This window comes from Streptomyces sp. NBC_00207 (genome assembly GCF_045160965.1).
Classification (GTDB): domain Bacteria; phylum Actinomycetota; class Actinomycetes; order Streptomycetales; family Streptomycetaceae; genus Streptomyces.
The window spans coordinates 4625001-4855686 of the sequence record NZ_CP130715.1; the positions used below are offsets into that span (position 1 = coordinate 4625001).

199 protein-coding genes, 14 tRNA genes, 1 other RNA gene, 2 pseudogenes and 1 riboswitch are annotated in these 230686 nt (G+C 71.6%); of the genes and pseudogenes, 101 read left to right on the top strand and 115 right to left on the bottom strand.

The window, feature by feature from the left end; all coding sequences use genetic code 11:
• Window positions 1–525: 525 nt before the first annotated feature.
• Window positions 526–1062, bottom strand: coding sequence for a MarR family winged helix-turn-helix transcriptional regulator (locus tag OG472_RS21850; RefSeq protein ID WP_030292304.1), 537 nt, complete (start codon window positions 1060–1062; stop codon window positions 526–528).
• A gap of 120 nt (window positions 1063–1182) precedes the next feature.
• Here OG472_RS21850 and OG472_RS21855 point away from each other — a divergent pair, with 120 nt between their 5' ends.
• Entirely contained in the window at window positions 1183–2490 is a 1308-nt protein-coding gene (locus OG472_RS21855; protein ID WP_405941916.1) for an MFS transporter, read from the top strand.
• Between the two features lie 97 nt (window positions 2491–2587).
• Here the strand turns inward: OG472_RS21855 and OG472_RS21860 are convergent, their stop codons facing one another.
• Complete coding sequence (locus OG472_RS21860; protein WP_405943199.1) at window positions 2588–4435, bottom strand: SpoIIE family protein phosphatase; 1848 nt, start codon at window positions 4433–4435, stop codon at window positions 2588–2590.
• Between the two features lie 135 nt (window positions 4436–4570).
• Entirely contained in the window at window positions 4571–5989 is a 1419-nt protein-coding gene (locus OG472_RS21865) for an NAD(P)/FAD-dependent oxidoreductase (protein WP_405941917.1), read from the bottom strand.
• A 341-nt stretch (window positions 5990–6330) separates the two neighbouring features.
• Here OG472_RS21865 and OG472_RS21870 point away from each other — a divergent pair, with 341 nt between their 5' ends.
• Together OG472_RS21870 and OG472_RS21875 are read left to right on the top strand one after the other, a co-directional pair.
• Entirely contained in the window at window positions 6331–7104 is a 774-nt protein-coding gene (locus OG472_RS21870; protein WP_401610406.1) for a TetR/AcrR family transcriptional regulator, read from the top strand.
• Between the two features lie 353 nt (window positions 7105–7457).
• Window positions 7458–9500, top strand: coding sequence for a sigma-70 family RNA polymerase sigma factor (locus OG472_RS21875; protein ID WP_405941918.1), 2043 nt, complete (start codon window positions 7458–7460; stop codon window positions 9498–9500).
• Here the strand turns inward: OG472_RS21875 and OG472_RS21880 are convergent.
• The gene (locus OG472_RS21880) at window positions 9487–13068 is read right to left on the bottom strand and encodes an AfsR/SARP family transcriptional regulator (RefSeq protein WP_405941919.1); all 3582 of its coding nucleotides are present in this window, start codon (window positions 13066–13068) and stop codon (window positions 9487–9489) included. The genes OG472_RS21875 and OG472_RS21880 overlap by 14 nt on opposite strands.
• Window positions 13069–13094: 26 nt before the next feature.
• A complete protein-coding gene (locus tag OG472_RS21885; protein WP_401610400.1) occupies window positions 13095–13601 on the bottom strand; it encodes a MarR family winged helix-turn-helix transcriptional regulator in 507 nt (168 codons plus the stop codon).
• 165 nt (window positions 13602–13766) lie between these two features.
• On the opposite strand from OG472_RS21885, the gene OG472_RS21890 reads away from it, so the two are divergent.
• Window positions 13767–15029, top strand: a complete 1263-nt coding sequence (locus OG472_RS21890) for an MFS transporter (RefSeq protein ID WP_405941920.1) — start codon at window positions 13767–13769, stop codon at window positions 15027–15029.
• Between the two features lie 92 nt (window positions 15030–15121).
• On the opposite strand, the gene OG472_RS21895 is transcribed toward OG472_RS21890, so the two are convergent.
• Entirely contained in the window at window positions 15122–17359 is a 2238-nt protein-coding gene (locus tag OG472_RS21895) for an asparagine synthase-related protein (protein ID WP_405941921.1), read from the bottom strand.
• A 630-nt stretch (window positions 17360–17989) separates the two neighbouring features.
• On the opposite strand from OG472_RS21895, the gene OG472_RS21900 reads away from it, so the two are divergent.
• From OG472_RS21900 to OG472_RS21915, 4 genes are all read left to right on the top strand, one after another.
• The gene (locus OG472_RS21900) at window positions 17990–19678 is read left to right on the top strand and encodes a sporulation protein (RefSeq protein ID WP_405941922.1); all 1689 of its coding nucleotides are present in this window, start codon (window positions 17990–17992) and stop codon (window positions 19676–19678) included.
• 53 nt (window positions 19679–19731) lie between these two features.
• Window positions 19732–20970 carry an L-2-hydroxyglutarate oxidase gene (gene lhgO, locus OG472_RS21905; RefSeq protein WP_383576383.1) on the top strand — a complete coding sequence of 413 codons (1239 nt, stop codon included), beginning with the start codon at window positions 19732–19734 and terminating at the stop codon, window positions 20968–20970.
• 204 nt (window positions 20971–21174) lie between these two features.
• Entirely contained in the window at window positions 21175–21987 is an 813-nt protein-coding gene (trmB, locus tag OG472_RS21910; protein WP_401610394.1) for a tRNA (guanosine(46)-N7)-methyltransferase TrmB, read from the top strand.
• Between the two features lie 64 nt (window positions 21988–22051).
• Complete coding sequence (locus OG472_RS21915; RefSeq protein ID WP_405941923.1) at window positions 22052–23398, top strand: PrsW family glutamic-type intramembrane protease; 1347 nt, start codon at window positions 22052–22054, stop codon at window positions 23396–23398.
• Here OG472_RS21915 and OG472_RS21920 read toward each other — a convergent pair.
• The 3 genes from OG472_RS21920 to OG472_RS21930 all read right to left on the bottom strand — a co-directional run bounded on the left by OG472_RS21920 (window position 23307) and on the right by OG472_RS21930 (window position 26095).
• Window positions 23307–24353: a M23 family metallopeptidase gene (locus tag OG472_RS21920; RefSeq protein WP_405830875.1), complete on the bottom strand. Its 1047-nt coding sequence runs from the start codon at window positions 24351–24353 to the stop codon at window positions 23307–23309. The genes OG472_RS21915 and OG472_RS21920 overlap by 92 nt on opposite strands.
• A gap of 292 nt (window positions 24354–24645) precedes the next feature.
• The gene (locus tag OG472_RS21925) at window positions 24646–25833 is read right to left on the bottom strand and encodes a PP2C family protein-serine/threonine phosphatase (RefSeq protein WP_401610390.1); all 1188 of its coding nucleotides are present in this window, start codon (window positions 25831–25833) and stop codon (window positions 24646–24648) included.
• Between the two features lie 188 nt (window positions 25834–26021).
• A tRNA-Met gene (locus OG472_RS21930) sits at window positions 26022–26095 on the bottom strand.
• A gap of 325 nt (window positions 26096–26420) precedes the next feature.
• On the opposite strand from OG472_RS21930, the gene OG472_RS21935 reads away from it, so the two are divergent.
• A complete protein-coding gene (locus OG472_RS21935; RefSeq protein WP_405941924.1) occupies window positions 26421–27680 on the top strand; it encodes a hypothetical protein in 1260 nt (419 codons plus the stop codon).
• Window positions 27681–27762: 82 nt separating this feature from the next.
• Here the strand turns inward: OG472_RS21935 and OG472_RS21940 are convergent, their stop codons facing one another.
• The 8 genes from OG472_RS21940 to OG472_RS21975 form a co-directional block, all read right to left on the bottom strand.
• Window positions 27763–28278 (bottom strand): GNAT family N-acetyltransferase, encoded by a 516-nt coding sequence (locus OG472_RS21940; protein WP_405941925.1) that lies wholly within the window; start codon window positions 28276–28278, stop codon window positions 27763–27765.
• A gap of 178 nt (window positions 28279–28456) precedes the next feature.
• Window positions 28457–28529, bottom strand: a tRNA-Lys gene (locus OG472_RS21945).
• Window positions 28530–28605: 76 nt separating this feature from the next.
• Window positions 28606–31140, bottom strand: a complete 2535-nt coding sequence (locus OG472_RS21950; RefSeq protein WP_405941926.1) for an ATP/GTP-binding protein — start codon at window positions 31138–31140, stop codon at window positions 28606–28608.
• Between the two features lie 143 nt (window positions 31141–31283).
• On the bottom strand, window positions 31284–33659 hold the full coding sequence (locus OG472_RS21955; protein WP_405830878.1) for a DEAD/DEAH box helicase: 2376 nt from the start codon (window positions 33657–33659) through the stop codon (window positions 31284–31286).
• A gap of 267 nt (window positions 33660–33926) precedes the next feature.
• A complete protein-coding gene (locus OG472_RS21960) occupies window positions 33927–34502 on the bottom strand; it encodes a hypothetical protein (RefSeq protein ID WP_405941927.1) in 576 nt (191 codons plus the stop codon).
• A gap of 85 nt (window positions 34503–34587) precedes the next feature.
• A complete protein-coding gene (locus OG472_RS21965; RefSeq protein ID WP_405941928.1) occupies window positions 34588–34962 on the bottom strand; it encodes a fluoride efflux transporter FluC in 375 nt (124 codons plus the stop codon).
• Window positions 34959–35456 carry a FluC/FEX family fluoride channel gene (locus tag OG472_RS21970; RefSeq protein WP_405941929.1) on the bottom strand — a complete coding sequence of 166 codons (498 nt, stop codon included), beginning with the start codon at window positions 35454–35456 and terminating at the stop codon, window positions 34959–34961. Before OG472_RS21970 ends, OG472_RS21965 begins: the two co-directional genes overlap by 4 nt.
• A complete protein-coding gene (locus OG472_RS21975; protein ID WP_030726307.1) occupies window positions 35453–35803 on the bottom strand; it encodes a metallopeptidase family protein in 351 nt (116 codons plus the stop codon). The genes OG472_RS21970 and OG472_RS21975 overlap by 4 nt, the downstream gene beginning before the upstream one ends.
• 128 nt (window positions 35804–35931) lie before the next feature.
• Between OG472_RS21975 and OG472_RS21980 the strand changes: the two genes are divergently transcribed.
• From OG472_RS21980 to OG472_RS21990, 3 genes are all read left to right on the top strand, one after another.
• Window positions 35932–36004 (top strand) — tRNA-Glu (locus OG472_RS21980).
• A 39-nt stretch (window positions 36005–36043) separates the two neighbouring features.
• A tRNA-Asp gene (locus OG472_RS21985) sits at window positions 36044–36117 on the top strand.
• A 22-nt stretch (window positions 36118–36139) separates the two neighbouring features.
• A tRNA-Phe gene (locus OG472_RS21990) sits at window positions 36140–36216 on the top strand.
• Window positions 36217–36254: 38 nt separating this feature from the next.
• Here OG472_RS21990 and OG472_RS21995 read toward each other — a convergent pair.
• Genes OG472_RS21995 through OG472_RS22005 form a run of 3 tightly spaced genes read right to left on the bottom strand, consistent with a single transcriptional unit; the run spans window position 36255 to window position 38323 of the window.
• Complete coding sequence (locus OG472_RS21995; protein WP_401610377.1) at window positions 36255–37094, bottom strand: cytochrome c biogenesis CcdA family protein; 840 nt, start codon at window positions 37092–37094, stop codon at window positions 36255–36257.
• On the bottom strand, window positions 37091–37828 hold the full coding sequence (locus OG472_RS22000; protein ID WP_401610376.1) for a DsbA family protein: 738 nt from the start codon (window positions 37826–37828) through the stop codon (window positions 37091–37093). The genes OG472_RS21995 and OG472_RS22000 overlap by 4 nt, the downstream gene beginning before the upstream one ends.
• Window positions 37829–37882: 54 nt before the next feature.
• The gene (locus OG472_RS22005; protein WP_405941930.1) at window positions 37883–38323 is read right to left on the bottom strand and encodes a hypothetical protein; all 441 of its coding nucleotides are present in this window, start codon (window positions 38321–38323) and stop codon (window positions 37883–37885) included.
• 129 nt (window positions 38324–38452) lie between these two features.
• Here OG472_RS22005 and hrpA point away from each other — a divergent pair, with 129 nt between their 5' ends.
• Window positions 38453–42376 (top strand): ATP-dependent RNA helicase HrpA, encoded by a 3924-nt coding sequence (hrpA, locus tag OG472_RS22010; protein WP_401610372.1) that lies wholly within the window; start codon window positions 38453–38455, stop codon window positions 42374–42376.
• An 81-nt stretch (window positions 42377–42457) separates the two neighbouring features.
• Window positions 42458–42531: transfer RNA gene (locus OG472_RS22015), tRNA-Asp, on the top strand.
• Window positions 42532–43135: 604 nt separating this feature from the next.
• Here OG472_RS22015 and bldC read toward each other — a convergent pair.
• Both bldC and OG472_RS22025 read right to left on the bottom strand, forming a co-directional pair.
• Window positions 43136–43342 (bottom strand): developmental transcriptional regulator BldC, encoded by a 207-nt coding sequence (bldC, locus tag OG472_RS22020; RefSeq protein ID WP_003949541.1) that lies wholly within the window; start codon window positions 43340–43342, stop codon window positions 43136–43138.
• A gap of 567 nt (window positions 43343–43909) precedes the next feature.
• Window positions 43910–44764: a hypothetical protein gene (locus tag OG472_RS22025; protein WP_401610371.1), complete on the bottom strand. Its 855-nt coding sequence runs from the start codon at window positions 44762–44764 to the stop codon at window positions 43910–43912.
• A gap of 207 nt (window positions 44765–44971) precedes the next feature.
• Between OG472_RS22025 and OG472_RS22030 the strand changes: the two genes are divergently transcribed.
• The gene (locus OG472_RS22030; protein WP_405941931.1) at window positions 44972–46066 is read left to right on the top strand and encodes a Leu/Phe/Val dehydrogenase; all 1095 of its coding nucleotides are present in this window, start codon (window positions 44972–44974) and stop codon (window positions 46064–46066) included.
• Between the two features lie 290 nt (window positions 46067–46356).
• Window positions 46357–46620: a DUF3073 domain-containing protein gene (locus OG472_RS22035; RefSeq protein ID WP_319723731.1), complete on the top strand. Its 264-nt coding sequence runs from the start codon at window positions 46357–46359 to the stop codon at window positions 46618–46620.
• A 95-nt stretch (window positions 46621–46715) separates the two neighbouring features.
• Here OG472_RS22035 and purM read toward each other — a convergent pair whose 3' ends face one another.
• Window positions 46716–47786, bottom strand: coding sequence for a phosphoribosylformylglycinamidine cyclo-ligase (gene purM, locus OG472_RS22040; RefSeq protein WP_383576421.1), 1071 nt, complete (start codon window positions 47784–47786; stop codon window positions 46716–46718).
• A gap of 105 nt (window positions 47787–47891) precedes the next feature.
• Window positions 47892–49409, bottom strand: coding sequence for an amidophosphoribosyltransferase (gene purF / locus OG472_RS22045; RefSeq protein ID WP_362856539.1), 1518 nt, complete (start codon window positions 49407–49409; stop codon window positions 47892–47894).
• 148 nt (window positions 49410–49557) lie between these two features.
• Between purF and OG472_RS22050 the strand changes: the two genes are divergently transcribed.
• From OG472_RS22050 to OG472_RS22060, 3 genes are all read left to right on the top strand, one after another.
• Window positions 49558–49653 carry a putative leader peptide gene (locus OG472_RS22050; protein WP_324617183.1) on the top strand — a complete coding sequence of 32 codons (96 nt, stop codon included), beginning with the start codon at window positions 49558–49560 and terminating at the stop codon, window positions 49651–49653.
• A gap of 116 nt (window positions 49654–49769) precedes the next feature.
• Window positions 49770–51203, top strand: coding sequence for a sulfatase-like hydrolase/transferase (locus tag OG472_RS22055; protein ID WP_401610367.1), 1434 nt, complete (start codon window positions 49770–49772; stop codon window positions 51201–51203).
• 19 nt (window positions 51204–51222) lie between these two features.
• Window positions 51223–51816, top strand: a complete 594-nt coding sequence (locus OG472_RS22060; protein WP_401610366.1) for an HIT family protein — start codon at window positions 51223–51225, stop codon at window positions 51814–51816.
• Between the two features lies 1 nt (window position 51817).
• Here OG472_RS22060 and OG472_RS22065 read toward each other — a convergent pair whose 3' ends face one another.
• From OG472_RS22065 to purS, 6 genes are all read right to left on the bottom strand, one after another.
• Window positions 51818–52624 (bottom strand): META domain-containing protein, encoded by an 807-nt coding sequence (locus OG472_RS22065; protein ID WP_405941932.1) that lies wholly within the window; start codon window positions 52622–52624, stop codon window positions 51818–51820.
• A 47-nt stretch (window positions 52625–52671) separates the two neighbouring features.
• Entirely contained in the window at window positions 52672–53454 is a 783-nt protein-coding gene (locus tag OG472_RS22070) for a sterol carrier family protein (RefSeq protein WP_405830893.1), read from the bottom strand.
• 17 nt (window positions 53455–53471) lie between these two features.
• Complete coding sequence (locus OG472_RS22075) at window positions 53472–54731, bottom strand: hypothetical protein (protein WP_405941933.1); 1260 nt, start codon at window positions 54729–54731, stop codon at window positions 53472–53474.
• A 142-nt stretch (window positions 54732–54873) separates the two neighbouring features.
• Entirely contained in the window at window positions 54874–57123 is a 2250-nt protein-coding gene (gene purL, locus OG472_RS22080) for a phosphoribosylformylglycinamidine synthase subunit PurL (RefSeq protein ID WP_383576434.1), read from the bottom strand.
• Window positions 57120–57800 carry a phosphoribosylformylglycinamidine synthase subunit PurQ gene (gene purQ / locus OG472_RS22085; protein ID WP_361753490.1) on the bottom strand — a complete coding sequence of 227 codons (681 nt, stop codon included), beginning with the start codon at window positions 57798–57800 and terminating at the stop codon, window positions 57120–57122. The genes purL and purQ overlap by 4 nt, the downstream gene beginning before the upstream one ends.
• A 2-nt stretch (window positions 57801–57802) precedes the next feature.
• Window positions 57803–58048, bottom strand: a complete 246-nt coding sequence (gene purS, locus OG472_RS22090; protein ID WP_030009438.1) for a phosphoribosylformylglycinamidine synthase subunit PurS — start codon at window positions 58046–58048, stop codon at window positions 57803–57805.
• A 351-nt stretch (window positions 58049–58399) separates the two neighbouring features.
• Here purS and OG472_RS22095 point away from each other — a divergent pair, with 351 nt between their 5' ends.
• The 8 genes from OG472_RS22095 to OG472_RS22130 all read left to right on the top strand — a co-directional run bounded on the left by OG472_RS22095 (window position 58400) and on the right by OG472_RS22130 (window position 62875).
• Window positions 58400–58717, top strand: a complete 318-nt coding sequence (locus tag OG472_RS22095; protein ID WP_401610360.1) for an Lsr2 family protein — start codon at window positions 58400–58402, stop codon at window positions 58715–58717.
• Window positions 58718–58805: 88 nt separating this feature from the next.
• Window positions 58806–58877, top strand: a tRNA-Gly gene (locus OG472_RS22100).
• Between the two features lie 72 nt (window positions 58878–58949).
• Window positions 58950–59022: transfer RNA gene (locus tag OG472_RS22105), tRNA-Gly, on the top strand.
• Between the two features lie 183 nt (window positions 59023–59205).
• Window positions 59206–60150, top strand: a complete 945-nt coding sequence (locus OG472_RS22110) for an ABC transporter ATP-binding protein (RefSeq protein ID WP_401610358.1) — start codon at window positions 59206–59208, stop codon at window positions 60148–60150.
• Window positions 60147–60911 (top strand): ABC transporter permease, encoded by a 765-nt coding sequence (locus OG472_RS22115; RefSeq protein WP_405830898.1) that lies wholly within the window; start codon window positions 60147–60149, stop codon window positions 60909–60911. The genes OG472_RS22110 and OG472_RS22115 overlap by 4 nt, the downstream gene beginning before the upstream one ends.
• Window positions 60912–60931: 20 nt before the next feature.
• Window positions 60932–62170, top strand: coding sequence for a sensor histidine kinase (locus tag OG472_RS22120; RefSeq protein ID WP_401610356.1), 1239 nt, complete (start codon window positions 60932–60934; stop codon window positions 62168–62170).
• Window positions 62167–62778: a response regulator gene (locus OG472_RS22125; RefSeq protein WP_383576443.1), complete on the top strand. Its 612-nt coding sequence runs from the start codon at window positions 62167–62169 to the stop codon at window positions 62776–62778. The genes OG472_RS22120 and OG472_RS22125 overlap by 4 nt, the downstream gene beginning before the upstream one ends.
• A gap of 24 nt (window positions 62779–62802) precedes the next feature.
• A tRNA-Gly gene (locus tag OG472_RS22130) sits at window positions 62803–62875 on the top strand.
• A gap of 48 nt (window positions 62876–62923) precedes the next feature.
• Here OG472_RS22130 and OG472_RS22135 read toward each other — a convergent pair.
• The 6 genes from OG472_RS22135 to ffs form a co-directional block, all read right to left on the bottom strand.
• Complete coding sequence (locus OG472_RS22135; protein ID WP_376619501.1) at window positions 62924–63829, bottom strand: phosphoribosylaminoimidazolesuccinocarboxamide synthase; 906 nt, start codon at window positions 63827–63829, stop codon at window positions 62924–62926.
• A 130-nt stretch (window positions 63830–63959) separates the two neighbouring features.
• Window positions 63960–65447 (bottom strand): N,N-dimethylformamidase beta subunit family domain-containing protein, encoded by a 1488-nt coding sequence (locus tag OG472_RS22140; RefSeq protein ID WP_401610353.1) that lies wholly within the window; start codon window positions 65445–65447, stop codon window positions 63960–63962.
• Window positions 65448–65732: 285 nt separating this feature from the next.
• Window positions 65733–67520, bottom strand: coding sequence for a hypothetical protein (locus OG472_RS22145; protein WP_401610432.1), 1788 nt, complete (start codon window positions 67518–67520; stop codon window positions 65733–65735).
• Between the two features lie 308 nt (window positions 67521–67828).
• Complete coding sequence (gene purD, locus OG472_RS22150; RefSeq protein WP_405941934.1) at window positions 67829–69082, bottom strand: phosphoribosylamine--glycine ligase; 1254 nt, start codon at window positions 69080–69082, stop codon at window positions 67829–67831.
• Window positions 69083–69142: 60 nt separating this feature from the next.
• Entirely contained in the window at window positions 69143–71389 is a 2247-nt protein-coding gene (locus OG472_RS22155; RefSeq protein ID WP_405941935.1) for a DNA polymerase III subunit gamma and tau, read from the bottom strand.
• 64 nt (window positions 71390–71453) lie between these two features.
• Window positions 71454–71552, bottom strand: an RNA gene (ffs, locus tag OG472_RS22160) — signal recognition particle sRNA small type.
• Between the two features lie 107 nt (window positions 71553–71659).
• Between ffs and OG472_RS22165 the strand changes: the two genes are divergently transcribed.
• A tRNA-Ser gene (locus OG472_RS22165) sits at window positions 71660–71747 on the top strand.
• Window positions 71748–71816: 69 nt separating this feature from the next.
• Here the strand turns inward: OG472_RS22165 and OG472_RS22170 are convergent.
• From OG472_RS22170 to OG472_RS22190, 5 genes and pseudogenes are all read right to left on the bottom strand, one after another.
• Window positions 71817–73301 carry an MFS transporter gene (locus OG472_RS22170; RefSeq protein WP_405943200.1) on the bottom strand — a complete coding sequence of 495 codons (1485 nt, stop codon included), beginning with the start codon at window positions 73299–73301 and terminating at the stop codon, window positions 71817–71819.
• A gap of 153 nt (window positions 73302–73454) precedes the next feature.
• Window positions 73455–73517, bottom strand: a pseudogene (locus tag OG472_RS22175) (hypothetical protein); the annotation flags it as partial.
• 35 nt (window positions 73518–73552) lie between these two features.
• Window positions 73553–74137: a hypothetical protein gene (locus OG472_RS22180; protein WP_405830901.1), complete on the bottom strand. Its 585-nt coding sequence runs from the start codon at window positions 74135–74137 to the stop codon at window positions 73553–73555.
• On the bottom strand, window positions 74121–74276 hold the full coding sequence (locus tag OG472_RS22185) for a hypothetical protein (protein ID WP_401610346.1): 156 nt from the start codon (window positions 74274–74276) through the stop codon (window positions 74121–74123). The genes OG472_RS22180 and OG472_RS22185 overlap by 17 nt, the downstream gene beginning before the upstream one ends.
• Window positions 74277–74460: 184 nt before the next feature.
• Window positions 74461–75273: a VOC family protein gene (locus tag OG472_RS22190; protein WP_383576922.1), complete on the bottom strand. Its 813-nt coding sequence runs from the start codon at window positions 75271–75273 to the stop codon at window positions 74461–74463.
• A 112-nt stretch (window positions 75274–75385) separates the two neighbouring features.
• On the opposite strand from OG472_RS22190, the gene OG472_RS22195 reads away from it, so the two are divergent.
• Together OG472_RS22195 and OG472_RS22200 are read left to right on the top strand one after the other, a co-directional pair.
• Window positions 75386–75988: an HhH-GPD-type base excision DNA repair protein gene (locus OG472_RS22195; protein ID WP_405830903.1), complete on the top strand. Its 603-nt coding sequence runs from the start codon at window positions 75386–75388 to the stop codon at window positions 75986–75988.
• A 112-nt stretch (window positions 75989–76100) separates the two neighbouring features.
• Window positions 76101–76574 carry a cupin domain-containing protein gene (locus OG472_RS22200; RefSeq protein ID WP_383576925.1) on the top strand — a complete coding sequence of 158 codons (474 nt, stop codon included), beginning with the start codon at window positions 76101–76103 and terminating at the stop codon, window positions 76572–76574.
• Here the strand turns inward: OG472_RS22200 and opcA are convergent.
• A complete protein-coding gene (gene opcA, locus OG472_RS22205) occupies window positions 76523–77455 on the bottom strand; it encodes a glucose-6-phosphate dehydrogenase assembly protein OpcA (protein ID WP_401610342.1) in 933 nt (310 codons plus the stop codon). The two genes, OG472_RS22200 and opcA, sit on opposite strands and share 52 nt — an antisense overlap.
• A gap of 21 nt (window positions 77456–77476) precedes the next feature.
• The gene (locus OG472_RS22210) at window positions 77477–79087 is read right to left on the bottom strand and encodes a helicase HerA-like domain-containing protein (RefSeq protein WP_405830906.1); all 1611 of its coding nucleotides are present in this window, start codon (window positions 79085–79087) and stop codon (window positions 77477–77479) included.
• A gap of 88 nt (window positions 79088–79175) precedes the next feature.
• Here OG472_RS22210 and OG472_RS22215 point away from each other — a divergent pair, with 88 nt between their 5' ends.
• Window positions 79176–79472, top strand: coding sequence for a type II toxin-antitoxin system VapB family antitoxin (locus tag OG472_RS22215; RefSeq protein WP_030010424.1), 297 nt, complete (start codon window positions 79176–79178; stop codon window positions 79470–79472).
• Between the two features lie 93 nt (window positions 79473–79565).
• Entirely contained in the window at window positions 79566–80237 is a 672-nt protein-coding gene (locus OG472_RS22220; RefSeq protein WP_401610339.1) for a LytR C-terminal domain-containing protein, read from the top strand.
• A 76-nt stretch (window positions 80238–80313) separates the two neighbouring features.
• Here OG472_RS22220 and upp read toward each other — a convergent pair whose 3' ends face one another.
• Window positions 80314–80949, bottom strand: coding sequence for a uracil phosphoribosyltransferase (upp, locus tag OG472_RS22225; RefSeq protein WP_030010426.1), 636 nt, complete (start codon window positions 80947–80949; stop codon window positions 80314–80316).
• A 163-nt stretch (window positions 80950–81112) separates the two neighbouring features.
• Between upp and OG472_RS22230 the strand changes: the two genes are divergently transcribed.
• From OG472_RS22230 to OG472_RS22275, 10 genes are all read left to right on the top strand, one after another.
• Window positions 81113–82057 (top strand): universal stress protein, encoded by a 945-nt coding sequence (locus OG472_RS22230; protein ID WP_405830908.1) that lies wholly within the window; start codon window positions 81113–81115, stop codon window positions 82055–82057.
• Window positions 82058–82140: 83 nt separating this feature from the next.
• Window positions 82141–82320 (top strand): hypothetical protein, encoded by a 180-nt coding sequence (locus OG472_RS22235; RefSeq protein WP_030027564.1) that lies wholly within the window; start codon window positions 82141–82143, stop codon window positions 82318–82320.
• A gap of 381 nt (window positions 82321–82701) precedes the next feature.
• On the top strand, window positions 82702–83250 hold the full coding sequence (locus OG472_RS22240) for a hypothetical protein (RefSeq protein ID WP_383576935.1): 549 nt from the start codon (window positions 82702–82704) through the stop codon (window positions 83248–83250).
• 8 nt (window positions 83251–83258) lie between these two features.
• Window positions 83259–83738: a tRNA adenosine(34) deaminase TadA gene (gene tadA, locus OG472_RS22245; protein ID WP_383576937.1), complete on the top strand. Its 480-nt coding sequence runs from the start codon at window positions 83259–83261 to the stop codon at window positions 83736–83738.
• Between the two features lie 59 nt (window positions 83739–83797).
• Window positions 83798–83884, top strand: a tRNA-Ser gene (locus OG472_RS22250).
• Between the two features lie 108 nt (window positions 83885–83992).
• Entirely contained in the window at window positions 83993–84283 is a 291-nt protein-coding gene (locus tag OG472_RS22255) for a hypothetical protein (RefSeq protein ID WP_383576939.1), read from the top strand.
• Window positions 84284–84689: 406 nt separating this feature from the next.
• Entirely contained in the window at window positions 84690–84851 is a 162-nt protein-coding gene (locus tag OG472_RS22260) for a hypothetical protein (protein WP_383576941.1), read from the top strand.
• A gap of 254 nt (window positions 84852–85105) precedes the next feature.
• Window positions 85106–86044, top strand: a complete 939-nt coding sequence (locus tag OG472_RS22265; protein WP_405834904.1) for an RNA polymerase sigma factor SigF — start codon at window positions 85106–85108, stop codon at window positions 86042–86044.
• 230 nt (window positions 86045–86274) lie between these two features.
• Window positions 86275–87117, top strand: a complete 843-nt coding sequence (locus OG472_RS22270; RefSeq protein WP_319733636.1) for an RNA polymerase sigma factor SigF — start codon at window positions 86275–86277, stop codon at window positions 87115–87117.
• 50 nt (window positions 87118–87167) lie between these two features.
• Window positions 87168–87953: a hypothetical protein gene (locus OG472_RS22275; protein WP_405830911.1), complete on the top strand. Its 786-nt coding sequence runs from the start codon at window positions 87168–87170 to the stop codon at window positions 87951–87953.
• A gap of 30 nt (window positions 87954–87983) precedes the next feature.
• Here OG472_RS22275 and OG472_RS22280 read toward each other — a convergent pair whose 3' ends face one another.
• Complete coding sequence (locus tag OG472_RS22280; protein ID WP_383576949.1) at window positions 87984–88226, bottom strand: hypothetical protein; 243 nt, start codon at window positions 88224–88226, stop codon at window positions 87984–87986.
• Window positions 88227–88348: 122 nt separating this feature from the next.
• Between OG472_RS22280 and OG472_RS22285 the strand changes: the two genes are divergently transcribed.
• Together OG472_RS22285 and OG472_RS22290 are read left to right on the top strand one after the other, a co-directional pair.
• The gene (locus OG472_RS22285) at window positions 88349–88816 is read left to right on the top strand and encodes a MarR family winged helix-turn-helix transcriptional regulator (RefSeq protein ID WP_401610430.1); all 468 of its coding nucleotides are present in this window, start codon (window positions 88349–88351) and stop codon (window positions 88814–88816) included.
• A gap of 91 nt (window positions 88817–88907) precedes the next feature.
• Window positions 88908–90473: an MDR family MFS transporter gene (locus tag OG472_RS22290; protein WP_405834905.1), complete on the top strand. Its 1566-nt coding sequence runs from the start codon at window positions 88908–88910 to the stop codon at window positions 90471–90473.
• A 94-nt stretch (window positions 90474–90567) separates the two neighbouring features.
• Here the strand turns inward: OG472_RS22290 and OG472_RS22295 are convergent, their stop codons facing one another.
• The 9 genes from OG472_RS22295 to OG472_RS22335 form a co-directional block, all read right to left on the bottom strand.
• The gene (locus OG472_RS22295) at window positions 90568–91212 is read right to left on the bottom strand and encodes a TetR/AcrR family transcriptional regulator (protein WP_401610332.1); all 645 of its coding nucleotides are present in this window, start codon (window positions 91210–91212) and stop codon (window positions 90568–90570) included.
• A 119-nt stretch (window positions 91213–91331) separates the two neighbouring features.
• Window positions 91332–93560: an ArnT family glycosyltransferase gene (locus OG472_RS22300; protein WP_405941936.1), complete on the bottom strand. Its 2229-nt coding sequence runs from the start codon at window positions 93558–93560 to the stop codon at window positions 91332–91334.
• On the bottom strand, window positions 93557–94825 hold the full coding sequence (locus OG472_RS22305; protein WP_401610328.1) for a glycosyltransferase: 1269 nt from the start codon (window positions 94823–94825) through the stop codon (window positions 93557–93559). The genes OG472_RS22300 and OG472_RS22305 overlap by 4 nt, the downstream gene beginning before the upstream one ends.
• A gap of 25 nt (window positions 94826–94850) precedes the next feature.
• Complete coding sequence (locus OG472_RS22310) at window positions 94851–96485, bottom strand: sensor histidine kinase (protein WP_405941937.1); 1635 nt, start codon at window positions 96483–96485, stop codon at window positions 94851–94853.
• Complete coding sequence (locus OG472_RS22315) at window positions 96485–97252, bottom strand: response regulator transcription factor (protein ID WP_405941938.1); 768 nt, start codon at window positions 97250–97252, stop codon at window positions 96485–96487. The genes OG472_RS22310 and OG472_RS22315 overlap by 1 nt, the downstream gene beginning before the upstream one ends.
• Window positions 97253–97329: 77 nt before the next feature.
• On the bottom strand, window positions 97330–98211 hold the full coding sequence (locus tag OG472_RS22320) for an amidohydrolase family protein (protein WP_401610325.1): 882 nt from the start codon (window positions 98209–98211) through the stop codon (window positions 97330–97332).
• Window positions 98195–98533, bottom strand: coding sequence for an antibiotic biosynthesis monooxygenase family protein (locus OG472_RS22325; protein WP_405941939.1), 339 nt, complete (start codon window positions 98531–98533; stop codon window positions 98195–98197). Before OG472_RS22325 ends, OG472_RS22320 begins: the two co-directional genes overlap by 17 nt.
• 182 nt (window positions 98534–98715) lie before the next feature.
• On the bottom strand, window positions 98716–99600 hold the full coding sequence (locus tag OG472_RS22330; protein ID WP_401610322.1) for a DUF2797 domain-containing protein: 885 nt from the start codon (window positions 99598–99600) through the stop codon (window positions 98716–98718).
• On the bottom strand, window positions 99597–100031 hold the full coding sequence (locus tag OG472_RS22335; RefSeq protein ID WP_361753385.1) for an Lrp/AsnC family transcriptional regulator: 435 nt from the start codon (window positions 100029–100031) through the stop codon (window positions 99597–99599). Before OG472_RS22335 ends, OG472_RS22330 begins: the two co-directional genes overlap by 4 nt.
• A gap of 107 nt (window positions 100032–100138) precedes the next feature.
• Between OG472_RS22335 and OG472_RS22340 the strand changes: the two are divergent.
• Window positions 100139–101048 (top strand): annotated as a pseudogene (locus OG472_RS22340) (SMP-30/gluconolactonase/LRE family protein).
• A 3-nt stretch (window positions 101049–101051) separates the two neighbouring features.
• On the opposite strand, the gene OG472_RS22345 reads toward OG472_RS22340, so the two are convergent.
• The 3 genes from OG472_RS22345 to OG472_RS22355 form a co-directional block, all read right to left on the bottom strand.
• Window positions 101052–101417 (bottom strand): PH domain-containing protein, encoded by a 366-nt coding sequence (locus OG472_RS22345; protein ID WP_319723656.1) that lies wholly within the window; start codon window positions 101415–101417, stop codon window positions 101052–101054.
• Window positions 101418–101624: 207 nt separating this feature from the next.
• A tRNA-Arg gene (locus tag OG472_RS22350) sits at window positions 101625–101697 on the bottom strand.
• Between the two features lie 218 nt (window positions 101698–101915).
• Window positions 101916–102006, bottom strand: a tRNA-Ser gene (locus OG472_RS22355).
• 186 nt (window positions 102007–102192) lie between these two features.
• Here OG472_RS22355 and OG472_RS22360 point away from each other — a divergent pair.
• The 3 genes from OG472_RS22360 to OG472_RS22370 all read left to right on the top strand — a co-directional run bounded on the left by OG472_RS22360 (window position 102193) and on the right by OG472_RS22370 (window position 106674).
• The gene (locus OG472_RS22360) at window positions 102193–102624 is read left to right on the top strand and encodes an SSI family serine proteinase inhibitor (protein ID WP_405830928.1); all 432 of its coding nucleotides are present in this window, start codon (window positions 102193–102195) and stop codon (window positions 102622–102624) included.
• Between the two features lie 119 nt (window positions 102625–102743).
• Window positions 102744–106085: a PAS domain-containing protein gene (locus OG472_RS22365; protein WP_401610317.1), complete on the top strand. Its 3342-nt coding sequence runs from the start codon at window positions 102744–102746 to the stop codon at window positions 106083–106085.
• 13 nt (window positions 106086–106098) lie between these two features.
• Complete coding sequence (locus tag OG472_RS22370) at window positions 106099–106674, top strand: antibiotic biosynthesis monooxygenase (protein WP_401610316.1); 576 nt, start codon at window positions 106099–106101, stop codon at window positions 106672–106674.
• Between the two features lie 14 nt (window positions 106675–106688).
• Here OG472_RS22370 and OG472_RS22375 read toward each other — a convergent pair whose 3' ends face one another.
• From OG472_RS22375 to OG472_RS22435, 13 genes are all read right to left on the bottom strand, one after another.
• Window positions 106689–108341, bottom strand: coding sequence for a long-chain fatty acid--CoA ligase (locus OG472_RS22375; RefSeq protein ID WP_405941940.1), 1653 nt, complete (start codon window positions 108339–108341; stop codon window positions 106689–106691).
• Between the two features lie 152 nt (window positions 108342–108493).
• The gene (locus OG472_RS22380) at window positions 108494–109027 is read right to left on the bottom strand and encodes a SigE family RNA polymerase sigma factor (protein WP_401610313.1); all 534 of its coding nucleotides are present in this window, start codon (window positions 109025–109027) and stop codon (window positions 108494–108496) included.
• A 135-nt stretch (window positions 109028–109162) separates the two neighbouring features.
• A complete protein-coding gene (locus OG472_RS22385; protein WP_401610311.1) occupies window positions 109163–110329 on the bottom strand; it encodes a lipid-transfer protein in 1167 nt (388 codons plus the stop codon).
• The gene (locus OG472_RS22390; RefSeq protein ID WP_401610310.1) at window positions 110326–110709 is read right to left on the bottom strand and encodes a MaoC family dehydratase; all 384 of its coding nucleotides are present in this window, start codon (window positions 110707–110709) and stop codon (window positions 110326–110328) included. The genes OG472_RS22385 and OG472_RS22390 overlap by 4 nt, the downstream gene beginning before the upstream one ends.
• Window positions 110706–111749, bottom strand: a complete 1044-nt coding sequence (locus OG472_RS22395) for an acyl-CoA dehydrogenase family protein (protein ID WP_401610308.1) — start codon at window positions 111747–111749, stop codon at window positions 110706–110708. The genes OG472_RS22390 and OG472_RS22395 overlap by 4 nt, the downstream gene beginning before the upstream one ends.
• Window positions 111749–112702, bottom strand: a complete 954-nt coding sequence (locus OG472_RS22400) for a bifunctional MaoC family dehydratase N-terminal/OB-fold nucleic acid binding domain-containing protein (protein WP_405941941.1) — start codon at window positions 112700–112702, stop codon at window positions 111749–111751. The genes OG472_RS22395 and OG472_RS22400 overlap by 1 nt, the downstream gene beginning before the upstream one ends.
• Window positions 112699–113856 (bottom strand): acyl-CoA dehydrogenase family protein, encoded by a 1158-nt coding sequence (locus OG472_RS22405; RefSeq protein ID WP_401610305.1) that lies wholly within the window; start codon window positions 113854–113856, stop codon window positions 112699–112701. Before OG472_RS22405 ends, OG472_RS22400 begins: the two co-directional genes overlap by 4 nt.
• Window positions 113857–114057: 201 nt before the next feature.
• The gene (locus tag OG472_RS22410; RefSeq protein ID WP_401610304.1) at window positions 114058–114369 is read right to left on the bottom strand and encodes a hypothetical protein; all 312 of its coding nucleotides are present in this window, start codon (window positions 114367–114369) and stop codon (window positions 114058–114060) included.
• A gap of 578 nt (window positions 114370–114947) precedes the next feature.
• Entirely contained in the window at window positions 114948–115367 is a 420-nt protein-coding gene (locus OG472_RS22415) for a DUF6344 domain-containing protein (protein ID WP_405941942.1), read from the bottom strand.
• A gap of 220 nt (window positions 115368–115587) precedes the next feature.
• On the bottom strand, window positions 115588–115713 hold the full coding sequence (locus OG472_RS22420) for a hypothetical protein (protein ID WP_401610300.1): 126 nt from the start codon (window positions 115711–115713) through the stop codon (window positions 115588–115590).
• A complete protein-coding gene (locus OG472_RS22425; protein ID WP_405830943.1) occupies window positions 115710–116378 on the bottom strand; it encodes an ABC transporter ATP-binding protein in 669 nt (222 codons plus the stop codon). Before OG472_RS22425 ends, OG472_RS22420 begins: the two co-directional genes overlap by 4 nt.
• A 28-nt stretch (window positions 116379–116406) precedes the next feature.
• The gene (locus OG472_RS22430; protein ID WP_405941943.1) at window positions 116407–118497 is read right to left on the bottom strand and encodes a bacteriocin-associated integral membrane family protein; all 2091 of its coding nucleotides are present in this window, start codon (window positions 118495–118497) and stop codon (window positions 116407–116409) included.
• A gap of 116 nt (window positions 118498–118613) precedes the next feature.
• Entirely contained in the window at window positions 118614–118901 is a 288-nt protein-coding gene (locus OG472_RS22435) for a lactococcin 972 family bacteriocin (RefSeq protein ID WP_401610295.1), read from the bottom strand.
• Window positions 118902–119301: 400 nt separating this feature from the next.
• Here OG472_RS22435 and OG472_RS22440 point away from each other — a divergent pair, with 400 nt between their 5' ends.
• Window positions 119302–119727: an SCO4225 family membrane protein gene (locus OG472_RS22440; protein ID WP_405941944.1), complete on the top strand. Its 426-nt coding sequence runs from the start codon at window positions 119302–119304 to the stop codon at window positions 119725–119727.
• 129 nt (window positions 119728–119856) lie between these two features.
• Here the strand turns inward: OG472_RS22440 and OG472_RS22445 are convergent.
• Window positions 119857–119941: transfer RNA gene (locus OG472_RS22445), tRNA-Ser, on the bottom strand.
• 164 nt (window positions 119942–120105) lie between these two features.
• On the opposite strand from OG472_RS22445, the gene OG472_RS22450 reads away from it, so the two are divergent.
• Window positions 120106–121119, top strand: a complete 1014-nt coding sequence (locus OG472_RS22450) for a hypothetical protein (protein ID WP_405830948.1) — start codon at window positions 120106–120108, stop codon at window positions 121117–121119.
• Between the two features lie 29 nt (window positions 121120–121148).
• Here OG472_RS22450 and OG472_RS22455 read toward each other — a convergent pair whose 3' ends face one another.
• From OG472_RS22455 to OG472_RS22475, 5 genes are all read right to left on the bottom strand, one after another.
• A complete protein-coding gene (locus tag OG472_RS22455) occupies window positions 121149–122096 on the bottom strand; it encodes a trypsin-like serine peptidase (RefSeq protein WP_401610292.1) in 948 nt (315 codons plus the stop codon).
• 268 nt (window positions 122097–122364) lie between these two features.
• Window positions 122365–123411, bottom strand: coding sequence for a YeiH family protein (locus tag OG472_RS22460; RefSeq protein ID WP_405941945.1), 1047 nt, complete (start codon window positions 123409–123411; stop codon window positions 122365–122367).
• The gene (locus OG472_RS22465; RefSeq protein WP_401610289.1) at window positions 123411–123959 is read right to left on the bottom strand and encodes a cysteine dioxygenase; all 549 of its coding nucleotides are present in this window, start codon (window positions 123957–123959) and stop codon (window positions 123411–123413) included. The genes OG472_RS22460 and OG472_RS22465 overlap by 1 nt, the downstream gene beginning before the upstream one ends.
• A 79-nt stretch (window positions 123960–124038) precedes the next feature.
• Window positions 124039–124944 (bottom strand): LysR family transcriptional regulator, encoded by a 906-nt coding sequence (locus tag OG472_RS22470; RefSeq protein WP_383564899.1) that lies wholly within the window; start codon window positions 124942–124944, stop codon window positions 124039–124041.
• Window positions 124945–125033: 89 nt separating this feature from the next.
• A complete protein-coding gene (locus OG472_RS22475) occupies window positions 125034–126557 on the bottom strand; it encodes a trypsin-like peptidase domain-containing protein (RefSeq protein ID WP_401610287.1) in 1524 nt (507 codons plus the stop codon).
• A 237-nt stretch (window positions 126558–126794) separates the two neighbouring features.
• On the opposite strand from OG472_RS22475, the gene OG472_RS22480 reads away from it, so the two are divergent.
• The 3 genes from OG472_RS22480 to OG472_RS22490 all read left to right on the top strand — a co-directional run bounded on the left by OG472_RS22480 (window position 126795) and on the right by OG472_RS22490 (window position 129480).
• Entirely contained in the window at window positions 126795–127583 is a 789-nt protein-coding gene (locus OG472_RS22480) for a glycerophosphodiester phosphodiesterase (protein WP_383565613.1), read from the top strand.
• A gap of 171 nt (window positions 127584–127754) precedes the next feature.
• Window positions 127755–128270: an ATP-binding protein gene (locus OG472_RS22485; RefSeq protein ID WP_376611851.1), complete on the top strand. Its 516-nt coding sequence runs from the start codon at window positions 127755–127757 to the stop codon at window positions 128268–128270.
• 235 nt (window positions 128271–128505) lie between these two features.
• Window positions 128506–129480: a DUF5926 family protein gene (locus OG472_RS22490; protein ID WP_401610285.1), complete on the top strand. Its 975-nt coding sequence runs from the start codon at window positions 128506–128508 to the stop codon at window positions 129478–129480.
• A 180-nt stretch (window positions 129481–129660) separates the two neighbouring features.
• Here OG472_RS22490 and OG472_RS22495 read toward each other — a convergent pair whose 3' ends face one another.
• Both OG472_RS22495 and OG472_RS22500 read right to left on the bottom strand, forming a co-directional pair.
• A complete protein-coding gene (locus tag OG472_RS22495) occupies window positions 129661–130233 on the bottom strand; it encodes a hypothetical protein (RefSeq protein ID WP_401610283.1) in 573 nt (190 codons plus the stop codon).
• A gap of 108 nt (window positions 130234–130341) precedes the next feature.
• On the bottom strand, window positions 130342–131121 hold the full coding sequence (locus OG472_RS22500; protein ID WP_401610281.1) for a bifunctional DNA primase/polymerase: 780 nt from the start codon (window positions 131119–131121) through the stop codon (window positions 130342–130344).
• 406 nt (window positions 131122–131527) lie between these two features.
• Between OG472_RS22500 and OG472_RS22505 the strand changes: the two genes are divergently transcribed.
• Window positions 131528–133081, top strand: a complete 1554-nt coding sequence (locus OG472_RS22505) for a PP2C family protein-serine/threonine phosphatase (RefSeq protein ID WP_405941946.1) — start codon at window positions 131528–131530, stop codon at window positions 133079–133081.
• A 153-nt stretch (window positions 133082–133234) separates the two neighbouring features.
• Window positions 133235–134701: an aminopeptidase P family protein gene (locus tag OG472_RS22510; RefSeq protein WP_383564911.1), complete on the top strand. Its 1467-nt coding sequence runs from the start codon at window positions 133235–133237 to the stop codon at window positions 134699–134701.
• Between the two features lie 61 nt (window positions 134702–134762).
• Here the strand turns inward: OG472_RS22510 and OG472_RS22515 are convergent, their stop codons facing one another.
• The gene (locus tag OG472_RS22515; protein ID WP_383564913.1) at window positions 134763–135206 is read right to left on the bottom strand and encodes an ATP-binding protein; all 444 of its coding nucleotides are present in this window, start codon (window positions 135204–135206) and stop codon (window positions 134763–134765) included.
• A gap of 224 nt (window positions 135207–135430) precedes the next feature.
• Between OG472_RS22515 and OG472_RS22520 the strand changes: the two genes are divergently transcribed.
• The 9 genes from OG472_RS22520 to OG472_RS22560 all read left to right on the top strand — a co-directional run bounded on the left by OG472_RS22520 (window position 135431) and on the right by OG472_RS22560 (window position 145208).
• Window positions 135431–136255: a hypothetical protein gene (locus tag OG472_RS22520; RefSeq protein ID WP_405941947.1), complete on the top strand. Its 825-nt coding sequence runs from the start codon at window positions 135431–135433 to the stop codon at window positions 136253–136255.
• A gap of 109 nt (window positions 136256–136364) precedes the next feature.
• Entirely contained in the window at window positions 136365–137087 is a 723-nt protein-coding gene (locus tag OG472_RS22525; protein ID WP_401610275.1) for a YcnI family protein, read from the top strand.
• Window positions 137088–137153: 66 nt separating this feature from the next.
• Complete coding sequence (locus OG472_RS22530) at window positions 137154–137807, top strand: SCO family protein (RefSeq protein ID WP_405941948.1); 654 nt, start codon at window positions 137154–137156, stop codon at window positions 137805–137807.
• Window positions 137804–138268 (top strand): copper chaperone PCu(A)C, encoded by a 465-nt coding sequence (locus OG472_RS22535; protein WP_401610271.1) that lies wholly within the window; start codon window positions 137804–137806, stop codon window positions 138266–138268. Before OG472_RS22530 ends, OG472_RS22535 begins: the two co-directional genes overlap by 4 nt.
• 22 nt (window positions 138269–138290) lie before the next feature.
• Window positions 138291–140321 carry a copper resistance CopC/CopD family protein gene (locus OG472_RS22540; protein WP_405941949.1) on the top strand — a complete coding sequence of 677 codons (2031 nt, stop codon included), beginning with the start codon at window positions 138291–138293 and terminating at the stop codon, window positions 140319–140321.
• 5 nt (window positions 140322–140326) lie between these two features.
• Window positions 140327–141604: an iron uptake transporter deferrochelatase/peroxidase subunit gene (gene efeB, locus OG472_RS22545; protein WP_401610269.1), complete on the top strand. Its 1278-nt coding sequence runs from the start codon at window positions 140327–140329 to the stop codon at window positions 141602–141604.
• A 42-nt stretch (window positions 141605–141646) separates the two neighbouring features.
• Window positions 141647–142582, top strand: coding sequence for a prephenate dehydratase (gene pheA, locus OG472_RS22550; protein ID WP_327414957.1), 936 nt, complete (start codon window positions 141647–141649; stop codon window positions 142580–142582).
• A gap of 539 nt (window positions 142583–143121) precedes the next feature.
• Window positions 143122–144399, top strand: a complete 1278-nt coding sequence (gene serS / locus OG472_RS22555) for a serine--tRNA ligase (RefSeq protein ID WP_327414958.1) — start codon at window positions 143122–143124, stop codon at window positions 144397–144399.
• Window positions 144396–145208, top strand: coding sequence for an HAD family hydrolase (locus tag OG472_RS22560; RefSeq protein ID WP_401610267.1), 813 nt, complete (start codon window positions 144396–144398; stop codon window positions 145206–145208). Before serS ends, OG472_RS22560 begins: the two co-directional genes overlap by 4 nt.
• A 138-nt stretch (window positions 145209–145346) precedes the next feature.
• Here OG472_RS22560 and OG472_RS22565 read toward each other — a convergent pair whose 3' ends face one another.
• Window positions 145347–145889 carry a hypothetical protein gene (locus OG472_RS22565; RefSeq protein ID WP_401610265.1) on the bottom strand — a complete coding sequence of 181 codons (543 nt, stop codon included), beginning with the start codon at window positions 145887–145889 and terminating at the stop codon, window positions 145347–145349.
• Between the two features lie 162 nt (window positions 145890–146051).
• Here OG472_RS22565 and OG472_RS22570 point away from each other — a divergent pair, with 162 nt between their 5' ends.
• Together OG472_RS22570 and OG472_RS22575 are read left to right on the top strand one after the other, a co-directional pair.
• A complete protein-coding gene (locus OG472_RS22570) occupies window positions 146052–147041 on the top strand; it encodes a sensor histidine kinase (RefSeq protein WP_405941950.1) in 990 nt (329 codons plus the stop codon).
• 10 nt (window positions 147042–147051) lie between these two features.
• On the top strand, window positions 147052–147696 hold the full coding sequence (locus tag OG472_RS22575) for a response regulator (protein WP_405941951.1): 645 nt from the start codon (window positions 147052–147054) through the stop codon (window positions 147694–147696).
• 29 nt (window positions 147697–147725) lie between these two features.
• On the opposite strand, the gene OG472_RS22580 is transcribed toward OG472_RS22575, so the two are convergent.
• The 5 genes from OG472_RS22580 to OG472_RS22600 form a co-directional block, all read right to left on the bottom strand.
• A complete protein-coding gene (locus OG472_RS22580; RefSeq protein WP_383564936.1) occupies window positions 147726–148376 on the bottom strand; it encodes a rhomboid-like protein in 651 nt (216 codons plus the stop codon).
• 83 nt (window positions 148377–148459) lie between these two features.
• A complete protein-coding gene (locus OG472_RS22585; protein ID WP_401610260.1) occupies window positions 148460–149179 on the bottom strand; it encodes an ABC transporter permease in 720 nt (239 codons plus the stop codon).
• Window positions 149180–149194: 15 nt separating this feature from the next.
• On the bottom strand, window positions 149195–150106 hold the full coding sequence (locus tag OG472_RS22590; protein ID WP_383564940.1) for an ABC transporter ATP-binding protein: 912 nt from the start codon (window positions 150104–150106) through the stop codon (window positions 149195–149197).
• Window positions 150103–150990 (bottom strand): ABC transporter permease, encoded by an 888-nt coding sequence (locus OG472_RS22595; protein ID WP_362802758.1) that lies wholly within the window; start codon window positions 150988–150990, stop codon window positions 150103–150105. Before OG472_RS22595 ends, OG472_RS22590 begins: the two co-directional genes overlap by 4 nt.
• The gene (locus tag OG472_RS22600) at window positions 150980–151969 is read right to left on the bottom strand and encodes an ABC transporter ATP-binding protein (RefSeq protein WP_401610257.1); all 990 of its coding nucleotides are present in this window, start codon (window positions 151967–151969) and stop codon (window positions 150980–150982) included. The genes OG472_RS22595 and OG472_RS22600 overlap by 11 nt, the downstream gene beginning before the upstream one ends.
• A gap of 217 nt (window positions 151970–152186) precedes the next feature.
• Here OG472_RS22600 and OG472_RS22605 point away from each other — a divergent pair, with 217 nt between their 5' ends.
• From OG472_RS22605 to OG472_RS22615, 3 genes are all read left to right on the top strand, one after another.
• Window positions 152187–153056: a M24 family metallopeptidase gene (locus OG472_RS22605; RefSeq protein ID WP_401610255.1), complete on the top strand. Its 870-nt coding sequence runs from the start codon at window positions 152187–152189 to the stop codon at window positions 153054–153056.
• Entirely contained in the window at window positions 153053–154843 is a 1791-nt protein-coding gene (locus OG472_RS22610) for an SDR family oxidoreductase (RefSeq protein WP_401610253.1), read from the top strand. Before OG472_RS22605 ends, OG472_RS22610 begins: the two co-directional genes overlap by 4 nt.
• A gap of 210 nt (window positions 154844–155053) precedes the next feature.
• Complete coding sequence (locus OG472_RS22615) at window positions 155054–155974, top strand: MerR family transcriptional regulator (RefSeq protein WP_401610250.1); 921 nt, start codon at window positions 155054–155056, stop codon at window positions 155972–155974.
• A gap of 90 nt (window positions 155975–156064) precedes the next feature.
• On the opposite strand, the gene OG472_RS22620 is transcribed toward OG472_RS22615, so the two are convergent.
• Entirely contained in the window at window positions 156065–156898 is an 834-nt protein-coding gene (locus OG472_RS22620; RefSeq protein WP_405941952.1) for an aquaporin, read from the bottom strand.
• Between the two features lie 132 nt (window positions 156899–157030).
• Here OG472_RS22620 and OG472_RS22625 point away from each other — a divergent pair, with 132 nt between their 5' ends.
• The 3 genes from OG472_RS22625 to OG472_RS22635 all read left to right on the top strand — a co-directional run bounded on the left by OG472_RS22625 (window position 157031) and on the right by OG472_RS22635 (window position 162686).
• Window positions 157031–157570: an RNA 2'-phosphotransferase gene (locus OG472_RS22625; RefSeq protein WP_383564954.1), complete on the top strand. Its 540-nt coding sequence runs from the start codon at window positions 157031–157033 to the stop codon at window positions 157568–157570.
• A gap of 215 nt (window positions 157571–157785) precedes the next feature.
• Window positions 157786–159642, top strand: coding sequence for an HSP90 family protein (locus tag OG472_RS22630; protein WP_401610241.1), 1857 nt, complete (start codon window positions 157786–157788; stop codon window positions 159640–159642).
• A complete protein-coding gene (locus OG472_RS22635) occupies window positions 159639–162686 on the top strand; it encodes a tetratricopeptide repeat protein (protein ID WP_405941953.1) in 3048 nt (1015 codons plus the stop codon). Before OG472_RS22630 ends, OG472_RS22635 begins: the two co-directional genes overlap by 4 nt.
• A 47-nt stretch (window positions 162687–162733) precedes the next feature.
• Here OG472_RS22635 and OG472_RS22640 read toward each other — a convergent pair whose 3' ends face one another.
• Window positions 162734–163639 carry an LLM class flavin-dependent oxidoreductase gene (locus OG472_RS22640; RefSeq protein WP_405830969.1) on the bottom strand — a complete coding sequence of 302 codons (906 nt, stop codon included), beginning with the start codon at window positions 163637–163639 and terminating at the stop codon, window positions 162734–162736.
• A gap of 88 nt (window positions 163640–163727) precedes the next feature.
• Here OG472_RS22640 and OG472_RS22645 point away from each other — a divergent pair, with 88 nt between their 5' ends.
• Entirely contained in the window at window positions 163728–164615 is an 888-nt protein-coding gene (locus tag OG472_RS22645; protein WP_401610426.1) for a Cof-type HAD-IIB family hydrolase, read from the top strand.
• A 65-nt stretch (window positions 164616–164680) separates the two neighbouring features.
• Here the strand turns inward: OG472_RS22645 and OG472_RS22650 are convergent, their stop codons facing one another.
• From OG472_RS22650 to OG472_RS22665, 4 genes are read right to left on the bottom strand one after another with little or no spacing between them, the layout of a single operon-like run.
• Complete coding sequence (locus OG472_RS22650) at window positions 164681–166456, bottom strand: GAF domain-containing sensor histidine kinase (protein ID WP_405941954.1); 1776 nt, start codon at window positions 166454–166456, stop codon at window positions 164681–164683.
• A 24-nt stretch (window positions 166457–166480) separates the two neighbouring features.
• Complete coding sequence (cydD, locus tag OG472_RS22655) at window positions 166481–170128, bottom strand: thiol reductant ABC exporter subunit CydD (protein ID WP_405941955.1); 3648 nt, start codon at window positions 170126–170128, stop codon at window positions 166481–166483.
• Between the two features lie 48 nt (window positions 170129–170176).
• Entirely contained in the window at window positions 170177–171178 is a 1002-nt protein-coding gene (cydB, locus tag OG472_RS22660) for a cytochrome d ubiquinol oxidase subunit II (protein ID WP_401610228.1), read from the bottom strand.
• A gap of 18 nt (window positions 171179–171196) precedes the next feature.
• The gene (locus tag OG472_RS22665) at window positions 171197–172702 is read right to left on the bottom strand and encodes a cytochrome ubiquinol oxidase subunit I (protein ID WP_401610225.1); all 1506 of its coding nucleotides are present in this window, start codon (window positions 172700–172702) and stop codon (window positions 171197–171199) included.
• Between the two features lie 190 nt (window positions 172703–172892).
• Here OG472_RS22665 and OG472_RS22670 point away from each other — a divergent pair, with 190 nt between their 5' ends.
• Window positions 172893–173261, top strand: a complete 369-nt coding sequence (locus OG472_RS22670; RefSeq protein ID WP_319721230.1) for a cyclophilin-like fold protein — start codon at window positions 172893–172895, stop codon at window positions 173259–173261.
• A 41-nt stretch (window positions 173262–173302) separates the two neighbouring features.
• Here OG472_RS22670 and hisC read toward each other — a convergent pair whose 3' ends face one another.
• A complete protein-coding gene (gene hisC / locus OG472_RS22675; RefSeq protein ID WP_030707773.1) occupies window positions 173303–174382 on the bottom strand; it encodes a histidinol-phosphate transaminase in 1080 nt (359 codons plus the stop codon).
• A 361-nt stretch (window positions 174383–174743) separates the two neighbouring features.
• On the opposite strand from hisC, the gene OG472_RS22680 reads away from it, so the two are divergent.
• The 3 genes from OG472_RS22680 (at window position 174744) to OG472_RS22690 (ending at window position 178281) form a co-directional block, all read left to right on the top strand.
• Window positions 174744–175859, top strand: a complete 1116-nt coding sequence (locus tag OG472_RS22680; protein WP_327414982.1) for a LacI family DNA-binding transcriptional regulator — start codon at window positions 174744–174746, stop codon at window positions 175857–175859.
• 215 nt (window positions 175860–176074) lie between these two features.
• On the top strand, window positions 176075–177313 hold the full coding sequence (locus OG472_RS22685) for a metallophosphoesterase (protein ID WP_405834909.1): 1239 nt from the start codon (window positions 176075–176077) through the stop codon (window positions 177311–177313).
• Between the two features lie 149 nt (window positions 177314–177462).
• Window positions 177463–178281 (top strand): hypothetical protein, encoded by an 819-nt coding sequence (locus OG472_RS22690; RefSeq protein ID WP_405941956.1) that lies wholly within the window; start codon window positions 177463–177465, stop codon window positions 178279–178281.
• Between the two features lie 68 nt (window positions 178282–178349).
• Here OG472_RS22690 and OG472_RS22695 read toward each other — a convergent pair whose 3' ends face one another.
• Both OG472_RS22695 and OG472_RS22700 read right to left on the bottom strand, forming a co-directional pair.
• On the bottom strand, window positions 178350–178712 hold the full coding sequence (locus tag OG472_RS22695) for a hypothetical protein (protein WP_405830978.1): 363 nt from the start codon (window positions 178710–178712) through the stop codon (window positions 178350–178352).
• A gap of 970 nt (window positions 178713–179682) precedes the next feature.
• The gene (locus OG472_RS22700) at window positions 179683–180444 is read right to left on the bottom strand and encodes a hypothetical protein (protein WP_401610215.1); all 762 of its coding nucleotides are present in this window, start codon (window positions 180442–180444) and stop codon (window positions 179683–179685) included.
• 359 nt (window positions 180445–180803) lie between these two features.
• On the opposite strand from OG472_RS22700, the gene OG472_RS22705 reads away from it, so the two are divergent.
• Window positions 180804–181925 carry a glycosyltransferase gene (locus OG472_RS22705; protein ID WP_405941957.1) on the top strand — a complete coding sequence of 374 codons (1122 nt, stop codon included), beginning with the start codon at window positions 180804–180806 and terminating at the stop codon, window positions 181923–181925.
• A gap of 174 nt (window positions 181926–182099) precedes the next feature.
• Here the strand turns inward: OG472_RS22705 and OG472_RS22710 are convergent, their stop codons facing one another.
• Both OG472_RS22710 and thiC read right to left on the bottom strand, forming a co-directional pair.
• Window positions 182100–183275: a hypothetical protein gene (locus OG472_RS22710; protein ID WP_405941958.1), complete on the bottom strand. Its 1176-nt coding sequence runs from the start codon at window positions 183273–183275 to the stop codon at window positions 182100–182102.
• A 974-nt stretch (window positions 183276–184249) separates the two neighbouring features.
• Window positions 184250–186037, bottom strand: a complete 1788-nt coding sequence (gene thiC, locus OG472_RS22715) for a phosphomethylpyrimidine synthase ThiC (RefSeq protein WP_401610208.1) — start codon at window positions 186035–186037, stop codon at window positions 184250–184252.
• A riboswitch (TPP riboswitch) is annotated at window positions 186032–186177 on the bottom strand. (Overlaps the previous gene by 6 nt.)
• 72 nt (window positions 186178–186249) lie before the next feature.
• Here thiC and OG472_RS22720 point away from each other — a divergent pair.
• On the top strand, window positions 186250–187677 hold the full coding sequence (locus OG472_RS22720) for a YibE/F family protein (protein WP_401610206.1): 1428 nt from the start codon (window positions 186250–186252) through the stop codon (window positions 187675–187677).
• 59 nt (window positions 187678–187736) lie between these two features.
• On the opposite strand, the gene OG472_RS22725 is transcribed toward OG472_RS22720, so the two are convergent.
• The 4 genes from OG472_RS22725 to OG472_RS22740 form a co-directional block, all read right to left on the bottom strand.
• Complete coding sequence (locus OG472_RS22725) at window positions 187737–188186, bottom strand: SsgA family sporulation/cell division regulator (protein ID WP_319721220.1); 450 nt, start codon at window positions 188184–188186, stop codon at window positions 187737–187739.
• A 97-nt stretch (window positions 188187–188283) separates the two neighbouring features.
• Window positions 188284–189021 (bottom strand): IclR family transcriptional regulator, encoded by a 738-nt coding sequence (locus OG472_RS22730; RefSeq protein ID WP_401610423.1) that lies wholly within the window; start codon window positions 189019–189021, stop codon window positions 188284–188286.
• A 297-nt stretch (window positions 189022–189318) separates the two neighbouring features.
• On the bottom strand, window positions 189319–189537 hold the full coding sequence (locus tag OG472_RS22735) for a DUF5326 family protein (protein ID WP_401610421.1): 219 nt from the start codon (window positions 189535–189537) through the stop codon (window positions 189319–189321).
• 152 nt (window positions 189538–189689) lie between these two features.
• Complete coding sequence (locus OG472_RS22740) at window positions 189690–190007, bottom strand: cupin domain-containing protein (protein WP_319721218.1); 318 nt, start codon at window positions 190005–190007, stop codon at window positions 189690–189692.
• Between the two features lie 89 nt (window positions 190008–190096).
• Between OG472_RS22740 and OG472_RS22745 the strand changes: the two genes are divergently transcribed.
• From OG472_RS22745 to OG472_RS22765, 5 genes are all read left to right on the top strand, one after another.
• Complete coding sequence (locus tag OG472_RS22745; protein ID WP_401610203.1) at window positions 190097–190477, top strand: phage holin family protein; 381 nt, start codon at window positions 190097–190099, stop codon at window positions 190475–190477.
• Window positions 190478–190497: 20 nt separating this feature from the next.
• Window positions 190498–190986, top strand: a complete 489-nt coding sequence (locus OG472_RS22750; protein WP_405943201.1) for a low molecular weight protein-tyrosine-phosphatase — start codon at window positions 190498–190500, stop codon at window positions 190984–190986.
• The gene (locus tag OG472_RS22755; RefSeq protein ID WP_401610200.1) at window positions 190983–192140 is read left to right on the top strand and encodes a cystathionine gamma-lyase; all 1158 of its coding nucleotides are present in this window, start codon (window positions 190983–190985) and stop codon (window positions 192138–192140) included. Before OG472_RS22750 ends, OG472_RS22755 begins: the two co-directional genes overlap by 4 nt.
• 176 nt (window positions 192141–192316) lie before the next feature.
• Window positions 192317–193222, top strand: coding sequence for a LysR family transcriptional regulator (locus OG472_RS22760; RefSeq protein ID WP_401610197.1), 906 nt, complete (start codon window positions 192317–192319; stop codon window positions 193220–193222).
• A 60-nt stretch (window positions 193223–193282) separates the two neighbouring features.
• Window positions 193283–193762, top strand: coding sequence for an NUDIX domain-containing protein (locus OG472_RS22765; protein ID WP_376611932.1), 480 nt, complete (start codon window positions 193283–193285; stop codon window positions 193760–193762).
• 34 nt (window positions 193763–193796) lie between these two features.
• On the opposite strand, the gene OG472_RS22770 is transcribed toward OG472_RS22765, so the two are convergent.
• Window positions 193797–194984, bottom strand: coding sequence for a globin domain-containing protein (locus OG472_RS22770; RefSeq protein ID WP_401610194.1), 1188 nt, complete (start codon window positions 194982–194984; stop codon window positions 193797–193799).
• 142 nt (window positions 194985–195126) lie between these two features.
• Window positions 195127–195777 carry an HAD family hydrolase gene (locus tag OG472_RS22775; protein WP_405830986.1) on the bottom strand — a complete coding sequence of 217 codons (651 nt, stop codon included), beginning with the start codon at window positions 195775–195777 and terminating at the stop codon, window positions 195127–195129.
• Between the two features lie 95 nt (window positions 195778–195872).
• Between OG472_RS22775 and OG472_RS22780 the strand changes: the two genes are divergently transcribed.
• Genes OG472_RS22780 through OG472_RS22790 form a run of 3 tightly spaced genes read left to right on the top strand, consistent with a single transcriptional unit; the run spans window position 195873 to window position 198496 of the window.
• The gene (locus tag OG472_RS22780) at window positions 195873–196784 is read left to right on the top strand and encodes a GNAT family N-acetyltransferase (protein ID WP_405830988.1); all 912 of its coding nucleotides are present in this window, start codon (window positions 195873–195875) and stop codon (window positions 196782–196784) included.
• A gap of 17 nt (window positions 196785–196801) precedes the next feature.
• Window positions 196802–197263, top strand: coding sequence for a GNAT family N-acetyltransferase (locus OG472_RS22785; protein ID WP_405941959.1), 462 nt, complete (start codon window positions 196802–196804; stop codon window positions 197261–197263).
• A 57-nt stretch (window positions 197264–197320) separates the two neighbouring features.
• A complete protein-coding gene (locus tag OG472_RS22790; protein ID WP_405941960.1) occupies window positions 197321–198496 on the top strand; it encodes a winged helix DNA-binding domain-containing protein in 1176 nt (391 codons plus the stop codon).
• A gap of 42 nt (window positions 198497–198538) precedes the next feature.
• Here the strand turns inward: OG472_RS22790 and OG472_RS22795 are convergent, their stop codons facing one another.
• Together OG472_RS22795 and dnaB are read right to left on the bottom strand one after the other, a co-directional pair.
• The gene (locus tag OG472_RS22795; protein ID WP_401610180.1) at window positions 198539–199924 is read right to left on the bottom strand and encodes a serine hydrolase domain-containing protein; all 1386 of its coding nucleotides are present in this window, start codon (window positions 199922–199924) and stop codon (window positions 198539–198541) included.
• Between the two features lie 9 nt (window positions 199925–199933).
• A complete protein-coding gene (gene dnaB / locus OG472_RS22800) occupies window positions 199934–201397 on the bottom strand; it encodes a replicative DNA helicase (RefSeq protein ID WP_383565621.1) in 1464 nt (487 codons plus the stop codon).
• Between the two features lie 453 nt (window positions 201398–201850).
• Here dnaB and OG472_RS22805 point away from each other — a divergent pair, with 453 nt between their 5' ends.
• Window positions 201851–203188, top strand: a complete 1338-nt coding sequence (locus OG472_RS22805; protein ID WP_405941961.1) for an MATE family efflux transporter — start codon at window positions 201851–201853, stop codon at window positions 203186–203188.
• A 103-nt stretch (window positions 203189–203291) separates the two neighbouring features.
• On the opposite strand, the gene rplI is transcribed toward OG472_RS22805, so the two are convergent.
• From rplI to rpsF, 4 genes are all read right to left on the bottom strand, one after another.
• Window positions 203292–203738: a 50S ribosomal protein L9 gene (gene rplI, locus OG472_RS22810; RefSeq protein WP_351290121.1), complete on the bottom strand. Its 447-nt coding sequence runs from the start codon at window positions 203736–203738 to the stop codon at window positions 203292–203294.
• Between the two features lie 18 nt (window positions 203739–203756).
• A complete protein-coding gene (gene rpsR, locus OG472_RS22815) occupies window positions 203757–203993 on the bottom strand; it encodes a 30S ribosomal protein S18 (protein ID WP_005315025.1) in 237 nt (78 codons plus the stop codon).
• A 43-nt stretch (window positions 203994–204036) separates the two neighbouring features.
• Window positions 204037–204636, bottom strand: a complete 600-nt coding sequence (locus tag OG472_RS22820; RefSeq protein WP_401610176.1) for a single-stranded DNA-binding protein — start codon at window positions 204634–204636, stop codon at window positions 204037–204039.
• 72 nt (window positions 204637–204708) lie between these two features.
• The gene (gene rpsF / locus OG472_RS22825) at window positions 204709–204999 is read right to left on the bottom strand and encodes a 30S ribosomal protein S6 (protein WP_004950685.1); all 291 of its coding nucleotides are present in this window, start codon (window positions 204997–204999) and stop codon (window positions 204709–204711) included.
• 250 nt (window positions 205000–205249) lie between these two features.
• Between rpsF and OG472_RS22830 the strand changes: the two genes are divergently transcribed.
• From OG472_RS22830 to OG472_RS22840, 3 genes are all read left to right on the top strand, one after another.
• Window positions 205250–205552 carry a hypothetical protein gene (locus OG472_RS22830; protein ID WP_361765415.1) on the top strand — a complete coding sequence of 101 codons (303 nt, stop codon included), beginning with the start codon at window positions 205250–205252 and terminating at the stop codon, window positions 205550–205552.
• Window positions 205553–205694: 142 nt separating this feature from the next.
• A complete protein-coding gene (locus tag OG472_RS22835) occupies window positions 205695–206813 on the top strand; it encodes a lipid II:glycine glycyltransferase FemX (RefSeq protein ID WP_401610173.1) in 1119 nt (372 codons plus the stop codon).
• Window positions 206814–206856: 43 nt separating this feature from the next.
• Window positions 206857–207888 (top strand): alanine racemase, encoded by a 1032-nt coding sequence (locus tag OG472_RS22840; protein ID WP_401610170.1) that lies wholly within the window; start codon window positions 206857–206859, stop codon window positions 207886–207888.
• 9 nt (window positions 207889–207897) lie between these two features.
• Here the strand turns inward: OG472_RS22840 and OG472_RS22845 are convergent, their stop codons facing one another.
• Together OG472_RS22845 and OG472_RS22850 are read right to left on the bottom strand one after the other, a co-directional pair.
• On the bottom strand, window positions 207898–209358 hold the full coding sequence (locus OG472_RS22845; RefSeq protein WP_405830996.1) for a glycosyltransferase family 87 protein: 1461 nt from the start codon (window positions 209356–209358) through the stop codon (window positions 207898–207900).
• Between the two features lie 95 nt (window positions 209359–209453).
• Window positions 209454–212078 (bottom strand): transglycosylase domain-containing protein, encoded by a 2625-nt coding sequence (locus OG472_RS22850; protein ID WP_405830998.1) that lies wholly within the window; start codon window positions 212076–212078, stop codon window positions 209454–209456.
• A 275-nt stretch (window positions 212079–212353) separates the two neighbouring features.
• On the opposite strand from OG472_RS22850, the gene OG472_RS22855 reads away from it, so the two are divergent.
• The 3 genes from OG472_RS22855 to OG472_RS22865 all read left to right on the top strand — a co-directional run bounded on the left by OG472_RS22855 (window position 212354) and on the right by OG472_RS22865 (window position 215463).
• Window positions 212354–212956 carry a PadR family transcriptional regulator gene (locus OG472_RS22855; RefSeq protein ID WP_215139795.1) on the top strand — a complete coding sequence of 201 codons (603 nt, stop codon included), beginning with the start codon at window positions 212354–212356 and terminating at the stop codon, window positions 212954–212956.
• Window positions 212957–213005: 49 nt separating this feature from the next.
• Window positions 213006–214088 (top strand): inositol-3-phosphate synthase, encoded by a 1083-nt coding sequence (locus OG472_RS22860; RefSeq protein ID WP_327415008.1) that lies wholly within the window; start codon window positions 213006–213008, stop codon window positions 214086–214088.
• Between the two features lie 106 nt (window positions 214089–214194).
• Window positions 214195–215463, top strand: coding sequence for an MFS transporter (locus OG472_RS22865; RefSeq protein WP_405830999.1), 1269 nt, complete (start codon window positions 214195–214197; stop codon window positions 215461–215463).
• 65 nt (window positions 215464–215528) lie between these two features.
• On the opposite strand, the gene OG472_RS22870 is transcribed toward OG472_RS22865, so the two are convergent.
• Window positions 215529–216995, bottom strand: coding sequence for a CCA tRNA nucleotidyltransferase (locus tag OG472_RS22870; protein WP_030707735.1), 1467 nt, complete (start codon window positions 216993–216995; stop codon window positions 215529–215531).
• A gap of 185 nt (window positions 216996–217180) precedes the next feature.
• On the opposite strand from OG472_RS22870, the gene OG472_RS22875 reads away from it, so the two are divergent.
• From OG472_RS22875 to trxA, 7 genes are all read left to right on the top strand, one after another.
• On the top strand, window positions 217181–219445 hold the full coding sequence (locus tag OG472_RS22875; protein ID WP_401610157.1) for a DUF6049 family protein: 2265 nt from the start codon (window positions 217181–217183) through the stop codon (window positions 219443–219445).
• A 46-nt stretch (window positions 219446–219491) separates the two neighbouring features.
• Entirely contained in the window at window positions 219492–221666 is a 2175-nt protein-coding gene (gene murJ, locus OG472_RS22880; protein ID WP_405941962.1) for a murein biosynthesis integral membrane protein MurJ, read from the top strand.
• 117 nt (window positions 221667–221783) lie between these two features.
• Window positions 221784–223493, top strand: coding sequence for a protein kinase family protein (locus OG472_RS22885; protein ID WP_405941963.1), 1710 nt, complete (start codon window positions 221784–221786; stop codon window positions 223491–223493).
• Window positions 223494–223604: 111 nt separating this feature from the next.
• The gene (gene sigM / locus OG472_RS22890; RefSeq protein WP_405831003.1) at window positions 223605–224300 is read left to right on the top strand and encodes an RNA polymerase sigma factor SigM; all 696 of its coding nucleotides are present in this window, start codon (window positions 223605–223607) and stop codon (window positions 224298–224300) included.
• Complete coding sequence (locus OG472_RS22895) at window positions 224297–225223, top strand: anti-sigma factor family protein (RefSeq protein WP_405831005.1); 927 nt, start codon at window positions 224297–224299, stop codon at window positions 225221–225223. The genes sigM and OG472_RS22895 overlap by 4 nt, the downstream gene beginning before the upstream one ends.
• A gap of 124 nt (window positions 225224–225347) precedes the next feature.
• A complete protein-coding gene (trxB, locus tag OG472_RS22900; protein WP_401610146.1) occupies window positions 225348–226307 on the top strand; it encodes a thioredoxin-disulfide reductase in 960 nt (319 codons plus the stop codon).
• 50 nt (window positions 226308–226357) lie between these two features.
• Window positions 226358–226699 (top strand): thioredoxin, encoded by a 342-nt coding sequence (trxA, locus tag OG472_RS22905; RefSeq protein ID WP_401610144.1) that lies wholly within the window; start codon window positions 226358–226360, stop codon window positions 226697–226699.
• 63 nt (window positions 226700–226762) lie between these two features.
• On the opposite strand, the gene OG472_RS22910 is transcribed toward trxA, so the two are convergent.
• The 4 genes from OG472_RS22910 to rsmG form a co-directional block, all read right to left on the bottom strand.
• A complete protein-coding gene (locus OG472_RS22910; protein ID WP_383565029.1) occupies window positions 226763–227380 on the bottom strand; it encodes a GNAT family N-acetyltransferase in 618 nt (205 codons plus the stop codon).
• A gap of 102 nt (window positions 227381–227482) precedes the next feature.
• A complete protein-coding gene (locus tag OG472_RS22915; protein WP_405831008.1) occupies window positions 227483–228574 on the bottom strand; it encodes a ParB/RepB/Spo0J family partition protein in 1092 nt (363 codons plus the stop codon).
• Window positions 228571–229659 carry a ParA family protein gene (locus tag OG472_RS22920; RefSeq protein WP_401610139.1) on the bottom strand — a complete coding sequence of 363 codons (1089 nt, stop codon included), beginning with the start codon at window positions 229657–229659 and terminating at the stop codon, window positions 228571–228573. The genes OG472_RS22915 and OG472_RS22920 overlap by 4 nt, the downstream gene beginning before the upstream one ends.
• 275 nt (window positions 229660–229934) lie before the next feature.
• Window positions 229935–230651, bottom strand: coding sequence for a 16S rRNA (guanine(527)-N(7))-methyltransferase RsmG (rsmG, locus tag OG472_RS22925; RefSeq protein ID WP_383565035.1), 717 nt, complete (start codon window positions 230649–230651; stop codon window positions 229935–229937).
• Window positions 230652–230686 lie beyond the last annotated feature (35 nt).

Below are 230686 nucleotides of genomic sequence, written 5' to 3' on the forward strand. Positions count from 1 at the left end.
TTAGAGCGGGCACGTCATGTCGGAATAAGACCGACGCGCCACAACGTCCTCGCTGTGTAATTGCCTGCCAGTGCCCGAAGGCCCGACAGGACTTTTTCAAAGGAACCTCATCCACCGAAGTGGACGGGGTATCAACTTCTGGCGTTGATTTTTGGCACGCTGTTGAGTTCTCAAGGAACGGACGCTTCCTTTGTACTCACCCTCTCGGGCTTTCCTCCGGGCTTTCGTTCTGTGTTCTTGCGTTTCCGACTCTATCAGACTCTCTCGGGCCCGACCCCCAGTCAGCGGGGTTTGTCTTCCGGGCTGTTGGGCCCTTCCGACTCCCGAACTCTAGTGGATTTCCCCGGCGATTCATAATCGGCCTTCGGAAATGAATTCGGGCATGCCGAATTCGTTCCCAGTGGGAGATCGTGCTGAGTTGGGTGCCGCAACGAGGCGGCGGGATTCGTTGCCGTCTAAACCTTCCGGCTCAGGGACAACTCGAAGAACCTTACGGATCCACGCGGGCCGTGTCAACCCCGGTGGTCAGCTGGGGGACTGGAGGTCCTCCACGCGGTCCAGCAGCCGGGTGAGCATGTCGCCCAGCACCCCGCGCTCCGCCGTGGAGAGGTCCTGGAGGAGGTCCTCCTCGAAGACCGTGGCCGCGCGCATCGCGTCCAGCCACTTGCTTCGGCCCTCGTCGGTGAGCTCCACGATCACGCGGACCCGGTTGGACTCGTCCCGCTCGCGGGTGACCAGTCCTTCCGCGGTCATGCGATCGATCCGGTGGGTCATCGCCGCCGGCGTGAGGCCCAGCTGCTTCGCGAGTTCGCTCGGGCCCATCCGGTACGGGGCTCCGGAGATGACGAGGGCCTTGAGGACCTCCCACTCCGCGTTGCTGATGCCCAGCGCCGCGGTCTGGCGTCCGTACGCGACGTTCATCCGGCGGTTGAGGCGGCTCAGTGCCGACACGACCTTCTCGACCTGGGGGTCGAGGTCCTGGAACTCGCGCTGATAGACGGCGATCTGCTCATCGAGGCTCGGTTCGTGGACGGGCGCAGTGCCGTCGGGGGTGTCACCCATGGATCGAAGTATGGCACGAGCCGTTGGCATCTAACTCCTTCGATGTGTAGAGTTAAGGATCGAAGTTTAGGTGTGAAGTTCTGAAGTCTTCAGTCTTCGGCTTTCAAAGGCAGGTGAGAAGTGACCAAGGTGATGGGCGCTGCGCTGCGGCGGATCCAGGCCGGGAACGCGCTGACCGCGTTCGGCATCGGTTTCACGGTTCCGTTCCTCTACATCTACGTGGCGCAGGTGCGAGATCTGGGCTCGATGGCCGCCACGAGCGCGTTCGTGGCCTTCGCCCTGGGCGCTCTCGTCGCGCTGCCCTTCACCGGTCGGGTCATCGACCGCCGTGGTCCGGTGCCCGTGGTCATGGGTGCGGCCGTCGCCGCCTCGGCGGGTGCGCTCTCGCTCGGGCTCTCCACCGGCATCGTGCCCATCCTGCTGTCAGCGCTGGCGCTCGGCGCCGGGCAGGCCGTGATGCAGCCGGCGCTGGCGACGATGATCGTGTGGTGCTCCACGCCGTCCACCCGGACGCGTGCCTTCGCCCTGCAGTTCTTCATGCAGAACCTGGGTCTGGGCATCGGCGGTCTCATCGGCGGCCAGATCGTCGACGAGAGCCGGCCCGGCAGCTTCACGCTGCTGTTCGGCATCGAGGCCGTGATGTTCCTGGTGCTGGCCGGCGTGATCGCCACCGTGCGTCTTCCGCAGGTGCAGGGGTTCAAGGACGCCCGGCCCAAGGACACGGCACAGGCGGACGGCGGCTGGAAGCGGCTGCTCCGGCACAAGGCCATGGTGCAGCTGTGCGTGCTGGGCTTCGTGGTGTTCTTCGCCTGCTACGGACAGTTCGAGTCGGGTCTGGCCGCCTTCGGTACCGAGGCCGCCGGGATCTCCCCGTCCACCCTCGGTTTCGCGCTCGCGGCCAACACCGGTGCGATCGTCGTCGCGCAGTTCGTCGTGCTCAGGCTGGTCGAGAAGCGCCGTCGGTCCCGTGTGATCGCGCTCGTCGGCCTGATCTGGACCGTGGCGTGGGTCATCGCCGGGTTCTCGGGGCTGGGGCACGGCAGCGCCATGATGGCCGCGGCCGCGTTCGTCAGTACGTACGCGCTCTTCGGCATCGGCGAGGCCATGCTGTCGCCGACCCTGGCCCCGCTGGTGGCCGACCTGGCTCCCGAGGGCTCGGTGGGCCAGTACAACTCGGCCTTCGCGCTGGTCAAGCAGATGGCGCTGGCGCTGGGGCCGCTCGGGGTGCCGCTCGGCGCGGGCGTTCCGATGCTCTACATCGGCGTCTTCGTGCTCGTGTCGCTGGGGATCGCCGGCCTGGCGCTGCGGCTCGGCAGGCGGCTGAGCCCGGCGCAGGACAACCCGTGGCTGGCGAGCCGGGTCGTGGCGCAGGGCGGTCCGGTCGTGGCGGCGAAGGCCGCCGCCTCCGCGGAGCCCGTGAGCGCGTAGGCACGTACGCGTGGACACGTATATGCGTACGTGTGGGTGAACGGATGTACGGAAGGCCCCGGTCCTTGTGGACCGGGGCCTTCCGCGCGTTCGGCCGCTACTTGTCCGGCAGGGCGAACTCGCACCAGACGGCCTTGCCGCCGCCCGGGGTGCGACGGGAGCCCCACGAGGAGGCGATGGTCGCGACGATCGAGATGCCGCGGCCGGTCTCGTCGCCCGGTTCGGCGCGCCGGCGGCGCGGGAGGTGGTCGTCCCCGTCGGTGACCTCGATGATCAGGCGGCGGTCGGTGCGCCGCAGGCGCAGTCGCATCGGCGGGGTGCCGTGCTGCAGGGAGTTCGCGACGAGCTCGCTGGCGGCCAGGACGCCGAGGTCGCACAGCTCGACCGGGAAGCGCCAGGAGGCGAGGACTCCCTGGGCGAAGGCGCGGGCGCGCGGGGCCGCCTCGATGCCGCCGAGGAGTTCCAGGGCGGCGTTGTGGAAGAGCTCGGCGTCCGCGCCGGTGCGGGCGGGCTGCTGGAGGACCATCACGGCGACGTCGTCGTCGTGGTCGGCGTCCACGCCGAGGGCGCGCATCAGCCGGTCGCAGATGACGGCCGGGGTGCCCTGTGCGCCGGAGAGGGCGCGTTCCAGTGCGGCGACGCCTTCGTCGATGTCCTCGCCGCGGCGTTCGACCAGGCCGTCGGTGTAGAGGACGGCGGTGGAGCCGGGGCCGAGGGCGATGGTGCCCGAGGTGTGCAGCCAGCCGCCGGTGCCGAGCGGTGGGCCGGTGGGGTCGGCGGCTCTGCGTACGGTGCCGTCCTCGTCGCGGACCAGGATCGGCAGGTGGCCGGCGGAGGCGTACGCGAGGAGGCCCTCGTTGGGATCGTGGACGGCGTACACGCAGGTGGCGATCTGGCTGGCGTCGATCTCGGCGGCCAGGCCGTCGAGGAGCTGGAGCACCTCGTGCGGGGGCAGGTCGAGGCGTGCGTACGCGCGGACGGCGGTGCGCAGCTGGCCCATGACGGCAGCGGCGCGGACTCCGCGGCCCATGACGTCGCCGATGACGAGGGCGGTGCGGCCGGCTCCGAGGGTGATGACGTCGTACCAGTCGCCGCCGACGGCGGCCTCGGTGCCGCCGGGCTGGTAGGTGGCGGCGATGCGGAGGTCGTCGGGCTGTTCCAGTTCCTGCGGGAGCAGGGAGCGCTGGAGGGTGACGGCGGCCTCGCGCTGGCGGCGTTCGCTGGCGCGGAGCCGCTCGACGGCCTCGGCGTGGTCGGTGACGTCGGCCAGGTGGATGAGGACGCCGGTGTGGTGGGCGTCCGCCACGCTGCCGGTTTCGGCCTCCGTGCCGGTGGTGGTGCCGGCCTTCGGGAACTCGACCGGGGTGCAGGTGACGGTGTACGAGTGGGCGCCGCCGGGTGCGGTGCGGTTCTTGGCGGTACGGGACTTGCCGCTGCGCTGGACCTGGTCGAGGAGCGGGAGGAGGCCGAGCTCGCCGAGTTCGGGGAGGGCTTCGTGGGCGGGGGCGCCGGGGGTGCGGGCGCCGAAGCCGGCGGTGTAGGCGTCGTTGACGTAGGCGACGCGGTGCTCCGGGCCGTGGACGAGGGCGACCAGGGCGGGGAGCCGGCCGAGGACCTCGCGTACGGAGAGCTCGTCGAGGGAGGGTACGGCGGTGAGGACGCCGGTCCGCCGGGCTGTGGTCGTGCCGCCGGCGGGGCCGGTGCCGCCGCCTGTGCCGCTGCCTGATCCGCCGCCCGCGCCCGTGCCGGTTCCGGAGACCGTGGGGTCGGCGGGCTGGCCGTCGGCGGCGGGCGCGGGCCGCTCGGTTCCGGGGTCGGCGCGGCCGCCGCGGGCTGCCGGGACCGCGCCTTCACCTCGCTTGGCCTGGGCGGCGGCGTGTTCGGTCCGGGCGGCGGCGCGGCGCTGCGTTCCGGGAAACCGGGCGCTCCAGCGCGTGAAGTTCACTGCGTTCAAGCCTCGTGGTGTCGCGAGTGGTCGCTGTGTCGCTCGTGGGCGGTCGCTGACTGGACGATGTCACTCTGTGCAGGGGTGAGCCCACCTATGGTCACACGTCCAGTGTGGCCGACCGCACTGACAACGTCAGCCCTGGCCGTTCTTCGGGGGGTTGGGGGCGGGGGGCGGGGGAGGGGCCTTGGGGCCGGCACCTGCGGCCAGTTCGAATTCTGCCCTGGGGTGTTCGAGGGACCCCAGGGAGACGATCTCACGCTTGAAGAGGCCCGAGAGGGTCCATTCGGAGAGCACGCGCATTTTGCGGTTGAAACTAGGGACGCGGCTGAGGTGGTAAGCGCGGTGCATGAACCAGGCCGGGTAGGCCTTGAGCTTGCGGCCGTAGATGTGGGCGACGCCCTTGTGGAGGCCGAGGGAGGCGACCGATCCGGCGTACTTGTGTGCGTACTCGGTCAGGACCTCCCCGCGCAGGGCGGCGAGGAGGTTGTCGGCGAGGACCTTGGCCTGGCGGACTGCGTGCTGCGCGTTGGGGGCGCATTCGCGGCCCTTCTCGGCCGCCGTGATGTCGGGGACGGCGGCGGCGTCCCCTGCGGACCAGGCGTGCTCGACTCCTTCGACGGTGAGGAAGGAGGTGCAGGCCAGGCGGCCGCGCTCGTTCTTGGGCAGGTCGGAGGCGGCCAGGATGGGGTGCGGTCTGACCCCGGCGGTCCACACGACGGTGCGGGTGGGGAAGCGGGCGCCGTCGCTGAGGACGGCGACGCGGTTCTCGCAGGAGTCGAGCCGGGTCTCCAGCCGGACGTCGATGTTGCGGCGACGCAGTTCGCGGACGGTGTAGACGCCCATCTCGGGGCCGACCTCGGGGAGGATCCGGTCGCTCGCCTCGACGAGGACCCACTTCATGTCCTCGGGCTTGATGTTGTGGTAGTACCGCGCCGCGTAGCGGGCCATGTCCTCCAGCTCGCCGAGGGCTTCGACGCCCGCGAAGCCGCCGCCGACGAAGACGAAGGTGAGGGCGGCGTCGCGGAGGGCGGGATCGCGGGTGGAGGAGGCGATGTCCATCTGCTCGATGACGTGGTTGCGCAGGCCGATGGCCTCTTCCACGGTCTTGAACCCGATGCCGTAGTCGGCGAGTCCCGGGACGGGGAGGGTGCGGGAGATGGAGCCCGGGGCGAGGACGAGTTCGTCGTACTCCATCTCGACGGGGCCGGTGCCCTCGTCGGCGGTGGCGAGGGTGGCGACGGTCACCGTGCGTTTGGAGTGGTCGATGCGCTGGGCCTCGCCGATGACGATGCGGCACTTGCCGAGGACGCGGCGCAGGGGGACCACGACGTGGCGGGGGGAGATCGCGCCCGCGGCCGCTTCGGGGAGGAAGGGCTGGTACGTCATGTAGGGCTCGGTGGTGACCACCGTGACCTCGGCTTCGCCGGCTCTCAGCTTTCGCTGGAGCCGGAGCGCCGTATACATGCCGACGTAGCCGCCGCCGACGATCAGGATGCGCGTACGGGGCGGGGTACCGGGGGCCGTGCCCCGGGAGTTAGCAGCCTTCACCATCCCATGACGCAACGTGGCCGGGAGTTTGTCCACAGGCCCGACAAATTGTGTGACCGGAGGTGGTGGTGGGGCGGGGTGGAAGGGGACGTTCGATGTGGGCGTAAATGTGCAGGTCAGGGCGCGCGGAACGACAGATTCCGGGGGTATGGAACGGAAAAGTGGGGGTGAATGCTCCGATCGGGCGGTGGTCCGTCCGGGGCTGCCTCTTCTGAATTGACTCTGGCTCAACTATGTTCGTATCTCGTCGAGGAGTAGTACGACCGGGCCCGAGACCGTGGCCCCCTCGACGTGAAGGCGGGGAGTGTCTCCGGGGGGAGACAAATGATTACCGGGGGAAACATATGAACATTTCCGATTTCCATGGTTCTGCGACCGCGCTCTCGGTCGAGAGCAACGGTCGCGCGCTCGCGGGCGGCACCACGCACGGCGTAGGCCGGTCCACGCCGCTGCGCGTCGACGCCCAGCGCAACCTGGAGCACGTGCTGCGGGCGGCCCGCGAGGTCTTCGGCGAGCTGGGCTACGGGGCTCCGATGGAGGACGTGGCGCGGCGCGCCCGGGTCGGTGTCGGCACCGTGTACCGGCGCTTCCCGAGCAAGGACGTCCTGGTCCGGCGTATAGCCGAAGAGGAGACCGCCCGGCTGACCGAGCAGGCCAAGACCGCGCTGGGCCAGGAGGAGGAGCCGTGGCAGGCACTGTCGCGCTTCCTGCGCACCTCCGTGGCCTCGGGCGCCGGGCGGCTGCTGCCGCCGCAGGTGCTGCGGGTCGGCTCGGCGAGCGAGGACGGGGCCGAGGAAGCGGAAGCCGCGCGGGTTCCACAGCAGCGCCAGGCCGTCGCGGCCACCGGTTCCCCCGAGCTGCGGGTCGTGGGCGCGCGCACCGCGTCCGAGGACGAGCCCTCGGACGACTCGGGTGCGGGTGCGCTGCTGGAGGTCGTCGGCCGGCTGGTGCACCGCGCACGGGAGGCCGGTGAGCTGCGTGGCGACGTCACGGTGGCCGATGTACTGCTGGTGATAGCGACGGCGGCGCCCGCGCTGCCCGACCCGGCGCAGCAGGCGGCGGCTTCGACCCGGCTGCTCGACATCCTGCTCGAAGGGCTGCGGTCCCGCACGGCGTGACCTCCGCGGGCCGGCATCGGCTCGGCGCCCCCTTGGCGCCGAGCGGATGCCGGGCCGGGGTGGGATGGGCGGGGCGGATGGTGTGGTCGGTGCCGGTACGGGGCGTCGGCCGGTCTTCTCCAGCGCCGGTCTTCCCGAAGGGCGCGCTTCTCGAAGGGCGCGCTCGGACGTCGGGTCCTCTCATCGCCGGGCTCTTGAACCGTCGGGGCGTTCGCACGCCGGGGCGACAGTAGGGCGAATCGCCGAATTGTGCCCGGACGAGTGGATGGCGCGCAGAGGGGTTCGACGCGCGTCCGCCGTGTGACACGCTTGATCGGTGTACCGGTTGAGTGTGTCGTGCGGGGGCTTCCGCGATGAGCGTTGACGGGCGGGAAGAGCCAGTCGGCGGCGCCGGCAGCGAGGTCGAGGCGGGCGGCCTGCCCGCACGACAGGTGCCGGCCCAGCGCGAACCGGGCGGGCGCCACGCACGCCCCTCGGGCTCTTCCGGACCCGGCGGCACCGGGAGTGAAGTCCCTCCGTCCGACGCCGACTTGATCGCCCGGATGCGAGGCGGTGACGACGGTGCGTACGAGCAGCTGTTCCGTCGCCACGCCGATGCCGTAAGGCGCTACGCGCGGACCTGCTGCCGCGACGGGCACACCGCCGACGACCTGACCGCCGAGGTGTTCGCGCGGACCCTGCAGGCGGTACGGGGCGGGGCCGGGCCGGACCAGTCAGTGCGGGCCTACCTGCTGACGACCGTACGGAGGGTGGCCGCGGCCTGGGCCAAGACGGCCAAGCGGGAGCACCTCGTCGAGGACTTCGCCGTCTTCGCGGAGCAGGCGGCCACGGGCTCGGAGAGCGGAGCCGGGATCTCGGGGCTGTCCGGGGACGACACGCTCGAACTGGGCGCGGACGTACGGGCGATGCACGAGGCCGAGCAGTCGCTGGCCCTGCAGGCCTTCCGCAGCCTGCCCGAGCGGTGGCAGGCCGTGCTGTGGCACACCACCGTGGAGGAGGCGTCGCCGAGCTCGATCGCCCCGCTGTTCGGGCTCAGCGCCAACGCGACCGCGGTGCTGGCCAGTCGTGCCCGGGAAGGGCTCAAGCAGGCTTATCTGCAGGCCCATGTGAGTGCGGCGCTGAGCGAGGGCGGCGACTGCGCGCGGTACTCGGACCGGCTGGGCGCCTACGCGCGGGGCGGGCTGCGGATGCGGGCCGAGCGGGGGCTGCGCAAGCACCTGGAGGAGTGCGCGAAGTGCCGGCTGGCGGCCGGCGAGCTCAAGGACGTCAATGCGGGGATCCCCGCGCTGCTTCCGGTCGCGGTCATCGGGTGGTTCGCCGCCGGGTACGCGGCCAAGGCCGCCGGGGTGGTGGCGGGTGGAGCCGTTGCAGCGGGCGGGGCCGGGGCCGCTGCGGCCGCTTCCGGCGGGTCGACCGCGGGTGCCGGGGCGGCCGGTGCCGGGGCCGGGGCCTCGGGCGGTGCTGCGGGTGGAGCCGTGGGCGCGGCGGGTGCCGGCGGCGGGGCTGCCGGGACGGGTGCCGGCGGCGGAGCCGGGGCCGGGGGTGCGCTGGCTTCCGAGGGGCTCGGGCTGCCGGCCAAGGCCGCCATCGCGGCCGGGATCGCGGTGGCCGCGGCCGCCGGAGTGGTGTTCGCCCTCGCCGGGGACGATCCCGCGCCGCAGGCCCGGGCGAAGCCCGCGCCCGGTGCGGCGGCGCCGGCGGTGCCGGAGGCTCCCGCCTCGCCCTCGGCGGAGCCGAGCCCGCCCGGGGAGGAGCCGCCGCGCGCGCGGGGCTCCGTACAGCCGACGCAGGAACCGACGCCGACGCCTTCGGCTCCGGCCTCCGCCGCTCCCGCCGTCCCCTCGCCGACCTCGTCCTCGTCCCCGTCGCCCTCGCCCTCGCCGAGCCGGGAGAAGCCTTCGCCCGAGCCGTCACCGAGCAGAACCTCCGCGAAGCCGACCCCGCCGCCGTCGAAGCCGGCGCAGGGGTTCCAGCTGGCCCGGCTCGAACACTCGGCCTACGGGGACCACAGCGGTCCCGAGGTGCAGACCTGGCGCAGCAGCTGGGTGTGGCAGCGCTGGGGGCTGGAGGTGGGCGGCCGCCGGTTCGCGCAGGGCATCACCGTGAACTCGCGTTCCTCGGTGGAGATCGACCTCAACCGGCAGTGCACGAGCTTCTCGGCGCAGGCCGGGGTGGACGGCCTGTCGCTCTTCACCGACGGTTCGGTGCGGTTCTCCGTGTACGGCGACGGGCAGCGGCTGTGGCAGTCCGCCGCCGTCGGCCACGAGGACCCGCCGGTGGGCGTGCAGGTGTCCCTCGCCGGGCGCAAGACGCTGCGGCTGGTGGTGGAGAAGGCCGGGCCGGGCAGCCTGCCGACGCTGGCGAGCTGGGCCGACGCCGTGATCAGTTGCCGGTGAGCGTCCCGGTGGGCGTCGCCGTCGGCGTCGCGGTGAGTGCCGTGGTGAGTGCCGTGGCGAGTTCGGCCGGGGTGAGCGCGGCCCCGGCGGACTCCTCCCTGGCGTAGCGGGCCGGGCCGAGCAGGGCGCGGGTCCGTTCCGGGAGCCCGTCCACGGCGCCGCTCTCGGGGACCGAGCGCGGATGGCCCGCGCGCCAGGCGGTGGCCGCCGCGAGGGCCCGTACGGCCTCGGCCGGCCGGCCGTCCTCGGCCAGCATCACGGCGGCCGCCTCGGCCATCCCGGCCAGGAAGCGCTCGGCGCAGCGGGCGGTGACGGCGGCGGCGAGGGCGGGACCGATCCTGGCCAGGCCGGCGGCCGGGCCCTGTTCGTTGCCGGTGAGGACGGCGTCGACGGTGTCGAGGCCGACGGTGAGCTGTGCGGGGACGGTGATCCGTTCCGCTTCGGCGCGGGCCCGCTCGTACTCGCTCCGGGCCGCTGCGGCGTCGCCGCGCTGGCAGGCGAGCAGGGCCGAGAGGAGCCGGGCGAAGCTGCTGACGTCGTACACCCCGCCGTGGCGGCCGGATTCCCTGTCGGCCTCCGCGAGGAGGCGTTCGGCTTCGTCGAAGTCGCCCGCGCAGTAGGCGGCCTCGGCGATCCGGGCGATGGCGAAGGGCGCCTCGATGTAAGCCCCGACCTCGCGGGCGAGGCGCAGGCACTCCTCGTACTCGGTGCGGGCCTCGGCGTACCGGCCGCGCGAGAGGGCGACCTCTCCGGCGGCGCTCGCCACCTGGGCGCGGGTCCAGCGGTCGCCGACGCGTCGGGCGATCTCGTGGAGTTCGGCGAGGTCGGCGTCGACGGTGGGCAGGCCGCCGGTGACGTCGATGGCGACGTGGGTGCGGAGCATGAGGACGACGCCGAGTTCCCAGTCGCCCGCGTGGCGGCGGCAGTTGGAGACGGACTCCTCGAGGTCGGCGTGGAATTCGAGGGCGTCGCCGGCGAGGAAGGCGGTGGCGGGCCAGAGCATCCCGGGGAAGAGGGTGGTCTCGGGGGATCCCTGGCGGAAGGTCTTCCTGATGCGGGCGGCGAGGGCGCGGTACTCGGGGGTGCGGAACTTCTCGGCGGAGTTGCTCTCCGCGAGCAGGAACATGCCGAGGACTTCGAGGCGCATGTGACGCCAGTACGCGGGCGTGCCCTCGGGCGGTTCGGCGGGGGTGAGGGCGAGGATGCGGGCGGTCCACTCGGCGCCTTCGGCGCGGTAGTTGCGCAGCCACCAGAACCAGCCGAGGGCGAAGGCGAGGCGCTGGGCGGTCTGCACGCCGGTCTGGATGTCTGTGTCGGTTTCGGTTCCGGTGTCGGTTTCGGTTCCGGTGCCTTCGGCGACTGCGGTGTGGAGGGCGGTGCGGAGGTTGTCGAGCTCGGTCTCGACGCGCCGGATCCAGGGGAGCTGGGCCGCGGAGCGGATCAGGGGATCGGCCTCCTCCGCGAAGGCGAGGTAGTGGGCGGCGTGACGGCGGGCGGTGGCCCTGGCGTCGGCCGGGTGGGCGGCGGCGCGCTCGGCGGCGTACTCGTGGATGGTTTCGAGCATGCGGTAGCGCATGCCGGAGCCGTCGCGGCCGGGGGCGGCGACGACGAGGGATTTGTCGACGAGGGAGCCGAGGACGTCGGCGGTGTCGTAGGAGGGGTCGGCGCAGACGTCCTCGGCGGCGGCGAGGTCGCAGCCGCCGGCGAAGACGGACAGACGGCGCAGGACGGTGCGTTCGGGCACGTCGAGGAGGTCCCACGACCAGTCCACGACCGCACGCAGGGTCTGCTGCCGGGGCAGCACGGTACGGGCACCGCTGGTCAGCAGCCGGAAACGGTCGTCGAGCCGGTCGGCGATCTGGCGCGGGGTCAGCAGCCGCAACCGGGCGGCGGCCAGCTCGATGGCCAGCGGCAGACCGTCCAGACGCCGGCAGATCTCCGCCGCCGCAGCCGGATCGTCATCCGTACGGAAACCCGGCCGGGCCGCAGCCCCACGGTCACCGAGCAGCCGCAGCGCCACGGGATCGGGCAGCGGCTCCACCGGACGCAGCGACTCCCCCGGAACCCCCAACGGCTCACGGCTCGTCGCCAGGATCTGCACACCCGGACAGCGCGCCAGGAGCTCCTCCGCCAACTCCGCGGCGGCACCGATGACGTGCTCGCAGTTGTCGAGGACGAGGAGCAGGCTGCGGTGCGCGCAGTGTTCGACGAGCTGGGTGGTGGGGTCGGCGGCGGCGGAGTTCTCGCGGGCGACGAGGGAGTTCTCGCGCAGGCCGAGCGCGCTGAGGACGGCGCCGGGGACGGCCGCGGGATGGTCGAGGCGGGCGAGTTCGACGATCCAGCCGGCTTCGGGGTGGGCGGCGGCGGCGTGTTCGGCGAGACGGGTCTTCCCGGAACCGCCCGGGCCGGTGAGGGTGACGAGGCGTAGCCGGGCCAGGTCCTCGCGAAGGGCGGCGAGTTCGGGCTCGCGGCCGACGAAGGAGGTCAGCCGGGGCCGAAGGTTCCCGCGGGGCGCCTCTGGCGGCGTCGGCCGCGGCGGCAACGAGCCGGGCTGCGGCTGCGGCTCCCCGAGCGCGGGCTGCGGGTGCGCGGCTCCGGGCAGCCCGGGCTGCGGGAGCTGCGCTTGCTCGGACTGAGGGGGCACCGGCTCGGGCTCCGGGGGCCCGGGCGGCGTCGGCCGCGGCGGCAACGAGCCGGCCTGCGGGTGTACGGGCCCAGGGTGCGGGAGCTGCGCCGACTCGGACTCGGGGTACACCGGCTCGGGCTCCGGGGGCCCGGGCGTCGTCTGCCGCGGCAGCACCGAGCCGGGCTGCGGCTGTGGCTGCGTAGGGGGTGTGGGGTTGAGGAGTTGGGTGTGGAGGGTGGTGAGTTCGGGGCCGGGGGTGGTGCCCAGGCCGTTGGCCAGGGTGCGGCGGGTGCGTTCGTATGCGGCCAGGGCGTCGGCGGGGCGGCCGGCGGCGCGTAGGGCGCGGAGTTGCTGGGCGCGCAGCGGTTCGTCGTACGGAGACGCGTGGATCAGCGCATCGATCTCCGGCAGGAGTGCGGCCGGGGCGGTGGCGCCGCTGCGCAGGTCGGCCTCGATGCGGTCGCGGACGGCGGCGGAGCGGCGGGCCTCGGGCCCGGCGGCGTGACCCGTGCGGGCCGGTTCGGGGAGGTCGGCGAGGGCGGGCCCGCGCCAGAGGGAGAGGGCGGTGCGGAGGGTGCGGGCGGCGGCGGCCGGGTCGGTGGCCAGCTCCAGGCCGCCCTGGGCCGCCAGCCGGGTGAACCGGTGCAGGTCTATGTCGTCCGGGGCGGCGGCCAGGCGGTAGCCGCCGGCGGGGTCGGCGGTGATGGTGTCCCGGCCGCCGAGCGCGCGGCGCAGCCGGGCGACGAGGGCCTGGAGGGCGGCGGGCGCGTCCTGGGGCAGGTCGTCGCCCCAGACGTCGTCGACGAGTTCGGCGACGGAGGCCCGGCGGCCCGCGCGCAGGGCGAGGGCGGCCAGGAGCGCGCGCAGGCGGGCGCCGCCCATCGGGAGGGGGGCGCCGGTCTCGTCGCGCGCCTCGGTGACGCCAAGGATGAGATACCGCACCCGCCAATTCTGCCCCGCGGCCGGGCTCAGGTGATCGAGGTGTCCCCGTTCGCCTCCAGCAGGGTGCGCAGGGCCTCGGCGACCGTGGCGCACGTGGCGGGGTCGAGCGGGGCGAGCAACTCGGCGTAGTGGCTGAGGTGATCGGTGATCAGCGACTCGGTGAGCGCGAGGCTCTGCTCCGTGAGGCGGATGCGGACCGAGCGGCGGTCCTGCCCGTCCCGGACCCGCTCGACGAGGCCCTTGGCCTCCATGCGGTCGATGCGGTTGGTGATCGCGCCGGAGGTCACCATGGCGGCCGGGATGAGGGCGCCGGCGGTGAGCGCGTACGGGGGTCCGGACCGGCGGAGGGTGAAGAGGATGTCGAGCTCGCCCACCTCCAGGTCCCGTTCGGCCGCGAAGGCCTTGAGGTGCCGGTCGATGATCCGGTTCATCCGCTGGACGCGGGCCAGCACCTCCACGGGCCACAGGCCGGCCGCCAACTCCGGGCGCTCGGCCGCCCACTGGCCGACGATCGCGTCCACTGCGTCACTCATGTCGCGTCCTCATCCTCGTGCGTCTTCTCGTCGTCTCGTTCACGCCCGTGAGAAGGATATCCCGGATATCTCAACGTTGAGACACTTTACGTTGAGAGGACCGCCCTGCTTTTATCTCAACGTTGAGATTCTGAGCCTTGAGATGGATCGGAGTGGGCATCCACCATGACCACCACCACGACCACCAGCACAAGCGCGACCACAAGCACGAGCGCGAGCACGACCACCGCCGGCAGCTCCGCCGCCCGGCCCGGCCGCGGCCCGGTCCCCGTCCTCTGGCTGGCGCTGCTGGCCACCCCCGTCGCCGCCGCGGCCAACGCACCCGTCCTGATCCTTCCCGACATGGCCGGCTCCCTCGGGGTGGGCACCTCGACCGCCGCCTGGCTCGTCGCCGCCTTCGCCTGGGCGATGGCCGTCTCCATCCCCCTGCTGGCCGGCCTGCTGCGCCGCCGCGGCCTGGCGCCGGTGCTCCGGCTGTCCAGCGCCCTCCTCCTCGGGGGAACCCTCCTCGTCGCCGCGTCCCCCTGGCTTCCGCTGACCCTCCTCGGGCGGGTCGCACAGGCCGCCGGCGGCGCAGGCCTGGTGGCGTCCGCGATGAGCCTGGCCGGTTCGGCCCGCCGCATGGGCGTGATCAGCGCGGGCTTCGGCATGCTCGGCGCGACCGGCCCGCTCCTCGGCGCGCAGCTCTCGCACACCGTGTCGTGGCGGCTCTCGCTCTCGGTCTCCCTGATCTCGCTGCTGGCGGTGCCCGCGGTGAGCCGGTACGCCAAGGCCCCGGCGGCCGCCCCGCAGGGCCGGTTCGACGCCCGCGGCGCCGCGCTGCTGACGGTGCTGGCCACGGCCCTGGTCCTGCTGCCCCACGCCCCGGCCGTCGCCCTCGGCTCCGCGGCCCTGGCCGCCGTGCTGCTCGCGCTCCACATACGGCGGCGCCCCGAGGGTTTCGTGCCGGCCGCGCTGATCCGCCGGCCGCTCTTCCTCGGCTCCGCGCTGCTGGCGCTCGCGCTGTCGACCTCGTACTTCACCCTGCTGTTCGCCGTGCCCCGGCTGATCTCGGACCGCGCGGGCTGGGACACCGGCGCGGCCGGGGCCGGTCAGCTCGTGGCACTGCTCACCGGCTCCGCGCTCTCCTGGCTGCTGGCGGCGGGCTCGGCGCGCATGGGGCGGGTGGCCGTACGCACGGTGCTGATCGCCATCGGCACCCTGGCAGCACTGATCGCGGTCTTCGCGAGCCACGGGCCGCTGCTGCTGCTCGCCACTTTGGGCGGTGTGTTCGGCGCGACCGGCGCCAACGCCGTGCTGTCGACGCACGCCGCGTCGAGCGTCCCCGACGCCCAGCGCCCCACGGCCATCGGCCTGTTCACCCTCTGCTACCAGCTCGGCGGCGCCTTCGGCCCGGCCATCGCGACCGCCCTGGTCCTCGGCTCCTGAACCACGCCGGCCGGGCCAAGGCCTCGGGGGGCGGACAGCCTCACGAGGCAGGTCGGCGTCACGACGCAGACGGACTCACGACGCAGACAGCGTCACGACAGCGCCGGGCGGTGCACCGGGACCCCCTCCGGCACCGCCCGCCGTCGCGCCGCCGAGGTCCCCGTCCAGCAGGTACCGCGGCGGGCCAGCAGCCGGCGCAGCCACAGCTCCATCGAGACGAGTTCCGCCAGCCCGTCCAGCGGGACCGGCCGGCCGTCCGCCGCGTCGAGCAGCGCCTGGCGCACCACCCGGGCCTCGATCAGGCCGGCGTCCGCGAGCAGCGGGGAGGCGAAGAGCGACAGCAGCTCGTCCAGGGCGGCGCGCAGCCCCAGCCGGGTCGCCGTCTCGTTAGGAGTGTGGGCCGTGGCGCCCCAGCCCGGCGGGAGCTCGCGCACTCCGGCCGAGGCCAGGACGCTGCGCAGGATCTCCGCCCGGGCCCCGGGCTGGACTCGCAGGGCCTCGGGGAGGGCGCGGGCGGCCCGTACGACCTGGTTGTCCAGGAAGGGGGCGTGCAGGCGCTGGCTGCGGACCTCCACGGCCTGTTCGAACACCCGGTGGTCGGCGGCGTGCCGGGCCAGCAGCGAACGCGCCCGGGCCTCCCCGGGCCGCAATGACAGCGGCGGCCGGCCGGCCGCGACCGTGAGCCGGATCGATACTTCCGCCAGGGCCTCCCCCGTGAGCCAGCCGGCCGCAGGTCCCGGCCGGGACCAGGTCAGGGCGGCGAGGGAAGCGTCCACCGGACCGGAGGCGCGCTCGGTGACCCCGCCCTCGCGGAGCCGGGCCGCGGCGGCTTCCATGCCCGCGCGGTACGTCGTACGGGCGAGTCTTCGGGCCGCCGCGTACACGGTGAGCGGCACCAGCAGCGACTCCCCGGCGGCTCCGGAGGCGGAGGCCGAACGGGCCAGCGCCGCCACCGGGCGCAGCAGGTGGCGCCGGCGGCGGTCCATCAGGAGGTCGGCCATGCGGGCCGGGTGGGCGTCGAGGACCTGGCGGGCGCCGTGGCCGGTGAAGTGGTCGGCCGAGCCGGCGGCCAGTCTTCGCCGCTCGCGGGCGGCGAAGACGAGGGAGGGGCCGGGTTCGTCGGTGAGCGGGCCGTCGAGTTCGGCGTACGGGAGGGCTTCCCCGGCGGCGGCCACCACGACGTGGTGCAGGCGCGGGTCGGCGGCGATGGCCCTGGCCCGTTCCAGTTCGGCCTCGCGCCCCTGCGGGGTGGCCAGGTCGTTGAAGGTGACCGCCAGCAGCCGTGCCCCGGCGGGGCTCAGCAGGGTGCCCGGGGCCCCCGGCAGACCGGCCGCCAGCAGGGCGAGGGTCGCGGAGGCACTGCCACCGGACAGGTCGGCGCCCACCCCGGGAGCCGGGGCGCCGCGGGCCGCACGCCGGTCGGCGGGGCCCATTCCGGGCACGGGGCCGGGATCGTACGGCGGCAGTGTGTCGGGAGCATGCCGCGGCGCCGTGAGCCGGGCGCGCACCGCGTCCACCAACGCTTCCCGTACGCCCTCCACCGCGCGCCCGGCATCGGCCACCGGGGCGGCCACCGCGAGGGAGGCGACCTGTTCGTAGCCGGTGATCTCGCGGGAGCCCTCGCGCAGGATGAGCGCGTGCCCGGGCGGGATGCGCCGCACCCCGGCGTACGGTGTGCCGTCGCCCAGTGCCTCCGGGCTGTCGGGGCAGGCCAGCAGGGCGGCGAGATGGCCGATGTCGAGCTGCGCCTCGATGAGGTCGGCGAGCGGGAGGGCGGCGGTGGCGTACGCCGTGCCGCTGGCCCAGGGGGTGTAGAAGACGGGCCGCGCGCCGGCGAGGTCGCCGACGACGGTGATGCGGCGGCCGGCCTGCACGACGGCGGTGTAGCTGCCGGACCACTGGGTGAGGTGGCGCAGGGCTCCGCCGCGGGCGGCGTACAGGGCCCTTCTCAGCTCGGCGTCGGTCGCGCCGCAGCAGCCGAGGACGGCGAGCCGGGTGAAGGGGTCGGCGGGGTCCGCGGTGACCGTGCGGATCTCGTCGGGGCGCCAGTCGCCGACGGCCCAGAGGGGGTCGGGGTCGCCCCAGAGGAGTTGTGCGCCCACGGGGTGGACGGTGCGTTCGGCGTCCGCGCCGGGGTCGTCCGCGTGGGCCGCGTCCGCGAGGCCGCCGTGCAGCGGTGCGCCCGCGTCGCCGTAGCCGCCCGGGCCGTGGCCGCCGTGACCGGAGCCGTGGCCGCCCTGGCCGGAGGCGTGCCCCGAGCCGTGGCCGTTGACCCGGCCGGCCGTGCCGAAGCTCGCGGCGATACTGCTCCACCCCACCAACCAGCGCACCGCCGCCTCCCCAGCCTGTGGGCACATGACCGGGGCACGGGCAGCACGGTCAGCGCTGAGGGCGCGGCCGGCGGGACCCCGGATGGCTCGGGTCCATGCTGCCACGGGACAGGCGTGCGAGAGTGGTTAAAGGGGGCGCACATGCAAACGAACACGCCCCGGCCACGCGGTATTTGGTGTTCCGTTCCCACCGTCCCATAGGTCGCTTTCAGCCATTCTTCGGCCGCTGGAAGGGCCGTTCCGGGCCGCCGGAGCCCGGTGCGCGGGCGCGGTCCGGGAGGCGGAATCCGCCCCCCGGACCGTTCCGCCACCCGCGGGGATTGAGGTAGCGGCATCCCCCGGCCCGCCCGATCCGCGCAGCGGGCCGACCCACGCACCGCACATCGAATCGCCGGGCCCCCGGACCGGCCAGAGCGCACGGGCGGGCGCACGGCCACACGGACGGAGCACGCGATGACACGTGCGCCCCGGCGCCGGGCCCGGACCGGACTGTGCAAACGGACAACAATCCCGCCATACGGAAGTAAGGGCCTTAACGCTTGGGAGGCGGGGAACTACGCTGGGTTTACGAAATGCCGGGCGCCTATGCCCCGGCGGCGTATGCGTTCCGCGTGTGACGAGGGGTGGCGCATGTCCAGGGAGCTCCGCGAGCCCAATGAGAAGCTCGGCGCCGTCCTCGCCCTCGCGGGCATCAGCAACGCCGGGCTGGCCCGGCGGGTCAACGACCTCGGCGCGCAGCGCGGCCTGACACTTCGGTACGACAAGACGTCGGTGGCCCGGTGGGTGTCGAAGGGGATGGTGCCGCAGGGCGCCGCCCCGCATCTGATCGCCGCCGCCATCGGCGCGAAGCTGGGGCGGCCGGTGCCGCTGCACGAGATCGGACTGGCGGACGCGGACCCCGCGCCCGAGGTCGGCCTGGCCTTCCCGCGCGATGTGGGTGCGGCGGTGCGCTCGGCCACCGACCTCTACCGGCTCGACCTGGCCGGACGGCGCGGCGGTGGCGGGATCTGGCAGTCGCTCGCGGGCTCCTTCTCCGTGGCGGCGTACGCGACGCCCGCCTCGCGTTGGCTGATATCTCCCGCCGACGGCTCGGTGGCGCGGGAACCGGCGGGTACGGGCCCCGGCCCGGCGGCCCACGGCCCCGGCGCGCACGGCCCGGCTGCCCACGGCCCCGCGGCGCAGAGCCCCGACACTGCTGGCACCCCCTCGGCTCAAGACGCGGCGACGCACGGGACGCCGGCCCCGGCACCGGCGCACGAGGCGACGGCACCAGGTCCCAGGCCCTCCCCGGAAGGCCGCACGACCGGACCGGCGACGGGCCCGATGGCAGGCCCGGTGTCCGGCCCGCCGTCCACCGTTGTGCCCGCGCAGCCCGGCGCCGAAACGCCGCGCGACCACGGGCAGCGCGTGGGCCACAGCGATGTGACGAAGCTGCGCGAGGCCGCCGAGGACGCGCGCCGCTGGGACTCCAAGTACGGCGGCGGGGACTGGCGTTCGTCGATGGTGCCCGAGTGCCTGCGGGTGGACGCGGCGCCGCTGCTGCTCGGCTCGTACACCGACGAGGTGGGCCGCGCCCTGTTCGGCGCGACCGCCGAACTGACCCGGCTGGCCGGGTGGATGGCCTTCGACACCGGCCAGCAGGAGGCCGCCCAGCGCTACTACATCCAGGCGCTGCGGCTCGCCCGCGCGGCCGCGGACGTACCGCTCGGCGGCTACGTGCTGGCCTCGATGTCCCTGCAGGCGACCTACCGGGACTTCCCGGACGAGGGCGTGGACCTCGCGCAGGCGGCCGTCGAGCGCAACCGGGGCCTGGCCACCGCCCGCACCATGAGCTTCTTCCGGCTGGTCGAGGCGCGGGCGCACGCGAAGGCGGGCGATTCGACGGCCGCCGGAGCGGCGCTGCGGGCGGCGGAGGGCTGGCTGGAGCGGTCACGGGAGGGCGATCCGGATCCGACCTGGCTGGGTTTCTACTCGTACGACCGTTTCGCGGCGGATGCTGCAGAATGCTACCGGGACCTCAAACTCCCGCGGCAGGTAAGGCGCTTCACCGAGCAGGCGCTGTCCCGGCCCACCGAGGAGTACGTACGCTCGCACGGGCTGCGGCTGGTGGTGAGCGCGGTCGCCGAACTGGAGTCGGGCAATCTCGACGCGGCGTGCGCGGCGGGTACCCGGGCAGTCGAGGTGGCGGGCAGGATCTCCTCGGCGCGGACGACCGAATACGTACGGGACCTGCTGCACCGGCTGGAACCGTACGGGGACGAGCCGCGTGTCGCGGAGCTGCGCGAGCGGGCCCGGCCGCTGCTGGTGACGCCGGCGTAGGACCTGTTGGAAGGCGGGCCCGGGACCCGCGTGGCCTCGTTGTCGGTGCCGGGGTGCAGTATGCAGGGGTGGGAGGTGTCAGCGTGGGCGGCGGCGTGGGCGTGGACTGCGATGTGCTGGTGATCGGCGGCGGGATCGTCGGTCTGTCGACGGCGCACGCCTTGTCGAGCCTGGCTCCGGGGACCAAGGTGGTCGTCCTGGAGAAGGAACCGGGCCCGGCCCGGCACCAGACCGGCCGCAACAGCGGCGTGATCCACAGTGGCATCTACTACCGCCCGGGATCGCTGAAGGCGCGCTTCGCGGTGAGCGGCGCCGCGGAGATGGTCAAGTTCTGCGCGGAGCACGGGATTCCGCACGAGGTGACGGGCAAGCTGATCGTCGCCACGGAGCGGGAGGAGCTGCCGCGGCTGCACGCCCTGGTCCAGCGCGGCAGGGAGAACGGCATCCCGGTGCGCGAGCTGGGCCCGGCGCAGATCACCGAGTACGAGCCGGAGGTCCGGGGTCTGGCCGCGATCCACGTCGGCAGCACCGGGATCGTCGACTACGGCCGGGTGAGCGCCCAGCTGGCCGAGTCCTCGGGCGCGGAGATCGTCTACGGCGGCGCGGTGGACCTGATCTCCCGCCGCCCGTCGGCCGTCGCGGTCCGCACCACGTCGGGGCTGGTGGTCCGGGCGCGGGTGCTGGTGAACTGCGCGGGCCTGCAGTGCGACCGGATCGCCCGCCTGGCCGGGGACGACCCGGGCATGCGGATCATCCCCTTCCGGGGCGAGTACTACGACCTGGCCCGTCCGGACCTGGTCCGCGGGCTGGTCTACCCGGTGCCCGACCCGGCGTTCCCCTTCCTCGGGGTCCACCTCACCCGGGGCATCGGCGGCGGGGTCCACGTCGGACCCAATGCCGTGCCCGCCCTGGCCCGCGAGGGCTACGACTGGTCGACGGTGCGGCCCCGCGACATCGCGGACGAGCTCGCCTGGCCGGGATCCTGGCGGATGGCCGCACGGCACTGGCGGTACGGCACGGGCGAGATCCACCGCTCGCTGTCGAAGCAGGCCTTCACCCGGGCGGTACGGCGCCTGCTGCCGGCCGTCACCGCGGCGGACCTGCGGCCGGCGGCGGCCGGGGTCCGGGCGCAGGCCGTCCTGCGGGACGGGACGCTGGTGGACGACTTCCTGATCCGCGACGCCCCGCGCACGGTCCACGTGCTGAACGCGCCCTCGCCCGCGGCCACCGCTTCGCTCCCGATCGGCCGGGAGATCGCCTCCCGCGCCCTTCGGACCCTCGGCTCGGCCTGAGCGGGGCCGGGGCCGGGGCCGGGGCCGGCGGCTGCGAAGGTACTGCTGCGCGGAGCCTTCTCCCCGCCCCGCCCTTTCGCCTCCCCCGGACTTCGTCCGGGAGGGACCCCCACCCGGGCGCTGCCCGGACCCGGTCCTCAAACGCCGGACGGGCTGAAGGTGCAGCGGCGGCGCACCGGGGCCCCGTCGTAGAATCACGGCATTGTGTCTGAGTCCCTGAACCCCCAGCCGCCCAGCCTCCCGGACGCCGCGCCGGAGGCGAGTTCGTACGTGCCGCCCAAGTGGCGGACCGAGCCCCGCTTCCCCGACGGGCCCTCGCCGGATCCGGCCGGCTCGCACCACGAGCGGCGGATCCGGAGCTTCCAGCCCCGGCGCAGCCGGGTCACCACCGGTCAGGGCGAGGCCCTGAAGCGCCTGTGGGGCACCTGGGGCCTGGACATCGACGGCCACGAGGTCATCGACCTGAAGGCGATGTTCGACGGACTCCCCGTCGTCCTGGAGATCGGCTTCGGCATGGGCGAGGCCACCGCGCAGATGGCCGCCGAGGACCCCGGCACCGGGATCCTCGCCGCCGACGTGCACACCCCCGGGCAGGGCAACCTCCTCGCCCTCGCCGAGCGCAACGGGCTCGGCAACGTCCGCGTGGCCAACGGCGACGCGATCATCCTGCTCCGCGAGATGCTGCCGCCCGACTCCCTCGACGGGATCCGCGTGTACTTCCCGGACCCCTGGCCGAAGGCCCGCCACCACAAGCGCCGGCTGATCCAGCCCGAATTCCTCACGCTGGCCGCCACCCGCATGGCCCCCGGGGCCGTGCTGCACTGCGCGACCGACTGGGAGCCGTACGCCGAGCAGATGCTCGAAGTCCTCAGCGCTCACCCGGACTTCGAGAACACGCAGGCCGACGGCGGCTACTCCCCGCGCCCGGCGTTCCGGCCGCTCACCCGCTTCGAGGGCCAGGGTCTCGACAAGGGCCACGTCGTACACGACTTGCTCTTCCGTCGCACGGAGAACTGACAACGTCACCGCGCGTGTCAGACCGGCTCGCTAGGGTCATCATGTGTTCCGAGCGCTCCGCCCTGTGCTCGCACGTCCGTCGGGCACGGTCCGCACGTGCGTGCTCCTCGCTCTGCTCGCCGTCACCGGCATCGCGATCCTCGAACTCGTGCGGGAACAGACCGGCACCCCCGGCTTCCTCGTCGGTCTCGGCCTGGCCCTGTTACCGGTGCCGCCGCTCATGGCGGCCTTCCGGTGGCTCGGCCGGGCCGCGCCCGCGCCCTGGCCGCAGCTGCTGTTCTGCTTCGGCTGGGGTGCCTGCGCCGCGGCGCTGATCGCGATACTGGCCAACAACTTCGCCACCGAGTGGATAGCCGCGGCCACCGCCGACCCCTCCGGCGCCGATCACCTGGGCTCGGTGGCCGTCGCCCCGGTGGTGGAGGAGAGCGCCAAGGCCGCTGCCCTGCTGCTGGTGTTCGTGTTCAGGAGACGCCATTTCACCGGTCCCGCCGACGGTTTCGTCGTGGCCGGATTCACTGCCACCGGCTTCGCCTTCACCGAGAACATCCTCTACCTCGGCAACGCCTACGGCGAGGACCTCGCCGGGGGCTCCGGCGTGCTGGAGTCGGTGACGGCGGCGACCTTCTTCGTCCGGATAGTGCTGTCGCCGTTCGCCCACCCGCTGTTCACCGTGCTCACCGGGCTCGGCTTCGGCGCGGCCGCGCTCAGCGTGCGCCGGTCCCGCAGGATCTGTCTGCCGCTGCTCGGCCTGGCGCCGGCCATGGGCATGCACGCGCTGTGGAACGGCTCCTCGCGGTTCGGGGAGCACGGCTTCTACACGGTCTACGCCTTCGTGATGGTCCCGGCGTTCGGGCTGCTCGTGTGGCTGGCGGTGCGGATACGGCGCGGCCGGCTGCGGGTCGTGTCCCAGGAGCTGGCGGTGTACGCGGCCGCCGGCTGGATCGGCCCCGCCGAGGTGCCGGCGCTGGCTTCGGTGCCGGCCCGGTCACTGGCCCGCGCCCTGGCCCGGCGCACCGGGGGCCGGGCCGCCGGACGCGCGGTCGCCCGGTACGAGGCGGACGCGGCCGCCCTGGCCCTGCTGCGGAACCGGGCCCGCCGCGGCGGCCCGGTGTGGGAGCCGGACTTCGCCGGCCGGGAACGGGAGTTGCTGCACCGGCTCTGGCGGCGCCGTGCGGTGGCGGGCCCGGCGCTGGCCCGGGCGGCGGTCATGGAGGAGCTGCTTCCGCCGCGGTTCGACCCCTTGCGGGCCCCTCTGGCCGTCCCCGCCCCCGAGGCCGCGCTGCCCGCCGTACCCGTGCCGCGGCGGGCGGAGCCGGACCTCAGACGTTCAGGCCCTTGGACTCCAGCCACGCCAGCGGGTCGATCGTCGAACCGCCCTTGCGTACTTCCAGGTGGAGATGGGGTCCGGTGACGTTGCCGGTGGCGCCGACGCGGCCGATGGTCTCGCCGGCGCCGACCGTGCCCGAGGTAACGGACATCGAGGAGAGGTGGCAGTACCAGACCTCCGTGCCGTCCTCGAGCTGCAGCACGATCCGGTAGCCGTACGCGCCGGACCAGCCGGCCGAGGTGATCTTTCCGGCGGCCACCGCCTTGGCCGGGGTGCCGGTCGGGGCGGCGAAGTCGAGGCCGGTGTGGTGGCCGGAGGACCACATGGAGCCGGAGTCCCCGTAGTGCGAGGTGAGGGTGTAGGCGGAGGTCGGCAGGGAGTAGCCGCCGGCCGACCTGGCACGTTCCTGCTCGGCCTTGGCCTCGGCGGCCCTCTTCGCGGCCTCGGCCTCTTCCGCGGCCTTCGCCTCGGCCTGGGCCTTCGCCTCCTCGGCCGTCCGGCGGGCCTCCTCGAGCCTGTCCTTGGCCTCCTGGGCGGCGGCCTCCTGCGCGGCGCGCTCGGCGTCCGCCCGGACCTTCGCCTCGGCGGCGTCCTTCTGGGACTCGGCCTGCTGGAGGATGCGGTTGCGCAGCACCTCGCCGGCGTCGGCTGCGCCGCGGTCGCTCTGCTGCGCGATGATCCCCGTCCGTGCGGCCGCCTGGGCCGCCGCCCCGGAACCACCGTCCGACTGCCGGGAGTCACCACCGGACATCAGGTCGGGCAGATCGGGAAGGTCGGGCAGATCGGGCATCGACGGCATGGATATCGCGACCTGGGGCCGGTCCTGCGCGTGGGCGATGCCGCCGGCGCCGACCGCCGCGATGACACCGACGCCGAGCACGGTGGAGCTGCGCGCAAGTCCCCCGCGCTGCTTGGCGACCCGGTGCTTGCCGCGGACCGGACGGACCGAGTCCTCGGTGGGGTTCCACTCGCCCCAGGCGCCCGCGGTGGGCTGCTCCTGGATCTCGGTGCCTTCAGGGGCAGGCAAGTTGGAGGCCACCGGGGCACACTCCTCATTGACGCGCACGCGCACGGCGCCGTCTCTTGCGACGACTGGGACGACCGCGCTGCGTTATCGAAAGGTAATAGACGCAGGGGAGTGATTCCAAGCTGTTGCGCTTGATCGTTCGCACCAATCAGACACGCCATGGCTGGCTCTGGCCAGGACTTTTCACCATAGAAGCTGACCAATTCGGGCATAAATCAAGGGATTACCTCATCTCTTCGGCCACACACGAAACATGACGTCCCGTCAATAAACTTGCAGAGAGCACCACTTCGAACACGTTGTGTTACGAGCCGTCGCCCCGGCGTACCACCGGCACGGTCCGCCTGCGCTCCGGCTGCCGCGGCTCCGGCCTGCCCACCGCGAGCAGCGCCATGTCGTCCGTGGCCCCGCCGCCCGTGTGCCGGCGCACATCGCTGCTGAGCGCGCTGAGCAGGGCGTGCGGCCCGGGGAAGATCCGCCCGCGCAGCCGGGCCGCCGGATCGTAGAAGTCACCCGCCCGGTCCCGGGCCTCGGTCAGCCCGTCCGTGTAGAGCAGCAGCGTGGTGCCCGCGGGGAACTCCCACTCCTCCGCCCGGTCCGGCCAGCCGCCCAGCTCCCCCATGCCGAGCGGCAGGGCGGGCTCCGCCGGGGCGAGGACCGCCAGCTCCCCGTTCCCGTGCAGCAGCAAGGGCTCCGGGTGCCCCCGGTTGAGCAGCCGCAGCACCCCCGCGCCCGCCGGGATCTCCCCGAGCACGCACGTCGTGAACCCCTCCACCGCGTCCAGGCTGTCGCGCCGGGTGCCCTCCCGGGCCAGGGCCCGCTCCAGCCGCTGGGCGAGCGCCTCCAGCGTGGGTTCGGTCTCCGCCGCCTCCCGGAACGCCCCGAGGACCACCGCGACGGCCTCCACCGCCCCCAGCCCCTTGCCCCGTACGTCGCCCACGGCCAGCCGCACCCCGTACGGGGTGTCCTGGACGGCGTACAAGTCCCCGCCGATGAAGGCGTCGGCCTGCGCGGCCTCGTACCAGGCGGAGACGTGCAGCCCGCCGATGCGTTCGGCGGGCTTCGGCAGCACCGCCCGTTGCGCGGCCTCGGCGATCCCGCGTGCGGAGGCGAGCTGTTCGCCGCTGCGCCGCACGACCCGGTTGATCAGGAGCGCCAGCCCGGACACGGTCACGACGGTGGCCAGCTCGGTCAGCGACTCGACCTTCCCGTTGGTGCCGTTGTGGAGGTGCAGCAGGAACACCGCGAGCGAGGCCAGGAAGCCGGTCAGCACCGTGGCCAGGAACGTGTACAGCGGGGCGGCGACCAGCGGGGCCGCGGAGAAGAAGGGGGATCCGGTGAAACTGGGCGGGGTCAGGAGGGTGAAGACCAGCCCGAGGACGATCAGCGCACCGGGCAGCCCCCGGACCACCTGCCGGGCCGGACCGCTCCCGCCACGGCTCCCGCCACCGCTCGCGCGCCCACCGTTGCCCTGCCGGCCCAGCCCCGCCACGCTGCTCTCCTGCCGCCCGGATCCCTCGCACGGATGCGGGCCCGCCGCCGCCTCGCCCCTCAAGGCTGGTGCCGGGAGCGGCCGGTCGGCGACCTGGCGGACGCCGTACGGGTGACGACACGTGAGACGCGGGACGGGAACACGACGAAGGCCCGGCTCCCCAAAGGGAACCGGGCCTTCGTACTGAGTAGCGGGGGCAGGATTTGAACCTACGACCTCTGGGTTATGAGCCCAGCGAGCTACCGAGCTGCTCCACCCCGCGTCGGTAAACACAACTCTACGCCATCCGGGGGGAGCCCTCCGCCAATTAACGGCCAGCCCCTCCTCGAATCGACATCACTGCAGGTCAGAAGGGTAAAACCGGCTCAAGACCGGTCCGCGGACGGTCGGGATCGGACACCCCGCGGACGAAGATCATCTCTGTTGCGTGCCGGTGACACTTCGGGGATCGTTCCGGGATCGGGCGCGGGCGATGATTCACCTGTCGCCAAGGGCCAGGGGGAACACGAACCGGCCGGGCGACGACCACCACACCCACCGGCTCGGCCCTCTGCCGATGCCCCTGTGATTCCCGGGGGGAGTCCACCATGTCCGTTCGCACCGCAGCCGCCATCGCAGTCGTCGCCGGCGTCGTCACCACTCTGCTGCCGTTCTCGGCCACCGCCGCGTCCGCCGCACCCGCCACCGACGACCACGCCGTGCTGCGTACGGAGATGGGCGCTCCCGTCCCCAGCGGCCCGCTGACCCGCGGCGGCGCCACCGAGTCCTTCGACCTGACGGTGAAGAACCCGACCGGCAAGGCCGTCACGTACAGCCCGTGGATGCTCCTGGACCCGACCGGCCCGAGCCGGCTGCAGAAGGACGACGTCGTCTTCAAGGTCGAGGCGGTGGACGCCCCGGCGACCAAGTCCTCGGTCGGCCAGCAGGACGGCGAGTGGCAGGGCACCTTCTTCCCCGCCTCCGGTGAGCCGGGCGGCGAGAAGGGCGGCTTCGACATCCCCGCCAACGGCAAGATGACGTGGAAGGTCACCATCGGTCTCGGCGCGAACTACCCGACCAACGACGGGGACTTCAGCCTCAGCGCCTCCAGCTACAACAACTCGGTGGCCCCCGGCGGCGCGGACTCCCACACCTTCAAGGTCGACCCGCAGGTCAAGACCGGCGAGCTGAAGACCTGGTTCAAGCAGGTCGGCTCCGGCAAGGACGGCCAGGAGCAGCGCGCGTACCTGGACCTGAACTACCAGGCCACCGGCGACGGCACCTTCGACACCGCCCTCGCGACCAGCCTGAGCCTGTCCCACCCGGGCGAGCAGGAGGCCGACTTCCGGGTGCAGGCCCTGTTCGACGGCCGCTGGCAGGACCTGAAGGCCGAGGACAGCCGCTACGAGCTGCCGCAGATCCCCAAGGGCTTCGGCGCCGCCGACGGCGTCCGCACCCTGCCGGTGCGGGTCAGCCTGGGCAACCACAGCAAGCTGACGAAGAAGACCACGATCACGATGGAGGCCGAGGTCCGGCACGCCGTGGGCAACTCCTCCGCGCTCAAGACCGCCTCCGTGCGGTTCCCGCTCGTCCCGTTCGCGGAGACGGTGCCCACCGACACCCCCTCGACGACCCCGTCCACCGCCCCCTCCACCGTCCCCCCGGTGCAGCCGGCCGTCGCCACCTCCACCGGCAGCACCCACGTGACGACCACGGGCACCGCCACGACCACGACCGCTGCCACCGGCTCCCTCGCCACCACCGGCGCGGGCTCCTCCACCGGCCTGTACGCCGGCCTCGCCGCCGCCCTGGTCGTGCTCGGCGCGGCCGCCGCCTGGCTCGGTCGCCGCCGCGGCCTCTCCGCCTGATCCACACCCCGTACGCAGAAGCGCCCCGCCCGGTCCGACCGGGTGGGGCGCTTCGCGTGGGGGCGGGTGCCGGGGCGGGCGGTCAGCCGTCGGCGGGCGTGCGCCGGCGGGTCAGCACGCGGGTGGTGGAGCCGTCGTCCTCCCGGACGTCCCGGACGTGCGTGAAGCCGATGCGCTCCAGCAGGCCCAGGGAGGCCGTGTTGGCGGCGGCCACGGTGGCGTGCACCTCGGCCAGCCCGAGTGTGGCGAAGGCGTACGCGACGATCGCCTCCGCGATCTCGGTGCCGAGGCCCGCTCCCCAGGCGGCCGGGGCCAGGGCGTAGATGATCTCGTGGCCGTCGGCCCCGTCGGTCCGCTTGATCTCGGCGTGCCCGATCAGCTCGCCGTCGCGCCGCACGGCCCAGACGTCGAAGAGGTCCTCGGCGTAGACCTTCGTGAAGACCCGCCCGAACAGGGCCCGGTCCTCGGCCTCCGTGGCGGGGCCGTCCCCCATCCACCGGGACACCCGGGTGTCCTGGAACAGGGCCACGAAGCCCTCCTCGTCCTCGGGAACGTACGGGTCGAGGAGCAGGCGTCCGGTGCGCAGAACTGGAGTCACGCGCGGCGACGCTACCCGCTCCGATCACGGGGTTCACCGGGTTTTCCGGCCCGCCCGGGAGAATGACGGGCCGTCTGTTCGCGCAGGTGCTCCGGAAACGACCGAGCGCCCCCTCCCGTCGGAACGGGAAGGGGCGCTCGGCGCCGGACGGGAGGCTTCGCCCCCCACCCGTGAGCGGTAGGCCATGTCGGACTCGAACCGACAACCAACGGATTAAAAGTCCGCTGCTCTGCCAATTGAGCTAATGGCCCTCCGGGTGCTCACCCCAGAGCATAGCCGGACCGCGCCGGTCAGCCGATCGGGTATCGACCGACCGGCCTGTCGCCGTCAGTTCACCGGCTTCGGCCGGGGTTTCCCGACCGTCGGGCCGGCGAGGGTGAGCGGTCCCGAGGTGGTGAACTCGCCGCCCTGGCCGTCGGCCGGCACGGCGGTGAGCTTCCACTCGTAGTCACCGGGGAGGAGCAGCGTCCCCACCGGGACCTTCCCGTTCCACGACGCCGAGATGGCGCCCCGCCCTTCGGCGCCGCGGGCGACGACCGTCGACCGGCCCGTCGCCTTGTCACGGATCGTCAGCTTCCAGGACGCGGCGGGCTTGGACAGCCACCACGTGCCCGTCCACGGCTGCTTCGCCACGGTCCTGAGGTCCACCACGCCGGCCGGCGGCCGGGAGTCGATCGCCGACATCGGCGACGGGGTGACCCCCGTCGGCAGGATGTGGACGCGCTCGGCGTCGTCCACGTAGGCCACGTGGCCGCCGAAGCGGTCGACCGTCCAGCCGGTGCGGCGGCCGGTGGACGCTCCCAGCTGGGCCTCGGTCACCAGGACGCGGGTGGGAAGCCCGGCGCCGCCCGCGGGCAGGCCCGCGCTCAGGTCGTGCAGTTCGAGGCCCTTGCCCTCGGGGTGGCGCACCAGCTGGTTGTCGCCGAGCAGGACCGTCCCGGCCGGTGCGGGCGCGGTACGGCCGGAGACCTGGTCGTAGAGACCGCTGACGGCCGGCTTGCCCCAGTCGGACGGGCAGGCCCAGTACACCCAGCGGCCCACGGCCTGGATCTCGGAGGGCACGCAGTCGCCCTGGGTCTTGAACACCGTCTGTGCGGCGCCGCCGGGCAGCGTCTGCCGGGTGACCGTGCCGTCCGTCGCCGAGCCGCTCCACAGCGTGGAACCCCACACCGCGGCCGCGACCCGGGAGCGGTTGATCAGCGTGGCGCCGGAGTCGGGCTCCTTGAACTCCACGACCTGCTGCTTGCCCGAGCTCGCGCCGTCGACCACGCCGAAGCGGCCCGACAGGTCGGCGAGGCGCGGCGAGGAGTCGCCCGTGGTGACCCGGGGGCCCCAGTCGGCGGAGCCGCTGCGGTAGAGGACGGTGCCGCCCTGCTCCGTGGACCGGCTGCGGCCGTGGTTTCCGTCGCCGCCGGAGAACATCTCCAGGCAGCGCTTGCGGTCCCAGCCGCTGCAGTCGGCGTCGCGGCCGCTGACGAGACGGTCCACCGTCGTCGACAGGGCCTTCGGGCTGCCGCCCGCGCTGAGGCGGGTGGTGCGGAAGGCCCCGATGACGTCGGCGGGCAGGTAGTTGGTGCTGTTGTCCGCGGTGTTGAGGATGCCGCTGCCGAGGGCCAGGCCGTAGACCGAGGCCGTTACGGGCGCGATCTTCGCGACCCGCTTGACCTCGACCGCCCCGGCTCCGTCGCCCTTGCCCGCCGCCCGGGCGATCCGCTGGACGGCCCAGTCGATGTCCCCGTTGACGAGTTCCGCGGTCGTGCCCACGGTCAGCACCGAGCCGTCGGGGGCGGTGACCAGCTGCGCGCGCGCCGACGGCAGGGCCACCCGCGCCACCCCGTCCGGGGTGAAGCCGAAGAGCAGGGAGCCGACGTGGTCGTTGCCGCTGCCGCCCGCGTACGAGTCCATTCCCAGCACCGTGTCCTTGCCGAGCAGGGCGTACTCGGCCTGGCCCAGGACGGAGGTGTCGACCGTACGGGTCGGCCCGGCCTCGGGGTGGGCGCGGTCCAGCAGTTCCATCTGCCGCCGGCCCTCGCGGACCCGGATCAGGCCCTGCGGTGCGAGCCGGAAGTCGGAGACCTCCCACGGGTCGTCCGGGAAGGGCCGGTCGGGCAGCACCCTGGCGAGCCCGGTCCCCAGGTCGACCAGTGCCCAGCGGGGCGAGGAGTCCGCGGGCTCCGGAAGCGTGTAGCGGACGATGACCGACCGGGCGTCGCCGTCGGTCAGCCCGGCGAGCAGCGCCCCGGCGGGGAATCCGGTCACCTGCGTGTCCGTCGGGGCCCCGCCCGCTCCGCCCGGCTTCAGCAGGTGGAAGCCGGTGGGCGTGGAGCGCTCGCCCGTCACGGTGACGACGGTGTCGCCGAAGGTTCCGACGTAGGTCTGGCCCTGCGGGATCGCGATGTCGGCGACCGGCTCGCCGGCGGCCTTCTGCAGGGTCACGTGCGGGGCCGGGGCGGCGGAGTACAGGGCCACCGTGTCGGACCCGGCGCCGTAGTGGCCGGGTTCGAAGCTGAAGGGCGGCGACTCGAAGTAGCCGGAGTCGACGTTGTAGACGGGCTTGGAGTCGAGGCGCGTGGCCAGCGGCGTCTGCCCGCCGGTCGCGTAGTCGATCCACAGGAGCCGGTCGTCGGCCTCCTGGGCGAGGAGCAGGCCCGTCTCCCCCGCCGTGAGGATGCGGGTGGCGCGCGGGATGCGGCGCTGCGCGGCGGGCAGGACCAGCTCGCCCGCGCCCGCGGTGGCCGCGGCGCCGGCGGCCGGGGCGGCCGAGGCTGACGCCGTCGGCAGGGCGAGCGTCCCTGCGGCGACGGCGGTGGAGACCGCCAGCAGTGCGACGGTCCGCGCGGATCTCTTCCGCGTACGAATCATGGAATTTTCCCTCCCCTGAACAGGCAGTCCCCTACTGCCTGTTCAAGATCGTATCCGCGGTATTCCGGCCTCCGGAACGAGAAAGGGCCCGTACGACACCGGGTGTCGTACGGGCCCTTCTCAGGGGTTCAGCTCAGCTGCGATCAGCCGTTGCGCTTCCAGCGCGGCTTGTCGTCGCGGCGGCCGCCGAAGCCGCCGGTGGAACCGGAGCCGGACGGGCGGTGGTCGTCGCGGCGGCCGTACGGACGGTCGCCGGCGCCACCGGCGCGGAAGCCACCGGAGGGACGGTCGTCACGACGGTCGCGGTTGAACGGACGGTCGCCGCCGGAGCGGAAGCCACCGGAGGGACGGTCGTCACGGTTGTACGTGCCGTTGCCCGTGGCCGGACGGTCGCCACCGGAGCGGAAGCCACCCGACGGACGGTCGTCACGGCGGAAGCCGCCACGCTCGCCACCACGGTCATCGCGGTTGAAACCACCGGAGGGGCGGTCGTCACGACGGAAGCCACCACCGGCCGGACGGTCGCCACCGGAGCGGAAGCCACCCGACGGACGGTCGTCACGGCGGAAGCCGCCACGCTCGCCACCACGGTCATCGCGGTTGAAACCACCGGAGGGGCGGTCGTCACGACGGAAGCCACCACCGGCCGGACGGTCGCCACCGGAGCGGAAGCCACCCGACGGACGGTCGTCACGGCGGAAGCCGCCACGCTCGCCACCACGGTCGTCACGGTTGAAACCACCGGACGGACGGCCGCCACGGTCGCCACCGCGGTCGCCGCCACGGAAACCGCCACGGTCGCCACCGCGGTCGCCGCCGCGGTTGTCGCGACGCTCGAAGTTGCCGCGGTCGTCGCGCTGGGCGCGCTGCTCCTCGCGGCGCTCCTGCGCGGCCAGCTCGGCGGCAGCGGCGGCGGCAGCAGCCGCGACCTCGGCCTCGGCGGCCTCGGCCACCTCGGCGACAGCGGCCTCCGGGTCCTCGCCGCGCTCACGGGCGGAGCGGGCGACCAGGCGGTCGGCCTCCTCGCGGAGCTCGACGGCACGGCGCGACAGGCGCTCCAGCTGCTTGGTGAGCTCGGCGACCTCGCGCTCGGCCTGCTTGGCGGCGTTGTTCGCGGAGTCGGCCTGGACCTCGGTCAGCGAACGGGCACCGGTGATCTCGGCGACCTCCGGCTCGAAGGCGCCGGCGCCCTGGACGATGTGGCGCGAGGCGTCGACGCCCGCGTCCTCCATCAGGCGGAAGATCTGGCGACGCTGGTGCGGCAGCGCGAGGGAGACCACGACACCCGACTTGCCGGCACGGGCGGTACGGCCCGAGCGGTGCAGGTAGTCCTTGTGGTCGCCGGCCGGGTCCACGTTCAGGACCAGGTCGATGCCGTCGACGTGGATGCCGCGGGCGGCGACGTCGGTGGCGACGAGCGCGTTGACGTAGCCGTCCTTGAAGTCGGCGAGGACGCGGGTACGGGCACCCTGCGTCATGCCGCCGTGCAGCGCATCGGCCTTCACGCCGGCCTCGACGAGCTGCTCGGCGATGCGGTCGGCGCCCAGCTGGGTGCGGACGAAGATGATGGTGCGGCCCTTGCGGGCGGCGATGGCCGCCGTGACCGGCGCCTTGTCCTTCGGCTTCACGACGAGGACGTGGTGCGTCATGGTCGTGACGTTGCCCTGCGCGCTGTCGACCTCGTGCGTGACGGGGTTGGACAGGTAGCGCTTGACCAGGGTGCCGATCTCGTTCTCCATGGTGGCGGAGAAGAGCATGCGCTGGCCGCCGCCGGGGATCTGGTCGAGCAGCTCGGTGACCTCGGGCAGGAAGCCCAGGTCCGCCATCTGGTCGGCCTCGTCGAGGACGGCGATCTTGACGTTCTCCAGGGAGCAGGCGCCGCGGTTGATGATGTCGCGCAGACGGCCCGGGGTGGCGACGAGGACGTCGACACCGCGCTCCAGAGCGTAGATCTGGTTGCTCATGGAGGTACCGCCGCAGACGACCTTCATCTTCAGGCCGAGCACGTCGCCGTAGGGCTGGAGGGCGTCCGCGACCTGCATCGCGAGCTCACGGGTCGGCGTGAGGATGATCGCGCGGGGCTTCTTCTTCTCGGTGTGGCCGCCGGCCAGGGAGGCCAGGGTCGGCAGACCGAAGGAGAGGGTCTTGCCGGAGCCGGTGCGGCCACGGCCGAGGATGTCCTTGCCGGCCAGGGCGTCCGGGATGGTCGCGGCCTGGATCGGGAAGGGGGCGGTGACGCCGTTCTGGGCGAGCTTGCGCACGATGCCGTCGGGCAGACCGAGGTCTCCGAAGGTGATCGAGGGCTCGGCGTCGGCGTCGTCGTCACCGTCGAAGTCGGTGTCGGAGTCGATGGAGTCCTCGACGGACTCACCGTTCGTCACGTCGGCCTCAAGGGCCTCGATGATCTCGTCGGCTTCTGCGGCCTCGATGGCCTCGGTGACCACAAGGGCCTCGGCGTCGACGATCTCGTTGGAGTCGTTCTCGGGCATGACGGAACGGTCAGAACTGGAAATGGACATGCGAAATGCGAAACCTTCCGGAGTCTCGGCACGCGCCCAAACTCCGTGAATCGCAAATCGACCGCCTCAATGCGGTCAGCCACGGCTAGGGAGAGTACGCGCCACACGGCGCTCTTCGGAGTCGGCGCCGGGCAATGGGATCAAACGATCTATAACCATACGCACCCTCCCCGGGGTCTGGCAAGTCAGTCCGACCGAAACGCCTCTGACCTGCGAAGACGCCCCCTCCCGGCACAGCCCGCCGGACCCCGGAGCCCGCGACCGGCCCTACGCCTGCGGCGCTGGCTGGGTCGTGGGCTCGGGCTGCGGAGTCGACGGCTCCGGCGTGGGTTGCGTCACAGGGGGAGTCGTGGCCGGCGGCTGCGGGGTCGGGGTGGCCGGCGGCTGCCCGCCCCCCGAGCCACCCGATCCGCCGGAGCCGCCCGATCCGCCGGAGGTCCCGGAGCCACCCGATCCGGCGGAGCCGCCCGGACCGCCCGCCGGGGGTTCCTGCGGGCCCTGCCCGCCCGCTCCGCCGCCCGGCCCCGCCGAGGGCACGGGGACGCCCGGCTGGCCGCTCGGCGCTCCCGGGCTGGGCGAGGCCCCGGTCGCGCCGGAGGCCTTGCCGTCCTCCTTGGGCTTGCCGTCCTGGCCCCCCGTGCCGTCCTTCGTGCCGTGTCCGTTGCCGCGCACCCCGGAGCCCCGCCCGGAGACGGCCCCGCCCGCCTCGGCGCCGCCCCGGCGGTCCGCCGAGGAGGAGGGCCCGGGCTTCGCCGCGTCCTCGCCGACGCTCATGCAGCCGGCCGTCGCCGCGACCGCGAGCGCGGTGACGGCCAGTCGGAGGGAAGCGGACAACTGGCGCACGGGGGCACCTCCGGAGCCTGAGGGTGAGAGTCCGCATGAGCGGGTCAATGTGCCCAACTCCCTTTGACCCGCAAGGGACACGCCCTCAGCCGAACAGCTGCTCCGCCACCTGCGACCCGAGGTGCACCGCGCCCAGCCCGACCAGCACCGACATCACCACGTTCGCCGCCGCCAGGAACCCCCAGCCGCGCTCGGCCAGCCGCAGCGTCTCGTACGAGAACGTCGAGTACGTGCTCAGCGCCCCGCACAGCCCGGTCGCCAGCAGCAGGTGCAGCCGCGAGGAGGAGGCCCCCGCCAGCAGCGCGCCCGTCAGGAACCCGAGCAGCAGGCAGGCGGCCGCGTTGACCACGAAGGTGCCCCACGGGAAGACGGAGTCGTGGCGCGCCTGGACCGCACGGTCCGTCAGATAGCGCAGGGGCGCCCCGACGACCGCGCCCGCCGCCACCAGCAGCCAGTTCACCGGGTGGCCCGGCCCGGCCGCCGGCCGCCGTCCCCGACCGCGAGCCGGGTCACCGAGGCCGCCGCCCACACCGCGCCCAGCGCCGCGGCCACCGTGAGCCCGGCGTAGGCCAGCGCGGTGCCCGCCTCCCCCTCGTCGAGGAGCTGCGAGACGTCCACCGCGTAGGTGGAGAAGGTGGTGAAGCCGCCCAGCACGCCGACCCCGGCGAAGGGGCGCAGCAGCGGATGGGGCGCGGTCCGGCCGCCCTCGCTGATCAGCACCATCAGTACGCCGATCAGCGCGCACCCGGACGTGTTGATCCAGAAGGTCGCCCACGGGAAGGCTCCGGTCCCCGCCGGCCACAGCAGGGCGATCCCGTACCGGGCCGCGGCCCCGACGGCCCCGCCCGCCGCCACCGCCGCGAGCACCCGGCCCTGCGGTTCGGCGCGCTGCGCGGGGACGTGCAGGTCGACGTCCGGGTCGATCGCCTCGGGCCCGGGGACCGGCCGGGTCACCCGTACCCCAGTGCGTGCAGGCGGTCGTCGTCGATCCCGAAGTGGTGGGCGATCTCGTGCACCACGGTGACCTCCGTCTCCGCGACCACGCTCTCCCGGTCCTCGCACATCCGCAGCGTGGGGTTCCGGTAGATGGTGATCCGGTCCGGCAGCACCCCGGCGTACCACTCGCCGCGGTCCGTCAGCGGAGTCCCCTCGTACAGCCCCAGCAGCTCGGGGTCGTCGGCGGGCGGTTCGTCCTCGACGAACACCGCCACATTGTCCATCAGCCGCGTCAGCTCCGGCGGGATCCGGTCCAGCGCCTCTGCGACGAGCTCTTCGAACTCCTCGCGCGTCATCTCCAGCACCCGGTCATTGTCCCTCCGGCGGGGTCGCCCCCCGCGTGCGGGGGAGAAACCGTTTTGGCGATAGCTCCCCGGATCCCATATGCTTCTCACGTCCCCGACGCGCTGAAGAAGTGCCCGGCGGGCCTTTAGCCCTCATCGTCTAGTGGCCCAGGACGCCGCCCTTTCAAGGCGGTAGCACGGGTTCGAATCCCGTTGGGGGTACGCATTACCGTGTGCAAGACTTGTTCTCGCACACTGCAAGGTCCTGTGGAGCAGTTGGTTAGCTCGCCACCCTGTCAAGGTGGAGGTCGCGGGTTCAAGTCCCGTCAGGATCGCTGAAGCCGGAAACGGTTTCGTGGCTGGGTAGCTCAGTTGGTACGAGCGATCGCCTGAAAAGCGATAGGTCGCCGGTTCGACCCCGGCCCCAGCCACCATCAAGAAGGCCCCGTCCCCCGGACGGGGCCTTCTGTGGTTACTCCCCCTCGGCCTCCGCCGTCCGCGCCCGTCGGCGCCACTGCACCAGGCCGACGGCCGACGCACCCGCCGCGACCAGCCCGAGCAGCGCCCAGTCCGGAACCGCGTCCGCCACGGAGCCGACCCACTGCTCCACGGCGAACGAGTCGTCCACGTCCAGCAGCCCCGGCAGCGCGCTCGCCCCGTCGTAGACGAGGAAGAGAGCGCCCAGGGTGATGAAGAACAGCCCGGACAGGAGCGAGGTGGTGTGCAGCTCGAAGCGGCCCACCGAGAGGGCCCGCCCGCGCAGCCAGCGCCGCCTGCCCAGCTCGAACCGCTCCCACAGCAGGGCCAGCACGAAGAGCGGCACGGCCATCCCCAGCGCGTAGACCGCCAGCAGCAGGCCGCCGTAGACGGGGCTGCCGCTGACCGCCGCGACCGTGAGGACGCTGCCCAGGATCGGGCCGGCGCAGAAGCCCGCCAGCCCGTAGACCGCGCCGAGCGCGTACACCGACAGGGCGGTGGTCGGCCGGATCCGGCCCGACAGCTCCGAGATCCGCTTCGGGGCGAAGCCCAGGCCCAGGATCTGTGCGAGCCCGAGCGCGATGATCAGCCAGCCGCCGGCGAGGACCAGCTGGTCGCGGTTGCTGTGGAAGAACCGCCCGGCGTACGAGCCGGCCGCCCCCAGCGGTACGAGCGTGCTCGCGAGGCCGGCGTAGAAGATCCCGGTGCGTGCCAGCAGCCGGGAGGTCGAGTCGATCGAGTACGCGAAGAAGGCCGGCAGGAGCAGCGCGCTGCACGGGCTGAGCAGCGCGAGCAGGCCGCCCAGCAGGGCGGCCAGGTATCCGATGCCGGTCACTGCTTCGCCGCCGCGGCCTTGGCCTCGGCGATGGCGGCCGTGAAGGCCGCGAGGGGCTGGGCGCCCGCGATCGGCTTGCCGTTGACCAGGAAGGACGGGGTGGAGGTGACGCCGATGCGGTAGCCCTCCTCCTGGTCCTTCCGCAGGGCCGCCGCGGCCTGCTCGCCGGCCATGTCCGCCTTGAAGCGCTCCAGGTCGGGGACGCCTGCCTCGCGGGCCAGCTCCTCGAGCCGCGGCCCGGCGAAGCCCTTCTCCTTCGAGCCGCCGGCATAGGCCGCCGCGTGGAAGGCGTCGAAACGGTCCTGCTGCCCGGCCGCCCAGGCGGCCTTGGCGGCGGCCTCGGAGTCGGCGCCGAAGATCGGGAAGTTGCGCCACTCGATGCGCAGGGTGCCGTCCTCGACGTACTTCTTCACCAGTTCGGGTTCGGTGTCCCGGGCGAACTTGCCGCAGTAGCCGCACTTGAAGTCGGAGTACTCGATGAGCACGACGGGCGCGTCGGCGCGGCCGACGGCGAGCTTGTCGCCGGCCTCGCGGCGGGCCAGCGCCCTGAGTTCGGCGGCGGGGTCGGTCCGGGGCGCGGCCGCGGCGGAGGAGCCTGCGGAGCTCTTCCCGGCGGGGGCGGTGGCCTGCCAGGAGACGAGGCCGAGGGTGATCGCGGCGACGGCGACCCCGGCGGCGTACAGGAGGGGCTTGCGGGAGGCGGAACGGGAGGAAGAAGAGGAAGAAGAGGACATGCGGGTGCTCCAGTGCTGCGGGTGGTGAGGCGGACCGGTGGGGGAGCGGCCCTCCTAGACCCGCATCACGGACAGCTCCACCGGGCCGGGCGCCGGCCGGTCGGGACCGCGTACGAGGACCCGTACGGGCATCGCCGCGTACGCCCGCGCCCCCTCGGGCACCGGCCGCGCCGGCGGCACGTGCGCGTGCTCGCCGCCGGCCCGGGCCGGGACGGCGGGGAGCCCACCGTGATCGGCGGCCCCGGGGGCACAGGCCGGGCCACCGCCGCCGGAAAGGACGGCCGGGGCCAGGACCGGGCCCGGGTCCCCGGGCCGCACGGGACCCGAGCCGGAGGCCGGGGCCGGGGCGGAAGCCGGGGCCTGCACGGAAGCCGGCGCCCGCACGGAGACGGCAGCCGCCGGGCCGGCCGGGGCGGGGGCGGCCGCAGCCGGGAGGACCACCGCGAGAACGGCCACCACCAGGCCGGCCCACACCGTCAGAGCGGCGGATGCCAATCGGTGCGGGCGGGACAAGGTGGGCTGCCTCTCATACGTACGGCTGACTGAGTCGTCCCGAAATCGTACGGGTCCGCCCGACAAATGCGTTCGCCACCCGGAGGGCCCAGGTGAGATCCTCGATCAGGTATGTCTACTTCCTTCGCCGCCCTGCAGACGCTTCTCGGTGAGATCTCCCTCCGTGACGCGCACCGCCTCGGCCGCCGCCTCGAAGGCGCCCGCCGTATCCGCAAGCCCGAGGCCAAGCAGGCCGTGCTCGACGAGATCGCCGCGGAGGCCGCGAAGGCCGCCGAGCGACTGGCCGGCCGTGCCTCGCGGATGCCGGAGGTCACGTATCCCGAGAACCTCCCCGTCAGCCAGAAGAAGGACGAGATCGCCGAGGCGATACGCGACCACCAGGTCGTGATCGTCGCCGGTGAGACCGGTTCCGGCAAGACCACGCAGATCCCCAAGATCTGCATGGAGCTGGGCCGCGGCGTCCGCGGCATGATCGGGCACACCCAGCCCCGCCGGATCGCTGCGCGCACCGTCGCGGAGCGGATCGCCGAGGAGCTGAAGTCCGAGATCGGCCAGACCGTCGGCTGGAAGGTCCGGTTCACCGACCAGGTGGACCAGGACGCGACCTTCGTGAAGCTGATGACGGACGGCATCCTGCTCGCCGAGATCCAGACGGACCGCGAGCTGCGCGCCTACGACACGATCATCATCGACGAGGCCCACGAGCGGTCGCTGAACATCGACTTCCTGCTCGGCTACCTGGCCACGCTGCTGCCGAAGCGTCCCGACCTCAAGGTCGTCATCACCTCGGCGACCATCGACCCCGAGCGCTTCTCCCGGCACTTCGGCGAGGCGCCGATCGTCGAGGTCAGCGGGCGTACGTATCCGGTGGAGGTGCGCTACCGGCCGCTGCTGGAGGAAGAGGGCGACGACAGCGACCGGGACCAGATCACCGCGATCTGCGAGGCCGTGGACGAGCTCCAGTCCGAGGGGCCGGGCGACGTCCTGGTCTTCCTCTCCGGCGAGCGGGAGATCCGCGACACGGCGGACGCCCTAAATAAACGGAATCTCCGCTTCACCGAGGTCCTGCCCCTCTACGCACGCCTCTCCCACGCCGAGCAGCACCGCGTCTTCCAGCAGCACACAGGCCGCCGGATCGTCCTCGCGACCAACGTCGCCGAGACCTCCCTGACCGTCCCCGGCATCAAGTACGTGATCGACCCGGGCACCGCCCGGATCTCCCGCTACAGCCACCGCACCAAGGTCCAGCGCCTGCCGATCGAGCGGATCTCGCAGGCCAGCGCCAACCAGCGCAAGGGCCGCTGCGGCCGTACCTCCGACGGCATCTGCATCCGGCTGTACTCCGAGGACGACTTCAACGCCCGTCCGGAGTTCACCGACGCCGAGATCCTGCGCACGAACCTGGCCTCCGTCATCCTCCAGATGACCGCCGCCGGCCTCGGCGAGATCGAGAAGTTCCCCTTCATCGACCCGCCGGACCACCGCAACATCCGCGACGGCGTCCAGCTCCTCCAGGAACTCGGGGCGCTCGACCCGGCGGAGAAGGATCCGAAGAAGCGGCTCACCCAGATGGGCCGCCAGCTCTCCCAGCTCCCGGTGGACCCCCGCCTCGCCCGCATGGTCATCGAGGCCGACAAGAACAACTGCGTCCGCGAGGTCATGGTCATCGCGGCGGCCCTGTCCATCCAGGACCCGCGCGAGCGGCCCTCGGACAAGCAGACCCAGGCCGACCAGAACCACGCCCGCTTCAAGGACGAGACCTCCGACTTCCTCTCGTACCTGAACATGTGGCGCTACGTCCGCGAGCAGCAGAAGGAGCGCGGCTCCTCCTCGTTCCGCCGGATGTGCAAGCAGGAGTACCTGAACTTCCTGCGGATCCGCGAGTGGCAGGACATCTACTCGCAGCTGCGCACGGTCGCCAAGACCATGGGCATCCACGTCAACGAGGCCGATGCCCCCGAGCAGGTCATCCACGTCTCGCTGCTGGCCGGTCTGCTGTCCCACATCGGGCTCAAGGACACCGACAAGAACGAGTACCTGGGGGCCCGGTCGGCGAAGTTCGCGATCTTCCCCGGCTCCTCGCTCTTCAAGAAGCAGCCGAAGTTCGTGATGTCGGCCGAGCTGGTGGAGACCTCGCGGCTGTGGGCCCGGGTGAACGCCAAGGTGGAGCCCGAGTGGGTGGAGCCGCTGGCCCAGCACCTGATCAAGCGCACGTACAGCGAACCGCACTGGGAGAAGGACCAGGCGGCCGTGATGGCGTACGAGAAGGTCACGCTGTACGGCGTGCCGATCGTCGCCCAGCGGAAGATCAACTACGGCCGGATCGACGCCGAGGTCTCGCGCGAGCTGTTCATCCGCAACGCGCTGGTCGAGGGCGACTGGCGCACCCACCACAAGTTCTACGCCGACAACCGCAAGCTCCTCACCGAGGTGGAGGAGCTGGAGAACCGGGCCCGGCGCCGCGACATCGTGGTGGACGACGAGACCCTCTTCGACTTCTACGACCAGAAGATCCCCGCCCATGTGGTCTCCGGGGCGCACTTCGACTCCTGGTGGAAGCACAAGAAGCGCGAGGAGCCCGAACTCCTCGACTTCGAACGGGAGATGCTGCTCACCGAGAAGGCGGCCGGGGTCACCAAGGCCGACTACCCGGACTCCTGGCGCCAGGGGCAGCTGAAGTTCCGGGTGACCTACCAGTTCGAGCCGGGCGCGGACGCGGACGGCGTGACCGTCCACATCCCGCTCCAGGTGCTCAACCAGGTCACCGACGAGGGCTTCGACTGGCAGATCCCGGGCCTGCGCGAGGAGGTCGTCACCGAGCTGATCCGCTCGCTGCCGAAGCCGATCCGCCGGCACTACGTGCCCGCGCCGAACTTCGCGACCCGCTTCCTGGACACGGCGGTGCCCCTGCAGGAGCCGCTGCCCGTCACGCTGGCGCGCGAGCTCCAGCGGATGGTCGGGGTCCCGGTCTCGGCCGAGGACTTCGACCTCGGCCGGATCCCGGACCACCTGAAGATCACCTTCCGGATCGTCGACGAGCGGCGCAAGAACCTCGCCGAGGACAAGGACCTGGAGGCGCTGCGGCTGAGGCTGAAGCCGAAGGCCCGCCAGGCCCTGTCCAAGGCCGCCGCGGCCACCGCCGAGCGGGCGGGCGGGGAGTCGGTGGAGCGGACCGGGCTGACCGACTGGACGATCGGCACGCTGACCAAGGTCTTCGAGACCCGGCGGGCCGGCCAGCCGGTGAAGGCCTACCCGGCGCTGGTCGACGAGGGCGCGAGCGTGTCCGTACGGCTCTTCGACACGGAGGCGGAGCAGCAGCAGGCGATGTGGCTGGGCACCCGGCGGCTCATCCTGCTGAACATCCCGGTGAACCCGGCGAAGTTCGCCTCGGACCACCTGAGCAACCAGCAGAAGCTGGCCCTGTCCAGGAACCCGCACGGCTCCATCCAGGCGCTGTTCGACGACTGTGCGACCGCGGCGACGGACAAGCTCATCGCGGACCACGGCGGTCCCGCGTGGGACGAGGCGGGCTTCCGCAGGCTCTACGAGGCGGTCCGCGCCGACCTCGTGGACACGACCGTGCGGACGGTGAGCCAGGTCCAGCAGGTGCTGGCCGCCTGGCAGGCCTGTGAGCGCCGCCTGAAGGCCACGGGCAGCCTCGCCCTGGTCGCCAACATCCAGGACGTCAAGACGCAGCTGGCGGCCCTCATGCCGGCCGGCTTCGTCACGCTCACCGGGCTGCGCAGGCTGCCGGACCTGATGCGCTACCTGGTGGCGGCGGACCGGCGGCTCCAGCAGATGCCCACGGGCGTCCAGCGCGACACCACGCGCATGGAGAAGGTCCACGAGATGCAGGACGAGTACGCGTGGCTGCTGGAACAGCTGCCGAAGGGGCGGCCGGTACCGGCGACGGTCACGGACATCCGCTGGATGATCGAGGAGCTGCGGGTCAGTTACTTCGCGCACGCCCTCGGGACGGCGTACCCGGTGTCCGACAAGCGGATCGTGAAGGCGGTGGACGCGGCGGCGCCGTGACCGGCCGGGTGGTCCGGTTCGACTGCACCCCCTGAGCTGCGGTACAGTCTGATTCGCAGCCGCCGAGCGGCCGCAAATCAAGGACCTGTGGAGCAGTTGGTTAGCTCGCCACCCTGTCAAGGTGGAGGTCGCGGGTTCAAGTCCCGTCAGGTTCGCAGAAACGTCAGGGCCCGTATCCCCCAGGGGATGCGGGCCCTGACGCGTTGGCGGGCCAACACCCGGGCGCAGTGCGGCTCCGGGGGCGCCACAGGCCCGCACGGAGGCGGTACGCCGTCATACGCGGCTCACACGCGGTCCGTACGAGCACGAGGCCCCGCGCCCGCGCCGGCGGTCACCTGTGGAGCCGTGAGGGCCGTGGGAGCCGTGGTGCACCTCCTGCGACGGCGCCGGGGAAGAATCCCCCGTTCGCGTGATGTGCCCTGCGGGGCACATCCCCTTTACGGGGTGCATTACCGGATATACAAGAGTGATCATCTGTGACGGGTGTCACCGCACGAGTTTTTGAGACTCCTACTTTTATCGCATCCCTACGCCCGCTCGATTTAATATGTGCAATGGCACCCACCTCCTTCGAGTCCCGCGCAGCGATCCGCACCGCCCTGACCTGGGCATAAAAAAGATCGCGCTGGACCCGGCGGAGTCCAGCGCGATCGGACGACAGGAACCTGTTGGGGCAGGCTCCGTCGCATGAAGCTATGTGGGTTTCATCGGATTGGGGGACCCGATATAGACCCGTTAAAGCGGGGTGTTTACGCGACCTCAGGCCTCGCTGCGCTGCTGCGGAATTCCCGCGAGCAGTGCGCGAACCTCGGCCTCGCGGTATCGGCGGTGTCCACCCAGGGTGCGGATGGACGTGAGCTTGCCAGCCTTGGCCCAGCGGGTGACCGTCTTCGGGTCCACGCGGAACATCGTGGCAACCTCAGCCGGGGTCAGCAGCGGCTCGGCATCAGGGGTGCGAGCGGTCATGAGCGGCCTCCTCGGGAGAACCGAACCATCTCGGTTCTTTCCTCTAAATTCTGCACCTTGGCCCGCGTTGCCCGAAATGGACATACGCGGGCCGAGTCGGTTATAGGACGAACGGCTTGTCCTCGGCACTACAACTACACCATCCGTCCAGCCTCGACGGCCAAACCGACGGAATTGCCCTCCGAGGTGTTCATCAGCGGCGGAAGCCGATGGACCGTCCCATAACGGACAGTCACCCCACTGTGACGATCAGTCACAGAGCGATCAGGAGCCGTCAGACCCCCCGTAGAGCGCAATGCCGAGCATTCCGCCCTTAGTTGGGCGGAAGGAACCCTCCCCGGACTCCTTGTCCTATTTTGGCACGAGGGTAGGGGAAGGGCGCAAGGGTGTAGTTAGTGCGGTCCGTCACGCTTGGGCCAATGGCCCGTATCGGGACGTAGGTCCTGGTACTACGTCCCAAATCTTACGATCAGGGCTCTGATCAGCCAGTATTGGCTGATCGACCGATACGCCACAGTACGTACGCGGCCATCGGGAGCAGAAAAAGCCACACAGGCCACTTTCAGCCTAATTCGCGAAAAGTCGCTCCCGGACCGCCCGCCACCGCTCCGCCAGCTCCCCGTACGCCTCGGAAGCCCCCTCCATGTCGCCGGCCCGCAGGGCCGCGATCCCCGCCGCCAGGTCCCCGGCCGACCGGTCGGCCGCCAGCCGGTCCGCCGGCAGCGCGTGCAGCAGCCCCCCGTAGTCCAGCTCGACCATCGACCGCGGGTGGAACTCCTCCAGCCAGCTCCCAACCTCCACCAGCCCCTCGGCGAGCATGGCGTACCCCTCCGCGTCGCGCAGGGTCCGCAGGGCCCGGGCCAGCCGCCGCCGGGCCTGCACCATCGGCGTCCGGTAGCGCAGCCGCTCGCCCGGGACGTACTCCCGCTCCTCGTCGGCCACCAGGACGAACCAGCGCAGCGGAATCTGCCACACGCCCGTCCGGATCCAGGGCCGCGCCTCCGGGTTCCGCTCGCGCCAGCGCTCGTACTCCTCGGCCGCCCGCCGGCGCGTCCCGGGCGGGAGCGCCGCGTCCAGCACGGGAAGCGGGAACGACGCGACCAGTTCCTCGAGCGCCAGCCAGCCGCGGAGCCGGGTGCGCCACGGGCAGACCAGCAGCACCCCGTCCACCTCCGCCGTGAAGGCGTCCGCGCTCTCGTGCGCCGGCACCGCCACCACGGGGACCCGGACCAAGTCGGCGAGCGACTTGCGCAGTTCGTCCTGGGCGGTCGGGGTCACCCCGCGCCGGGCGTAGGCGGCCCAGTGCGTGCGCTCCGGCTCCGCGAAGGCGGCCAGGGGCTCGTAGACGCGCAGGTAGGAGGCGTACGGGACGGTCGGCGTCGCGCGCGCGGACGGCAGCAGGGGCTCGGGGGATTCGCTCACGCTCTCGTACTCCCCCCTTTGAGGGTCCGGTTCACCTCCGGGGCGCTCCCGGCCCGGCGCGGGGGGCCTCGTACTCCGAGTGTGTTCCGATCCCCGGACAGGACGCCTACGCGGGGCCCGCAGGTCTTACTCTGCTCCCAGCACGCCCTCCCCCACCCGCAGGGCGGGCGTCTTTCCGCCGCATCTCTTTCCATGGGAGTCACCACCGTGACCGAAATGACCGACGGCGTCCTGCACACCCTGTTCCGTACGGAACAGGGCGGCCACGAGCAAGTCGTGCTGTGCCAGGACCGCGCCACCGGCCTGAAGGCCGTCATCGCCATCCACTCCACCGCCCTGGGACCCGCCCTCGGCGGTACGCGCTTCCACGCGTACGCCTCCGACGAGGAGGCCGTCCTCGACGCGCTGAACCTCTCGCGCGGCATGTCCTACAAGAACGCCCTCGCCGGTCTCGACCTCGGCGGCGGCAAGGCCGTCATCATCGGCGACCCGGACGTCATCAAGAGCGAGGAACTGCTCCAGGCCTACGGCCGGTTCGTGGAGTCCCTCGGCGGCCGCTACGTGACCGCCTGCGACGTCGGCACCTACGTGGCCGACATGGACGTCGTGGCCCGCGAGACCCGCTGGGCGACCGGCCGCTCCCCCGAGAACGGCGGCGCCGGCGACTCCTCGGTCCTCACCGCCTTCGGCGTCTTCCAGGGCATGCGCGCCAGCGCCCAGCACCAGTGGGGCGACCCGACCCTGCGCGACCGCAAGGTCGCCGTGGCCGGCGTCGGCAAGGTCGGCCACTACCTGGTCGAGCACCTGCTGGAGGACGGCGCCCAGGTCGTGATCACGGACGTGCGCGAGGAGTCGGTGCGCCGGATCCTCGACAAGCACCCGGGCAAGGTCACCGCCGTCGCCGACACGGACGCCCTCATCCGCGTCGAGGGCCTGGACATCTACGCCCCCTGCGCGCTCGGCGGCGCCCTGAACGACGAGACGGTCCCCGCCCTCACGGCCAAGGTCGTCTGCGGTGCGGCGAACAACCAGCTCGCGCACCCGGGCATCGAGAAGGACCTCGCGGACCGCGGCATCCTCTACGCGCCCGACTACGTGGTCAACGCCGGCGGCGTCATCCAGGTCGCCGACGAGCTGCACGGCTTCGACTTCGACCGCTGCAAGACCAAGGCCACGAAGATCTTCGACACCACGCTGGAGATCTTTGCTCGCGCGAAGGCGGATGGCATCCCGCCGGCCGCCGCGGCCGACCGGATCGCCGAGCAGCGGATGGCTGACGCCCGCTCCGCCCGCGCGCTCTAGGCCCCTGACGGGACCACTGGATGCACCCGCCGGGGTGCGGCGAGACGGAACTCACTGCACTTCGGCGGGTCGCCCGCCAGGAAAAGGTTAAAATCGCAGCTGACCAGCGAGGACGGGGCGCCTTGTTGGTTCTGCACCGAGGCGCGTCATGCGGGCGGCGTACCGTATGGCCGCGGAAGCAGGTACCGTTAAACCCCTACGGACGGTCTCTCCACGGAGAGCCCGCTCCGAACCATGAACGCGTGTCAGACTCTGGGGCCGTCGAGCCCCGTCACCGAGGGGGTCGAGCCATGGGGCGCGGCCGGGCAAAGGCCAAGCAGACGAAGGTCGCCCGCCAGCTGAAGTACAGCAGCGGCGGGACTGACTTGTCGCGTCTGGCCAACGAGCTGGGCGCATCGACCGCGGAACCGCTGCCTGTCAGCGAGCCGGTCGAGGTAGACGACGACGAGCTGGACGAGGACGACCCGTACGCTCGGTACGCGGAGCTCTACAACCGCGATGACGACGACGAGGACGAAGAGTCCGGTCCGTCGGCGCACCGTCGCGGGGCTTGACGCGCGGATCCTTCTGCAGAGCAGCATCTGCGTCAGCTGACGAAACATCGAAACCCGGTCCAGGGCCTCCGCCCCGGACCGGGTTTCCGTGCTGCTCAGCCCGCGTAGGACCCCGTCATGGTCGCGCCCTCGGTGTGGGCGCCCCGGTCCAGGATCTCGCCGGCGACCCAGGCGTCCACGCCCCGGTCGGCCAGCGCGGTCAGGGCCACGTCCACCGACTCCTGCGGGACCACGGCCATCATGCCGACGCCCATGTTCAGGGTCTTCTCCAGCTCCAGCTGCTCCACCTGCCCGGCCTTGCCGACCAGGTCGAAGATCGCGCCGGGGGTCCAGGTCGAACGGTCGACCGTGGCGTGCAGGTGGTCCGGGATGACCCGGGCGAGGTTCGCCGCGAGGCCGCCGCCGGTGATGTGCGAGTAGGCGTGCACCTCGGCCGTACGGGTGAGCGCCATGCAGTCCAGCGAGTAGATCTTGGTGGGCTCCAGGAGCTCCTCGCCGAGGGTGCGGCCGAGCTCCTCGACGTGCTGGTCCAGGGACATCCCGGCCCGGTCGAAGAGGACGTGCCGGACCAGCGAGTACCCGTTCGAGTGAAGGCCGGACGATGCCATCGCGATGACGGCGTCACCCGTTCGGATGCGATCCGCGCCGAGCAGGCGGTCGTACTCGACGACACCCGTGCCGGCACCCGCCACGTCGAAGTCGTCCGGGCCCAGCAGGCCGGGGTGCTCGGCGGTCTCGCCGCCCACCAGGGCGCAGCCGGCGAGGACGCAGCCCTCGGCGATGCCCTTGACGATGGCCGCGACGCGCTCGGGGTGGACCTTGCCCACGCAGATGTAGTCGGTCATGAAGAGCGGCTCGGCGCCGCAGACGACGATGTCGTCCATGACCATCGCGACCAGGTCGTGGCCGATGGTGTCGTACACGCCGAGCTGACGGGCGATGTCCACCTTGGTGCCGACGCCGTCGGTGGCCGAGGCGAGCAGCGGGCGCTCGTAGCGCTTGAGGGCGGAGGCGTCGAAGAGGCCGGCGAAGCCGCCGAGGCCGCCGAGGACCTCGGGGCGCTGCGTCTTCTTCACCCACTCCTTCATCAGCTCGACTGCGCGGTCGCCCGCTTCGATGTCCACGCCTGCGGCTGCGTAGCTGGCACCGGTGGTCTTCTCTGTCATGACAGGAGAGAGCTTTCGTGTCGTTACTGCGTGTGGTGCTGGGCCCCCGGAGAAGCCTCAAAGAGAGGGCCCAGCGCAGGTTGAGCAGGCCAAACCGAAGAACGCTTACGGCCGCCGGAGCGCGTCGGCGGCGTCGGTGCCGCCCGCGAGCTCGCTCTCCAGGAGCTGCTTGCCCAGGAGCTGCGGGTCGGGCAGCTCCATCGGGTACTCGCCGTCGAAGCAGGCACGGCAGAGATTGGGCTTCTGGATGGTGGTCGCCTCGATCATCGCGTCGAGCGAGATGTACGAGAGCGAGTCCGCACCGAGCGACGTGGCGATCTCGTCGACCGACATGCCGTTGGCGATCAGCTCGGCCCGGGTGGCGAAGTCGATGCCGAAGAAGCACGGCCACTTCACCGGCGGCGAGGAGATCCGGATGTGGACCTCCGCCGCGCCGGCCTCGCGGAGCATCTTGACCAGGGCGCGCTGGGTGTTGCCGCGGACGATCGAGTCGTCGACGACCACCAGGCGCTTGCCCCGGATGACTTCCTTGAGGGGGTTGAGCTTCAGACGGATGCCGAGCTGGCGGATCGTCTGCGAGGGCTGGATGAAGGTCCGGCCGACGTAGGCGTTCTTGACCAGGCCGGATCCGTACGGGATCCCGCTGGCCTCGGCGTAGCCGACTGCGGCGGGCGTGCCGGATTCCGGCGTCGCTATCACCAGATCGGCGTCGACCGGGGCTTCCTTGGCCAGGCGCCGGCCCATCTCGACACGCGAGAGGTAGACGTTCCGGCCGGCGATGTCGGTGTCCGGGCGCGCCAGATAGACGTACTCGAAGACACAGCCCTTGGGCTTCGCTTCCGCGAATCGAGAGGTCCGCAGACCGTTCTCGTCGATCGCGATGAGCTCGCCCGGCTCGACCTCGCGGACGAAACTGGCGCCGCAGATGTCGAGGGCGGCGGTCTCGCTCGCGACCACCCAGCCGCGCTCCAGGCGGCCGAGGACCAGCGGGCGGATGCCCTGCGGGTCACGGGCGGTGTAGAGCGTTCCCTCGTCCATGAAGACGAGCGAGAAGGCGCCCTTGACCTTCGGGAGGACCTTGGTGGCCGACTCCTCGATCGTCAGGGGCTTGCCGTCCTCGTCGGTCTGCCCCGCGAGCAGGGCGGTGACCAGGTCGGTGTCATTGGTGGCGGCCACCTGGGTGGCACGGCCGTCCTGACGGGGGAGGTCGGCGACCATCTCGGCAAGCTCGGCGGTGTTCACCAGGTTGCCGTTGTGACCCAGGGCGATCGAGCCGTGGGCGGTCGCGCGGAAAGTGGGCTGCGCGTTCTCCCAGACGGAGGCCCCGGTGGTCGAATAGCGGGCGTGACCGACCGCGATATGACCTTGGAGCGAGCCGAGAGAGGTTTCGTCGAAGACTTGGGAAACTAGGCCCATGTCCTTGAAGACGAGGATCTGGGAACCGTTGCTCACAGCGATTCCCGCGGACTCTTGTCCGCGGTGCTGCAGTGCATACAGTCCGAAGTAGGTGAGCTTGGCGACCTCTTCACCCGGAGCCCAGACACCGAAGACGCCGCAAGCGTCCTGGGGGCCCTTTTCGCCGGGGAGCAGGTCGTGGTTGAGTCGTCCATCACCACGAGGCACGCTTCCGAGTGTAGGCGAGATCGACCACTGGTCCGAATTGGGGACGGCCGGGAAATGTCACAGCACAGAGGGTGACGGCACGCCCCCGTCTCGGTATTCGGATCACCTTGTTGACATGTACGAAGGCATTCGTACAGGCTCTCGGTCCATGCAGCCTCTCGGTGACCGCACCGTCACCCTCGTCGAGCGCCGGCACGTGGACCTGGTCCGTGTCGCGAGCGCCATCTGTCGCTGTTCCGCGTAGCCACAACTCTTCCTCGCCTTTTCCCCTTTCCGCTCCGCCCCGCCCTGCTCCGCCGTGCCGCGCGCCGTCCCGCGCCCCGCCCGGAGCCGGCCCGCGGACCGTGCCATGGAGTACCTGTGTCTTCGTACGAGAACAAGCTGTCCCGTCGTGCCTTCGGAGGCGCCGTCGGCGTGACCGCGGCCGCCGCCGCCGTGGGGCTGGGCGCCGCCCCCGCCCAGGCGGCCGAGGGGGCCGGCGCCCAGGCCGCGGGCCCCGACGAACGGGAGTTCCAGGCCGCCCGCGGCCGGCGGGCCCGCAGGCCCAACATCCTGTTCATCCTGGGTGACGACCTGGGCTGGGCCGACCTCTCCGCCTACGGCTCCCCGCACATCAAGACCCCGAACCTCGACCGGCTGGCCCGCCAGGGCGTCCGGTTCACCGACGCCTACTCGGGCTCCGCGACCTGCTCGCCGACCCGGTTCAGCCTCTACACGGGGCGCTACCCGGGCCGCACCAAGGGCGGGCTGGCCGAACCGATCGCCGACAAGTCCGCGGGCCTCGACCCCACCCATCCGACGCTGGCCTCCCTGCTGAAGGGGGCCGGCTACGCCACCGCGCTGATCGGCAAGTGGCACGCGGGCTACCTGCCCGACTACAGCCCGACCCGGTCCGGCTGGGACGAGTTCTTCGGCAACTTCGGCGGGGCCCTGGAGTACTACTCCAAGCTGGGCCTGGGCGGCGAATACGACCTCTACGAGGGCGACGCCGAGTACAAGGACCTGCGCTACTACACGCGGATCATCACCGAGCGGGCGAGCGAGTACGTCTCCCGCGACCACCACGGCAAGCCGTGGCTGCTGAACCTCAACTTCACCACCCCGCACTGGCCGTGGATCGCCGACGGGGACACCGAGCAGAGCGCCGAGATCGTCCGGCGGATCAAGGCGGGCGACGGCCGGGCCCTGTGGCACCAGGACGGCGGCTCGGTCGAGAAGTACAAGCAGATGGTCGAGGACCTCGACCGCTCGGTCGGCGAGGTGCTGAAGGCTCTGAAGCGCTCCGGCCAGGAGGACGACACCCTGGTCGTCTTCTCCAGCGACAACGGCGGCGAACGCTTCTCGTACAACTGGCCGCTGTCCGGCAACAAGGCCTCCCTGCAGGAGGGCGGGATCCGGGTGCCGAACATCGCGCGCTGGCCCGCCCGGCTGGACGGCGGCCAGGTCAGCCACGTCCCCGTGTTCAGCCCGGACTGGACGGCGACGCTGCTGGAGGTCGCCGGGGCGCGCCCGCACCCCGCCTACCCGCTGGACGGGGCGAGCCTGGCCGGGTACCTGCTGCGCGGCGAGAAGGTCGCCGCACGGGACCTGTTCTGGCGGGTCCGGGGCGAGCGGGCGCTGCGCCGCGGGGACTGGAAGTACTACCGCGGCAAGGCGGGCCGGGACCAGCTCTTCAACCTGGCCGGGGACATCCGGGAACAGGCCGACAAGGCCGCCGTGGAGCCGGCCCGGCTGGCGGAGCTGCGGGCGGCCTGGGAGCGCGTGGACGCGGGACTGCTGCCGTACCCGGGCTGATCCTTGCCATGATCGGCGCATGACCGAACCCAGCGAGTACGTACGCCGGTTGCCGATCGGCGAGCGGATACCCTTCCCCGCCGACGGCATCCCGCTCTGGGAGGCCTTCCCCTACGAGGGGGACCTCCAGATCAAGGTGCTGGAGGAGCCGGTGCTGCCCGAACCGCCCCGCAGGGGCGAGGCCGGGCCGGACTCCTGCCCCTCCTGCACCCGCCCCGACTCGGAGTTCCTCTGGACGGACGAGCACTGGCGGCTGCACGGCGAGCACGGGGCGCTGCCGGCGATGGTGCTGCTGGTGCCGCGCGGCCACCACGACCTGCTCGACCTGCCGGCCGAGCGGGCGGCGGAGCTCGGCGCGATGCTCCAGCGGGTGGAGCGGGCGATCCGGACGCTGGGCGGGATCGCCCGGGTCCACGTGAACAAGTGGGGGGACGGCGGCGCCCACCTGCACGTCTTCCTGATCGCCCGCCCCGAGGGGATGGTGCAGATGCGCGGGACGTGCCTGCCCCTGTGGGACGACGTGCTCCCGAAGGTGCCGGACGAGGTGTGGGCCGCATCCGCGCGCGCGATCGCCGCCGCCATGGCGAAGGACGGCGGCACGGCGCACGTGTGAGTCACTCGGCGGCGGAGGCGGCCTTCGCGGTCAGGCCCTTGCCGTCGGCGGCGGTGAGGGTCAGCGTCTGGTCCTCGATCTTCACCGTGAGCGGGCCGCTGCCGAACAGCGCGGTCAGGGTCCGCTCGAGCTCGCCCGCCGCTCCCTCGCAGGCCATCCGGGTCGTGGTGAGCGGCCCGAAGGTGACCGTGGGGCCTTCGACGGTGGCCTTGGCGCTGAACCGGTTGCAGCCGAGGCTGCCGCCCGCGCTGGAGTCGGGGGCGATCTCGAAGTGCGCCTTGCCGGCGGCCTCGGCGGGGACCGAGGACACGCTTGCGCCACTGATCAGGGACTCGACCGTCCACTCGGTCGTGGTGAGCGGGGCGGCCGCGGCCGGGGGCTTCGAGGTCATCGCGATGGTGCTCCCGTCGGCGGTCTTCAGGGTGAGCCGCTCGGGCCCCCGGTCGATCGTCAGCCGGCCCGTGAACAGCCGGGCGAAGGCCGTCTCGAATTCCATGTCCTCGCAGGCCATGGTGGTCGTCATGCCGGGGGTGACGGTCAGGGCGGACTCGCCGTCGCGGACGACCGCCGCCTTGAAGCCGTTGCAGCCGTAGCTGCCGGTGGCCGCGTCCTGGGCGATGTCGACCCGGGCGGCCTCGGGGGCGTGCAGGGTGCGGCCGCCGGTGGTCAGCGACTCGACGGCCCAGGAGCCCACGACGTCGGGCAGCCAGACGCTCCCGCCCTCCTCGGCCTTGCCGCAGCCGGCCAGGGCGAGGGCGAGTACGAGGGCCAGCCCCGCGGGGGTGTGGACGTGCCGGAGGGTACGCATGCCCCTGGGACGGGCGGGGCGCCGGGACGGTTCCGTCATGGCCGCGCTCAGCTCATCAGCGGGAGCAGCGCGGACAGGTCGGCCCGCTCGCCACTGGCAAGGACCCGCGCCCCGTCGAGTTCCTCGGCCCATCCCGTACGGCCGGTCGCGAGCCGGATCCAGGTCAGCGGGTCGGTCTCCACCACGTTCGGCGGGGTGCCGCGGGTGTGGCGCGGCCCCCCGACGCACTGGACCACCGCGAAGGGCGGGACCCGTACCTCGACCGAACCGCCCGGGGCCTTGACCGCGAGGGCGTCGGCGAGCAGCCGGGTGCAGGCGGCCAGCGCCTGCCGTTCGATCGGGATGGCCAGTCCGGCGGCCCGGTTCAGGTCGTCGGTGTGGACCACCAGCTCCACGGTCCGGGTCACGAGGAAGTCGGCCAGGGTCATGTCCCCGATCCACAGGTTCAGCACGCGGGAGCCCGGATTCGCCGCGAGCGCCTCGGCCATCCGGGCCGCCGCCCGCTCGTACAGCTCGGGCAGCGGGGCCCCGGTGAGGGTCTCCCGGGCCGCTTCGGAGATCTTCCCGGCGAGGGAGGCGGTGGCGAAGGGCCATTCGACGGCGGACAGTTCGGCGACGGCGGCGGGCGGCCGGGCGAGGCCGCCGGCCAGCGAGTCCGCGATCCAGGCGATGTGCCCGGCGAGGTCGGCGACGCTCCAGTCCCCGAGCCCGCTGGGGCGTGCCAGCTGTTCGGGCGTCAGCCCGGCGACGGCGCCGGCGACATGGCCGAACTGCGCGGTCACGGCCGCCTTGATCTTCGCGGCGTCGTACCTGCGGGTCTTGGTTGCCATGCGCCGAGTCTGCCCGATCAGTCGCCGCCCCCACAGCCGCCGCCGCAACTGCTCCCGCAACTGCTGTCGCTGCCGCAACTGCCGGAGGAGCCGCAGCCGGAGCCGGAGGAGCCGCTGTCGGAGGCCCGGGCCTCCCGGCGGGCGGCCTCGTTCTTCCGGGCCTCGACGCGGTACGAGCGCCCGGCCGGGGTCCATCCGGAGAGGTCGTGGCGGCGGCGCGGGTGCAGCCGGACGGCCAGCACGCTGGTGGTGATCCTGGTGTCGCCGCTGTAGGCCGCGTACTCGAGGACGACCTCAGCGCCTTCGAAGGGCGCGCCGTACAGGACGGCCTCGAACGGCTCGCTGAAGTGGTTGATGTCGTGGTGCTCGGCCCGGAGCTTCTCCTCGGCTCCGCCCACCAGGGTCCGTACGTCGTACTCGGTGTTCTCGATCCGGTCGCGGAAGGCGATCAGGGGTCTCCCCGACGTGTCGCGGACATCGGGGTGCAGCCAGGTGTACGGGCCGAGATCGCCCCGGACCCCGACGCGGAGGGCGGGCTGCGGTCCGGTGTCCAGGCGCCGGGCGGCCCGGCGGGTGCCGATGCCATGACCGAGCACCGGGATGCCGGGAACCAGCAGCAGGAGGGCCAGGACCTGCTGGCCCGTGCCGTCGTACGGGAAGTCCGGGTCCGACCCGAGGTCCTGCACGGCCGCCCAGCCGAGGAGGGCCGCCGCTGCGGCGCAGAGCCCGCCGCCGGCCAGCATCATCGGCAGGCCCCGGCGGCGGTGGCTGCCGGGCAGCCGGGCGGGCAGTTCCCGGCGCCCGTCCCCGGCGGCGGCGAGGGCGAGGGCGTACTGCCGGCGGCGGGCCCGCAGCCTGAGCAGTGCCCCGGCGAAGGCGGCGCCGCTGAGGGCGATGACCAGCCAGGAGCCGGCCCGGCCCGCGCTGTCCCCCGGCGGCAGACCGGTCAGTGCGAACAGCGCGTACCCGGCGAGCGCGGCCGCGGCCAGGGCGGTCGCGGCCGGCAGCAGCCGGTACCACAGGGGCAGGCTGACCAGCAGGACCGCGGCCGGGTAGTCGGCCCAGACCGTCCCCCGGATCGGCGCCTCCGGTTCGGTCCAGGCGAGCAGGACGAACGCGACGAGCACCGGCAGGACCAGCGCCCATGCGCCGAAGACCGGCCCGAACACGGCCGGGACGGCCGCCTTCCGCCATCGGCCGGCGTCCTCGGTACGCCAGACGGGAACGCCTCCGTCGGGTATCGCGGCTTCCGGCAGGTACTTCACCATGTCGCTCACGGCGCCAGTATGCGGGCGGAATCCCGCAGGTCAGAAGGGGTTTCCGGCTACGGAATCGCTACGACCGGCCGCCTGCGGGCGGCAACGCCGAAGCCCCGCACGACGTTCCGTGCGGGGCTTCGGTACGGGCTGTCGCCGCGGCTCAGGCCAGCAGGGCCGGGATCGTCGCCTCGTGGGCCGTGCGGAGCTCGGCCAGCGGGAGGGTGAACTCGCCCTGGACCTCGATCTCCTCGCCGTCCACCACGCCGATGCGGGTGACCGGCAGGCCCCGCGCACCGCACATGTCGGTGAAGCGGAGCTCCTCGCTGCGCGGGACGGCCACGATGGCCCGGCCCGCGGACTCGGAGAACAGGAAGGTGAAGGCGTCCAGGCCCTCCGGGACCACGATCCGCGCGCCGTTGCCGCCGCGCAGGCAGGACTCGGTGAGCGCCTGGATCACGCCGCCGTCGGACAGGTCGTGCGCGGCGTCGATCATGCCGTCGCGCGAAGCGGAGATCAGGATCTCGCCGAGCAGCTTCTCGCGGCCCAGGTCCACCTTGGGCGGCATGCCGCCGAGGTGCTGGTGGACGACCTCGGACCAGGCCGAGCCGCCGAACTCCTCGGCGGTGTCGCCGAGCAGGTACAGCAGCTGGCCGGCCTCCGAGAACGCCATCGGCGTGCGGCGGTTGACGTCGTCGATCACGCCGAGGACCGCCACGACCGGGGTCGGGTGGATGGCGATGTCGCCCGTCTGGTTGTAGAGGGAGACGTTGCCGCCGGTCACCGGGGTGCCCAGCTCGAAGCAGCCGTCGGCGAGACCGCGGGTGGCCTCGGCGAACTGCCACATGACGTCCGGGTCCTCGGGGGAGCCGAAGTTCAGGCAGTCGGAGATGGCCAGGGGCTTCGCGCCGGTCGCGGCGACGTTGCGGTACGCCTCGGCCAGCGCGAGCTGCGCGCCCGTGTACGGGTCGAGCTTGGCGAAGCGGCCGTTGCCGTCGGTGGCCATGGCGACGCCGAGGTTGGACTCCTCGTCGATGCGGACCATGCCGGCGTCCTCGGGCTGCGAGAGCACCGTGTTGCCCTGCACGAAGCGGTCGTACTGGTCGGTGATCCAGGACTTCGACGCCTGGTTCGGCGACGAGACCAGGGCCAGGACCTGCGCGCGCAGCTCCTCGGAGGTCTGCGGGCGGGGGAGCTTGCCCGCGTCGTCCGCCTGGAGCGCGTCCTGCCAGGACGGGCGCGCGTACGGGCGGTGGTAGGTCGGGCCCTCGTGGGCGACGGTGCCCGGGGGCACGTCGACGATCAGCTCGCCGTGCCAGAAGATCTCCAGCTGCTCGCCCTCGGTCACCTCACCGATGACGGTGGCGATGACGTCCCACTTCTCGCAGATCTCCATGAAGCGGTCGACGTGCTGCGGCTCGACGATCGCGCACATGCGCTCCTGCGACTCGCTCATGAGGATTTCCTCGGGCGAGAGCGTCGCGTCGCGCAGCGGGACGGTGTCCAGCTCGACGCGCATGCCGCCGGAACCGGCGGAGGCCAGCTCGCTCGTGGCGCAGGAGAGCCCGGCGCCGCCGAGGTCCTGGATGCCCGCGACCAGCTTCTCCTTGAAGATCTCCAGGGTGCACTCGATGAGGAGCTTCTCCTGGAAGGGGTCGCCGACCTGGACGGCGGGGCGCTTGGTGGGCTTGGTGTCGTCGAAGGTCTCGGACGCGAGGACCGAGACGCCGCCGATGCCGTCGCCGCCGGTGCGGGCGCCGTAGAGGATGACCTTGTTGCCGGGGCCGGAGGCCTGGGCGAGGTGGATGTCCTCGTGCTTCATCACGCCGATGCAGCCGGCATTGACGAGCGGGTTGCCCTGGTAGCAGGCGTCGAAGACGACCTCGCCGCCGATGTTCGGCAGGCCGAGGCAGTTGCCGTAGCCGCCGATGCCCGCGACGACGCCTGGCAGGACGCGCTTGGTGTCGGGGTGGTCGGCCGCGCCGAAGCGCAGCGGGTCGACGACGGCGACCGGGCGGGCGCCCATGGCGAGGATGTCGCGGACGATGCCGCCGATGCCGGTGGCCGCGCCCTGGTAGGGCTCGATGTAGCTCGGGTGGTTGTGCGACTCGACCTTGAAGGTGACCGCGTAGCCCTGGCCGACGTCGACGACGCCGGCGTTCTCGCCGATGCCGACGAGCATGGCGTCGTTCTGCGGGACCTTCTCGCCGAACTGCTTCAGGTGGACCTTGCTGCTCTTGTACGAGCAGTGCTCGGACCACATGACCGAGTACATGGCGAGCTCGGCGCCGGTGGGGCGGCGGCCGAGGATCTCCCGGATCCGGGCGTACTCGTCCTCCTTGAGGCCGAGCTCCTTCCACGGCTGGGAGGCGTCCGGGGTTTCGGTGGCGTTCTTGACGGTGTCGAGGCTCATGCGCTGACCAGCTTCTTCAGGACCGAGGTGAAGAACGGGAGGCCGTCGGTGCGGCCGGTCCCGATCAGCGGCTCGACCGCGTGCTCGGGGTGCGGCATGAGGCCGACGACGTTGCCCGCGGCGTTGGTGATGCCGGCGATGTCGCGCAGCGAACCGTTCGGGTTGACGTCGAGGTAGCGGAAGGCCACGCGGCCCTCGGCTTCCAGTTCGTCGAGCACGCGCTCGTCGGCGACGTACCGGCCGTCCATGTTCTTCAGCGGTACGGAGATCTCCTGGCCGGCGGTGTAGTCGCCGGTCCACGCGGTCTCCGCGTTCTCCACCCGCAGCTTCTGGTCGCGGCAGATGAAGTGCAGGTGGTTGTTCCGGAGCATCGCCCCCGGCAGCAGGTGGGCCTCGGTGAGGACCTGGAAGCCGTTGCAGATGCCCAGGACGGGCATGCCGCCCTTGGCCTGCTCGATGATGGTCTCCATCACCGGCGAGAAGCGGGAGATGGCCCCGGCGCGCAGGTAGTCCCCGTAGGAGAAGCCGCCCGCGAGGACGACCGCGTCGACCTGGTGCAGGTCCTTGTCGCGGTGCCACAGCGAGACCGGCTCGGCCCCCGCGAGGCGGACGGCGCGCAGCGAGTCACGGTCGTCGAGCGTTCCGGGGAACGTGACGACTCCGATGCGAGTGGTCACCGTCAGGCCTCGACCTTCACGGTGAAGTCTTCGATGACGGTGTTGGCGAGGAACGTTTCGGCCATCTTGTGGATGCGGTCGAGGGCGGCCTGGTCGACCGGTCCCTCCACCTCCAGTTCGAAGCGCTTCCCCTGGCGGACGTCGGCGATCCCCTCGAAGCCCAGGCGCGGCAGTGCACGCTGCACCGCCTGGCCCTGGGGGTCGAGGATCTCCGGCTTGAGCATGACGTCGACTACGACGCGTGCCATCGGGCACTCCCGTGTGGTGGTTGGTGCGAAGGCGGTTCCATCAGCGTACCCGGCCAAAATTTCTACGCGGGTAGATATGCGGAGGGCATGATCACCGGGCCGTTTCGACTTCACCAACGCTTCGCAAAATCCGCCGGAAAACCACGTACCCGGCATTGCGGCGGGACACGCGGAGAGAATTAACTGGGCTTCGCAATGCAATGGGAATCGGGGTACAAAGGAATCACTCCGGACGAGTGTCATTTGTCGCTTCGCAACCGGGGATGAAAGATGCATTGCCCCGAAACATCCACACAGGCGACATCACCGCACGTCAGCAGGTGGCGACGTCGCACGAAGGGACCGATATCCGTGGCGCATCGCGTAGTAGTCACGCTCTCCGACGACATCGATGGCGGAGAAGCGGCGGAAACGGTCGTGTTCGCTCTGGACGGTAAGTCGTACGAGATCGACCTCAATGTGGCCAACGCAAAGAAACTGCGGAAGGGCCTGGCCCCCTTCGTGGCCGCCGGACGCCGCCAGTCGCGCTCGGGGAAGGCCTTCAAGCACACCGCCATCGCCCCCGACCCGGCGGTCGTCCGGGCCTGGGCCCGGTCCAACCAGTACGACGTGCCCCCGCGCGGCCGCATCCCGAAGAAGATCTACGAGGCCTACAACGCGGCCCACTGAGGGCCGATTTGCCATCCACCCCCCACCGTCCGCTAGTGTGTGGATCACGCCAAGGGGCCAGGCCGCAGGTCAGAGCCTCCGAGGTCGTGCGGGTGTAGTTCAGTAGCAGAACATCCCTCTTCCAGAGGGAAGGCGCAGTGTGCGATTCCTGTCACCCGCTCTGCATCGCTTTCCGATCACCACGGTCGATCGGGTAGAGTGATGCACGCACCACCCCGGTGGTGCACTGCATGCGGACGTAGCTCAGTTGGTAGAGCACCACCTTGCCAAGGTGGATGTCGCGCGTTCGAGTCGCGTCGTCCGCTCTGTATGCAGAAGGCCCCGATCATTGCGATCGGGGCCTTCTTCGTATTCCCTCCCTTTCCCCGTGTCCGTCCCTTTCCCCGTGTGCGTCCTCCACGGGCGATGGCGGACCCCCTGACAAATGTCATCGCGGGTCATGACAGCGCGCACTGCCGGCCCGCTCCGGCCGCCCCGAGGCTTGAGTCATGACTGACACCGTGATCGAAGCCCAGGGCCTGCGCCGCGGCTACGCCGGCGGATTCGAGGCCGTCCGGGGCGTCTCCTTCTCCGTGGCGCGGGGCGAGGTCTTCGCCCTGCTCGGGACCAACGGCGCGGGCAAGACCTCCACCGTCGAGCTGCTGGAGGGGCTGGCCGCCCCGAGCGGCGGCCTGGTGCGCGTCTTCGGGCTCGATCCGTACGCGCGCCGGGCCCAGGTCCGCCCGCGCACCGGGGTCATGCTCCAGGAGGGCGGCTTCCCCTCCGACCTGTCGGTCGCCGAGACCGTCCGGATGTGGGCCGGGGTCACCACCGGCGCCCGCCCGACGGCGGAGGTGCTGGAACTGGTCGGCCTCGGCGCGCGGTCCTCCGTACGGGTCAAACAGCTCTCCGGCGGCGAACGGCGGCGCCTGGACCTGGCACTGGCCCTGCTCGGCCGCCCCGAGGTGCTGTTCCTGGACGAGCCGACCACCGGGATGGATCCCGAAGGCCGACGGGACACCTGGGCGTTGGTACGGGAGCTGCGGGCCCAGGGCACCACGGTGCTGCTCACCACGCACTACCTGGAGGAGGCCGAGGAGCTCGCGGACCGCCTCGCGATCCTCCACGAGGGGGAGCTCGTCCTGTCGGGCACCCCGGCGGAGGTGACCGCCACCCGGCCGGCCCGGATCCGCTTCACCCTGCCGGCCGGGGTGCCGGCGGCCCGGCTCCCGCTCGCACTGCACGCGGCGGCCGAGGGGCGGCGCGTGGAGATCCGTACCGAACGGCTCCAGGCGGACCTGACCGAGCTGCTTGGCTGGGCCCGGGAGAACGGCGTGGAACTGGACGGGCTCGACGCCCGGTCCGCCTCCCTGGAGGAGGCCTTCCTGGAGATCGCGGAGAGCCGCCGCAGCGCCGGCGCCCGCACCGAGGACACGATGGCGGGGACCCGATGAACACCTTGACCCTGAACCCCGGCCGGCTCACCGCGCTCGGCCGCTCCGAGCTCACCCTGCTGGTGCGCAACCGGGCCGCGCTCGGCGTGGCCGGCCTGATGCCCCTGCTGATGGTGTTCGTCCTGCGCTCCTCCCTCGACGGGGCCGAGGGAGCGGCGGCCGTCGGCGAGGCCACCCTGACCGGCGGGATCGGCATGGTGCTGGTCCTCGTCGTCTACATGAACCTGGTGTCCGCCTACGTCGCCCGGCGCGAGGAGCTCGTCCTCAAGCGGCTGCGCACCGGCGAGGCGAACGACCTGGAGATCCTCGCCGGGACGGCGCTGCCCGCCGCCGTCCTCGCACTCGGCCAGATCACGGTGCTCGCGGTGGCCGGCGCGGCCCTCCTCGACGTGCGCATGCCCCGCAACCCGCTGCTGCTCGTGGCGGCCGTCCTCGCCGGCGTCGTGCTGCTGGCCGGGATGTCCGCGGTGACCAGCTCTTTCACCCGCACCGTCGAGACCGCCGGCCTCACCACGCTGCCGCTGTTCCTGCTGACCGCGCTCGGCTCGGGGCTGTTCATGCCGGCGGACTCGCTGCCGGACCTCGCGGCCTCCCTGAGCGAACTGCTGCCGCTGAGCGGCGTGATGGCCCTGGTGCGGGCCGGCTGGAGCGGTGGCGCCGAGGCCCATGACCTGCTGGGGGCCGTGCTCAACACGCTGGCCTGGGTCATGATCACCGTGTTTGCTGTGCAGAAGTGGTTCCGCTGGGAACCGCGCCGCTAGAAGAGCCGGGGGACGGGACCGTGTCGAAGCTGACGGGGTGGTGGAAGAACCGCAGCAGTGCGGGGAAGCTGGAGATATACACCCGGTGGTCGTTCCACCTCTTCGTGCTCATAGAGATCGTCTCCTTCGGGCTGGCTCCGGTGACGGCCGCGGTCGGCACGTCCTCGCTCCTCGTGCCCGGAACGCTCTTCGTGGTGCTGTGCGCCCACGCGGTGCTGTGCGGGGTGCTCAACTCCAGGGCGCTGGACTGGGTGGTGGGACGGCGCGAACGCCCGGTCCGGCTCGCGGTGTTCATGGTCGCCGCGACGGGCGCCGCCACCTTGGCCATCCTCGCCCTGCAGGCCGCCGGAAAGCTCGGGGACCCCTCGATGGCGCCGGCACTGGTGTCGGGGCTGACCCTCTTCGGCTCCGGCTCGCTGGTGATGTGCCTGCGGTCGGTGCGCAGGATGCGGTACGTGCCCCCGGCCGCGGCGGTCGGGACGAGTCTGGCCGCACTCGCCCTGGGGCTGCCCGCCGGCGAGGCCCTGGGGTATCTCGTCGGGATCCTGCTGGGCAGCCTGTTCTTCAGCTTCACCAGCGGTTTCTCCGCATGGCTGCTGAACACCGTCTACGAGCTGGACCGCTCGCGGGAGGTCCAGGCGCGCCTCGCCGTGGCAGAGGAGCGGCTGCGGTTCGGCCGTGATCTGCACGACGTGATGGGGCGCAATCTGGCCGTGATCGCGCTCAAGAGCGAGCTGGCCGTACAGCTGGCGCGGCGCGAACGGCCGGAGGCGGTGGAGCAGATGATCGAGGTGCAGCGGATAGCCCAGGAGTCCCAGCGGGAAGTACGGGACGTGGTGCGGGGCTACCGGGAGGCCGATCTCGCGGTCGAGCTGGAGGGCGCGCGCGGGGTGCTGAGCGCGGCCGGAATGGACTGCCGGGTCGACTTCAGGCCCGGGCGCGAGCTGCCCCCCGAGGTCCAGTCGGCCCTCGGCTGGGTGGTCCGCGAGGCGACGACGAACGTCCTGCGGCACGGGGACGCGCACCGCTGCCTCATCCGGCTGACCGCCCCGGAGACCGGCTCCGTGACGCTGGTGGTGGAGAACGACGGGGCGCCCGACGCCCCCGCCGGGCCGCCCGGCTCGGGGCTGGCCGGGCTGCGGGAGCGGCTCGCCGCATTGGACGGGACCCTGCAGGCAGGGCTGGTGGGCGACGGCCGGTTCCGGCTGCTCGCGGAGATCCCGGACCGGGAATCGCAACGACTGGAGGTGCGGGCATGAGCCCCGTACGCGTACTGCTCGCCGACGACGAGCATCTGATCCGCGGGGCCCTGGCGGCCCTGCTCGCCCTGGAGGACGACCTCCTCGTCGTCGCGGAGGCGGCCTCGGGCCCCGAGGCGCTGGCGATGGCGCGGGCGCACCGACCGGACGTGGCGGTGCTGGACCTGCAGATGCCGGGGGCCGACGGTGTGAGTGTCGCCACATCACTGCGGGCCGAGCTCCCCGACTGCAAAACCATGATCGTGACCAGTCACGGCCGCCCGGGCCACCTGAAGCGGGCGCTGGCCGCGGGGGTGCGGGCCTTCGCGCCGAAGACGGTCTCGGCACAGCGGCTGGCCGAACTGATCCGGACCGTGCACGCCGGCGGCCGTTACGTGGACCCGGAGTTGGCGGCCGACGCCATCAGCGCGGGGGACTCGCCGCTGACCGCGCGGGAGGCCGAGGTGCTCGAACTGGCGGCGGACGGGGCGCCGATCGCGGAGATCGCCGAGCGGGCCGCGCTGTCGCAGGGGACCGTCCGGAACTACCTGTCCTCGGCGGCGACGAAGCTGGGCGCCGAGAACCGTCACACGGCAGTGCGTCTCGCACGCCAGCGAGGTTGGGTATAGTAGTTCTCGCGTTACGGCGCACCTGCGGACATAGCTCAGTTGGTAGAGCACCACCTTGCCAAGGTGGATGTCGCGCGTTCGAGTCGCGTTGTCCGCTCTGCAGTGAAGAAGCCCCCGGTCCTCGGACCGGGGGCTTCTTCGTGTCTCAGGACCAGGTCAGGCCGGTGAGCCGCTCGTACGCCTCGATGTACTTGGCACGCGTCTGCGCGACGACCTGCGTGGGGAGGGCCGGCGGCGGGAGCTCGCCCTTGGGGTCCCAGCCGGAGGCCGGGGAGGCCAGCCAGTCGCGGACGTACTGCTTGTCGAAGGAGGGCTGCGAGCGGCCCGGCTCCCACTGGTCGGCCGGCCAGAAGCGGGAGGAGTCCGGGGTGAGCACCTCGTCGGCGGCGACCAGGGTGCCGTCCTTCGGGTCGAAACCGAACTCGAACTTGGTGTCGGCCAGGATGATGCCGCGCTCGCGCGCGATGTCCCGGGCGCGGCCGTACACGGCCAGGGTGGTCTGGCGCAGCAGCGCCGCCGTCTCGGCACCGGTGGTGCGCGCGACCTCCTCGTAGGAGACGTTCTCGTCGTGCTCGCCGACCTCGGCCTTGGCGGCCGGGGTGAAGATCGGGCCGGGCAGCTCGGAGCCGTCCACGAGCCCCTCGGGGAGCCCGAGCCCGCACACCGTACGGGTCTGCTTGTACTCGGCGAGGCCGGAGCCGGTGAGGTAGCCGCGGGCCACGCACTCGACCGGGACCATGTCCAGGTTGCGGCAGATCAGCGTGCGGCCGGCCCAGTCGGCGGGGGCGCCCGCGGGCAGGTCGGTGGAGATGACGTGGTTCGGGACGAGGTCGGCGAGCTGGTCGAACCACCACAGGGAGAGCTGGGTCAGGACGCGGCCCTTGTCCGGGATCTCGGTGGGCAGGACCCAGTCGAAGGCGGACATGCGGTCGCTGGCGACCATGACGAGGCGGTCGTCCTCGTCGCGGTAGAGGTCGCGCACCTTGCCGGTGTGGAGGTGGACGAGGCCCGGAACCTGAACCGGCTCGGGCTTTTCGACGAATCCGGACACGGGGTCTCCCTGTGGTTCTGTATGAGCGCACCCCGATTCTCGCGCACCTTCGTCCACTCCTGTGGACAGGGGTGGGTCGGTCGCGGGTCGTTCGGGGGCCGGTCGCACGGCACGGGCGGCCGGTCGCGGGTCAGTCGCGCTTGCAGATCCGGTCGAGGAGGTTGGCGGTGGCCCGCTGCACCCGCTCGTCGACGTGGCCCGGGCGGTCGAGGGCCGGGGACCAGGCGAAGGTGCCGGAGGCGAAGACCAGCGCCCCGCTGGGGGCCCGGTAGAGGGAGGTCTCCTGGTGGCGCCGGTGGCCCTCGCTGTCGAGGTACGGGGAGTGCGCCAGCAGGATCCGGTCCTGGTGCTCGGGGAGCTGGGTGCGCGGGAAGTAGCGGTCGGCCTCGCCCGCGACCAGGCCGGGCAGCTCGTCGTTCTCGCCGGCTCCGGTGGAGTCCCAGAGCCAGTGCGTGGCGTTGCGCACGATCAGCGGCGCGGGCTCGGGGACCCGGCCGGCGTACTGGATGCCGAGCAGCTGCTGCTCCGGGCGGTCGACCTCGCGCCACAGGCTGGGGCGGCCCGGACCGCGGCGTTTTCGGCAGGTGAGGAGCCGGTCCGCGACCCCGGAGGGGGAGGGCGAGAGCTCGACCTGCCAGTACATGGTGTTGGCGGAGAGGAAGACGAGCGAGGTGCCGTTCAGGCGGGCGCGCTCGACGGTGCGGCGCATGGGAGCCGACCAGTACTCGTCGTGGCCGGGGAAGACCAGGCCGCGGTAGCGGGCGGGGTCGACGCGGCCGGCGTGCAGGTCGCGGGTGTCGGCGTAGGCGATGTCGTAGCCGTAGCGCTCGGCCCAGCGGATGAAGTCGTAGGCGTGACCCACGTGCAGGGGCAGGCCGGCGCCCGCGTAGGGGCGGTCGAAGGAGACGGTGTGGGCCGCGTCCTGCTCGCCGAGCAGCCGGCCGTCCTCGTCCCAGGCGTGGTAGAGGCTCGCGCCGGTGCGGCCGTCCTCCGGGTAGAGGTTGTAGGCCTGCCAGGTGATGTCCGGGAGCAGGAGCAGGAGGTCGGCGGGGTGGTCGTCGCGGACCGTGAAGGGGATGTGGGAGCGGTAGCCGTCGGCAGTGGTGAGGACGGCGACGTACGCGCCGACGCTCCAGTAGGACGGGACCTGCAGGCGCCAGGACAGCCACCAGTGGTGGCAGGAGACGGTGCGGTCGGCCGCCAGGGGGGCCGGCTGCACGATGCCGGAGAGACGGGGGCTGGTGGTGATCTTGGAGGCCCCGTCGCCGCCGTAGTGGCCGATCCGGTAGACGTCGACGGAGAACTGCTGGGGCGGGTCGACGGTGATGTGGAAGTCGATGGCCTCGCCGGGGGTGACCGCGCCGGTGGAGGCGAAGCCCTTGATCTGGCGGTGCACGTCGTCGGCGGTGCGGGGACCGCCGTTGCCGCGGGCGCGGGGGATCTGGCCGGTACCGGCGGCCGCGGCGGCCGGGTCCACGTACCAGGGGACGACGTGGCCGGTGTCGTCGAAGTAGAGCTCGCTCCCCCGGAACCAGGGCAGGGGGCCCTGTCCGAAGGGGTCGGACACCGCGTGCGCGAGCGCACCTGACTCCCAACGCCGGATCTGGTCCGCACCCATGACCGCTCCCCTCCCTCGCTCCCCCGAACGGGCGTGCATCGTGTCGGTGCGCGGCAGACGCTCTGCTGAGTCGGCTGTTCTCGGACACCCCGGTTCAGGACATCCCGCCGCGACCGGTCCCAGCACATCACATAACGCACTCAGTCCGTCACCGTTCGTCGCGAATTGACGGGATCGGAACATTCACATCCGCTTGCGCGTACGAGTCGTAGCCCTCCGGGGGCGGGGCCGGGAGCGGTGTCCGGGCGCGGTCCGGTACCGGTCGGGGCGCGGTCCGGGCCCGGCTCAGACCAGGCGGACCGGCTTCTCCGGGCGGACGCCGAGGTCTGCGAGCCAGTCCCGCAGGGGTCCCGGGTTCCCGTCCTCGACCAGGCACAGGACGCGTGGGGCCAGGTCGGAGCGGCGGGCCCCGCCGACCAGCAGGACCGGCCCGTCGAGCCAGTCCATCCCCGGGGCGGCGCCGGCCGAGTCCACGGCCGCGCAGCACACCATCGCCGTCACGTGGTCGGCCAGCAGGTCCCGGCCGCTGCGCGGCGGCTGGAGCGGGAACAGCGGCACGGCGTCCGCGCCGCGCGCCTTCCCGGCCGAGGGCTGCGCAGCACCGGCGGCCCGCTCCTCGCGGGCCAGGTCCCCGCTGAGCCGGCCGGCCAGGGCCTCCCCGGCCGCACCCTCGCCTGCGGGGTCCGTGAGGTAGCCCAGCACCCGCTCCAGCGTGGGTCCGGCGAAGCCGTCCACGGTGGGCCGCGAGGCGGAGCCGGTGGCCTCGATCGTGGCCGGTCCCGCCGCCGCGGCGGCTCCGGCCGGTCCGCTCGCCCCGGACGGGCCCGACGAGGCCGCGGCCGATGACGAGCCGGGCAGGACTCCGGGTCCGGCGGGCCCGGCAGGCCCGGTGGAAGCCTTCGGTCCGGTGGGTCCGGCGGGCAGTCCCGCCGGGACGGCCAGGGCGTCCAGCGCCGCGTGCAGCCGGGCCGCCTCCGCACGCCACTTGCGGTCCACGACCTCCTCCGGATACGCCGCCCAGTCCACCGGGGACCAGTCCGGCCCGGCCTCGGCCGGACCGCCGTGGAAGAGGCGCGCGGCCAGCAGCGACGTCGCCTCGTCGACCACCCCGGGCTGCTCCAGCAGGTCACAGGCGGGGCGCTCGCCAAGCCGCGAGGTGAACCCCTCGGCCAGCCGGTCCCGCCGGGAGAGCTCGGTCAGTGCGGAGACCACTCCGGCGTCGAGGTGCGCCGGCCAGCGGCCCATCCGCCAGGCGGGCAGCGCGACCCGGGTCAGCAGCCGGTCCCAGCCCGCGTAGGCGAGGCCGACCTGCTCCTGGGCGACGATGCGCAGCCCGTAGTCCACACCCTGTGCACGCTCCGAGGCGGCCGCGGCCACCCCGCGCTCCATCTCGGTGGCGTCCGTCCGGCACAGCCGCAGCAGCAGCCGGGCCGGGGCGCCGATCCAGCCGAGCCCGCGCCGGTTGCCCACGTCCACGGCCGCGTCCAGGCCCCGTACGAAGCCGCGCGCGTCGGCTATGTCCGGGTGCGCGGAAGGGCCCGTGCCGGCGACGACCGGGGCGAGGACCGCCCGGAGCTCCGCGACCCGCATCCACCACAGGAACGGCGAGCCGATCACCAGCACGGGGGCCGCGCCCTGCTCGGACTCCGCACCGGCGGATATGCCGCTCCGGCGGTGGGCCGCATGGGTGCGGTCCTCCAGCCAGCTGTCGCAGTCCGGAGTGAGGGCTATCGCGGAGGGCGGCGGCACGTCCATCCGGTCGGCCAGGTCCCGCACCAGCCGGTAGAGATCGGGGGCGGTGGCCTCCGACAACGGCACCGTCGGCGTCACGGCGGGGCTCGCCCGCAGCACCACGGCGGTGAAGATCCCGCCGACGAGCAGCACCACGGCCGCAACCAGGCACACGACGAAGGTCACCGCGGGCCAGGGCTCACCGGCCAGCCGGCCCGTCATCCGGGCGGCGACCAGCACCACCGCGAGGGCGGCGGGCAGCAGCCCGACGGCCAGCGCCCTGCTGCGGACGCGCAGCACGGCGAGAGCGCGGGAACGTGCGGACGGCACGCCCGCTTCCATGGTCGAACCGGTTCCGGACACGGCCGGACCTCACCCCCTCTGCCCTGCGGCGACGTTGCTCACTCCCCCACTGTGACACCCGCCACTGACATCGCAATGCCGGTGGGCCAAGTGCCGGAATGCTTGCGCCGCACCCTAGTTGGGGCATGCCCGGTCGTCAGGCAGACGGGGTGACGATCACCCGATGGAATGGCTTTGGGTAAAGGTGGATGCGTTCGAACGCGGCCGGATGCACTCGCACGCGAACACGCCCGCGGGCCCGGGCGCAGGATCTGCGCACCGGGCCCGCGGGTCTGCGGAGCCGCTGGTCAGCTGTGCCCGGCGGCCTTCGCCGCGATGTCCGTACGGTGCTGCGATCCGTCCAGCCGGATGCGCGCCACCGCCTTATACGCCTTCTCGCGGGCCTGTGCCAGATCGGAACCGGTCGCCGTCACCGACAGCACGCGGCCGCCCGCGCTGACGATGGCGTCGCCCTCGCGCCGGGTCCCGGCGTGCAGCACGTACGCGTCGGGCGCGTCCTCGACGGCCACCTCGGCCAGGCCCTCGATCGGGTCCCCGGTGCGGGGGGTCTCGGGGTAGTTGTGGGAGGCGATGACCACCGTGACGGCCGCGTCGTCGCGCCAGACGAGGGGGGCCTCGGTGTCCAGGGTGCCGTTGGCGGCGTTCAGCAGCACGCTCGCGAGCGGGGTGCGCAGCCGGGCCAGGACCACCTGGGTCTCGGGGTCGCCGAAGCGGGCGTTGAACTCGATGACCCGGGTACCGCGGCCGGTGATCGCGAGGCCGGCGTAGAGCAGCCCCGAGAAGGGGGTGCCGCGGCGGCGCAGCTCGTCGACGGTGGGCTGGAGGACCAGCTCCATGACCTCGTCGACCAGCTTCGGGTCGGCCCAGGGCAGCGGGGAGTAGGCGCCCATGCCGCCGGTGTTCGGGCCCTGGTCGCCGTCCAGGGCGCGCTTGAAGTCCTGCGCCGGCTGGAGCGGGACCACGGTGACGCCGTCGGTGATGGCGAAGAGGGAGACCTCGGGGCCGTCGAGGTACTCCTCGATGACCACGCGGTCGCAGCCGAGCGCGTGGGCGCGGGCGACGGCCAGGTCCTCGGTGACCACGACGCCCTTGCCGGCCGCGAGGCCGTCGTCCTTGACGACGTACGGGGCGCCGAAGGCGTCGAGGGCCGCGTCCACCTCTTCCGGGGTGGTGCAGACGTAGCTGCGCGCGGTCGGGACCCCGGCCGCGGCCATCACGTCCTTGGCGAAGGCCTTGGAGCCTTCGAGCTGCGCCGCCTCGGCGGACGGGCCGAAGACGGGGATGCCGACGGCGCGCACGGCGTCGGCGACCCCGGCGACCAGCGGGGCCTCCGGGCCGACGACGACCAGGCCGGCGCCGAGTTCGGTGGCGAGGGCGGCGACGGCATCGCCGTCGAGGGCGTCGACCGGGCGGAGCTCGGCCACCTCGGCGATGCCGGCGTTGCCGGGAGCGCAGTACAGCGCGGAGACGTCGGGGTCGAGGGACAGAGAGCGGCACAGGGCATGTTCGCGGGCGCCGCCGCCGATGACGAGGACCTTCACGCCGCCCAGGGTAGCCCGGCGGGAGTGGCGCGTTTCGTGCGGCCACCCAATCCGGAGGCGCTACTCGTTCGTGTATTCCTCCACAACGGTGGCTCCCAGCTCGCGCACGATCAGGTCGTGTCCGGTCAGCGCGCTCTCCACGAGGTCGGGGTCGTCCTCCTCGGCGAAGTCGTCCTCGGGGGCGACCGGCGGGGGCGCCTGCTGTACGGGGGGCTGCGGGGCGGGAGCCGACTGCTGGGACTGCTGCTGCGGGTACTGCGGCGCGGGAGCCGCCTGGGCGGGCTGCTGCACCGGGGGCGGCGGGCTGTAGGCGGGCGCCGGCGGGGCGGCGTACGAGGAGCCCTGGGCCACAGGGGCCGGGCCTCCGCCGCCCACCACGGCGTCGATCTTCCAGTTGACCTGGAACTGCTCGGCCAGGACCGCCTTGAGCACGTCCTCGCTGCCGCTGCTGGCGAAGTTGTCGCGGGCTCCGGCATTGGGGAAGCCGAGCTGGAGGGTGGTGCCGTCGAAGCCGGTGACCTGGGCGTTCTGGCTGAGCAGGATCCAGGTGAAGCGGCGGCGGTTCTTCACGGCCTCCAGGACGCCCGGCCACATCGCCTGGACCTGCCCCGCGCCGGCGGCCATGCCGGGGGAGGGCGCGGGCGCGGGGGCCGCGGCAGCGGCAGCGGCCGGAGCGGGGGCCGCGGCAGCGGCAGCGGCCGGAGCGGGGGCCGCGACCGGGGCGACGGGCGCGGGCGCGCCCTGGCCGGGGGCGGCCGCGCTGGGCCAGGCACCGGCGGCCGGGGCCACGGGAGCGGCCGGTGCCGCGGGGGTCGCCGGGGCCGCGGCTCCGGGCCAGGCGCCGGGGGCGCCGCTGCCGGGCTGTGCGGCGCCGGGCCAGGCCCCGGGGGCGGGTGCGGGGGCTGCGGCGGGTGCGGGGGCGGCGGGCGCCTGGGCGGCGGGCGCCTGGGCGGCGGGCGCGGCCTGCACCGGAGCCTCCGGCTGCGCGGGAGCCCGTACCGGCGCGGGAGCCGGCACCTGTGCGGGCGGCTGGACGGCAGCGGCGGCGCGCGCGGCTGCCACACCCCCGCCGGGCCCGGCGGGCGCCATGGCGTGCGCCTCGGGCCCCGGTACGTAGCCCATGGCGGGCGCGGCCGCGAAGGCGGCGGCCCCGCTGCGCTCCAGCCGGTCGAGCCGGGCCTGGAAGGACCGCTCGTCGTCGAAGGCGGCGGGCAGCAGCACGCGGGCGCAGATCAGCTCCAGCTGCAGCCGCGGCGAGGTCGCGCCGCGCATCTCCGTGAGCCCGGTGTTGACCAGGTCGGCGGCGCGCGACAGCTCGGCGGCCCCGAACACGGACGCCTGGGCCTGCATCCGCTCCACGACATCGGCGGGGGCGTCGATCAGCCCCTTCTCCCCGGCTTCCGGCACGGCGGCCAGGATGACCAGGTCGCGCAGGCGCTCCAGCAGGTCGGCGACGAACCGGCGCGGGTCGTTCCCGCCCTCGACCACCCGGTCGACGACCTCGAAGGCGGCGGCCCCGTCCCCGGCGGCGAAGGCGTCGATGACGGAGTCGAGCAGGGAACCCTCGGTGTACCCGAGCAGCGAGGTCGCCATGGCATACGTCACACCGTCCTCACCTGCACCGGCGAGCAGCTGGTCCATGACGGACATCGAGTCACGCACGGACCCGGCGCCGGCGCGCACGACGAGCGGCAGCACGCCGTCCTCGACCGTGGCGCCCTCCCGCCCGCAGACCTCGCCCAGGTACTCCCGCAGGGTGCCGGGGGGCACCAGGCGGAAGGGGTAGTGGTGCGTCCTGGACCGGATGGTCCCGATCACCTTCTCCGGCTCGGTGGTGGCGAAGATGAACTTGAGGTGCTCCGGCGGCTCCTCGACCACCTTCAGCAGGGCGTTGAAGCCCTGCGGGGTGACCATGTGGGCCTCGTCGATGATGTAGATCTTGTAGCGGCTGGACGCCGGCCCGAAGAAGGCCTTCTCGCGCAGGTCACGGGCGTCGTCCACACCACCGTGCGAGGCGGCGTCGATCTCGATGACGTCGATGGACCCCGGCCCGTTCCTGGCGAGGTCCCGGCAGGACTGGCACTCCCCGCAGGGGGTCGGAGTGGGACCCTGCTCACAGTTCAGGCACCGGGCGAGGATGCGCGCGCTGGTGGTCTTTCCACACCCGCGCGGCCCGCTGAACAGGTACGCGTGATTGACCCGGTTGTTCCGCAGGGCCTGCATCAGCGGTGCAGTGACATGCTCCTGCCCGATGACCTCGGCGAACGACTCGGGGCGATAGCGGCGGTACAGCGCAAGGGACGACACGTCTACGAGGTTATCCGGGCCCACCGACAACAGCGGCCCGCCGACGCCACGAAGGTCCCCCGGAACGCAAAGCGCCCCCCACGCACCCGCCAGAGCCCACTTACCCTTGCTGCCTTCCGGCCCTGGGGGAGTTGGGTGAGATAGCGCCACGTGAGGGGCTGGCCCCACCCTAGCGGATGAAGGCCCCCGGAATCGAGCCGGACCCCGGGCCGCCCTCCCGCCGACGATCACGTTCGCGAGCACCCCTCAACGTCTTGTATTGTTTGCGGCGGAGGATTCGCCTAGTGGCCTAGGGCGCACGCTTGGAAAGCGTGTTGGGGGCAACCCCTCACGAGTTCGAATCTCGTATCCTCCGCCAGTGCCTCACCGGGCACTTGAAGGCCCCGACCGGGAAACCGGCCGGGGCCTTCTGCGTTCCCTGCGCCGGTCAGTGTGCGCCGGCCCCCACCGGTTCCGGGGCTTCGGTCCTCGGCCGGTCGCGCATCAGGATCAGGGCCAGGGCCGCGGCGGCCAGGACTCCGGCCGCCGCCGCCGTGAAGGTCGCCGACATCGCCGAGGTGAAGGCTTCGCGGGCGGCGGGCGCCAGGGCCGGGTCGGCGAGCGCCGCGGCGACGGAGTGGCGGGCGGCGGCCGGGGCCGAGCCGGGCAGCCCGGCGGCGTAGGTGGTGGAGAGCACGGCGCCCAGTACGGCCACGCCCAGGGCGGCCCCTGCCTGCTGGACGGTGTCGTTGAGGGCGGAGCCGACCCCGGCGTGCTCCTCGGGTACGGCGCCCATGAGGGCCGCGGTGGCGGCCGGCATGGCCAGCCCGCTGCCGATGCCCATCAGGACCATGGCGGTGGCCAGCGGCGCGAAGCCGTCGCCCGCTTCCAGGGTGGCCAGGACGCCGAAGCCGGAGGCGATGACCGCGAGGCCGACGGCGGTCATCACGCGGTTGCCGATCTTCCGGCCGAGGGTGGCGCCGAGACCGTTGAAGAGGAGCGTGGCGACGGCCAGCGGGGTGAAGGCGAGCCCGGTCTCGGTGGGGGTGTAGCCGCCGACGAACTGCAGGTACTGGGTCAGGACCAGCATCAGTCCGCCGTTGGCGAAGGTCAGCAGTACGAGGGAGAAACTGGCGCCGCTGAACATCCGGTCGCGGAAGAGGGCCGGCGGGACCATCGGGGAGTCGGTGCGGACCTCGTAGACGACGAAGCCGGTCAGGGCGGCCACGGCGATGCCCAGCGAGGTGAGGGTGGACGCTGCGGTGAGGCCGTCCTTCGGGAGGGCGATGATCGTCCAGATCAGGGCGGTCATACCGGTGACGGACAGGGCCATGCCGGCGAAGTCGGGCCTGCGCCAGGGGCCCTTGGACTCCGGCATCAGGATGAGCGCGGCGGCGATGGCGAGCAGGGCGATCGGCACGTTCATCAGGAAGACCGCGCCCCACCAGAAGTGGGCGATGAGCACGCCGCCCAGCCCCGGGCCGCCGACGAGGCCGAGCACGGCCACCGCGCCCCAGGCGGAGATGGCCTTGCGGCGCTCCTCCTCGTCGAAGACGGTGATCAGGATCGAGAGGGTGCTCGGCATCACCAGGGCTCCGCCGATGCCCATCACCGCGCGGCCGGCGATGAGCTGGGCGGGGGAGTCGGCGTAGGCCGCGAGGAGCGAGGCGACTCCGAAGAGGGCCAGTCCGATGATCATCACGCGGCGGCGGCCGAACCGGTCGGACAGGCTGCCCGCCGTGAGCAGCAGTCCGGCGAAGACCAGGATGTACGACTCGATGATCCACTGGATGGCCTCGGCGCCGGCACCGAGGTCCTCCGCGATCGGCGGGATCGACACGGTCAGCACCATGTTGTCGACGACCAGCACCAGGGTGCTGAGGCAGAGCACGATCAGGATGAGCCAGCGTCGCGGATTGCGAGCCTCGTCCATGGTGATCCCTTCCCCTTTTCCTCGCTTCGCTGCGTACAGCGTTCGCTTGCGTGAGAACAACGTACGCGGATGCGTACAGCGTTCGCAAGAGGGCAGGGTCGTCGCCGTGTGGGCCTTGGTGACCGAACCCAGGACGAAGAGCGTCCGCTCGTCCACGGGCAGCGGGTGCGCCACGCTCGTCACGCCGTGGCAGGCGTTGGCCTCACGGCCGTCCACCCGTACGCCGGCGGCGGCGCCCGGAATCCCTTCGGCTAGCCGACGTACGCGTCGAGCGCCGGGAAGCAGACGGCGTTGTCCGCGCTGCAGATGTCGGGGCCGCTGCGCGGCGGGAGGTCCGCGGTGGGGCGTTCGTACGTCAGCAGGCTCAGCGTCCGGCCCGAGGCGAAGACGGCCGTGGCGTCGCGGACCGGCCCGGCGTCGGGGCCGGGCGCAGCGGACCCGGCGTACTGGTACGGGCCGTGGCCGCCGTCCACGACGGCGAAGAAGACCGTACGGGTGCCGGTCGCGCCGGCCTGGCCGGGGAACGGCCCGGCCTTGGTCACCAGCCGGATCCCGATCCGCGCCCAGGACTTCGGCAGCGGTTTGCAGGCGAGGGACGCCCGCCCGTCGCGGACCACGGCCAGGCAGTAGCTGCGGTCGTCCGGCATCCAGGCGAACTCGCCCGCGCCGACCGCGGGCTCACGGTGGATCACGACGATCGAGTCGTCGTCCTGAGCCCTGGCCTCCGGGTACCGGCGGACCGCTTCCAGCAGCGGCGCGTCGGCGGGCGTGACCTTCCCCTCCCCGACCGCCGCGGCAGGCCCGGACGTCGAGGGCGCCTCAGGCGTCGACGGCACGGGCGAGGGCGGGACGGACGAGGGCGTCACGTGCGGCACGGACGGCGGTGACGGCACCGGCGAGGGCGAGAACATCGGCGAAGACGCAGGCGAGGGCAGCGCCTTCGGCGACAGCGGCGGCGCCGGGGGCGGTGTGCACGAGGCCACCGCCAGCATCGCCAGCCCGCATCCCGCCGCCGCCACGACCGTTCCACGTCTCATGAGTTCCGCCCCCGCACTGCTCGAACGTACGTATAGGGAGCGAAGTCTGCCGGGTCGTGCGGCGGCGCGGTCCGGCGGGCCGCGCCCTCCGTGGCCCGCCTCCGCGCCCGGGCGCGTCCGGCTCAGCCGAAGGAGGGCATCTCCCCGACCGTCGTCGACATGTCGATCACCGCGAAGGCGGCGCCCTGCGGGTCGGTGACCGCAGCGAAGCGGCCGAACGGGCTGTCCATCGGGCCGAAGTGCAGCTTTCCGCCGTGCTTCTTCGTCTTCTCGACCGCCTCGTCGCAGTTCGGGACCCCGAAGTAGATCTGGATGTACGGCGGAAGGTCCGGCGGGAAGTCGTCGTCCATCTTCATCCGGCCGAGCACCGGGTTCCCACCGCCGCCGACGCTGAAGACCTTGAAGTCCATGTTCGCCATCTCGGGGTCGTCGCCCGGGTCCATCTGCTGGGCGCCGTACGGGAAGACCTGCGGGAGGAACGCGTCCGGCTTGTCCGGCTCCCGGGTGAAGACCTCCGCCCAGGCGTACGAGCCGGCCTCGCCCATCTTCTCGAAGCCCTTGTGGTCGCCCGGCTGCCAGACGCCGAAGACGGCGCCGCTCGGCTCCTTCGCGATCAGCATGGTGCCGAAGGTGCCCACCTGCATCGGACCCATCAGCACCTCACCGCCGGCCGAGGTGATCTTCCCGGCCGTGGCCGCCGCGTCGGGAGAGGCGAAGTACAGACACCATTGCGAGGGGGCGTCGACCCCCGGCATCGGCGGCACGACGGCCGCCACGGCCTTGCCGTCGGAATAGGCCTGCGTGTAGTTGCCGTACTCGCTGCTGGCTTCACCGAAGGTCCAGCCCAGCACGTCGCCGTAGAAGGTCTTGGCACCTTCCACATCGGTGAACATCGCGTCCACCCAGCACGGCGCGCCCTCGGAGAACTCAAGCATGATCGATCGACTCCTCGCTCGTCCCTGTCGTCTCGTACCTGTCGTCGTACTCACGCTAGGCGCGCGGTGTGCCGATCGCGCGGGGAACGCGGCCGCGCGGGACGCTGGTGCCATGGACAAGGACATCACCATCCGGCTGGCTCAGCAGCCGGAGGCCGACGCGCTGCTCGGCCGGAGCCCGCTCGCCGCGCTCGTCGGGATGCTGCTGGACCAGCAGGTGCCGATGGAGTGGGCGTTCTCGGGGCCCTGGACGATCGCGCAGCGGATGGGCGCCGACGATCTGGACGCCCACGCCATCGCCGCGTACGACCCGGAGGCCTTCGCCGCCCTGCTCTCCGAGAAGCCCGCCGTGCACCGGTATCCGGGGTCGATGGCGACGCGGGTCCAGCAGCTGTGCGCGTATCTGGTGGAGCACTACGGCGGGAGCGCCGAGGCCGTCTGGGCCGATGCCCCGACGGGCCGGGAGCTGCTGAAGCGGCTCAAGGCGCTGCCGGGCTTCGGGGAGCAGAAGGCGCAGATCTTCCTCGCCCTGCTGGGCAAGCGGTTCGGGGTGCGGCCCACGGGGTGGCGGGAGGCCGCGGGCGGGTACGGCCAGGCGAACGTCTACCGTTCGGCGGCCGACATCACGGGCCCGGAGTCGCTGGCCAAGGTGCGGGCGCACAAGCAGGAGATGAAGGCCGCCGCCAGGGCCGCGAAGGCCGCCGGCGGGTCCTGAACGGCTGCCGGTCGATCCCCGGTCAGGGGCCCGGCCGGGCCCCGCGCGCGCCAGCGGACCGGCCGGCAAAGGGAAGATCCAATTCCCCCTGCGGGACCGTAGATTGGGGGACATGACAGAGATCGCGACCCGCGCCGCCACTGCCGAAGCCATCTACGACGCCCCCGGCAGCCTCATCACCCTGCTCACCGACACCGCCGAACTCACCTGCAACACCGCCACCTTCGAGGAGGGCGCGGCGGGCGCCCCGGTGCACTTCCACACCAAGGCGACCGAGTTCTTCCACGTCACCGCCGGACAGCTCGACGTCCTCGTCGGCGACGAGATCCACACCCTGGGCGCCGGCGACTTCATCGCGGTCCCGCCGGGCGTCAAGCACGCCTTCGCCCCCGCCGCCGGCCACACCGCCAGCGTCTTCGTCGGCTTCACCCCCGGCATGGCCCGCTTCGACTACTACCGGCTCCTCGGCCGGGTCAACGCGGGCGAGGCCACCGTGCAGGACATCAAGGACAGCTCGGCGACCTACGACAACCACTACGCGGAGAGCCCCGTCTGGAGCGGCCGCCGCCGCAGCGCGGAGCCGTAGACCACGTCCGCGTCGAGGCGGCGCAGTTCCTCCGCGATCAGTTCGGCGCCACTGCGGATCTTCAGGGCCACCCTGCGGTCCGGGCTCCCCGGCAGGCTCAGGGTGGCCAGCACTCCCGCGGGCCGGTCCACCCGGATCTCCCCGCCCGTCGTCTGCAGGACGACCCTGGTGATCACCGGGCCCTCGCTCGCGACCCGGGACACCGGCACCCCCAGCCGGTCCTCCAGCCAGCGCGCCAGCAGCTCCGCGCTCACGTTGTCGGGCTCGCTCTCGACCGTCGCGGCGGTCACCGGCAGCGGCTTCTGGTCCAGGGCGGCGGCCAGCAGGGACCGCCACGGGGTCAGGCGGGTCCAGGCCAGGTCGGTGTCGCCGGGCTGGTAGCCGGCGGCCCGCTCGTCGAGCACGCCGACCGTGTCGAAGGCGGCCGCCGCGTCCGTGATCCGGCGCTGCGCGAGCGCGCCCAGCGGGTCACCCGCCAGGTCGACGGGGGCCTCGGCCGGCCACCAGGCCACCACGGGCGCGTCCGGCAGGAGCAGCGGCAGGACGACCGAGCCGGCGTGCTCGGTCAGCGCCCCGTGCAGGCGCAGCAGCACGATCTCGCCGGTCCCGGCGTCCGAGCCGACCCGCAGCTCGGCGTCGACCCGGTTCGCGCGGAGCTTGAGCGGGCCGCGCGAGGTCCGCCTGATCACCGCGATGATGCGGCAGGGGTGTTCGCGCGAGGCCTCGGAGGCCGCGCGTACGGCGTCGTAGGCGTTCTCCTCGTCGGTGACGATGACAAGGGTCAGCACCAGCCCCATGGTCGGGCTGCCTATGGCCCGGCGGGCATCGAGCAGGGCCCGGTTGACCTTGCTGGACGTGGTGTCGGTGAGTTCGGTCCGCATGGGCCAGAGTCTGTCACCGCGTCACCGCCGCTTGCGCGCGGTCCCGAAGATCGAGCGGGAGATCTCCCTTCCGAGTTGAGTGCCGATCGAGCGGGCCAGTGAGCGGAACAGCCCGCTCCCCACCACCTGCTCGGCCAGTGAGGGATCCGGCTTCGGGGCGCTGCGCGCGGCCCGCGCCGCCTCCTTCTCCGCCTTCTCGGCCTGCTTCTCGGCCTCGGCGGAGGCCGCTGCGGCCTCCGCCTGCGCCTCGGCCGCGGCCTGCTCGGCGCTGATCTTCTCGTACGCCGACTCGCGGTCGACCGGCTCCGCGTAGCGCGACCAGAGCGGCGAGGACGTCACCGCCCGGTCCAGGGCGGCCGGCTCGACCGGCCCCATCAGCGACTGCGGGGCGCGCAGCCGGGTCGCCGCGACCGGGGTCGGGGCGCCCTTCTCGCTGAGCACGGTGATGACCGCCTCGCCGGTCCCCAGTTGCGTGAGCAGCTCCTCCAGGTCGTACGGCGAGTTGGGGAAGGTCTTCACGGTCGCCTTCAGCGCCTTGGCGTCGTCGGGGGTGAAGGCGCGCAGCGCGTGCTGCACCCGGTTGCCGAGCTGGGCGAGCACGTCCGCCGGCACGTCCTTGGGGGTCTGCGTCACGAAGAAGACGCCGACACCCTTGGAGCGGATGAGGCGCACGGTCTGGGTGATGGAGGTGAGGAAGGCCTTCGAGGCCCCGCTGAAGAGCAGGTGCGCCTCGTCGAAGAAGAAGACGAGCTTGGGCTGCTCCAGGTCGCCGACCTCCGGCAGGTCGTTGTAGAGGTCGGCCAGCAGCCACATCAGGAAGGTGGAGAAGAGCTGGGGCTTGTCCTGGACCGCGGGGAGTTCCAGTACGGAGACCAGTCCGCGCCCGTCCGGGGCCGTGCGCAGGAACTCGCTCGTGTCGAACTCCGGCTCGCCGAAGAATTCGGCGGCGCCCTGCTGCTCGAAGGCGGTCAGGGACCGCAGGATCACCCCGGCCGTCACCGTGGACAGTCCGCCGATGCCCTTGAGTTCGGCCTTCCCCTGGTCGGAGACGAGGAAGGCGACGACCGCGCGCAGGTCCTTGAGGTCGATCAGCTCAAGGCCCTTGGTGTCGGCGTAGTGGAAGATCAGGCCGAGGGACTGCTCCTGCGTCTGGTTGAGCTGGAGCACCTTCGACATCAGGACGGGGCCGAAGCTGGTGACGGTGGAGCGGACCGGGATCCCGGGGCCGATCCCGCCGAGGGAGTAGAACTCGGCTGGGTATCCGGTCGGCTCCCATTTCTGGGCCACCTCCCGGGCCCGTTCGTCGATCCTCGGGCCGGCCGTGCCGGGCGCCGAGATCCCCGAGACGTCCCCTTTGACGTCCGCGAGGAACACGGGCACGCCGTTGGCCGACAGCTGCTCGGCGATGAGCTGGAGCGTCTTGGTCTTGCCGGTGCCGGTGGCCCCGGCGACCAGTCCGTGGCGGTTGAGCATCGACAGCGGGATGCGGATCTGGCGGTCGGGCAGGCAGCCGCCGTCCCAGAGCAGGGCCCCGAGATCGAGCGCGGGTCCGGTGAACGCGTACCCGGCGGCGATCTTCCCGGCCGGGCCCGTCTGGTCCGCCGGGACGGCGGGGTCGGTGCTCTCGCTCATGGATCCCTCCCGAAATAGCGCTGTTCGTCACTTTTGCACCACCGCTTCGAGGCTGCGCCCGCAGGCACGGGCCCGGTAGGCTTTCCGTGTGATCTTCAAGCGCATCGGAAGCGGGCGGCCGTACCCCGACCACGGCAGGGAAACCACCCGGCAGTGGGCGGACGTCGCGCCGCGCCCGGTCCGGCTCGACCAGCTCGTGACGACCAAGGGACAGCTGGACCTCGAAACGCTGCTCGCCGAGGACTCCACCTTCTACGGCGACCTGTTCGCCCACGTCGTGAAGTGGCGGGGCGACCTCTACCTGGAGGACGGGCTGCACCGCGCCGTGCGCGCCGCCCTGCAGCAGCGTCAGGTGCTGCACGCCCGTGTCCTCGAGATGGACTGACGCGTTCGCGTAGATTGCGCCTTTCGGGTCACCATTGACCTATCAGCAGATCATTTAGTAGGCATCGCCACCGGGCCGCACTACGCTGCGCCCATGAGCATGCTCACTCCCCCCGGCATGGGCGGTAAGTACCGCGTCACGGGAGCCGCCTACCCCCGTATGAGCCGCAAGCGGAGCCGTCCTCGGATCGTCCTCGCCATCCTCGGCTCGGTCCTCGCACTTGCCCTGGTCGGCTACGGGGCAATGCAGCTCATCGACGTGTTCCGCGGCGACAGCCCCAAGCGGAACACGGCTGCGGGCGCCAAGGACTGCCCGACGACGCCGCCCAAGGGCGCTGCCAAGGGCGGCCCCGCCGCCGCCTCCACCGCCTCGGCCGCCGCGAAGCCCGCGGTCGTGCTCCCGCCGCCCGGCGAGATCACGGTCAACGTCTACAACGCGACCCCGCGCGCGGGCCTGGCCAAGGCCGTCGGCGACGAACTGGCCAAACGCGGCTTCGTCATCGGCCACGTCGGCAACGCCCCGGCCGACTTCGACAAGAAGGTCCCCGGCACCGGGATACTGCTGGGCTCCCCCACGACGGACAAGGCCGCCTTCTCCGTGCTGGGCACTCAGCTCGCCGGCGCCACCCAGCAGAACGACACCCGCGAGAGCGCGGACATCGACCTGATCCTGGGCGACGCCTTCAAGGAGCTCAGTACGAAGGAGGACGCGGACAAGGCGCTGGCCCTCCTGGCCAACCCCGTGCCCGCGCCCGCCAAATGCTGAACGCCTGAACCTCGTACCGGCGTACCGGCCGGCCGCTCCACCGCTGAAGCGCGGTGACGGCCGGCCGCCGGGCGGCCTATTCGGCCGAGCCGTACATCCGGTCGCCCGCGTCGCCCAGGCCCGGCACGATGTAGCCGTGCTCGTTGAGCCGCTCGTCCACCGCGGCCGTCACCACGGTCACCGGCGTGCCCGCCAGCTCGCGCTCCATGATCTCGACGCCCTCGGGCGCCGCGAGCAGCACCACGGCCGTGACGTCGTCGGCGCCGCGCTTGATCAGCTCCTGGATCGCCGCGACGAGCGTGCCGCCGGTGGCGAGCATCGGGTCGACGACGTAGACCTGCCGTCCGGAGAGGTCCTCCGGCATGCGCGTCGCGTACGTGGAGGCCTCCAGGGTCTCCTCGTTGCGGACCATGCCCAGGAAGCCCACCTCGGCGGTCGGCAGCAGCCGCACCATGCCGTCGAGCATGCCGAGGCCGGCGCGCAGGATCGGCACGACCAGCGGGCGCGGGTGGGAGAGCTTCACGCCGGTGGTCGGGGCGACCGGCGTCTCGATGTCGGCCTGCTCGGTGCGCACGTCGCGGGTGGCCTCGTACGCGAGCAGGGTGACCAGCTCGTCGGCGAGCCGCCGGAAGGTGGCGGAGTCGGTGCGCTTGTCGCGCAGGGTGGTGAGTTTGTGCGCCACCAAGGGGTGATCGACGACCTGCAAACGCACAACATCCTCCAAAACTCAGCCTGCGACCAGCAAAAACGGCCGCACGACGCGACCTGCACCCAAAAGGCTACGCGGTGACGCGGCCCCTTCGCGTCCGGAGCGGCGGCCACGCCCGCAGCGGCCTGCGGATGCGACCCGCCCGGACGCCCAGCACGCTGGACGGATGAGCAACGCACCGGTGATCGCAGCCGTCGACGGATCCGAACACAGCCTCAAGGCCCTGGAGTGGGCGAGGGCCGCAGCCGTCCGGCACGGTACCGGGCTGATGATCGCCCATGTTCTGCCCGACCACGCCCAGTTGTATGCGGGCCGCCGGTCGGCGCTGCACGACGCCTCGCAGCCGAAGGAGTTCGCCGACCCCGTGAAGGACTGGGTACGGTCCCTGCTCGGCGGCGGCTCCGAGCTGCCCGAGGGGGTCCGGTACGAGGCGCTGGAGGGCTCCGTCCCCGAGGCGCTGCGGGTGATCGGGGCGGAGGCCCTGGTGCTGGTGATGGGCTCCCGGGGCCGCGGCGGCTTCGCCACCCTGCTGCTCGGCTCCAACAGCCGGGCCGTGGCGGCCACGGCGCCCTGCCCGGTGGTGGTGGTCCCGCACGCGGAGCGGACCGCCGGGGCCTCGGCGGCCGCGGAGGAGTCCGCCGGGCGGGTGGTGCTCGGGCTGCACGCCGCCGAGACGCCCGACGACGTGGTGACCTTCGCCTTCGCGGAGGCCGCCGCCCGGGGGACCACCGTCCAGGTGGTCTCCGCGTACGCCGTCCCGCCCGCGCCGAACCTGATCATCGACGCCCCCTTCGAGGTGATCCCGCCGGAGGGGCTGGCGGACGACGGGGACGCCGTGCCGGCCGAGCGGGAGATGCTGCGGTCCCAGACGGCCCGGCTGGCACCCTTCCGTACCCGCTACCCGGACGTCCGGGTCGAGCAGGCCGCGGTCCCGGGCGACCCGGCCGGCCGGCTGGTCACCGCCTCCGCGTCGGCGGCACTCGTCGTGGTCGGCCGCCACCACCCGAGGCGCCGCCCCAGGTCCCTGTTCATGGGCTCGGTGGCGCATGCGGTGCTGCAGCACGCGCACGGCCCGGTGGCAGTGGTCCCGACCCTCAAGGACGACTCCTGACCTGCAGCGGGGTGGCATCAAACGGCCAGTCCGGGGCAAGGTGGGTGCAGGGGGGACGACCGACCAGCCCAGGGTGGTGGCCGATGCCCGACACGCAGCCGAGCGACGACGCTCCGGAGACCGCGGCGCAGCGCCGAGCACGCCGTGCGCAGTTCCTGCGGGACCTCATGGAGGCCCGCGCCCTGCGCGACCGCGTCCAGCCCCGCCGCGCCCGCGCAGCCCGCATGCGCCAGCAAATGCGCATGCGCACCTTCCGCTGGTAGCCGTATCAGCCCGATCCAGCCCCGCCGACCCGATTCAGCCCCGCCGGCCCGGTTCAGCCCCGCCGGCGTTTGAGGCGCGGGGTCCGGGGCGGAGCCCCGGGAAGCCTGCCGCAGGCCCGGCACGCCGCGACACGGCCAAGCCGTACCGCCCGCCGCAAGCCCCCCGCCACGGCCCCGCCGGCCCGGCCCCACAACCCCGCAAGCCCCCCGCAGGGGCACGGCACGGCACGACGCAAGCGCCGAAGACCTCTCGCAAAGCCGCTGTTTCTGCCACGATGCCGATTGGGCGGGGCACGGGCGGCGAGCACACGGCCGTTCCGCCCCAACCTCCGGCCGGGGGGACCTCCAACCGGCACGCCTAAGACCAGTGGGAGAGTCACGGTGTATTTCGCCGCACTGCTCGCGCGCACCGAAGACGGGTGGGAAGCGAGCGACATGGAACTCGACGACGTCGAGTCCCTCAGTGATCTGATCGATCTCGCCCGTTCCGCCGCTGTCGACGACGACACGGTGGTCGCCCTCATCGAGCAGGAGGATGCCTGGTTCGGCGTCGTCCGCGTGGACGGCGAGGAGGACCCGCGGTACTTCGTATCGAACGCCGCCGCGGCCGCCCGCAGCTCCTACGGCTCGATGCTGACCAAAGAGCTGCTGGGCAGCGACGAGGAGGACGACGAACTCGACGAGCTGGACCTGGACGGCACCGAGGACGGCGAGGAGGATGCCATCGCCGCCTACACGGACGAGGACACCGACGAGGACGGGGCGGGCGGGACCGGCGCGGAGCCGGTGCCTGCCGGTCCGCTCGGCGACCCCCGGCTGCTGGACGACCTCGGGGTGACCAACAAACAACTGATGACCCTCGACGGGGACGCCCTCTCGGAGATCGCCGAGTCCCTCGGCGCGACCGAGGTCCTGGAGGCCGTCCGCTAGTGATCCGCATGCACGACACGAGCACCACCGATCCCGTACGGGACCCGTGGCGGGACTCCATGCGCCTGGCGCTCCAGGAGGCCGCCCGGGCGGTGCCGGCCGGCGATGTGCCGGTCGGCGCCGTCGTGCTGGGCCCGGACGGGAAAATCCTCGCCACCGGGTACAACGAACGCGAGGCGACCGGCGACCCCACGGCGCACGCCGAGGTGGTGGCGCTGCGCCGGGCGGCCGCCGCGCTCGGGGAATGGCGGCTTCCGGGGTGCACCCTCGTGGTGACCCTGGAGCCGTGCGTGATGTGCGCGGGCGCGCTCGTGCAGTCGCGCGTCGCCCGGGTCGTCTACGGCGCGGACGACGAGAAGGCCGGCGCGGCCGGGTCCCTGTGGGACCTCGTACGGGACCGCCGGCTCAACCACCGCCCCGAAGTGGTCCGCGGCGTCCTCGCCGAGGAGTGCGCCCGGCAGCTGACGGACTTCTTCCGTGAGCTGTGACGGCGGGCTCGCGGATACGGATTTCGGCGCACGGGCCACCTTGGGCTAAGCTCTCTCTCGGTAGCGTGTCCGAGCGGCCGAAGGAGCACGCCTCGAAAGCGTGTGATGGTGCAAGCTATCCGTGGGTTCAAATCCCACCGCTACCGCTCTGATCGAGAGCCCCGCCCCGCAAGGGTCGGGGCTCTCGGCGTTGGCGGCGCTCCCGTCCGGCGGACAACCGCGTGACCGCCCGCCCCTTCGGCCGTTGTCACGGCATGACCAAGACCCAGCGCATGCTCGCCGCCATCGCCCTCGCGGGGGCCGCCGCGGGCCTCGCCGCACCCGCCGCCTCGGCCGCCCCGATCGCCCCCCTCACCCTCCCGGACCTGCCGTCGGCCGCGCCGGGGATGCCGGCGGGGGCCCAGCCCGCTTCCGTCGAGGAGGTCGGATCGAAGCTCGTCGAGGGCGCCAACCAGCTCAACGCCCTCATGGAGCTGCCGAACCAGCTGTACCCCGTGGTCGCCCCCGTGGAGCCCGTGCTGGGCCTGGCCGGCGGCCTCGAATAGCCCGTAGGGCCACGCACTGCCCCCGTACGACCCCCGTACGCACCGGAACGGCGCGGACCACGCGAAGAGGGCCCCGACCGGGGTCGGGGCCTTCGCGTGTGGGACGGGGGAAGTGGCCTCGGGGGGACAAAGCCACTTCCCCCGACGAGGACGGACCTGCCGGTCCGCGCCGCGGTCAGGGGGAAGCTCGCGGCTCGGACCCCGCAGTGAGGCCCTGTCCCTCGCCCACCGATTTCCTGCCAGAACCGGTGGGCTCACATCAATCCTGCGCCCGCCGCAACCCCGGACCCACCGGCAAAGGACCCGGAGCACCGGGTCATTGGTCCTTAAAGGACACGTCAGTGTCCAATCTTGACCGGTTAGACTCACCCGACTTGCAAGGACCGGTTGGGGAGGCCGCCCGCTCGTGGACACCAGGAAACTCATCACGGGTGCCCTCACCGTGTTCGTCCTCTTCGTGATCATCACCCAGCCGAAGAGGGCGGCCGAGATGGTGGGAATAGGCTTCCAGGGGATATCGGATGCCGCGTCCGGCATCGGCGAGTTCATGACCGAACTGGTGCGCTGACCCCGTACGCTGAAGCGGTTCCCGGAATTCCGGCCCCCCACTCCGACGGGTGGGGGGCTTTTTGCATACCCATCGCTGGGCGTATTGCCCTGATATGCCCAACTTGCCCTCAACACGGCGTTATACGGTGCTTGCACACAGTGCACATCTCTTGTGATGCTATGACCGCTTTTGACGGATGAGTTGACTGAAGGGGTGGCGTGACCGTGCCGGCCAGTACTGCGCCTCAGGTGCCACCCCGACAGGACCCCCAGCTGCCGACCCAGCAAGAGCCCCGCCAGGAACCCCGTCAGGAGCCCCGCCCGGAGTCCCGTCAGGAGTCCTGTCAGGACCCGCTCCGGGAGCCTCCTCCGGATTCCCGCCCGGAGCCCCCTCAGGAGTCCCGCCCGGAGCCGCCCGAGGAGCCTCCGGCGGCGCCGAGACCCCCGAGCCGGGGCGCGGACACCCGGGCCCTCACCCAGGTCCTCTTCGGCCAGCTGAAAGGCCTGGAGCCGGGCACCGCCGAACACACGCGGGTGCGCGGGGCCCTCATCGAGGCCAACCTCCCGCTCGTCCGGTACGCGGCCGCCCGCTTCCGCAGCCGCAACGAGCCGATGGAGGACGTGGTCCAGGTCGGCACCATCGGCCTGATCAACGCCATCGACCGGTTCGACCCGGACCGCGGCGTGCAGTTCCCGACCTTCGCGATGCCGACCGTGGTGGGCGAGATCAAACGGTACTTCCGCGACAACGTCCGCACCGTCCACGTACCGCGCCGCCTCCACGAACTGTGGGTCCAGGTCAACGCCGCCACCGAGGACCTCACCACGCTCCACGGGCGCACCCCGACCACCCCGGAGATCGCCGAGCGGCTGCGCATCACCGAGGACGAGGTGCTGTCCTGCATCGAGGCCGGGCGCAGCTACCACGCGACCTCGCTGGAGGCGGCCCAGGAGGGCGACGGCATGCCCGGGCTGCTGGACCGCCTCGGCTACGAGGACCCGGAGCTGGCCGGGGTCGAGCACCGCGACCTCGTCCGCCACCTCCTCGTACAACTGCCCGAGCGCGAACAGCGGATCCTGCTCCTGCGGTACTACAACAACCTGACGCAGTCGCAGATCAGTGCCGAGCTCGGGGTCTCCCAGATGCACGTCTCACGGCTGCTCGCCCGGAGCTTCGCCCGACTGAGATCCGCAAACAGGATCGAGGCGTAACCGTAACGAGTGGAGATCATCCGCACGTTTCCCGACAGATCGGGCTGATCACCCTCCGGCCGCTCCTGTCGCTGGAGATATATGTCGACTTGGCGCTACAGCGTGTTGCCGACATGTGACATTCTGCTTGAACCGCGTTTGCCGCAGCCCCGCCTCCGGTATTCAGGTGGAGGCTGCGTTCCTCCGACGGGCGCGCCGCACGCGACCGTCCGCGACCTCAAGGGGGTGGCATGTCCGTAGACCAGGGCAGCTCCAAGGTGCTCACGCTCGTCAAGAGCGTGACGCCGCCGGCAGTGTCCGACCGCTCGGAAGCCATCGACACCCGCACCCTCTCCCGCTCCCTCTTCCAGCGACTCGCCGCCCTGGACGCGGACAGCCCCGAACGGGCGTACGTACGCGACACCCTGATCGAGCTGAACCTGCCCCTCGTGCGGTACGCCGCGGCTCGCTTCCGCAGCCGCAACGAGCCGATGGAGGACATCGTCCAGGTCGGCACCATCGGCCTGATCAAGGCGATCGACCGCTTCGACTGCGAACGCGGCGTGGAGTTCCCGACGTTCGCGATGCCGACCGTCGTGGGCGAGATCAAACGATTCTTTAGGGACACCTCCTGGTCCGTCCGCGTCCCGCGCCGGCTCCAGGAGCTGCGCCTGGCGCTGACCAAGGCCAGCGACGAGCTCGCCCAGAAGCTGGACCGCTCGCCGACCGTGCCGGAGCTCGCCGCGGTGCTCGGGGTCTCGGAGGAGGACGTGGTCGACGGTCTCGCCGTCGGCAACGCCTACACCGCCTCCTCGCTCGACTCGCCCTCTCCCGAGGACGAGGGCGGCGAGGGCTCGCTCGCGGACCGCCTCGGCTACGAGGACACCGCGCTCGAAGGCGTCGAGTACCGCGAGTCCCTGAAGCCGCTGCTCGCCAAACTCCCGCCCCGGGAACGGCAGATCATCATGCTGCGCTTCTTCGCGAACATGACGCAGTCGCAGATCGGCGAGGAGGTCGGCATCTCCCAGATGCACGTCTCCCGGCTGCTGACCCGCACCCTCGCGCAGCTGCGCGCAGGTCTCATCGGAGAGTGACCGGGCGCCGCCCGCTTCCCAATTGACGATCCGTCAGGAAAACTGGCGCGATGCGAAAGGGATCGCGGGCGGCCACCACCCTCCTCGCCCTGTGCTGCACGGCGGCCGTCGGCCTCACCGGCTGCGGCGGCCCGGCGCGGGACGGCTACCTCGCCGTGGGCGCTGCGGCCCCGGGCCCCGAACGGGCCGCGGGGGAGAACGTGGCGCCCCAGGGCCGGGTGGAGTTCCAGCAGCTCGGCGGCCCGTCCGCGGCGGGCGGCTCCTCCGCGTCGTCCGGTACGCCGACCGGTACGTCGCCCGACGCGCCGGGATCCCGGCCCCCGGACGACTCCGCTCCGGGCGGCTCCGCGGCCACCGCCCCCGGCGGCTCCGCAGGCACCCCCGGCACCCCGGCCGGCTCCGGGCGCACCACACCGCCGGCGGGCACGCCGAACGCGCCGAACACCCCCGGCACGCCGTCGGGCTCACCCACGGGCCCGGGCACCCCGTCCACCAGGCCCGGCACCACGCCCCCGGCCCCGCCCGCGACCCCGGCGAAGCTGACGCTGTCCGCGCCGACGAGGGCGGCCGCGGCCGACCGCTGGTGCGAGCGGGTCACGGTGACCTTCACCAACACGGGCACGACGGCGGCCCGTGCGGGCACCGTCAGCTTCGCGACGCACATCATCGGCGCCCTCGGCATCGACTGGGCGACGATCACCACGACCCAGCCGCTGCCGGCGCCCCTCGCGGGCGGAGCCTCGAAGACGCAGACCTACACCGTGTGCGTGGAGGCCTGGCGGGTGCCGCTGGGCATGCACGTGGACACCCGGAGCGTCACCGCCACCTGGAGCTGAGGCCGGCGCGTCCGGCCCCCGCCGGGTCCGTCAGTGCAGGACCACCCAGGCGGCCGCGCCGATCATGAGGACGAGCCCGATGATCAGCGCCACCTTGGCGGTCGAGCCCGAGGAACCGGACCGCTCCTGCTCCGCGGCGCGGCGCTGCTGGCGGGAGCCCGGTCCCGCCTGGCGGGCCGGTGCGGCCTCCTCGACGAAGGCCCGGAACATCTGCGTGCTGCCCGCGGGGTCGTAGTTGCCCTCGGGGACCTGTGAGTTGTGGTTCTCAGCCATGGAGCAGGACCCTAGCCGGTTTTCCGATTCTTTTACCGCCCCACCCCCCAGATTCGTTTGCCTGTAGCAACCATTCGCTTCTATGGTTGCCTGAAGCAACAAGATGGAGGAACCCGGTGACGATGACCGCTGCGCCGACTCCGACCGCTCCGGCCACTGCGGCCGCCCCACCCACTGCGCCCACTGCGCACGAGGAGCTGGCCCGCCAGCTCACCGGAATCGGCGCGGTCAAGCGCGAGCTCGCCCGCAGCCTGCCCCCGGACTGCCCACCCGGCGCAGCCGCCGTCCTCACGGTGCTCGACCGGCACGGGGAGATGCGGCTGAGCCGGCTGGCCGAGTTCATGGCCGTGGACATCTCGGTGACCAGCCGGCACGTCACCCACGTCGCCGACCGCGGCTGGATCGAGCGCGAGACCGACCCGGGCGACGGACGCTGCCGGATCCTGCGCCTCACGCCGGCCGGCCGGGCGCTGCTCGCCCAGCTCGGCGCCCGCTACACCGCCGCGCTCGAGAGAGCCCTCCACGGCTGGTCCGCCCAGGACATCGACGTGCTCAACACCCTGCTGGCCCGACTCCGATCGAGCTTCTAGACAAAGGAAAGACATGGCCCCGTCGGAGACGACAACCGACAACACACCCACCTCTGCGGCCGCGGGAGCATCCGCTTCCGCGGCCGTGACCATGACCCACCCGCAGATCATGAAGGCGCTGTCCGGGCTGATGCTCGGCATGTTCGTGGCGATCCTGTCCTCCACGATCGTCTCCAACGCCCTGCCCCAGATCATCAGCGACCTCGGCGGCACCCAGTCCTCGTACACCTGGGTGGTCACCGCCGCCCTGCTGTCGATGACGGCGGCCACCCCGCTGTGGGGCAAGCTGTCCGACCTCTTCAGCAAGAAGCTGCTGGTCCAGATCTCCCTCGTGATCTACGTCCTCGGCTCCGTGGTCGCGGGCATGTCCCAGAACACCGGCACGCTGATCGCCTGCCGCGTGGTCCAGGGCATAGGCGTCGGCGGCCTGTCGGCCCTCGCCCAGATCGTCATGGCCGCGATGATCTCCCCGCGCGAGCGCGGCCGGTACAGCGGCTACCTCGGCGCGGTCTTCGCCGTCGCCACCGTCGGCGGCCCGCTGCTGGGCGGTGTCATCACCGACACCGAGTGGCTGGGCTGGCGCTGGTGCTTCTACGTCGGCGTGCCGTTCGCGATCATCGCCCTGATCGTGCTCCAGCGGACCCTGCACCTCCCGGTCGTCCGCCGCGACGTCAAGGTCGACTGGCTGGGCGCCTTCCTGATCAGCGGCGCCGTCTCGCTGCTGCTGATCTGGGTCACGCAGGCCGGCGACTCCTACGAGTGGATCTCCTGGCAGACCTGGGCCATGACGGGCGGCGCGGTCCTGCTCGGCCTGCTCTTCGTCCTCGTCGAGTCCCGCGCGAGCGACCCGATCATCCCGCTGCGGCTCTTCCGCAACAAGACGATCAGCCTGGCCTCGGCGGCCTCGCTGTTCGTGGGCATCGCGATGTTCGCGGGGACCGTGTTTTTCAGCCAGTTCTTCCAGTTGGCCCGCGGCGAGTCCCCCACGATGTCCGGAATCCTCACGATTCCGATGATCGCCGGGCTCTTCGTCTCCTCCACCGTTTCCGGTCAGGTGATCACCAAGACCGGTAAGTGGAAGGCCTGGCTCGTCTCCGGCGGCGTGCTGCTGACCGTCGGCCTCGGCCTGCTGGGCACCCTGCGCTACGACACCCCGTACTGGCACATCGCGCTCTACATGGCGCTGACCGGCCTCGGTCTCGGCATGATGATGCAGAACCTGGTCCTCGCCACCCAGAACCAGGTGGCCCCCGAGGACCTGGGCGCGGCCAGCTCGGTCGTCACCTTCTTCCGCTCCCTCGGCGGCGCCATGGGCGTCTCCGCACTCGGCGCGGTCATGGCCAACCGGGTCACCCACTACGTCCAGGACGGGCTGGCCGCACTCGGGCCGAAGGCCGCGGCCCTGGGCAGCGGCACCGCCGGGGGCGGGATCCCCGACCTCGACAAGCTGCCCGCGCCGGTCCGCGAGGTCATCGAGTCCGCGTACGGGCACGGCGTCGGCGACGTCTTCCTCTACGCCGCCCCGTTCGCGCTCCTCGGCCTGGTGCTGGTGGTGTTCATCAGGGAGGTGGCCCTGAAGTCGAAGCCGGCGGCCCACGCCGCCCCGGCGGCCTCACCCGAGCCGGTGGCCTCCGCCGAGGCCGTGGTCAAGGCCTGAGCGAATCCGGGCCTCGGCGGCGCCGGGGGCCGGCGACGGGGCTTCGGGCCTGGGACTCGGGCCTCGGGCTCGGGCATGGGACTCGGGCTCGGGCTCAGGCCTTGGCCGTGGCTTTGGCCGTCGCTTTGGCTTTGGCGTCGATGCCCGCGATGAGGACGTCGAGCGCGAGGCAGAAGTCGCCCTCGGGCGCCCGCCGGACCGCGCCCCCGCAGCCCTGCAGGAACTGCGACACGGCCAGGTGGGCGCCGGTCCGGGCGGCGTCCGCCAGGCCGGTGGCGTCCAGCAGCCGCTGGAGGGCGGCGTCGAAGGCCCGCGCGTGCGGGCCGATGTTCGGATAGGCAGCGGTGAGCGGAGCCACCCACGGATGGTCCGCCAGCACCCTCCGGTAGCCGCGGGCCAGCGCCTGCAGCCGGCCCGGCCAGGCCGCCTCGCCGCCGCCCGGCGGCCCGGCCGGCAGCCCGAGCTCGCCCAGGGCGCTGTCCAGGGCGAGCTCGAGCAGATCGTGCTTGGTATCCACGTACCAGTACAGGGACATCGCGGTGACCCCGAGACCGGCGGCGAGCCGCCGCATCGAGAACCGGGCCAGCCCTTCGGCGTCGAGCAGCCGCACGGTCGCGGCGGTGATCCGCTCCCGGTCGAGCCCGGAGGGTGCCTCGGTGCGGCGTCTGGCGGGGGCGGCGGGCCTGGCGGTCAGCCACACACTGGTCCGGGTCTCGCCCGGATCGGCCGTGGTCACCATGCACGCACCCTCCTCACGACAGGTGGATCGGCCCGGAATGCCCGGTCCGCCCTCTTGATGCTAGGGGGTGTCCTGTCGATCGGGCCGGATGAGACCCGATCGGACCGGATCCGACCGGATCATGACGTCGGAGCGGTCAGGTCGTAGAAAGTGGCTCCGCCGACCGTGGACGCCTTGAAGCCGGCCTTGACCCAGCTCTCGATCTCGCTGCTGGTGCCGCCGCCCGGACCGCCGCCGCCCCGCACGCCGCCCTCGGTGGTGCCGGGTCCACCGGTGGCACCTGTGGTGCCCGTGGCGTCTCCCTGGCCGATGAACCAGTGGATCTTCCCTTCCCGCACGTACGTCTTGAACTGCTCCAGGGTCGGTGAGGGGTCGCTGCCGTTGAAGCCTCCGATCGCCATCACGGGGGCGCCCGAGGCCAGCTGATAACTTGCCGCGTTCTGCGAGCCGATGGCGGCCGCCGCCCAGGTGTACGCGTCGGCGTCGGTGGTGAGGGCCGCCTTGGCCTCGGCGCCGACCCGGGCCCCGTTCAGCAGGCCGCCCGCTCCGCCCGGCCCGCCGCCCGCGCGCATGCCGCCGCGTCCGCCCGCAGCGCCCTGGCCCGGCGGCATGCCTCCTTGCGGCAGCGCGCCACCCGGCTGACCGCCGCCCGGCTGCCCGCCGCCCTGCTGACCGCCGTTCGGCTGGGCACCTCCCGGCTGCCCGCCCTGGGTGCCCTGGCCGCCCGGCCCGCCCTGCGGCATCTCGCCGGCGCCGCCCCGGAAGCCGCCCATCATGCCGCCGGGTCCACCCCGGCCGCCCGCCACCGCCGGTCCGGCGGTCACGATGGAGCCGGTGTGCCCGGTGCTCACGGTGGTCAGGCAGTACGCGAACGGCCCGGCCAGGGCCGCGGCCACTCCCAGCGCCGCCACCGCCGGCAGCATCCGGCGGCCCGCCCGTGCGGCGAACGGCAGCGCGGCCGCGGCGAGCAGCCCGCCCAGCAGCACGGCCCAGCGCAGCCAGGGCAGATAGCCGGTGGCGCGGCCCAGCAGCACGTACGACCAGACGGCCGTCAGGGCCAGCGTGCCGGAGAGGGCGATCGAGGCGGCCGCGGTGCCCCGCTCCTCCCACAGCACGGCGACGCCCATGCCGATCAGCGCGGCCACGAACGGAGCCAGGGCCACGGTGTAGTACTCGTGGAAGATGCCCTGCATGTAGCTGAAGACGATCGCGGTGATCAGCAGCGCGCCGCCCCAGGCCAGGAAGGCCGCCCGGGCCATGCCGTCCAGCGAGTCGGTGGCCCGGCGGGCCCGCCAGGTCACCACCAGCCCGGCCACCAGCAGCACCAGGGCCGCGGGCAGCAGCCAGGAGATCTGCCCGCCGATGTTCCCCGAGAACAGCCGGTCGAAGCCGGTCTCCCCCCAGCCGCCTCCCCCGGCCCTGCCGCCCGGGCCGCCCTCGGGCAGGCCGTAGGCCGCGGCCCCGCCGGTCCGGGCGCCGCCGCCGACGCTGCCGGTCTCGTTGCCGTTGATCCGGCCGAGGCCGTTGTAGCCGAGGGTCAGTTCCAGGAAGGAGTTGTTCTGCGAACCGCCGATGTACGGGCGGGAGGACGCGGGCCACAGCTCCACGATCGCCACCCACCAGCCGCCGGCCGCCACCATCGCGAGCCCGGCCAGCAGCAGCTGGCCCAGGCGCCTGCGCAGCCGGGTCGGCGCGCAGACCGCGTACAGCAGCGCGAGCGGCGGCAGGATGACGAAGGCCTGCAAGGTCTTGGTGAGGAAGGCGAAGCCGACGGCGACGCCGGCCCAGACCAGCCACGTGGTGCGGGCCCCGTCGAGGGCGCGCAGCACGCAGTACACGGTGACGGTCAGCAGCAGCGTCAGCAGCGCGTCGGGATTGTTGAAGCGGAACATCAGCGCGGCGACGGGCGTGAGCGCGAAGGCCGCACCACTCAGCAGGGCCGCCCCGGGCCCGAACTGGCGGCGTACGGCGGCGTAGAGCACGGCCGTCGTGCCGACGCCCATCAGGGCCTGCGGGACGAGGATCTGCCAGGAGCCGAGCCCGAACAGACGGACCGACAGCATCATCGGCCACAGTGCGGCCGGGGGCTTGTCGACGGTGATGGAGTTGCCCGCGTCGGAGGAGCCGAAGAAGAAGGCCTTCCAGCTCTCGCTGCCCGCCTGCACGGCGGCGGAGTAGAAGGAGTTGGCGTAACCGGAGGATCCCAGGTCCCACAGCAGCAGGGCGGCGGTGGCGATCAGCAGCCCGGCGAAGGCGGGCCGTTCCCAGCGGGGCCGGTCGGCGGCTCGGCGGCCGGTACGGGCCCGGGCTTCGGGGGCCGGGAAGAGCGGAGTTGCCGCGGTGGTCATCGGATGTCGTCCTTAGCGGGAGTGTCGCGCCGGTCGGGGAAGACCCAGGCGCGGAAGAGCAGGAACCGCAGCACGGTGGCGGCGAGGTTGGCGGTGATCAGGACGGCCAGTTCGGTGCCGTGCGCGGGATCGGCGGTGGCCGCTCCGAGCGCGGCGAGCGAACCGCTCGTCAGGGCCAGCCCGATGCCGAAGACCACCAGCCCCTGGGCCTGGTGGCGCACGGCCCGGTCCCGGCCGCGGACGCCGAAGGTGAGCCGGCGGTTGGCCGCGGTGTTCGCGACGGCGGAGAGCAGCAGGGCGGCGCCGTTGGCCGTCTGCGGGCCGGTCCCGCCCCGGAAGGCGGAGTACAGCAGCAGGTAGAGCAGGGTGGACAGGGCTCCGACGGCGCAGAAGCCGAGGAGCTGGCGGGCCAGCCCGCCCTCCACTCCGGGCAGCGCGGTGCGGTCGCGCGGATCGTCGCCGAAGGGGCGGGAGAGCCGGTCCAGCGGGAGCGCTCCGACGGCCAGCGCCCGGCCCACGCGCCACACCCCCTTCAGGTCCTCGGCGGCGGTCCTGACGATGTGGACGGTGGAGTCGGGGTCGTCGACCCAGTCCACCGGCACCTCGTGGATCCGCAGCCCGGCCCGCTCGGCGAGCACGAGCAGTTCGGTGTCGAAGAACCAGCCCGTGTCCTCCACCAGCGGCAGCAGCCGCTCGGCGACCTCGCGCCGGATGGCCTTGAAACCGCACTGGGCATCGCTGAACCGGGCGGCCAGCGAGGACCGCAGCAGGAGGTTGTAGGCCCGGGAGACGAACTCCCGCTTGGCTCCCCGCACCACCCGTGAGGAACGTGCCAGCCGGGTGCCGATCGCCAGGTCGGAGTGACCGGAGATCAGCGGTGCGACCAGCGGCAGCAGGGCGTTGAGGTCGGTGGAGAGGTCCACGTCCATGTAGGCGAGGACGGGGGCTTCGGAGTCGGACCAGACGGTGCGCAGCGCCCTGCCCCGGCCCTTCTCCTCCAGCCGGGTGCTGCGTACGCCGTCCAGTGCGGCGGCGAGCCCGGCCGCGACCTCGGGGGTGCGGTCGGTGCTCGCGTTGTCGGCGACCGTGATCCGGAAGGGATAGGGGAAGGTCCGGGTGAGGTGCTCGTGCAGCCGGCGTACGCACGGGCCGAGGTCCTTCTCCTCGTTGAAGACCGGGATCACCACGTCGAGGACGGGCTCACCCGGCACGGGCGCGAGGGGCGCCCGTGCCGGAAGGGCCCCGGGAGAGGTGTCGGTTGGCATGCTCCGACCCTCGTGGAGCGGCCTGTCACCGCTGTGTGGTGAGCCTGTGCCCTGTCTGTGATTCCGGCTCCGCGGCCGTCGGCCGGGCGAGCAGCAGCACGACCTCGAACCGGGTCAGCCCGGGCTCGCTCCGTACGCCGACCCGACCGCCGTGCGCGGTGACCACGGCCTGGACGATGGCGAGCCCGAGCCCGGTGGAGCCGGCCGTGCGGGAACGGGAGGCGTCACCGCGGGCGAAGCGCTCGAAGACGTGGGGGAGCAGTTCGGGCGGAATCCCGGGCCCGTCGTCCTCGACCACCAGCCGGACGGCCGATGTTTCACGTGAAACACGGGCGGTGACGGTGGTGCCGGGTGGGGTGTGCGTACGGGCGTTGGCGAGCAGGTTCACCAGGACCTGCTGGATCCGGGCCGGATCGGCGCGGACGGGCGCGGGCTCTTCGGGCAGGCTCAGGCGCCAGTGGTGACCGGGACCCGCGGCCCTGGCGTCGCTGACGGCGTCGACGACGAGCGGTGCCAGATCGGTGTCGGCGTCGGAGTCGGAGAGCGGGCGGCCCGCGTCGAGCCGGGCGAGCAGCAGCAGGTCCTCGACGAGGCCGGTCATCCGGGTGGCCTCGGACTCGATCCGGCCCAGGGCGTGCCGGGTGTCGGGGCCGGGTTCCTCCCGTCCCCGGCGGGTCAGCTCGGCGTAACCGCGGATGGAGGCCAGCGGGGTGCGCAGTTCGTGGCTGGCGTCGGCGACGAACTGCCGGACGCGCATCTCGCTCTGCTGGCGGGCGGTGAGGGCGGAGGAGACGTGGCCCAGCATCCGGTTGATGGCCGCGCCGACCTGGCCCACTTCGGTACGGGGGTCGGCCTCGGCGTCGGGGACCCGCTCGTGGAGCGCGGGCTCGCCCTTGTGCAGGGGGAGTTCGGAGACCCGGGTGGCGGTGGCGGCCACCCGGCGCAGCGGGCGCAGGGCGACTCCGACCAGGGCCTGCCCGGCGAGGGAGGCTGCGATCAGGCCGGCGAGGGTGACACAGACCTCCACTCCGACCAGGGTGCGCACGATGGAGTCGACCTCGCTCAGGGGGAAGGCGAGGGCCAGGCTCCCGTCGGGCTCGGCCAGCACCCGGTAGGCACCGAGGCCCGGGAGGTCGGCGTCCACCGGCCGCGGCTCGGCCCGCGCGCCCCGTGCGCCTTGTGTTCCCTGTGTGCCCTGCCCGCCCTGTCCGGTCGACGCGGCTTGTGCTGCCTGCGCGGCCTGTGCCGCCTTCCGGGCGGCCGCGGCGAGGATCCTGCTCTGGGGCTCGGTGAGGGGCGGTGCATCCTCGGGAGCCCCCTCGACGCGGACGTTGCGGGCGCTCCCGCGCACCGTGCCGTCGGGATCCAGGCGTACCCCGGTGGCGTCCAGCGGACTGCCGGGGGCCGTGACGAAGCCGGTGCTGTTCTGCCGGGCCGGCTTCCCGGCGGGGATCCGCACGGCCATCCCGACGGAGGTGGTCAGCTGCTCGTCGACCTGACCGACCAGGTACGAGCGCAGGGCGAGGGTGGTGACGGTTCCGATGGCCGCGCCCACCACGGCGATCAGAGCCACCGCCGAGACGACGAGCCGGGTCCGCAGCGACCAGGGCCGGCGGCCACGCGGCCGCGGCCCCCTGCGGGCGGGAAAGCGGAAGCGCACTACTCGGCCGGCTTGATCAGATATCCGGCGCCGCGCCGGGTGTGGATCATCGGAGCCAGGCCGGGGCCGCTCTCCAGCTTCCTGCGCAGGTAGGAGATGTAGAGCTCGACCACATTGGCCTGGCCGCCGAAGTCGTACGACCACACCCGGTCCAGGATCTGCGCCTTGCTCAGCACGCGTCGCGGGTTGCGCATGAGGTAGCGAAGCAGCTCGAACTCGGTGGCGGTCAGGTGGATCTCCCGGTCGCCCCGCACCACCTCGTGACTGTCCTCGTCGAGCCGCAGATCGCCGACGGCCAGCACCGAACCGCCGCGTGCGGCCTGCGCCGCGCCCGAGCGCCGGACCAGGCCGCGCAACCGGGCCACGACCTCCTCCAGGCTGAAGGGCTTGGTGACGTAGTCGTCGCCGCCCGCGGTGAGGCCGGCGATCCGGTCCTCCACGGAGTCCCGGGCGGTCAGGAACAGCACGGGGACCTGGGGGATCTCCCGGCGCAGTCGCCCGAGGACGGCGAGGCCGTCCATGTCGGGAAGCATGATGTCGAGGATCACCACGTCCGGCCGGAACGCCCGTGCCGCCCGCACCGCACCGGCCCCGTCTCCGGCGCTGCGGACCTCGCAGCCCTCGTACCGCAGGGCCATGGACAGCAGCTCGGAGAGTGCGGCCTCGTCGTCGACGACGAGCACCCGGCAGGGCCCGCCGTCGGGCCGCACGAGGGCCGTGTGGTTGCTGGTGGACGTGGACGCATGGGAGGTGGTCGTCGCAGTCATACCGGACACGTTCTCCGGGACCTCTGAGAGCGTTCTTGTGCCTGCCTGTGAATTTCCTGAGAAACGGGAGACGGCGCTCAGCCGTCGAGCCGGAAGAGCCGGGCGCCGTTGTCGTGGCAGACCGCACGGAGCCAGTCGTCGCCGAGGCCGAGCCGTTCGAGGGCGGCGAGCTGGTGCTCGTAGGGGTAGGGGATGTTCGGGAAGTCGGTGCCGAGCAGGATCCGGTCGCCGAGGTCCGCGAGCCGGCCGAGCTCACCGGGCGGGAAGCCGCTGAGCCGCTCGGAGAAGTCGGTGAAGACCATGGTGGTGTCCAGGCGCACCGCGGCGTACCGGTCGGCGAGGTCGAGGAAGTCGGCGTACTCGGGCATGCCCATGTGCGCGATGACCAGCGGCAGCCGCGGGTGGCGGGCCAGCAGCCGGCCGACCGGGCCGGGTCCGGTGTACTTGGCCGGGACGGGACCCGACCCGCAGTGGATCACGATCGGGATGCCGGCCTCGGCGAGCAGCCCCCACACCGGATCCAGCCGGTCGTCATTGGGGTCGTAACCGCCGACCTGGAGGTGCGCCTTGAAGATCCGGGCCCCGGAGTCGACGGCCCGGCGGACGTACGTGGCGACGCCCTCCTCCGGGAAGAAGGTCGCGGTGTGCAGGCAGTCGGGGGTGCGGGCGGCGAAATCGGCGGACCAGGAGTTGAGCCAGGCGGCCATCTCCGGTTTGTGCGGGTAGAGCATGGCGGTGAAGGCCCGGACCCCGAACTCCCGCAGCAGCGCGACCCGCCGCTCCTCCTCGTGCCGGTAGGTGATCGGCCACTCGACGCCGGTCAGCCGGCCGACCGCGTCGAAGTACTCCCAGACCTTGTCCAGGACCCGCTCGGGCATGAAGTGCGTGTGGACGTCGACCAGTCCCGGCAACCCGAGCCGCTCCCGGAAGGCGCGGACCGCCTCAGCCGTTGCGGACAAAGCCGTGGCTCCGCTCGACGGTGGCGACGTGCAGGGTGTAGCTCTCGTACCAGTCGTTGCGGCCCTGCTTCATGGCCGCCTGGTGCTCCAGGTCCTCCCGCCACGCGGTGAGGGACTCGTGGTCGCGGAAGTAGGCGACGGTGATGCCGAGACCGTCGGGGGTGCGGGCGGACTCGTATCCGAGGTACCCGGGATTCCCCTGGACGATCTCCTTCATCCGGGCGAGGGTGTCGGGATATCCGCTGTCGTCGGCGGTCCGGACATTGCTGAAAACGGCCATGACATAAGGCGGTTCGAAGGCCGGTATCGGCTGGATGCTCATGCTCTCCACCCTCCGCGGACCGCCCCGGCGTGTCCACCGGAAACGGCTCGGGAAGGCCAAAGGGATCCAAGTTTTGACCTTGCCCGGCCGGAGCGGAACGGGGCCGACGGGGGAGCACCCGGAGACCGCCCGGGAGCCGCCCGGGAGCCGACCGGGAGCCGACCGGGACCGGGGGGCACTCCTCAGAACAGCCCGTCCTGCTCGGCCGGCGCGGGTGCGGCCGACGGGACCTCCGCCACCGGGACCGACGTCACCGCCTCGTCCCCCGGGGCGGTGAGCTCCCAGCCGGCCAGCAGCCGGGTGTCCACGACGAGCCCGTCCGCGAAGTGCAGATCGGGACCGGCCGCGCCCACCAGCCTCCCCACGACGGCCCGACCGGGGACCATCCCGGTGAGCACCCGCGCGGGCGCCGGCAACCCGTCCAGCCCGAACGCCTCCGCATGATCGGTGACTTCGCACCCCACGCGCTCCAGCGACTCCGGCCACCCGGACAGCGCCGCGGCCCGGGCATGCAGCTCGGACACCTCCCGGGCCCGGTCCGGTCCCGGCGGCAGCTGGGCCCGTACGGCGCGCTTGCGGGCGTACGCGATCCGGTCGGGCACCCCGAGCGCGGCCCGCAGCAGCTCCTCGGTGCGCCGGGTGGCCATCAGCGGACCGCGGCCCAGCCAGGCCCAGGCCACCGCGCCCTGCTCCAGCAGCCGGGCGGAGCCGCGCTCCTCGGCGGTGATCCCGACCTTGACCATGCCGGGCCCGAACCAGGCCAGGTAGACCCGATAGGTACGCGGATCGGCGGCGTTGGTGTCGGCTGCCACGGAGAACGACCGGTCGAGGCGCGCGCATTCGGGGCACTGCGCGTTCCCGGCGCGGCCGGGCACGAGGGCGGCGGTCGGACAGGGTGTCCGCCTCCCGGCCCGCCACACGCCGAGGCAGTGCCGCTCGCCGCTCGCGGCGAAGGCCAGCCGCTGCCCGTACTCCAGAACGCTCGCCCGTTCGCCGCGCCCCTGCCCGTACCACCCGATGGCCGGGCTGCCGTCCTTCCACCGGATCCCGGTGCACCACCAGGTCACAGCGGGAGCGGCCGTTCGAAGAAGGTGTCCAGCACGACCGTGGCATGCGTCCCGCTGACGCCCTCGATGGCGTAGAGGCGGCGCAGGACGTCCTGCAGCTGCTCGGTCGAGGGCGTGCGCACCTTGACCAGCACGGAGGCGCTGCCCGCGATGATGTGCGCCTCCTGGATCTCGGGGATCGCGGCGAAGTCGGCGCCGGACTCGCCCATCCAGGCGTTGGAGTCGACCATCACGTAGGCGAGGACCCCACTGCCGACGGCGGCCGGGTCGACGTCGATGGTGGTCCGCCGGATCACCCCGCGCTCGCGCAGTTTGCGTACGCGCTCGTGGGTGGCCCCGGCCGAGAGTCCGACGGCCGTGCCGAGAGCGGCGTACGACTGGCCGGCGTCCTGCTGCAGGCGCAGGACGAGCGCACGGTCGATGTCGTCCACGCAATCTTCCTCTCTTGGGCCTGTCGACCCTTGCGAAGACGGTACCTGATCCTGCAATCTCACCATCAGACCGAACAAAATTCGGCGAGACTCTCTCAGGGGGAATCATGTCTGCCATAGCCGACCTCACCTTGTACGAGATCCTGGACGAGCGCTTCCGGACCGGCCGCTGCGCCAACGGCGACGCCCGGCTGGAACGCCTCTACGACGACTGCCGCTGGGCGGAGGGCCCGCTGTACCTCCCTGCCTGGCGGCAGCTGGTGTGGAGCGACATCCCCAACGACCGGATGCTCCGCTGGGACGAGGCGAGCGCCGGGTTCGGTCTTCCGCTCCAGGGCCGGGCACTCCAACGGCAACACCCTCGACCGGGAAGGCCGCCTGATCACCTGTGAGCAGGGCAACCGGCGCGTCACCCGCACCGAGCCGGACGGCAGCCTCACCGTCATCGCCGACCGCTTCGACGGCAGGCGGCTCAACAGCCCGAACGACGCGGTGGTCCGCTCCGACGGCACCATCTGGTTCTCCGACCCGGACTTCGGCATCACCAGCGACTACGAGGGCCACCGCGCCCCCGGCGAGATCGGCGCCTGCAACCTCTACCGGGCCGACCCCGCGACCGGCGAGGTCCGCATGGCCGCCGACGGCTTCCTCGGCCCCAACGGCCTCGTCTTCTCCCCCGACGAGAGCGAGCTGTACGCCGCGGACACCCGCGCCGGCCACGTCCGCGCCTTCAAGGTCACCGACGACGGCACCCTCACCGACGACCGGGTCTTCACCGCCTGCCCCGGGGTCGACAACATCCGTTTCGACGACGAGGGCCGGCTGTGGGCGGCCGCGATGGAGAACGGCGTCCAGTGCTACGCCCCGGACGGCACCCTGATCGGCCGCGTCCGCGTCCCCGAGCCGGTCTCGAACATCACCTTCGGCGGCGCCAAGAACAACCGCCTCTTCATCACCGCCACCACCTCCCTCTACTCCCTGGTGATGTCGGTGACCGGCCTCCCCCGCGTCCTCTGAGGGCTACCGGGCGACGAACTGCGTCAGGATCGCCTGCACCTCGTAGATGTCGACGCCCTTGGTGAAGGTCTTCTCGATCGGCGCCGGGCTCCCGGATATCCAGATCTTGAGCTCGGCGTCGAGATCGAAGTGGCCGGCGGTCTCCACGGAGAAGTGCGTGATGCTCCGGTACGGGACGGAGTGGTACTCCACCTTCTTCCCCGTGAGCCCCTGCTTGTCGACGAGCACCAGCCGCCGGTCGGTGAACAGGATCGTGTCCCTGATCAACAGGAAGGCGGCGTGCACCTGCTCCCCCTGCCCCAGCAGTCGCGCGTAGTCCCGCTGCGCCGACACCGGGTCGACCGTGTGCGCATTCCCGAACAGTCCCATGAGTGCCCCCGTTTTCCGACTTCGGACGATCTTCAAAAACCGTACCGAGGCCGGCGCGTAGTCGGCGTCACCCGCCAGAGCCATCCCACCCCTGACAACCTCCGGGGGACCCCCTCCCCATCAAGGAGGAGACGCCCACGCCGGGACACACGCCGGGACATACGACGAAGGCCCCCAGGATTTCTCCTGGGGGCCTTCGTCCTGCTGTGCACTCGGCAGGATTCGAACCTGCAACCTTCTGATCCGTAGTCAGATGCTCTATCCGTTAAGCTACGAGTGCTTGGGCTTCCCGGGGTTTTGCGCCCCGTTGGCCTTGCGAGAACAACAATACATGGACCTCGCCGGGACGCGAAATCCATTACCCAAACCCCTGCTGACCTGCGAAAACGCCCCGGACGAAGATCGTCCGGATGGGTTCGCACAGAGGTCGGAGCGGACCGGATTGCCCCGGAAAGCATCGAAGCCCCGGTCCGTCAGGACCGGGGCTTCGATGAGGTGCGGAGGCGGAGGGATTTGAACCCTCGATGGGGGGTAAGCCCCAAACCGCATTAGCAGTGCGGCGCCATAGACCGGACTAGGCGACGCCTCCAGCACACCCCCGCGTACGAGGGTGCGTGCAGATGATGACACAGGCGCAGGGCCCCTCACCAATCCGCTCCCACGGTACTAGGAGGGACGGGTGGAGGGCAAAGCCTTAAAGCAGCCGCAGCACGCAACGTCGGCGGGCCCCCGTCGTTGGTCAGGCGTACGACGTACGGACGACCTGGAGTGCCCCATGCTGCGTCTCGCCGCCTTCGCCGTCACCTCCGCCCTGGCCGCCGCGGCCGCGGGGCCCCTCCCCCCGCTGCCCGTGCCCCTGGGCGGGCTGCTGGCGCCGCCCGACCGCCTCACCATCGCCATGGCCGACACCGGGAACCGCCAGTTGGACCGGGAGTACCGGCTCGAATGCGACCCCGTCGGCGGCGACCACCCTCAGGCCGCGGGCGCCTGCGCCCGGCTGGACCGGCTCGCCAAGGAGGGCAAGGACCCCTTCGCTCCCGTCTCCAAGCGGCAGATCTGCAGCATGCAGCACGGCGGCCCCGCGACCGCCCGGATCACCGGAACCTGGAACGGCCACAAGGTCGACGCCACGTTCCGGCGGACGAACGGATGCGAAATCAGCCGCTGGGACGAGTTGGAACCTCTGCTTCCGAGTGGGCGTTCCTGACCTGGGAGGATGCGCGGGATGGGCGGTATCCACCACGCTTCGGCCACCCCGCCGCGGGGCTGTGGCCTTAGACTCCTCCCGTGACTTGCCGGTAGTTGTGGTCAGGGAGGAAGCTCGTCGTGAGCAGCAGGCCATCCCGAGGCGCTGCTCGCCTCGCAGCAATACTCGACGCTCTTCCGGACGCGCTGTTGCTCGTCAACGCCAACGGCACGGTCGTCAACGCCAATTCGATCGCCCTCGAGGTCATGGAGAGCCCCGGCACGGGGCTCGTCGGCCGCGGCGTGCTCGACCTCCTGCCCGAATTCGACTCCAAGCTGATCCCCGGCTCCATGCGCCGGCCCGGCGAGGACGAAGGCGGCCGCACCAAGCCGAAGCGGATGATCGCGCGCCGCACCGACGGCTCCGAGTTCCCCGTCGAGATCACCAGCGCCCATCTCGACGGCCGCGACGCCTACCGCGAGCCGCAACCCTCGTACACCGGTGACGAGCTGCTCATGCTCGTGGTCCGGGACCTCTCGCAGACCGTGGACACCGAGGCCGAGCTGGCCCGCTCCCAGCGGCAGACCGAGATGATCCTGCGCGCCGCCGCCGAGGGCGTCGTGGGCACCGACACCGACGGACGGGTGGTGCTGGTCAATCCGGCCGCCGCCCAGATCCTCGGCTACCGCGCCACCGACCTCGGCAACCGCGAACTGCACGGCCTGGTCCAGCACTCCCGCGCCGACGGCTCGCCGTTCCCCTTCGAGGAGTCCCCGCTCGCCGACACCCTGCGCAGCGGCCGCAAGCACCGCGTACGCGGACAGGTGCTGTGGAACAAGGCCGGACAGCCCGTCGCCGTCGACCTGACGACCTCGCCCGTACGGGACGGGGAGCTGCTCGTCGGCGCCGTCATGACCTTCACCGACCGCCGGCCCTACGACGCCCTGGCCGCGCGGCACGCGCAGCTGCTGGCCGTCCTCGGGGACTCGCTGCGCGGACCGCTGGACGAGCTGCGCGGTGAGCTGGCGACCCTGGCCGCCGACGACGCCGGACAGCTGTGGCCCGAGGCCAACCAGCTGCTGCACCACTTGGCCGCCGGGTACTCGCGGATGACCACGCTGGTGGACAATGTGCTCGGCTTCCAGCGCCTGGACTCCGGGAGCGACCGGCTCGCGAAGAAGAAGGTCCTGATCAACACCGTCGTCTCGGCGGGCGTCGACGGCGCGGTCGAACTGATCGGTCCGGGCCGTGCGCAGTTCGCCGTCCACGCGCCGACGATCGAGGCCGAGGTGGACGCGGCCCGCATCGCGACCGCGCTCGCCCACCTCGTCGCGGACGTCGCCGGGGTGGACGCCACCGGCAAGACCGCCCAGGGCAGCGGGTACGGCGACTCGACGATCGTGGTGGCGGCCGCGCAGCGCGGCGATGTCGTACGGATCGAGGTGCGCGGGCCCTACGAGGGCGGGAACCCGGTCCACGAGCCGATCGTGCGGGGGATCGTGGCCGCGCACGGCGGCGTGCTGCAGACGGTGGAGGTTCCGGGCGCGCCCGGTGGGGCGTACGTGCTGGAGCTTCCGCTCGGCTCGGGTGCCGGGACGGTCACCCTGCCGGAGCCGGCGGAGGAGCCCCCGGCCGGTCCGACCACGGACGGCGCCGGGACGGCCGGCGGCGCCGCCGGCAAGGTCTCCGGCGGCCGGCGGGGCCGGCGCGGAGTGGACGCCTTCCTCGACGACGAGGTCACGGGCCCGGCCGCCGCGCCGGCCGGCCAGGGCGGGGGCGCGCTGGCGCTGCCGTCCGGACGGCGGCGGGCGGGCGAGGCGGGTGGGCCCGACACGGGCCCGGAGCTCGCCCAGTCCCCGGTGAACCCGGCCGGACTCGGTACCGGGCGCCGGCGCGGCCGGGCCGGTGACGGCAGCGGCGAGGCCGACGGCACCGGCGGCCCGGGCGGACCCGGGCGGCCCGTGCCCCCGCAGGGCACCGCCGTGCCCGCGCTCCCGCCCGTGCCCGCAGTGCCCCCGGTTCCGCTGACCGAGCATCCCGCCGGACGGCGGCGGGCGCTGGGTCCGGCCGGTCCGGCGCAGCCCGGCGGCCCGGTTCCGGCGACGGGGCTCGGGCCGACGCCCGCGCCCTCCCGGCCCATCGCTCCCGAGGGCGGTTTCGCGCTGCCCGCCGGACCGACCCCGGCTCCCTCCACTCCGCAGGCCCCCGCGATGGCCGGCCCGGCCCCCGCTCCCGCCGAAGGGGACGCCGACGCCCCCGCCGGGCGGCGCGGGCGCCGCGTCCTGGGCGCTCCCGCCGCCGAGCCCGAAGTCCCCGCCGCACAGCCCGCCGAGCCGGCCGAGAATCCGACCGGGCGGCGCCGGGCGCTTCCCGGCGCCCCGGCCTGGCCGGTGCCGGCGGCCCGTACCGCCTCCGAGGACGACGAGGCCCCCGGCCCGGCCACCGTGCCCGGAGCGCGCCGGCCGCAAGACACCCCGGCGGAGGGCCAGGCCGCGCAGCCGATCAGCGTGCGCGCCCTCGGCACCCTCGGCCAGGGCATCTCCGTGGACCCCAACGCCACCGGCGCGGGCGCCGGCCCGGGCGGCACCTCCGGGTCCGGCCGCCGTCGCCGGCTCGCCGAGCCCGCCGCGCAGGGACGGGCCTTCGCCATAGGGGCCCCCAAGGCGGGCTCCGACGAGGGCCCCGAGCCGCTCGACGGCCCGGGTGGCGCCGTCGAGGTGGTCAACCGGCCCGTGCCCCGGCCCGTCGACGACGAGCTTCCGCCGGAGCCCCTGGACAACCCGCGCCGGCTCCTGGTGTGGCCCGCGCCCGATGTGCAGACGCAGCAGGCCCTCAGCGACCGCGGCTACCGCCCGGTGATCGTGCACTCCCGCGAGGAGGTGGACGCGCAGATCGCCGCGTTCCCCGCCGCGCTGTTCGTCGACCCGCTGACCGGGCCGATCACCCGGACCGCCCTGCAGTCGCTGCGCCAGGCCGCGGTGGCCGCCGAGGTGCCCGTGCTGGTCACGGCCGGGCTGGGGCACGCCACGCGCGAAGCGGCGTACGGAGCCGATCCGGCCGTCCTGCTCAAGGCTCTGGCGCCGCGCGACAGCGAACAGCACCCCTCCCGGGTCCTGCTGATCGAGGAGCACGACGAGATCGCGACCGCGCTGACCGCGGCCCTGGAACGGCGCGGCATGCAGGTCGCCCGTGCGGGCGCCGACACCGACGCCGTGGAACTGGCGACGCGGATGCGGCCCAACCTGGTGGTGATGGACCTGATGCAGGTGCGCCGCCGCCGGGCGGGGATCGTGGACTGGCTGCGCGCCAACGGGCAGCTGAACCGCACCCCGCTGGTCGTCTACACGACGACGGGGATCGACCAGGCGGACCTGCCGCGGCTGGCCTCCGGCGAGAGCGTGCTCTTCCTCGCCGAGCGGGCCACCACGGCGGACGTGCAGGGCCGCATCGTGGACCTGCTGGCCAAGATCGGCACCAACTAGTAATCCTGGCCCGATGGCCATCACCCACACGACCGAGCACACCGTCCCCGCCGACAACGGGGAGGTGAACCTGCTCATCGCGCGCCAGGTGGAACCGGGGCACGAGGAGACCTTCGAGGCCTGGGCCCACGGGATCCTGGAGACGGCGGCCGGCTTCCCGGACCACCTCGGGTACGGGCTCTTCCGCCCGGCGACGGAGGGCGGGCCGTGGTTCCTGGTCCACCGGTTCCGCAACCAGGCGGCGTTCCAGCGCTGGCAGGACTCCCCGGAGCGGGCCCAGTGGTTCTCCAACTGCCTCGGCCACCACCACACGGAGATAGCCCGCCGGGAACTGCACGGCATGGAGACCTGGTTCGCCAAGCCGGGTACGACCCGGCCCGCGCCGCCGCGGTGGAAGATGGCGATCAGCTCGGGGCTGGCCATCTTCCCGATCTCGCTCGCCGGCAACGCGGTGCTCGGGCCGTACCTGGTGGATCTGCACTTCGTGCTGCGGACGGCCGCCTTCGCCGTCGTCTTCAGCACCCTGATGACCTACGTGGCCATGCCCGCCGTCAGCAGGCTGCTGCGGCCATGGCTCACCCGGGGCTAGCCCCGGTCGTCGCGTCAGTCGAGCTTGGTGACGTCCAGCGTGCCTTCCGCGTACTGCTGGCGGATCACCTTCTTGTCGAACTTGCCGACACTGGTCTTCGGCACGGCCTCGATGGCCGTCCAGCGCTCCGGCAGCTGCCACTTGGCGATGGACTGCGCGAGGAACTCCCGCAGGCCCGTGTAGTTCACGGTCGCGCCCTCCCTGAGGACGACGGTGGCCAGCGGGCGCTCGCCCCACTTCTCGTCCGGGACGGCGACGACGGCGGCCTCGGCGACCTCCGGGTGCGCCATCAGCGCGTTCTCCAGCTCCACGCTGGAGATCCACTCACCGCCGGACTTGATGACGTCCTTGGCGCGGTCGGTGAGGGTGAGGAAGCCGTCGGGGCTTATGACGCCGACGTCCCCCGTCTTGAGCCAGCCGTCGGCGCTGAACTTGTCCTCGGGCCGGAAGGGTTCGCCGGACGCGCCGCCGTAGTAGGAGCTCGCGATCCAGTTGCCGCGCACCTCCAGCTCGCCCGCAGACTCACCGTCCCAGGGCAGGAAGCCGCCGCCGCCGGGGCCGACCAGACGGGCCTCGACGCCTGCGGGGAAGCGGCCCTGGGTGATCCGGTAGGGCCACTCCTCCTCGGCGGTCAGTCCGGCCGGCGGGTGGGCCATCGTGCCCAGCGGGGAGGTCTCGGTCATGCCCCAGGCGTGACAGAGGCGGACGCCGAGCTTGTCGTAGGCCTCCATCAGGGAGGGCGGACAGGCCGAGCCGCCGATGGTGACGTTCTTCATCGACGTCAGGTCGCGCGGGTTGGCGGTGACCTCGGCCAGCAGACCCTGCCAGATGGTGGGGACGGCCGCGGCGTGCGTGGGCTTCTCCCGCTCGATCATCTCGGCGAGAGGCGCGGGCTGCAGGAAGCGGTCCGGCATCAGCATGTTGACGCCGGTCATGAAGGTGGCGTGCGGCAGCCCCCACGCGTTCACGTGGAACTGCGGGACCACGACGAGGCTGGTGTCCCGGCCGGTCAGCCCCATCGACTCGGTCATGTTGACCTGCATGGAGTGCAGGTAGAGCGAACGGTGGGAGAAGACGACGCCCTTGGGGTCCCCGGTGGTGCCGGAGGTGTAGCACATGGCGGCGGCCTGGCGCTCGTCCAGCTCGGGCCAGTCGTAGCTGTCGGGGCGGCCCTCCAGGAGCTCCTCGTACTCGTGCACGCGCACGTTCAGGCCGTCGAGCGCCGAGCGGTCGCCGATGCCGGAGACGACCACGTGCTCGATGGTCGGCAGGTGCGGCAGCAGGGGCGCGAGCAGCGGCAGCAGGGTGCCGTTGACCAGCACGACCCGGTCGGCGGCGTGGTTGACGATGAAGACCAGCTGCTCGGGAGGGAGCCTCAGGTTGAGCGTGTGCAGGACCGCGCCCATGGAGGGGATCGCGAAGTACGCCTCGACGTGCTCGGCGTTGTTCCACATGAGGGTGGCGACCCGGTCGTCCTGCTGCACTCCGAGCTCGTCGCGCAGGGCGCTTGCGAGGCGGGTGGCGCGGGTGCCGATCTCGGCGAAGCTGCGACGGTGCGGCTCAGCTTCCCCGGTCCAGGTGGTCACCTGGGACTTCCCGTGGATGGTCATCCCGTGGCGAAGTATGCGGGTGACGAGGAGCGGTACGTCCTGCATGGTGCTGAGCAAAGCGTCCTCCCGATGAGCGCTGCGGCGCTGCGGCGGCTACGGATGCTGCCGATTCTGCGCACATACCGCTCGGCATGTCACTACCCGGGGGTAGAAACCAGTTCGTGTTTCACGTGAAACATCCTCTCGTTTCACGTGAAACATCCCGCGTCTCACCGAACCGGCGTGAGCTCCGGGTCCTCGCGGAGTTTGCCCAGTGCGCGGGAGACGGCGCTCTTGACCGTGCCGACCGAGACACCCAGCAGCTCCGCGGTCTGCGCCTCGCTCAGGTCCTCGTAATAGCGCAGGACGACCATGGCCCGCTGGCGGTCCGGCAGCCGGGTCACGGCGCGCCACATCGCGTCGCGCAGGGCCTGCGCCTCCGCGGGGTCGGAGGCCGGCACCGCCTCGGTCTCCGGGAGCTCATCGCATGCAAACTCGTCGACCTTGCGCTTGCGCCACTGGGAGGTGCGGGTGTTGACGAGGGTCCGCCGGACGTAGCCGTCCAGGGCGCGGTGGTCCTCGATGCGATCCCAGGCCACGTACGTCTTGGCGAGGGCCGTCTGGAGCAGGTCCTCCGCATCGCACGGGTTGGCGGTGAGGGAGCGCGCGGTGCGCATCAGGACCGTGCCGCGGGTCCGGACGTACGCCGAGAACGACGGATACGGCGTCGGGTTCGAGGCGAGCGTGCACACAGGCGTGGTCATGTCTCCACGCTAGGAGCGCCCGCCCGCCCTGAAATCGGCCGCAGGTGCCGATGGTGGATCCACCTCAGGTTGTAGGAGTAGGGCAGCCCCCACCCCCTGAAGGTGGAGGGAGTGGGGGGCCCGAGGGACCGGGTCTCAGCCGTCGGCGCCGAGGATCAGCCCAGAGGTCGGCACTCCGGTCCCGGCCGTGACGAGGGCGTGCGCCGCGCCCTCCACCTGATTGACGGAGGTGCCGCGCAGTTGGCGGACGGCCTCGGCGATGCCGTTCATGCCGTGCAGGTACGCCTCCCCGAGCTGACCCCCGTGGGTGTTGATCGGCAGTGCGTCCGCGGCCACGAAATCGGCGGCCTCGCCGGGCTTGCAGAAGCCGAACTCCTCCAGCTGCATCAGCACGAACGGGGTGAAGTGGTCGTAGAGGATGCCCACGTCGATGTCCGAGGGCCGCAGCCCGCTGGTCCGCCAGAGCTGGCGCGCGACCACGTCCATCTCGGGCAGCCCGGTCAGGTCGTCGCGGTAGAAGGAGGTCATGCCCTCCTGGCGGCGGCCGGCGCCCTGCGCGGCCGCGGTGATCACGGCGGGCGCGTGCCGCAGGTCCCGGGCCCGCTCGGCCGTGGTGACGACGAGGGCCTGGCCGCCGTCGGTCTCCTGGCAGCAGTCCAGCAGCCGCAGCGGCTCCACGATCCAGCGCGAGGCGGCGTGGTCGGCGAGGGTGATGGGCTTGCCGTGGAAGTAGGCGGCCGGATTGTTCGCGGCGTGCCGGCGGTCGGTGACCGCGACGTGCCCGAAGGCCTCGGGGGTGAGCTGGTAGGTGTGCAGGTAGCGCTGGGCGGTCATGGCCACCCAGGAGGCGGGGGTCAGCAACCCCCAGGGCAGCGACCAGCCGAGCGCCGCCCCCTCCGCCGAGGGCTCCCGCTGCTGGACGCCGGAGCCGAAGCGGCGCCCGGAGCGCTCGTTGAAGGCGCGGTAGCAGACCACGACCTCCGCGACCCCGGTGGCGACGGCGAGGGCGGCCTGCTGGACGGTGGCACAGGCCGCGCCGCCGCCGTAGTGGATGCGGGAGAAGAAGGACAGGTCCCCGATGCCGGCCGCCTGGGCGACGGTGATCTCGGGGTTGGCGTCCATCGTGAAGGTGACCATGCCGTCGACGTCGGCTGGGGTGAGCCCGGCGTCGTCGAGGGCGGTGTGCACGGCCTCGACGGCCAGCTTGAGCTCGCTGCGGCCGGAGTTCTTGGAGAACTCGGTCGCGCCGATGCCGGCGATGGCGGCCCGGCCGCCGAGCTCGTCCCGGGTGCGGACGCTCATGCCGGCACCTCCGCGGTGACCGTCCCCGACACGTGGTGGCCGATGCCGTTGGCACCGACGACCCGGATCTCGACGGTGTTCCCGGCCAGGGCGGTGACCGTCCCGGTGAGGGTCATGGTGTCGCCCGGGTAGTTGGGGGCGCCGAGGCGGATGGCCACCTTGCGCAGGACGGCCTGCGGCCCCAGATGGTCGGTGACGTACCGGCCGACCAGACCGTTCGTGGTCAGGATGTTCATGAAGATGTCCGGGGAGCCCTTCTCCTGCGCGAGCGCCGCGTCATGGTGCACGTCCTGGTAGTCGCGGGAGGCGATCGCGCCCGCGACGATCAGCGTGCGGGTGACCGGTATCTCCAGCGGCGGCAGCGTGTCGCCGATGTTCATGCGTGTTCTCCCTCGGCTGTCGAAGCGATCGAAGCTCCCAGTTCGGCCAGCAGCTCACTGCCGCAGCCCAGGTACGCGTCCAGCTGGCGCCCCCACAGGAAGTGCCGGTGGACGGGATGGTCCAGGTCGGCGCCCATGCCGCCGTGCAGGTGCTGGCCCGCGTGCACGACCCGCTTGCCCGCCTCCGAGGCCCACCAGGCCGCCGTCAGCGCGTACTCGGGGGCCGGCAGGCCCTGGTCGATGCGCCAGGCCGCCTCGTACGCGGTGACCCGGATCGCCTCGGTGTCCATGTAGGCGTCGGCCGCGCGGAGCATGACGCCCTGGTTGGTGGAGAGCGGCCGGCCGAACTGTTCACGGGTGGAGGTGTGTTCCACCGCCCGGGCGAGCGAGCCCGCGCAGACGCCCGCCTGGAGCCCGGCGAAGGCGGTCCGGGCGGCGGCGAGGGTGTCCTCGTAGGCGCCTTCGCTCCCGAGGCGCTCGGCCTCGGCTCCGGACAGGGTCAGCCGGCCCGCCGCCCAGGGAGCGGTGGTCTCCACCGCCGCCGTCTCCACTCCGGGCGCATCCGTCCGTACGAGCCACAGCGCCCGGTCCGCGTCCGGGACCAGTACGTGCGTGGCGTCGCGCAGCCAGGGCACGGCGGGGGCGGTGCCGGTGAGGCGGCCTTCGGACGAGGTGGTGATCCGGCCGCGCGCCGGGAAGGCTCCGGTGGCGACGGCCTCGCCCGCGCCGAGGGCCGGCAGCAGCCGGGCGCGCTGCTCGGGGCTGCCGTGTGCGGCCACGGGGAGGATCCCGTAGGCGCAGGTGGCGGCATAGGGGACCTGCGCGGTGGTGCGGCCCTGTTCCTCCAGCAGCAGGACCAGTCCGAGCAGGCCGATCTCCTCGACGGCGGCGATCAGTCCGGCCGTGGTGAGGGCCTTCCACAGCTCGGCGTCACTGCCGGTGCCGGCGGCGGCGAGGCGTTCGTGGGTGGCGAGATCGACGAAGATCCGGGCGGCGAGACCGGCCGCGGCGGCCTGTTCCTCGGTGGGGTGGAAGTCCATCAGCCCTCGCTCCCGCGGAAGACGGGGAGTTCGAGGTCGTCGTCGACGCGCAGGAACTCCAGCTGGACGGGCAGGCCGATGCGCACCTTGTCGTACGGCACGCCGGTGATGTTGCTGATCATCCTGACCCCCTCGGCGAGTTCGACGAGTGCGACGGCGTAGGGCGGGTCGAACGCCGGGAAGGGCGGGTGGTGCATGACGACGTAGCTGAACACCGTGCCGGCTCCGGAGGCCTCGACGGTGTCCCAGTCGGGGCTCGCGCAGGCGTTGCAGCCGGGCAGCCACGGGAAGCGCAGGGTGGCGCAGGAGGTGCAGCGCTGGATCAGCAGCTTGTGGTCCCGCACCCCGTCCCAGAAGCCCTGGTTGTCGCGGTTGACCACCGGGCGGGGGCGCCGGGCCTCGGGCTTCTTCTCCCGCTGGGCGGCGGGGGCGTACTTGAGGATCCGGAAGCGGTGGGTCCCGACGAGCTCCCCGCCCGCCTGGACGTCCATGCGGGTGGTCACGAAGTGGCCGGTGCCCAGCTTGGTCGTCTTGCGCGGTGACACGGATTCGATGACGGCGTCGAAGGTGATCGCATCGCCGGGGCGCAGCGGGCGGAGGTACTCCTGCTCGCAGTCGGTGGCGACCACGGAGGTGAAACCGGCGCCGTCGAGGAGCGCGAACAGCTCGTCATAGGCGGAGGAGCGGTCGGAGTGGCCGGAGAGCCCGCCCATCGTCCAGGCCTGGAGCATGGTGGGCGGAGCGATGGCGTCCGGCCCGGTGTAGGCGGGGTTGGCATCGCCCATCGCCTCGCACCAGTGGCGGATCATCGGCTCGTTGACCGTGTCCTTGCCCCGGCCCCCGGTGGCGGCCGGCTGCCCCTCGAAGGCCGCCAGCAGCGCCTGGAACCGGGCCGCCGCCTCGGCCGTGTCCGTGCCGGTGCCCGTACCGGTCCCGGTGACGTCCGCCGTCATCGCTTCCTCCCCTTCATGCCGAGCCGCATCATGGCGACGATCTCCCGCTGGACCTCGCTGACCCCGCCCCCGAAGGTGTTGATCTGCGCGGCACGGTTCATCCGCTCCAGCTCGCCGCCCGCGAAGACCCCGGGCCCCGGCCCCCGGATCAGGGCCTCCTCGCCCACCACCTCCTGGCACATCCGGTACACCTCGACGGTGGACTCGGTGCCGAGGAACTTCACTCCGCTGGCGTCGCCCGGGGCCAGGCTGCCGCCGCCCACGTCCTGGACGAGGCGCCAGTTGAGGAGGCGTACGGCGGCCAGTCGCGCGTGCGCCTCGGCGAGCCGGGACTGCACCCAGGGGAGGTCGGCGGGCCGGTGGCCGGTGACCGGGTCGGGGGTACGGGCGTGGCTGAGCGCGTACCCGTAGAAGTCCTCGGCCTGCATGCCGATGGCGGCGAGCGCCACGCGCTCGTGGTTGAGCTGGTTGGTGATCAGACCCCAGCCGCCGTGCTCGGGGCCGACGAGGTTGCCGGCGGGCACGCGGACGCAGTCGTAGTACGTCGCGGTGGTCGTGAGGCCGCCGACCGTCTCGATCGGGGTCCACGCGAAGCCGGGGTCGTCGGTGGGCACCAGAATGATCGATATGCCCTTGTGTTTGGGGGCTTCGGGGTCGGTTCGGCAGGCGAGCCAGATCCAGTCCGCGTTCTGGGCGTTGGAAGTGAAGATCTTCTGCCCGTCGATCAGCCAGTCCGCGCCGTCCCTGACCGCACGGGTGCGCAGGGAGGCCAGGTCGGTGCCGGCCTCGGGTTCGGAGTAGCCGATGGCGAAGACGATGTCGCCCGTGAGGATCCGGGGCAGGAAGTAGTCCTTCTGCTCCTGGGTCCCGTACTTCATCAGGGTCGGGCCGACGGTGTTGAGCGTGACCATGGAGACGGGGGCGCCGGCCCGGTAGGCCTCGTCGAAGAAGACGAACTGCTCGTCCGCCCCTCGGCCTTGGCCGCCGTACTCGACGGGCCAGCCGAGGCCGAGCAGTCCGTCGGCGCCGATGCGGCGCAGCAGTTCGCGCTGGCGGGCCGGGTCCTGGGGAGCTCCGTCCGGCAGCAGATCCTGGAAGTACGCGCGCAGTTCGGCGCGGAGCCGCAACTGGCCTTCGGTCGGGGCGAGGTGCACGGCGCTGGCCTCCCGGCATCACATCATCGAGGGAACCTGACTGTCCGTCAGATTCACCCGTGGTGTCAAGGTCGGGAAGGGAGGCAGGCGCAGGACGCCCTCCGCAGAGCGCGGGCACGCGCGAGGGCGCCTGCGCTACCGGACCCCAGCCGGTCCGGTCGCACAGGCGCCCCTCAAGATGCGGAGCGGCTCAGGCCGCGGCTACCACCAGGGGACGAAGTTGACGTCTACGTTCGAGTTGGCCTGGTGGATCGCCGTGAAGGCCGAGCCGTTGACCTGCGCGCTGTTGTTCTGGTTGGAGGCACCGGAACCGGTGGCCACCTGCTGCGAGGTGGACGAGTTGCCGCTGTTGGAACCGCCCACGCCGCTGCCGATGATGCTGGCGACGCTCGCATTCGATCCGTCGTTCGCGAAGGAGCCGTTGTCGGCCGATGCCACCCCGCCGAAGAGCGCGACGGCGAGGGGGAGAGCGGCGACGGCGGCGATGACGCGGGCGGTACGGATGCTTGCCATGTCTTTATCCTCCAGAAAACCGAAGTGGGACTTGCTCCAAGGCAGTTGGCCGACCGCCTCGGTCGTTCCGTGTGGTGACGACGTCGCGACACCAAAGTTGCCCACCGAATCCCCGGCGAACCATCCCGGAGCCCCCGATTCCCCCGCAAGTATGACCAACATCGGATAAACCTCATTCGCGCCCCCGAAGCCCCAGGTCAGCACCCTGGGAGCGGCTGCAGCCCGCGACGCACAAGGGAGGAAGCGTTCCGCCAGACCTCCCTGTCCCGGACATGCCGAAAAGGGCCGCGCCGTCCGGGAACCCCACCGTCTCCCGGGCCTGCGGCCCTGCAATGCCAAGCTTCACGCCCCTGCGCACCCCCGGCGCACGCCGGGGTGATCCATCCGCGCCCCGCTCCGGGGGCGCCACGCGGCGCGATCCACGGTCACGATCGACCGGGCTCCAGCGCCGTACGACTAGGTCTACGACTGGGGCTACATCTACATCTACATCTGCGACTGCGACTGCGACTGCGACTGCGGGTACGCCTACGCGTGCGACTGCGGATACGGGTACGGGTACGGGTACGGGTACGGGGTCACGCTGCGAGCGCGAGCGCTCGTCGGGCGGGGACCGTGCGGGTTCCGACTCCGACTCCGACTCCGACGGGGGATGCAACCGAGGTCGGGAGCCGATCGGCGGTTACCGGTCCGGCGCCCATGGCCGCGGCGGTGGTCGAGCGGCGGACGGAGGGGGTCTTGCCGTGGGCCTCGGCGCGGATCCGCTGCTTGATGGTCGGCGGCAGCGAACCGTCCCGCATCATCGCCCGCCAGGTTCGCCGGGCCGTGACGGCCGGTCGGGCGACGGGGACCGCGGCCGCGGAGGCGGTAACACCGGCAGCCGGGGCGGTGGCGCCGGCCAGAGCCGCCTTCCCGCCGAGGCCGAGGGAGGAGAGGAGGGCCACGAGGGCGGTGAGGAGGGAGGTCCAGATCGATGAGAGGGCGCTGCGGTGGGCCATGACGGGATGCCTCGATTCGTGATGTTCCGACGGGCGGATCTGCATACATTCGTCATGATGTGTTCGCAACCGCACCGCTCCCACCCTCCGCGCCGATCTTCCGACAAACACCACCCGGAAGGACGTATGAACGCCGAAGCAGGCCCGGGTCGGGGACCCGGGCCTGCTTCGGAAGAGCGGAGAGAAGCGGAAAGAAAGAGGAGCGGAGAAAGGCGGACCGTCAGAAGATCCGGAGGCCGATCCGGCCGAGGATGGTGCCGGCGTGCGTGCCGTAGACGGCCAGGACCGCGATGCCGGCGAGAAGCACTGCGCCGAGGAGGGTGCGGCGGACGATGCGGGCGTTCATGCGTGCTGCCTTTCGTTCACGGGTACGGGGTGGGTGGCGTCGCCGACGGTCAGGACCGTGTCGCAGCGGTCGCGGACGGCGTCGTCATGGGTGGCGATCACGACCGCGCAGCCCTCCTCGCACATCGTGCGGAGGATGTCGACGACCATGGTGGTGTTTCCGTGATCGAGGGCGCCCGTCGGTTCGTCGGCGAGGACGAGGGCGGGCTGCTTGACGATCAGGCGGGCCAGCGCGACGCGCTGCTGCTCACCGCCGCTGAGCCGGTGGACCTGCTCCTTCTCCCGCCCGGCCAGCCCGACCCGGTCCAGGGCCTCGGCGACGGTCGGGGCGTCCTTCCTCGCCCGTCGCGGTTTCATGGCGACCTCGAGGTTGGCCGCGACGCTCGCGTTCTCGATCAGCGCGTAGTTCTGGAACAGGTAGCCGAGAACGTCGCGCCGGTAGTGCCGTGTGGCGCGCGGGCCGAAGCCGGTGATGTCGCGGCCCTCGTGCCGGATCGCCCCCGAGCTCGGTGCGTCGAGGAGGCCGAGGCAGTTGAGCAGCGTCGACTTGCCGGAGCCGCTCCGGCCGGTCAGGGCCAGCATCTCGCGGCGCGCCACGGTGAAGGAGAGATCGGACCAGAGGGTTCGCGGGCCAAAGGACTTGGACAGACGCTCGATCTCGATCATGTGGAAACTCCTGCAGAAAGGTGGGGGATCACGACTCGGTCGCCCCTTCCTTGACGATCCGGCGGTGGAAGACGACGAGGGCCACGAGCACCGCCGCGACCTCTACGGCGACGAGCACGCCGGTGACGCCGAAGTCGAGCCCGGTGAATTCGGCGGGCGGGGTGGGGGCGGGGATGCCGAGGCTTTCGTAGCGGGCGGCGTCCTGGTTCTGCTGCCACACCTGGAAGGGCACCCATCCGGCGAGCAGCACGGCCAGCAGGCCTTCGAGCAGCAGGACGGGACGGTGGGTGGCCGTGAAGGTCCAGCCGCTGATGTGGCGGGCGAAGATCGCCTGAGCGTTCTTGCGGGAGTGGACGATGCAGACGCCGACCCCGGTGATGAGCAGCACCGCCACGGCCACGACCAGGTTGAACAGCTGGAGCCGGAAGTCCCCGACCACCTTGCGCAGCTCGAGCGCGGCGTCCTGCCCCACGGGGGTCACGGCGGTGACGTACGACTCCAGGTGCCGCTGCTGGACACCGGCCGTGACGTCGTCCGGGTTCTGGAAGACGATGCTGCGCTGGGAGGCGTAGCTCGTGTAGCCCTTGTCGCTCAGGTAGGGCGCGCCGTTGGGGAAGACGATGACGACGGGGTCCGTCACCAGGGAGTCGTCCGCACCCGGGTGGTCCGATGCGCGCGATTTGCCGCGCGGGTTGTAGGTGAAGACGCGCTGCCCGTCCTTCGTCGGCACGGTCTTCACCTGCGCCGGAGCGATCTTGCCCGGGTCGCTCGGGCTCAGCCACGTCGGGGTGAGCTCCTTGAGCCGGGCGGTGTGCTGCGCGAGGTTCTCGGGGACGAGGAGCCGGATCTGGTCGGGGGCGGCGGCGGTCGGTTCGATCCGTCGCCCCGCCGGGTCGAGGAGGGGCTGCTTCGCGAGGAAGGACTCGTTGACGACCAGCAGGTCGCCCTTGGTCAGGCCCGGTATGCCGGCCGACAGCCGCAGGTCCCGGTGCCCGGCGACGATGATCTGGCCGTCCCGGTCGGCCTGGCGGAGCCAGGGGCCGACGTTCTCGTCCAGGCTGCGCAGCGCCGTGTCGCTCGCCAGGCTGCCGTTGAACCGGATCGAGGTGGCATCGCCGATCTTCGCGTACGCCTCCCGGCTCTCCTGCCGGGCCAGGACGTCCTGGGCGCCGAGCACGACGGCCGTGGCGATGCTGAGGGCGAGGAGCAGGGCGGGTATCCGTACGACATAGGCGCTGATCGACGCGGCGCGCGCGGGCAGTTCGCCCTTGAGTGCGCGCAGGACGTCGGTCTGGAAGGTCAGCCAGAGCATGGCCGAGTGGGTGACGAGGGCGATGAGGCTGAGCGCGAGGGTGACGCCCAGGGCGATCGCGGCGAACTGGCCGATCCACGCCAGCCCGTTGTAGAGGCCGAGGGCCAGCAGGGTCAGGGCGGAGACGGCGGCGCAGGCGACCGACCAGAACGCCGCCAGCTGCCGCATGTCGCGCAGGAGGATCCGGCCGAACGATCTGCCCTGGAGCCGCTGCACTCCGTAGGCCTTGGCGTTGAGCAGGACGCTCGCGCCGGTCATCGTGACGACGGCGAGCGCGACCACGAAGAACGAGCGGTACAGCGCGCTGTCGGCGTAGACGGTGGTCAGCTGCGCCAGGGAGAAGGGCTGGTTGACGGAGGAGACCAGCCCGAGCTCGTCGAAGGTCCGGGTCAGCGACGCGGCGGCGGCGTCCGGGCCGATGACGTAGTAGAAGCCGCGCGGGTCGCGCTGGCCCAGCTCGGAGACGGGGTGCACCTCGGTCCGGTATCCGCGGCTGAAGGCGGGATAGCCCTCGCGCAGCCAGTCGGAGTGGGGGCCACCGGGTGCGAGGTAGAGATGACGGCGGTGGGACGGGTCCTTGAGGTCGGGGACCTCGCGGACGACCGTCGCGTGGTTCTTCGCGGCGAAATCGGCGACCGCGGCGGCGGCTTGCGAGCCGCTGGCCGCGCCGTCGGCGTCCGTCACCCAGACGACGGCGGAGTGCCCGAGGGCCCAGTCCTCGTCGAGACTCCGGAGGAAGAGGAAAGAGAGGGTCGCGGAGAACGCCAGGACGACGGCGTGGGCGAACTTGATACCTCGATGCAGCATCTATTGCCTAGCTAGGGGCACTTCTGGAGCGCAGCGCGTGGGGGGAGCAAGCCGCCCGGCCCCGGAGGGCCGGACGGCTCGGCACTGAAGGGCCGGGGCGTGGAACCCGGCTCAGATCAGCAGGAGGTGTTGTAGTACGACTTGTTGCCGCTCAGCTTCACCTTGGCCGAGGTGATGGACCAGGAGCCCTGGGCGGCCTCATCGCTGTCGATGTAGGCACCGACGGAGGTCGAACCGTGGCACTTGGAGCCGTGGTAGTAGTCCGACCACACCGTGGCGGTACCGGCGCCGTAGTTCCACTCGCCGCCACCGACGTAGGCGGTGGTCGCCAGGGCCGGAGCGGCACCGGCGATGATGAGTGCGCCGGTGGCGACTGCGACCTTCATGCTGCGCTTGATCTGCACTGCTGACTTCCTTCGTTCACGCGTACTGATGATCATCTGGAAATGATCTTTGCGGAGGGCGCCAAAACCATCGGGGGCATGTCAACCGGCCATATGACTCAAAGCCGTTGGTACGCCCGGACCTCCGCGGTCGCGTGGTGATCTTCACATTCGGCGAGGTCAGGAGGGCCGGCCACGTGACCGGAAGCCGGCGGGCGGCACGCTTCCCCGGCGGCTGCCGCAGGCGCTCCCCGGCGTGCTCACCGTGCACGGCTCTGACCAAGTACGCACGGCCGAGCAGGATGAGTAGGCGTACTCAAGTGGCGGTCCCCGGCAGCTTCGAGACTGGGTGCAGGTCGAACGAAGCGGAACGGGAACGGGGAACGACATGGTGCGGCGCTGGTCGAAGCCTGAGATGTGCGTGCCCGGTGGATACCTGGCCCTGGTGGTCGCGATGCTGGTCTACGTCGCGGTCGGCAGCAGGACGGGCGACATCGGGTTCTTCGGAGTCTGGCCGATCCTGGCCACGGCGCCGGTCAGCCTCCTGCTGTTGACGTCCTTCGGACCCGCGGCGGATGCCCTGGACTCGGCCCCGCCCCTGGATCCCCATCCCCAGTACGGCTCTCAGCCGCCCACGAAGCTGCCCACGGACTACCCCTCGGAGTCAGACCCACTCCCCGCGGACTGGGTGGCACCGGACACATCCATCGACACCAAGCTCGACATGTGGTCCGAATTCGGCTTCTACGGCGCGGTCCTGGTCAGCGCCCTGGTCAACGCCGCGGCGATCTGGGCCCTGCTCCGCTACGTGGCGCGGCGGCGCGACGCCAGGAGTGCGCAGGTCTAGCGCCGTGATCCTGGCCCACAGATGGCCCATACGCGCTCGTCAACAGTGGGATACGGGTGCATCAAGGTGAGACAGGCTGAGCAGAGAGGGCGGACACCCTGATCGGGTGCCCGCCCTCTGACCTGCAAGCGGTGGGTGTGGGATTTGAACCCACGGTGACTCGCGCCACGACGGTTTTCAAGACCGTTCCCTTAGGCCGCTCGGGCAACCCACCCTCGCCCCGGCCGACCAGCGGCGGAGCGGGGTCCAGAGTACCGGCTGACGCCACTGCTCGGCGCGCCCTAGAACCGCCGTTGCGATTTCCGCTGGTGGGTGTGCATACTCCGCTGCGCTCAGCGCTCGAACAACCGCGCGACTTTCAAGGCATCAGGGACATCCATGGCCGCAATCATCCTCATAGCTTCTCTCGTGGCCGCGTACTGGCTCCGGTACGGACTGCTCCCCCTCCGGCCCCAGAACGGCCGGCTGCCCGGGCCCGACCCTCAGCTCGAGCCCGTCCTCAACTCCGTCCGTACGGGGGAGTGGGAGCCGGCGGCCCTCCTCGTGGGCTCTGCCGGGAGCGACTGGAACCTGCGCGCGCACTACGTGCAGCACCTCGCGTACACGGCCGTCCACGACGACGGCGCCTGGCTCGGAAAGTGGCACGCCGCCCGCCCCGAGGACCCGGACGCCATGCTGGTCAGCGCATGCGCACGCATCGAGTACGCCTGGAAGCTGCGCGGAGCCGCCTACGCGAGCGCGACCTCCGCCGAGCAGGCCCAGGGCTTCCACCGTGAGCTGGCCGGGGCCCGGCAGGATCTCGCGCACATCGCCGCGCTGAACCCGGATGACCCCACCCCGTTCGCCAAGGAGATCTGGGTCGCCCTCGGACTGGGGTACTCCAAGGAGCAGATGCGAGCGCTGTGGACCGAGGTCACCAAGCGGGCGCCCGACCACTACCAGGCCCACTCCGCCGCCCTGCAGTACAAGTGCCGCAAGTGGCGCGGTTCCGCTCAGGAGGCCGAGCAGTTCGCCGCCGAGGCCGCGCGACGGGCGCCGAAGGGCAGCCTGCTGACCGTGCTGCCCCTGGTCTCCTGGTACGAGCACCACGTCCTCAGTGCCGAGGGACGCGTACCCGCCGATTCCTTCCGGACCCCGATGCTCACCGCGCTCGTCGACGCCGCCCTCGACGACGTGGCCGCGGCCGAAGGCCACCCGAACCTGCCCTCGGCACGGCACGCCCTCGCGTACTTCCTGCTCCGCCAGGGCCGCTACCGGGCAGCGGTCCTGCAGTTCCGCCACGTCGACGGCTACGCGGAAGCCTTCCCCTGGCGGTACCGGCCGTGGAAGAAGCTGTCCTACCGTGCCCACCGCACGCGGGCCATGTGGGGAGCCCTGCTCACCCGCAGGTGAGCGGGGTCTGCCGGGCTCCCCACACCGGGTCAGGAGACCTGGGCCTTGTCGTAGGCCGCCTTCGCCTCGTTGCCGAAGTACGGCCCGTACATCCGGTTCGGCAGGAAGGTGTAGCCGAAGCTGTTCACCGAGACCTGGGTGCCGAGGCCCGTGGCCTCGTTGAAGTCCTGGAACCAGGGGCCGCCGCTGGAACCGCCGGTCATGTTGCAGGCCAGGCCGTGGTCGCGGGTCAGCAGGAAGTCCTTGCTGCTGTTGCCGCTGCAGTAGACCAGCTTCGTGCCGTCGTACGGGGCGGCGGCAGGGAAGCCGAAGGAGTACATCTTCTTGTTGTAGCCGCCGTTGAAGAGGATCCCCTGGGCGCCGACGGCCTGGCTGAGGGTCTGGCCGTTCAGCGGGGCGACGACGGCCAGGCCGACGTCCATGTTCATGTCCTCGCTGGCCGCCCACTGGTCGGTGGCGAAGGTCTTGGTGGCCGACCACTGGCCGTAGGGCGCGGACCCGTTGTTGTAGGCCGGGACGAAGACCCAGTTCGTGTGCCAGGCGCCCTGGTACTTCACGCAGTGGCCGGCCGTGATGACCGTGCTGCCGTTGGCGCTGGTCACCGAGTCGCCCGAGCAGGAGGCGGTCCGGCCACCCATCGTGAAGAAGACCCGGCCCGAGGTCTTCACGACCGCGCCGCCGCCCGTCCACGCGCCGCCCGCCTGCGGGAAGGCCGTGGGGGAGGCGGCAGCCGTCGGGGCGATCCTGGTGGCCGCCGGCGAGGTGGCGACCGGGGTGCGGGACGTGCCGGGGACCGCCGTCACGTCGAGCGGGGTGGCGCTGCGCATCCGCTCGGCGGTCCAGAAGCCGGAGGTGTGCTGCTGCCGGAAGGACGCGGGGGTCTCCGCCGCGACCGAGGGAGCGGCCGCCGTCAGAACGCCCGCGACCAGGGCGCCCGCCGAGAGCAGGACGGATAAGGCCGTGCGATGACGATTCACGCATGACTCCTTCTGCCGTGCCCGGTCCGGGTGAAGCCGGGCAGGGTGGGGGTGAAGAACGGTCGGTGCGGATCGGCTGTGCGCGGTGCGTGTGCGTTGCGCGGTGCGTGTGCGTGGTGGCTTGGGCGTGGTGGCGTGTGCGTGGTGGCTCGTGCCGGGTGCGGCCTTGCCGGGGCAGAGTGGCACGGCCGCGCGTCAATGTCAGCGGGCAGTCAGAACGTTCGGTCGGTTCCGGCCAGGAAATGGCCAACTCCCCGCCGTTGCGCCGTCATGCGGTGAGCATCACGCCCGCGTACGAAACACCGGCCACCACCACCCAGGCCCCGAGCCCCAGCGCCGCCGCCCGCCCCCCGGTCCGGGCCAGCGTCGGCAGGTGCACCGCGCTCCCCAGGCCGAACAGGGCCGCTGCCAGCAGTGCCTCCTGCGCGGTGTGCGCCCACTCCAGCGCTACGTCGGGCAGTGCGCCGGTGGCGCGCAGCGCGGCCGCGGCCAGGAAGCCGGCCACGAACAGCGGAACCGGGGCCGGCCGGCGCCCCGAGGCGGTGCGCACACCGCGCCGCCGGGCCCGTACGGAGAAGGCCACGGCCGCCACCAGCGGGGCGAGCAGCGCCACCCGCATGAGCTTGACCAGCACCGCTTCGCCCAGGGCCTCCGGGCCCGCGGTCTGCGCCGTCGCCACCACCTGGCCGACGTCGTGGACACCGGCGCCGACCCAGCGTCCGAAGGCCGGGTCGGAGAGTCCCAACGGGCCCTGGAGGAGCGGGAGTACCGCGATGGCGAGGGTTCCGCAGAGGGTGACCAGCGCCACGGACGCGGCCACGTCCTCCTCGTCGCTGCCCGACACCTCGCTCACCGCGCCGATCGCCGAGGCCCCGCAGATCGAGTAGCCGGTGGCGATCAGCAACGGCTGGTCACCCGGGAGGCCGAGACGACGCCCGAGCCAGACGGTTCCGAGGAAGGTGGCCGCGACCACCCCCACCACCATCGCCACCGTGGCCCAGCCGAGCCGGAGCACCTGGTCCAGCCCCAGGCCGAGGCCCAGCAGCACGATGCCGATGCGCATGAGCCGCCGGCCGGCCAGGGAGAGACCCGGGCGCGCGGTTCCGCGTACGAAGGTCCGCAGACGGGGGAAATGCGCCGCCGCGATACCCAGCACCACCGAGGCCGTCAGCATGGGGACGGCGGGTACGAGACGGTGGATGCCCCAGGCGGTCAGCGCCCCGCCCGCAGCCATCGCCAACCCGGGCCAGGGCGTGGATGTTTCACGTGAAACGTGGCGGACCGCCGCGCCGTGGGGGCGGTGGAGGAGGGCCATCAGTCGACGGGGAGCGTATAGACGCGACGGATGCTGGTGCCCAGCCGGGACACGTCGGCCCCGTACACGTGCACGGATATCGCCTTGGCGCCACAGGAGTTGCGCACCTTGTGGATATCGCCGGGCGGGGCGAAACCGCAGACCTCACCCTGCGCGTTGACCACGTCCTCGGTGGCCACCAGACGGGCCGGGCCGACGCCCGGCGCGAGGCGGAAGCGGCGTTCGCTCTCCTCGCCCTGGTGTACTCCGGCCACGCACCACGACACGTGGTCGTGGATGCAGGTCTCCTGCCCGGGCAGCCACACCAGGGCCACCACCGAGAAGCTGCCGTCCGACTCGGCGTGCAGGACGTGCTGGCGGTACCGCTCCGGGTCGCCCTCCTGCTGGGCCGGTGTCAGGAGGTCGGGCGCGCCCAGGTGCGGGGCGAGCCGTTCACCCACCAGATACGCGGTGAGGTCGGGAGCCAGCCCCCGCTCCACGACGGTGCGGATCTCACTGACGAGGGCGGCCATCCTCGTGGTGGTGCGGGCCGGCGTGGTGGTGGTCATATCGGCAGCGTGCTGCCGTCGTTCCATCACGTCCAACGACAGTTATGACCTGAAATCCCAAGCACCGCTTATGGGTTGATCAGCAGCCGACCCGGTTCGCCGCCGCCTGCTTCAGTGCGTCGAGGACCACGGCCGTCGCCGGAATCCGCAGGTGGTCCCGGTAGACGTAGGCGGCGATGTGCCGGCGCGCGGCGGGTTGGAGCGCCCGCCCGCACACCCGGGTCAGCGAGAGGGAGGGCAGCACCAGGGCGGGCATCATCGCCACGCCCAGCCCCTGTGCGACCAGGCTCTGCACCACCAGGTTGTCGTCGGTGGCGAAGCGGATGTCGGGCACGAAGCCCAGCTCCGCGCACTCGTGCAGCAGGTTCGCCCGGCAGCGCGGACAGCCGGCGATCCACCGTTCCTCGGCGAGGTCGGCCAGGTGCACGGCGCGGCGCCGGGCCAGCGGATGCCCGGTCGGGAGCAGCACCGTCAGCTGGTCCTCCAGCAGCCTGACCTCGGCGACCTCCTCCGGGATCTCCTCGTGCAGGCCGGGATAGGTGAAGGCCAGCGTGATGTCGCACTCGCCGCGCTCCAGCCGGCGCAGCGATTCCGGCGGCTCGCCCTCCAGCAGCTCCACTTGTACGCCCGGATGGTCTTTGGCCAGGCCGCTCAGGGCCTCCGGTACGAGGGTGACGTTGGCGCTGGGGAAACCGCACAGCCTGACCCGCCCGGTGCGCAGGCGGGCGTACGCCCTCAGCTGCGCCTCGGCGGCGGAGAGGTTGCCGAGGATGGTCTCGGCATGCCGGGAGAGCGACTCGCCGGCCTCGGTGAGCTGCATCTTGCGGCCCACGCGGGTGAACAGCGGGGTGCCGACGGCGCGTTCGAGCGCCTTCATCTGCTGGGTGATGGCGGGCTGGGTGTACCCCAGCACACGGGCGGCCGCCGAGTACGACCCGGAGGCGACCACCGCGTGAAAGGTCCGTATGTGCCGGGAATCGAACACCAACGAAGCATAAGCGGACGTTGGAGGGGCCGTAGGCAGAATCCCGCCTACGGCCCCTCCTCATCGGGCCACCGCCGTGGCCGGTCCCGCTACTTGTCGCCGACCCGCGAGCCGAGCGTGATGTCGACCGTGGTCGGCTTGCCGCTGCGCAGGTAGGTCAGCTTCACGGTGTCGCCGGGCTTGTACGTCCAGATCATGCTGATCAGGGTCGGGCCGCTGTCGACCGGCTTGCCGCCGAACTCGGTGATGACGTCGCCGGGCTTCAGGCCGGCCTTGCCGGCCGGGCCGTTCGGGTCGACGAGCTCGTTGGCCGCCGCACCCTGCTCGGAGATCTTCGCGCCCTCCGCCTTGGCCTGGAGGTCGACGGAGACCGAGATCACCGGGTAGACCGGCTTGCCCGTCTTGATCAGCGATTGGGCGACGTTCTTCGCCTGGTTGATCGGGATGGCGAAGCCGAGGCCGATGGAGCCGGCCTGGCCGCCGCCGAAGCCGCCGTTGCCGGCCGACTGGATCGCGGAGTTGATGCCGATGACCGCGCCGCGGCCGTCGAGGAGCGGGCCGCCGGAGTTGCCCGGGTTGATCGAGGCGTCCGTCTGGAGCGCGCTCATGTACGAGTTCTTGCTGCCGCTGCCGTCTCCGGAGGCGACCGGACGGTTCTTGGCGCTGACGATGCCGGTGGTGACCGTGTTGGACAGGCCGAAGGGGGCGCCGATCGCGATGGTCGAGTCGCCGACCGCGACCTTGTCGGAGTCGCCGAGCGGCAGCGGCTTGAGACCGGCCGGCGGGTTCTTCAGCTTGAGGACCGCGACGTCGTAGCCCTGGGCTCGGCCCACCACCTCGGCGTCGTACTTCTTGCCGTCGGAGAAGATCGCGAAGAGCTTGCCGCCGTTCGCGGCGGAGGCCACCACGTGGTTGTTGGTGAGGATGTGGCCCTGCTGGTCGTAGACGAACCCGGTGCCGGTGCCGCCCTCGCCGTCGCCCGCCGAGGCCTCGATGGTGACCACGCTGGGCAGTGCGCCCGCGGCCAGGCCGGCGATGGAGCCGGCTTCGCGCTTGATGTCCTTGGGCGTGTTGGCCGCGCTGATCGTGGTCGAGCCGGTGCCGTTGTTGCTGCGCTCGGCGGCCCAGTAGCCGACGCCGCCGCCGATGCCGCCCGCGAGGAGGGCCGCCACGAGCACGGCCGCGATCAGGCCGCCCTTGCCCTTCGGCTTGGGTGCGGGGGCGCCGTCCGTGGTCAGGGGAGCGCCCCAGGCGCCGCCGCCGTGGCCACCGTACGCCGGCACGGTGGGCGGCGGGGGCGGCCAGCCCTCGGCTCCGTGCGCGGCCGGCGCGGGAGCCTGACCGTAGGCCGGGGCCACCGGGGCGGGCGGGATCTGCTGGGTGGGCTCGGTACCGGGCGCGGGCGTAGGGGGAAGCTGCTGGGTCACCGGCTCTGCGGCCGCGGGCCCGGTCGCCGGAGCGGCCGGAACGTGCGGTGCGGCCTGCGGTGCGGCGTCTGCCGGCTGCGGAGCAGACGCGTGACCCGCCGCCTGCGTCTCGGAGGCCGGAGCAGGGGGTACGGACGGGGCCGCGGGGGGTGTGGGGGCCGCGGTGCCCTCGTTCTCGTTGCTCACAGCGCTCTCTCCTCGTCACACACGGCTTCGAAAAATCTATGGCGATCGGTCCGACTGAACGTTCCACGTGCCGCACAAGTTCCTGGGCAAAGCCTTTCCCATGACCCGTCAGAGCACTGTAAGCCGGACCTGTGCATCTCTCCCCATTCTTTATATCCGACATTTCGGACGGATCCACAGGATGGACCTCGACGCCGGGGGCCCGCTCGGTGGCACCATGACCCGGTGACCCACGCAATGCCGCGCACCATCCAGGTCGTCGCCCACCGCGGCGCCTCGGAGGACGCCCCCGAGCACACCCTGGCCGCCTACCGCAAGGCGATCGAGGACGGCGCCGACGGCCTCGAATGCGATGTCCGGCTCACCGCCGACGGCCACCTGGTGCTGGTCCACGACCGCCGGGTGAACCGCACCTCGAACGGCCGCGGCGCCGTCTCGGCCCTGGAGCTGGCCGATCTCGCCGCCCTCGACTTCGGCTCCTGGAAGGACCGCGAGGAGTCCCCCGACTGGGACGCGGACCCCGAGCGGACCTCCGTCCTCACCCTGGAGCGCCTGCTGGAGCTCGTCTCCGACGCCGGACGGCCGGTGCAGCTCGCGATCGAGACGAAGCACCCGACCCGCTGGGCCGGACAGGTGGAGGAACGCCTCCTCTTCCTCCTCAAGCGCTTCGGCCTGGACACCCCGCCCGCCGCCGGGCCGCACCCGGTCCGGGTCATGAGCTTCTCCGCGCGCTCCCTGCACCGGGTGCGCGCGGCCGCCCCGACGATCCCGACCGTGTACCTGATGCAGTTCATCTCGCCCCGGATGCGGGACGGGCGACTGCCGGCCGGGGTGACGATCGCCGGTCCCGGGATGCGGATCGTGCGCAACCACCCCGGCTACATCCGCAGGCTCCAGGACGCGGGCCACTCCGTACACGTATGGACAGTGAACGAGCCCGAAGACGTTCAGCTCTGCGCTGATCTGGGTGTGGAAGCGATCATCACGAACAGACCCCGTCAAGTTCTGTCCCAACTGGGGCGCTGACGTCCCGATTTGCACACCCGCCACCCCTGCCCCTTCCGTAACAGGGTGTGCTCCGGCGCATCCGCTCCGCATTCGTTCGGCATGAATGCGTCAGAGGGGCCCGCTTCGGCGGTTTCCGGTCCAGGCCATTGGGGCATCCAGACCATGCGTGGGGCTAAGGAGGTTCCGGGGGTGGCGTTGGTGGTGGCACAAGAAGTGCCCACGTCGTCGTGCATGGACGTACGCCATGGTCCTGCGGGCGTGGGCGAGGCTAGACACCGGATGCGCGAACAACTGCGGATCAGCGGTGTGCCCGAATCGGTCGTGGACGATGCCGTACTGATCCTTTCCGAACTGCTCAGCAACGCCTGCCGACACGGCAGGCCGCTGGGCACGCGGGAAGTCGGGGACGGGGAGATACGCGCCGCATGGCGCGTCGACAGAGCGGGGCGGCTGACGGTCGAGGTCACGGACGGGGGCGGTCCCACCCGCCCTGTTCCTGCCACGCCCTCGGTCACCGCGCGCGGCGGCCGGGGGCTGAACATCATCAGCGCCCTTGCCCAGGACTGGGGTGTCCGGGACGGAGCGGCGGGTGAGGTCACCGTGTGGGTGGTCGTTGCCTGTGGGCCCCGGCACGAGGATTTCGCTACGCGCGTTGCGCCCCCGGCGATCGACTTCAGCACGGCGTTCGACGACCTGGATCCCTGACTGCGGGATCCCTGACAGCACAGCCCTGCACCACAACTGAAGCTCAGTGAACCGCACGACCGACAGAACAACCGCACGACCAACAGAACAGCAGTACCGGTCATCCGCACAGGCGGCCGTCCGGGAGCGCACGCCGACCGTGCTCCCGGCCGCACACCACCGGTTCCGGCGGTACGAACGGCTAGGCTCGCGCCCAGACACGACGCCGTACCGCCGCAACCGGGAGACACGCACGATGGCCAAGAAGCGCCCCGCAGCCAAGACTGCAAAGCCGCAGCTCAACAACGGTGAAATCCCCGTTGTGGGCGCGCGCGAGCCCTGCCCCTGCGGATCCGGGCGCCGCTACAAGGCCTGCCACGGCGCAGCCGCCGCGCACGCCGTCACCGAGCACGTACAGCGCCCGTTCGAGGGCCTGCCGGGCGAGTGCGACTGGGTCGCGCTGCGCGAGCTCGTGCCCGCGGCCACCGTCCCGCTCACCCTCAAGGGCGGTCTGCCCGAGGGCGTTCCCTCCGTCACGCTGGTGACCGTACTGCCCATGGCCTGGCCGGCGCTGCGCCGCGAGGACGGGTCCGTCCTCCTCGGCCTGCAGAACGACTCGTCCAGCGGGGACCTCGGCCGCGACATGGCCGACACGCTGGAGCGCGCGCTCGTGGCGGATCCCGGTACTCCGGTCGCTGCCCGCCGGGTACCCGCCGAGGGCCCGCGACTTCAGGATCTCCTGGACGCGGACGGCGGTTTCGAGCCGGTTGTGCACAGCGGCTTCGAATTCTGGATTCCGGAATCCGAGAGCGCGCAGAACGCCTCCCCGGAGATCGCCGCCTCGCTGGAGCGCGCCAACGCGGCCGCCATTCCCACCGTCAAGCTGACCGGCGTGGACGCCGCCTACTGGTGCGAGACCCCGGAGAAGAACCACCTGCGCTGGGTCATGCCGCACCCCGAGGAGAAGCTGCTCGACGCCCTCGCGCGGCTGCACGCGGCCGGCACGACCTCCCTCGGCGAGGGCACGAAGCTCGTCGGTTCCTTCCGCGCGCACGGCCTCATGGTCCCCGTCTGGGACCTGCCCACCGGGGTGACGGCCGACGACGTCGAGAAGCCCGCGGCGGAGTTCGCGGAGCGGCTGGCCGGGGCCCTGGCCACGGACGCCCCGCTGACCACGGAGGAGCGCCGGGCACGCGGCGGACTCACCAACCGCCAGGTGACCCTCAGCTGACCGCGCGCACGCGTGGAGCCGGTGACCGGAGTCACAACTCCCGCTAATCGTCTGCAAATCGGTGTCTGAATATCAGAGATCGAATTTGCGAACAGGCGATCTCTTGTTACCGTTCTTGTAGCCCGGTCGCTGGTGCATCCCCCGTCGCCAGCGACCGGGCCCTTCCATTTTCGGCGGTACTCAACCGTCACCCGGTCCCGATGAGTTGCTCCCGGACCGCAGAAGCAGCTTCCCTTCATCATCCGGAACTGCAAACTCCGCTACGGCCGAGTAACTGTCAGGATCTCCGGCCGACTCTTCCTTCGGCGTTTCACACAGGCCCGGCTCGTCGCCCGCGCCGACCACGCACCGGATCTGCACCGTGCGCCCGGCCGGACCCATCATCGTCAGGACGGCGTCCAGCGCGCGACCACTCGTGTTCCTGTAGTAACTCCGGCCCCACGTATGGCCCTCGCCCACCAGCACGCAGGTCTGCGCCTCCACGCCGTGCGGCGAGGACAGTTCGGGACCGCAGCGGGAATCGGTCCGGGGCTGCTCCGCCGGGCCGGGCTTCCCCGGCTCCACCGCCCCCGCCGTCCGCGCCGGGGCCGCGGGAGACCTGCGGGGAGACTCCGAAAGCCCGAGCGCCGAGAACAGGCCGCCGCCTTTTCCGTCGCTCTGACCGGCAAAATCCGGCCCGGCGATCGCTCCGGCGAGTGGGAGCGACAAGATGATCAGCACACCGGCGCCGATACCGATCAGGCGGAGATTCATTCGCCGAAGATAGCGACGCGGGAATGGGGCGCGGAGATCCCCGCGCCCAATTCCCCTCGAAACCGGTCCCGCTGGCACCCGTACGAGTGACCCGCCGACACCTGCAGGTCAGTACGCGAGCCTGCTGCCGCCGCCGGGTGCGCCACTGCTCGCCTCGACCAGCGCGTCCACGACCGCCTCGACCTCGGGCAGCCATAGGTCCACCACACCCCGCGGTTCCGGCGCCGTCGACTGCGGCTGCTCCTGCCGCTGTTGCTTCCCCGGCCGGGACCCCGGCCGGGGCTGCGGCCTCGGCTCGCGTTCCCAGCGCACCTGGCCACCGCTGGACGCGGCGGACGGCGGCAGCAACAGGTATCCGCCCTCGCCGTGGAAGCGCAGCGAGGAGGGCACGTGGTCCTTCGCGTAGAGGAGTTCACCGAGCCGCTCGAGCGAATACGGCGCCACCAGCAGCGACCAGCGCGTGGGCGTGGCCACGACCGGCCCGAGCCGCATGCCCTGCGCCTCCAGCCGTACGAGGGCCCGCGCGGCCGCGCCCGCCGGCAGGCTCACCGCACACGGGGCGGTCCCGCCGGTGGCCATCAGAACGGGGGCGGTGGGCCGGTTGGTCCACCACCAGACCACCATCCGGGGGTCGGTGGTGGCGGCGAGCAGCCCCGGGTCGAAGGGATGGGCGCCGGGGACGACGCAGTCGGGATCGGGGCAGGCGCACCGCGAGCCGTCGGTGGCGGACCGGCCGACACCGGGCAGCACGGGCCACTGCCATGAGGTGGCGCAGACGAGCGCCGCATCGAGGAGAGCGGACGCGGTGCCGCTCTGTCCCCGGTCGGGGCGCAGGGATTGAAAGCGATCGCGGAGCCGCTGGAGACGCCTTCCGAGGATCTCGCGCATGAGCGCTCGTTCCTTTCCGTTGAACGTCGAGGGCCACATCACACCATGTAACCGGTGTCTCACCACACGTACAGGTTTCGCGTCACTGTCCGCCAGAAGCAGGTTCACACGGTTCGTGCAGTTTCTTACGGGTCCATCAAACGTCCGGCGGGGGCGGAGCGCGACCCGCGCCGACGGCCGAGACCGGCTGCCGCCGCTAAGGACGACGGCCCGTGCCGGGTGGTTCCAAGCGGTTCCCGGCGGCACCAACTGACCCCGGGCGCCACCGAATACGTACCCGACCCCCCTGCGACGCCCGCCCAGTCGACCTCAAAAACCGACTGCTTCCAGCTTTTTCCGGCCAAGTTCTAGCCTTGGCTCGACAGTGAGTTGCCGTCCCACGGACACCAGGATTCCCACCTGGGCAATGCTGGACATGCATCCACGTGTGCGTGTAGATGTGGATTCCTTGATGGCGGCGCAGCACGATCTGGGGGTTTGCGATGCTATTCGGCGAATCGCACCAGGTGGAAAGGCGGACGCCATGAGCGCCCCGCATCTGCCGAAAGTGGCTGGAATCGATCCAGCAGTTACCACGTCACCGCACACTGCGGCGCCCGCGCCCGCCCGAACCGCCCCCGCACCGGTCCCACCGCCCGGCCCGGGCAGCGTCATCCAGGACCGGCTGGCGGGCATGGTCTCGGACCTCACCACCCTGCACGAGCTCACCGAGCGGCTGGCCCGCACCAGTGACCTCGACACCTCCCTCCACGAGTTCCTGCGCGCCGGAGCCTCACTCGTCGGCGCCCGCCGCGGCCTGATCGTCCTGGAACCCTCCGACGGGCTCGGCCCCACCAGCACGATCGGCCTCGGTCTCGGCCACGCCGAACTCGGCCACATCGAGACCGTGCCGCGCAGCGCGACCTCGTACGGCCGGATCCTCGACGGACTGCCCGATGCCCACGGCGGCTCCGAGGTCCTCCCCGAACCGGGCGAGCCCCCCGGCACCGGGGGTTTCGCCGCCCCCGTCGACCCCCGTCACCGCGAGGTCGCGGCCCGTCTCGGCTACGCCGCCAGCTACGCGCTCCCGCTGACCGCCAAAGCCACCGGCAGGCTCGGCGCGGCCGTCTGGCTGTACGACGAGCAGGCCGAGCCGAACGACCGCCAGCGCGACCTCGCCGGCCTGTACGTCCGGCACGCCGCCGAGCACCTGGCCCGGATGCTGGAGGTGGAGCGCTCCCGCTCGCGCCTGGCGACCGTCGCCGAGGAACTGCTGCCCAGCCGGCTCCCCCGGATCCCCGGGGTGCAGCTCGCCGCCCGCCACCACACGGGACCGCGCGGCGGGGGCGACTGGTACGACGCCCTGCCGCTGCCCGAGGGCGCCCTGGGCCTGGCCGTCGGCTCGGTCACCGGATCGGGGCCGAGCGCCGTCGCCGCCATGGGGAGGCTGCGGGCATCGCTGCGCGCCTATGCCGTCATGGAGGGCGAGGACCCTGTGGCGGTCCTGTCCGACCTGGAGCTGCTGCTGCGCCTCACGGAGCCGGCACGTTCGGCCACCGCACTCTTCGCGTACTGCGAACCGGCCGGTGGCCCGCACTCCGACGGCCAGGGCCACAAGATCATCCTGGCCGGCGCCGGGCACACCCCGCCGCTCCTCATCGGCGAGCACCGCACCGAGTACGTGGAGACCTCGCTCTCCGCGCCGCTGGGCATGCTGTCCTGCTGGGAGGCGCCGAGCGTGGAGATCGAACCCGCACCCGGAGAAACGGTGCTGCTCTACACCGACGGGCTGCTGCACCACACCGGAGACCCGATGGACCGGGCCTACGCACGGCTGCACGCGGCGGCCGCGGGCGCGCCCCGCAGCATCCGGGAGGACCCGGCGGCCCTGTGCGAGCACATCCTGCGGACCGTGCTGCCCGAGGGGGAGCCGGCCGACGCCCCCGAGGACATCGTCCTGCTCGCCGCCCGTTTCGAGTGAGCCGCCCCGGGTAGGCCGCTTCGAGTTCGGCCGGGCCGCGGTCCATGGTCCGTATCGTGACGGACGGCACGATACGGACCAGCCCTCTCCGCACACGCATACGATGGATGCGGTCCACACCCAGGTCCGTACCGTCGTAGCTGAGGAGAAGACGTGGCTGACGAGCTCACCCCGGAGACCCCGGAAGAAGAGCAGCCCAAGAAGACGCACAAGCAGCGCAAGAACGGTCTGTACCCGGGCGTCAGCGACGAACTCGCCGAGAGCATGCGCACCGGCTGGGCCGACACCGAGCTGCACGGTCTGGAGCCCATCGCCCAGGCCGGGCACACCGCCGACCGGCGCGCCGCGCTGTCCGCGCGCTTCCCCGGCGAGCGCCTCGTCGTCCCCGCCGGCCGGCTGAAGACCCGCTCGAACGACACCGAGTACCCCTTCCGCGCCTCGACCGAGTACGCGTACCTGACCGGCGACCAGACCGAGAACGGCGTCCTGGTCCTGGAGCCCACGGGGGCGGCCGGGCACACGGCCACCATCTACCTGCTGCCGCGCTCCGACCGGGAGAACGGCGAGTTCTGGCTGTCCGGCCAGGGCGAGCTGTGGGTCGGCCGCCGCCACTCCCTCACCGAGGCCGAGCAGCTCCTGGGCATTCCCGCCAGTGACGTGCGCGAGCTCGCCGGGGCCCTGACCGAGGCCGAGGGCCCGGTCCGGTGCGTCCGCGGCCACGACTCCGTGATCGAGTCCGCCCTCACCGACAAGGTGACCAAGGAGCGCGACGAGGAGCTGCGCGTCTACCTCTCCGAGGCCCGCGCCGTGAAGGACGACTTCGAGATCGGCGAGCTGCAGAAGGCCGTCGACTCCACCGTTCGCGGCTTCGAGGACGTCGTGAAGGTCCTGGACAAGGCCGAGGCCACCTCCGAGCGCTACATCGAGGGCACCTTCTTCCTGCGCGCCCGCGTCGAGGGCAACGACGTCGGCTACGGCTCCATCTGCGCCGCCGGCCCCCACGCCTGCACCCTGCACTGGGTCCGCAACGACGGCGACGTCCGCTCCGGCGACCTGCTGCTGCTCGACGCCGGTGTGGAGACGCACTCCCTCTACACCGCCGACGTCACGCGCACGCTGCCGATCAACGGCACGTACACCGACATCCAGCGCAAGATCTACGACGCGGTCTACGCGTCCCAGGAAGCCGGCATCGCCGCGGTCAAGCCGGGTGCGAAGTTCCGCGACTTCCACGACGCCTCGCAGCACGTGCTGGCCGAGAAGCTCGTCGAGTGGGGTCTGCTGGAGGGCCCGGTCGAGCGCGTCCTGGAGCTGGGCCTGCAGCGCCGCTGGACCCTGCACGGCACCGGCCACATGCTCGGCATGGACGTCCACGACTGCGCCGCGGCGCGCACCGAGGCGTACGTCGACGGCACCCTGGAGCCGGGCATGTGCCTCACCGTCGAGCCGGGTCTCTACTTCCAGGCCGACGACCTGACCGTGCCCGAGGAGTACCGCGGCATCGGCGTCCGGATCGAGGACGACATCCTCGTCACGGAGGACGGCAACCGGAACCTGTCGGCCGGGCTGCCCCGCACCTCGACCGAGGTCGAGGCCTGGATGGCGCGCCTCAAGGGCTGATGCCCGCGCCGGTTCGCTTCGGTGGGCGGGATCCCCTGCGGGGTCCCGCCCATCACCGTGTCTAGGACACCTTCAGCAGCGCGTCGTCGCGCCACTTGAGCATCTTGTCGAAGCTCACCACCGCGCCGCGGCCGGGCCGGTTGCGGAAGCGGACGTGGTCGGCCAGTTCGGCGATCAGATCGAGGCCCCGGCCGTGTTCGGCCAGGGCGGGTCTGCGGCGGGCCTCCGTGGCGGGCGGGAACCCCGGACCGGAATCGGTCACCTCGATGCGGCAGCGGTCCCCGTCCAGGTAGGCCGTGACGTGGTAGGCCGCGGTCTCGTCCGGAAGGTCACCGCCTCCGCCGTGCTCCACGGCGTTCGCACACGCCTCGCTCAGGGCCACCGAGAGGTCGAAGGAGATGTCCGGGTCCACCCCCGCGGTCTCCATGGTCCCCAGCAGCAGTCGCCTGGCGAGCGGCACGCTCGCGGCTTCGCGCCTCAAGTGGAGAGACCACCAGATGCTCATACGGTTACCTATTGCCGCCCGCAGCGGGCCGTAAGCGCCCTGCGGCCGTCCGGGACCGCATTGCCCTCGTTCGGCCGATGCGGCTCTCCCGGGGAGCGGTGTATGCCTCCCGGAGGCGCCACCCGCCCGGGCCGCGCCGGGACCGTGTGCGCAGACAGGACTCATGCGGACCTTCCGGACCTGCCGTATGGACGCCCCAAGCGCAGTGCGATGATGGCCCGGCCATGCCTGACCCCCATGCGACGCACGCCGGAGCCGGCCTCCGGCTCATCCGGGCCGCGGTGTTCACCGCGGTCTCCGTCGTGCTGTCCGCGGCCGGGCACGCCCTGGCGTCCTGCGCCACCGTGCCCTGGTGGTCGCTGTGCACCGGCTTACTCGCCGTCTTCGCCGTCGCAGCCGCGCTCGCGGGCCGCCGGCACACGCTGCCCGGCATCGCCGCCGGGCTCACCACCGGTCAACTGGCCCTGCACGCCCTCTTCGGCCTCGGCCAGCACAGCGCCGTGGCCGCACCGGCACCGACCGGCACCTCCGACGCTTCGCTCGCGGCGCTCGCCGCCCGGCTGGTCTGCGGGGGCAACTCCGTACCGCTCAGCCAGGCCGACGTCCGGCAGATCCTGGAGGCCACGGGCCTGGACCCGGCCGCCCTGGCCCAGCAGGCCGGGCAGGTCGCCGCTCAGGGACACGGCGCCCACGCGCACGCGGCCCAGGCCGCCACCACGGCGCCCGCGACCGGCCTGTTCAGCCCGGCCATGCTGCTCGGCCACCTGCTGGCCGCGCTCGTCGCCGGCTGGCTGCTCAGCCGCGGCGACGCCGCGCTCTTCCGGCTCGTGGAACTGTCCCGGCTCTCCGCCGAAGCCGCCCCGGTACGCCCGCTGCGCGCCGCACTGGCCTTCGTACGGGCCCTCGGCACCCATCTTCCGGGCGCGCCCGCCCTGCTCCCGCAGGCCCTGCGCACCGGGGCCGACCCGGCCGCCTGCACCGGCCGGGAAGCACTCCAGCACACGGTGATCAGGCGCGGGCCGCCCACGGCCCTCGCCCTCGCAGCCTGACGCGGCACCCTCCTCCCCGGACACACGGTGGGAGTACCGGTGCCGCGAACTCCGCGCGCGCCCGTGCGCGGATCCACCGTCACCACTGCTTCCGTGGAGTGTTTCTGCCATGAAGACCTCTCGCATCTCCTTCGCCGCCGCCCTCGCCGCGGGCACCGTCCTCGTCCTGTCCGGTACCGCCTTCGCGCACGTCGGCGTGCAGCCCGTCGGAGAGGCCGCCAAGGGTGGCTACGCGACGCTCAACTTCAAGGTCCCCAACGAGCGCGACAACGCTTCGACCACCCAGCTCGAGGTCAACTTCCCGGTCGACCAGCCGCTCACGTCCGTGATGCCGCAGGACATCCCCGGCTGGACGTCCAGCGTCGAGAAGACCAAGCTCGACAAGCCGCTGACCGTGCACGGCAAGCAGGTCAACGAGGTCGTCACCAAGGTGACCTGGACCGGCGGCAAGATCGAGCCCGGCAAGTTCCAGCAGTTCCCGGTCTCCGTCGGCAAGCTGCCCGAGAGCACCGACCAGATGGTCTTCAAGTCCATCCAGACCTACGACAACGGCGAGGTCGTCCGGTGGATCGAGGAGGCCAAGGAAGGTGCCGCGGAACCGCAGAACCCGGCGCCCGTCCTGAAGCTGGCCGCCGCGAAGGGCGACGACCACCACGGCGCCGCCAAGACCGACGAGGCGAAGAACACCGAAAAGGACTCCGGGCACGGCCACGACGAGGCCGCGACCGAGCACGGATCGGACACCACCGCGCGCGCTCTCGGCATCGCCGGCATCGTCATCGGACTCGGCGGGGTCGCCTTCGGCGTCGCCTCGCGTCGCCGCTCCGCCTGACCTGCGGCGCCCGTCGGCGCCACCGCCCCGCACCCGAACCACCCCCGATCCCAGGGACTCCTCTCCATGCGCACCACACGTGTGACGGCCGCCGCTCTCCTCGCAGCGGCCGCCCTCACCCTCACCGCCTGCGGCGGTGAGCCGGCCAAGACCGACTCGGTCACCCAGATCGCCGGCGGCCAGAACAACGCCAAGGCCGCGACCGTCCTGGACCGCCCCTTCAACAAGCCGGAGCTCGTCCTCACGGACACCACCGGCCAGCCGTGGAACCTGCGCGAGCAGACCAAGGGCAAGCCGACGCTGATCTACTTCGGCTACACCCACTGCCCCGACGTGTGCCCGCTGACGATGAGCAACATCGCCGTCGCCAAGAAGGCACTCCCCAAGGCCGACCAGGACAACCTGCAGGTCGTCTTCGTCACCACCGACCCCGAACGGGACACTCCCGAGTCCCTCGGCTCATGGCTCAAGGCGCAGGACCCGTCCTTCATCGGACTCACCGGGGACTTCGCCGCCATCCAGGCCGCCGCACGCACGCTCGGCATCGGCATAGAGGCAGCCAAGAAGGAGGCCAACGGCGACGTCGTCTCCATGCACGGCGCCCAGGTCATCGCGTTCTCGCCCAAGACCGACGAGGGCTACGTCCTCTACGGCGAGGGCACCACCGTCGACGACTACACCAAGGACCTGCCGAAGCTCATCAGGGGAGAGAACCCGTGAACGCCCGCACCACCCGCACCCTCGCCACCGCCCTCGCCCTGACGGCGGCCCTGGCCCTGTCCGGCTGCTCCGGCGACAGCGAGCCGAAGATGGCGGTCAGCGGCGCGTTCATGCCCCAGCCCGTGACCGACGAGATGGCCGGCGCCTTCATGGTCATCAAGAACAACACCGAGACCGCCGACAAGCTCACCGGCGCCACCTCCCCGCTCTCCGACGATCTCCAGGTCCACGAGACCAAGGACCGGAAGATGCAGCAGGTCCAGTCGATGGACGTGCCGGCGAACGGTGAGCTCCGGCTGGAGCGCGGCGGCAGCCACATCATGTTCATGGGGCTCAAGAGCACTCCGAAGGTCGGGGACAAGGTCACCGTCGAGCTCCGTTTCGAGAAGGCCGGCCCCGTCAAGGTCGAGCTGGACGTGAAGGAACGGACGTACGACACGCAGAACTCCAAATTCCACTGACGGACCGAGGAACCGACACGCCATGACGGCCACCGCCCCCGCCCCCTCCGCGGCCCGCGCCTCTGCCACGGCATTCCTGCCACGGCTCGCGCTGGTCCTCGCAGCCCTGCTGGCAACCCTGTTCACCGCGGCCTCACCGGCCACGGCGCACGCCGCACTCACCGCGAGCGACCCCAAGGACGGGGCGGTGGTCGCCACGGCCCCCGCCCAGGTCACGCTCTCCTTCTCGGAGCAGGTCGCGATGGGCGACGACTCCATCCGCGTTCTCGACCCCCAGGGCAGGCGGGTGGACACCGGCGAGCTGCGCGACATGTGCAGCGGGAACACCGTGCGCTACGGCACCGCCCTGCACACCGGCCTGCCCAACGGCACCTACACCGTCGCCTGGCAGGCCGTTTCGGCCGACAGCCATCCGATCGCCGGGGCCTTCACCTTCTCCATCGGCGCACCTTCGGCCACCAACGTCACGCTGCCCACCGTCCAGGCGGGCGGCGGACCCGTGGGCATCGCGTACGGGATCGCCCGCTACGCCGCCTACGCCGGCTTCACCGTCCTCGTGGGCGGCGCCGCCTTCATCCTGCTGTGCTGGCGCCGGGGCGCCGCCGAGCGGCCGCTCCAGAAGCTCGTCGTGCGGGCCTGGGTCACGCTGACCGTCGCCACCCTGGTGATGCTGGTACTCCGGACCCCTTACACGGGCTCCGGCAAGTTCGCCGACGCCTTCGACCTCGACGGGCTCAGGGCGGTCCTGGCGACCAAGACCGGCGCCTCGCTCGTCTCCCGGCTGCTCCTGCTGGGCGCCGCCGCCCTCTTCGTCGCTGTCCTCTTCGGTGTCTATGCGCGCCGCCTGCAGGGCGCCGGCCCCGAGGAGAAGGCGAACGCGGGGGCGTCCGAGGAGGTCGAGGACACCAACGACCTCACCTTCGGGCTGGCCATCGGCGGCGCTGTGGTCGCCGGCGGCATCGCCGCCACGTGGGCCCTCTCGGAACACGCCTCCACGGGCATCCAGCCCGGGATCGCCATGCCGGCCGACATCCTGCACCTGCTGGCCGTCGCCACTTGGCTCGGTGGTCTCACCGCACTGCTCGTCGCCCTCCACAAGGTCCCGGGGATCGAACGCGCGGCTGTCCGGCGCTTCTCCACGGTCGCCTTCGTCAGCGTCCTGGTGCTCGCCGTCACCGGCGTGTACCAGTCCTGGCGCCAGCTCGGCAGCTGGTCCGCCCTCACCGGCACCGACTACGGGCGGCTGTTGCTCGTGAAGGTCGGCCTGGTCGCCGTCCTCCTCGGCGTCGCCTACCTCTCCCGGAAGTGGACCGCACGGCTCGCGGACACCCCGGAGGCAGCCGTGGCCGCCAACGCATCGGCCGCAGAGGCGGCCGGGCCGGGAAATGTTTCACGTGAAACAGGCTCCGCGGTCTCGGACGACCTCGAGGGCTCCGATGTTTCACGTGAAACAGAGCCCGTCACCGTCCCGGCGGATCCAGAGCGCGCCGCGCAGCTCGCCCGGCAGCGCGCCGCCCGTGAGAGCGCGCGCGAGAAGCAGGTGCGTGACGCCGACCCCCACCGCGCCGGCCTGCGCCGCTCCGTACTCGCCGAAGCGGGCATAGCCGTGATCCTGCTCGCCGTCGCCACGGTTCTCACCAGCACCGAGCCCGGGCGCACCGTGGAGAAGGAGGCCGGCCGCGGCGGTCCCACGACCACCGCCGTCCCCAACCGCCCCGTCAAGATCACCCTGCCGTTCGACACCGGCGGCCAGAACGGCAAGGGGTCCGTCCGGCTCGAGCTCGACCCGGGCCGGGTCGGCGCGAACACCCTCCACCTCTGGGCCGACTCCGGCGACGGCAAGCCCTTCGACCTCCCCGAGATCAAGGTCGCCTTCACCCTGCCGGCCAAGGACGTCGGCCCCCTGCCGCTCGTCCCCGAGCAGGCCGCCCCAGGGCACTGGACCGCATCCGGTGTCCAGCTGCCGCTCGCCGGCGAATGGCGCATCGACGTGACCGTCCGTACCTCCGACATCGACCAGACCACCGTGCAGAAGACTGTGAAGATCGGCTGACCAGCGTGACCGACAGCAACCCCGACATCGAGATCTCCCGGCGCAGGCTGCTGGGCACCGTCGGCGCCGCGGGCGCCGCCGGACTCGCGCTCGGCGCCGCCGGCGGCGCTCTCGCGCACTCCGCGCTCGCCGACTCCGGGAGCGGCTCCGCCACGGGCGCCGCCGGCAGCCTGTCCTCCCTCGGCGCCACCCAGGTGGCCTTCCACGGGGACCACCAGGCCGGCATCACCACGCCCCTGCAGGCCAAGGGGCACCTCGTCGCCTTCGATCTCACCCCCGGGGCGGGCCGTACCGAGGCCTCCGCACTACTGCGACGCTGGTCGGACACGGCACGACGGCTCATGGCGGGCGAGCCTTCCGCAACCTCCGACAGCGGTATCGCCCTGGATGCCGGCCCGTCCTCCCTGACCGTCACCTTCGGCTTCGGCCACTCCTTCTTCGAGCGCACCGGCCTCACCGCCCGCCGCCCCGCCGCCCTCGACCCGCTGCCGAGCTTCTCCTCCGACCAGCTCGACGCCCAGCGCAGCAACGGCGACCTGTGGGTGCAGATCGGCTCGAACGACGGACTCGTCGCCTTCCACGCCCTGCGCGCCCTGCAGAAGGACGCCGGGGACGCCGCCCGCGTCCGCTGGCAGATGAACGGCTTCAACCGGTCCCCCGGAGCCACCGGCACCCCGATGACCGCCCGCAACCTGATGGGCCAGATCGACGGCACCGGCAACCCGAAGCCCTCGCAGCCCGACTTCGACAAGCGGATCTTCGTCCCCTCGGCCGGCCCCGGACCGGCCGAGCACGCCTGGATGGCCGGAGGCTCGTACGCCGTCGTACGGCGCATCCGCATGCTGCTCGACGACTGGGACAAGCAGTCGCTCGCCCAGCAGGAGCAGGTCATAGGCCGCACCAAGGCCACCGGTGCACCGCTGACCGGCGGCACGGAGACCACGGAGATGGCGCTCGACAAGCTCGGCTCCGACGGCAAGCTGGTCATCCCGTCCAACGCGCATGCCCGGATCTCGGCCCCCGAGCAGAACGGCGGGGCGGCCATGCTGCGCCGTCCCTTCTCCTTCCACGACGGGATCGGCTCCGACGGCGCCCCCGACGCCGGACTCCTCTTCGTCTGCTGGCAGGCCGATCCACTGCGCGGGTTCGTACCCGTCCAGCGCAAGCTCGATCGCGGGGACGCGCTGTCGGAGTTCATCCGGCACGAGTCCAGTGGCCTGTACGCGGTACCGCCCGGCCCCCGCAGCGGCGAGTACGTGGGGCAGCGGCTGCTCGAAGGATGAACAGGACCCCGGTGGGCGTGATCCCGGCATTACGCTGATCGCATGTCAGCCACCCGCTTCACGTATCTCGGTCCCGAGGGCACTTTCACCGAGGCCGCCCTGCGCACCCTGCCGGAAGCCGCGACCCGGGAGCTCATCCCGATGGTGTCGGTTCCGGCCGCCCTGGACGCCGTGCGCAACGGCGAGGCGGCCGCCGCGCTCGTCCCGATCGAGAACTCGGTCGAGGGCGGGGTCACCGCCACCCTCGACGAGCTGGCCTCGGGCGAACCGCTGATGATCTACCGCGAGGTGCTGCTGCCCATCGCCTTCGCGCTGCTCGTGCGGCCCGGGACGTCGCTGTCGGACGTCAAGACCGTGACGGGTCACCCGGTCGCCCAGCCCCAGGTGCGCAACTGGCTTCGGGCGAACCTGCCCGACGCGGTGTGGGAGTCGGCCGCCTCGAACGCCGACGGCGCCCGGCTGGTCCAGGAGGGCCGCTTCGACGCCGCTTTCGCGGGCGAATTCGCCGCTGCCACGTACGGGCTCGTCCCGCTGGTCACCGAGATCCACGACGCGGAGAACGCCGAGACCCGGTTCGTGCTCGTGGGGCGCCCCGCGCGGCCCGCCGCGCCGACCGGCGCAGACAAGACCTCCGTCGTGCTGTGGCTCGGCGACGACCACCCGGGTGCGCTGCTGGAGCTCCTCCAGGAGTTCGCGGTCCGCGGGGTCAACCTGATGCTGATCCAGTCCCGTCCAACGGGACAGGGCATCGGCAACTACTGCTTCGCCGTCGACGCGGAGGGCCACATCTCGGACCGGCGGGTCAGCGAGGCACTCATGGGCCTCAAGCGGACCTGTCCGCAGGTCCGCTTCCTCGGGTCCTATCCGCGTGCCGGCGTCGCTCAGAGTGACGTCAGGGCGCCTCGGGCCGGAACCTCCGACGGTGACTTCACGGACGCATCCGACTGGCTGACTCGTTGCCTCGACGGCCGGGCGTAGGGCGTCGTCCACCGTCTTCTCCAGCTGTCCACAGAGTTATCCACAGGATGGGATGGGGACCTGGGGACAAGTCGACAGAGCGGCACGACAAGGTCGACAAATCGGTCGGGTGGCCCAGGTTTCGCGCTGGGGAGCGGGAGGTGAACGGTGTCACCCCTGCATCGCCGATCAACTCTTTGGGGCGAGCCATTCCCACCCGAATGAGTGTGTGAGGGTGGTTTGAACCCTGATTCACCTCGGCCATCCGCCGATCGGGAATGATCTATTCCTGTGTCCACAGATGCAGCACACAGCCTGTGGATAAGATGCCGGTCCCGGCAATTCCTGTGGACAAGAACCACCTCCAGCCCTGCTCAGGGCCCGCCCGGCCGTCGACATTGTGCCCCTTTTCGGGGAATGGGGCCGGTTTTATTGACGGTCCGAGAAGGGGCACTTCCGGTCACCGATCAAGACTTATCCATTCGTTGCAATTAGGACATAGCGACACGCAGCGTGATATCGGTGTGATCCCAGGAAGCCCAGCCCGGTAGCCTGGAGGGGTGATTGACCTTCGGCTGCTCCGTGAAGACCCTGACCGTGTCCGCGCCTCGCAGCGCGCCCGTGGAGAGGACGTCGACCTCGTCGACGCACTGCTCTCCGCCGACGAGCGCCGCAGGTCCTCAGGCATGCGCTTCGACGAACTGCGCAATGAGCAGAAGTCCCTCGGCAAGCTCATTCCGAAGGCCTCTCCGGAGGAGCGGGCCGAGCTGCTGAAGAAGGCCGAACAGCTCAAGCAGGACGTCAAGGCCGCCGAGGCCGAGCAGAACGAGGCCGACGAGGCCGCCAAGCAGCTCCTCCTGCAGCTCGGCAACATCGTCCACGAGGACGTCCCGGTCGGCGGCGAGGAGGACTTCACCGTCCTGGAGACGCACGGCACCATCCGCGACTTCGCCGCCGAGGGCTTCGAGCCCAAGGACCACCTGGAGCTCGGCGAATCGCTCGGAGCCATCGACGTCGAGCGCGGCGCCAAGGTCTCGGGCTCGCGCTTCTACTACCTGACCGGTGTGGGCGCCCTGCTGGAGCTGGCGCTGGTCAACGCGGCCATCGCACAGGCCACCGAGGCCGGCTTCATCCCGATGCTGACCCCCGCGCTGGTCCGCCCGCGCGCCATGGAGGGCACCGGCTTCCTCGGCCAGGCCGCGGAGAACGTCTACCACCTGGAGAAGGACGACTACTACCTGGTCGGCACCTCCGAGGTCCCGCTCGCCGCGTACCACATGGACGAGATCATCGACGCCGACAAGCTGCCGCTGCGGTACGCCGGCTTCTCGCCGTGCTTCCGCCGCGAGGCCGGCACGTACGGCAAGGACACCCGCGGCATCTTCCGCGTCCACCAGTTCGACAAGGTCGAGATGTTCTCGTACGTCGCGCCGGAGGAGGCCGAGGCCGAGCACCAGCGGCTCCTGGAGTGGGAGAAGCAGTGGCTGACCAGCCTGGAGCTGCCGTTCCAGGTGATCGACGTCGCCACCGGTGACCTGGGTGCCTCCGCCTCGCGCAAGTTCGACTGCGAGGCGTGGATCCCGACCCAGGGCAAGTACCGCGAGCTGACCTCCGCGTCGAACTGCAACAGCTTCCAGGCCCGCCGCCTGTCGATCCGCTACCGCGACGGCAAGAAGACCCAGCCGCTGTCCACGCTGAACGGCACCCTGTGCGCCGTTCCGCGCACGATCGTCGCGATCCTCGAGAACCACCAGCAGGCCGACGGCTCGGTACGGGTGCCCCAGGCGCTCCGTCCCTACCTCGGCGGCCGCGAGGTCCTGGAGCCGATCAAAAAGTGAGCCCGGCCCCGTTCCCGTACAAACTCGTCGCCACCGATCTCGACGGCACGCTGCTGCGTGGTGACGACACCGTCTCGGAACGTACCCGTGAGGCGCTCGTCGCGGCCACCGCGGCGGGCGCGGCGCACATCATCGTCACCGGCCGTGCCGTGCCCTGGACCCGGCACGTGCTGGACGATCTCGGCTACAAGGGGATCGCCGTCTGCGGGCAGGGCGCGCAGGTCTACGACGCGGGTGCGCACCGGCTGCTGACCTCGGTGACGCTGGACCGGCAGCTGGCCGGCCTGGCGCTGTCGAAGCTGGAGGCCGAGATCGGTCCGCTGGCCCTGGCGGCCAGCCGGGACGGGGTGGACGGCGAGGTCCTGTTCGGGCCCGGGTACCAGGTGCAGGAGGGCCTCCCGGCCGTCTACCTGGAGGACACCGCCGCGGTGTGGACGGCTCCGCTGAACAAGCTCTACATCCAGCACCGGGAGCTCGACGACGACGCGCTCGTCAAGGTGGCCCGGCAGACCGTCGGCAGCCTGGTCGACATCGTCATGGCGGGTCCGGGCATAGTCGAGATACTGCCGCTCGGCCTGACCAAGGCCACCGGCCTGTCGCTGGCCGCGCGCCGGCTGAAGGTGAAGGCGGCGGAGACGATCGCCTTCGGTGACATGCCCAACGACATCCCGATGTTCGGCTGGGCCGCGCACGGAGTGGCGATGGCCAATGCCCACGCGGAGCTCAAGGCGGTGGCTGACGAGGTGACGACCTCCAACGAGGAGGACGGCATCGCGGTGGTGCTGGAGCGCCTGCTGGGCGCCGCGTAGCCGGTACGGACGTACGAGAGGTCCGGGACAGCCCGCGCCGCGAGGCGCGCTCGAAGTGGCTGTCCCGGACCTTTTGTTGCTCCCCGCACGACTCACTCTGCCCCGGGCGGAAGTCCCGTACCAGTGAATTTCCGCGCATCAGCCGTGAATCCGGCGGCGCCGCCAGTAGGCGACGGTGAGGACTCCGAGCAGCGGACCCCAGAGCAGCAGGGGCACGTAGGACAGGTTGAAGATCCACAGGGCCGGCCCGGTGGGCGCGTCGGGATTCGCGGCGTTGACCTCGTTCCAGGTTGCGGCGCCGAGGACCGTGATGCCGGTGAGTGCGAGCGCGCCCAGCGCCGCGGGAACCACCGCCACCAGGGGATGGAGCCGGCGTCCGCCCATCCACGGGATCCAGCGGGGCACCTCCTCGCCCCAGCGCTGGACCAGCCCGAAGCTCAGCAGGCCGAGGCACTCCTGCACGACGCAGACGAAGATCAGGACCAGGGATTCCCGGCCCGGGTAGTACGCGTGGTGCAGATCGCTGCCCGGGCCCCAGCCCATGGGCACGCCCGCCGCCACCACGAGCCGCCACACGCAGCTGGGAAGCACCGTCAGCGAGGCGAGCCCGGCGAGCCGGCGAAGCCGGGGGGAGACTCCGGGAACGGTGTCCGAAGCGTGTACGGCGGCGTTGGCGGTCATGGTCCAAGTCCTGTCCGGAAGGGGCTGGTTGATGACTCAAGCCTCGTCGGCCGGGGCGTTCGCGACCATCCGCCGATCAGCAGGTCCGCGGCCCTGCCCGGTCGCGCGTCTGTGCCGATCGGCAGATGGCCGAACGGCGGGGTGCGCTCGTAGGGTCGGCTCATGACCGTCAACCCTCGCGCCGCGTATGCCCCGTTGCTGACTGCGGCTGCGGTGGTCGGCATCGCCGCCGCCCTCCTGCGGGTGCCCCCGTCGTGGCTGCTGCTCTGGGAGGGCCCTCTGCTCCTCCTGCTGGCCCTGGTGGCCCGCTGGTCCCCGGTGCGCTCCGCGGCCGTCGCGGGCACCCTCGGGGTGGCGGCCGTCGCGCTGTGGCCCGTCCCCCTGGTGTGGGAGAGCGGATCGTGGCTGGAGGCCTGCGGGGCCGCGGCGTTCTGGGCTCTGCCCGCCCTCGGGGCGGTGCTGGCCGGCGGCTACCTGCGCCGCCAGGCGGGCCTGATGCGGCAGGCCGTACGGGATGCGCGGCGCGACCAGCAGTTGGAACTGGCCCGGGATCTGCACGACTTCGTGGCGCACGACGTGAGCGCCATCGTGGTGCAGGCACAGGCGGCCCGGTTCGTGGCGGCGCAGGACCCCGGCCAGGCGGTCCGCGCGCTGGAGCGGATCGAGACTGCGGGGCTGAGTGCGCTCGCCTCGATGGACCGGACGGTACATGCGCTGCAGGAGGCCGCGGGCGGGCCGACGACCCCGGTTCCGGGCCTGGCCCAACTTCCGGAGCTGGTGGAGCGGTTCGAGGGTGGGGCACTGGACGCGGAGCCGGAGGCCGTACGGGAGCTGTCGCGGGAGGCGGACACCACGGCGTACAGAGTGGCCGTCGAGGCGCTGACGAACGTACGCCGGCACGCGCCCGGAGCCGCCGTGGTGCAGGTCGCCGTACGCCGGGCCGGACCGGGCATAGAGCTCAGCGTGGTCAATTCCGCGGCGCCCCGGGGCGCGGGCGGGCTGCTGGCCCGCCGGAGGCGGGGCGGCACGGGGCTGGCCGGCCTCCGCGGGCGGGTGGAAGCGGCGGGCGGGTGCCTGCAGGCCGGGGCGGACGCGGACGGCGGGTGGCGGGTTCACGCCGTCTTCCCGGCGGAGGGACATCCTCCTGGGTGATCATAGCGGCGTGACCACACGCATCCTGATAGCCGATGACCAAGAGGACATTCGCAGCGGTTTCCGGCTGATCCTCGATTCACAGCCGGACATGACCGTCGTGGGGGAGGCGGCGGACGGGGAGCGCGCGGTGGTGCTGGCCCGGGAACTGCGGCCCGACGTGGTGCTGGCGGACATCCGGATGCCACGGCTGGACGGGCTGGAGGTGACCCGGTTGCTGGCCCCCGAGACCCGGGTGGTGGTGGTGACCACCTTCGACCTGGACGAGTACGTGCACACCGCCCTGCGCAACGGGGCCTGCGGATTCCTGCTCAAGCGGTCCGGGCCGGCCCTGCTGATCGAGGGGGTCCGGGCGGCGATGGCCGGGGACACGCTGATCAGTCCGCAGATCACGGTGCGGCTGCTGAGCCGGCTGACGGAGGCGGGTCCCGTCGCCCCTCGCGCGCCGCATCCGCTGACGGAGCGGGAGCTGGACATCGTGCGCCTGGTGGCGCGCGGGCTGACCAACGCCGAGATCGGCGCGGAGCTGTTCATCAGCGCGGGGACGGCCAAGACCCACATCGCGAACGTCCAGGCCAAGATCGGGGCCAGGAACCGGGTGGGGATCGCCGCGTGGGCGTGGGAGCACGGCGTGGCGAAAGCAGAGACCGACTAGTCACGTTTCACGTGAAACAAGACCTCGTTTCACGTGAAACGGGATCGTGTTTCACGTGAAACATCGTGACGGGTGAGCGGCCAGGCGAGCAGTCCGACGGAGAGCGCGATGGCATGGCCGAGGTCGGTGAAGGTACCGCCGGTGGCGAGGGGGAGCCCGAAGAAGGCGACTGCTCCGGCCAGGTAGAACCATCTCCAGGGGCCGGGGATCCGGTAGGTGAGGACACCGACGGCGGCCGCGAGCCCGTAGCTGACGCCGATGTCGACGACATGGGTCATGCTGCGCGGGGCTCGGTGGTCCTCGATGGCCATCAGCAGGATCCTCTGGCTGACCAGGGTGGCGATGATGTGGGCACTCGCCACGATCAGGAGCCAGCGCTGCGTGCCGAGCCAGCGTTCGACGGGCGCGTAGAACAGCTCGAAGAGGACGGCGTAGAGGGCGAGCGAGGCCGGGTTCTCGATCCAGAACGCGCTGCTGAGGAGCGCCCGCACGGGGTGCTGGACGAGCTGGTGGATGTTGCTGCTGTTGCGGTGGAGCAGGACGTGCTCGACCCGGTCGGGCGCGATCACGACGACGATGCTGGTGACGGCGATGATCAGCAGCCAGATGTGCGTCCCGGGCGAGGAGCGTATCCAGGACCGCAGGGGCCTGGACGGCTCCGGCTCGGTGTGCTCGATCATGTACCGATGATGACCCGCAAAGCTGTGCCCCGCCTGGCCGGTGGGCTGGGCGGGGCACTGTTTCGCAGGCGCTGCGGCGGGACTTACTCCTCGCCGGCCAGAGTGAGGCGGCGCAGCTTCTGGCCCGCGTAGACGGTGGCGCCGACGGTCACCACGGTGAGCAGGACCGCGGCGGTGGGAAGGCCCACGGTGGCGTCGACGTACCCGTCCCCGGCGACCTTCTCGGCGAGGGCCAGGGCCCACTGCTGGACGCTGAGGGTCTTGGCTCCGGAGACCAGGCTGCCGAAGAGCGACTCCCAGATCAGGGCGTAGACCAGGCCGAAGACGACCGCGTGCCGGCTGACCGTGCCGAGGAGCAGGAACAGCGCGCTGTAGGCGATCGAGGCGACGAGGGCGGCGATCGTGTAGGCGACGGCGATCTGCTGGCCGTTGCCGTTGAGGATGAACCCGGCGATCAGGGTGGGGATCGCGGAGAAGGCCATGGTGACGGCGATCGCCACGATCAGCTTGGTCATGATGATCGTCGGGCGCTTCAGCGGCTTGGAGAGCAGGTAGACGATCGAGCCGTCGTCGATCTCCGGGCCGATGGCGCCGGTGCCGGCGATGACACCGATCAGCGGAACCATGGTGGCGAGGGCGAAGCCCCCGAGGAGGTCCGCGGCGACCTTGTCGTCCACACCCGTGAATCCGCGGACGGCGAGGGCGATGACGATCAGCAGGGCGGGCAGCGCGAAGAGGATCAGCGCGCGCCGCCGGCCGAGCAGGGCCCGGTAGGTAAGCCGGGCAACGGTGGGGTCGTACATGGGTGCCAGCTCCTTTCAGGCCGAGACGAGGTAGGAGAAGACCGACTCGAGGGACTCGTCGGAGGGCGAGACCGTCAGCAGCCGGATGTCGTGCGCGCGGGCCACACGGGGCAGCAGCTCCGTGAAGCGGCCGAAGTCGACGGCCTGGATGCGCAGCGCGCCCTCCTTCAGGTCGACCTCGATACCGGCCGTGGAGGGGTCGGCGATCAGAGCCGCGGCGAGGGCCCGGTCGTCGGAGGAACGGACGAGGTAACGGTGCGGGCGGTCCGTCATCAGGCGCCGGATCTTGCGGAAGTCACCGGAAGCGGCGTGCCGGCCGGCGACGACCACCTCGATGTGCGAGGCGAGCTGCTCGACCTCCTCCAGGATGTGGGAGGAGAACAGAACGGTGCGTCCCTCGTCGCCCATGCGCCGCAGCAGGTCCATCAGCTGCATGCGCTGGCGCGGGTCCATCCCGTTGAACGGCTCGTCCAGGAGGAGCACGGACGGGTTGTGGACGAGGGCGGACGCCATCTTGACGCGCTGACGCATGCCCTTGGAGTAGGTGGAGATCTTGCGGTCCTGGGCGTACTCCATCTCGACGGTGGCGAGGGCCCGCTGGGCGTCCGCGTCGTCGAGGCCGTGCAGCTCGGCGTTGGCGACGACGAACTCCCGGCCGGTGAGGAAGTCGTACATCGCCTCGCGCTCGGGCACGACACCGATCTGCTTGTAGACCTGCTCGTTCTGCCAGATCGGCGCGCCGTCGAGGGTGACGGTGCCCGTGGAGGGGGCGAGGAAGCCGCCCATCATGTTGATGAGGGTGGACTTGCCTGCACCGTTGGGACCCAGGAGCCCGGTGACACCGGGTCCGATGCTCATGGTCACGTCGTTGACGGCGACGACGTTCCCGAACCAGCGGGAGGTGTGGTCGATGTCGATGGTGGTCACAGCCCGGCCTTCCGGTAGCGGGCCATCAGCGCGGCGTAGGAGCCGGCGATGAGGCCGAGGGCGACGAGCAGGTAGACGACGCCGACGCCGGCCGAGGGACCTTCCCCGCCGGGGAAGGCGGAGGTCGCGTTGAGGAACGCGGTCTGTACGCCGTCGATGAGGGTGATCGGGGAGAACAGGCCCATCCACTCGATGGCTCCGGCGTTCCCGGTGCTGTAGGCGATCCCCTGGACCGCGGTCACCGCGCCGAACGGGATCAGGAGTACCGCGATGATCGCGGCGACGCCGAACCCACGGCGCGGGGTGAGCGCGGCCATGACCAGGCCGAGGCCCGCGAAGAGCAGCGACAGCAGCAGAACCGACACGAGTCCCTGCCCGAATCCCTTGGTCTGGTGGGCGAAGTCGAACTTCGCCAGGAGCGATCCGATCCACATGATCAGCAGCGGGGTCGCGGTGAGGATGAACAGGGCCGAGGCCATGGCCGCGTACTTGGCCACGACGTAGTCGACGCGTTCGATGGGCCGCGAGAAGTAGAGCGGCACCGTCTTGAAGCGCAGGTCCCGGGAGACGGACTGCGGTGCCTGGGAGGCGAGGAACAGGCCGATGATCACCTGGGTGGTCAGGGCGTACGTCGTGTACTTGATCGGCAGGTCGGTGGAGCCGGGCACCGCGATCGCGACCGCGACGATGATCAGTGCGGGGACGCACATCACCGCGAAGAGGATCATCGGCAGGACCTTGGACTTGGCCGAGCGGCCGAGTCCGTAGGCGCCGCGCAGGGATTGCGAGAACAGCGACTTGCGGGCGTAGGCACGGCCGAGCCGGGGTCCGTCATAGGACCGGTAGCCGATGTTGTGGATCTGGGTCGACGTCTCAGGCGCCATCGGAACCGGCTCCCTTCTGCTGGACGGAGTACACGGGCTGGTCGCTGTCGCGGAAGACCTCCGCGATGTGGTGGCGGCGCTGCTCCATGCGGACCAGGCCGATACCCAGCTCGGCGACCGTGTCGCGGACGGTGTCGTAGGTGTGCTCGCCGGAGGCCTCGACGAGGAGGATGTGGCCGGCGCCGGGCAGGCCCTGCTCGGTGCCCTCGTGCAGGATGACGCCCGCCTCGGTGAGCGCCTTGCGCAGGGCGGCGGTGCCGTCCGGGTGGGTGTCGGAGTCGGTGACCTCGACCGCGAGGGTCGTGGTGATCTGGGTGAAGTCGCTGGTGGAGCTGGAGCGCAGCAGCTTGCCGCCGTCGACGACCACCACGTGGTCGCAGGTCCGCTCCAGCTCGCCGAGGAGGTGGGAGGTGACCAGGACGGAGATGCCGAAGTCCGTGTAGACCCGGCGGATCAGGCCGAGCATCTCGTCGCGTCCGACCGGGTCCAGGCCGTTGGTCGGCTCGTCGAGGAGCACCAGCTGGGGGTCGTGGACGAGGGCCTGGGCGAGCTTGACGCGCTGCTTCATGCCGGTGGAGTAGCCGCCGATGGGGCGGTAGCGCTCCTCGTACAGCCCGACGTGGCGCAGGGTGTCTGCGGTGCGCTCGCGGGCCGCGGTGGGCGGCAGCCCGGACATGCGGGCCATGTGGACGACGAACTCGGTGGCCGAGACGTCGGGTGGCAGGCAGTCGTGCTCGGGCATGTAGCCGACGCGTTCACGGATGGCGCTGCCATGCGTTTTGACGTCGAGGCCGAGCACGGCGGCGCTGCCCTCGGTGGCGGGGGACAGTCCCAGCAGAATTTTGATCAGCGTGGACTTGCCGGCTCCGTTGGCACCCACGAGGCCGGTCACACCAGGCCCGATGTCCAGGGAGAGCCGGTCGAGGGCGGTCACTCGGGGGTACCGCTTGCTCAGGCTTTCGGTCGCGATGACAGTCACGGGTTCGACGTTAGTGGCGCAGCCCTCGCGAAGCGTCAGACCTTGAGTGGGATCCCGTCTCCGCCTTGAGGCGTACGTACCCGTTCTGAAGGCTGATGTGGACCGGACAACTTTATCCACAGGTCTGTGCACGACCCTTGACGTGATCTCCAGTCATTGTCACATTCATCAGTGTCAAGTTACGGGCGCGTACGGCTAGACGGATGGACGGGCTGACATGGCTGGGGACACCAAGCAACGCACCGCGCGACTCTCCGGACGACTCTCCGCCGATCTGGGCGGGTTCAGAGAGGTGCAGCGTCTCTCGTACGAGTGCGCCGAGGCCGTCGCGGCCCAGCTGCGGCCCGGGGTGACCGAGCGGGAGGCGGCGCGCATGCAGCGCGAGTGGCTGCGCGACCGCGGCGTGCGGGACTGGTTCCACCTGCCCTTCGCCTGGTTCGGGGACCGCACCGCCTTCGCGAACTTCAAGATCCCGCTGCAGTTCTTCCCGACCAACCGGAAGCTGGAGCCGGGGATGCCGTTCATCCTCGACATGGCACCGGTCTTCAAGGGCTACGCGGCCGACATCGGGTATTCGGGCAGCCTCGGGCTGAATCCGGTGCAGGACCGGCTCATGTCCGACCTCCAGGCCCACCGCGTACTGATCCTGGAGCAGGTGCGGGAGCGCCGCTCCCTGCGCGAGATCTACGAGAACGTCGAGCGGCTGATGACCCGCCAGGGGTACGCCAACCGGCACCGGGCCTACCCCTTCGGCGTGATCGCGCACAAGATCGACCGGGTCGGGGAACGGCGCTGGTCGCCGACCGCCTTCGGGTTCGGCATCCAGTCCCTCAAGGGCCTGGCCGGTGACGCCCTGCACGGGCACCGTGAGGGCTGGTCCCCGCTGTGGAGCCCGTACCACTTCTCCGACCATCCGCCGCAGCCCGGACTGTGGGCGGTCGAGCCGCACCTGGGGTTCCGGGGCACCGGCGCGAAGTTCGAGGAGATCCTGGTCGTCACCGACTCCCGGGATCCCGAGGAGAGCGCGTTCTGGCTGGACGACGACCTGCCGCACGTGCGGCGCTGGGCCGAGGAGAAGGCAGCATGAGCGACATGAGCGGAGCAGGAGTGGCAGGGATTGCGGGTGCGCGCGAGCGCCGGGTGAGCACCGGCGGCGTCGAGCTGTCGGTCGTCGAGCTCGGCGAGGCGAACCGCCCGACCGTGCTGCTGGTGCACGGCTACCCGGACAGCAAGGAGGTCTGGTCGGAGGTCGCCGAGCGGCTCGCGGCCCGCTTCCACGTGGTGCTCTACGACGTACGCGGCCACGGGCGCTCCACCGCACCGCAGCCGCTGCGCGGCGGCTTCACGCTGGAGAAGCTGACCGACGACTTCCTGGCGGTGGCTGACGCGGTCAGCCCGGACCGGCCCGTGCACCTGGTCGGCCACGACTGGGGCTCCGTGCAGGGCTGGGAGTTCGCGACGGTCGGCCGCACCGAGGGCCGGATCGCCTCCTTCACCTCGATGTCGGGACCTTCCCTCGACCACTTCGGCCACTGGATCAAGAAGCGGATGGCGCGGCCCACCCCCCGCGCGGCCGCGCAGCTCCTCGGCCAGGGCGCCAAGTCCTGGTACGTCTACATGCTGCACACCCCCGTGCTCCCGGAGCTCGCCTGGCGCGGGCCGCTCGGCAGGCGGTGGCCGTCGATCCTCCAGCGCGTCGAGAACGTTCCGGCCGGCTCCTACCCGACGGCCTCGCTGCCCTCGGACGCGGCGCACGGCGCCTGGCTCTACCGCGACAACGTGCGGTCCCGGCTGCGCCGGCCGCGCCCCGACGCGTACGCCCACGCGCCCGTGCAGCTGATCACCCCGACGGGGGACTCCTTCCTGTCCGAGCGGCTCTACGACGGCCTGGAGCACTGGGCCCCGGATCTGCTGCGGCGCACCCTGTCCGCCAAGCACTGGGTGCCCCGGACCCGGCCGGACCAGCTGGCCGCCTGGATCACCGAGTTCGTCACCTCCCGCGAGGAACCGGCCACACGGGCACCGGAGCGCAAGGCCCCGGGCCGGTACGCCGACCGCTTCGGCGGCCAGCTGGTCCTGGTCACCGGAGCGGCCAGCGGCATCGGGCGGGCCACCGCCTTCGCGTTCGCCGAGGCCGGGGCACGGGTGGTGGCCGTCGACCGCGACGCCGAGGGCGCGGCGCGCACGGCCGACATGGCCCGCCTCGTGGGCGCCGCAGAGGCCTGGGCCGAGTGCGTGGACGTCAGCGACGAGCAGGCGATGGAGAAGCTCGCGGTGAAGGTCGCCGCCGAGTACGGGATCGTGGACATCCTGGTCAACAACGCCGGGATCGGCCTGTCCGGGGCCTTCCTCGACACCACGGCCGAGGACTGGAAGAAGGTCCTGGACGTCAACCTGTGGGGGGTCATCCACGGCTGCCGGATCTTCGGCAAGCAGATGGCCGAGCGCGGCCAGGGCGGGCACATCGTCAACACCGCCTCCGCCGCGGCCTACCTGCCCTCCAGGACCCTGCCCGCCTACAGCACCTCGAAGGCCGCGGTGCTGATGCTGTCGGAGTGCCTGCGCGCGGAACTGGCGTCGAAGTCGATCGGCGTCTCCGCCATCTGCCCCGGCATCGTCAACACCAACATCACCGCCACCTCGCGCTTCGCAGGGGTGGACGAGGCCGAGGAGAAGCGCCGCCAGGAACGCTCCTCGCGGCTGTACGGTCTGCGCAACTTCCCGCCGGAGAAGGTCGCCGACGCCATCCTGCGCGCCGTGGTCCGCAACGAGGCCGTCGTCCCGGTCACGCCCGAGTCCAAGGGCGCCCTGTGGATGTCCCGCTACGCCCCGCGCGCCCTGCGGCGCATCGCACGGCTGGAGCCCCGGCTGTGAGCGCGGGCTCGTACCCGGCCGCCCCGCGCCGGGTCCTGCCTCCCGAGTGGAGAGAGCCCGGCACGGCCATACCCCCCTACTTCCGGCGGTCGTACCATCCCTCGCAGGAGGGCTCGCTGCGCAGGGCGGTCGAGTACCTTGCGGCTTCACCTGCCGTCCGGGCCCCGGCGGGCGCGGTCGGCCGAGCCGCGATGGCGTAGGGAGCCGGGATTGTCCGATCAGGCGGTAGCCGAGTACCGGATCGAGGATCTGGCGCACCACAGCGGGGCGACGGTGCGCACGATCCGGGCGTACCAGGACCGCGGGCTGCTGCCCAAGCCGGAGCGGCGCGGCCGTTCCAACGTCTACCGGGACACGCATCTGGCGCGGCTGCGCCAGATCGCGGACCTGCTGGACCGCGGCTACACCCTGGCCTCCATCAAGGAGTTGCTGGAGGCCTGGGACGCGGGACGCGGACTGGGCGGCGTACTGGGGCTGGTCGCCGAGGTGCACGGGCCGTGGACCGACGAGGAAGCCGCGCGGATCAGCCGGGAGGAGCTGAACGAACGGTTCGGCGGCCGGCCGGACGACGAAGCGGTGGGCGAGGCGTGCGAGCTGGGGGTCCTGGAGCGGATCCCGGGGCGCCCGGACCAGTTCCTGGTGCCCTCCCCGCAGGAGCTGGCGGTGGCCGCCGAGCTGTACGCGGCCGGGGTGCCGCTGCCGGCGATCACCGGGCACCTGCGGGAACTGCGGGGGCAGGTGGAGCACATCGCCTCGCGGTTCCTGGAGTTCACCACCGAGCACGTCTTCGCGCGCTACCTCGGGCAGGTGCCGCCCACGGACGCGGATGCGGCGGAGGCGGCGACGATGGTGCGGCGGCTGCGCCCGCTGGCCCAGCAGACCGTGGACGCCGAGCTGGCGCGGGCGATGCGGCTGTTCGCGACCCGCCACCTGCAGCGGCACCTGGGGGCGGCGGGCACACCGCAGCCGTCGGGTGCCTCGCCGGTGGCGCTGCCGGCCGGGACGGTACGGGCGGTGCAGGACCTGGTGGGCCCCGACCACGTGGCGGAGTTCGTCCGGGCCGCGACGGAGCGGGAGCTCCAGGCCCGGACCATGAACGATCTGGCGCGCCGGGCGGAGCCCGGCCGGTAGTCCACAGGGCGGATCACGCGTTTGCCGTCAAAACCCGCCCAAACGGCTGTGGACAAGTCCCTCTTCCCTGTGGGCAACTGAGGCGGCGTCTCAGCCGACGGGCTCGTACGCCGCCTTCTCGGGGCTCGCGCCGTCCCCCGGACCGGCCTCGGAAAGGGACGCCGGCACGGCCGTCTCGACCGCAATCGGCACCGGCTTCGCGGTCCGCGAGGCAGCGGCCCCCGCCCCGGTTCCGCTCCCCGTCCCCCGCCCGTACAGCAGGGCGGCCAGGGCCAGCCCGAGGATCCCGCCGGCCAGCTGGGCGGCGACGAATCCGGGCAGCGACTCCGGGGCTATGCCGGTGAAGGAATCGCTGAAGCTGCGCCCGATGGTGCCGGCCGGGTTGGCGAAGGAGCCGGAGGAGGTGAACCAGATCGCGGCGGCGATGTACGCCGCGACCGCGGCCGGGATGAGCCGGGGGCGCCCGATCCGCCCGAGGCCCTGGATCACGAGGACGAGACCGGCGGTGGCGACCACCTCGCCGATGAGCAGGTGCCCGCCGTCGCGCACCTGGGTGGAGAAGGTCCCCGGGGTCCGCCCGAACATGGCCTCCGCGAGCAGGGCGCCGCCGATCGCTCCTGCGGTCTGGGCCACGGTGTAGACGAACGCCTCCCGGCCGCCGAGCCCCTCGCCGCCGGTGCGCCGGGCCCACCAGGAGGTGAGGGTGACCACCGGGTTGAGGTGGGCGCCGGACAGCGGCCCGAAGAGGGTGATGATCAGCCCGAGGCCGATGGCCGACGCGAGCGAGTTGGCGATGAGGGCGACACCGGTGTCGCGGCTGAGCTCGGCGGCCTGGAGTCCGGAGCCGATCACGACCACGAGCAGGCCCGCGGTTCCGATCAGCTCGGCAGCCGCACGGCGTGACAGAGAGGCATGGGCTGTCATGGTTTCTCCCCTGGGCAGAAGTGGCAGCGGAAAATATATTCCGCATCTTGGAAGAGCGATAGGGGGTGTCCACCACCGGGCTCCCCTCGAAAATCCCTGCCGGCAGACCGCACGAGCGGGCACGCTGGGACCATGGATGAAAGACGCACCGTGAAGGTGTCGAAGTACGTCTCGAAACACCTGCGACACCAGCCGGAACGGATCGGACTGGTGCTCGACCCGCAGGGCTGGGTGGAGATCGACGACCTGCTGCGGGCGGCCGCCGCCCACGGATTCCACTTCAGCCGCGCCGAGCTCGACCACGTCGTCGCCGCCAACGACAAGCAGCGGTTCGCCGTCGACGGCACCCGGATCCGGGCGAACCAGGGGCACACCGTCGCCGTGGACCTGGACCTTCCGGAGGCAGAACCGCCGGCGTACCTCTACCACGGCACCGTGGCCGCCGCCCTGGACTCGATCCGCGCCGAGGGCCTGCGCCCGATGGCCCGCCACCACGTGCACCTGTCCCCGGACCGGGAGACCGCGACCCGGGTCGGCGCGCGGCGCGGCCGGCCCGTCGTGCTCGCCGTGGACGCCGGTGCGATGCGTGCTGCCGGGCACGTCTTCCGGATCAGCGCCAACGGGGTGTGGCTGGCGGACGCGGTGCCGCCGCAGTTCCTGCGCTTCCAGTAGAGGTTCCGGCAGCGCTTCCGGCAGCGGTCTCGGGACCGTTTCCGGGGACGCCTCCAGGAGCACTTCCGGGAGCACTTCCAGGGGTGCTTCCAGGAGCGGGAATTAACGCTGAGATTGTCGGACCATCCCCCTAATGTGTGTCCCACTCCGGGATCCGTGAGGGGGGCACCTCGCGATCACCGAACCATCCCTGCATGTACGCGAGGTGACGCCCCATGACGTCCACACCCCACAATTTCCAGGTCGATCTGCGCGGCCTGGTGGATCTCCTCTCCCACCACCTGTACTCCAGCCCGCGCGTCTACGTCCGCGAGCTCCTCCAGAACGCCGTGGACGCCGTCACCGCCCGCCACGCCCTCGACCCCGACGCCGAGGTCCGCATCCGGCTGTCGGCGTCCGGCGGCCGCGTGACCATCGAGGACAGCGGAATCGGCCTGACCGCCGACGAGGCCCACTCCCTGCTCGCCACCATCGGCCGCAGCTCCAAGCGCGGCGGCGACGGCTCCATCGCCGCGCACGGCCTGGAGGCCGCCCGCCGGGAGTTCCTCGGTCAGTTCGGCATCGGACTGCTCGCCTGCTTCGTCGTGGCCCGCCAGATCCGCGTCGTCACCCGCTCCGCCCGAGACCCCGATGCCGCGCCCGTCGAATGGCTCGCCACGGACGACGGTTCGTACACCGTCCGCGAGCTGCCCCACGAGGCGCGCCCGGAGCCCGGCACCACCGTCGTCCTCGAAGCCCGCCCGGGCGCCGCGGAATGGACCGTCCCGGCCACGGTCGAACAACTGGCCCGCGACTACGGCTCCCTCCTGCCGTACGCCATCACCTTCGACGACGGCGAGGGCGGCGAACCGCGCCCCGTCACCGACCGGCCCGCCGTCTGGGACCGGCCCTTCCCCACCCCCACCGCCCGCCGCGTCGCCCTCGCCGGGCACTGCGCCGAGCTCTTCGGCTTCACCCCGCTCGACAGCATCGACCTCGACCTGCCGGTCGCCGGCGTACGCGGGGTGGCGTACGTCCTTCCCGAGCCGACCAGCCCCGCCCACCGGGCCGGACACCGCGTCCACCTCAAGGGCATGCTGCTGACCGACCGGGCCGACAACCTGCTGCCGGACTGGGCCTTCTTCGTCCGCGCCGTCCTCGACACGGACACCCTGCGGCCCACCGCCTCCCGGGAGAACCTCTACGACGACGAGACCCTGGCCGCCGTACGGGAGGCCCTCGGCGCCCGCGTCCGCGGCTGGCTCGCCGAGCTCGCCGCGAGCGACCCGGAGCGCCTGGCCGCCTTCCTGCGCGTCCACCACCTCGGTGTGAAGTCCATGGCCCGGCACGACTCCGAGCTGCTCGGGCTGATGCTGCCGTGGCTTCCGTTCGAGACCAGCGACGGTTCGATGAGCCTGCAGGAGTTCGCGGCCGCCCACACGGACATCCACTTCACGCGCACCGTCGAGGAGTTCCGCCAGATCGCACCGATCGCCGCGGCCCACGGGCTCGGCGTCATCAACGCCGGCTACACCTACGACGCGGACCTGCTGGCCCTGCTGCCCGCCGTACGGCCCGAGCTCAAGGTCACCGAGCTGGACGCCGGGGCCGTCACCGAGCGCCTGGACCCGGTGCCGACCTCCGCCGAACTGGAGCTCGCCGCCTTCCTGGCCACCGCGCGCACCCGCCTGGAACCCCAGGGCTGCGACGTGGTGCTGCGCGCCTTCCAGCCCGTCGCCGTCCCCGCGCTCTACCTCGACGACCGCCAGGCCCGCCAGGAGCGCGACCGCACCGCCGCACTGGAGAGCGCCGACTCCCTGTGGAGCGGCATCCTCGGCGCGCTGCGGGGCTCGGCGCCGCGCGCCCGGCTGGTCCTCAACCACAACAATCCGCTGATCCGGCGGATCGCCGCCCTTCCCGACGAGGCGATGACCGGCACCGCCGTCGAATCGCTTTACGGGCAGGCCCTGCTGATGTCGCAGCGGCCGCTGCGCCCCGCCGACTCCACCCTGCTCAACCGGGCCTTCCTCGGACTCCTGGAATGGGCGACGCACTCCACCGATGCCCGCGACGCCCAGGAGGACCAGAAGTGACGACGCTGACGCGCGAGGAGATCGTGCGGGGTCTGGCGGAGAACCGCGAAGCGCCGAACGGCGCCGCGCGCAACGCGCACGCCGAGGCCCTGGCCGGTGCGGCGGAGACGAACGGCGACCGCGCGCTGTTCCGCGAGGCCCTCGACAACCTGATCAACGCGTATCTCTACAGCTCCGAGTCGTCGAAGATGCTGGTGCCCTTCGCGCGGCTCCTCCAGGAGTACGACAAGGACCCGGGCGCCTTCTCCGAATGGGACGCCCACTCGCTGTTCTGGCAGTTCAAGTGGGTGGCTTCGGCCATCTCCGACTCCCCCGGGATCCCGCTGGAGTCCGCCGCAGGCTGGCTGGACGAGATGGAGCGCCGCTACCGGATCGCGGGCTACAGCGAGCGGCCCGTACGCGAGGCCGAGCTGTGGCTCGCCCATGTGACCGGCGAGGACGAGCGCGCCGAGCGGGCCTTCCGGAGCTGGCTGGCCGCGGAGCGCGACGACATGAGCGACTGCCAGGCCTGCGAGCTCAACGGCCAGGGCCAGTACGCCGTCGTGCAGGGCGACGACGCGGAAGCGCTGGAGCTGTGGAAGCCGGTGCTCACGGGTGAGCTGGTCTGCGCCGAAGAGCCGCACCGGGTCCTGGCCACCTCGCTCCTGCCGCTGCTGCGGCTCGGCCGGGCCGACGAGGCGCGCTCGAACCACCTGCGCGGCTACCGCATGGCCCGCGGCAACGAGAGCCTGCTGCCCTCGGTCGGCAGGCACATCGAGTTCTGCGCGCTCACCGGCAACGAGTCGCGCGGTCTGGAGATCCTGGCCGAGCACGCCGCCCATGTGGCGCCGCTCGCCAACCTCGACGACCGGCTGTCCTTCCACGGCGGCATCCTCGTGCTGCTGCGCCGTCTCGAGGAACTGGGACACGGCCGCAGCCCGGCCGTCCCCTACGAGGGAACCCCGCGTACGGTCTCCGAGCTGTACGAGGTGCTCCACGCGGGCTGCCTCGACATCGCCCGGCAGTTCGACGCGCGCAACCGCACGACCCGGGTCTCGGACCGGTTCCTCGCGCGGGTGGGCCGGGAGCCGCTGGTGGGCACCCTGCCGCTGGGGGTGCGCAGTGCGGAACTGCCCCGGACCGGCACGGCCCGTGCCGCTGCCACCGCCGGCGCCACCGCCTCTGCCTCCGCCATCCCCGCGCCGGTCGTGGCGCCCACCGGGTTCACCGCGCTCGTGGAGCGGGCCCGCGGCGCCCGTGACACGGGTCATCCGGGTACGGACGCGCTGTGGGCCGAGGTGGCCGTACGGCTGGACGCGCAACCGGACCCCGATCCGCTGGTCCGCGCCGACCTCGCGGACCAGCAGGCCCTGGCCGCCGCACGGCGCGGGGACGAGGAGGCCCCGCAGCTCCTGGCCGCGGTCCGCGACGGCTACCGGGCGCTGGGCCGTGCGGAGCGCGCGGCGCTCGCCGAGCTGCGGCTGGCCAGCGTGGCCGCGCAGTCGGGGGCCGCGCCCGCACAGATCCGGGACCTGCTGCGGATCGCCCTGCGGTCCGCCGAGGCACTGGACGCCGCCGAACCGCTGCGGGTCCGGCGGATCGCGCTCGCGGAACTGTCGGCGATCCGCGTGGAGTCGTACCTGCGCTCGGTCGAAGCGGCCGGCCCGGACGACCACCACCAGGACCACCAGCACGGCGGGGACCAGGAGCACGCCCACGGTGAGCTCGCCGCCGAGCTGACCGCCTTCATCTCCGCCTACGAGGACGGTGCGGCGGACCTGGTCGCGGAGGCCGAGGAGATGCTGGGCCGGGTGGCCCTCGCACAGGGCGACCCGGAGCGGACCGTGCCGCTGCTCGCGACGTCCGCCGCGCGGGCGGTCGCCGCCGGCCGGCCGTGGCAGGCCGTGGATCCGCTGGTGCTGCGGGCCGGGGTGCTGATGTCGCTGGACCGGCTCGAGGAGGCGGAGGAGGCCGCGCGAGCCGGGCTGGAGCACGCGGCCGAGCTGACCGATGCCGAGGACCAGGGCGTCGTACGGCTGACCCTCGCGGACATCCTGCTGCGGCGGGGCGGCTCGGCGCAGGAGGCCGCTGCGCTCGCACTGGCGGCAGCCCACTGGTTCGACCAGGCCGGTCTCACGGCGGACGGCGGGGCGCAGGCCCGGCTGCTGCTGGCCCGGGCCTACGCACGGGAGGAAAGGGCCGCCGAGGCCGCGGAGGTCCTGCAGTCGGCCCTGCCGGATCTGCTGGAGCACGGCGACCAGCAGGCGGTGTTCGTACGGGAGTTCCTGGGCGACCTGCTGCGCCGGCTGAACGAGCCGCGGCCGGCCGCGGAGCAGTACCTGCTGGCGGCGGAGGTGACCAAGGGCTGGGAGGATCCGCGCCCGCAGGCGAGCCTCGCGCAGTCGGCCGCCGACACCCTGTCCGACGCGGGGCTGGCAGCGGAGGCGGTCGCCGCCTACGAACGGGCCCTGGAGCTGCACCGGCTGACGGGCGAGGCCCCGGTCGCCGAGGTGCGGGTGCTGCGCTCCCTGGCCTGGCTGGGCCTGCGCGAGGAGGTCACCACCACGGCGGTGGAGCAGGCCCGGGGCCGGATGGCAGAGGCCGCCGAGGTCCTGGAGGCCGCCTTGGCCGCGGATCCGGGAGCCCCTGAGCTGCGCTCCGAACTCGCCCAGACCTGGCACCAGCTGGCGCAGGTGCTCGACCGGCACGTCAGCACGAACGAGGACGCAGCCGAGGACGAGGCCCCTGCCGAAGCGGGCCCGGCCGGGGCGCCGGCGGACCGGCTGAGCCGCGCGGCGGCCGATGCGCTGCGCCTGGAGGAGATCGATCTGTGGGACCGGGCCGCCCGGGCCTACGCCGCGCTCGGCCCCGACCACCTCCGGGACCGGTTCCAGTGCCTGAACAACGCGGCCTGGACGGAGCACGAGCGGGGCGACGCGAAAGCGGGCGCCGCGCGTGTCTCCACGCTGATCGACGAGGCCCGGGCGCTGCCCGAGGGCGAGCTGCCCGACTGGCTGCTGCCCTCCGCGGAGCGCCTCCTCGCGCAGCTGAACGACGGCGCGTAGCGCGTCGGTCGGCGCCGCTCCACTGCGGAGCGGCGCCGGCCGGCGGGTCAGCCGCCGAGCTGGGACAGGGCCTCGGTGGCGATCTTCTCGAAGACCGCCTCGTCGGCGGCGAAGTCGGAGTCCGGGATCGGCGCGTGGATCACCAGCTCGGTGAAGCCGAGCTCGCGGTGGCGGCCGGCGAAGTCGACGAACGCGTCCACGGACTCCAGCACGGTGTTGGCCTCCGGCGTGAAGCCGGTGAGCAGGATCTTCTCCATGGGCTCGGGATCCCTCCCGATCTCCACGAAGGCCTTGTCGAGCCGTTCGAGCTGCCCGCGCAGGGCCTCCAGCGACTGCTCGGGCGTGCCCTCCTCGAAGAGCTTCGGGTCGCCGGTGGTCACCCAGGCCTGACCGTGCCGGGCAGCGAGCCGCAGACCGCGCGGTCCCGTCGCGGCGACCGCGAACGGCAGCCGCGGCCCCTGCACGCAGCCGGGGAGGTTGCGGGCCTCCTCGGCGGAGTAGAAGGTGCCCTCGTGGCTCACCGCGCCCTCGGTCAGCAACCGGTCCAGGAGCGGCACGAACTCGGCGAAGCGGTCGGCGCGCTCACGCGGGGACCATGCCTCCTGGCCCAGCACGGTCGCGTCGAAGCCGTTGCCGCCGGCTCCGATGCCGAGGGTGATGCGCCCACCGGAGATATCGTCCAGGGAGATGAGCTCCTTGGCGAGGGTCACCGGGTGGCGGAAGTTCGGCGAGGTGACGAGCGTGCCCAGGCGCAGCCGCTCGGTGGCGGTGGCCGCAGCGGTCAGGGTGGGCAGCGCACCGAACCACGGGCCGTCGCGGAAGGTCCGCCAGGACAGGTGGTCGTAGGTGTAGGCCGTGTGGAATCCGAGCTGCTCAGCCCGGAGCCACTGATCGCGGCCCCCCTCGTGCCATCGACGTACCGGAAGGATCACCGTGCTCAGACGCAGACTCATGCGTCGAGCCTACGGCGAGGCGATGTTTCACGTGAAACATCGCCTCACGCGACAGCCGAACCCGATCATGGTCCGGCCGTCACCGGCCATGGGCGAAGATGGAGCCGTGACCTCGGCTCCCCAGCGCCCGGACGGGCCAACCCCCATGCCCCGGCTCATCGCCACCGACCTCGACGGCACCCTGCTGCGCGACGACAAATCCGTCTCGCCGCGCACCGTCGCCGCACTCGCCGCCGCCGAGGAGGCCGGTATCGAGGTCTTCTTCGTCACCGGGCGCCCGGCCCGCTGGATGGACGTGGTCAGCGACCACGTCCACGGGCACGGCCTCGCGATCTGCGCCAATGGCGCGGCGGTCGTCGACCTCCATGCCGGACGGGAGTTCGTGCAGGTCAGGTCCCTCCCGCGGGCCGCCGCAATCGCCGTCGTCGATGCGCTGCGGACCGCCGCACCCGGCACGTCCTTCGCGGTCGAGCTGACCACCGGCATCAACTACGAGCCGGCGTACCCGCCCTTCTTCAAGGACCCGGCCGCCAGGATCGCCACGGCCGAGGAGCTGCTGAAGGAGGACACGGACGGGGGCGCCGCGCCCGTGCTCAAGCTGCTGGCGCACCACTCCGAGCTCACCCCGGACGAGTTCCTGACGCTGGCCCGCTCCGCCGCCGGCGAGTACGCGTCGATCACCCGCTCCAGTCCGACCGCCCTGCTGGAGATCAGCGGGCACGGCGTCTCCAAGGCCAGCACGCTGGCGCTGTGCTGCGCCGAGCGGGGCATCTCGCCCGCCGAGGTCGTCGCTTTCGGGGACATGCCGAACGACGTGGAGATGCTCAGCTGGGCAGGCACCTCGTACGCGATGGGCAACGCCCACCCGGATGTCATAGCGGCCGCGTCCGGCCGCACGGTCGCCAACAACGAGGACGGGGTCGCCCTCGTCATCGAGCAGATCCTGGCCGAACGCATCGCCCGGCAGCAGGCCTGATCAGCGGGCCCGGCAACGGGGCCCGAACAGCAGGCCGCGGCAGCCCGGCCGCAGACGCCTGCGCCTCAGAGCGGGGCCTCCCACACCAGGGTGGTCCCGCCGCCGCCCTCGCCGATGCCCGGGCCGTACGAGCTCGCGCCGCCCAGCGACTCGGCCCGTCGGCGCAGATTGCGCAGCCCGCTGCGCCGGCCCCCTTCGGAGATGCCCACCCCGTCGTCGGCGACCTCCAGCCGGACCCCGGGCCGGCCGTCGGCGAGGGTGACGGTGGAGTCGAGGACCACCTCGATCCGGGACGCGTCGGCATGGCGGAAGGCATTGGACAGGGCCTCGCGCAGTGCTGCGATCAGGTTCTTGCCGACCAGCTCGTCGACGACGGTGTCGATGGGGCCGAGGAAACGGTGCGCGGGCTTGAAGCCCAGCGGTACGGCAGCCATGTTGATCTCCCGCAGCACCCGGGTGCGCAATCCGGACGGGGCCTCCGCCGGGCCCTGCTGGAGGGCGAAGATGGCGGTGCGGATCTCCTGGATCGTCACGTCCAGTTCGTCCACGGCCTTGCCCACGCCGTCGCGGACCTCGGGAACGATGGACCGGCGCTGGGCGCCCTCCAGCATCATCCCGGTGGCGAACAGCCGCTGGATGACCAGGTCGTGCAGGTCGCGTGCGATCCGGTCGCGGTCCTCGAACACGGCCAGCCGCTCACGGTCGCGCTGTGCCTCGGCCATCATCAGGGCGAGCGCCGCCTGCGAGGCGAACTGGGTGGCCAGGGTCCGCTCGGCCTCGCTGAAGGGCCGCTCGCCGCGCGCCCTGGGGGTGACCAGCGCGCCCAGCACCCGCCCGCCGCTGTGCAGGGGCAGCATCATGCAGGGCCCGTACTGGCTGGTCAGCTTGCCGGCCGTGCGGGGGTCGGACGCGGCGTCGTCCACGAACACCGGCTCGCCGTGCAACAGCCTGTCCACCACCGGACTCTCGGCCGGGAGCACCACACCGAGCGAGGTGGCCGGGTTCTCGGCCGAGACGGCGACGATCTCCATCCCGCCCTCCTCGGCCGGCAGCATGACGATCCCCGCGGCGGAGTCGGCCAGCCGGCGGGCCTGCTCTGCCACCACCACGAGGGCGTCGTCCGCGTCGCCGCCGGACAGGAGGGCGGTGGTGACGGCCACCGAGCCGTCGATCCAGCGCTCGCGCTGGGTGGCGGCCTCGTACAGCCGGGCGTTGCCGATCGCGATGCCCGCCTCGGTGGCCAGCACCCGGACCATGTGGACGTCGTAGTCGTTGAACTCGCCGCCGCCGTTCTTCTCGGCGAGGTACAGATTGCCGAAGATCTCCCCCTGCACCCGGATCGGGACGCCGAGGAAGGTCTCCATGGGCGGGTGGTGCGCCGGGAACCCCGCCGAGCGCGGATCCTTCGTCAGATCGGCGAGCCGCACGGTGTCGGAGTGCGAGATCAATGCTCCGAGCAGGCCGCGCTTCCCGTCCGGCCGGTGTCCGATCTTCCGGGCCAGCTCTGCGCTGACCCCGTGGGTGACGAAGTCCGAGAGCCCGCGGCCCTCCGTGTCGACGACGCCGATCGCCGCGTAGCGGGCGCCCGCGAGCTCGGCCGCGGTCTCGCAGATGCGGTCCAGCGTGGAGTGCAGTTCGAGGCCGGTCCCGACCGACCGCATCGCCTCCAGCAGTTGCGGTACCCGGGCCGTGAGCTCGGTGGACAGGCCCTGCAGGCTCCTGGTGGCCTCGGTGGCGGCCGCCAAGGGGTCCGGCGTGACGGGCACGACCGGTGTGGCCGGCGAGGGATCCGGCACGGGATCCGACGAATCCGGCGACTGTTGCGACTGCTGCGCTGACATGCTCTTGAGACTAGTTAGTCCCCATTAGCGGGGAAAGCTGGCCAAAGTCCCGTCCGAAGCCCTTTCCCGCTCCAGCAGGCGCCGCAGCGGTCCCTCGGCCGAGGCCAGCTCCGCGTACGCGCCGCGCTGCACGCACTCGCCGCGGTCCAGTACGAGCACCTCGTCGACCGCCTCCAGGCCGGCCAGCCGGTGCGTGATCAGCACGGTGGTCCGGCCCTCGGTCGCGGCCAGCAGGTCCGCCGTCAGGGCGTCGGCCGTGGCCAGGTCCAGGTGCTCGGCCGGCTCGTCCAGGACCAGTACGGGGAAGTCCGCGAGCAGCGCGCGGGCCAGGGCGAGGCGCTGGCGCTGACCGCCCGAGATCCGCTCGCCGTGCTCACCGACCAGGGTGTCCAGACCGTCCGGAAGGCCGTCGGCCCACTCCAGCAGCCGGGCCGCGGCCAGCGCGTCCCTCAGCTGGTCCTCGTTCGCCCCGGTCCGGGCGAGGCGCAGGTTCTCCCGCACCGAGCTGTCGAAGATGTGCGCGTCCTGGGCGCACAGGCCCACGAGCGCGCGTACGTCGTCTCCGTCGAGGGTGCGCGCGTCGGTCCCGCCCAGGGTGTAGGCACCCTCGCCCGGTTCCAGGAACCGGAGCATGACCTGGGCCAGCGTCGTCTTGCCGGAGCCCGAGGGGCCGACGACGGCGATGCGGCGGCCGGCCTCCAGGGTCAGGTCCAGCCCGCGCAGGGCGTCACGGTCCTGGCCGGGGTGGCGGGCGGCGAGCCCCGTCAGGCGCAGCGGGAAGGGCGAGGCGGGGGCCGCGGCGGGCCGCTCCGGCTCGGCGACCGGGACCGGCGCGTCGATGACCTCGTAGACCCGCTCGGCGCTACGGCGCACCCGCTGGCGGTACTGGACGGCGAGCGGCAGCCCGTTCACCGCCTCGAAGGCGGCGAGCGGTGTCAGGACCGCGACGGCCATGGCCACGCCGGACAGCCGTCCGTCGTGGACGGCATTCGCGGCGACGGCCGCGGCGGCGACCACGGTGAGCCCGCACACGAGGGCGGACAGCCCGCCGCCCAGCCCGCTCGCTGCGGCGCCCCGCGCGGCGATGCGGGTCAGCAGGCCGTCGCTCTCCCGCGCCCGGCCCTTGCGGTCCTCCAGCGCACCGGCCACGGTCAGTTCCGCGGTACCGGTGAGCAGATCGGCCACCCTGGTGGCGAGTTCGCCCCGGGCGGGTGCGAGCCTGCGCTCCGCCCGGCGGGCGCAGGCCCCGCTGACCAGCGGCACCCCGATACCGGCGGCGAGCAGCCCGGCGGCGAGCACGGCTCCGGCCTCGGGGAGCAGCCAGGTGGTGAAGGCGACCGAACCGGTTCCGACGAGCACCGCGGTACCGACCGGCAGCAGCCAGCGGAGCCAGTAGTCCTGCAGGGCGTCCGCGTCGGCCACCAACCGGGCCAGCAGGTCCCCGCGCCGGTGCTCGCGCAGCCCGGCGGGCGCGATGCGCTCCAGTCGCCGGTAGACCGATACCCGCAGGTCGGCGAGCATCCGCAGCACGGCGTCGTGGGAGACGAGCCGCTCCGCGTACCGGAAGACGGCGCGGCCCATCCCGAAGGCCCGGGTGGCGGTGACGGCCACCATCAGATAGAGCACGGGAGGCTGTTCGGAGGCCCGCGAGATCAGCCAGCCGGAGACGGCCATCAGGCCGACGCTGCACCCGACGGCCAGCGCTCCGAGGAGCAGCCCGAGCCTGAACCGTCCCTGCCAGGCCTTGGCCACCGCCCGCACCCGGCGCAGCGGGTCGGCCCCGCCCGTGTCGGTCCCGCCGCCGGCCCGAGCCCGCTCGGGTGCGGCGCCGAGGATCCACTCCCCGGCATCCGGGGCGCGGTCGCCGGGGGACCGTCCGTCGGCCCCGTCCAGGAAAGCACCGCAGTGGGGGAGCACACCGTCAAGGTCCGGCCCCCCAAGGTCCGGCCCCCCAAGGTCCGGCCCCTCGGGAAGAGCCCCCTCAAGGCGGCGCGCGTCGGCGAGGAGCTCCGCGGCGCCGCCCTCCGCCGCCATCGGGACCACCCGGTCCGCAACCGCCAGCAGCGCCGGCCGGTGCACGACCAGCAGGACGGTCCGCCCCGCGGAAAGCCGCCGGACTGCGTCCACGATGCCCGCCTCGGTCTCCCCGTCCAGGGCCGCCGTCGGCTCGTCCAGCAGCAGCACAGGCCTGTCCGCCAGGAAGGCCCGGGCCAGGGCCAGCCGCTGGCGCTGCCCGGCGGACAGTCCCACACCGCCCTCGCCCAGCAGGGTCTGCGCCCCGCGCGGCAGCGCGGTCACGAACTCCCAGGCTCCGGCGTCCTTCAGAGCCGTGGCCACTTCGCTGTCGGAGGCGCCCGCGCGGGCCAGCCGTACGTTCTCGGCGATCGTCCCGGCGAACAGGTGCGGTCGCTGCGGCACCCACGCGATCCGCTCCCGCCAGTGCTCCGGCGACAGCTCGGCCAGGTCCACCCCCGCGACCCGGACCCGCCCCGCGGTCGGCGTCACGAAGCCCAGCAGCACCTGGAGCAGCGTGGACTTGCCCGCGCCGCTCGGACCGGTGAGGGCCACGCACTCCCCCGGCGCGACCGTCAGCGAGACCGGCCCGGGCGAGTCCTCGCCCCGGCCCTCGTAGCGGACGGCCACCCCGTCGATCTCGATCCGCAGGGGGGCGCCGCCGGGCAGCTCGGCCGTCCCGGCCGGGCCCGTGGCGGGGGTCTCCAGGATCTCGAAGATCTCCTCCGCGGCCGCCAGTCCTTCCGCGGCCGCGTGGTACTGCGCCCCCACCTGCCTGAGCGGCAGGTACGCCTCGGGCGCCAGGATCAGGATGACCAGGCCGGTGTAGAGGTCCAGTTCACCGTGGACCATTCGCATGCCGATGGTCACGGCGACCAGTGCGACCGACAGGGTCGCCAGCAGTTCCAGCGCGAAGGAGGAGAGGAAGGCGATGCGCAGGGTCCGCATCGTCGCGCGCCGGTACTCGTCGGTGATCTTGCGGATGGATTCGGCCTGCGCCTTGGCCCGGCCGAAGACCTTCAGTGTGGGAAGGCCGGCCACCACGTCGAGGAAGTGCCCCGACAGCCGGGACAGCAGCCTCCACTGGCGGTCCATCCGGGACTGGGTGGCCATGCCGATGAGCACCATGAACACGGGGATCAGGGGGAGCGTGACCACGATGATGGCCGCCGACACCCAGTCCTCGGTGACGATGCGGGCGAGCACCGCCACCGGCACGACCACCGCGAGCCCCAGCTGGGGCAGGTAGCGGGAGAAGTAGTCGTCGAGCGCGTCCACACCGCGGGTGGCCAGGGACACCAGGGATCCGGTCTTCTGCCCGGTGAGCCGGCCGGGGCCGAGGTCCGCGGCCCGGTCCAGCAGCCGGCCCCGCAGCTCCGACTTGACCGCCGCGCTGGCGCGGTGCGCGGCCAGCTCGGTCAGCCAGGCGACCAGGCCGCGTCCGAGCGCCACCGCCGCGAGCAGCAGCAGCGGCGTCCGGAGCGCTTCGCCGCCCAGCCCCTTCTCGAAGGCACCGACCACGATCTCGGCGATCAGCATCGCCTGACCGACGACCAGCCCCGCCCCGACGAGCCCCAGGGCCACCACCGCGCCCAGGAAGAGGCGGGTGGAGCGGGCGTACCGAAGCAGGCGCGGGTCGATCGGTTTCACGTGAAACATCCCCCAGGGGAGGGTGGGTCGGACGAACGGGCCGGGTGTCGCGGGAACTCAGTGCACGTCGACGATGTGCTGCGTGCCGATCCGCTTGCGGAACACCCAGTACGTCCAGCCCTGGTAGAGGAGGACGAGCGGGGTGGCCACGGCCGCACACCAGGTCATGATCTTCAAGGTGTACGGGCTGGACGAGGCGTTGGTGACCGTGAGGTTCCAGGCATCGTTCAGCGAGGACGGCATGACGTTCGGGAAGAGCGTCAGGAAGAGCATCGCGACGGCCGCCGCGATGGTGACCCCGGACAGTGCGAACGACCAGCCCTCGCGGCCCTTCAGGTTGGTACCGAGCGCCCCGAGCAGTGCCAGCACGGCGACGGCCATCGCGATCAGGCTCTTGCCGTCGCCGCGGGAGACCTGGGTCCAGATCAGGAAGACCAGGGCCAGCACCGCGGTGATCGCGCCCAAACCGGTCGCCAGCTTCCGCGAGCGGTCCCGGATGTCACCGACCGTCTTGAGCGAGGTGAAGACCGCGCCGTGGAAGGTGAAGAGGGTGAGGGTGACCAGGCCGCCCAGGATCGAGTAGACGTTGAGCAGGTCGAAGAGGGTGCCGACGTACTCCATGTTCTCGTCGATCTTCACGCCCCGCACGATGTTGGCGAAGGCCACGCCCCACAGGAACGCCGGTATCAGCGAGGTCCAGAAGATCGCGTGTTCCCAGTTGGTCTGCCACCGGTCCTCGGGGCGCTTGTGCCGGTACTCGAAGGCGACGCCGCGGATGATGAGGCAGACCAGGATGAGCAGCAGCGGCAGGTAGAAGCCGGAGAAGAGGGTGGCGTACCACTCGGGGAAGGCGGCGAAGGTCGCGCCGCCCGCCGTGAGCAGCCAGACCTCGTTGCCGTCCCACACGGGCCCGATGGTGTTGATCAGGACCCGCTTCTCCGTACGGTCGCGGGCGAGCAGCTTGGTCAGTACGCCGACTCCGAAGTCGAAGCCCTCCAGGAAGAAGTAGCCGGTCCACAGGACGGCGATGAGTACGAACCAGACGTCGTGGAGTTGCATGGTGCGGTCTCCTCAGCCTCAGTACGAGAAGGCCATCGGCCGGTCGGGGTTCTTGTCGTCCCCGCCGATCTTGGTGGGCGGGTTGAGGTCGGCCTCGGTGAGCTCGGGCGGTCCGGCCTTGACGTACTTGACGAGGAGCCTGACCTCGATGACGGCGAGCACCGCGTAGAGGAGGGTGAAGCCGATCATCGAGGTGAGCACCTCGGCCTGGGAGACGTTCGGCGAGACCGCGTCCCGGGTGCGCAGGACTCCGTAGACCACCCAGGGCTGGCGGCCCATCTCGGTGAAGATCCAGCCCCAGGAGTTGGCGATGAGCGGGAAGCCCATCGTCCAGAGCGCGACGATCCAGTACAGGTTGGCGAACTTAGGGCCCAGTGCCTTCTTGAAGAGGACCAGGTTCGGGACCTCGTCCTCACCGGTCCGCAGCCCCGGCGGCAGCATGAACTTCTTGCGGGTGAGCCACAGGCCCAGCACGCCGACGCCGAGGGAGGCCATGCCGAAGCCGATCATCCAGCGGAAGCCCCAGTAGGCGACCGGGATGTTGGGCCGGTAGTCGCCGGGGCCGAACTTCTCCTGCTCCGCCTTGTTGACGTCGTTGATGCCCGGGACGAAGGAGGTGAAGTCGTCGTTGGCCAGGAAGGACAGCAGACCGGGGATCTCTATCGCGACCTTGTTGTGGCCCTTCTCGACGTCGCCGTAGGCGAAGACCGAGAAGGGAGCCGGCGCCTCGCCGTCCCAGAGCGCCTCGGCGGCGGCCATCTTCATGGGCTGCTGCTTGAACATCACCTTGCCGAGCAGGTCACCGCTCACGGCAGTGCCCATGCCCGCGATGATCATGACGACCAGGCCGAGCCGCAGCGAGCTCCGCATCACGGGGATGTGCCTCTTGCGCGCCAGGTGGAAGGCGGCGATGCCGGTCATGAACGCACCGCCCACCAGGAAGGCGGCCGTGATCGTGTGGAAGAACTGGGTGAGCGCGGTGTTCTGGGTGAGCACGAGCCAGAAGTCGGTGAGCTCGGCCCGGCCCCGCTCCTCGTTGATGCGGTACCCGACCGGGTGCTGCATCCAGGAATTGGCCGCCAGGATGAAGTAGGCGGAGAGGACGGTGCCCATGGACACCATCCAGATGCAGGCCAGGTGGATCTTCTTCGGCAGCTTGTCCCAGCCGAAGATCCACAGGCCGATGAAGGTCGACTCGAAGAAGAAGGCGATCAGCGCCTCGAAGGCCAGCGGGGCCCCGAAGATGTCGCCGACGAAGCGCGAGTAGTCGGACCAGTTCATGCCGAACTGGAACTCCTGGACGATGCCGGTGACGACGCCCATCGCGATATTGATCAAGAAAAGCTTTCCCCAGAACTTCGTGGCTCTGAGGTACTTCTCCTTCTCGGTGCGCACCCACGCGGTCTGCAGGCCGGCCGTGAGCGCGGCGAGCGAGATCGTCAGGGGTACGAAGAGGAAGTGATAGACGGTGGTGATTCCGAACTGCCATCGCGCCAGAGTCTCCGGCGCCAAAGCTAGGTCCACGTCCTCGTCTCCTTCGCGTCGCCGTGGTCACGCGGCAGTCTGCCTGTTGTGTCCCACTCAATCCGGGAGAAAGCGGGACACGCTTGTGAACGCGTTCACATTCACAAGCATTATGTCGTACCGCTGTCGGCAGCCTTCAGGCGGGGTACCCCTCTAGCCAATTTCTTCAACAGATTGTTGAATGCGGCTCATGCAGATACGGATTTCCTGGCCTGCGGGCCAGCTCACCGCAACCCTCGACGAGACCCCGACCAGCAAGGCGCTGGCCGAGGCCCTTCCGATCTCCGCCTCCGCGAACACCTGGGGCGAGGAGGTCTACTTCGACACCGGTGTCTCGGTGGCCCTGGAACACGACGCCCAGCAGGTCGTCGAGCCGGGCACGGTCGCGTTCTGGACCGAGGGCGACGCGCTCGCGCTGCCCTACGGCCCCACGCCCATCTCACGCGGAGGCGAGAGCCGCCTGGCGAGCCCGTGCAACGTGCTCGGCTCGTTCGACGGCGACCCCCGCCTGCTCTCCACCGTCCGCGACGGCGATCCCATCCGCGTGGAACTGGCCTGACCGACCCCGGCGGGTCCGGCCGCCGGGACAACCACGGCCGCCTACAGCTCCTTGAAGAACGCCTCCGCCGTGTGCAGGAAGAGGTCGTTCGCCTCGGTCTCACCGATCGTGACCCGCAGGCCCTCGCCCGCGAAGGGCCGGACCACCACACCGGCCTTCTCGCAGGCCGCCGCGAACTCGGCGGTCCGCTCCCCCAGCCGCATCCACACGAAGTTCGCCTGGGTGTCCGGCACGGACCAGCCCTGGGCGAGCAGCGTCTCGTGCACCCGTGCACGCTCGCCCACCAGCGCCCCGACGCGGCCCATCAGCTCGTCCTCGGCGCGCAGCGAGGCCACCGCCGCGTCCTGCGCGAGCTGGCTGACGCCGAACGGCATCGCCGTCTTGCGCAGCGCCGCGGCCACCGGCTCGTGCGCGATGGCGAAGCCGACCCGCAGGCCCGCCAGGCCGTACGCCTTGGAGAACGTACGCAGCACGGCCACGTTCGGCCGGTCGCGGTAGAGCTCGACGCCGTCCGGGACGTCCGTGTCGCGCACGAACTCGCGGTACGCCTCGTCCAGGACCACCAGGACGTCCGAGGGCACCCGGTCCAGGAACCGCTCCAGCTCGGCGCGGCGCACGGCGGTGCCGGTGGGGTTGTTCGGGTTGCAGACGAAGATCAGCCGGGTCCGGTCGGTGATCGCCGCCGCCATGGCCTCCAGGTCGTGCACGTCCCCGTCGGTCAGCGGGACCTGCACCGAGGTCGCACCCGAGATCTGCGTGAGGATGGGGTACGCCTCGAAGGAGCGCCAGGCGTAGATCACCTCGTCGCCCGGGCCGGCCGCCGCCTGGATCAGGGACTGGGCCACGCCCACCGAGCCGGTGCCCGTGGCGATGTGCTCGACCGGCACCCCGAAGCGCTCGGCGAGCTCGTTCACGAGGCCGGTGCAGGCCATGTCGGGGTACCGGTTGAAGCTGCCGGCCGCCGAGACCGCGGTCTCCAGCACGCCCGGCAGCGGCGGGTACGGGTTCTCGTTCGACGACAGCTTGTACGCGACCGGTCCTCCCGCGGCAGCCGGCTTCCCGGGCTTGTACGTCGGAATGCCGTCCAGCTCGGCGCGCAGCTTCGGGCTCTTCTCGCTCACCGCAGGTCCTCCTCGACCGTCCCTTACGACGTCGCCGTCGACTCAATACTGCTCACCTTATGAGGATTCCGCCGTTCCGAGAATGGGGGCGCCTGGAATGCGGGGGAGCGCGCGCATATATGCGCGCGCCGGTGGCCTGCGCCGTGGCGCGCGTCCCTCGTGCAGGTGAGTTGAGACCGTCCCGAGACCACACCGTTTTGGCATGCCCGGACCCGCCGACAAGCTCCACCCTTACTCTCGGCGATCAAATACCTTCATTTCCAAGGTCATTGGGGGTGGCGAACCATGCAGAATCGTGCCTGTCAACGGGTGCATATGCACCCGGACCACCCACCCCACCGAGCCCTACTATCGGCTCGCCATGACAGCAGCAGGGAAGCATCAGGTGAGCCGGACCGAGACCACCCGGCGGGCCGCCGGCCGACAGGGCCGGGCCGGCATCAGGGACGTGGCCGCCGCGGCGGGCGTCTCCATCACAACCGTCTCCGACGCGCTCAATGGCAAGGGACGGCTGCCCGACGCCACCCGCCGCCACGTTCGCGAGGTGGCCGACCGGCTGGGATACCGCCCGTCGGCCGCCGCCCGCACACTCCGTACCGGCAAGTCGGGCCTCATCGGCCTGACCGTGACGACGTACGGGGATGAACCTTTCACCTTCACCGAATTCGCCTACTTCGCCGAGATGGCCAGGGCCGCCACCTCCGCCGCGCTCGCCCGCGGCTACGCCCTCGTCATCCTCCCCGCCACCTCCCGCCACGACGTGTGGTCCAACGTCGCCCTCGACGGCACCGTCGTCATCGACCCCTCCGACCACGATCCCGTGGTCACCGAACTGGTCCGCCAAGGTCTGCCCGTGGTCTCCGACGGCCGCCCCGCAGGCTCCCTCCCCGTCACCGCCTGGGTCGACAACGACCACGAGGCCGCCGTACTCGGCCTCCTCGACCACCTCGCCGCCGCCGGCGCCCGCCGGATCGGGCTGCTGACCGGCACCACCACCGACACGTACACCCGGCTCTCCACCACCGCCTACCTCAACTGGTGCGAGCGCGTCGGCCAGGACCCCGTCTACGAGTCCTACCCCGCCCACGATCCGTGCGCGGGCGCCGTCGCCGCCGACCGGCTCCTCGCCCGACCCGACCGGCCCGACGCCGTCTACGGGCTCTTCGACCCCAACGGCACCGACCTGCTCGCCGCCGCCCGGCGCTACGGCCTGCGCGTCCCCGAGGACCTGCTGCTCGTGTGCTGCAGCGAGTCCACCGTCTACGCCAACACCGAACCGCCCATCACCACCCTCTCCCTCAAACCGCGCCGCATCGGCACCGCCGTCGTCCAGCTGCTCATCGACGCGATCGAGGGAGTGGACACCGGGCGACCCGTCGAACAGGTCGTCCCGACCGAGCTCATCATCCGTACGTCGTCGCAGCGCAGGCAGCCCCGAACGACCGTCAGCCCACCCCGTTCCCCGGCCAAGGACTGACCGCCAGACCGTCCGGTCGGCCTGCCGACGACCCGGCCGAGCATTTCAGCAACACCGATATCGGTAGAAAACGGTAGGAACGATCGGCTCCGCAAAGGATTCACCACCCCTGGTGCGTCACAGAGCGCGAGCCGCATTCCTATGATGGGCGCACGACATCACGGACCCTCCTCCCCGGAGGTCAGGAGGGTCCGCAGGTGTACGGCAGCGCGACGGTGGTGGAGGGGTCGATGACTCAGGGGGCCGGTCAGGGACCCGCGATGCGGACGGACACGCTGCGGGACTTCCGGGTTCCAGTCACCGAACCCGCCGCGTACGCCGTATCCGCCGGGCATCCCGGTGAAGCTCCCGTCTACGGCGAGTACCCGGCGTACTACGACGACGGCACACCGGCCGTGCCCCCGCAGCCCGGCTACGCGCCGGCGCCGGCCGCACCGCCCGCCGCGCCGCCCGCCGCACCGCCGGCCCCGCAGCCCGTGCACGCGACGACCCACACCCCCGAGGACGACGACTTCGAGGGCTACACCCCGACCCACCGCGACCTGCCGATCATCGGCCGCGGCGCCCTCGGCGGCCCCGGCGACACCGTGCAGGTCCAGTACGTCCCGCAGGAGGCCGCAGCCGACGGCCCCGGCCCGCTCTACGTCGTCGGCGACGTCCACGGCTACCTCGACGAGCTCGTCACCGAACTCCACGCCCAGGGCCTCATCGACACGGAACGCCGCTGGTCCGCCGGCAACGCCCGGCTCTGGTTCCTCGGCGACTTCACCGACCGCGGCCCCGACGGCATCGGCGTCATCGACCTCGTCATGCGGCTGTCAGCCGAGGCCGCGGCCGCCGGCGGCTACTGCAAGGCCCTGATGGGCAACCACGAGCTGCTGCTCATCGGCGCCAAGCGGTTCGGCGACACCCCCGTCGTCTCCGGCGCCGGCACCGCCACCTTCCAGGCCGCGTGGCTCCTCAACGGCGGCCAGCGCACCGACATGGAACGCCTGCAGGACGTACACCTGCAGTGGATGTCGCGGCTGGACGCGGCCGTCCTGGAGGAGGGCCACCTGCTCCTGCACTCCGACACCACGGCCTACCTCGACTACGGCGACTCCATCGAGGACGTCAACGACACCATCCACGAGCTCCTCAACCGGGGCGACGCGGACATCACCTGGGACCTCTTCCGCAAGTTCACCAAGCGGTTCGCCTTCCGCGACGAGGGGACCGGCCCGCAGGCCGTACGCGAACTGCTCGGCACCTACGGCGGCAGCCGCGTCGTGCACGGGCACAGCCCCATCCCGTACCTGCTCGGCGAGGTGGGCACCGAGGACGGCGACGAGACGCGCGGCCCGGAGGCCGTGGACGGCCCGCACGTGTACGCGGAAGGGCTCGCCATCGCGATGGACGGCGGGGTGACGATGGCGGGCAAGCTGCTCGTCGTACAGCTCCCCTTGAACGACTGAGGTTTGTCACCACGGGGGTATTTCCGCAAAGCCCCTGTCAACCTGTGGCGTGGTCGCTCTACCATCGCTCTATCCGTAGCAGGCTCTCCTCCGTTTGTGCCGGTGCCCCGTTCTACGCGGGGATACCGGCTTCCACGGAGCATCGGGGGATGCACATGACCAGCGCTCCGCACCTGCTGACCGAAGACCGACCGGAGTTCGACCGCCTCCTCGACGAGGCACTGCGCACCGCGAACGAACGGCCCGAGCTCGCCACCCTCGGCGAACGACTGAACGCCGAACAGTTGCGCACCATGGCCCAGGGGGCCAGCGCGCTGCTGGCGGCCGCGGCCGCCGCCGAGTACGGCCACTACGTGAAGGTCCGCGGGGAACGACGCGACGAGGTGCTGTCCACACCCGGCGCCACGGAGGACGAGGACGGCGGGCAGGGCGTGGGCGGCGGCGCGGGAATCAGCGCCGTGGTCGCGGTCCTCGCGCCCGTCCTGGCGGGCACCGCCATGCTGATCTTCCTGTTCGTGGGCTACAGCCTCAAGCTGATCGAGCCCGAACCCGCCTTCGCCGAGACCATGCTGACGGCGGGCTGGCTGTTCGGCGCGCTCACCGTGGCCGCGCTGCTCTTCGCCGTGATCGGGCTGCTGGTGACGGCCGTCCGCAACAGCGCGACCGAAGTGGTGGCGGACGAGACCGAGGCCGTGCCCGACGAGGTGGCGCGGGCCCGCGAGGCCTGGCGGCACGCGCTGCTGGAGCGGGGCATCATGCCGTTCCTGCGGGATGCGCTGGCCGATCCGAGTGCGGGGCCGGGCTTCCCGACCCCCAGAACGCCGGCGGCCGGGCGCATCCCCAACCTGGGATACACCCGGCCCGACTTCACCAGCCCGGGATCCCCCTCGGAGGGACCCCGCCCCGGCTACACACCCCCGGACTTCACCAGCCCGGACTTCGGCGGCCCGGAGAACCGGCCGGAGTAACCTCCGACCGGCGTCCCGGGCCGACAGGGATCAGGAGACAGGGGTCACGGGACAGGGCTACTGCGCCACTACTTCATCTCCTTGCGGCCGAAGTTCAGGTTCCCGTCCTGGACCAGGTGCGAGAACTTGCCGCGCAGCGGAGGGGGATTGGGGCCGTTGGGCCCCGGGTTGACCGGTGCCCAGATCTCGGTGCACACGAGGGTGTCGGTACCCATGACGTTCTGCGGATTGCAGGTGGTCTCGAACAGATCCCCGTTGAGGGTCAGGACCGCGATCGTGACGCGGGTCGCCTGGGCTGCGATGGAGATGGAGCAGGCCCCGGTGGGATAGGTCGGGTTGGGGCTCGGGGCGGGACCGTTGTTGTCGGTCAGGTTGTACCAGATGAAGGGGGAGGGGTTGTTCCCTGAGGTCCGGATGCCGGCGAACGCCACGCCATCGTCCAGAACCGCCCTGACCTCGCTGGAGGTGCTGGGGTTGTAGGAGTCGACGTCGCTGCACGGGCCGGGGGTGCCGGTCGCGCCCGTGCCGCCGGTCGCACCCGTGGCACCTGTCGCGCCGGCCGCACCAGGAGACCCGTCGGTCCCCGCCGTACCCGTCGCACCCGTCGCACCAGGAGAACCATCGGCTCCCGCCGTACCTGTCGCGCCCGTCGCACCGGTCGCGCCAGGAGAACCATCAGTTCCTGTCGCACCAGTCGCACCAGGAGAACCATCGGCTCCCGCCGTACCCGTCGCGCCCGTTGCACCGGTCGCACCCGTCGCACCCGTCGCACCCGTCGCACCTGTGGCCCCGTCAGCCCCGGGCTCCCCCTGGGCACCCCGAGGGCCCCTCGGACCCGTCGGGCCTCTCTGGCCCTCCCTGCACTCGTCGTCGCCGCCCCGGGGGCCGTCCTCCGCTTTCCCTCTCGGGTCGTGATGGGGCTTCCTGTGCGGCTCGCAATGGTCCCCGCCGCCCGCGGAACCCACCACGTGGGCCGCTCCGGCCGCCTGCAAGGTCTGAGCCGTGGCGAGGGCGGGGCTGGAGATGCCCGCCAACACCAGGGCAAGCGATGCGAGGGTGCCACCCTTCACCCAGCTGCTCCGCCTCGGCAGCGGACCCAGGGTTGACCTGGTCCTCTTCTCCGGGTTCATAACGCCGCTCCTTCTCGAAACCGGATCGAACGATCTGCGATAGGGCCTCGGATCAGGCCGGCCGACCCGAGTGCGTGGGCCTGGACATCCGCCCCCGCACGCCGAAGGCCGGGCGCATCCCCAGGGTGGGGTACTCCCGGCCCGACTCCACCCGGGCCGGGATCCCCCTTCGGGGGACCCCGCCCGGCTACACCTCCGGACTTCACCGGCCCCGAACACCAGCCGGAGTCGCTCCCCGACCGGCCCGGGACACCTCGGTACGGCGTGCCTGTTACTTCATCGCCTTCGGATGCCGGTTGACCGCGTCGGGGGACATCATCTTGTCCGCCTTGCGAAGATCCGGGTCGCCCGGGTCAGGCTGCCGGAACACCGGAGCCCACACCCCGGTGCATGTGAGTGAGGACGGGGCCTGTCCGTTGCCCGGGACCACGGTGCAGGGGGTATCGAAGATGACCCCGCCCTCGGTCACCACTTCGATCGAGAGAGCGTTGGCCTGGTGCGCGATGGAGACACCGCAGGCGTCCTCCGGGTAACTGTCGCCGACCAGGGTGAGGTCGTACCAGCTCCAGGTGCCCGCGCCGGGGCCCGTGAGATCGCGGATGCCGGCATAGGTGTTCCCGTCTCCCGGGATCACCGCCTTGTACTCGCGACTGTTCTGGTCCCGGACCGCGGCGATGGAGCGGCAGAGAGCCGGGCCGGTGTCACCCGTAGCGCCCGTGGCTCCGGTCGCCCCCGTAGCGCCCGTGGCACCGGTCGCACCCGTGGCCCCGTCGGCCCCGTCCTCACCCGGCTCACCCTGCTCGCCTTGCGGACCCCGCGGGCCCGTCGGACCGGTCGGGCCCACCTTGCACTCGTCGTCACCGCCACCGCGGGGGCCTGCCTCGACGGCAGCCGACCTCGGCCCGGAGTCGTAGTCATGGTCGTTGTGCTTCGACTTGCACTTGTCCCCGCCGCCCGTCGGGCTGACCACTCGGGTCGCCTCGGCCGCCTGGATGTTCTGGGCCGTGGCGAGCGCGGGGCTGGAGATGCCCACCAACACCATGGCAAGCGATGCGAGAGTGCCGCCCTTCACCCAGCTGCTCCGGCTCGGCAGCGGACCGAGGGTTGACCTGGTCCTGTTCTCAGGACTCATAAACGCCGCTCCTTCTCGAAATCGGATCGAACGATGCGCGATGGGGCCTTGGGGCCGCCTCGGCCATCGTGGAGACCGGGGACGCGAACGGCGGGAAGCCTCGCAGGTAAGTCCACTTATCGGACTAACGATGAGCTTCGACTGGCGGTGAGCCGCACCCTGCCGGGTCGGGACCCCTGCCCTTGCGGTCGAGCTTCCTTGCACGGAATTACCCGTATCCCTACGGTCGACTCAAGGTCAAATTCATCACCACACAGCGGATGGACCCCTTGAAGACAACGGTCTGCCTGAACATGATCGTCAAGAATGAGGCTCCGGTGATCCGACGCTGCCTCGAATCCGTTCGCCCATTGATCGATACGTGGGTGATCGTGGACACGGGCTCGACGGACGGCACCCAGGACATCATCAGGGAATTCTTCAGCGATCTGCCCGGCGTGCTGCACGAGCGGCCGTGGAAGGGGTTCGACGGCAGCCGCAGCGAGGCGATCGACCTCGCCCGCTCCAGCGCGGACTACCTGCTGTTCGTCGACGCCGACGACGTCATGGAGGTCCAGCCCGGCTTCTGCATGCCCGAGCTCACTCTCGACTCGTACCGCCTCGCCGTACACCACCGGCCCGTCATTCACTGGCGGCCCGCCCTGGTATCCACCCGACTGCCATGGAAATACGTCGGAGTGCTCCACGAGTACCTGGATTGCGAGGTCAAACACAACCACGGGGTACTCGAAGGCGCCCATATTCTCATCGTCGGCGGTGGGGCACGCCAGGGCGAAGGAAGCGAGCGGGAGAAATACCTGCGCGACGCGGAGATTCTCCGGCAAGGGCTGATCAAGGAGCCCGACAATGCCCGCTATGCCTTTTACCTGGCCCAGAGCTGGCGCGACGCCGGAGAACCGGAGAAGTCCCTCGCCGCCTACGACCTGCGGGCGGGCATGGGCGGGTTCGCCGAAGAGGTCTTCTGCGCCCAGCTCTACGCGGCACGGCTCGCGGCGACTCTCAAGAAGCCGCCGGCCGAGGTCGTGGACCGCTTCCTCCGGGCCCACGAGGGCCGCCCCTCACGCGCGGAGGCGCTCGGCAGCCTCGCCCGCCTCTGCCGCAACGAAAGCCGCTGGCCGCTCGCGTACATGTTCGCCCGGCAGGCGGTCCGCATCCCCCGCCCGGACGACATCCTCTTCGTCGAGTTCGACTGGCACGACTGGCGCGCACTCGACGAACTCGCCGTTGCCGCCTACTGGGTCGGCGAGTACCAGGAGTCGCTGGAATGCTGCGAACGCCTGCTCGGGGAAGGCAGGCTTCCCGCCGACCAGCACGACCGGGTAACCGCCAACCTCGACTTCGCACGGCGCAAGCTGGACCCGCAGTATCAGGTGGTCGCCTGACCACCGCTCCCACGCACGTGACGGAGGGCGTCGCCCCGGCCGACAGGCCGTGGAGCGGCGCCCTCCAGTCGTTGCGCTGAGCCGGGCGGATCCCCAACCTGGGATACGCCCGGCCGACCCGACTTCACGATCCCGGAGTTCGGCGTGCCGACACGCAGGCCGGAACGGGCTGCCCTAGCGGAGGCGGTTCCGGGAGGCTCCGCGCATCAGGTCTCCCTTGAATGCCTTGCCCCGGAGGCTTCCGGCAGTCGGGGCGGGGGTCAGTTCGGTCCACCCCTCGTCCCAGACGAAGGCGTTGCCGTTGGTGTCACCGTGTGTCTGGTAGACCCTGCCGTCCGTCGTCACGACCTTGACGTAGGAGTTGATGCCCTGCTCGATGATCGAGATGCCGCAGGCCCTGTTGAAGGGGAATCCCGGGTTGTCCGCGTTCGTGAGGTCCTGCCAGACAGGCACACCTCCGGCGGTGGTCGAGCGGCCGACGTAGGCGATGCCGTTCGTGAGAGCGGCACTGAACGACACGGTGTTCGAAGGCGCGTAACTGTCGATGTCGTCGCAGGGCCCAGTACCCGTAGCCCCGGTGGCGCCGGTCGCACCGGTCGCACCATTGGTGCCGTTGGTTCCATTGGTGCCCGTCGTACCGGTCGCACCCGTCGCACCCGTCGCGCCCGTGGCGCCGTCCGCACCATCGGTGCCGTTGGTGCCGTTGGTTCCATTGGTGCCCGTCGTACCGGTCGCACCCGTCGCACCCGTCGCACCCGTCGCGCCCGTGGCGCCCGTGGCGCCGTCCGCACCATCGGTGCCGTTGGTTCCATTGGTTCCATTGGTGCCCGTCGCGCCGGTCGCACCCGTCGCGCCGGTGGCGCCCGTGGCGCCCGTGGCGCCGTCCGCGCCGTCCGCACCATCGGTGCCGTTGGTTCCATTGGTGCCCGTCGCACCCGTGGCCCCGGTCGCGCCCGTGGCACCGTCCGCACCATCAATGCCATGGGCGCCAATGCCGCCAATGGTGCCCGTCGCACCCGTCGCACCGGTCGCACCCGTGGCACCCGTCGCACCCGTGGCGCCGTCCGTGCCAGCCGCCCCGTCCGCGCCCGTCGCACCCGTCGCGCCGGTCGCACCCTTCGCGCCCCTCGGCCCTGTCGGGCCCCGTCTGCCCTGTTCGCATCCGTCGTCACCATCGGGCCCGGCCTCGATGGTTGCTGCCCTCGGGTTGTGGTCCCGTCCCGGGTCCGGGCGGTCATGACGCCCGTCCGGCTTGCAGTGGTCTCCCCCCATGAGGCCCGCCGCGTTCACCCGCTCGGTTGCCTGAATGCTCTGCGCGAGGGCGAAGGCGGGGCTGGCGACCCCCATCATGACCAGGGCAAGCGATGCGAGGGCGCTGCCCTTCAGCCGGCAACTGCGTCTCGGCAGCGGTCCAAGCGTCGTTGACCTGGTCCTGTTCTCGGGGCTCATAGCACTCCTACTCGAAACCGACCGAACGATGTGTGTGGGCCTCTCCGGCCACATCGGTCAGCGTGGGAAGCGCTGCCGCAAGTGGCAGGACACCTCGCAGATAGGTCCTCTTATCGGACTAGTGATGCGACACCAACGGCCGCTGTGACGGACACGGAGAACGCGAGCCGTCAGGACGAGGTGTGCGACGACCAGCCGGTCGTGGCGAGTGGGAGCGCTCCGGCGCCGAAAACGGGCGGACCCGCGGCTCCCCCCATGGGTCGCGGGTCCGCTCCGTGGCTCATGTGCCGTCGAACGGTCAGTCGGTCGGCGGCAGGTGGCCGGCGGCAGGTGGGCGCGGTTGCCCGAGGCCGCGAGCTCCGCGGCTTCTGTGCCAGCATGCCGAGTCCCCCACCACGCAGAGCACCGCGCGGTCGGGCGCCCGGACCCGCTGCCGCCGCCCGGCCAGGGCCCGGGCAGGATGACGCTGCCGGCCAGAACCGTGGTCGCCCCAGCCGGGGAAGACCCATGCCGGCTGCTGGACCCCGGCCCACGGCGCCCACCCCACCCCGGCGATACGGGAAGTGGCTCGCCCTCGGCGGTTGCAGGGGAGCCCTGGGGTGCGCTGCGGGGTCGGGCTGATCGTCCTGCGTCGCCTCTGGGTTCCCGGAGCGCCGGGCGACGCCGTCGTGCTGACGAGTGCCGAGCCGGCAGGGGTGTGGAAGGACGAGCGGGGCGGCAGCCTCGTCCTGGCCGGGGACGGAACGTTCAGCGCCTCATCCGTCTGTGGCGACCGGCAGGACCGCGGCCCCGGCGCTCTTCCTGAAGAAGGGGACCGCTCGATGAGCGACGGAGGCCCGGACGGGAGCCTCCGCCGCTCACAAGGACCGTGAGGGTCAGTCGGCCAGGGGCAGGTAGACGCGGTTGCCCGAGGCCGCGAACTCGGCGGACTTCTCCGCCATGCCCGCCTGGATCTCGTCGGCCTTCAGGTCGCCGCCGTGCTCGCGGCGGATGTCCTGCGAGATCTTCATCGAGCAGAACTTCGGACCGCACATGGAGCAGAAGTGCGCGGTCTTGGCCGGCTCGGCGGGAAGGGTCTCGTCGTGGAACTCGCGGGCCGTGTCCGGGTCGAGGGCCAGGTTGAACTGGTCCTCCCAGCGGAACTCGAACCGGGCGTCCGACAGGGCGTCGTCCCACTCCTGGGCGCCGGGGTGCCCCTTGGCCAGGTCGGCGGCGTGCGCCGCGATCTTGTACGTGATGACACCGGTCTTCACGTCGTCGCGGTTGGGCAGGCCCAGGTGCTCCTTGGGCGTGACGTAGCAGAGCATCGCGGTGCCCCACCAGGCGATCATCGCGGCGCCGATGCCCGAGGTGATGTGGTCGTACGCGGGCGCGACGTCCGTGGTCAGCGGGCCGAGCGTGTAGAACGGCGCCTCCTCGCAGATCTCCTGCTGGAGGTCGATGTTCTCCTTGATCTTGTGCATCGGGACGTGGCCCGGGCCCTCGATCATCGTCTGGACGTTGTGGCGCTTGGCGATCGTGTTCAGCTCGCCCAGCGTCTTCAGCTCCGCGAACTGCGCCGCGTCGTTGGCGTCCGCGATGGAGCCGGGGCGCAGGCCGTCGCCCAGCGAGTACGTGACGTCGTACGTCGCGAGGATGTCGCAGAGCTCTTCGAAGTTCGTGTAGAGGAAGTTCTCCTTGTGGTGCGCGAGGCACCACGCGGCCATGATCGAGCCGCCGCGCGAGACGATGCCGGTCTTGCGGCGGGCGGTCAGCGGCACGTAGGGCAGCAGCACGCCGGCGTGGACCGTCATGTAGTCGACGCCCTGCTCGGCCTGCTCGATGACCGTGTCCTTGTAGATCTCCCAGGTCAGGTCCTCGGCGCGGCCGTCGACCTTCTCCAGCGCCTGGTAGAGCGGCACGGTGCCGATCGGGACGGGGGAGTTGCGCAGCACCCACTCGCGGGTGGTGTGGATGTTGCGGCCCGTCGAGAGGTCCATGACCGTGTCGGCGCCCCACTTGGTCGCCCAGGTCATCTTGTCGACCTCCTCCTCGATGGAGGAGGTGACCGCGGAGTTGCCGATGTTGGCGTTGACCTTCACCAGGAACCGCTTGCCGATGATCATCGGCTCGATCTCGGGGTGGTTCACGTTCGCCGGAAGCACCGCACGACCTGCGGCGATCTCCTCGCGGACGACCTCGGGGGAGACGTTCTCCCGGATCGCGACGTACTCCATCTCCGGGGTGATCTCGCCCCGGCGGGCGTACGCGAGCTGCGTGACGGCCTGGCCGCCACGGCCCCGGCGGGGCTGGCGCGGGCGGCCCGGGAAGACCGCGTCGAGGTTCTTGAGGCCACCGCGCGGCGAGGTGTGCTTGATGCCGTCGTCCTCGGGGCGCACGGGACGGCCCGCGTACTCCTCGGTGTCGCCGCGGCCGATGATCCAGTTCTCGCGCAGCGGGGCGAGGCCCCGGCGGACGTCGGTCTCGATCTGCGGATCGGTGTACGGACCGGACGTGTCGTAGAGCGTCACGTCCTTGCCGTTGGTGAGGTGGACCTGGCGGACCGGCACCCGGATGTCGGGGCGGGAGCCCGCCACGTAGCCCTTGTGCCAGCCGGGCTGGCGCTCGGTCTGGCCATCGGCGTCCTGGCTGACGGCAGGCGTGCGTGCGTCCTGAATGGTCATGAGACCTGATCTCCCTACGCCGGCATTACCCGGTAACAGGTTCGGCGGTCGACGCAGCCTCTTCCCGTACGCATCCGTGATGCGCGTACGGTGATCAGCGTCCTCTCAGCCCGGTGCTCCGAGCTCCCGCGTTGTGCAAAGTAGCCCCCACGCTAGCGTCATCCATGGCGTGCTGAACAGTGGGCCCCCTCATCTCTTGCGATGATCTGCTGGTGACGTCCTCGCCGCAGCCCCCCACCGAGCCCACAGAGCCCCATGGCCACACCGGCCACGCGCACGACGGCCCGGGGCACTCCGCCGGGCACTCGTCCGAGTCCTCCGGGGGTCCTTCCGCCGGTCATTCCCACGGCCACGGTCACAGCCACGGGCACGGCCCGGCGGCCCCCGTCTCGAAGCACCTGCGCAAGGTCATCGCGGCCGTACTGATCCCCTTCGCCACCGCCGTTGTCATCGGCCTGGTGGTGCTCTGGCCGGGCGGCGCCCCCGCCCACGAGCGCACGGGGGTGGGATTCGACCGGCAGACCCAGCAGGGCACGGTCGTCTCGCTCGAACGCGTCGACTGCAAATCGGTGAACGCCGCACAGGTACCGCCGACCGCGAACCCCTCCACCCCCGAGGGCCGTGAGGCCCAGGCCGCGCAGACCGGCGAGTGCAAGAAGGCCACCGTCGAGATCGGCACCGGCCCGGACAAGGGCCGCACCTTCGTGGAGGTCGTCCAGCCGGGTGCGCCGCGGCAGTTGGCGGACGGCCAGGAGGTGGTCGTGGCGTACGCGCCCGACGCCCCCCGCGACCTCCAGTACTCGGTGATCGACGTGAACCGCAAGATCCCGCTTGCGGTGCTGGCCGGCATCTTCGCGCTCGCGGTCGTCCTCGTCGGGCGGATGCGCGGGCTGTTCGCACTGATCGCGCTGATCGTCAGCTTCGGCGTGCTGACGCTGTTCATCCTCCCGGCCATCCTGCAGGGTTCGAACCCGCTCGTCGTCGCGGTGGTCGGGGCGAGCGCCATCATGCTGATCGCGCTCTACATGTGCCACGGCCTGACCGCCCGCACCTCGGTCGCCGTCCTCGGCACCCTCGTCTCGCTGGTGCTGATCGGCCTGCTGGGCTCGGTGTTCATCGACTGGGCGTCCCTCACCGGCAACACGGACGACAACACCGGGCTGATCCACGGGCTGTACCCGGACATCGACATGAGCGGTCTGCTGCTCGCAAGCATCATCATCGGATCGCTCGGCGTGCTCGACGACGTGACGGTCACCCAGACTTCGGCCGTCTGGGAACTGCACCAGGCGGACCCCTCGATGGGGTCGCGCGCCCTGTACCGGGCGGCCATCAGGATCGGCCGCGACCACATCGCGTCGGTCGTCAACACGCTGGTGCTGGCCTACGCGGGCGCCGCACTGCCCCTGCTCCTGCTGTTCTCGATCGCGAACAGCAGCATGGGCTCGGTGGCGAACAGCGAGCTGGTCGCGGTGGAAATCGTACGGACCCTCGTGGGCTCGATCGGACTGGTGGCCTCGGTCCCCGTGACGACGGCACTGGCCTCGCTGGTGGTTTCCGCCGACCGGCCGGCATCCCCGGACGTCGCGCCGGCCGCGGGGCCGGTCCGCGGCGGCCGGGGCCGGCGGCGCAAGCGCTGAAGGAGGTTTCCCGAACGGGGCTTCCCGAAGGGAGGGGCGGGCGGGCGAGAGCTCGCGCGTCAGCCGGCGTTCTGCTCGTTCTGCTTCGACTCCGCCAGGATCTTGCCGAGCGCCTCGTCGAGGTTCTCCTCGAAGTCGCCCAGGTTCCGCTCCTGTCCGAGCGGAACGATCCGGTCGGTGCGGTCGAGGAACGCGACGAGCGGCGCCGCGCTGGCGCGGAACAGCGCCCGGTCGCCGCCGACCTGCAGCCGGATGTGGACGTCGGACAGCTCCTCCGGATCGGTGGGGGCGATGTGCACATCGCCGTCACCGCACGGCTTGTTGATGCCGTCGAGGAGGAGCTCCCGGCCGAACGCCCAGGTCACGGGCGCGTCTCCGGGAAGGTGGAAGGTCAGGCGGACTGCGTAGGGATCACGGGCGTCGTACCGGAGTTCCACCGGAATCCTGAACGAGAGCTCCTCGGAAACGAGGAAACTCATCATGACCTCTGCCTGTACCGACTCGCGCATTGCCTACCCCGCTGTAGTGGAAGTGGCCAGGAATGATCCCCCAGGCTCCTCTTGACAAGAGTGGTGGAAGCGCTAGCAGATCACAAGGAGTGAGTTTTCAGATACTGATAGAGAACGAGAGGGTGCTCAACAGCGCGCCTACTTCACTCCGTAGTCGATCGACTACATAGAGCAATCGATCTTCCTGGTGCAGGGGGAGAGAAATGGCCATGGTTGCGGCGGTATCGCCCGCTGTGATGGGGATGGCCGCACAGACCGTGCCGAGGGCATATTCCTGGCGTTCGGTTACTGGCTGCATTCGCCCGAGGGCTCCGATCCGGTCCTCGAGCGACCGGAGATCCCGCACGGTATAAGCGGTGATCGGCTCGACCGGATATCGGTCGTAATGGTCCTTGCGCGTTTGCTCGTCGAGTTGTCCGAGCAGGCACTGGCCGATGGCGTGCGCATGTCCGGTCGCACGGAAGTCGGCCCACTCCTCGCAGGCCGGGCTGGCCTGGGTGTCCGAAACTCCCACGACCTCGATCTCACCCTCGCGGTAGACCGCGAAGTAGACGGGGGCCCCGACCGCGTCGCGGAAGTGCGCGAGGGAGTCGAGGATCATGCTGCGACGTTTCTGCTGGAGTCCCCCACCGGCGAGCCGACCCGCTGCGTCGCCGAGGACGAAGACTCCGCCCTCCCTGCGCAGATAGCCCTCGTGGGTGAGAGTGCGCAGCAGGTGGTAGGCGGTGGGAAGCGGGAGCCCGGCCTCGCGCGCGAGCTGTTTCGCCGGGGCTCCCTGACTATGGGACCCCACTGCTTCGAGCAGTCTCAGCGCCCGCTGGACCGAGCCGATCAGCGTCGGCACACCGGCGTTGTGAACCGGAGACAAAGCTCACCCCCAGGCGTGGCGGCGGGCCTTCGGGGAGGCCCGCCCTGCGGGGGCCGCCCCCGCGCATGCCGTGACTCCTGGGGGTCGTACTCGGCGGCTCGTTAGCATCACCGCAGGTCAGAGCGGCAGTACCGGCTTTCGATGCCCAGGGACCGGCGCAGATTGCCACTCTATCCGCCGGTTCCGGGGCTGTGAGCGGTTTAGTGCCTCACGTTCCCTCACCTGGCTCAATCCCCGAGCTGCCGGCCCCGTCCCCGCCGCGTTCTACCAGTCGCCGGAGGAGGACTTCGTACGGCCGCCGCCGACCTTCTTCACGACGAACACCAGGCCGGCGACGAGGCCGATGAAGAGCAGCACCTTGAAGACGACCCCGATCAGCACGGTCAGGATGCTGGTGATCACACCGCCGAACACGAAGAGCGCCAGCAGCGGAACGGCGACCCACTTAACCCACCAGGGCATGCCTGCGAATGTCTCTCGGATGCCGTCCATGTCCTCGACCTCTTCCTCGTCCTTGACTTCCTGCTCTCGATGCTAGGAGGCCACGGCCCCGGATCGGGGCCCGCGAGCCCCCGGACTCCCCTGACCCGCCCCTTAGGGGAATCCGGACGCCGACCCTCAGCCGCCCGGTCCGCTCAGCTCTCCGGCGGGGAGAAGACCACCATCACCTTCAAGTCCTCGGTGATGTGGTGGAACTTGTGCGGGACGCCCGCCGGGACGTAGACCACGCTGCCGCGCGCCACGGTGGTCGTCTCCTCCCCGACGGTGATCGAGGCGCGCCCGCTCACGACGAAGTACACCTCGTCCTGACGGTGGGGCTGCTGCGGATCGACCTGCCCGGCGTCGAGCGCGTACAGCCCGACGGACATGTTCCGCTCGCGCAGGAACTGCAGATAGGCGCCGTCGTTGGCGGCCCGCTCCGCTTCGAGCTCGTCAAGCCGGAAGGCTTTCATCGTGGTTGTGCCCCTTGTACTCGGTAGCGCCGTCGCATCCGCTGATCTGCGGATGTCCCACCGGGATCTTCTCTGCCACGATCAGACACATGATGAATTTCGTAGTCAAGACGCTCGCCAACGCGGCGGCCCTGGCCGTCGCAATCTGGCTTCTCGCCGGCATCACCCTCGACGACGGCAGCAGCCTGGGCCGCCGGACGCTCACCCTGATCCTGGTCGCGCTGGTCTTCGGCCTGGTGAACCTGATCGTCAAGCCGTTGGTGAAGCTGCTCTCGCTGCCGCTGTTCGTCCTCACCCTGGGCCTGTTCACCCTCGTCGTGAACGCCCTGATGCTGCTCCTGACCTCGTGGCTGGCCTCGGAGCTCGAGCTCAGCTTCCATGTCGACGGGTTCTGGACCGCGGTCCTCGGCGGCCTGATCATCTCCATCGTCTCCTGGGCCGTGAACATGGTCCTGCCCGACAAGAACTGAACGGAACGCCCATGACGCCCATGTACCGCGTCTGCTTCGTCTGCATGGGCAACATATGCCGCTCCCCCATGGCCGAGTCCGTCTTCCGGGCCCACGTGGCGCGGGCCGGCCTCGACGGCCTGGTCGAGGTGGACAGCGCCGGGACCGGCGGCTGGCACGAGGGCGACGGCGCCGACCCGCGCACCGTCTCCGTCCTGGAAGCCGCGGGCTACGAGCAGGACCACCGGGCCCGGCAGTTCCACTCCTCCTGGTTCGACCGCCTGGACCTCGTCATCGCGCTCGACGCGGGACACCTGAGGGACCTGCGGGCACTGGCACCCACTCCGCAGGACGCCGCCAAGATCCGGCTGCTGCGGTCCTACGATCCGGCCGCGGCCGCGGAGACCGACGTACCGGATCCCTACTACGGGTCCCTCGACGGGTTCGAGGAGTGCCTGGAGCTGGTCGAGGCGGCGAGCCCCGGTCTGCTGGACGCCGTACGCAAGGCCGTGAAGGAGCACACCGCGTGAACGAGTACTCCCCCGAAAGAACCGCCGAGGCGATCGGCGACGGCACCCGCGCCGTCCGCGCCGGACTGCCGGAGCCCGTGAAGAACGAGCCGACCCTGCCCGGACCGGTCTTCGCCGCCCACTTCCACCTCCCCGGCGACGTCGAAGGCCCGTACGCCTACGGCCGCGACACCAACCCCACCTGGACCCTGCTGGAGCGGGCGATCGGGGAACTGGAGGCCCCCGGCGAGGAGGTGCACACCATCGTCTTCGCCTCCGGCATGGCGGCGGTCTCCGCCGTCCTCCTCTCGCAGGCGCGCACCGGCGACACCGTGGTCCTGCCCGACGACGGCTACCAGGCGCTGCCCCTGCTGCGGGAACAGCTGGAGGCGTACGGGATCCACGTGCGCACCGCCCCGACCGGCGACGACGCCCAGCTCGCGGTCCTCGACGGAGCCCGGATGCTGTGGATCGAGACCCCGTCCAACCCCGGGCTCGACGTGTGCGACGTACGGCGCCTCGCGGACGCGGCGCACGCCGGCGGGACCCTGGTCGCCGTCGACAACACCCTCGCCACCCCGCTCGGGCAGCGGCCCCTGGAGCTCGGGGCGGACTTCTCCGTCGCGAGCGGCACCAAGGGCCTCACCGGCCACGGGGACCTGCTGCTCGGGTACGTGGTCTGCCGCGACCCGGAGCTCGCGGCCGGCGTCCGGCGCTGGCGCAAGATCGTCGGCGCGATCCCGGGCCCGATGGAAGCCTGGCTCGCCCACCGCTCCCTGGCCACGATCCAGCTGCGCGCGCACCGGCAGTGGGCCAACGCGCTGGCCGTCGCCGAGGCGCTGACCGGCCGCCCCCACGTGACCGGACTGCGCTACCCGGGCCTGGCCACGGACCCCTCGCACAAGACGGCCGCCCGCCAGATGCGCGGCTTCGGCTCGGTGGTCTCCTTCACCCTGCCCGACCGTGCCCACGCGGAACGCTTCATGGCCGCCCTGCACCTGGTCGAGGACGCCACGAGTTTCGGTGGAGTGCGGTCCACCGCCGAACGGCGGGGACGGTGGGGCGGCGACGCCGTGCCGGAGGGCTTCATCCGCTTCTCCGCCGGGGCCGAGGACACCGAGGACCTGGTCGCGGACGTCCTGCGCGCCCTCGACCTCGCAGGCGGCGCCGGCTGAGCGGGCCCTGGGACGACGGTCCGAGCCTCCCCCCTCGTGGCTCGGACCGCCCCGGGTTCCGCGCGCGAGGAACCACGCGACAAGGCTAATTGACTCTGCGTCAGAGTCCAATCACGGTAACGACAGGTGCCTATCTGCATATTTATAGTTGAAGGCCCCCACCGAGAGGTGCCGCGATGGACCTGGCCCTGCTGCGCACCTTCGTCGCCGTTCACCGGGCCGGCTCGTTCACCCGCGCCGCCGCCCTCCTGGGCCTGTCCCAGCCCGCCGTGACCTCGCAGATCCGCACCCTGGAACGCCAGTTGGGCCGGCCCCTCTTCCACCGCCGGGCCCGCGGTGTCACCCCCACCGCCGTCGGCGACGAACTCGCCCACCAGGCCGCCCCCCACCTCGACGCGCTGCTGCGGATCACCGAGGCCGGGCGGGAGGCCGCCGGTGCGTTGCGCACCCTCCACGTCGCCGGGCCACCCGAGTTCCTGTGCCTGCGCGTGCTGCCCGCCCTGGCACCCCTCGTCGGCCAGGGCCACACCCTGCGCGCCGCCCTGGAGACCGGCGCCGAAGCGACCCTCGACGGGCTCGCCGCCGGCAACCACGACCTCGTCGTCACCACCGCCCACCCGCGCGGCGGGCTCTTCACCGCCACCGCCCTGTGCGACGAGGAGCACGTCCTGGTCGCCGCGCCCTACTGGGCGGCGCTCGTCGACACGGAGCGGCTGCGCGCGGAGGGGCCGGCCGCTCTCGACGGCATCCCGGTCGTGGAGGTCCACGAGACCCTGCCGCTCGTCTCCCGCTACTGGGCCGCCGTCTTCGACACCCGGCCCGATGCCCGGTCCCTGGCCGCCACCGTGGTGGCTCCCGACCTGCGGGCCGTACTGGAGTGCGTCGGGGCCGGCGCCGGGCTCGCCGTCCTGCCCCGCTATCTGTGCCAGGAGGCCCTCGACAGCGGCCGGATCGTGGCCCTGGCGGAGCCCTCCGTGCCGCCACTGCGCACCTGGTTCCTGGTCGTGCGGACCGGGAGCCTCGCCCTCGCCCACCTCGCGCGGGCGCACGACCGGCTGGTGGAAGCCGCCGTGCACTGGTGAGCCCCTCTTTTCCGGCCCGTGGCGCGTTTCAGAAGGGGAGCCGTGGGCCACTCTTCTCCCATGACCGAACGTCCCGTGGTCAAACGCACCGCCCGCGCGATCCTGCTCGACGGTGACGACCTGATCCTCATCAAGCGCACCAAGCCCGGCGTCGATCCCTACTGGCTCACCCCCGGCGGGGGAGTGGAGTCCTCGGACGCCACCGTCGTCGACGCCCTCCACCGAGAGGTCCACGAAGAACTCGGCGCGAAGATCACCGATGTGGTGCCCTGCTTCGTCGACACCGTCGAGCACATCGCCGACCGGGGGGTGACCGGCGTGAAGGTGCAGCACTTCTTCGTCTGCCGCCTCGAATCGATGGACCCGAGCCTGCGGCACGGTCCCGAAATCGACGAACCCGAGGGCGAGTACGAGATCGTCCGTGTGCCCTTCAGCCGCGTGGGGATCGCCGCCGTCCATCTCGTCCCGCTGTCCTTGCGGCACTACCTCGACGGCAACATCGAGGGCGTACGCGCCATGCACGCTCCCGACCTGGGCTGAGCCCGGACTGGGACCGGCGGGCTGCCCGCCGGTCTCAGCCGGCGATGCCGACCAGCTCCTCCACCGCGTCGTGGCGGATCCGATCGCCGGGGATGCCGATCCGAAGGAGCTCGTCCACCCCGCTCCGGATCATCGCGGGCGGCCCGGAGATGAAGGCGTCGTACGAACTCCACGGCCCGTGTTCACCGACGGCCTGCGGGAGTTGACCGGCCAGCCCGTCGCCCACCACCGGGCGCACCGACAGCCACGGATGCGAGCGCTGCAGCCCGAGCAGCGTGTCCTTGTCGTAGAGGTCGTTGTCGCTGCGCGCCCCGAAGAACACCTCCACCGGCCGCCGCTCGCCGTGCTCGGCCACGTCCTCGATCAGCGCCTTGATCGGGGCGATGCCGGTGCCGCCGCCCAGGCACAGCATCCCGTTGTCAGTGGTGTGGTCCACCACCATCGACCCGGCCGGCGGTCCGAGGCGCAGCACGTCCCCCGGACGGGCGTGGCGCACCAGCGCGTTGGAGACCCAGCCCGCGGGGACGGCTTTGACGTGGAACGACAGCAGCCCGTCGGCGCGCGGCGCCGAGGCGAAGGAGTAGTGCCGCCACACCCGCGGCCACCACGGGGTCTCCAGGCTGGCGTACTGCCCGGCCAGGAAGGCGTACGGCTGGTCGGGGCGGACCGTCAGCACCGCGATGTCCGAGGTGCGCAGATCGTGGGAGACCACCTCCGCGTGCCACCACGCCGGGGCCTTCACCTCGTCCTCCGCCGCCGCGTCGATCATGATCTGGGAGATCGCGGTGTACGCGCGCACCCACGCGGCCTGCGTCTCCGGCCCCCAGCTGTCGGTGGCGTACCGGGCCAGTGCGCCGACCAGGGCCTCGCCGACCGCGGGGTAGTGGCCGGCCATGGTGCCGTACTTGCGGTGCCCCGTGCCCAGTCGGCGCAGATAGGGGGCGAGTACGTCCGGGTTGTCGATGTGCTCGGCGGCGGTCAGCAGCGCCTTCAGCAGCCGGTCGCGCTGCGTGTCCATGGCGGCGGGGAACATGCCCCGCACTTCGGGGTGCCCGGAGAAGACCAGCGCATAGAAGTACGAGGTCACCTTGTCTGCGATCGGTGCGATCTCCGCGAGGGTCCGGCGGATGAGCACGGCATCCGGTGAGGGTTCGGCCGCACCGCCCTCGACGGGTATCCGGGCCGAGTCGCGTCTGGCCGATCTGGTGGGCGGAGCGTCCATGCGGTGCCTCGCTTCGAGCATCTCGGTCGGTCTGCACACGCCACGGCCTGTGAATCCGTGGATCCGGGTTTCACAGCGTGCCAGCCGACTCAGAGGCCGGTGGGGAAATGCGGAAAATCCGCGTTTCGAACCCACTTTCCTCCTAAGATGCGTGAACTCCCGGGCGCGCCACCCCTACGAGCTGGTATGCGTCCCGCAGGTCCCGGCCCTCGTAGACATGGGTCGCGCGCTCCGCCAGATAGGGCCGCGCGTTGACCGCCACGGATACCGGCACCACCTCGAAGAGCATCGAGTCGGTCACCGAATCCCCGTACGCGACGCAGTCGCCCCGGCTCACACCGAACTGCTCGCACAGCCGGTCCGCCACCGTGACCTTGCCCTCGGGCGTGAGGATCCCGGCGGCTTCCACGGGCCGGGTGAACGGCACCTCGGGGAAGACCGAACCGTGCGCGGCGTGCGCGCCCCACTCCAGGAGCAGCTCCACGAAGAAGGACGGCGACAGGGAGATCACCGCGCAGTAGTCCCCGCGCTCCCGGATCTCCTGCCAGACGTCCCGGATTCCCGCCAGCCAGGGAGACCCGTCGAACGCCGCCCGGACATGCGCGGGCGTGAGCTCGGCCCAGAGCGCGTGGACGGCCACCGAGAACTCGTGCGGCCCGATCTCACGTGCACCGAAGGCCCGTTCCAGCTCGGCGATCTCGACGCTCAGGCCGAGTTGGCGAGAGATCTCGACCGGCGCGGCCGAGCCGTACATCAGCGTGCCGTCGAGGTCGAAGAGGTGCAGGCGGGTCATAGCCATCGAGGTTAGTGGCTTCGTTTCACGTGAAACAGCGTGTTTCACGTGAAACATCTCCCCCTCCCCCAAATCCTCTGGACGGCTCCCAGCTCATGATCCAGTCTGAGCCGGTGACACCACCACACATCACCGATCTGCCGATCCGGGCGCTGGCCGTGGACGATCTCCACCGCTGCGCCGACCTGTCCGAAGATCGCGGCTGGCTCCGCGAGGACCACAAGTGGGGTCTGCTCCTCGCTGCCGGAACGGGGTACGGCGTCGACGCCCCGGACGGCCGGGGACTCGCGGCGGCGTGCATCGTCACCCGGTACGGCCACACCGGCGCCGGCCCGGAGCTCGCCGCCATCGGCATGGTCCTCGTGGCCGACCGCTACGCCCGCCAGGGCCTCGGCCGGCGCCTGATGACCCATGTCTGCGACGAGGTGCTCGAAGGTGTCCCCCTCACCCTGCACGCCACTCCGTACGGCCGCCCCCTCTATGAGGAGCTCGGTTTCAAGACCACGGGCCGGGCAGAAATGCTGAAGGGCATCTTCCGACCCGAAGGCACCCCCGGTGCCCCCGGCGCTTCCCGGGTCCGGCCGGCCACCGCCTCGGACCTCCCGCGCATCCTGCGTCTGGACGCCGAGGTCTTCGGCACCGACCGCACCCACATGATCACCAGGCTGCCCGCCTTCGCCGACCAGCTGCTCGTCGCCGAGGACAGCAGCGGAGACGGCACCCTCACCGGCTACGCGGCGGCCTGGCCCAACATGGACACCCATGTCATCGGCCCGCTGATCGCCCAGGACACCGGCACCGCCCAGTCGCTGGTCACCGCACTCGCCACGGGCACGGACAGGGCGCTGCGCACCGATGTCGACGTACGGCACGAGGAGCTCCTCGCCTGGCTCAAGGACCGCGGTCTCGCGTCGGTGGCCTTCAACGCCGTCATGACCCGCGACATCCCCGAGCTGCCCGGCGACTGGAGCCGCCGGTGGGCTCCGCTCACCGTGGCCGCGGGCTGAGAGAGGAGACACCCCTCATGACCGACACCCCCGAGTTGGCCATCCGGCCCGCGACCGAAGCCGATCTGCCGGCCATCGTCGCCATGCTGGCCGACGACCCGCTGGGCGCCACCCGTGAGTCCCCGGAGGACCTCACCCCGTACCGCGCGGCCCTCGCCCGCCTCGCCGACGACCCGAACCAGCACCTGGTCGTCGCCGTCCGCGCGGACCGTGTCGTGGGCACCCTCCAGCTGACCATCGTCCCGGGCCTCTCCCGCAAGGGAGCCACCCGCTCCATCATCGAGGGCGTCCGTGTCCACGCGGACGAGCGCGGCGGCGGGCTGGGCACCCGGTTCGTCGAATGGGCCGTGGAGAAGTCCCGCGCCGAGGGCTGCAGCCTCGTCCAGCTGACCTCGGACGCGACCCGGACCGACGCCCACCGCTTCTACGAGCGGCTCGGATTCACCGCGTCCCACGTCGGGTTCAAGCTGCAGCTCTGAGCACGCCGACCGGCAGGCCGGGCCACCGTGTCGGAGGCCCGGCCTACGATCGGGAGGATGAGCCCCAGCCTCCCCCTCGTCACCACCGCCGAGCGCCGCCACCGGCTCGGCCGACGGCACCGCCTCGCTCCCTCGGCCCGCGCCGCCACGGTGGCGGAGGCGGCGGACTCCGTGGTCGCCCTGCACGCCACCGACGCCGCGACGATCTTCCTCTCCGCCCGGGCCCGGCTCGCCAAAGGCGGTCCCGGTGTGGTCGAGCAGGCGCTCTACGAGGACGTCAGCCTCGTGCGGCTGCTCAGCATGCGCAACACGCTCTTCGCCGTCTCAACGGAACTCGCCCCCCACGTCGACGCCTCGACCGCCCGGGCCATCGCCGTGAAGGAGCGCCGCACCCTCCTCAAGCACCTCGACGAGGACGGTCAGGGGCTCGACGCCGCGTGGCTGGCCCGGGCGGAGGCCGCCGCGCTCGACGCCCTCGACCTCCACGGGCCGGCCACCGGAAGCCAGTTGTCAGCCGCCGTGCCCGCCCTGCGCCAGAAGATCACCATCGGCCGGGGCAAGAAGCACGAGGCGGAGACCGGTGTCGCGACCCGTGTCATCCGGCTGCTGGCCGCCGACGGCCGGATCCGGCGCGACCGGCCGCGCGGGTCGTGGACCTCCAGCCAGTACCGCTGGGTCCACACCGAGCCGTGGCCCGCGGTACCCGCCGTCGAGGCCCGCGCGGAGATCGCCCGCCGCTGGCTCCGCGCCTACGGCCCCGCCACCGAGGCCGACCTCAAGTGGTGGACCGGCTGGACCCTCACGGACGTCCGCAAGGCACTCGCCGCCGTGGGCCCGGACCAGGTCCGCCTCGAGGACGGGAGCACCGCCCTCGTCGGCCCCGGTGACACCATGCCCGAACCGGCCCCGGAGCCCTGGGCCGCGCTGCTGCCCGCCCTCGACCCCACCGCAATGGGCTGGGCCGACCGCGGTTTTCACCTCGATCCCGCTCACAAGCCCGCGCTCTTCGACTACGCCGGCAACATCGGCCCCACCGTGTGGTGGAACGGCGAGATCGTCGGAGGCTGGGCCCAGCGCTCCGACGGCGAGATCGTCTGGCGGCTGCTGGGCAGCCCCGGCCGCGCCGCCGAGGAGGCGATCACCGCCGAGGCCGCGCGCCTCGCCGCATGGGTGGGCGACGCGCGCATCACCCCGCGCTTCCGTACCCCGCTGGAACGCGAACTCGTCGCCTGAGCGCCACCCGCCCCGCCCCGGCGCCGGTTCGGACCCGGCCCGTCAGCCGATGCCCCGCCAGCCCTGCGGGTCCACCCCGCCGGGCACCGGCGCCTTGGGGTCGTACGGCTCGCGCGTGAACACGAAGGACGCCAGATCGAGGTGGCTCACCGAGCCGTCCTCGCGGCGCACCGCCCGCAGCGTCTCACCGGCGTAGTAGCCGGACAGTCCGGTCCAGGTGCCGTCCGGCTCGGCCCGGAACCGGGCCGTGCGCCCGGTCGCGCCCACCGGGCCAAGCTCCAGCGCGCCGTCCGCCGTCAGCCGCACCACCTGCGCCGAAGTCCCCCAGTACCAGGGGCCGCACAGCTCCAGCGGCACCCGGTCCGACTCCAGGAAGGGCCGCCACGGCTGCGGGAACCGGGGCTCGGCGTCCGCCACGATCCCGACGAGTTCCGCGGCCACCGTCGCGGCCGGGAGCCCCGAGGTGCAGTTCGCCAGCACCACCGCCGCCACGTCGTCCGCTTCGCTCAGCCACAGCCCCGCGACGAAACCGGGCAGCGATCCGCTGTGACCCGCGAGCCTGCGCCCGCCGTCGGCCGTCAGCTGCATCCCCAGCCCGTAGCCGAGGTCGGCGAAACCGGGCTCCGGAGGCGCCGCCGGCGTGCGCATCTCCCGTACGGAATCCGCGCTCAGGACCCGCTCGTCACCGTGCAGCAGGAAGTCGGCGAACCGGGCGAGGTCCCTGGTCGTGGACCACAGTTGCCCCGCCGGGGCCATCAGCCCCAGATCCTCCAGCGGCTCGGGCATCATCACGTCCGCCCACGGGTGCACCGCCCAGCCGCCCGCGTGCGGGGCCTGCGGCTGCCCGCTCGTGCGGTCCAGCCCCAGGGGCTCCAGCACCTCGGCCCGCAGCGCTTCTTCCCAGGGCCGGCCGCGCAGCGCCTCCACCAGCGAACCCAGCAGGGTGTAGCCCGGGTTGGAGTAGTGGTGGCGGCTTCCCGGCGTATGGGCGAACGGCTCGTCACCCAGGACGTCGGCGAGCTCGGGCCGCAGTGCGCCGGGGGTGCGCTCCCACCACTCGCCGGGGGTCTCCGCCGCCAGTCCGCCGGTGTGCGCCAGCAGCTGAGCGATGGTCACCTCGCGGGCGCCGGTCCCCGGCAGGTGCTTCTCCAGCGGGTCCGAGAGCGCCAGCAGTCCCTCGTCCCGCAGGCGCATCACCAGAACGGCCGTAAAGGTCTTGGTGATCGAACCGATCCGGTACTGGACGTTCCCGTCCGGGCCGTGCCCTTCGACCGAGGTCCGAGAACCCTCCCAGACCACCTCCCCGCCGCGCACGACGGCCGCCACGACGGACGGCGCCCGCCCCGCGCTCTGCGCAACGGCGATCCGGTGCCTGAGGGCACGCCGGGTGGCGGGGAGCAGTTCCAGGTCCTCCGAAAGATCATCCATGCTCGGATGCTACGTGTTGGCCATGTCCACGAAGCGCGAATAATGGCCCTGGAAAGCCACGGTGATCGTGGCCGTGGGGCCGTTACGGTGCTTGGCCACGATCAGGTCCGCCTCACCCGCGCGGGGGGACTCCTTCTCGTACGCGTCCTCGCGGTGCAGCAGGATCACCATGTCCGCGTCCTGCTCGATCGAGCCCGATTCACGCAGGTCGGAGACCATCGGCTTCTTGTCGGTGCGCTGTTCCGGACCACGGTTCAGCTGGGAGAGCGCGATCACGGGGACCTCGAGCTCCTTCGCCAGCAGCTTGAGGTTTCGGGACATGTCCGAGACCTCCTGCTGACGGCTCTCGGGACGGCGCGAGCCGCCCGACTGCATCAGCTGGAGGTAGTCGATGACCACGAGCGAGAGGTCGTTGCGCTGCTTGAGCCGGCGGCACTTGGCCCGGATCTCCATCATCGACAGGTTGGGTGAGTCGTCGATGTAGAGGGGGGCGGCGGAGACGTCCGGCATCCGGCGGGCGAGCCGGGTCCAGTCGTCGTCCGTCATCGTGCCCGAGCGCATGTGGTGGAGCGCCACCCGGGCCTCCGCCGAGAGCAGGCGCATGGCGATCTCGTTGCGCCCCATTTCGAGGGAGAAGATCACGCTCGGCAGGTTGCTCTTGATGGAGCAGGCCCGGGCGAAGTCCAGGGCGAGCGTGGACTTGCCCATCGCGGGACGGGCCGCGATGACGATCATCTGTCCCGGGTGCAGGCCGTTGGTCAGCGAGTCCAGGTCCGTGAAACCGGTGGGGACGCCCGACATCTGGCCGCTGCGCGAACCGATGGCCTCGATCTCGTCGAGGGCGCCCTCCATGATGTCGCCGAGCGGCAGGTAGTCCTCGGAGGTCCGCTGCTCGGTGACGGCGTAGATCTCGGCCTGGGCGCTGTTGACGATCTCGTCGACGTCGCCGTCGGCCGCATAGCCCATCTGCGTGATCTTCGTACCGGCGGCGACGAGGCGGCGCAGGACGGCCCGCTCGTGGACGATCTCCGCGTAGTACTCGGCGTTCGCCGCCGTCGGCACGGACTGGACCAGGGTGTGCAGGTACGAGGCCCCGCCGACCTTGCTGATCTCGCCGCGCCGGGTCAGCTCCGCGCCGACGGTGATCGGGTCGGCCGGCTCGCCCTTGGCGTACAGGTCGAGGATGGCCTGGAAGATCGTCTCGTGCGAGGGCCGGTAGAAGTCGTGGCCCTTGATGACCTCGACCACGTCGGCGATGGCGTCCTTCGAGAGCAGCATGCCGCCGAGCACCGACTGCTCGGCGTCCAGGTCCTGCGGAGGCACGCGCTCGAAGCCGCCCCCGCCGCCGTCCCAGGAGCCGCCCTCGCGGCCCCGGTCGTGCTGTTCGTCCCCGCGGCCACGGCCTTCGCCGCTACGGCGCGAACGGGCGGGCAGACGGTCACCTGGACCGCTGTCGGCCCAGGGGTCGTCCATGGGCTCGGGCATGCTCACCGGGCCGCCTCCTCCCGTCCGCAACGCGGACCTCGCCGTGCCACTCTTTCTACGACACGGCTCTGACATTTGGGGCACCCGAATCGGCTTGTCGGCGAGTCGGGCAACGCACCACGGTAGGGCCGGGAGCGGCGTCAGCCAATCTTGTTATCCACAGGCTGTGTGGATGAGATGTGGATGACGGCGCCAATGCTGTGGGTAACTCCCCGGAAGCTGTGTACGGACCGGGGGACGACGCTGTGGACAAAATCACCCGCGCCACCCCGTTACCCCACTTGACCTGCAATTTTTCCCTCCAGAGGCGGTGGGGAAGAAAAATCTTGGCCACTGTCTCGAGATCGCCTCCAATGAGTCGCGGAGAAGGCTCACATCGACGCCACAGTAAGGATCACAGATAGGTTGCATCCATTACCTGTGGAAGATTACATTGAGCGCATGACACAGGCCCTCACAGCACCCAAGGCTGGGCCGAGACGGCACGACCGAGAGATCTTCGCGCTCGCTGTCCCCGCCTTCGGCGCGCTCGTCGCCGAGCCCCTCTTCGTGATGGCCGACAGCGCCATCGTGGGACACCTCGGCACTCCCCAGCTCGCCGGCCTCGGCATCGCCGCCGCACTGCTCACCACGGCTGTGAGCGTCTTCGTCTTCCTCGCCTACGCCACCACCGCGGCCGTCTCCCGCCGGGTCGGCGCGGGCGACCTGCAAGCGGCCATCCGGCAGGGCATGGACGGCATCTGGCTCGCCCTCCTGCTCGGCGCGGCCGTCGTCGCCGTGGTTCTGCCCGCGGCGCCTTCGCTGATCTCCCTCTTCGGGGCCTCCGACGCCGTCGCCCCGTACGCCGTCACCTATCTGCGGATCTCGGCCTTCGGCATCCCGCCGATGCTCATGGTCCTGGCCGCCACCGGGGTCATCCGCGGCCTCCAGGACACCCGCACCCCGCTCTACGTCGCCATCGGCGGCTTCACCCTCAACGTGGGCCTGAACGCCGCCCTCGTCTACGGTGCGGGCCTCGGCATCGCCGGCTCCGCCTGGGGCACGGTCATCGCCCAGTGCGCGATGGCAGCCGCCTATCTCGTCGTGGTCGTCCGTGGAGCCCGCCGACACGGCGCTTCCCTGCGCCCGGACCCCGTCGGCATACGGGCCTGCGCCCAGGCCGGAGCACCCCTGCTGGTCCGCACCCTGTCCCTGCGCGCCATCCTGATGATCGCGACCGCCGTCGCCGCCCGGCTCGGTGACGCCGACATCGCCGCCCACCAGATCCTGCTCGCCCTGTGGAGCCTGCTCGCCTTCGCGCTCGACGCCATAGCGATCGCCGGGCAGGCCATCATCGGCCGCTACCTGGGCGCGGGGGACACGGAAGGCGCCAAGGCCGTATGCCGCCGCATGGTGCAGTGGGGCATCGTCTCGGGCGTCGTGCTCGGCCTGCTGGTGGTCCTGGCCCGCCCGGTGTTCATTCCGCTGTTCACCAGCGATCCGGCGGTCGAGGCGGCCCTGCTGCCTGCCCTGCTGGTCGTGGCCCTCTCCCAGCCGGTCTCGGGCATCGTCTTCGTGCTCGACGGGGTCCTCATGGGCGCGGGCGACGGCCGCTACCTGGCCCGGGCCATGCTCCTGACCCTGGCCGCATTCGTCCCGGCCGCGCTCCTCGTCCCGGTCGTGGGCGGCGGCATCACGACGCTCTGGTGGGCCATGACCCTGATGATGCTCGTCCGGATGGTCACCCTCCGGGTGCGCGCCCGCTCGGGCCGCTGGCTGATCGCGGGAGCCACCCGCTAGCCGGTGTTTCACGATGTTTCACGTGAAACACCGTGAAACACGGAAGCACCGGGGAACGACGAAGGGCCGCACCCCGAGGGGTGCGGCCCTTCACGCGCAGCCCTTAGGCGGCGATGACCTCGATGCCCACGTTCGCGGCGACCTCGGCGTGCAGACGCACGGAGACCTGGTACGAACCGAGGGTCTTGATCGGGGCGCCCAGCTCAACGCGGCGCTTGTCGACCTTCGGACCACCGGAAGCCTCGATCGCCGTGGCGATGTCGGACGGGGTCACGGAGCCGAAGAGACGGCCGGCGTCACCCGCACGGGTGGCCAGACGCACCTTCACGCCCTCGAGCTTGGCCTTGACCTCGTTGGCCTGCTCGATGGTCGCGATCTCGTGGATCTTGCGGGCGCGGCGGATCTGCGCCACGTCCTTCTCGCCACCCTTGGTCCAGCGGATCGCGAAACCACGCGGGACCAGGTAGTTGCGAGCGTAACCGTCCTTGACGTCGACGACATCGCCGGCGGTGCCGAGGCCAGAGACCTCGTGGGTCAGGATGATCTTCATTAGTCGGTCACCCTTTCCTTATCGCGCGGTGGACGTGTAGGGCAGCAGCGCCATCTCACGGCTGTTCTTGACGGCCGTGGCGACGTCACGCTGGTGCTGCGTGCAGTTGCCGGTAACGCGGCGGGCACGGATCTTGCCGCGGTCGGAAATGAACTTCCGCAGCATGTTCGTGTCCTTGTAGTCCACGTACGCGGTCTTGTCCTTGCAGAATGCGCAGACCTTCTTCTTAGGCTTGCGCACAGGCGGCTTCGCCATTGTGTCTCTCCTGTGTGATCAAGAAGTGGGGATGCGAGCTGCCCTAGAAGGGCGGCTCGTCCGAGTAGCCACCGCCGGAGCCGCCGGAGCTTCCGCCCCAACCGCCCCCGCCGCCGCCCTGCTGCTGGCCGCCGGCCGGCGCGCTGGACGCCCACGGGTCGTCGGAGGGAGCTCCGCCGCCCTGCGGGGCGCCGCCGCCGCTGGGGGCTCCGCCCCAGCCACCGCCGCCACCCTGCTGCTGGCCGCCACCGCCGCCGTACCCACCCTGGCCACCGCGACCGCTGGTCTTGGCGACCTTGGCCGTGGCGCTCTTCAGGCTGGGGCCGACTTCCTCGACGTCCAGCTCGTAGACCGTGCGCTTGACACCCTCACGGTCCTCGTAGGACCGCTGCTTCAGCCGGCCCTGCACGATGACGCGCATGCCCCGCTGAAGGGACTCGGCGACGTTCTCCGCCGCCTGACGCCAGACCGAGCAGGTCAGGAACAGGCCTTCGCCGTCCTTCCACTCATTGGTCTGCTTGTCGAAGATGCGGGGAGTGGACGCGACACGGAACTTCGCGACCGCCGCACCCGAGGGGGTGAAGCGCAGCTCGGGGTCGTCGACGAGATTGCCGACGACCGTGATGACGGTCTCGCCTGCCATGGATGAACCTCTCGGCGGGGATTGCTGCTGGGCTGCTGTGCTACTCGGTCCCGATTACCGCTGAACCGAAGTTCAGTGGGTCTCGGGGCGAAGGACCTTGGTCCGGAGAACCGACTCGTTCAGGTTCATCTGTCGGTCAAGCTCCTTGACGACCGCAGGCTCGGCCTGAAGGTCGATGACCGAGTAGATGCCCTCGGGCTTCTTCTTGATCTCGTAAGCGAGACGACGACGGCCCCAGGTGTCGACCTTCTCGACCTTTCCGTTGCCCTCACGGACGACGGAGAGGAAGTTCTCGATCAGCGGGGAGACAGCGCGCTCCTCGAGATCGGGGTCGAGGATGACCATCACTTCGTAGTGACGCATGTGGAACCCACCTCCTTTGGACTCAGCGGCCACGGTCGTTCCGTGGCAGGAGGGTCGTGATGCGTGAGCACGGCGTCCGCAGAGCAGACACCGCGCAGCTGTACAGACTACCTGCTCGCGTCCTTCCGGTTGAAATCCGACGAGAGAAGGCCACAATCTGTATCCATCGGGTGTGCTCGGTGCTATGCCCTCGGCCCCTTGCCGGTGGCAGCCCGCAGCACCGCCAGCTTCAGCCAGGAGGTGCCTTCCGATGGCACAGGCAATGCGGCCCCCTCAGATCTCCCTGCTCTCCACCGACGGCAAGCCCCACCCGCTGCAGGACACCCTGATGGCGGTCACTCTGACCCTCGGAGCCGTGGCGTTCGTCACGGCCTTCTTCCACAACCTCCACCTGATCAGCTCGTGGGCGGGGCTGATCGGAATCCTGACCGGTGCGTACGGACAGTTCGTCTCCGTCACGACACGCGAGCGCTTCGCCCTGATCCTCGGCCTTGGTGCGTCTGCCATCGGCTTCTACCTCGGCATGTTCCACGGCGGCCTCTTCGGGGGCTGACCGAGCCGGCCGGGACACCTCCTCGGCAGGGCGCCGGCCGTGCACCGGCCCGGGCCCACGGCCCGTCCCCCAGAAGGGTGGCGCCCCTGTCGCAGTAGGCTTCGCGCCATAGCCAGCGAAGCCGCCGGAGGAGACGCCCCGCATGAGCCTGTCCCTGAGGACCATCAGCCGAGAGCAGCATCTGGGTTACCTCCAGAGCCTGCCCTCGGCTAGCCACTGCCAGGTCCCGGCGTGGGCCGACGTGAAGAACGAGTGGCGCTCCGAGAACCTCGGATGGTTCAACGAGTCCAATGAACTCGTCGGTGCCGCCCTCGTGCTGTACCGCCAGCTGCCCAAGGTGAAGCGGTACCTCGCGTACCTCCCCGAGGGCCCGGTCATCAACTGGTACGCCCCGAACCTGGAGGAGTGGCTCCAGCCGATGCTGGCCCACCTCAAGCAGCAGGGCGCCTTCACCGTGAAGATGGGCCCGCCCGTCGTCATCCGCCGCTGGAACGCGACCGCCATCAAGGCCGGCATCCAGGACCCGGGCGTGAAGCGCCTGCGCGACGTGGAGGCCTCGGTCATCGAGCCCCGCGCCTTCGAGGTGTCCGACAAGCTGCGCCGCATGGGCTGGCAGCAGGCCGAGGACGGCGGCGCCGGATTCGGCGACGTCCAGCCCCGCTACGTCTTCCAGGTGCCGCTGGCCAACCGCTCGCTGGACGACGTCCTCAAGGGCTTCAACCAGCTGTGGCGCCGCAACATCAAGAAGGCCGAGAAGGCCGGCGTCGAGGTGGTCCAGGGCGGCTACGAGGACCTGGCGACCTGGCAGCACCTGTACGAGATCACGGCCGAGCGCGACAAGTTCCGCCCGCGCCCGCTCAGCTACTTCCAGCGCCAGTGGACGGCCCTCAACGCCGAGGACCCGAACCGGATGCGCCTGTACATCGCCACGCACGAGGGGGAGCCGCTGGCCGCCGCCACGATGCTCACCGTCGGCCAGCACGTCTGGTACTCCTACGGCGCCTCCGCCAACCACAAGCGCGAGGTCCGGCCCTCCAACGCGATGCAGTGGCGCATGCTGCGCGACTCGTACGCACTCGGCGCCAGCGTCTACGACCTGCGCGGCATCTCTGACACGCTGGACGAGAACGACCACCTGTTCGGACTGATCCAGTTCAAGGTCGGCACGGGCGGCGAGGCCGTCGAGTACGTCGGCGAGTGGGACTTCCCGCTCAACAAGGTGCTGCACAAGGCGCTCGACATCTACATGTCGCGCCGCTGATCCCCTGACCCCCGCTGTTATCGAGAAAGGTGCCGGACGGGCCATGGCGCTCACGCTCTACGTCGACACCGCGCGCTGGCGTGCGCACCAGAAGCAGATCCAGGACCAGTTCCCCGGAATGGTCCCGGTCTGCAAGGGCAACGGTTACGGCTTCGGCCACGAGCGGCTGTGCGAGGAGGCGACCCGGATGGGCGCCGACGTACTCGCCGTCGGCACGACGTACGAGGCCGCGAGCATCAAGGACTGGTTCGGCGGCGACCTGCTCGTCCTCACCCCGTTCCGGCGGGGCGAGGAGCCGGTGCCGCTGCCGGACCGGGTCATCCGCTCGGTGTCCTCGCTGGACGGGGTCCGCGGTCTGGTCGGCGCCCGCGTGGTCATCGAGTGCATGAGCTCGATGCGCCGCCACGGCATCTCCGAGCAGGATCTGGGCCAGCTGCACGCGGCCATCGAGGACGTCCGGCTGGAGGGCTTCGCCCTGCACCTGCCGCTGGACCGTCCGGACGGCTCGGACGCCGTCGAGGAGGTCATCGGCTGGATGGACCGGCTGCGCGCGGCCCGGCTGCCGCTGCACACCATGTTCGTCAGCCACCTGCGGGCCGAGGAGCTGGCACGGCTCCAGCAGCAGTTCCCGCAGACCCGCTTCCGGGCCCGCATCGGCACCCGGCTGTGGCTGGGCGACCACGAGGCGACCGAGTACCGCGGTGCGGTCCTCGACGTCACGCGCGTGGCCAAGGGCGACCGGTTCGGCTACCGCCAGCAGAAGGCCGCCTCCGACGGCTGGCTGGTCGTGGTCGCCGGCGGTACCTCGCACGGAGTCGGCCTGGAGGCCCCCAAGGCGCTCCACGGAGTGATGCCGCGCGCCAAGGGCGTCGCCCGGGCGGGCCTGGCCACCGTCAACCGGAACCTGTCGCCCTTCGTGTGGGCGGGCAAGCAGCGCTGGTTCGCGGAGCCGCCGCACATGCAGGTGTCGATCCTGTTCGTGCCCTCGGACGCGACCGAGCCGAAGGTCGGCGACGAGCTCGTGGCGCACCTGCGCCACACCACCACGCAGTTCGACCGGGTGCTCGACGCCTGAGCGGCCCCGTCAGTCCTTGGGGCCGGTGCCCCAGTCGACCCGCTGTCCCTCCGAGGGCGTCGCGTACTGCGGCGCCCTCGCGGCGTCCGACAGCACGAACACGTCCTCGGCCCCGTCCAGGACGCCGCCCGAGGGGTCGTCCGAGCCGTCGCGGCGCACGACGTCATGCTCGGGCATCAGGATGTCCCGGACGATGACCGCGCACAGGTACAGGGTGGCCAGCACGTGGGCGACGATCGCCAGCTGGTAGCCCTCGACGGGCAGGCCCTGGTGCTTGTCCCCGCTGGTCGTGTAGGCGAGGTAGAACCAGATCCCGAGGAAGTAGGCGACCTCGCCGGCCTGCCAGATCAGGAAGTCCCGCCAGCGCGGCCGGGCCAGTGCGGCGAGCGGGATGAGCCACAGCACGTACTGGGGCGAGTAGACCTTGTTGCACAGGATGAAGGCGGCGACGACCAGGAAGACCAGCTGGGCGAACCGGGGCCGCCGCGGGGCGGTCAGGGCCAGGAGTCCGACGGCCCCGCACAGCAGGAGCGTCAGCCCGGTCGCGTACGTGTTGGCGTCTTCCAGGGGGTTGCCCGAGCGCTGCGAGATCAGCAGCCACACGGAGCCGAAGTCGATGGGGCGTTCCTGGCTGAACGTGTAGAACTTCTTCCAGCCGTCCCAGGCGAAGAGCATGACGGGCAGGTTCACCACGAGCCAGGCCCCGGCCGCGCCCAGGAGGGCCGCGCCGAAGGCGCGCCACTTCCCGGCCCGCCAGCAGAGCACGAACAGCGGCCCGAGCAGCAGGACGGGATAGAGCTTGGCCGCGGTGGCCAGGCCGATCAGGACGCCGAAGAGGACCGTCCGCCCGCGGGACCACATGAGCATCCCGGCGGCGGTCAGGGCGATGGCCAGCAGGTCCCAGTTGATCGTCGCCGTCAGTGCGAAGGCGGGGGCGAGGGCGAAGAACAGGGCGTCCCAGGGCCGGCGGCGGTGGGTGCGCGCGACACACACGGCGATGACCGCCGCGCAGGCCATCAGCATGCCGGCGTTGACCATCCAGTACATCTGCTCGCGGTGCTGCATGGAGCCGCTGCTTGGGGTCAGCCAGGAGGCGATCTCCATGAAGAGCCCGGTGAGCACCGGGTACTCCAGGTACTCCATGTCGCCGGGCAGCCGGTCGAAGTAGGGCGTCAGGTTGTCGGCGAAGCCGCGGACCGCGTACAGGTGCGGGATGTCGGAGTAGCAGGCGTGGGTGTACTGCGAGCCCGCTCCGCGGAACCACGCCCAGTCGTAGCAGGGCAGCTTCTGCACCATGCCGAGCGCGAACATGCCGATGGCGAGGAGGGCCACGACGCGGACCGGCCCCAGCCAGTGGCCGCCGAGCCGGGCGTAGCGGCCGAGCGGGCCTCCGATGAGCTCACTGCCGGCTGCGGCGACCTCGTCCTGCTGCGTCGGCAGTACGGGACGGTCCTCGTGCACCTGGGTCATGGGGGTCATCCTGCCGTACGGGGCCGGACACGGGGGAAGGCCGCCGCACGACGGGTGCGACGGCCTTCCTCTGTTCACGGGGGCGGTGGGGCGGGTCAGTCCGGCACGGTGCCGGTGGTCCCTCCGGTGGTGCCGCCCGGGCGGCCCGGTCTGCCGCTGCCCGACGGGGACGGCGATCCGCTGGACCCGCCCTGGGTGCCGGCGATGATCCCCGAACTGGTGCCGGTGTTCGTGCCTCCGTTGGTCGTCCCGCGCGTGGGGTCGTCCGGGTCGCAGTACAGCTTCCACGGCGGGCAGGACGGCTTCCCGCCCTTGGACGGGGACGGGGACGGCGTCGGGGAGACCGGCGGGGTCGTCGACGGGGACGGGGACGGCAGGGCGGGGGCCGACGGCGTGGGGGAGGGGGCGCCGGCGGAGTCGGCGGTGACGCCGACGTCATCGGGCTCCGGGAAGTCCGATTCCGGAGTGTCCTTGAGCGCTTCGCCCATGTACTCGGTCCAGATCTCGGCCGGGATGTCACCACCGTGGATGGACGGGATGCCGCCCACGCCGTTCATGGACTGCAGCTTCCGGTCCTGCGAGTTGGGGTCGGTCCGGAAGAGGGCGACCGAGGTGGACAGCTCCGGGGTGTAGCCGACGAACCACGCCGACTTGTTCTCGTCCGTGGTACCGGTCTTGCCCGCGGCGGGCCGGCCCAGCTTCTTGGCCTTCTTGCCGGTGCCGTTCTGGACGACGTTCTCGAGGACCTTGGTGATGTTGTCCGCCACGGCGTTGTCCATGGCCCGCTGGGCCTTGGGGGGCTCGAAGCCGGGCAGCTTCTCGCCGTCCTTCTCGACCTCGATCACCGAGTAGGGCTCGTGGTGCGTGCCGGAGGCGGCGAACGTGGCGTACGAGTCGGCCATCCGGATGGCGCTGGGGGTCGAGGTGCCGAGGGCGGAGGAGGCGTCCGGGTTCGGGTTGATCGACTCCTCGAGGATGCCCGTGGACTTGGCCAGCTCCCGCACCTTGTTGTGGCCCACGTCGAAGATCAGCTGCGCGAACGGGACGTTGATGGACTTCTCCATCGCCTCGTTGAGGGTGACGTATCCGTAGGCGGTCGGGCTCTCGTTCTTCTGCTTGAACGGCTGGCCCTTGGCGTCGCGCAGCGGCCTGCCCTCACGGTTGTTGATCACGGTGAGGTCGTTGGCCTGGTACTTGCTGTCGGCCGAGATGCCCTGGCCGTTGGAGTTCTGGGTGCCGTACTGCATGGCCGCCGCGAGCACGTACGGCTTCCAGGTCGAGCCGACCGGGACACCGCTGGTGTTGGCGTTGTTGCTGAAGTACTTCTGGTCCCAGCCCGGGCCGCCGTACAGGGCCACGAGCGCCCCGGTCTTCACGTCCACGGAGGCCGCGCCGAACTGGACGAAGGTGTCGGTGTCGGGCCGCTTCTTCTCGTCGATGAAGCCGTTGCGGGTGTCCTCCACGGCCTTGGCGAGAGCGTCCACCCTCGGCTTCTGGAAGGTGGTCTTGATCCGGTAGCCGCCCAGGGCCATCTGCTCGACGGTGACGCCCTTGGTCTTCATCACGTACGCCTTGGCCGTGTCGACCAGGTAGCCGATCTGGCCGGTCATGCCGCGGGCCTGTTCCGACTCGACGCGCGCGGGGAAGTCCGAGTCCTTGTACTTCGCGCGCTCGGTCTTGTCCATCCGGCCGACCTCGACCTCGCGGTCCAGCACCCAGGCCCAGCGCTTGCGGGCCCGGTCCTCGTTGAGTTCGGGGGTGGCCGCGGCTCCGATGCCGCCGTCCGGGTTGTAGAGATTCGGGCCCTTGAGCACGGAGGCCAGGAAGGCGCACTCGGCGGGGTTCAGGTCCTGGCTGTCCTTGCCGAAGTAGGCGCGGGCCGCGGCCTGGATCCCGTAGGCGTCCCGCCCGTAGTAGGCGGTGTTGAGGTAGCCCGCGAGGACCGTGTCCTTCGGCTCGGAGACACCCAGCCTTATCGCGATGAAGAGCTCCGTGACCTTCCGCTTGAGCGTCTGGTCGGAGTCCAGGTAGGTGTTCTTCACGTACTGCTGGGTGATGGTCGAGCCGCCCTGGGTGGAACCGCCCGTGGCCATGTTCCACACGGCGCGGCCGACACCCATCGGGTCGACGCCCTTGTCCGTCTCGAAGGACTCGTTCTCCGCGGCGATCACTGCGTCCCTCATCGACCGGGGGATGCTCGAGATGGGCACGATCTGCCGGTTCATCGAACCGCCCGTGGCCACCATCTGGCTGCCGTCGGCCCAGTAGAAGACGTTGTTCTGCGCCTTGGCCGCCTTGTTCGGGTCCGGCGTGCTCACCATGGCGATGCCGATGCCGGCTCCGGCGATGATGACCGCGAAGAAGCCGAGGGCGGTGCCCGAGACGAACTTCCAGGAGGGCACGAAGCGCTTCCAGCCGTCCCGGTCGGACCGCGGGTAGTTGATCAGCCGCTTGTCCGGGCGGCCCGCGCCGCGAGCGCCGTTCGCGGCGCCCCGGCCGCGGCCCCCCGCCCCTCTCTGGGCGGCACCGGCCCCTCTCTGGGAGGCGCGGCGGGCCCCGGCACGGCTGCCGGCGGGCTGCTCGTACGGGCCGCTGTGCGACGCGGTGGGGACGTCACGGCCGGCGGGGGCGCCCCTGCCGGGGCGCTGCGGAGCGGCGCGGCGGGCTGAGGCCCGCCCGCCACCCTGGGGCTGCGGCGGTTTGCGGCGGTGCTCGCTCATCGAACGACTACTCCTCGGGCAGGCGAGTGGCCTGGAAGCGGCAGATGAATTCCGGTTCCCCCGGTGTCATGGCGCACAGACTACGCACGCTCAAAACCCGACCAGTGCCGAAGTTCACCCCAAATCAGGCAACTCTCCTAGTGCGAATTGGTGATGTGACACCGGTCACCAGATCACCCCTTGTCGATCAGGGCGCCCCGTTCTATCGTCTGGATGTATCGAGTCGATACATCAGCTCGGTATAAAGGCTCAGGGGCGGAAGGAGAGGCAGGCGGATGAGCAGACGCTCAGGCATCCTCGAGTTCGCCGTCCTCGGCCTGCTGCGCGAGTCCCCCATGCACGGCTACGAGCTGCGCAAGCGGCTCAACACCTCACTGGGGGTGTTCCGAGCCTTCAGCTACGGGACGCTCTACCCCTGCCTCAAGACGCTCGTCGCCAACGGCTGGTTGATCGAAGAACCGGGCAACGCCCCGGAGGACGCTCTCGCCGCTTCACTCGCAGGGCGCCGCGCCAAGATCGTCTACCGGTTGACGGCCGCGGGTAAGGAGCACTTCGAAGAGCTCCTCTCCCACACGGGCCCCGACACCTGGGAGGACGAGTCCTTCGCCGCCCGCTTCGCCTTCTTCGGCCAGACCGAACGAGACGTGCGCATGCGGGTACTGGAGGGCCGCCGCAGCCGGCTGGAGGAGCGTCTGGAGAAGATGCGCGCCTCCCTCGTCCGAACGCGGGAGCGCCTCGACGACTACACGCTCGAGCTGCAACGGCACGGCATGGAGTCCGTGGAGCGCGAAGTCCGCTGGCTGAACGAGCTCATCGAGAGTGAGCGGGCGGGACGGGATCGGAGAAGACCCGGTCCGTCCGACGAAACTGAAAAATGAGGCCTGCATCTCGCAGGCCTCGTCCGAGAACAAACAGGGAGCAACCGGAATGGGTTCGGTTCGCGTAGCCATCGTCGGCGTAGGCAACTGCGCCGCCTCGCTGGTGCAGGGCGTCGAGTACTACAAGGACGCCGACCCGGCGGCCAAGGTCCCCGGTCTGATGCACGTCCAGTTCGGCGACTACCACGTGCGTGACATCGAGTTCGTCGCCGCGTTCGACGTCGACGCGAAGAAGGTCGGCCTCGACCTTTCGGACGCCATCGGCGCCAGCGAGAACAACACCATCAAGATCTGCGACGTCCCGAACGCCGGTGTGACCGTTCAGCGCGGCCACACCCTGGACGGCCTGGGCAAGTACTACCGCATGACGATCGAGGAGTCCGCCGAGGCTCCGGTCGACGTGGTCCAGGTCCTCAAGGACCGCGAAGTCGACGTCCTGATCTGCTACCTGCCGGTCGGCTCCGAGGACGCGGCGAAGTTCTACGCCCAGTGCGCCATCGACGCCAAGGTCGCCTTCGTCAACGCCCTCCCGGTCTTCATCGCCGGCACCAAGGAGTGGGCCGACAAGTTCACCGAGGCCGGTGTCCCGATCGTCGGCGACGACATCAAGTCCCAGGTCGGCGCCACCATCACGCACCGCGTGATGGCGAAGCTGTTCGAGGACCGCGGTGTCCGTCTCGAGCGCACCATGCAGCTCAACGTCGGCGGCAACATGGACTTCAAGAACATGCTCGAGCGCGACCGCCTCGAGTCGAAGAAGATCTCCAAGACGCAGGCCGTCACCTCGCAGATCCCCGACCGGGACCTCGGCGAGAAGAACGTCCACATCGGCCCGTCCGACTACGTCGCGTGGCTCGACGACCGCAAGTGGGCCTACGTCCGCCTCGAAGGCCGTGCCTTCGGCGACGTCCCGCTGAACCTCGAGTACAAGCTCGAGGTGTGGGACTCCCCGAACTCCGCCGGTGTCATCATCGACGCCCTGCGCGCCGCGAAGATCGCCAAGGACCGCGGTGTCGGCGGCCCGATCCTGTCGGCGTCCAGCTACTTCATGAAGTCCCCGCCGGTGCAGTACTTCGACGACGAGGCCTACGCCAACGTCGAGAAGTTCATCAAGGGCGAGGTCGAGCGCTAGTCGAACCCCAAGGGTCCGCAAGGACACCTGGACTTCGACTGTTCTTCCGCGGAGGGTCCCCGGGCAATATGCCCGGGGACCCTCCGCGTATGTGACCCTTGCCCTCATGCCTGTCGTACGTGATCTGCGCGTACTCCTGCGCCTGAGGGACTTCCGCAACCTGCTCGCCGTACGGCTGCTCTCCCAGGCGGCGGACGGCGTCTACCAGGTCGCCCTCGCCACCTACGTGGTCTTCTCCCCGGAGAAACAGACCTCGCCGGCGGCCATCGCCTCGGCCATGGCGGTACTGCTGCTGCCCTATTCGGTGATCGGCCCCTTCGCCGGAGTGCTGCTCGACCGCTGGCGCCGCCGTCAGGTCTTCCTCTACGGCAATCTGCTGCGGGCCTTCCTCGCCTGTGTCACCGGAATGCTGATCGTCGCCGAAGTACCCGACTGGCTGTTCTACGCCTCGGCGCTGTCCGTGACCGCCGTCAACCGCTTCGTACTGGCCGGGCTCGCCGCCTCGCTGCCCCGCGTCGTCGGCCCCGACCAGCTGGTCACCGCGAACGCCCTCTCCCCCACCGCCGGAACCCTGGCGGCGGTCGCCGGCGGCGGGCTGGCCTTCCTCGTCCGGCTGCTGGCCTCGGACTCCAACGCCCTCGTCGTCCTGCTCGGGGCCGGGCTCTACCTGTGTGCGGCCCTGGTCTCGCTGCACCTCGCCATCGGGCTCCTCGGGCCCGACCACCCCCCTGGCCGGGTCCACCCCTCCGTCGCCGAAGCGGCCGCCCTCACCGTGCGGGGCATGGCCGATGGCCTCAGGCACCTGGCCGGCCGGCGCCAGGCGGCCCGGGCGCTCGCCGCGATGACCATGATGCGGTTCTGCTACGGGGCCCTGTTCGTCATGCTGCTGATGCTCTGCCGCTACTCCTGGTCGGACAACGAGGCCGACGGGCTGGCCCTGCTCGGCATCGCGGTCGGAGCCTCCGGAGCGGGATTCTTCGCGGCCGCCGTCGTGACCCCCTGGCTGGCGGGCCGGCTGGGCACCCTCGGCTGGATCACCGCCTGCTCGGCGGGAGCCGCGGTCCTGGTGCCGGCCCTGGGCCTGTTCTTCGCCCCGGGACCGATGCTGGTCGCCGCCTTCGTTCTCGGCCTCGCCACCCAGGGCGCGAAGATCGCCACCGACACGGAGCTGCAGTCCCGGGTGGACGACGACTACCGCGGGCGCGTCTTCTCCGTCTACGACGTGCTCTTCAACGTCGCCTTCGTGGGAGCGGCGGCGGTGGCCTCCCTCATGCTCCCCGCCGACGGACGGTCCGTGGCCCTGATCCTCTGCGTGTCCGCCCTCTACGCCCTGACCGCGGTGCTCCTGGGCCGGCAGGAGCGGCGTCTCGTGTGAGGCGTCCCCCGACCGACCGCAGGCGTCGATGTTTCACGTGAAACATCGACGCCTGCGGTCGTCCCTCAGGCCTGCGCGGCCCACCACTCCTTGAGCGCGACGACGGCGGCGTCACGCCCCATCGGGCCGTTCTCCAGACGCAGCTCCAGCAGGAAGGCGTAGGCCTTGCCGATCACCGGGCCCGGGCCGACGTCCAGCACCTGCATGATCTCGTTGCCGTCCAGGTCGGGCCGGATCGCGTCCAGCTCCTCCTGCTCCTGCAGCTGCGCGATGCGCTCCTCCAGCCCGTCGTAGGTCCGGGAGAGGGCGTTGGCCTTGCGCTTGTTGCGCGTCGTGCAGTCGGAGCGGGTCAGCTTGTGCAGGCGCTCCAGCAGCGGACCGGCGTCGCGGACGTAGCGCCGCACCGCGGAGTCGGTCCACTCGCCGTCGCCGTAGCCGTGGAAGCGCAGGTGCAGCTCCACCAGCCGGGACACGTCCTTGATCATGTCGTTGGAGTACTTGAGTGCGGTCAGCCGCTTCTTGGTCATCTTCGCGCCCACCACCTCGTGGTGGTGGAAGGAGACGCGGCCGTCGCTCTCGAAGCGGCGGGTGCGGGGCTTGCCGATGTCGTGCAGCAGGGCCGCGAGCCGCAGCACCAGGTCCGGGCCGTCCTCCTCGAGGGCGATCGCCTGCTCCAGCACGATCAGCGAGTGGTCGTAGACGTCCTTGTGCCGGTGGTGTTCGTCACTCTCCAGCCGGAGCGCGGGCAGCTCGGGAAGGACCCGGTCCGCCAGACCCGTGTCCACCAGCAGTCCCAGACCCCGGCGCGGGTTGGCCGACAGGATCAGCTTGTTCAGCTCGCCCTGGACCCGCTCCGCCGAGACGATCTCGATGCGGTCGGACATCGCCTTCATGGCCGCCACGACCTCCGGGGCGACCTCGAAGTCCAGCTGCGCCGAGAACCGCGCCGCCCGCAGCATCCGCAGCGGATCGTCGGAGAAGGAGTCCTCCGGGGTCCCGGGGGTGCGCAGCACACCGGCGGCCAGGTCCTCCAGGCCCCCGTGCGGGTCGATGAACTCCTGCTCGGGCAGGGCCAGCGCCATGGCGTTGACCGTGAAGTCGCGGCGGACGAGGTCCTCGTCGATCGAGTCGCCGTAGGAGACCTCCGGCTTGCGCGACGTGCGGTCGTAGGCCTCCGAGCGGTACGTCGTCACCTCGATCTGGAAGTTCCGCACGACGTCCCCGACGCGGGCGCTCTTCTGCGCCCCGACGGTGCCGAAGGCGATGCCCACGTCCCACACCGAGTCGGCCCACGGCCGGACGATCTTCAGCACGTCCTCGGGGCGGGCATCGGTGGTGAAGTCGAGATCGTTGCCGAGACGCCCGAGCAGCGCGTCGCGGACGGACCCACCGACCAGGGCGAGGCGGAAGCCCGCCTCCTGGAATCGGCGGCCGAGCTCGTCGGCGACAGGGGCGACCCGCAGCAGTTCACTGACCGCGCGGCGCTGCACCTGACTCAGGGCACTGGGGGTGTCTTCGTTGGCGTTCGGCACAACAGAAAAGGGTACGTGCCCGGCCCACCAGGGGCCGCCTCGTTTTACGCGGCCCCGGCACCCGGCCGCCCCGGGGCCGGGCCGAACATGTGGAGCAAGGCGCGGCACTCGCACACAGCGGGCCTCGTTACCATGCGTGGACGCACAAAAGACGACCACTGACACTTCGAGGAACGGGCTAGCGCGTGGCCGAGGCGGCAGACATCCAGGGGGCGTCCCCCGCTCCTGTCCGGCGCCGCTGGCTGCGGCGGGCGATCGTCCTGCTCGCCGGGACGCCCGTGATGGCCGCCCTGGTCTACTCTCCGGCCCCCGAGGCCCAGGCCGTCCAGGCGACCGGCGTGGACGTCCAGCTGACCTCCATGACCCCCGCCGCCCCGGTCAAGGGGGACACCCTGACCATCTCCGGGACCGTGGTGAACACCGGCTCCGAGACGATCAACGACGCGCATGTCGGCCTGCGGGTCGGGCCCGCGCTCGCGGACCGGTCCTCCATCGACGAGGCGGCGGAACGCAACGCCTTCCGGGCCGGCGCCGACCCCGGCGAGATCGATCCGGCCTACGCCGTGAAGATCGCCTCGCTGCCGTCGAAGGTCCGCCAGGAGTTCACGCTGACCGTCCCGGTGAACAAGCTCGAACTGGACAAGGACGGGGTCTACCAGCTCGGTGTCTCCCTGTCCGGGGCGACCGAGAGCCGCCCGTCCGAACAGGTCCTGGGGATCAAGCGGACCTTCCTGCCCTGGCAGCCGGAAGCCGCCTCCAAGCGCTCCCAGATCACCTACGCGTGGCCGCTGATCTCCACCACCCGCGTGACCGCGGAGACCGGCTCCGACGAGCTGCAGACCCCCGTCTTCCTCGACGATTCGCTCGCCGACGAGCTCAAGGCCGGCGGCCGCCTGGAGCAGATGGTCAGCCTCGGCAAGGACCTGCCGATCACCTGGGTCATCGACCCCGACCTGCTCTACTCGGTCGACGCGATGACCAAGGGCTACCGGGTCCGCAGTGCGGGCGGCAAGCCCGTCCAGGGGAAGAACAAGGCCGTCGCCGAGCAGTGGCTGAGCTCCCTGGAGGCGGCCGTCCAGGGCAAGAAGGTCGTCGCCCTGCCCTTCGCCGACCCCGACCTCGCCTCCCTCGCCCACCACGGCAAGGACGTCTCGGGCACCCTGGGCCAGCTGCGCCCCGCCACCGACAAGGCGAAGCAGGCCGTCGAGACCGTGCTGCACGTCACGGCGTCCACCGACTTCTCCTGGCCCGTGGACGGCGCCATCGACCCCTCGATCGTCAACGTCGCCACCTCGGCCGGTGCCCACAACGTCCTCACCCGCAGCGACAGCCTCGTGGAGAGCGGAGCCCTGGGCTACACGCCCTCGGCCGCCCGCCCCATCGGCGCCGGCACCACCGCCGTCGTCGCGGACGCCGATCTGTCCACCGCCTTCGAGGGCGACATGCTGAACGCCGGGTCCTCCACCCTGGCCGTGCAGCGGTTCCTCGCCCACAGCCTCGCCCTCAACCTGCAGAAGACCGACGAGCAGCGCAGCTTCGTCGTCGCCCCGCAGCGGATGCCCACCGTCAGCCAGGTGCAGACGATGGCCGCGGCCGTACGCGGGCTCCAGGCGGGCCGCTGGACGCAGCCCGGGGACCTCGAGGCCGCGGCCGCCGCCAAGCCCGATCCCGGCGCCGCCACCCAGGTGCCGGGCGCCGGACAGTACCCCGAGGCCCTGCGCAAGCAGGAGCTGCCGGTGTCGGCCTTCGAGAAGATCCGCACCACGCAGACCACCCTCGACCACTTCAAGGTGATCCTGGCCGCGCCCGACCGCGTGGAGATCCCCTTCGGCAACACCACCAACCGGGAGATGTCCACCTCCTGGCGCGGGCGCCCCGAGGAGGCCCGCGTCTACCGGGACCAGGTGCAGGAGTACCTGATCGGTCTCACCGAGAAGGTCAAGGTCATCCCCAAGTCCGACGCCACCCTGTCCGGACACAGCGCCACCATCCCGGTCAGCGTCCAGAACAGCCTCGTCCAGGACGTCCACAACCTGGTCCTGCGGGTGAAGTCCGCGAACCCGACCCGCCTGATGTTCGGCGACAGCGGCCAGGCCGAGCAGCAGGTGACCGTCCAGGGCGACCACACCCAGACGTTCAAGTTCCCCGCCAACGCCAACGCGAGCGGTCCGGTCGAGGTCACCGCGCAGCTCTTCACCAAGGACGGCGTCCCCTACGGCAAGGAGCGACGGTTCACCGTCGAGGCCACCGAGATCACCCCCACCGTCATGCTGGTCATCGCCGGCGGTGTGCTCCTCCTGGTCCTGGCAGGCATCAAGATGTACGCCAGCCGCAAGCGCGTCGCGGCCCGTGCGGCCGCCGAGGAGAGCACGCAGCCGAGTGACGAGTCCCCGGACACCGGACCGCAAAGCACCGAGGGGTCCGGCACGGGTGAGACAGTGGACCGTTGAGCGATGCCGTGGCCGGTCGGCCTGGGGACGATGAGGTGGGGTTTCGATGAACGCGCCGTACGACGGTGACCGCGCGCAGGGCACTGGTGGGCCTGCGCCCTCCCAGGGCACTGCTCCGGGCACCCCGGTGCCGGGGCAGGTTCCCGCGCCTGCGCCCGCGCCGGACCGCGACCCGTATGTCCAGGACGCCTACGACCACGACCCGTACCGGTCCCAGGACCTGTCCGCCCAGGACCCCGTCGCCGAGGTCCTCTACGACCGCGCCTCGCACCCCCCGCCGCCGCCCGGCACCTACCAGGAGCCCGGCCCGCTCTACGCGGCGCCGGCCGCCCCCTCGTACTCTCCCGATCCGCACGTCTGGGCCCAGACCCCGGCGCCCGAGCCGGACGGCCCCTCCCGCCACCTGCCGTACGGCGACCACGCCACCACGACCCAGTTCGTCGGCGTCGACTCCCTCGTCACCCAGGCCTCGGAGGACCAGCCGGAACCCGATGCCTTCGCACACCTCTACCGGGACCAGGAGGCGGCCCCCCGCACTCCCGCCGAGGAGGCCCCCGTCGCGGCGCCGGCACCGAGCAAGCCCGCCGGACGCGCAGCCGGCCTCCTGAAGTCCAGCGCGGTCATGGCCGCGGGCACGATCGTCTCCCGCATCACCGGCTTCCTGCGGACCCTGGTCATCGCCGGCGCCATCGGCGTGGGCACCTTCAACGACACGTACCAGATCGCCAACACCCTGCCCACGATGATCTACGTGCTGGTCGGCGGCGGCGCCCTCAACGCCGTCTTCATCCCGCAGCTGGTCCGGGCCATGAAGAACGACAGCGACGGAGGAGAGGCCTACGCCAACCGGCTGCTGACCCTCGTCGTGGTCCTGCTGGCCGGCATCACCACCATCTGTGTCCTGGCGGCACCGGTGTTCATCACGATGATGTCGCCGAAGATCGCCTCCGACCCGCAGCAGATGGAAGTCGCGGTCGCCTTCGCCCGCTACTGCCTGCCCACCATGTTCTTCATGGGCATCCACGTGGTCCTGGGTCAGATCCTCAACGCCCGCGGCCGGTTCGGCGCGATGATGTGGACCCCGGTCCTCAACAACATCGTGGTCATCGCCACCTTCGGCGCCTTCATCTGGGCCTTCGGCGGCTTCACCACCTCCGGCGTCAACGCCACCACCGTCACCGCCGACGGGGTGCGCCTGCTGGGCGTGGGCACGCTGCTCGGACTCACCGTCCAGGCCCTCGCGATGCTGCCCTACCTGCGCGACGCCGGCTTCCGGCCGCGCCTGCGCTTCGACTGGAAGGGCCACGGCCTCGGCAAGGCCGCCCGTCTGGCCAAGTGGACGTTCTTCTTCGTCCTCGCCAACCAGATCGGCCTCGTCGTCGTCACCCAGTTCGCCACCTGGGCCGGATCCGTCGCCGAGAAGCAGGGCCACCCCGGTACCGGCATCACCGCCTACAACTACGCGCTGCTGCTGTGGCAGATGCCGCAGGCGATCATCACCGTCTCCGTCATGACGGCCGTGCTGCCCCGCATCTCCCGCTCCGCCCACGACGGGGACGCCGCCGCGGTCCGCGACGACATCTCCTACGGGCTGCGCACCTCGGCCGTCGCGATCGTGCCGTGCGCCTTCGCGTTCCTCGCGCTCGGCGTGCCGATGGCCACCCTGCTCTACGCCGGATCGGGCTCCGGCGCCCAGAACATCGGCTACATCCTGATGGCCTTCGGCCTCGGCCTGATCCCCTACTCCGTCCAGTACGTCGTCCTGCGCGGCTTCTACGCCTACGAGGACACCCGGACGCCCTTCTACAACACCGTCATCGTCGCCGCCGTCAACGCGGCGGTCTCCGCGGCGTCCTTCTTCGTCCTCCCCGCCCGCTGGGCGGTCGTCGGCATGGCCGCCGCCTACGGCCTCGGCTACACCGTCGGCGTGGGCGTCGCCTGGCGCCGTCTCAAGACCCGTCTCGACGGCGACCTCGACGGCGCCCACGTGATGCGCACCTACGCGCGCCTCACCGGCGCCTGCGTCCCCGCCGCCGCGGTGGCGGGCGCCGCCGCCTACGGAGTCACCCAGTGGCTGGGCAGTGGAGTCGCCGGTTCCGCCGCCGCCCTCGTGGCCGGAGGCATCGCCCTGGCGGCCGTGTTCCTCATCGCCGCCAAGCGGATGCGGATCGAAGAGCTCAACGCGATGGTCGGAATGGTCCGCGGACGTTTGGGGCGCTGATGCGCACAACCGTCGCCCCCGTTCGTGTGTCGTGCATAGCGTCGGACTGTGGGCACAATTGGCATGGCTTCGCAGACTGGCCTACAGCGCGCAACGGATGGGGAGGCGGGAACGACGGTGGCGGAACGTAGCACGGCTGCCGTCGACGTGGCCGACAACGGCGGCGATGAGCCGCTGGCCGCGCAAGCGGCAAAGGCCACGTCCGACGGGGTGGACACCCAGAACGGACGAGCCGCGGACGGACCCATGCCCGACAAGGACGGCGAACGCATGAAGGCGGCCCCCGCTGCCGCACCCGAACTCCACAGCGGCCACAAGCTCGCCAGACGCTACCGGCTGGAAGAGTGCGTCACCCGTGTGGACGGATTCAGCAGCTGGCGCGCGATGGACGAGAAACTGCGGCGTGCCGTGGGCGTCCACCTGATGCCCGCCGACCACGCGCGGGCACGCTCCGTCCTGGCCGCCGCGCGCTCCTCCGCCCTCCTCGGCGACCCCCGGTTCGTCCAGGTCCTCGACGCCGTGGAGGAGAACGACCTCGTCTACGTCGTCCACGAGTGGCTGCCCGACGCGACCGAGCTCACCGCGGTCCTCGCCGCAGGCCCCCTGGAGCCCCACGAGGCCTATCAGCTCGTGAGCCAGATCTCCCAGGCCATGGCCGCCGCGCACCGCGAAGGCCTGGCCCATCTGCGGCTGACGCCCAGCGCGATACTGCGCACCTCCTCGGGCCAGTACCGCATCCGCGGCCTCGCCGTGAACGCCGCCCTGCGCGGCATCACCAGCGAGACCCCGCAGCGCGCCGACACCGAGGCCATCGGCGCCCTCCTGTACGCCGCCCTCACCCAGCGCTGGCCGTACGAGAGCGACGCCTACGGCCTCACCGGCCTGCCCAAGGGCGTGGGCCTGATCGCCCCCGACCAGGTGCGCGCCGGCGTCCACCGCGGCCTGGGCGAACTCGCCATGCGGGCACTCGCCAACGACGGGGCCACCGCATCCCGCCAGGAGCCCGCCTGCACCAGCCCGGAGGAGCTCGCCAAGGCCGTCGCCGCGATGCCCCGCATCCGGCCGCCGGAGCCCGCCTTCACGGCCCCGCCGGAGTACCAGCACACCACCTACCAGCAGGGCAGCTACGGCCGTCCCACGCCTCCCGGGTCGCCCACCACGCAGGTCCGGCCCGTCCCGCCGCCGCCCCCGCTGCAGAGCCGTACGGGCCGCGCCCTCAAGTGGGGTGTCGCCGCCCTGCTCATCGCCGCCCTCGGCCTGGGCAGCTGGCAGCTGGCCGACACCCTCCTGGAACGGAGCAGCCGGAAGGGCAACAGCGGCACCAACAACACCAAGACGGGCACCGAGGACAACCCGAAGCAGAGCGACCCCGGGAAGCCCCTGCCGATCCAGCACGTCTCGGTCCTCGGCGGCTCGGTCCAGCCCCAGCTGGCCCCGAAGACCATCGACAACAACCCCGCAACCGCGTGGATCACCAAGGAGTACTACAACTACCCCGACTTCGGCCGCCTGGAGCCGGAGAACAACGGCAGCGGGATCATCGTCGACCTGGGCGAGCTGAAGAACGTGAACGGCCTCGACATCGACATGTACGTGCCGGGGCAGACGGCCGAGGTCTTCGCCGCCTCCGCGGATGCCGGCAACCCGGAAACCCTCGGCGCCTTCACCCACCGGCTCACCGAGCTGAAGCTCACCGACAAGAAGCTCCAGGCCACGTTCGACACTCCGGTCCGTACGCGCTTCGTGCTGATCCACATCACCGAACTGCCCCCTTCCGGCGGGGGCTACCGGGGTGGAATCAGCGAGATCAAGGTGCTCGGCCCCTAGTCCCGAGCCCGTCCGCCTCGGCTGCGCGCGGCCCGGTGCGGCCGGGCCGCGTGATTCTTTACGCGCCCGGCCGACGCACCTAGTCTCCATCCGGGGAGGAAGCAGGGTGTGATGCGAGAAGGAACCACGGAAGGCAGCGACGACCGGGAACTCCTGGCCGCGCACGTGGCCGGCGATCCCGATGCGTTCGGGGAACTCGTGCGGCGGCACCGGGACCGGTTGTGGGCCGTGGCCCTGCGGACCCTCGGCGACCGCGAGGAGGCCGCGGACGCCGTGCAGGACGCCCTGGTCTCCGCCTACCGGGCCGCCCACACCTTCCGCGGGGAATCCGCCGTCACCACCTGGCTGCACCGCATCACCGTCAACGCCTGCCTCGACCGTGCCCGCAAGGCCGCGACCCGCAGGACCTCTCCCCTCGACGACACGGACCGCCTGGAGCGGCTCCTGGAGCCCCACGAGTCCGCCGAGGCCCCCGCGGAGCGCCAGGACCTCCACCGCCAGCTCCTGGCCGCCCTGGGGACCCTCCCGGCCGACCAGCGGGCCGCGCTCGTCCTCGTCGACATGCAGGGATACCCCGTCGCCGAAGCCGCCCGCATCCTCGAGGTCCCCACCGGCACCGTGAAAAGCCGGTGCGCCCGCGGCCGGGCGAAACTCGTCCCCCTCCTCACTCATCTGCGCACGAATGCCGGGGATAACACCACCACCGAGCGGGGAAGGAACCGGACGCCGGGTCCACCCGTCCCACCAGCGGCAGAACCCAGGCATCCAGACCCAGACGCTGTGAAGGGCGGAGGTGGACGACCGTGAGCCCCACAACCGGCACGACCGGCACGATCCGGCACCCGGACGTCTCGGAGATCTCCGACCTGACCGAAGGTCTCCTCTCCCCGTCCCGCACCGCCGAAGTCCGCCGTCACCTCGATGACTGCGCCCTGTGCGCCGACGTCCGCGCCTCCCTGGAGGAGATCCGCGGGCTTCTCGGCACCCTCCCGGGGCCGGCCCGGATGCCCGCCGACATCGCCGGCCGCATCGACGCGGCCCTCGCCGCCGAGGCCCTCCTCGACGCGACCCAGCCCCGGGACCAGGCCGCACCGGTCACCCGGCCGCGCACGCCGGACCGCGATGTTTCACGTGAAACATCGCCCGCCGGTCACCCGACCGGCCCAACCGGCCCGGGCAGACGCCGTGCCCGCCGCCGGATCGCCGTGCTCTCAGGCCTGGCCGGCGCCGCCGCCTGCGCCCTCGGCCTCTTCCTGTTCGGCGACTTCGCCGGCACCCCCGGCAGCGACACCGCCGCCCGCGGCGAGGCCTCGGACTCCGCCGCCCAGCCGCCCGCAGCCGCCTCGGCCGGCAGCGCGTACACCGCACAGGGGCTCCAGGACAGCGTGCGACAGCTCATCACCCCGGCACCGGGCGCCAAGACCACCCCGGGGGAGCAGAACAACACCTACGGCATGGAGAACACCGCTCCCGCCCCGGGAGTCGCCCCCGGAGACAAGCGGGCGGCACCTCCCGTCCCCACCTGCGTCCAGGACGCCACCGGCCGCGCCGACTCCCTGCTCGCCGTCGGGCGCGGCACCTATCAGGACACCGAGGTGTACCTCCTCGTCCTCTCACACCCGGCCGACTCCTCGCGCGTGGACGCCTACCTCGTCGACACAAGCTGCGAGAACACCGGCTCGGCCACCCCGGGAAAGGTCCTCCTGACGCGTACCTATCCCCGGGGCTGACACGTTCAGGTCCGCGGTGGGGCGGGTGGGGAATGCATGCGCCGTAGGATCCGTTGGGTGGGGTGAGAGTCCGCACCGGCCCCCGGTAGGCAGCACGCAGTCCGCAGAGACGAGGAAGAAACCCGTGAGCGACGTACGAAACGTGATCATCATCGGCTCCGGGCCGGCCGGTTACACCGCCGCCCTGTACACCGCACGCGCTTCGCTCAAGCCCCTGGTCTTCGAAGGTGCCGTCACCGCCGGTGGCGCCCTGATGAACACCACCGAGGTGGAGAACTTCCCGGGCTTCCAGGACGGGATCATGGGCCCGGACCTCATGGACAACATGCGGGGTCAGGCCGAGCGCTTCGGCGCCGAGCTCGTCCCGGACGACATCGTCGCCGTGGACCTCACCGGTGAGATCAAGACCGTCACCGACACCGCCGGCACCGTGCACCGCGCCAAGGCCGTCATCGTCACCACCGGCTCCCAGCACCGCAAGCTCGGCCTGCCCAACGAGGACGCCCTCTCCGGCCGCGGCGTCTCCTGGTGCGCCACGTGCGACGGGTTCTTCTTCAAGGACCACGACATCGCCGTCGTCGGCGGCGGCGACACCGCGATCGAGGAGGCGACCTTCCTCTCGCGCTTCGCCAAGTCCGTGACGATCGTCCACCGCCGCGACAGCCTGCGCGCCTCGAAGGCCATGCAGGACCGCGCCTTCGCCGACCCGAAGATCAAGTTCGCCTGGGACAGCGAGGTCGCCGAGATCCACGGCGAGCAGAAGCTCTCCGGCCTCACCCTGCGCAACACCAAGACCGGTGAGACCTCCGCGCTGCCCGTGACCGGCCTGTTCATCGCCGTCGGCCATGACCCGCGCACCGAGCTGTTCAAGGACCAGCTGGACCTCGACAGCGAGGGTTACCTCAAGGTCGACGCCCCCTCCACCCGGACCAGCGTCACTGGCGTGTTCGGCGCCGGCGACGTCGTGGACCACACGTACCGTCAGGCCATCACCGCTGCGGGCACCGGTTGCTCCGCCGCCCTCGACGCCGAGCGCTTCCTCGCCGCCCTCGCGGACGCCGAGAAGGCCCACGCGGCGGTCTGACCCCCACGCCCCCACCCCACACACCCCGCAGGAAGAAGAAGGAGGCCGCTGTGGCCGGCACCCTCAAGAACGTGACCGATGCTGACTTCGACGCCGAGGTCCTCAGGAGCGACAAGCCCGTACTGGTCGACTTCTGGGCCGAATGGTGCGGACCGTGCCGCCAGATCGCGCCGTCCCTCGAGGCCATCGCCGCCGAGTACGGCGACCAGATCGAGATCGTCAAGCTCAACATCGACCAGAACCCGGCCACGGCTGCCAAGTACGGCGTCATGTCCATCCCGACGCTGAACGTCTACCAGGGCGGCGAGGTCGCCAAGACGATCGTCGGCGCCAAGCCGAAGGCCGCCATCCTGCGTGACCTCTCGGACTTCGTCGAGGTCAAGACCGTCTGAGGTTCCACGTGAAACGGGGCCGCCCCTCCTGGGGCGGCCCCGTTTCGCACATCCCGCCCCTCCTCAGAGGGGACGCAACGCCGGCTCCTTGCGCGCCCCGCCCAACAGCCGGTCCAGCGCCAGCTCCACGTCTTCCTTCCAGGACAGCGTCGACCTCAGTTCGAGGCGCAGCCGCGGATGCACCGGGTGCGGTCGCACGGTCTTGAAGCCCACGGCCAGCAGATGGTCCGCGGGCAGGAGACAGGCCGGACGCTCCCACCGGGCATCCCCGAAGGCCTCGATCGCCCGGAACCCGCGCCGCAGCAGATCCTTCGCCACCGTCTGCACCATGACCCGCCCCAGGCCCTGCCCCTGATACCCCGGCATGATCCACGCGGTGATCAGCTGCACCGCATCCGGCGAGACCGGACTGGTCGGAAACGCGGTGGCCCGGGGCACGTACGCCGGCGGCGCGTACAGCACGAACCCCACCGGAACCTCGTCCACGTAGACCACGCGGCCGCAGGATCCCCACTCCAGAAGGACGGCGGAGATCCACGCCTCCTTCTCCAGTGCCGGAGTCCCCGCCTTCACGGCGGCCTCACCGCTGACCGGATCCAGTTCCCAGAACACGCAGGACCGGCAACGACGGGGCAAATCCTGGAGGTTGTCCAGCGTGAGCGGTACCAGCCGACGACCCATGACCGCATCGTATCCACTGGTCCTTCGTTCTTCGACAGCAAAGCGAAGGGGCGGACCGCGCCGATTCGCACCGGCACGATCCGCCCCTCGGCGGCCCTGGGATCACTCCCCGGAAAGACCCTGCTCCAGCACCCGGCCCTCGCCCGGCGCCAGCGTTCCCAGAATCCGCTCCAGATCCTCCATCGATGCGAACTCGACGGTGATCTTGCCCTTCTTCTGGCCCAGGTCCACCTTCACGCGCGTCTCGAACCGGTCCGACAGACGCGTCGCCAGCTCGCTGAGCGCCGGCGCCACCCGGGTGCCCGCGCGCGGACCCTTCGGCTTCACCGCACTCGAAGGCTCCGAAGCCATCAGCGTCACGATCTCCTCGACCGCACGCACCGACAGCCCCTCGGCCACGATCCGGTGTGCCAGCCGGTCCTGCTCCTCGGAGTCGTCCACCGAAAGCAGCGCCCGGGCATGGCCGGCCGACAGCACACCCGCGGCCACCCGGCGCTGCACCGACGGCGACAGCTTCAGCAGCCGCAGCGTGTTCGACACCTGGGGGCGCGAGCGACCGATCCGGTCGGCCAGCTGGTCGTGGGTGCAGTTGAAGTCCTTGAGCAGCTGGTCGTAGGCCGCCGCCTCTTCCAGCGGGTTCAGCTGGGCTCGGTGCAGGTTCTCCAGCAGCGCGTCCAGCAGCAGCTTCTCGTCGTCCGTCGCCCGGATGATCGCCGGGATGGCCGCCAGCCCCGCCTCCCGGCAGGCACGCCAGCGTCGCTCACCCATGATCAGCTCGTAGCGGCCCGGAGCCGACTGCCGCACGACCACCGGCTGGAGCAGACCCACCTCCTGGATGGAGGTCACCAGCTCGGCGAGCGCGTCCTCGTCGAACACGTCACGCGGCTGGCGCGGGTTCGGCGTGATCGCGTCCATCGGGAGCTCTGCGAACGTCGCTCCCGCCACCTCATTGGTCTCGGCCGCCGCCGGTTCCGGCTCCTGCGCCGGGACGATCGCGAGCGATGTTTCACGTGAAACATCGGCCTGCGCCAGGGAGGCGAGCTTCGCCGCCGCGACCCCCCGCTCCGAAGCCATCACCGGCACCGCCGACGGAGACGTCGAACCGGAACTGATCACCGGCGGCGTCTTCTCCTGCGGGGCCGCGGGGATCAGCGCACCGAGCCCCCGCCCCAGACCTCTACGTCGCTCACTCACTGGATCCCCTCCGCCACACTCTGCGTGCTGTTCATGCCCGGGCCCAGATGGGCCTGCTGGGCGTCGTACTGCATTCCGACCCCTCGATACGCGATCTCTCGCGCCGCCTCCAGGTAGGAGAGGGAACCACTGGAACCCGGATCGTAGGTGAGCACCGTCTGCCCATAGCTCGGCGCCTCGGAAATGCGCACCGACCGGGGGATGCTCGTCCGCAGCACCTCCTTGCCGAAGTGGCTGCGCACCTCCTCCGCCACCTGCGAGGCCAGCCGGGTCCTGCCGTCGTACATCGTCAGCAGGATGGTCGACACGTGCAGCGTCGGGTTGAGGTGGGCCCTCACCAGATCGACATTGCGCAGCAGCTGGCCCAGGCCCTCCAGCGCGTAGTACTCGCACTGGATCGGGATCAGCACCTCCGCGCCGGCCACCAGCGCGTTCACCGTGAGCAGCCCGAGCGAGGGAGGACAGTCGATCAGGATGTAGTCGAGAGGCTGGTCGTACGCCTGGATCGCCCGCTGGAGGCGGCTTTCCCGCGCCACGAGCGACACCAGCTCGATCTCCGCGCCCGCCAGATCGATCGTGGCCGGAGCACAGAAGAGCCCCTCCACATCCACGACCGGCTGGACGACCTCCAGGAGAGGCCGGCTGTCCACGAGCACGTCGTAGATCGACGGCACATCCGCGTGGTGGTCGATGCCCAGGGCCGTGGACGCATTGCCCTGCGGGTCGAGGTCGACCACCAGGACCCGCGCCCCGTGCAGGGCCAGCGAGGCCGCCAGGTTCACGGTCGTCGTGGTCTTGCCCACGCCGCCCTTCTGGTTGGCGACCACGATGACCCGGGTCTGCTCCGGCCGGGGCAGCCGTCCACCGGTGCGCCCCAGCGCGTCGACGGCCAGCTGGGCGGCTCGGCCGATGGGGGTGTCGTTGTCTACAAGCGGGGGAGGCAATGTTTCACGTGAAACATCCTCACCCGCCGCTTCAGAGCGGGGACCGGGGACCGGGTCGGCCATCGGCCCCGCGAGGTTGGCGTCGGACCGCACGGTGTCACTCTCCTCGACATCAGGCTCGCGATGAACAGAGCCTCCCATGTCACCCGGGTCGCGAACCAGCGGGGCCCGTACTCCTGTGGAGGAATCCACCGATGTGGACAACTCCGTCCCCCTTGAGTCCTTGCGGTTGCGGGGTGACGCAGCCGCACGACCGCGGCTGATGATTCCGTGCAGCAGAGAGCGACGTTTCACGTGAAACACGATGCCCGGACAGTGCCCAGACAGGGTCTTCGGGCCGCTACGACACTCCGAAATCCATACCTATGGGGCCCAACGCAGATGAAATCTCCGCCGGGCCCCCACACCTCAGAAAATCAACGGCGCCGGCGGGTGCGTCCCACTCGGGCCGCCTTAGCCCGCTTGGCCGCGAACCTCACCCCACCGGGGCTCTCTCCGACCTCGACCCGGACCACCGTCGACAACGGGTCCACCAGACCCTCGCCCACGTGCAGCACCGAGGTCTTCACCACACCGAGCTTCGCCAGTGCGGTCTTGGCCGACACCAGCTCCTCCTCGGCGGTGTCGCCCTTGAGCGCCAGCATCTCCCCGTACGGACGCAGCAGGGGCACGCCCCAGCCGGCCAGCCGGTCCAGAGGAGCCACCGCACGCGCCGTCACCACGTGCACGGGCTGCAGCTTGCCGAGAACCTCCTCGGCCCGCCCGCGCACCACCGTGACGTGGTCCAGGCCCAGCAGCTCCACGACCTCCTGGAGGAAGGTCGTCCGCCGCAGCAGCGGCTCGAGCAGAGTGATCTTGAGATCCCGGCGCACCAGCGCCAGCGGGATGCCGGGCAGACCGGCGCCCGAACCCACGTCGCACACGGTGACGCCCTGGGGCACCACCTCCGACAGCACAGCGCAGTTCAGCAGGTGCCGCTCCCACAGCCGCGGCACCTCACGCGGCCCGATCAGGCCCCGCTTGACTCCCGCGTCCGCCAGCAGCTCCGCATACCGCACAGCTTCCGGGAAAAACTCACCGAACACCGCGCGCGCCTCTTCAGGCGCCGGGGGAAGCTCAGCTGCCTCCGTCACGGGGACCGTCCTTCCGTACCGCATGGTTCTGAAAA

Coding starts and splice junctions, on each gene's coding strand:
- OG472_RS21850 (WP_030292304.1), bottom strand. CDS start 1,062: ATGGGTGACACCCCCGACGGCACTGCGCCCGTCCACGAACCGAGCCTC.
- OG472_RS21865 (WP_405941917.1), bottom strand. CDS start 5,989: ATGGTGAAGGCTGCTAACTCCCGGGGCACGGCCCCCGGTACCCCGCCC.
- OG472_RS21870 (WP_401610406.1), top strand. CDS start 6,331: ATGAACATTTCCGATTTCCATGGTTCTGCGACCGCGCTCTCGGTCGAG.
- OG472_RS21875 (WP_405941918.1), top strand. CDS start 7,458: ATGAGCGTTGACGGGCGGGAAGAGCCAGTCGGCGGCGCCGGCAGCGAG.
- OG472_RS21885 (WP_401610400.1), bottom strand. CDS start 13,601: ATGAGTGACGCAGTGGACGCGATCGTCGGCCAGTGGGCGGCCGAGCGC.
- OG472_RS21890 (WP_405941920.1), top strand. CDS start 13,767: ATGACCACCACCACGACCACCAGCACAAGCGCGACCACAAGCACGAGC.
- OG472_RS21900 (WP_405941922.1), top strand. CDS start 17,990: ATGTCCAGGGAGCTCCGCGAGCCCAATGAGAAGCTCGGCGCCGTCCTC.
- OG472_RS21935 (WP_405941924.1), top strand. CDS start 26,421: ATGTCCGTTCGCACCGCAGCCGCCATCGCAGTCGTCGCCGGCGTCGTC.
- OG472_RS21950 (WP_405941926.1), bottom strand. CDS start 31,140: ATGATTCGTACGCGGAAGAGATCCGCGCGGACCGTCGCACTGCTGGCG.
- OG472_RS21955 (WP_405830878.1), bottom strand. CDS start 33,659: ATGTCCATTTCCAGTTCTGACCGTTCCGTCATGCCCGAGAACGACTCC.
- OG472_RS22000 (WP_401610376.1), bottom strand. CDS start 37,828: ATGTCCTCTTCTTCCTCTTCTTCCTCCCGTTCCGCCTCCCGCAAGCCC.
- hrpA (WP_401610372.1), top strand. CDS start 38,453: ATGTCTACTTCCTTCGCCGCCCTGCAGACGCTTCTCGGTGAGATCTCC.
- bldC (WP_003949541.1), bottom strand. CDS start 43,342: ATGACCGCTCGCACCCCTGATGCCGAGCCGCTGCTGACCCCGGCTGAG.
- OG472_RS22035 (WP_319723731.1), top strand. CDS start 46,357: ATGGGGCGCGGCCGGGCAAAGGCCAAGCAGACGAAGGTCGCCCGCCAG.
- purM (WP_383576421.1), bottom strand. CDS start 47,786: ATGACAGAGAAGACCACCGGTGCCAGCTACGCAGCCGCAGGCGTGGAC.
- OG472_RS22050 (WP_324617183.1), top strand. CDS start 49,558: ATGCAGCCTCTCGGTGACCGCACCGTCACCCTCGTCGAGCGCCGGCAC.
- OG472_RS22060 (WP_401610366.1), top strand. CDS start 51,223: ATGACCGAACCCAGCGAGTACGTACGCCGGTTGCCGATCGGCGAGCGG.
- OG472_RS22065 (WP_405941932.1), bottom strand. CDS start 52,624: ATGCGTACCCTCCGGCACGTCCACACCCCCGCGGGGCTGGCCCTCGTA.
- OG472_RS22070 (WP_405830893.1), bottom strand. CDS start 53,454: ATGGCAACCAAGACCCGCAGGTACGACGCCGCGAAGATCAAGGCGGCC.
- purL (WP_383576434.1), bottom strand. CDS start 57,123: ATGAGCCTCGACACCGTCAAGAACGCCACCGAAACCCCGGACGCCTCC.
- purS (WP_030009438.1), bottom strand. CDS start 58,048: ATGGCACGCGTCGTAGTCGACGTCATGCTCAAGCCGGAGATCCTCGAC.
- OG472_RS22110 (WP_401610358.1), top strand. CDS start 59,206: ATGACTGACACCGTGATCGAAGCCCAGGGCCTGCGCCGCGGCTACGCC.
- OG472_RS22115 (WP_405830898.1), top strand. CDS start 60,147: ATGAACACCTTGACCCTGAACCCCGGCCGGCTCACCGCGCTCGGCCGC.
- OG472_RS22125 (WP_383576443.1), top strand. CDS start 62,167: ATGAGCCCCGTACGCGTACTGCTCGCCGACGACGAGCATCTGATCCGC.
- OG472_RS22140 (WP_401610353.1), bottom strand. CDS start 65,447: ATGGGTGCGGACCAGATCCGGCGTTGGGAGTCAGGTGCGCTCGCGCAC.
- OG472_RS22145 (WP_401610432.1), bottom strand. CDS start 67,520: ATGGAAGCGGGCGTGCCGTCCGCACGTTCCCGCGCTCTCGCCGTGCTG.
- OG472_RS22170 (WP_405943200.1), bottom strand. CDS start 73,301: ATGGACGAGGCTCGCAATCCGCGACGCTGGCTCATCCTGATCGTGCTC.
- OG472_RS22190 (WP_383576922.1), bottom strand. CDS start 75,273: ATGCTTGAGTTCTCCGAGGGCGCGCCGTGCTGGGTGGACGCGATGTTC.
- OG472_RS22195 (WP_405830903.1), top strand. CDS start 75,386: ATGGACAAGGACATCACCATCCGGCTGGCTCAGCAGCCGGAGGCCGAC.
- OG472_RS22200 (WP_383576925.1), top strand. CDS start 76,101: ATGACAGAGATCGCGACCCGCGCCGCCACTGCCGAAGCCATCTACGAC.
- opcA (WP_401610342.1), bottom strand. CDS start 77,455: ATGCGGACCGAACTCACCGACACCACGTCCAGCAAGGTCAACCGGGCC.
- OG472_RS22210 (WP_405830906.1), bottom strand. CDS start 79,087: ATGAGCGAGAGCACCGACCCCGCCGTCCCGGCGGACCAGACGGGCCCG.
- OG472_RS22220 (WP_401610339.1), top strand. CDS start 79,566: ATGAGCATGCTCACTCCCCCCGGCATGGGCGGTAAGTACCGCGTCACG.
- OG472_RS22230 (WP_405830908.1), top strand. CDS start 81,113: ATGAGCAACGCACCGGTGATCGCAGCCGTCGACGGATCCGAACACAGC.
- OG472_RS22235 (WP_030027564.1), top strand. CDS start 82,141: ATGCCCGACACGCAGCCGAGCGACGACGCTCCGGAGACCGCGGCGCAG.
- tadA (WP_383576937.1), top strand. CDS start 83,259: ATGCACGACACGAGCACCACCGATCCCGTACGGGACCCGTGGCGGGAC.
- OG472_RS22255 (WP_383576939.1), top strand. CDS start 83,993: ATGACCAAGACCCAGCGCATGCTCGCCGCCATCGCCCTCGCGGGGGCC.
- OG472_RS22270 (WP_319733636.1), top strand. CDS start 86,275: ATGTCCGTAGACCAGGGCAGCTCCAAGGTGCTCACGCTCGTCAAGAGC.
- OG472_RS22275 (WP_405830911.1), top strand. CDS start 87,168: ATGCGAAAGGGATCGCGGGCGGCCACCACCCTCCTCGCCCTGTGCTGC.
- OG472_RS22280 (WP_383576949.1), bottom strand. CDS start 88,226: ATGGCTGAGAACCACAACTCACAGGTCCCCGAGGGCAACTACGACCCC.
- OG472_RS22285 (WP_401610430.1), top strand. CDS start 88,349: ATGACCGCTGCGCCGACTCCGACCGCTCCGGCCACTGCGGCCGCCCCA.
- OG472_RS22290 (WP_405834905.1), top strand. CDS start 88,908: ATGACCCACCCGCAGATCATGAAGGCGCTGTCCGGGCTGATGCTCGGC.
- OG472_RS22295 (WP_401610332.1), bottom strand. CDS start 91,212: ATGGTGACCACGGCCGATCCGGGCGAGACCCGGACCAGTGTGTGGCTG.
- OG472_RS22300 (WP_405941936.1), bottom strand. CDS start 93,560: ATGACCACCGCGGCAACTCCGCTCTTCCCGGCCCCCGAAGCCCGGGCC.
- OG472_RS22305 (WP_401610328.1), bottom strand. CDS start 94,825: ATGCCAACCGACACCTCTCCCGGGGCCCTTCCGGCACGGGCGCCCCTC.
- OG472_RS22315 (WP_405941938.1), bottom strand. CDS start 97,252: ATGACTGCGACGACCACCTCCCATGCGTCCACGTCCACCAGCAACCAC.
- OG472_RS22325 (WP_405941939.1), bottom strand. CDS start 98,533: ATGAGCATCCAGCCGATACCGGCCTTCGAACCGCCTTATGTCATGGCC.
- OG472_RS22345 (WP_319723656.1), bottom strand. CDS start 101,417: ATGGGACTGTTCGGGAATGCGCACACGGTCGACCCGGTGTCGGCGCAG.
- OG472_RS22360 (WP_405830928.1), top strand. CDS start 102,193: ATGCTGCGTCTCGCCGCCTTCGCCGTCACCTCCGCCCTGGCCGCCGCG.
- OG472_RS22370 (WP_401610316.1), top strand. CDS start 106,099: ATGGCCATCACCCACACGACCGAGCACACCGTCCCCGCCGACAACGGG.
- OG472_RS22380 (WP_401610313.1), bottom strand. CDS start 109,027: ATGACCACGCCTGTGTGCACGCTCGCCTCGAACCCGACGCCGTATCCG.
- OG472_RS22385 (WP_401610311.1), bottom strand. CDS start 110,329: ATGAGCGTCCGCACCCGGGACGAGCTCGGCGGCCGGGCCGCCATCGCC.
- OG472_RS22390 (WP_401610310.1), bottom strand. CDS start 110,709: ATGAACATCGGCGACACGCTGCCGCCGCTGGAGATACCGGTCACCCGC.
- OG472_RS22395 (WP_401610308.1), bottom strand. CDS start 111,749: ATGGACTTCCACCCCACCGAGGAACAGGCCGCCGCGGCCGGTCTCGCC.
- OG472_RS22400 (WP_405941941.1), bottom strand. CDS start 112,702: ATGACGGCGGACGTCACCGGGACCGGTACGGGCACCGGCACGGACACG.
- OG472_RS22410 (WP_401610304.1), bottom strand. CDS start 114,369: ATGGCAAGCATCCGTACCGCCCGCGTCATCGCCGCCGTCGCCGCTCTC.
- OG472_RS22415 (WP_405941942.1), bottom strand. CDS start 115,367: ATGGCCCACCGCAGCGCCCTCTCATCGATCTGGACCTCCCTCCTCACC.
- OG472_RS22420 (WP_401610300.1), bottom strand. CDS start 115,713: ATGAACGCCCGCATCGTCCGCCGCACCCTCCTCGGCGCAGTGCTTCTC.
- OG472_RS22425 (WP_405830943.1), bottom strand. CDS start 116,378: ATGATCGAGATCGAGCGTCTGTCCAAGTCCTTTGGCCCGCGAACCCTC.
- OG472_RS22430 (WP_405941943.1), bottom strand. CDS start 118,497: ATGCTGCATCGAGGTATCAAGTTCGCCCACGCCGTCGTCCTGGCGTTC.
- OG472_RS22450 (WP_405830948.1), top strand. CDS start 120,106: ATGGCCGCAATCATCCTCATAGCTTCTCTCGTGGCCGCGTACTGGCTC.
- OG472_RS22460 (WP_405941945.1), bottom strand. CDS start 123,411: ATGGCCCTCCTCCACCGCCCCCACGGCGCGGCGGTCCGCCACGTTTCA.
- OG472_RS22465 (WP_401610289.1), bottom strand. CDS start 123,959: ATGACCACCACCACGCCGGCCCGCACCACCACGAGGATGGCCGCCCTC.
- OG472_RS22480 (WP_383565613.1), top strand. CDS start 126,795: ATGCCGCGCACCATCCAGGTCGTCGCCCACCGCGGCGCCTCGGAGGAC.
- OG472_RS22490 (WP_401610285.1), top strand. CDS start 128,506: ATGGCCAAGAAGCGCCCCGCAGCCAAGACTGCAAAGCCGCAGCTCAAC.
- OG472_RS22495 (WP_401610283.1), bottom strand. CDS start 130,233: ATGAATCTCCGCCTGATCGGTATCGGCGCCGGTGTGCTGATCATCTTG.
- OG472_RS22500 (WP_401610281.1), bottom strand. CDS start 131,121: ATGCGCGAGATCCTCGGAAGGCGTCTCCAGCGGCTCCGCGATCGCTTT.
- OG472_RS22505 (WP_405941946.1), top strand. CDS start 131,528: ATGCTGGACATGCATCCACGTGTGCGTGTAGATGTGGATTCCTTGATG.
- OG472_RS22515 (WP_383564913.1), bottom strand. CDS start 135,206: ATGAGCATCTGGTGGTCTCTCCACTTGAGGCGCGAAGCCGCGAGCGTG.
- OG472_RS22520 (WP_405941947.1), top strand. CDS start 135,431: ATGCCTGACCCCCATGCGACGCACGCCGGAGCCGGCCTCCGGCTCATC.
- OG472_RS22525 (WP_401610275.1), top strand. CDS start 136,365: ATGAAGACCTCTCGCATCTCCTTCGCCGCCGCCCTCGCCGCGGGCACC.
- OG472_RS22530 (WP_405941948.1), top strand. CDS start 137,154: ATGCGCACCACACGTGTGACGGCCGCCGCTCTCCTCGCAGCGGCCGCC.
- OG472_RS22540 (WP_405941949.1), top strand. CDS start 138,291: ATGACGGCCACCGCCCCCGCCCCCTCCGCGGCCCGCGCCTCTGCCACG.
- pheA (WP_327414957.1), top strand. CDS start 141,647: ATGTCAGCCACCCGCTTCACGTATCTCGGTCCCGAGGGCACTTTCACC.
- OG472_RS22565 (WP_401610265.1), bottom strand. CDS start 145,889: ATGACCGCCAACGCCGCCGTACACGCTTCGGACACCGTTCCCGGAGTC.
- OG472_RS22570 (WP_405941950.1), top strand. CDS start 146,052: ATGACCGTCAACCCTCGCGCCGCGTATGCCCCGTTGCTGACTGCGGCT.
- OG472_RS22580 (WP_383564936.1), bottom strand. CDS start 148,376: ATGATCGAGCACACCGAGCCGGAGCCGTCCAGGCCCCTGCGGTCCTGG.
- OG472_RS22585 (WP_401610260.1), bottom strand. CDS start 149,179: ATGTACGACCCCACCGTTGCCCGGCTTACCTACCGGGCCCTGCTCGGC.
- OG472_RS22595 (WP_362802758.1), bottom strand. CDS start 150,990: ATGGCGCCTGAGACGTCGACCCAGATCCACAACATCGGCTACCGGTCC.
- OG472_RS22605 (WP_401610255.1), top strand. CDS start 152,187: ATGGCTGGGGACACCAAGCAACGCACCGCGCGACTCTCCGGACGACTC.
- OG472_RS22610 (WP_401610253.1), top strand. CDS start 153,053: ATGAGCGACATGAGCGGAGCAGGAGTGGCAGGGATTGCGGGTGCGCGC.
- OG472_RS22620 (WP_405941952.1), bottom strand. CDS start 156,898: ATGACAGCCCATGCCTCTCTGTCACGCCGTGCGGCTGCCGAGCTGATC.
- OG472_RS22625 (WP_383564954.1), top strand. CDS start 157,031: ATGGATGAAAGACGCACCGTGAAGGTGTCGAAGTACGTCTCGAAACAC.
- OG472_RS22630 (WP_401610241.1), top strand. CDS start 157,786: ATGACGTCCACACCCCACAATTTCCAGGTCGATCTGCGCGGCCTGGTG.
- OG472_RS22640 (WP_405830969.1), bottom strand. CDS start 163,639: ATGAGTCTGCGTCTGAGCACGGTGATCCTTCCGGTACGTCGATGGCAC.
- OG472_RS22645 (WP_401610426.1), top strand. CDS start 163,728: ATGGGCGAAGATGGAGCCGTGACCTCGGCTCCCCAGCGCCCGGACGGG.
- OG472_RS22650 (WP_405941954.1), bottom strand. CDS start 166,456: ATGTCAGCGCAGCAGTCGCAACAGTCGCCGGATTCGTCGGATCCCGTG.
- cydD (WP_405941955.1), bottom strand. CDS start 170,128: ATGTTTCACGTGAAACCGATCGACCCGCGCCTGCTTCGGTACGCCCGC.
- cydB (WP_401610228.1), bottom strand. CDS start 171,178: ATGCAACTCCACGACGTCTGGTTCGTACTCATCGCCGTCCTGTGGACC.
- OG472_RS22670 (WP_319721230.1), top strand. CDS start 172,893: ATGCAGATACGGATTTCCTGGCCTGCGGGCCAGCTCACCGCAACCCTC.
- OG472_RS22680 (WP_327414982.1), top strand. CDS start 174,744: ATGACAGCAGCAGGGAAGCATCAGGTGAGCCGGACCGAGACCACCCGG.
- OG472_RS22690 (WP_405941956.1), top strand. CDS start 177,463: ATGCACATGACCAGCGCTCCGCACCTGCTGACCGAAGACCGACCGGAG.
- OG472_RS22705 (WP_405941957.1), top strand. CDS start 180,804: ATGGACCCCTTGAAGACAACGGTCTGCCTGAACATGATCGTCAAGAAT.
- OG472_RS22710 (WP_405941958.1), bottom strand. CDS start 183,275: ATGATGGGGGTCGCCAGCCCCGCCTTCGCCCTCGCGCAGAGCATTCAG.
- thiC (WP_401610208.1), bottom strand. CDS start 186,037: ATGACCATTCAGGACGCACGCACGCCTGCCGTCAGCCAGGACGCCGAT.
- OG472_RS22725 (WP_319721220.1), bottom strand. CDS start 188,186: ATGCGCGAGTCGGTACAGGCAGAGGTCATGATGAGTTTCCTCGTTTCC.
- OG472_RS22740 (WP_319721218.1), bottom strand. CDS start 190,007: ATGAAAGCCTTCCGGCTTGACGAGCTCGAAGCGGAGCGGGCCGCCAAC.
- OG472_RS22745 (WP_401610203.1), top strand. CDS start 190,097: ATGATGAATTTCGTAGTCAAGACGCTCGCCAACGCGGCGGCCCTGGCC.
- OG472_RS22750 (WP_405943201.1), top strand. CDS start 190,498: ATGTACCGCGTCTGCTTCGTCTGCATGGGCAACATATGCCGCTCCCCC.
- OG472_RS22760 (WP_401610197.1), top strand. CDS start 192,317: ATGGACCTGGCCCTGCTGCGCACCTTCGTCGCCGTTCACCGGGCCGGC.
- OG472_RS22765 (WP_376611932.1), top strand. CDS start 193,283: ATGACCGAACGTCCCGTGGTCAAACGCACCGCCCGCGCGATCCTGCTC.
- OG472_RS22770 (WP_401610194.1), bottom strand. CDS start 194,984: ATGGACGCTCCGCCCACCAGATCGGCCAGACGCGACTCGGCCCGGATA.
- OG472_RS22775 (WP_405830986.1), bottom strand. CDS start 195,777: ATGACCCGCCTGCACCTCTTCGACCTCGACGGCACGCTGATGTACGGC.
- OG472_RS22780 (WP_405830988.1), top strand. CDS start 195,873: ATGATCCAGTCTGAGCCGGTGACACCACCACACATCACCGATCTGCCG.
- OG472_RS22785 (WP_405941959.1), top strand. CDS start 196,802: ATGACCGACACCCCCGAGTTGGCCATCCGGCCCGCGACCGAAGCCGAT.
- OG472_RS22790 (WP_405941960.1), top strand. CDS start 197,321: ATGAGCCCCAGCCTCCCCCTCGTCACCACCGCCGAGCGCCGCCACCGG.
- OG472_RS22795 (WP_401610180.1), bottom strand. CDS start 199,924: ATGGATGATCTTTCGGAGGACCTGGAACTGCTCCCCGCCACCCGGCGT.
- dnaB (WP_383565621.1), bottom strand. CDS start 201,397: ATGGACGACCCCTGGGCCGACAGCGGTCCAGGTGACCGTCTGCCCGCC.
- OG472_RS22805 (WP_405941961.1), top strand. CDS start 201,851: ATGACACAGGCCCTCACAGCACCCAAGGCTGGGCCGAGACGGCACGAC.
- rplI (WP_351290121.1), bottom strand. CDS start 203,738: ATGAAGATCATCCTGACCCACGAGGTCTCTGGCCTCGGCACCGCCGGC.
- rpsR (WP_005315025.1), bottom strand. CDS start 203,993: ATGGCGAAGCCGCCTGTGCGCAAGCCTAAGAAGAAGGTCTGCGCATTC.
- OG472_RS22820 (WP_401610176.1), bottom strand. CDS start 204,636: ATGGCAGGCGAGACCGTCATCACGGTCGTCGGCAATCTCGTCGACGAC.
- rpsF (WP_004950685.1), bottom strand. CDS start 204,999: ATGCGTCACTACGAAGTGATGGTCATCCTCGACCCCGATCTCGAGGAG.
- OG472_RS22830 (WP_361765415.1), top strand. CDS start 205,250: ATGGCACAGGCAATGCGGCCCCCTCAGATCTCCCTGCTCTCCACCGAC.
- OG472_RS22835 (WP_401610173.1), top strand. CDS start 205,695: ATGAGCCTGTCCCTGAGGACCATCAGCCGAGAGCAGCATCTGGGTTAC.
- OG472_RS22840 (WP_401610170.1), top strand. CDS start 206,857: ATGGCGCTCACGCTCTACGTCGACACCGCGCGCTGGCGTGCGCACCAG.
- OG472_RS22845 (WP_405830996.1), bottom strand. CDS start 209,358: ATGACCCAGGTGCACGAGGACCGTCCCGTACTGCCGACGCAGCAGGAC.
- OG472_RS22850 (WP_405830998.1), bottom strand. CDS start 212,078: ATGAGCGAGCACCGCCGCAAACCGCCGCAGCCCCAGGGTGGCGGGCGG.
- OG472_RS22855 (WP_215139795.1), top strand. CDS start 212,354: ATGAGCAGACGCTCAGGCATCCTCGAGTTCGCCGTCCTCGGCCTGCTG.
- OG472_RS22860 (WP_327415008.1), top strand. CDS start 213,006: ATGGGTTCGGTTCGCGTAGCCATCGTCGGCGTAGGCAACTGCGCCGCC.
- OG472_RS22865 (WP_405830999.1), top strand. CDS start 214,195: ATGCCTGTCGTACGTGATCTGCGCGTACTCCTGCGCCTGAGGGACTTC.
- murJ (WP_405941962.1), top strand. CDS start 219,492: ATGAACGCGCCGTACGACGGTGACCGCGCGCAGGGCACTGGTGGGCCT.
- sigM (WP_405831003.1), top strand. CDS start 223,605: ATGCGAGAAGGAACCACGGAAGGCAGCGACGACCGGGAACTCCTGGCC.
- OG472_RS22910 (WP_383565029.1), bottom strand. CDS start 227,380: ATGGGTCGTCGGCTGGTACCGCTCACGCTGGACAACCTCCAGGATTTG.
- OG472_RS22920 (WP_401610139.1), bottom strand. CDS start 229,659: ATGGGAGGCTCTGTTCATCGCGAGCCTGATGTCGAGGAGAGTGACACC.